This is a genomic window from Rhodococcus sp. NPDC058639, from assembly GCF_042717545.1.
Taxonomy (GTDB): Bacteria; Actinomycetota; Actinomycetes; order Mycobacteriales; family Mycobacteriaceae; genus Rhodococcus.
Map to the genome: position 1 here is coordinate 230687 of NZ_JBHXRF010000004.1, position 230686 is coordinate 461372.

Genomic DNA, 230686 nt, shown 5'->3' on the forward strand with positions numbered 1-230686 from the left:
AGGTACCAGATGTCGTCCTTGTCGACGAGGCCCCACGGAGCGACCGTGCGCACCGACCGGTCCCCCAGCGCGTTGGTGTAGGTGAGCCGCACCTTCCGACGTCGCACCACGGCGTTCTGCAAGAAATCGACAGCGTCCGGCCGCGGCCGGCCGAGTCCGCTCCACCCCGTGCGGTCACTCATGACGGCGCCGGCAGCCGCTTCCGCGTCGGCACGAAAGGTCTGAGGAAGGGCGCGGACGAGCTTGCGCAGAGCGATCCTGGCCTCCCCCGAGATCGCGGCGGACGGGCCGACCAGAAGAAATAGCGCCTGCGTCTCGGTGGCCGACAATCCACTCAGGTCCGTGCGGGCACCGCCGACCAGCGACCAGCCACCACCACGCCCGGGCTGCGGGTAGACAGGAATCCCCGCCATCGACAGCGCTTCGAGGTCGCGCCGGGCCGTTGCCACCGACACCTCGAGTTCGTCCGCGAGCTGCCCGGCGGTCACCCGACCCCTCTGCTGGAGAAACAACAGGGCCGCGACAAGCCGGTCTGCGCGCATGGCTCCACTATCCCCGGAAAAGTGCTCAGTTGATGAGCACTTCACGAGGAAGAGTGGGTCTCACCGAAAAAGAACGAGAAAGGAACAACCGCCATGCTGCGAGGACTGACCACCACCAACTTCGTCGTCGACGACCTCGACTCTGCCGTGAGCTGGTACACCGAACTGCTCGGCATCGAGCCCTACTTCGTCCGTGAAGCAGAGGGGACGACGGCGTACGCAGAATTCCGCATCGGTGACTTCCAGCACGAACTCGGATTCATCGACCGCCGGTTCACCGCTCCGGGCCGAGGCAGCGCGGAACTGGGCTCGGCGCTGACCTACTGGGCCGTCGACGACGTCCAGGCGGCATACGAACGCTTGCTGTCGATGGGGGCCACGCCGCACGAGGACGTGACCGAGCGCGGACCGGGGTTCGTGACTGCGTCGGTCGTCGATCCGTTCGGCAACGCGCTCGGCGTGATGTACAACCAGCATTATCTCGATGTCGTCGAGTCGACGAAGGGTTCCTGACATGGATGTCCTGGCGACTACTGCAGAGGAATGGCGCGAATGGCTGGGCACCCACGGCCGGTCCGAGACCGAGGTCTGGTTGATCATCGCGCACAAAGACAGTGGAAGGCCGAGCCTGCGATACCACGAGGCGGTCGAGCACGCACTCTGCTACGGCTGGATCGACGGCCTCCACCGCAAGCACGACGCTCACAGTTCGCGGCTGCGGTTCAGCCCCCGGCGGCCGACGAGCACGTGGAGTGCGCTGAACCGGGAACGCGCCGAGCGGATGGTCGCGCAGGGCCTGATGACCGAGGCAGGGCAGGCAGCGATCGACCTCGCCAAAGTGCGGGGCACCTGGCAGGCAACGCCCGCCGATCCGCGCGAACGGGCGTAGGTCCGGGGCCGTCGCCGCTGAGCTGAATTATCGGAAGTGCACGGCCCCGAACCGTTTTCGGTTCGGGGCCTTACGCCGGGCTGGTCGACGTCCGCGAGAACCGGTTCAGGGTCGGCGTCCCTTGCGGAAGTAGCGGATCGGTCCGAAGAAGTTCACCGCGATCACCAGCGCCCACTTGAGTTTGCTGCCGTTGACCTTCTCTGCCGGACGTGTCGCGAGATCCGCCCAGGCCGTCGCCGCCAACGACAACTGCACCGACGCGAGTGTCAGAACCAGTGCCTGCTTCCAAGGAGCCATCTCGGCAAACCTGGTCTTCTTCGACGTCCGTGTCGTCACGGTCCGGCTCATCGTTCCTCCTGGTGTGGCATAGCGATCACGGGCGCGACAACCACGCCCGATATCATTATTGGTACAGCACCACACGGAAAAGGCAGATGAACCCCCAAAGCGACACCCTGACTTCGACCAGCGAGACCTTCGGTACCGATCGCATCGATCCCGCCGACCTCGAAATCTGCCTGAGAGTTCTCGACCAGGCCGCCGAGCTCCACGCCGAGCATCCGGACGCCGTGACTGTGCAGCGCGCGGTCGGGCACATGTTCAAGAAATTCAAGCAGATGCGGCGTAAGGAAACCCGTGGGCGCAAGGCCGCGGCGGACCGCGAGGTGATCTCGGCGACGGCCACCGGGTCTCCCAACCGGATCGACGACGAAACCGCCGGTGTCCCGATCACCTCCTCGACGAGCGGCGCGAGTGCGGGGACGCTGCTGCGTCCGCGCCCCTGTTACATCTGCAAGGACCGTTACACGCAGGTGGATGCCTTCTACCACCAGCTCTGCCCGTCGTGCGCGGCCGAGAACCACGCCAAACGCGACGCCCGCACCGACCTGACGGGCCGCCGCGCGCTGCTCACGGGCGGTCGCGCCAAGATCGGTATGTACATCGCGTTACGACTGCTCCGCGACGGCGCCCACACCACCGTGACCACCCGGTTCCCCAACGACGCGATCCGCCGTTTCTCCGCGATGGAGGACAGCGGCGACTGGCTGCACCGGTTGCGTGTGGTCGGAATCGACCTCCGCGATCCGGCCCAGGTCGTCGCACTCGCCGAGGACGTGGCTGCGCAAGGCCCCCTCGACATCCTCATCAACAACGCTGCCCAGACCGTGCGCCGCTCCCCCGGTGCCTACTCGGCGCTCGCCGACGCCGAATCGGGCCCCTTGCCGGCGGGACCGCTTCCCGAAGTGCTCACCTTCGGCAAGCCCTCCGACGCGCATCCGGCGGCGCTGACCGGCGCACTGCCCGCGGAGTTGTCCGGTGACGCGCTGACCTCACTCGCGCTCGTGGCCGGGTCGGCGACACCCGAACGGGTCGCCGCCGGTATCGCGGTCGACGCGGGTGGCCTGCTTCCCGATCTCGTGCACACCAACAGCTGGGTGCAGACCGTCGGCGAAGTGGAGCCACTCGAGCTTCTCGAGGTTCAGCTGTGCAACTCGGTTGCCCCGTTCATCCTGGTCAACCGGTTGCGGCCGGCCATGGCGGCCTCCCCCGCCCGCCGTAAGTACATCGTGAACGTCTCCGCGATGGAGGGCCAGTTCGCCGGTCGCCGCTACAAGGGCGCCGGGCATCCGCACACCAACATGGCCAAGGCCGCACTGAACATGCTCACACGGACCAGCGCCGAGGAGATGCTCGAGGACGGCATTCTCATGACGGCAGTCGACACCGGCTGGATCACCGACGAGCGTCCCCACCACACCAAGATGCGACTGGCAGAGGAGGGGTTCCACGCTCCTCTCGATCTGGTCGACGGTGCGGCCCGCGTCTACGACCCGATCGTGCAAGGCGAGGCCGGTACGGATCTGTACGGCTGTTTCCTGAAGGACTACCGTCCCGCCCCGTGGTGACGCGCCGGGTGTCGTTCCGCGTCTGAGAGCGGGCCGACACGAACGGCGTTCGGAGGCCCGTTGCACACCGTCAGGTGGAGCGAGCGGACCTCGAGCGCGGAGATAATGGACACGATCGCCGCAGTTCCACCGCCCGAGGAGAGTTATGTCTGTCGCCGTGGTCCATACCGATAGCCCGGAGGGTCGTGCCGCACTCGTCGCCGCAGCGCGCGAAGCGGCCGATCGGGACGAGCGGCTTGTCGTCCTCCACGTTCTCGACGACGACGGTGCTGTCGCCCGGGCACAGGAGGAGAAGGTGCGCGCCGCCGTCCGCGAGGTTCTCGGGAACGACGACTGGGATCTGTGCACCGAGGTGCACGACGGTGATCGGGTCGGCGCCGTGATCGATCTCGTGGCTCGCAGCGGAGCAGAACGAGTCGTGGCGGGAAGCCGTGGCAAGAACGCGGTCGGCAAGTTCCTCCTCGAACGCCCGCTGCAGCGTTTGCTGATCGAGGTCGGGGTTCCGGTCCTGGTCGTCAAGGCAGCATGAGCCGGACTCGGGAGTGCGCCGGTTGTTCACCCGACGCCTGAGGCGTCATGCTCGCGGTCGGTTCCGCGACGTCCTACGGATGTGATGCGCTTCGCACCCGGACTTACCCGGCAGTAAGGTGAGTCACATGACTGCCTCACGTGACCTCGACATCGTCGTCTACGGCGCCACCGGATTCGTCGGGCGGCTCACCGCTGCCTATCTCGCCGCGCATCTGCCCACCGGCGTCGCCGTCGGACTGGCCGGCCGGTCCGTCGAACGCCTCGAGAAGGTGCGTGGCGAGTTGGGCACCGACTGGCCACTGATCGAAGCCGACTCCGACGACCCGGTCTCCCTGGCGTCACTGGCACGCGCGACGCGCGTGGTCATCAGCACCGTCGGCCCGTACGCCAAATACGGTCTGCCACTGGTCGAAGCGTGTGCCGAAGCCGGAACCGACTACGTCGATCTCACCGGCGAAGTGCTGTTCCATCGGGAGAGCATCGATCGATTCGACGACGTCGCCCGGCGCACCGGTGCACGCATCGTCCACTCGTGCGGTTTCGACTCCATCCCCTCCGATCTGGGCGTCCACGCGCTGTTCCGGGCGGCGGAGGCGGACGATGCCGGTGCCCTCACCGACACGACGTTCGTCCTGACCTCGCTGCGCGGCGGGATCAGCGGGGGCACGATCGACTCGATGCGGGTGCAACTCGACGCCGTGCGCAAGGATTCTGCCGCCCGCAAGATCGCGGCCCGGCCGTACTCCCTGTCCCCCGACCCCGCACAGGAACCCGACCTCGGGCGCCAGAACGACTTCGCCATGGTCGACGGCAAGTCGATCGCCCCGGAACTGTCGGGCTGGAAGGCGCCGTTCGTCATGGCGTCCTACAACACCCGCGTCGTGCGCCGCAGCAACGCGCTCACGAACTGGGCGTACGGAAAGAAGTTTGCGTACCGGGAGGTCATGAGCGTCGGATCGTCCGCGTTCTCTCCGGTGCTCGCCGGTGTCGTCGCGGCGGGGAGCGGAGCGCTTGCGGCGGGACTGGCGTTTCCGCCCACCCGTTTCCTGCTCGACAAGGTGCTGCCGGCTCCAGGTGAAGGTCCGTCCGAAAAGACCCGGGAATCGGGCCATTTCACCGTCGACCTCTATACGACAACGGAATCCGGCGCACGGTACACCGCACGGTTCGCAGCGCAGGGCGACCCCGGCTACAAGGCGACCGCTGTCATGCTGGCGGAGTCTGCACTCTCGCTCGCCTCGGGTGGATCCGCCCTGCATGCGGGCGGCGGAGTTCTCACACCGGCGGTCGCATTCGGCGACGTCCTCACCGACCGCCTGCGCGACGCCGGTTTCGAGATCTCCGCACGCCGCCTCCCCTGACCTGGTTCAGCCGCTGGTCCTGGCGGCGTTGCCGGCGTCGACCGGGATCACGACGCCACTGAGGTGAACGCTGTCCTCGGCCGCCAGGAACAGCACTGCCCGGGTGACTTCGAAGGCATCGAGCCACGCGACGGGTTGCACGTGGAGGGAGCGGAAGACCGGTTCGACGTCGTCGGCTGTGGGGGATTCCAGATCCGGACGCATGTGGCCGTAGAGCGTCTCGTTGTGGATCATCGGGGTGCTGATGTTGCCGGGGGCGACAGCGTTGACGGTGATGCCGTGCCGGGCGAGATCGAGTGCGGCACTCTTGGTCAGTCCGATCACGCCCCACTTCGAGGCGGAATAGGCGGCAGTGTTGGTGCCGCCCTGGCGGCCCAGCATCGAGGAGACGGTCACGATCCGGCCGTAGCCGCGTTCGATCATTCCCGGCGCCACCGCTCCGATGGTGTTGAAGACCCCGGTGAGATTGCTGCCGAGGACTTCGTCCCACTGCGCGGTCGTGGTGTGCTGAACCGATCCCATGAGCGTCACCCCCGCGTTGGCGACCGCGATATCGATCCGGCCGAACGCGGAGATGCCCGCCTCGACAGCGGCGTCCATCGCGTCCCGATCCCCCACATCGGCCTGCACGACCAAGGACCGGGTCCCGGCCGCCTCCACCATGCGAGCGGTCTCCTCCAGATCGTCGGCAGTTGCCATCGGGTAGCTGAGAACATCACGGTCCTCGCAACGATCGAGGAGGACGACGTCGGCTCCACGCTCGGCGAAGGCCACCGCGTGCGCACGGCCCTGTCCTCGTGCGGCGCCGGTGATGAATGCAACTCTGCCTTCGAATCCGTTCACGCGATTCCTCCAAATCGTTCCGATGAGCCCGTAGACCCGCCAGTAAGCCATGGGCCCCCGAACCGTCTCCCGTCCGTCTCACACATCGGGACCACCGGACGGTGCCGAGACGGCTTACCGGGATTTTCCGGTGGGCGGTGTTGCCGGCACCGGAACGGGGTTATGCTCGGCCGGTCGCCGCGAGCAGTGGTGACATCGACGACATATGAGGACGGCAACGTGCACGCGACGAGCATCGAGGCGGCTCCGGCCACCATGCTTGCGCTCATGCCGTTCTGGCCTACGCGTCGTGGCGCGTGTTTCGACTGTCTGTGTTGCACCGAGGTCTGTTGCTGAGCGGTTCGGCCGCTCCTTTCGGTTCTCACCACCGAGCACAACTCGGTTACTTTCGGACTTCGGAGCGCTGCTCATGTTCAATTTGCTCGTATTCACCCTCGTCGGCGTCGGTGCACAACTCGTCGACGGTGCGCTGGGCATGGCATTCGGCGTCACCGCGACCACTCTGCTGATCTTCAGCGGTGTGGGTGCCGCTCATGCCAGCGCCGCGGTGCACCTCGCAGAAGTCGGTACCACGCTGGTCTCCGGCGTGTCACATTGGCGGTTCCGCAACGTCGACTGGAAGGTCGTGCTGCGACTCGGTGTTCCCGGGGCGATCGGCGCGTTTCTCGGTGCGACGGTGTTGTCGAGCTTGTCGACCGAGGCCGCGACACCCGTGACTGCTGCCATCCTGCTGGCGATCGGCGTGTACGTTGCCCTGCGGTTCTCGGTGCGGCCGCCTGCCGTTGCGCACGCCCGGACGTCGCCGCACACGGCGAAGTTCCTCTCCCCTCTCGGCTTCTTCGGCGGTTTCGTCGACGCGAGCGGCGGCGGAGGCTGGGGGCCGATCACGACCAGCACATTGCTTTCGCGCGGCAAAACGGCCCCGCGCACCGTGATCGGCTCGGTGAGCGCCTCCGAGTTCCTCGTCGCCGTTTCGGCGAGTATCGGTTTCCTCGTCGGTCTCGGGCACGAGTCCCTCGGCAATCTGCTGGTGGTCGCGGGTCTGGCTCTCGGTGGTGCCCTGGCGGCACCGTTCGCCGCATGGTTGGTGAGCCGGGTACCGGCCACGTTGCTGGGTACTGCCGTCGGTGGAGTCATCGTCCTCACCAACGCCCACAAACTCCTCGGCGTGGTCGATGCGGGACCGATCGCGTCGGCCTCGGTGACGTGCGCGATCGTAGGCGCCTGGATCGCGTTGCTGGCCGTGTCGTGGAAGCGTTCGCGCCTCACTCCGGCCGAGTCCTCCGGGGCGCTGGAGCGCCTCGGAGTGCCCGCACCTGTTCCCCTGCGCGAAAGGTGATCGACGGCGCGGAGAATACGCGCCCGTAACCGGTTCGGCCGTGGGTCTCGCGGTCTCGCGGCCTCCGATTCCCAGGAGAGCAGCGGCCGGACTACGTGGCCGCGGGTCCCGCGGCGCCGAGATCCTCATCGAACCGGGCAACGGCGTCGTCGCGACCGCCTCCGCCGCGACCACCGGACTCGTGATGATTTCCGACGAGCAGATCGAGTCCTTGGGCGGCCTCGCCTACAGCATGTCCGCCTCGACCGCGGGGACTTCCTTCTCGGCAACGAAAGTCGAACTGCCCCAGGTGTCGGTGTCGATCACCGTCGGGGGCAACGGCGCGCAGCCGACACCGAGTGGACCTGCCGATGTCGAGACCCCCCCCGGCACCGTCGACGACGACCCGGTCAGACTGCCGCAAGGGTGCCGCCGTCGATCCCCCGAGTGCTAGTCGATACCCCAGTGCTTTCGGAGTGCGTCCCGCCCCGCGGGACTGACCGCGAGACCACGGCCGCGGCGAGCGGGCAGGACCCAACCGGCTGCGAGAGCGTGACTCGCGAGGACGGCGCCGAGTCGTCCTGCCAGGTGTGGCCGCCGCTCCGTCCAGTCGGGACACGCCCGGCAGAGCGGTCGGCGGGACGACCCGCCTGCCGCGAGGTCGAGGCCGAGGTCACCGAGTCGGCTCAGCCCGAGGTCGGTCGCCTCCAGCCCTCTCTCCTCGCGTAACCACCCGCCCCGGACCATTGCGTCGGTCAACGCCACACCGAGACGCCCGGCGAGATGGTCGTAGCACAGCCGTGCCTGCGCGAGGTCTTCGGCTTGGCGAGATTGCCGGTACGACACCACAGGAGCAGAGGGGCACAGGTGGCCGAGCTGTTCGAGTGCAGCCGCGACGGAGGGGCCGGCGAGACGGTAGAAGCGTTGCCGACCACGCACCGTGGCAACGATGAGGCCGGCGTCGCAGAGAATCGCCAAATGCCCACTCGCAGTGGATGGACTGACCTTCGCAGCCGCAGCCAATTCGGATGCCGGCCGACTCGATCCGTCCATAAGTGCATTCAGTACGACCGACCGCGCGGAGGCCGACAGCGCGTGCCCGATCACCGAGAAGTCTTTACTCACAACACAAATGTAGAACGGGGACAGTTCGGCGCACGCCGAAACTTTGCAGGGATACGGTGCCGACATGACTCGACACCACTACGGCGCTCGGATCGGATGGCAGGGCACGACAGGAGCAGGGTACGGCGGGTATTCACGCAATCACACCGCTACCGCCCCACCGGCAACCCAGGAACTTTCTCTCAGCGCTGATCCGGCGTTCCGCGGGGACGCCGACCTGCTGGACCCCGAACAACTCCTGGTCACCGCTGCCTCATCGTGCCAGCTGCTCTCGTTTCTCGCGGTTGCTGCTCAGGCCGGCCTCGACGTGCTCTCCTACGCGGACGCCGCCACTGCCGTGCTCGATACCGGTAGCGCGCCTCCGCAGATAGTCGAGATCGGGCTCGCACCGGTGATTCGCGTCGCTGCGGGAACCGATCACGAGAAGGTCCGCACCGCTGCCGCCGCCGCGCACCGCGGGTGCTACATCGCGAACACGCTGAAGTGCCCCGTGCAGGTCGAGGTGACGGTGATCGACGCATGAGCGCCCTCCGCGATATCGAAGTAATGCTCCCCGACGAGCCCGGTGCCCTCGCGCATTTCGGTGAGCTGCTGGGCCGAGCCGGAGTGAGTCTCGAAGGCGGTGGAGTCTTCACCTTCCGTGGTGCAGCGATCGCCCATTTCCTCGTGGGCGACGCCGAGACCGCGAGCCGCGCGCTCGACGCGGCAGGCGTCGGGCCGGTGACGATCCGGCCCGTGGTGATGCTCGCGCTCGACCAGGAGGTGCCCGGCCAACTGGGTGCCTTCACACGCCGCCTTGCGGACGAAGCGATCAATATTCTCGTCCAGTACAGCGACCACGACCACCACCTCGTCGTCGTCACCGACCCAGCGCGACACGAGGACGCACGACACATCGCCGCAGAGTGGACGACCCGGTCGCAGCGGAACCGGTGAACTGCGCGAGCGGCACGCCCTGCGCACCGATCGCCCGATACCCGTCACGAGGCCACACACGGTGCACTATCTTGAAGCCAGAGCACGAACGAATTCGATTGTCCGACAAGGGCAATCGGTGCATTCGTGTGGATTGTCCGCACTCGGCCGGACACGAAACCGGCATTTCACCTCGAGGGAGATCTCATGTCCACTGTTCCCGCACGCCGCGCCTGGAACCCCTTTCCGGAACTGTCCGACTTCTTCGATTCGATCGGCGGTTTCCGACCGACTCTCGGCAACAACATCATTCGTGTCGAGGACGAAGTGGCAGACGGTCGATACATCGTGCGCGCCGAGATGCCCGGTCTCGATCCCGACAAGGACATCAACGTGCAGGTGAACGACGGGCGACTCGAGATCTCGGCCGAGCGCACCGACAAGAAATCGGACAACGGCCACTCCGAGTTCACGTACGGCTCCTACCGGCGCAGCGTCACGCTCCCGCGCGGGGCCAAGGAGGACGACATCGATGCCTCGTATGCCCAGGGAATTCTGACCGTGTCCGTCGGTATCGGCGACACCGACTCGTCCGCGAAGAAGATCGAGGTCAAGAAAGCGGACTGACGCGGACGTCGGCCTTCGCTTCCGCGTTCCTGGTGAGCACACCGCGTGCGATGAGAGCTTGCGCGCAGATATAGGTGATCATGATCCAGAAACCGGTGGCAGGCAGGGAGAACCCGTCGACGAAGGCGTTCAACGCGATCAGCGAATCCGAGATCACGAAGACGACCGCGCCCCACGCGACGGTCCGGGACACGCCCGTCGCGAGAACCGCCATCGTGGCGATGCACAATCCGTAGATCGTCACCGCGACGACGAGTGCCCCGGCGCCCGGCGCGCACACCGCGATCAGAATTACCACTGCCACGGCATACGGCGCGAGAAGCCACCGGTTCGTGGAGAGCGCGCTGCGGTCGCGGTAGGGCAGGAACGCGGCGATATACGTAACCTGGGCACACAGGAAGAACCCGATCAGCACGAGGAATGCGGTATCCCCGTCGAACAGGTCAGGGGCGGCGTCGCCGAGCCACGAGAAGAACAGCGCGAGAAGCGTCAGTGTCACCAGCCGATCCCGGGGAGGCGCGCTACGGGCGGCCACTCCGAGCGCGAGCAGCGGCATGAGCAGCCATTGCGTGGACTCGGTCACGAAAGAATCAGGGTCGACGAGCTGGGCGACGAGGTGCGCCACTGCGACGGCCGCGAACGCGACGAACGCGGCGGTAGCGACCGCAGTGCGGTTCACCGCTCGCCGCCGTCGCCCGTGGACCCCGCGCCGCCGACGTTAGTAGTCACTGCGCCCGCAGACTCTTGTTCGCCTACACCGTCGAACGCATCGAGGATCCGTTGCGCCGCCAGAGCCGCGGTGAGCGATCCGTCCTGCACGGCCGCCTCGACCTCACCCCGGATCGCCTTGACCCGCGGCGCGGATTCGAGACGGCGTAGCAACTGGTCGTGCACCATCGTCCAGGTCCAATCGATCTGCTGACGACGGCGGTTCTCTTCGAATCGGCCCGCCTCGGTGAGCACGCGACGGTGCTCGAGGACGGTGTCCCAGAAGGTGTCCAGCCCGCTGCCTTCGAGCCCGCTCATCGTGATGACCGGGGGTTTCCACAGTGCGTCGTGCGGGTGTACGAGCCGCATGGCCCCTGCGAGTTCCCGGGCGGCGACGCGGGCGTCGCGCTCGAACTTGCCGTCGGCCTTGTTGACCGCGACGAGATCGGCGAGTTCGAGCACGCCCTTCTTGATGCCCTGCAACTGGTCGCCGGTGCGCGCGAGCGTCAGGAAGGTGAAGCAGTCCACCATGTTCGCAACCGTCACCTCGGACTGCCCGACACCGACGGTTTCGACGAGAATCACGTCGAAACCCGCCGCCTCGAGCAGCACCATGGTTTCGCGAGTGGCTTTCGCGACACCGCCGAGGGTCCCGGCGGTCGGCGACGGCCGGATGAAAGCATCACGTTCCACCGACAACCTGGCCATGCGGGTCTTGTCACCGAGAATCGATCCGCCGGTGCGGGTCGACGACGGGTCGACCGCCAGTACCGCCACCCGGTGCCCCTTGCCCAGCAGGTACATGCCGAGGTTGTCGATGAACGTCGATTTGCCGACGCCGGGAACGCCGGTGATGCCGACCCGGATCGCCCCGCCCGCCTCCGGGAGCAGGCGCAACAGCAACTGCTGCGCCTGCTCCCGGTGGTCGTTGCGGGTGGACTCGACCAGGGTGATCGCCTTCGCCACGGCGGCTCGCTGTCCCGCGAGCACCGCGTCGGCGAGAGCGTCGATATCGACCGGAGGTCTGCCCATGTCCGGTCTATCCCTGGGCGTGGTGGCCGAGCTGAGCTGCCAGCTTGGTGAGCAGGCCGGTGGCCGCGTCGGCGATCACCGTTCCCGGCGGGAAGATCGCCGCAGCACCTGCCTGGTAGAGCTCGTCGAAATCCCCGGGCGGAATGACGCCGCCCACGACGATCATGATGTCCTCGCGGCCCACCTCGGCCAGTGCCTGCTTGAGAGCAGGAACCAGCGTGAGGTGACCCGCGGCCAACGACGACACACCGATGACGTGCACGTCGTTGTCGGCCGCCTGCTGGGCGACCTCTTCGGGCGTCTGGAACAGCGGTCCGACGTCCACGTCGAAGCCGAGGTCGGCGAAGGCGGTGGAGATCACCTTCTGTCCGCGGTCGTGGCCGTCCTGTCCCATCTTCGCGACGAGGATGCGGGGCCGGCGGCCCTCCTCTTCAGCGAACTTCTCGACGAGTTCCGTTGCCGTGGTGATGTTTGCCGCCTTTCCGGCCTCGTCGCGGTACACCCCGCTGATCGTGCGGATCTCGGCCTGGTGCCGCCCGTAGACCTTCTCGAGGGCGTCGGAGATCTCTCCGACGGTCGCTTTCGCGCGTGCCGCGTCGATCGCGAGGGCCAGCAGGTTGTTCTCCATGCCGCCGTCTGTGGACGCGGCGGCGCGGGTCAGCTCGGCGAGCGCGGCCTGCGTCGCGGCCTCGTCGCGGTCGCCCCGAAGCTGCTCGAGCTTCGCGATCTGCTCGGCTCGCACCTTGGAGTTCTCGACCTTGAGCACCTCGATGGTGTCGACCTCGTCGGGAACGTACTTGTTGACGCCGATCAGCGGCTGGCGACCGGAATCGATACGGGCCTGGGTGCGCGCCGCAGCTTCCTCGATGCGCAACTTCGGGATGCCTTCGGAAATGGCCTGCGCCATGCCGCCGGCTTCCTCGACCTCGGCGATGTGCGCGCGGGCCCGGTTGGCGAGCTCGTGGGTGAGCCACTCGACGTAGTGCGAGCCACCCCACGGATCGATGGGCCGGGTGGTGCCCGACTCCTGCTGCAGCAACAGCTGCGTATTGCGGGCGATACGGGCGGAGAAGTCGGTCGGCAACGCGATCGCCTCGTCCAGCGCGTTGGTGTGCAGCGACTGGGTGTGACCCTGGGTCGCGGCCATCGCCTCGACGCAGGTACGCGTGACGTTGTTGAACACGTCCTGCGCGGTCAGCGACCACCCCGAGGTCTGCGAGTGGGTGCGCAGCGACAGCGACTTGGCGGACTTGGGTTCGAACTTTTCGACCAGTTCGGCCCACAGGAGTCGGCCGGCGCGGAGCTTGGCCACCTCCATGAAGAAGTTCATTCCGATGGCCCAGAAGAACGACAGCCGCGGTGCGAACTTGTCGATGGCCATGCCTGCGTCCAGTCCGGCACGGATGTACTCCACACCGTCGGCGAGGGTGTACGCCAGTTCCAGATCGGCCGTCGCTCCGGCCTCCTGGATGTGGTAACCGGAGATCGAGATGGAGTTGAACTTCGGCATCTTCGCGCTGGTGTACGAGAAGATGTCGGAGATGATCCGCATCGACGGCTTCGGCGGATAGATGTAGGTGTTGCGGACCATGAACTCTTTCAGAATGTCGTTCTGAATGGTTCCGGCGAGTTGTTCGGGCTTGACGCCTTGCTCTTCCGCGGCGACGACGTACAGCGCGAGAATCGGCAGCACCGCGCCGTTCATCGTCATCGACACGGACACCTGGGACAGATCGATGCCGTCGAAGAGTTGCCGCATGTCGAGGATCGAGTCGATCGCGACACCGGCCATGCCGACATCGCCCTGGACGCGCGGATGGTCGGAGTCGTAACCGCGGTGGGTCGCGAGGTCGAAGGCGACCGACAGGCCCTTCTGTCCGGCCGCGAGGTTGCGGCGGTAGAAGGCGTTGGACTCCGCGGCGGTGGAGAATCCGGCGTACTGCCGGATGGTCCACGGCTGGTTGACGTACATCGTCGGGTAGGGGCCGCGCACGAAGGGCGCGATCCCCGGGTAGCTGTCGAGCGGGTAGCCCTCGGCGACGATCGCATCGCGGTCCGCCCGGGTGTAGACCGGCTTGACGTCGATCCCCTCGGGCGTGGACCACACCACTTGGTCCTTGGTGTACAGGTTGGCGGTAGCGACGGATTCGGTGAGCGCGTCGGCCTGCTCCGGGGTGGGAGCGGACGGCACCGGCGCCGCCGGATCAGTCAGCGGGATGTCGGCGAAGCTGCCGATCTCGTGTTCGATACTCACTTACGCTCCCAGGGTGTCGAGCAGGTCGGTCAGCGCGGCAACCGCGTCGATACGGGCGGTGAGGAAGCCGTCGGGGCGGCTCTCGCCCTGCACATCGCCGACGGCTTTCTCCGGTCCGGCGAGCAGCACGGTGGTGATTCCCGCGGCGCGCAGCGCGGCGGTGGCGGTCGCGGCGTCCTGGCCGTACCGGGCATCGGTGCCGCAGAGGATCGCGATACTCGCGCCGGAGCCGCTGACGGCGGTGGCGACAGCATCGCCGGTGAGATCGAGCGGACCCGGGTTGACGGCCTCGATGCCGCCCGATGCCATCAGGTTCGCGGCGAAAGTGCTGCGGCCGTTGTGTTCGGCGACGGGTCCGAGCGGTGCGAGCAGCACCTTCGGCCGGGCGCCGTGCGCGGCGAGGTAGACGTCCGAGCGGTCACGCAGCGCCTCGAACGGGGCCGCATAGCGCGCGGCGAACGTGCCTGCGTCCGCGGCTCCGGCGGGGAGCGGCGCCTCAGCGAGATTGGGGAACTCGTTGATGCCGGTGAGCGCGGTCCTGCGATGCGCGATGTCGGCTTCCCTGTGGGCACGGGTCGCGGCGATGCGTTCAGCGACCAGCCCCGACTCGAGGGCGGCGCGGTATCCGCCGGCGGCTTCGATTTCCTGGAAGAACTCCCATGCCTTGGCGGCAATCTGCGCGGTGAGTTCCTCGACGTACCAGGACCCGGCGCCGGGGTCGAGAACGCGACCGAGGTTCGATTCCTCGAGGAGCAGCAACTGGGTGTTGCGGGCGATGCGTGCTGCGAACCCTTCGGACACGCCGAGTGCGCCCGTCGGCAGGGCGGCATCGAACGGCAGCACGGTCACGGCGTCGGCACCGCCGATGCCTGCGCCGAATGCGGCGAGCGTGGTGCGCAGCATGTTCACCCAGGGGTCGCGCTGGGCCATCATCGCGGCCGACGTGACCGCATGCTGGGGAGCATTACCGGCTTCCGGTGCACCGACCACCTGGGCGATACGTGCCCACACCTGCCGACCCGCGCGGAACTTCGCGATGGTCTGGAACTGATCGTCCGTGGCAGCCAGACGGAACTCGATCTGTCCGAGTGCCTGCTCCGGCGAGAGTCCGGCGGTGATCAGTTCGCGAACGTACGCGAGGCCGGCGGCGACCGACGCGGCGAGTTCCTCGGCGTCCGAGGCTCCGGCGTCATGGAATGCGGTGCCGTCGACGGTGAGGGCGCGAACCGTGCCGGTGCGCTCCGCCGCCACGACCGCTAGTTCGATCGCTTCCGGCACGGTGGTGTCGGCGCGACCCGAGAATTCGCTGGTCAGCGGCGCGGCACCGAGAAAGAGGCGCACGGCATCCGGGTCGGCGAGGTCGCTGCGGGAGTCGACGACCGCGTACAGGGCTGCGGTGGCCGCGACGGTCTCGGCCCCGGCGTCGAGCGTCACCGGCGCGAGGTCGAGCAGCACGTTCTCGAGGGCTGCGCCGAGAGACTCGACGGGAAGGTCGGTGCCGCCGACACGCAACCACAGTGCACCGACGCCGTTTTCGAGGCCGTTGAGGATGCGCTCGTTGACCTTGGTGGCGGTGCCGTAACCGGTCGCCGCCGCGTCGCCGCCGAACTGCGCGGACACCAGCCAACCGGTCGTGACGTCGCGGGTGGAGGAGCCTCCGCGCACGAACGGGAACTCACCGGGCAACGGGACCTCGGGACGTTCGTCGCGAATGCCGTAGAGGGGGTTTACGGTGACGCCGTCGTACGTCGTGGTCTCGAGCAGGCGCTGCGGCTCGGGGCCGAGTTCTGCCGGATCGACGCGCCGGGACTTGGCGAGCACTCCCGCGACCGCGTCCTGCCACTGCGCGTATGCGCGCGCGGCGTCCTCGGCTTCTGCAGCTAATGACACGTGCGATTCCTCCTACTGCGGCATGCAGGATCTGTTCGGCGGCGTTGTCGGCCGGAGGCGGATGATCCCGAAAAGGTTAAACCTTTGTCGCTGTGATGCTAGCCGCACACTCTGGACACCCACTGTGGGGATTCCCACAGATTGTCTAACGATCGATAAATGCGGGTCGGCACTGTGTGGTTGGGCACGCCGGCCGCGGCACCTCCGGAGGTGCCGCGCCTCGCGGGTACGCTCAGACCCCGTGACGAGGATTATCGGAGACCGCAGGATCCTCGGTCTCCTCCTCTTGCTCGCCGGGCTGATCGCCGTAGCGCTGCTGGTTCCGCTCCCCTCCGTCGGACAGATCCGGGACTGGTCCGAGTCGGCGAACGGCCCCACCCTGATCCTGACGTTCTTCGCGATCCACACCCTGGTGACGATCGCTCCCGTGCCGCGAACGGTGTTCACGCTCAGCGCCGGTGTGCTGTTCGGGAGCGTGACCGGAATCGCGGTGTCGGTCGCCGCAACGACCGCGAGCGCGATTCTCGCGTTTCTCCTCCTGCGCGCAGTGGGACGCACGGTCGTCGAGTCGCATCTGACGCACCCGGCAGCCAAAGCGGTCGACCTGCGTCTGGCACGCCGTGGCTGGCTCGCGGTCGGGTCCCTGAGATTGATCGCGGCTGCACCGTTCTTTGTCGTCAACTGCTGTTGCGCTGTGTCGTCGGTGCGATTCGTGCCGTACACCCTCGCCACGATGGTCGGCATCCTTCCGGGCACCGTCGGTGTCGTATTGCTCGGCGACGCCCTCACCGGCCGGGCCGATCCTGCGTTGATGGTGGTCAGCGCCGTGTGTATCGCGGTCGGCATCGGTGGCCTCCTACTCGAAGCCCGGCTCCCCGAGCCGGCGGGCTCCGCTCTGGACGCCGTCGTCGATCCCCCGGCACACTCGACCCGGAGCGAGTGACACAGCCCCGGTCGATCCGGAGTATTGCCCCGGCTCTGCTGCGCTCCCGTTCAGACTGGGAGCGATGACTGGGAGCGGAGCGAGAAGATGACGACATACGAATCCATCCGCGTCGAGACCGAGGATCGCGTGACCACGGTGGTCATGGCGCAACCGGATCGCCGGAATGCCGTCGACGGGGCGATGGCCGCGGAACTCGCGCGGGCATTCGAAGAGTTCGACACCGACCCCGGCACCGACGTCGCCGTCCTGTACGGCGAGGGCGGGACGTTCTGCGCCGGCGCCGATCTGAAAGCGATCGGTACAGAGAGAGCCAACACCGTCGCGGTGGAGGGTCACGGCCCGATGGGGCCGACGCGCTTGAGCATGTCGAAACCGGTGATCGCGGCGATCGAGGGCTATGTTGTGGCCGGCGGGCTCGAACTTGCGATCTGGTGTGACCTGCGGGTCGCCGCGTCGGACGCCGTGTTCGGTGTGTTCTGCCGGCGCTGGGGAGTACCGCTCATCGATGGCGGCACCGTGCGACTTCCGCGATTGATCGGCGAGAGCCGGGCCATGGACATGATTCTGACCGGCCGGCCGGTGGGTGCGGACGAGGCGCTCGGTTTCGGCCTGGCCAATCGTGTGGTCGAGCCCGGCACCGCGCGAGCAGCCGCAGAGCAGCTTGCCCGCGAGCTGACGCGCTTTCCGCAAACCTGCATGCGCAACGACCGCCGGTCGGCTCACGACCAGTTCGGACGCACCGAGCGGGAGGCCATGGCGCTGGAGATCCGGGTCGGAATGGAATCTCTCGCGGCCGATACGCCCCTCGGTGCAGCCCGGTTCAGCGGCGGAGAAGGCCGCCACGGCGACTTCTCGTAGGCCGGCCCGGCTGGACGGGCGTGCGCCACGCGGTCATTTTGCCGGCGTCTTGCGGGGCCGTCCCCGCCGCGCCGGACGGGCAGGAGACGGGCTCGTCGACTCCGTCGGCGGCTGCTCCTCGGCCGCCGATGCGCCGGACGGAGCGTCGCGCCAGCTGATCTCGATCTCGATCTCGATCTCGTCGCCGTCGACCTCGATCTCCAACTCCCACCGCACTCGGTCGGCGACCACCATTGTCACCGAGTCACCGGAGGACCCCAGCTCCACCTCCGAGCCGTCGGCGAGAGCACGGCCGAGTTCGATCAGCCGCTCGGACGCTTCCTTGCGAGAAAGCTCGGACGTCTTCTTGATCTCCAGCTTGGGCACGACGACTCCTGACCTCAGCGCAGTGTGCACTCACGGTAACCGCCGCGAGGTGTGCGACCAGCCCGAACGAGAAGACGGACGGCGGGCCACCGGTCGAGTGAACCTTCCGACCTCCGCCTGCATCGCCCTCGCCCGCGAGAAACTCGGTCTCGGGATGGGTATCACCCGGGTACCGGTGCGGCTTCCCGTCCGCTCCGGGGACCCCGACCGAACGGCGGTGTACACCGCATGAGCGAACAGTCACCTGCCGGTGAATCTTCCGAGGAGTAGTGGCCCCTCGGCGTCTGCTCGGTCTCCTGCTGGCGATGGCGATGTTCGTGCTCGCACTCTCGCTGGTCTGCCTCGCAGGCTGGCTCGTGCGGCGCAAACATCGAGGAAAGACGGCGTTGCTGGACCCGGATCTGTTTCACTCCACCATGTTCCGGCTGGGAATCACGGGACAGATGCTCCAGCAGATCGCCCTGGGCGGGACGATGATCGCGTTGCCCATCTACCTGCAGATGGTGCTCGAATACAACGCGCTGCAAGCGGGCCTGTCGCTCGCGCCGCTGTCTCTCAGTATGTTTGCGGTGGCCGTGCTCGCAGGCAACAAGGCCGGCGACCGGCGCCCCAGCAGCATCATCCGTTGGGGATTCGTGCTGTTGACGGTCGGAATCGCGGCGCTGATCCCGATCGTGCCGCGAGCCGAATTCGGCTGGGGGCTCATACTTCCCCTGATGATCGCCGGATCCGGCCTGGGTTTGCTGGTGTCCCAACTCAACAACTACACACTCGCACCGATCGACGAAGAGCGCATCAGTGAAGCGGCAGGGGTCAATTCCACGTCGGGGTCGTTCGGACTCTCGTTCGGGCTCGCATTCGCAGGTGCTCTGATGCTGGCGACACTGTCCTTCACGTTCACGTCCATGGCGGAATGGAGCACCGTACTCCCTCTGGCCGAGCAGCGTCAGGTCGCGCAAGTGCTCGAGGACGACGCGCAGGTCATGAGCAACACACAACTCGAACAACTGCTCGTAGGACAGCCGCGGGTGATTCGAGACGAGATCGTTCGGATCAACACGGACAGCCGTCCTCGCGCTCTGCAGGTTGCCCTGCTCGTTCCCCTTGTCGCAGGCCTCGCCGGAATCCTCGTCTGCCTACGGATGGGGCATGTACCCGATCCGGAATCCCACGAACCGGCGGACAGCACCTAGGCGGTGGTGTCCCCGGTCAGACCGGCCCTGCGCCGGGTCGCCTCGGTGATCGCGGACCAGTCCTGACGGGCCTGCCCGTGGGCCAGCGCATCGATGAACACATCTTCGAGCACGCTTCCGAACGGCAGCGTCACGTCGGCCTCCCGTGCCTGGGCTCGTGCGAGACGCACATCCTTCAGCCCCAGAGCCAGGCCGAATCCGGTCGGTTCGTACGTGCGACGAGAGATCATCCGCCCGTAGCCCTCGTAGACGGCACCGGGGAACAAGCTGTCGTTCATGATGTTCATCAGCAACTCCGGTGATCCGCCCACCTTCTCCGAGATGGTCGTCGCCTCGGCCATGGCCTGGAGTGCGTTGGCGATCAGATAGTTGCCGAGAATCTTGACGATGTTGGCCTGCTTGGGGTCCTCGCCGATCCGCCACGTCCGGCGTCCGATCGCCTCGAGCAGAGGAGCCACTTCCTCCACGGCGGCGGAGTCACCCGCGGCGAGCACCGTCAGATTGCCCGCGTCCGCAACTTCCGCGCGCCCGAAGACCGGGGAGGCCACGTAGCGGACGCCGATACCTGTCAGCGCCTCCGCAGCGTGGGTCGCCATCTCGGGGCTCACCGTGGCGAGGTTGACGTGGATGGAACCCGGCCGCATCGCAGCGAGAGAGTCGGGAGACAGTACGGTCCCCGCGAACGCGTGGTCGTCGGCCAGTGCACTACACGAGATGGGCACACGCAACGCCTCCGCCGGCGAGTCGACTTCCGTGGCACCGTACTCGACCACAGCGCCGGCTTTGCCGGGGCTTCGATTCCAGACGGAGACGGTGTTTCCGGCTCGTGCCATATTGCGGGCCATCGGTGTGCCCATCGTGCCGAGGCCGAGAAATCCGATCTCCACAGCAAAGTCCTTCCCATCGGGAAAGCGTGTTGGCGGCCGGTTCAACTCTAGCGCCGCCTGCGTGTGGGCGCGGGCTCTCGGCGGAAGCGGGTGAACTGTCGCGGCGGCTCGTGAGACCCGAGAGAAGCAGTACCGGATCACGGAGGGCCGGGAATCAGTCGTTCTGCACGACATTGCAGGGAAGGAGAGACCTATCTGCTTGTCCGTGGTCACGGCGCGATGCGCGAGTGGGTGGACTGCACGCGCCGAGAATCACGTAGTCTTCGATATCCTCGTCGAGCCGGCCTCGAGCGTCGCCTTCATATCGATCTCGGTGAGAATGCGAAACCCCGCTCCGACAATGCTTTTCGAGTCCGATCGAGCGCGTCGTCGAAGGTGGTCGCGAGAGTGGTCGAGCGTGCGAGGGTTATGGATATTTCCTTTTCGGTCCGGCGTCGGGCCCGGGCGACGGCGCCGTCCTCGACGACCCTGACCAGCTCACGACCACCGACCGCGCCCCCGAATATTCCAGCATCGACCGAATCGGCCCACCTGCGCACAACTGACGGTCGAGTTCCCTCTGTTGCGCGCCGAGGTCGCGGCCGTCGGGTACCCCGACGAGGATCTCGACAGGGGCAGTACTACGCCCACCCTCGAGTAGGAGTTGTTCCTCGTGGACAGCATGGACCGGGACGTCCTCGTTTCCGGCAGCATCTCCCACGACGAGCGCCACGTAGTCGGCTTCGTCGTCGTCGTGGTAGACGACGAGATGGCTGGGGCGCGTCGTCGTCGGCAAGGAAACCTCCAGGTGCTCACCTCGACGCACCTCCTGCAGTTCCCCACCGAGGCTCACCCGCCGGGCCGTCCAGCTGAAGAATCCGGTATCAGGCTCCCTCATCGCTCGCCCGCTCTCCTCGTGGTCACTCGTACGAGAGTTATTCGTCGCCGGAGCGCGGCGGGACGGGTGAGTGTTTCTGCGGACCCCCACCATCACACGTCAGCGCGAGCGGCGCTTGTCGCGTAACCGGGTAGCGAACTCGCGGGCCTTGCGCTGATTCTCCGGTTTGGACGCTTCGCGCCTGACCACCTGGATTGCCTTGACGGCCACGCCGCCCTTGATGACCCTGCTGAGCATTCCCATCGTGTGCCTCCTGTTGTCCGGACATCGAACCGATACTTCAAACGGTACGAGCCGACAGCGGACTGCGCGACCTGCCGGTAGTCCTCCGGACGCGCCGGGAGGCACGGCGATGCTCCCGCGGTGACGGCAGACGTTCGTCCCCAACCACAGAAAGGACACGATATCCAGGTCCGAAAGTCCCTGATCGCGCGACGATCATCCCTTGTGCTGGGCCGACTTCCTGCAGAGAATCACCGAATGGGGAACTTCGGGGTGCCCGCCGACCTTTCGGACGACGAGATCGTAGAAGGCCTCTATTTTTGGCGAAACAGACTGCGCCACTTCGCGTCCGAAGGTGATACCGACGCCGAGGAAGAGGCTCGTGCCGCCCTGGAACAATTCACGAGCGAGGCTCAGCGGCGCGGACTTCACTGAACCGGGCGACCGCTCCCCCGGCTGTCGTCTGCGCCGCCCGGCGGCTGAGGGTTCCCGGTTTCTCGCGGCGAGTCGAGTGGGGATACGCGAACGGCCACAGTGGGCACTGCGGAATCCTGCGGTTCCGACGGAACCGTCGGATCCACCACGAGAACAGGAACCGGACAGTGCGCCGTGAGGTACTCCGCCACACTACCGAGCATCCGGGTCGACATCCCGCGGCCTCGCTTTCCGACGACCAGCACGTCTGCGCGGTGGTTCTCGGCGTACCAGCGCAGGCACTCCCCGGGCGGACCGGCGAGCACCGCGTAGCCCACCGGAACGGTCCCTGCGCCGGAGGCAGCCGCGGTCAGACGCTGCTTCGCCCGGTCCACCATCGTCGAGTCGGGGTCGTTGGCGTCGTCGTAGGACACGACCGCGACCAACTCGAGAACTCCGCCTCCGCTCCCGAACAAGCGCAGCGCCGAGCGCAGTGCGTGCTCGGCCTCGGCGGAAGCGTCGTACCCGACCATCACGCGGAGCCCGGATGTCTTCTCGGTGTCCGCGCCCCAGCTGTCGACGGAGGTCACGTCGACGGAGCGGGGATTACGTTCGATTCGCTCGTACGCAATGGGGACGAACAACGGCCCGAGGATCACCGCGATGACTGTCCATCGACCGTCGTGTCCGCGGCGCGTCATCCATAGACCCGTCAGCAACCCGACGAACACCCACACGACGACGAAGACGGCAAATACGGTCCAGTTCACGATCTTCTCCTCGTACACGATGCAGCATCACGGTGTATCCGCGTGCGGACGTCGGGGACAGTGTCCCGCGCCGATGTCGGCCGAACTCCGCCGCCCCGCGCCGCGTCAGGCTCGATGTCAGGCATGACGCTCACCCTTCTGGTAGACGTCCGGGATCCCGTCTCCGTCGTCGTCGACCGTTTCCAGTGCGACGATCCGCCGGTAGGTGCGGTTGCGGACGACAAGCACCGACGAAGCGCACAAGGCGCTGAGCAACGAGCCGCACAGGACCGCGACCTTGATGTGGTCGGCGGCCGGAGTCCCTGCGCCGTACGCGAGATCCCCGATCAGCAACGACACCGTGAATCCGATACCGCCCAGCAGCGCGACACCGAACACATCGACCCAGCTCAGTTCGTCGTCCAGGTGCGCTCGGGTGAAGCGCGCCACCAGGTAGCTGACACCGAAGATTCCGACGACCTTACCGATGACCAAGCCCGCAATCACGCCGATGGAAATGGGATCGGTGAGGGCATCGGCCAGCCCGGTGAGGCCACCGACCGTCACGCCGGCGGCGAAGAACGCGAACACCGGTACCGCGACTCCCGCGGACAGCGGGCGAATCCGGTGTTCGATGTGCTCGGCCACCGGAATCTTCTTACCGTCGACCATCCGTGACACCGGAACCAGGAACCCGAGCAGGACGCCGGCAATGGTGGCGTGCACCCCTGATTCGTGGACGAGCCACCAGGTGACGACTGCCAAGGGCGCCAGTACCCACCATGCGTTCACCCCACGTTGCAGGGCGAACCCGAACGCCAGCAGGGGAAGCAGTGCCGCGCCGAGAAAGAGCAGCTTCACGTCGTCGGTATAGAACACGGCGATCACCGTGACCGCCAGGAGGTCGTCCACCACGGCCAGCGTGAGCAGAAACGTCCGCAGCGCAGAAGGCAGGTGTGCGCCGATCACGGCGAGGATGGCCACCGCGAACGCGATGTCGGTCGCGGTGGGGACCGCCCAGCCGTTGAGCGCCTCCGCACCACCGCGCGCGTTGATCGCGACGAAAATCAGCGCGGGGACCACCATGCCGCCGAGCGCGGCCGTGACAGGCATCGCGGCGCGGCGCAGATCCCGCAGACTGCCCTCGACGAATTCGCGCTTGAGTTCCACACCGACGACGAAGAAGAAGATCGCGAGCAGCCCGTCCGCCGCCCACGTGCCCAACGACAAATCCATATGGAGGGCCGACGGACCGACGGTGGTCTCGCGCAATGCGTGATAGGAGTCGGACCACGCGGTGTTCGCCCAGATGAGCGCGGCGAGCGCCCCGACGAGCAGCAGAATGCCGCCCACCGTTTCCTTGCGAAGTATGTCCGCCACACGCCGGGATTCCTCCCAGGAACCACGGGACAGGAACGGAAGCCCGGAGAAGATGCTCGACATCACACGTCCTCGGAAGACAGCGCGGCCGACCGTCGTGCGGGGCCGCATCGGCCGGGCCGAGAATTCACGACGGGAGTCAACGCGCCGGGCATCCCGGCAGGCGGGGATAAAGATACAACGCAACGGTACACACAGTCCTCCGGCTCGAGAGTGAGATCATCACCTTGCCGACCAGACTTCCCGGCGCACCGCAACGGACAGTACCGCACTCGTACGGTGCGGGTGGTCGTCGCCTTGGAGCGCCTCCCGGCGCGTCGCACGTCCTGGAGCCGACCGTCGCAGAGCACCGGCACGAACCGTGCGGCGATGCCGTATCTCTGGCACTATTCATCGCGTGACGACCGATCGGATCGAAGTACAGCGGACCGTCAAGGCCGATCCCGCAGCGATTTTCGCGGTGCTGTGCGACCCCCAGGGACACGTTGCCATCGACGGTTCCGGCATGTTGATGGACGCGGAGGGCCCGGTGGTAACCGCGGCCGGTGACAAATTCGTCGTTCACATGGACCGGGAAGCACTCGGTGACATTCCGATGGGCGAGTACGACGTCACGGTGACGATCAGGGACTTCGTCCCGGAACGAGAGATCTCCTGGACCATTCTGGGAAGAGTGCGTCCCCAGATCGGACACATCTACGGCTACCGGATCGAACCCGTCGACGACGGTTCTCTCGTAACGTCGTACTACGACTGGTCCGAGATCGACCCGACGTGGCGCGAGGCGGGGATCTTTCCGGTGATCTCCGAGGCGACACTCAAATCGTCGCTCGGCATCCTCGCGCGCACCGTGCGCCGGGGTTATCCGCACTGATCACGGACCCGAGACGCGTCACGTCGCGACGTCGGAGAGTCCTGCGGGGCAAGCAGCGCAGCGAACATCTCGGAATGCAGGTGCCAGGCCGGTCCCGTGCCGGTCTCCCGCGCCACGGACAAGGTGTCCATTTCGGCGACGGCATCGTCGCCGGGCACGACGTGTGCGCGCAGTGCCTCGAGGAACAGCCATTCGAGCTGTGCCCGCATTCGCCGCGGCCGGCCGGGATTTCGGGCTCATCGACGATCCTCCCCGCACCTGTCACCGGTCAGACGATGCCGCCGTTGGCGCGCACGATCTGACCGTTGACCCAGTGCCCCGCGGGGGACGCGAGGAAGGCAACGACCTCCGCGATGTCCTCGGGCGCGCCCAGACGTTCGAGTGGGGGCTGGGCGGCCAGCCTGTCGATTGCCACCGCGTCCTTGCCGTCCAGGAACAGTGCGGTGGCGGTGGGGCCCGGGGCGACGCTGTTGACCGTGACATCTCGTCCGCGCATCTCGCGGGCCAGAATCATCGTCACGGCCTCCACGGCGCCTTTGCTCGCCGCGTACGGAGCGTAGGTGGGGACACCCAAGCCGACCGCCGACGTGGAGAACAACACGATCGAGCCGCCCGCGCGCACCCGGCGAGCAGCCTGCTGGGCGACGACGAAGGTGCCACGAATGTTGGTGCGGTACAAAGAATCCAGCGCGCCCAAATCCATCTCGGTGATCGGAGCCAGATACATGCGGCCCGCGGCGTTGATCACGACATCGATGCCACCGAAAGTGGACTCGGCGGCGTCGAACAGTAGGGCGACCGCATGCTCGTCGGCCACGTCCGCCTGCACGGACACTGCCTTTCCGCCCGCTGCGGTGGCCTCGGCGACGGCGGCCTCGGCCTCGTCCTTGTTGCCCGCGTAGTTCACGACCACTGCGTACCCGTCGGCAGCCAGGCGCCGGACGGTCTCACGGCCGATGCCGCGCGAACCACCGGTGACGATCGCGACACGCGGTGTGGTGAAGGGGGTGCTCATAGGTGATGCCCCTTCGATCTGGTCCGGATCGGGCGGTTGTCCGTCCGCCTCTCGTCGCATTCCACGATCACCCCGCTTCCGCGAAATAACCACGGGGCTTCCTACCCGGGGGCCGGCATCCCCTTGTTCGCGCCGCCGCAGGGGACGAACATGAAGAAATGGACCTCGTAGACCTCGGTGCCTTCCTCAAGACCCGCCGTGACCGCATCCGGCCCGGTGATGTCGGCCTGACCACCGGGCCGCGCCGCCGGGTTCCCGGGCTGCGACGAGAAGAGGTCGCCTACCTAGCCGGCGCGTCGACGGACTACTACACCGAACTCGAGCGCGGCGGCGGCGCACGTCCTTCCGATCAGATGCTCACCGCCCTGGCCAGGGCACTGCGGTTGAGCAGCGACGAACGCAACCACCTCTTCCACCTTGCCGGTTACCCGTCGCCACCTCCACGCGGCCCATTGGGTCATGTGCATCCGGCGATGCTCGCGCTGCTCGACCGGCTCGAGGACACCCCCGCGCGGATCATGACGGACCTCCACGAGCCGCTGGCGCAGAACCGGCTCGGCGCGACTCTCCTCGGCCCGCTTTCCGAGGTCCGGACACGCCCGTACGGCAGCAGCTTCGTGTACGTATGGTTCACCCGGCCGGAGGCGCGCAGCCTGTATCCGGTAGAGGACCACCCCCGCCACTCCCGCGACTTCGTGGCAGACCTGCGCGCGGTCGCTGCCCGTCGTGGCGACCCCGAAATCCACGACATGATCACGGAATTGCGAGGGCGTAGCGAGGAATTCGCCGCGCTGTGGGCCGAGCGCGACGTCGCACTGCGCAGGCACGCCACCAAGCGGCTCGTCCACCCGACGGTCGGCGTGATCGAGCTGGACTGCCACACGTTGTTCAGTGAGGACGGTTGTCAGCGACTGCTGTGGCTGGCTGCCCGGCCCGGCAGTCCTGCGGCGGGGCAGCTGGCGCTGTTGGCGGTCGTCGGCACCCAGCGCCTGCCTGCCTCGGGCATGATCTCGACGTAACCGTCCGTCCCGTTCACGCGAATGCGCAAGCCGTCCCAAATCGACAGGGTGGCGTGCTGCACGCCCAGCACAGCCGGCACGCCGTACTCCCGTGCCACCACCGCACCGTGGGACATCAGTCCGCCCACCTCCGTCACCAACCCTCCGATCGAGACGAACAGCGGAGTCCAAATCGGATCGGTGTAGGCGGCGACGGGGGTGTGAGAGTCGTGTACGTGCGGAACAAGTCTTTCCGCTCCCGTCCGGCGCCGTCGCACGCTCGACGCGTACCACAACGTCACGCAGTTCCTCGAACCTCACCGCCGTGCGAGGCACTCGGCTTCAGCCGACAGTGCTCGCTTGTACACGAAATAACGGCTGACCATGGCGTACTTCGGATCCGCGACGTCGAGGAGATGATCCCCGCGCCACCGCGCCGATTCCGTCGCGGAAGTGATCACCATCTTCTGCACGACCACTGCCATACGGATTCCCGGAGCCTTCACCGAAGATCCACGGCACCAACGTATTCGAAGATTTGGGCGCCGGAAACGTATCACGATGCCAGAATTTCCTCGCCACCCGGCCACCTCGTGCGCGTCTGTCGCGCCACCGAACCGTCCGAGGAGAGATATGCACCGGAAAATGTCCCGCCTGATCGTCACCCCGCTCGTCACCGTCGCGGCTGCATCACTGAGCATGGGTGTGGCGCACGCGGACCCGTGGAACTCCGTCGACTTGTTCCCGCCGAAGGATCCCGTCGAGACACCGTTCTGCAGCATCGATTACATCGACCCCAACGACTTCGGTCGCTCCGACAGGAGTGACGTCACCGTGTCCTCGCCTGCACCCGGGCAAGTGATCTTCACGTTCCACACCCGTTCGCAGTCTGCAGCGCCGTACACCCAGAGAGCGCGTGTGGCCTGGGCAAACCTCGACACCGGTTTCAACGGCGGCGGGGTCGCGACAGCGCGTATCGAAGAGGGTGAAACCACCATCGAGTTGCCTGTCCAGATCACGGAGCCGGGCCGGATCACGGCGGTCACCAGTGTCACCAACACCGCAGACAACGGGCAGAACGTTACGTACTACGACTGCTCCACCGAATACACGGTGCCCTGACGACGCACGCCGCCGTCCCCGACCCCTGGTCAGGACGGCGGCGCCGTGATCACATCCGTACGAGAAACCGACGCCACGTCGAACGCGGTTTCGTCGAATGTCGCAAGCTCCTTCACCATCCGCCGGGTCGACCACGGCCAGTTGAAACTGTTGCGACCGTTGACGTCGAAGAAGTAGCTCTGGCACCCGCCGGCGTTGTACACCGTGCCGGCGAGCGCCTTCTGTACGCCGGCGTTGAAGGAGTCCTGCGCGGCGCGGCGGGGTTCGACGCGGGTCCAGCCTTCCTCGCGCGCACGGGTCAGCACCTGGAGGACGTAAGCGAGTTGCGCTTCGAGAATCGTGAATGCCGAGGTGTGGCCGGTGCCGAGCGAGGGGCCGAGCAGAACGAACGCGTTCGGGAACCCGGCGACCGTGGTTCCGAGATACGCTTGCGGACTGCCTTTCCAATGGTCGTCGAGGCTACGGCCCTGCGCGTCGAAGATTCGGCTCGCGACCGGCATGTCGAGAATGTGGAAGCCGGTGCCGAAGATGATCGCGTCCACAGCGGTTTCGGTTCCGTCCGCCGCGACCACGACGTTCCCGCGCACGGACGCGACGGCGGTCGGATGAACCTCGACGCCGGGCCGAGCCAATGCCCGGTAGTACTTGTTGGAGAACAGGAGTCGTTTACAACCCAGCGTGTACCGAGGCGTCAGCGTTTCGCGGAGTCGGGGGTCGCGCACCTGAAGTCGGAGCCATGCCTTGCCGAGTTGCTGAATCGCCTTCATGATCCAGGGGTTTCGGAAGCCGAGTCCGAGTGCCTCCATGATGCCGTACTCGACGCGCCGGAGAGCGTCGTGCGCGCCGGGCACACGCTGGAGGACGGTGCGCTCGAATCCGCGAAGGGCGTAGTCCGGCTTGGGCAGCACCCATTGCGCGGTGCGCTGATACACGTGCAGGGCTTCGACTTTCGGCTGAATCTCGGGGATGAACTGCACCGCGGACGCGCCTGTACCGACGACCGCCACGCGTTTTCCCCTCAGGTCGTACCGGTGGTTCCATCGCGAGGAGTGGAAGACCTCGCCCGGGAACGTGTCGAGCCCGGGGATGTCAGGAACGAGGGGTTCGTTCCAGGGCCCTGCCGCTGCGATGAGCGCGCCGGCCGTGATCACGCCGGCGGAGGTCTCGATGATCCATCGGTGAGTCTGCTCGTCCCACTGGGCGCGATGCATCTCGGTACCGAAACGCACGCGGGGGAAGATCCGGTGTTCCCCGGCCACTCGCTCGATGTAGCGCCGAATCTCCCCCTGCCCGGCGAACACGCGGGACCAGTCCCGGTTCGGTGCAAACGAGTACGAATACAGAGCCGAGGGAACGTCGCAGGCACATCCCGGATAGGTGTTGTCGCGCCACGTGCCGGCGATTGCATCCCCCTTCTCCAAGAGAACGAAGTCGTCGATCCCGTGCCTCCGAAGTTCGACTGCCGAACCGATGCCGGAGATCCCGGCCCCCACGATCACCACTTCGTGGTGTCTCATGACCGCACCCCTACCGCGGCGGGATGCCGCATGACGAGGAGACGCCGTAAACCGGTTGATCCAGGAACGCAATCTGCCGTCGCCCCCCGGACGAAGTGTATGTAACTCGTCGTCATACAAAGAAGCTACCAGGAGACACGGGTCGGCTGTCGACCGCGAATCGCGATCCCGTGGACGGGAGTATCGCCGGCGACGATGCCTCAGGCCGCGTACGACGGCACGGGCACCGTGAGGGATGCGATCATTGCGGGGGCCTGATGCACGCCGAAAAAGCGGAATCCCTTCCGCGCGCACCCTATAGAGCAACTCGGCCTCGGCCGGGGAACATATCCCGTCGAGGACCTCCTCGGTCGCCACCGCACCCCGGACTTCACCGTGGCCGGGAGTTCGCTCGCGGTCACGCACCCGTGGTCCTCCGCCTGGTTGTCGCGGGACGCGGCAGCGATCTCCACCCAACTTCGGCCACGCGACGAAGGAGTTCGACGACCGGCGTCAACTACGGGCAGCGCTACAACGTGCAGCCAAAGTCGACCCCCGCGGATCGATCCGACCCACGGGCACCAGAGAATGCCGACCCCTATCCGGCCCGGTTCGGTACCGCAACTCCTGCCCGCCTGCGCGGCTGCAACTGGGTGGCGCTTGCCAGTCCGATGACGAGGAATCCCGCCGCGAAGAACAACGACCACCTGGTGGCGTCCGCGAAGCCGTCCGACAGGGCGTCGGCGGTCTCGGGACCGGCCGGACCGAGACGGCCGTCATCGCCCTGATCGCGGATGATCGGGATGGTGCTGCCCGCCGAGTCCCGGGTGCTGTCGACCAACCCGGTCTGCACCTGCGCCGGTAGAGGACTCGATTCGAGGCGGTCGGTGAGGCTGTGCGCCAACCCGAGCGAGAGCACGGTCCCGAGGATGGCGGTACCCAGGGCCGCACCGAGCTGCCGGGAGGTGCTCTGGATGGCGGACCCTTCCCCGGACTCTGCCTTCGGGATATCGACCAGCACGGTTCCGGTGAGCTGGGCAGACGCGAGACCCAAACCCATGCCGTAGATCGCCAGCAGCAGTGCGAGCACGACGGAACTCGCCGACGGGCGGAGGTACAGCGCGAAGGCAAGCACCCCGAGCACCTCCAGCGTCAGACCCACCATGACGGTGCGTGGGGCTCCCAGTTTCGCGGTGACAAACCGGGCCGAAGCCCCGGAAGCGAACGCGCCCACCGCCATCACGGCCAACACGTAGCCGGCGCCGAGGGTACTGAGCCCGTAGGCGTTCACGAGGAACAGCGGTAGCACCAGCAGGAGGCCGAACTCTCCGATCGCCACCGTCATCGCGGTGGTGTTTCCCCAGCTGAAGGTGCGGATCCGGAACAGGGTCAAGTCGAGGATGGCGGAGCGCCGGATGCTCGCGCGATGTCGCTCCCACATCACGAACGCCGCCAGGACGACAATTGCCACCGCAGCGACAACCGGTGTCGCCGAGATCGGCGCGGTCTCCGGCCACGTCACCCCGAAGACCCTCAGATCGGCGATCGGCTTCCACCAGCCGATCTTCTGCCCCTCGATGAGGGCGAACACCAGCGCGCCGAACCCGATCGCACTCAGAATCGGCCCCAGGACATCGAGTCCGGGGACCGTGGTCTTCGACCGGGTCTCGGGCACGAACAGCACTGCACCGATGATGACGATGATGCCGATCGGCACATTCACGAGGAAGATCCACGGCCAGGTGAACGAGGTTGTCAACCAACCTCCCAGCAACGGACCGACGGCTGCCATCCCCGAGATCACCGCACCCCACACGCCGAACGCGACTGCTCGGTCCCTGCCGCGGAAAGTGGCGTTGACGGTAGAAAGTGTGCAGGGAAGAACGAGGGCACCTCCGATGCCCTGCACGACGCGGGCAGAGATCAACGTCGTCGAACTGTCCGACGCCGCTGCGGCCAGACTTCCACAGACGAACACGAGAACCCCGATGATGAACAGCATTCGGCGGCCCACTCGGTCGCCGAGCCTTCCCGTCGTGAGCAACAGTGCCGCGAACACAACCGAATAGATGCTGTTGATCCACTGCGCGTCTGTCAGATCCAGCTGCAGGTCATCGATGATGACCGGGAGAGAGACATTGACGATCGTCCCGTCGACGACGATCAACGACAGCCCGAGGGCCAGGACGCCTAGTCCGATCCACTTCCGGCGGCCTACGTCTACTTCAGAATCAGGGGTTTCCATCTCGTCGGAGCCTTCCTTCCTGGCTGTGCGGAGTCCGTCGCCTCGGACGTGGACAGCGCCCCGTTTCTCGGTAGAACTCAGAGGGTGAGCATCACCTTGATCGCTCTACGTTCGTCCATGGCTCGGTAGCCCTCCGCTGCCTCCTCGAGCGGCACGCTCAGATCGAACACCCGTCCCGGATCGATGGTGCGGTTCCAGATGAGGTCGATCAACTGCGGAAGGAATCGCCGCACCGGAGCGGGACCGCCGTGCAGATGCACGTCGGCGAAGAAGAGCTCCTGGCCGGGTAGCGCAACGTCGTGGGACACACCCACATACCCGACGTGCCCGCCGGGTCGTGTCGAGCGGATCGCCTGCATCATCGACTCCTGCGTGCCGACGGCCTCGATCACGGAGTGCGCCCCCAACCCGGAGGTGAGCTCCTTGACCTTCGCGACCCCTTCGTCCCCACGCTCCTCGACGATGTCGGTGGCGCCGAACTCACGCGCCAAGGCTTGTCGATCGGCGTGGCGGCTCATGGCAATGATCCGTTCGGCGCCAAGCTGTTTCGCTGCCAGAACCCCCAGTAGCCCGACTGCACCGTCACCGACAACCGCGACGGTCTTACCGGGGCCGGCCTCCGCGGCAACCGCGGCGAACCATCCGGTTCCAAGCACATCCGACGCCGCCAGGAGGGAAGGGATGAGGTCCGCGTCGGGTTGGCCGGGCGTCCGGACCAGCGTTCCGTCGGCCAACGGGACGCGCGCGTACTCGGCCTGGGTGCCTATCGCGCCCATGGGTACGGCGTGCACACACCGGGACTGATAACCGGCGCGGCAGATCTCGCAGGTGTTGTCGGACGCGAAAAACGAACCGACCACGAAGTCCCCGACCGCAACGTCGGCGACCTCATCGCCGATCCGGGTGACCGTTCCGACATACTCGTGACCCATCGGCATGTGGTCGACAGGGTCTGCGCCGCGGTACGGCCACAAATCGGAACCACAAATGCAGGTGGCAACCAACCGGATGACAGCGTCGGTCGGTTCGACTATCTCCGGGTCCGGACGATCTGCAATCCGCACCTCGCCGGGCTTGTCGAGAATGACTCCACGCATGAGATCTCCTTCGTCTGCCGGTACGGATACCGGTTCACCTGCTTCGGGGTGCGGGGTCCGCCCTCGTCCGAGTAGGGCAACTCGACGATCATCGACGCGATCGTGCACTTCGCTCGGGCGCTGCTCACGCAGCCCGCGTCGTTCCGGCTACCGATCACGGCTGCACTGCTCTCCAGGTCACAGTACGGGCAATTGCGTTTCGGAAAGTGCTTCCCGGCCGTTGCTGCCTGATCTGATGGATACCACGACATCTGGCGATGACGGCCGCCCTCGCCGTCCGGAACATGCGTGGAGGGTTCGGCCGAAGGAGGAAGTCATGCAGATCGTTCGCAGTTCGCTCGATACCGGGATAGGCCCGGAGGACTGGTTCACCGGTGAGGTCTATATCGATCCGGTGGCCGCAGCGCCACCGCCGTCGCGAGTGTCGGCCGCTCTCGTCCACTTCATGCCCGGTGCCCGCACGCACTGGCATCTGCATCCCCTCGGCCAGACCGTCTTCGTCACGGAGGGCGTCGGATTGTGCCAGCGCCGGGGCGGCCCCGTCGAGGTGATCCGGCCCGGGGATCGCGTGTGGTTCGAAGCCGACGAGGAGCACTGGCACGGCGCAGCGCCCACCCGGCTGATGATTCACCTCGCCATCAACGAAACGGACGACGAGCACGATACGGTCCACTGGCTCGAACCTGTCACCGACGAGGAATACAACCGGGCACCCGAAGACGCGCTTTGAACAAGGCTCAATCCTTGACTTTGAGTAAACAAGGGCACACACTTGACCGATGTTCGTGCTGACGGTCGACCAACGAGGCAGTCGCCGCGACATCGACCGCGTCTCCGGACTCCTCACCGACCTGCGTGATCCGCGACTGGTCCGTCCGTTCGACCGCACTGCCGGTGACGAAGTACAGGCCGTCGCCGATGATCCGGGTGTCGTGGTCGACCTCGTGCTGGAGTTGCTCCGACGAGAGCGCTGGAGCGTCGGTATCGGAATCGGCCCCGTCGAGACTCCCTTGCCGAAACAGACCCGCGCCGGCCGCGGACCGGCATTCGAATTCGCCCGGCGTGCCGTCGAACGCGCCAAGAATTCCATCGGGCAGGTCGCCGTCGAGGGCCACCACGCTGAGGCCGCAGCGGATGCCGACGCCGCACTGACCCTGCTCGCGACCCTCGTCCTTCGGCGCTCCCCCCAAGGACACGAAGCCGTGGCACTCGCTCGCACCGGATCGACGCAGGCTCGGATCGCCGACGAACTCGGCATCAGCAAACAAGCCGTGTCCCAACGCCTGGCAGCGGCCGGGTGGCAAGCCGAGATCGCAGGATGCGCGCTCGCTCACCGACTGCTGGAAAGGGCCGATCGTTGACCGTCGTCTCGCTGGTGTGCCTCGCTGTTGCCGCCCTCGCGCCCGCGCTGTCTCTCCGTTCCACGCTCCCGGCGTGGCTCGGCGCGACAGTGACCACCGCGGCGCTCGGGGGTGCAGCCCTGGCGGCCACCGCCACCGCGCCCGTGCACGGAGTCGCGCTGGCCGTGACACTCGCACTCACCACCCTGGCCGCCGTCACCGGCGGCGGACCGGCCGTGCTGGTCGCCTTCCGGATCGCCCGACGCCAGCCGGATGCCGGACCCGATCCCGCTCCCCCGCCCGGGCCGCTGCGGGGCGGACGGGTCATCGGCGTGCTCGAGCGCGGCGCCGTCGCGGTGTCGATCCTTGCCGGGTGGCCCGAAGGCATCGCGATCATCATGGCCGTCAAGGGTCTGGCGCGGTACCCGGAGCTACGCGAGCCGAACGCCTCGGAGCAGTTCATCATCGGCACGGCCACCAGCGTGCTGTGGGCGTGTGCGGCGTGTGGAGTCGGTACCGCGCTCATCACCTGATCCACCGCTCACCCGGATCCATGGCCCGCGCACCGGGCTGGCATACTCGCTCGGACAACCGAATATGCCATCGAACTGCAGCGGGAGAGTTCCGCACACGTGCGGGCGCCGAAGGAGCAACCTCCCCGGGAATCTCTCAGGCCCCCAGACCGCCGCCGGCGAGGCTCCTCTGGAAAGCAACCCCGCGGGGTTCACCGAAGGTGTAAGTGGGTCCCCGGATCCGCGAAAGCTCTCAGGTCACATGACAGAGCGGGGAACCGACCACCCGCCGGTGCGCGATGCACCCTGTCCGGAGGAAGTTCCGTGGCTCCGTCTGTCGACGCACCCTCACGCGTGCCTGCCGTTCCGCTTCTCATCGATGACCGCCCGGCCGAGCAGTCGGCACACACCTCCCGAAGGCGCCTGGGTATCGCAGCCATCGTGGTCTCCGCAACGGCGATGGGCGCCGCCGGGTTGTTCGGCCGCATGGCCACCCCTCCGGGCGCCGTACTCGGCGAAGCCCTCACCTTCGGCCGGATGCTGGTCGGCGGGTTGGGGATGCTGGTGATGCTGGCACTGTCGCGACGTCTCGGGAAACTACGACGAGCCCGGCTGTCGTGGTCGGTGGTGCTCGGCGGCGTGTTCCTCGCCCTGTCCCTCGCCACCTATCTCTCCGCGACCGTGCTCACCGACCTGTCGCGCGCGGTGGTCCTGCACTATCTCGGCCCGGTTCTCGCGACCGTGTTCGCGAGGATGTTCCTCGGAGAGACGATCACTCGGCGAGATGCGGTGTCCCTTGTCGCCGCGTTCACCGGGATGCTCCTGGCCGCGGGTCTGATCGGCGGCGCACCCGCCCCGAGTTCGGACGACCAACTGCTGGGCACCGTGCTCGGTGTCGTGTCGGGAGTGTTCTACGGCGCCGCACTGCTCTGCTACCGCTACCGCTCGGATATGCCCGCGGACCTACGCAGTTTCTGGACCTTCGCATTCGGGGCGGCAGCGACCGGACTCGTCGTGGTGGTCACCCGGCCCGACCTCTCCGGGATGACCCCGGGCAACTGGGTATGGGCTATCGGGTTCTTCGTCGTCTGCGGCCTGTTCGCCTTGGGCCTGCTCGTCGTCGCCGGCACGTATCTGCGCGCGGCCGAATTGGCCGGACTGTCGTACCTGGAAGTAGTAGTCGCTCTGATGCTCGGTGCAGCGGTGTTCGGCGAGTCCGTATCGCTCCTCGCCGGCGTGGGCGCAGGTCTCGTCATCGTGGCGATGGCACTTCCGCTCACCTCTCCTCGCCGCCGGTGACGTGCGTGCGCACGCCCCGGCGGCCCGGCAGGATTACTGCCTCGGGAGTTCCTCGCCGACCTCTTTCTCCAGAGACGAGACACGCTCCTCGGGCGCGGGGTCTGCGGCCGGCAGCGCAGAGGACTCGCCACCGCGCGTGACCGCCGCCGCCTGCTCTCCGGAGACGACCGGGACCGCGGGATCCACCGGCTTGCGTGCCACGGCCTCGGCTTCGGCAACCGCTTTCGCCACGACCGGGTCGGTCTTCATGTCGAACCAGTCGCTGACCTCTGCCGAGTCGTCCTCGGGACGCTGGAGATCTTCGTCGACCGGGCTCGGCTCGAAACGGAACACACCGTCCTCGCCGCGAGCACCGAGCGCGCCCGCGAAACCCTTGAGGGCGTCGCCGAAGTCGCTGGGCACGAGCCACACCTTGTTCGCGTCACCCTGTGCCATCTGCGGCAATGTCTGCAAGTACTGGTACGCGAGCATCTCGGGGGTCGGTTTGCCGGCCTTGATGGCTGCGAACACCTTCTCGATCGCCTTCGCCTCGCCCTGCGCCTGGAGGTACTGAGCGGCCCGATCACCCTGTGCCCGCAGGATGCGGGACTGCCGTTCGGCTTCCGCCTCGAGGATCGCGGCCTGCTTCGATCCCTCCGCCGAGAGGATGCGTGCCTGCTTGTCGCCCTCTGCGGTCTTGATCGCGGCCTCGCGGTGGCCTTCGGCAGTGAGGATCGTCGCGCGCTTCTCGCGGTCCGCCTTCATCTGCTTTTCCATCGACTCCTGGATCGACGGCGGCGGATCGATGCTCTTGAGTTCGACGCGCGCGACCCGCAGACCCCAGCGGCCGGTCGCTTCGTCGAGCACGCCGCGTAGCTGACCGTTGATCGAGTCACGGGAGGTGAGAGTTTCTTCCAGGGTCATTCCGCCGACGACGTTGCGCAGCGTCGTCACCGTGAGCTGTTCGACGGCGGCGATGTAGTTGCTGATCTCGTACACCGCGGCTTGCGGATTGGTGACCTGGAAGTAGACGACGGTGTCGATGCTCAGTGTCAGGTTGTCCTTGGTGATGACCGGCTGCGGCGGGAACGACACCACCCGTTCGCGCAGATCGACTTTCGCGCGGATACGGTCCACGAACGGCACCAGGAACGTCAGCTGCCCCGACGCAGTCCGGAAATAGCGTCCCAAACGCTCGATGACCGCCGCTTCTGCCTGCGGGATCAGGGCGACCGACTTCACCACCACTATCACGACGAGTACCACCAGTACGGCGAGTACGATCAGCGCTTCCATAGGTCAGACACCCCTCCATACGACGGCGGTCGCACCGTCGATCTGCATCACGGTCACGGTTGTTCCCGGTTCGTATACTTCGGTGGCGTCCAACGGCCGGGCAGTCCACACATCGCCGTCGATTTTCACGCGGCCCGCGTGCTCACCCACTTGCTCGACGACGAGCGCGTGCTTGCCGGGTAGCGCGTCGACACCCGTCGTGAGCGCGGGCGGCGCTGAATAGCGGCGACGCAGGATGGGTCGGACTCCGAGCAGCAATACCAGCGAGCACAGTGCGAACACCACGGCGTCGAGCCACACCGGCAGATCCGTTGCAGCCGAGACACCGGCGGTGGCCAACGCTGCTCCGCCGAGCATCAGCAGGACGAAGTCACCGGTGAGCGCTTCCGCCGCGGCCAGTGCCACGCCGGCGATAAGCCATATCAATGCCGCCACGGCACCCATCGAACCATAAATCGGACATCGCGGCAGATACCCAGGTCACAGCCTTGCGGAGCCGTTGCCGCGCACGCACCCGCCACGACGAGCACAATGCTCCACACGTCGGCGAACCGTCCGTGCGGATGGAACGCGACCGGGCGGGCGCCGCCGGCCCCACCCTTCCCCGGAATCCGAAAGGGCCACGATGAACACCCCAACGAGTTCACTGACCGCCGAGGACCTGGAGTTTCTCCGACGCCCCTTGCACGGATTCGTGAGCGTGGCCGCAGGACCGCTCCCGCCGCAGCCCCGACCGGTCTGGTTCGAGGCCACCGACGCGGGCACCATCAACATGTTCACAGCCCCCGGCTCTCTGAAAATCCGGCGCCTGCAGCGCGACCCCCGCGCGTCGATCGTGGTGGCCGCCCCGGTCGGGGAACGTGAACGGTGGGTGTCGGTCGCGGGCCACACCACGATCGAGGCGGACGGAGCACACGAGTTATGTTCCCGTCTCGCCGCGCGCTATTGGGATCTCGACGATCCGGCGCGTGCCGCCGACCTCGCCGGCATCCTCGCCGAAGACCAGGTCCGTATCGTCATCCACCCGGACACCGTGCGGCGGTATATGTATTGAGCACGCCGGATGTGCCGTCGGCCCTCCCTCAGTGAGCGGCGCTCAGTTGCCGTCGACGGGTTCGGTGACGAAATCCACGAGTCGCTCGACAGCGCCGATCAGCGGGGCTTCGAGATCCCGGAACGACGACACCGCGCCGTAGACCCGCCGCCAGCCTTCCTGCGGCGTACCCCAGCCGAGTTCACGGCACACGCCGGTTTTCCAGTCCTGGCCGCGCGGAATCGTCGGCCACGCCTCGATCCCGACGGCCTTGGGGCGCACCGCTTCCCACACGTCGATGTAGGGATGGCCGGTGACCATGACGTGCGGGCCGAGGTTCGCGGTGAGCCGCTCCTCCTTCGATCCGCTGACGAGATGGTCCGCCAGGACACCGACCCTCCGTCCCGGACCGGGACGGAACTCGGCGAGCCGCTCGGCCAGGTTGTCGAGGCCTTCGAGTTGTTCGACGACGACGCCCTCCACACGGAGGTCGTGTCCCCACACCTGTTCGACCAGGGCCGCGTCGTGCACGCCCTCGACCCAGATACGGCTTCCACGAGCGACGCGTGCCCGCAGGCCCTCCACTCTCGTCGAACCCGAGGCCGATCTGGCCGGGGCCTGCGCCGCCGGTCGCGGCTTCGGCCGGACCAGGGTGACGGGCGCGCCGTCGATCAGAAACGCGGCGGGCCGCATCGCGAACAGACGGGTGCGGCGTTGCCCGTCCTCCAAGCGCACGAAGTCGCCGTCGTAGGTGCGTTCGATGCCGACGATCGCGCCGCACCACCCCGACGCGGCGTCTTCGATCACGAGATCCTTCTCGGCCTCGAGTTCCGGGACGGTCTTCTTCCGCTTGCGGTCGTGTCCGGCATAGATGTCGCCGTAGCTATCGCGTGGACTCACGCCGGTCAACGTTAGGACAACGGCACCGGCGCGCGGTCGTCGCCACGCCGGAGAACAGTGCGTCCTATGCTCGTTCGGTGAGTTCCCCGAGTCAGAGCCTGACGCTGTGGGCCGGAGCGTGGCTGTCCGGTCGCGCAGCGCCCGACGAGGTCATCGATGCCCTGCACGAGTGGGCGCCGATGCACCTCGTCGCTGCCGCCGAGGCGGACGCGACACACCGCGCCGGGCTCACCGGCCAGGACCCTGAGGACGGCGCCGCGGTCCTGCTCACCGTGATCCGGCGGGCCGACCCCGCCGGGGGTTCGGGCATTCGACTGCTGCTGCCGTCTCCGGGCGATGTGCGCGGGTTACCCGCGGGCATTGCTTTCTCCGCAGCCGCAACGGCCGCCGGAGAGGGTGTGCTCGTCGGCGCGTCGGGGACGCCCGGACTCGGTCTGGTTCCGACCGTCGAGGGACCCGATGTACTCCGCTGGACGGTGTTCGCCGTTCCGGTGGTGCCCGAATTCACCGACCTACCCGGCCTCGGGGAAGCCGAATTCACCATGCGCGAAGCGGTACGCGACGCCGCCGCCACGCTCACCGGTATCCGCACGGTCGGCGACGACGGGCGCAGCACCGACCCGCGTGCCGAGATCGCGGCCGAGATCGCCGAGTTCGCCCGCCACCGGTATCCCGACACGATCCCGCAGCGTGCCGTACGCATCCTCGACTCCGCCGATCAGGTCGCGGCGATCCTGACGGTCGCCGGTCGTGGCGGTGGACTGCGCGCGGTTTCGGCCTCCGCCGCGCTGGCCCGGGAAGACGCCCTGCGCCCGCTGTGGGCGGCAGTGCGGCACGCACGTGTCGGTGCGGTCACCGCCGCTCTGCACGCCACCACGCGCGGCTGATGTCGGTCACTCCGCACGCCGTGCGGTGAACAGCAGGTAATCCCAGTCCATCGCTCCACCACCCAGGTCGTACTGCCGCGCGAGATCGGCAAGAGCGCGATCGAGGGCGGCCACCTTCTCGGGGTCGTCGGCGATCCCACGGTAGACGGCGACGGCCGGACCGTAATTCGCCTTGAAGAAGTCGCGGAACTCTTCGCCGGTGGCGAACCGGTCGACGCGCAACGACTCCGTGCGGACCCGTACGTCGCCGACCCGGGTTCCCAGCAGTGCCCGCACGTGGGTTTCGTCTCCCCACAGCGGTGGTGGTTGCGCCCCGGGCGGCGGAGCGGGCGCGTACGGCTTCATAGCCGCGAACATCCGGCCGATGAATCCGCCGGGCGTCCAGCTCAACAGCCCGATCCGGCCTCCCGGACGGGTGACCCGCACGAGTTCGTCCGCAGCCATCTGGTGGTGCGGCGCGAACATCACTCCGACGCACGAGAGCGTCACATCGGCACTCGCGTCGCCGAACGGCATCGCCTCCGCGTCTGCCTCTTGCCAGGTCAGGGTGGCGCCGGCGTCCTCGGCATCGCGACGGCCGACCTCGAACAGTTCGGGTGTCAGGTCCGTAGCCACGACGGTGGCACCGGTCAGTGCCGCGGGGATCGCCGCGTTGCCCGAACCGGCCGCGACGTCGAGCACCCGGTCGCCCGGGCCGACCCGGCACGCAGATACGAGGATCTGTCCGAGCGACGGGATCACTCCGGACGCGACAGCCGGATAGTCGCCGAGCGCCCACATGGCACGGTGCTTCGCCTTGAGGTCGCGGTCTACGTCGAGTTCCGAGCGGGATTCGGTCATCACATCTCCTCCTACGGAGCGTCCGATCCGTCGTCGACGGATCTCCGAGGCGCACCGTCAACGGTATGAACACCCGTGGATCGGTTCCAGTTCGGAATCTGTACCGCTCGAGAGGCCTACCATTCCAAGCATGGGCTCGCCCTACCACCAATTTTGTCCCGTCGCTAAAGCGATGGAACTCTTCGACGAGCGGTGGACACTTCTGCTGGTGCGCGAATTGGTGCTCGGCAGCGAGCGATTCAACGACCTGCGCCGCGGACTCCCCCGGATGTCGCCGTCGTTGCTGTCCACCCGGTTGCACCAGTTGACGGTCGCGGGAATCGTGCAACGGACCGTCGACGGTTCGGAGGTCCGTTACGTGCTCACTCCCGCCGGACGTGACCTCGAACCGGTGGTGGCCGCGCTCGGCACGTGGGGGTCGCGCTGGACCGGCCGGCTCGGCGACGAGGACCTCGACCCCAAGCTGCTGATGTGGGATATGCACCGCAACGTCGACCACTCCGCGATCGAGGAGACTCGGGTGGTCGTCGAGTTCGTGTTCACCGGCGCCCCACGCGGGTCGCGGCGGTGGTGGCTGGTCATCGTTCCCGGAGAGGTCGACGTCTGCGACACCGATCCGGGCTTCGAGGTCTCCGTCACGGTCACGGCGGGTCTACGGACTCTGACCGAAATCTGGCGCGGAGAAAGCGACTGGCCCGAGGCGCTGCGCACCGGAGCCGTGGCCGTGGACGGCCCGGTGGGGCTGCGGCGGTCCCTCCCGAATTGGTTCGTCTCTCCCCTGGCCGGGGCGAATCGCAGTGGTGAACCGGCTCTCTGAGCCGTGGGTTCTCAGTCCTCCGCGGTGGGCGCCGGCCGAGAGGACCGCGCCGGGGGTTCGCAGCACCGAACCGCGCACAGCGTGCCGTTGCACCCCGTTCCGAACTCCGGTTCCGTCCCGCGCCGGCGTGGCGATGCGGTACCGAGGCGTTCCTGCACGAGTTCACGAACCATCTGCGCGAAACGGGGATCGGTCCCGGCCGTCGCCGCGCGCACGAATCCCATACCGAGTTCGGCCGCACGGTCCCGGGCTTCGGTGTCGAGATCCCAGACGACCTCGAGGTGGTCGGAGATGAATCCGACCGGAACGACGATCACCGAGGCCACGCCGCGCTGGTCGAGCGCGTCGAGATGGTCGACGATGTCGGGTTCGAGCCACGGCACCTGAGGCGGGCCCGAACGCGACTGCCAGACCAGGTCGTAGTCGTCGACACCGAGCGAATCTGCGACCAGGCGTGCGGCCTCGGCCACCTGGCGGCTGTAGAGACGGCCACCGGCGTCCGGCGGTCCACCGGTCGCATCGGCGGAAGTCGGGATCGAGTGAGCGGTGAAGACCAGACGCGCGTCCCCTGCGTCGTCGGACAGTTCGGTGCGGGCCGCGCGCACGGCATCGGCGACCGCGTCGAGGAACAGCGGGTGGTCGTAGAACTGCCGGATCTTCGTCAGGTCCGGGGCGTGATCGACCGCGTTCCGTGCCCGGCGGATGTCCTCGTGATACTGGCGGCATCCCGAGTAACCGCCCCACGCCGAGGTTGCGAAGACGAGCGCGTTGCGAATCCCGTCGTCACGCATGGTGGCGACGGTGTCCTCCACCATCGGATGCCAGTTGCGGTTTCCGAAGTACACCGGCAGGTCGATGCCGTGGGCCTCGAACTCGCCGCGCACGGCATCGATGAGGGCCCGGTTGAGCGCGTTGATCGGTGAGACACCCCCGAAGTGCAGGTAGTGCTGGGCAACGTCGTCGAGACGTTCCGGCGGGATGCCCCTGCCCCGGGTGACGTTCTCGAGGAACGGCCGCACGTCGTCGGGGCCTTCGGGGCCGCCGAACGACAGCACCAGCAGTGCGTCGAACGATTCGGGGGTGCTCACCATGAGAGTGCTCTCCTGACCTGTCAGGCGCCGAGGCCGACCTGCGAGTGGAAACCACCGTCGACGTACACGATCGACCCGGTGGTGCCGGGCAGCCAATCGGACAGTACCGCGCACACGGTCTTTGCGACCGGTGTCGGGTCCTCGACGTCCCATCCGATCGGGGACGCCGCGGACCAGCCTTCGTTGAGGCGGTTCATCTCGGCACCCGGGCCGGTCGCGTCGCCGGCGATGGCCTTGGCGGCCAGCGTCTTGATCGGGCCGGCCGCGACGAGGTTCGAGCGGATCCCACGCGGGCCGACCTCCTTCGCGACGTATCGGTTGACCGATTCGAGGGTCGCCTTGGAGACACCCATCCAGTTGTAGAACGGCACCGCGCGCGACGGATCGAAGTCCATGCCGACGAGAGAACCGCCCTCGTTCATGACCGGCAGCACCGCCTTGGCGAGTGCACCGTACGAGTACGCGGAGACCTCCAGGGCGACGGCGACGTCACTCCACGGGGCATCGAGGAACGGGCTGCCCAGGCACGAACGCGGCGCGAAACCGATCGAATGCACGACGCCGTCGATCCCCTCGGGCGCGAGTTCACGCAGTTTGTCGGCGAGCCCCTCGAGGTGCTCGGTGTTCTGCACGTCGAGTTCGATCGCCGGCGGCACCGGCTGCGGCAGACGCTGCGCGATGCGGTCGATCAGCCGCAACCGGTCGAAGCCGGTGATGATGATCTTCGCGCCCTGTTCCTGTGCCGCTTTGGCGGTGTGGAACGCGATGGAGGCATCGGTGATGATGCCGGTGACGAGAATGGTCTTGCCCTCGAGCAGTCCGCCCATGAGTGTGTCGATCCTCCAGTGAGATTCGGATGTGGTCCGGGTGTGACGGCGGGTCAGTGACCCATGCCCATGCCTCCGTCGACGGGGATGACAGCGCCCGAGACGTATGCGGAGTCGTCTGAGGCGAGGAAGCTCACCACGCCCGCGACATCGTCGGGCTTGCCGAGACGCTGCATCGGGATGAATTTCTTTGCCATGTCGCGCAGGTCGTCGGACAGTTCCGCGGTCATGTCCGTCTCGATGAATCCGGGTGCGACGACGTTGGCGGTGATCGAGCGTGAGCCGAGTTCGCGGGTCACCGACCGGGCGAGTCCGATCACGCCGGCCTTCGAGGCCGCGTAGTTGATCTGTCCGGCCTGGCCGGCCATTCCGACAACCGAACCGAGGAAGATCATCCGCCCCCACCGGGCGCGCAGCATCGCCCGGTTGGCGCGCTTCGCGCACCGGAAGGACCCGGTGAGGTTTGCGTCGAGGACGGTGGTGAACTGGTCCTCGGTCATGCGCATCAACAGGGTGTCGTCGGTGACGCCGGCGTTGGCGACCAGCACCTCGACAGGCCCCTGGTGCTCTTCGACCTCGGTGAATGCGCGGTCGACCGAGTCGGTGTCGGTGACATCGCACACGACACCGAACAGGTCGTCGGGGACACCGGAACCGCGGTGGGTGACGGCAACCTTGTGTCCGTCGGCCTGCAGGCGGCGAGCCACCGCGAGGCCGATACCGCGGTTTCCTCCGGTGACGAGAACGGACCGGGGAGTGCCCGCGGGGCGCGTGGACGCGGCGGGGCTACTTGCGTCAGTCATGGCGACAAACCTATCTGGTGGTGGATCGCACACGGACAGGGCTCCGTGAGCGGCGACAAGAAGGGTCAGGGCAGGCGCTGGCGAAGCACCATGGCGGAGAGGAGACCGGCAGCGACGCAGAGAGCACCGAGCATCAGCCACGGCCGGCTGGCGTCGCCACGCGTGGTTTCGAAGCCGATCTGCTCCTCGAGAGTGTTGTAGGCGTCCTCGAGTTCCTCGAGACTCGACGCGGTGAAGAAGCTGCCCCCGGACAGGTTCGCGATCTCTTTGAGGGACGGATCGTCGACAGGAACCGGGATGCGTTCCTCCTCGATCGTGACCGTTCCGGTCGCGGTGCCGAACGAGATCGTCGAGACCGGGATTCCCTTCTCGGCTGCCTGCCTCGCCGCGGTGAAACCTCCCCGCGGGTCGTCGGGGCTCTCGGGCACGGTCTGCTTTCCGTCCGACAGCAGCACGATCCGGGCGGGGGGCGCCTGATCGCTTCCGCCGAGCACAGCGGCCAGGGTGTCGATGGACTGCATCGCCGTGAATATCGCTTCACCGGTGGCGGTGCGCTCACTCAGTTGCAGGTGATCGATCGCCGTCTTGGTCGCTTCCCGGTTGGTCGTCGGCGACACCAGCACCGACGCGGTACCGGAGAACGCGACGAGTCCGAGGTTGATCCCGGGGGTCAGGTCGTCCGCGAACTGCTTCGCCGCTTCCTGCGCGGCGGCGAGCCGGGACGGCGCGACATCGGTCGCCTCCATCGACAGCGACACGTCGATCACCGCGACGACCGTCGCGCGGTTACGCGGCACTCGTTGCTCGGCCGTAGGTCCGGCGAGGGCGACCGTGAGGAAGACCAGACCGGCCAGCAGCAGCGCGACCGGAATGTGGCGGGCACGTCCGGGCCGGTCGGGAGCGACCTTCTCGAGAAGCTCGAAGTTGGTGAACCGCAGCGTGTGGGAGAGCCTGCGGCGCTGCACCAGCACGTAGCCGACGCCGAGGGCGGCAACCACGACCAGGAACAGCAACCACCACGGTGAAGTGAAACCGGAGATGCTCACCGGCCCGCCCTCCCCGTGCCGCCGGCTGCGTAACTGTGCCGGCGAGCCGCGACGAAACGAACCACGTCGCTGATCCAGTCCCGGTCGGTCCGCAAGCTCAGCATCGGGGCCCCGCAACTGCGCATGGCCTGCTGCACCGCAGCGCGATGCTCCGCGGCAGCCTCGGCATAGTCGGCGCGAAGTTGGGGTGTCGTCGTGAATTCACGGGTGCGTCCGGTTTCCGGATCGTGCAGGACGACATCTCCGAGGTCGGGCAGTTCCAGGTCGCGGCGGTCCAGCACCTCGACCGCCAGCAGGTCGTGCCGGCCGGAGAGGGCACGCAACGACCGCTGCCAGTCGAGCGGTCCCAGGAAGTCGCTGATCACGACGGCGAGACCGCGCCGGCGCTGAGGCCGCCGCAGCGCCTCGACCACACCGCGCAGATCACCGCGGGTTCCGTCCGGTGGGTGCGGGATGGTGGCGATGGTGCGCAACATGGATTGGGCGTGGGCCCGTCCCCCGCGCGCGGGAATCCGCACCGTGTCGCGACCGGTGGACACCACGGCGCCGATCCGGTTGCCACCGCCGATCGTCAGATGCGCGATCGCGGCGACCGCTGCGACGACCAGGTCGCGCTTCTCGCACGCCGCGGTGCCGAAATCGAGGCTCGCGGACAGATCGACCGCGAGCCAGGTCTCGAGTTCACGGTCGGCGACGGTCTGCCGCACATGTGGATGGGTGGTGCGGGCGGTGACCGACCAATCCATCTGACGCACGTCGTCGCCCGGCTGGTACTCCCGGGCATCGCCCGGTTCGGACCCCGGTCCGGGGATCAAGCCGAGGTGATCACCGTGCAGGACACCGTCGAGCCGGCGCCGGACGGTCAGTTCCAGGGTGCGCAGCGCAGCAGTCAATGCGGGGTCGCGCAGCTCGCCGGAACGGAACGTGGGTGGCGACCCGTCGCGGGCGGGTTCGCTCACCGTTGCCCTGCACCCCCGTGCGGTCCGGGCGCGGGCACCACAGGAACACCGGGACGCATGGCCGCCGGGGGACCCGTCGGCACGGGCGCCGTGGCCTGAGGGGCGACCTGCGGGAGACCGACCGTCTGCAGGATCTCGGCGATGATGCGATCCGGTGAGACGTCGTCGGCCAGCGCGTCGTACGACAACACCAAGCGGTGACGCAGCACGTCCGGGATGACGTCGATGATGTCCTGCGGGATCACGTAGTCGCGCCCGCGGACGAGAGCGAGTGCGCGGGCTGCGGAAATGATGCCGAGGGTCGCACGCGGAGAGGCGCCGTAGGCGATCCAGCCCTGCACGTCGTGCAGACCCAGTTCGCCCGGCGAACGCGTCGCGAAGATGACCCGCACCACGTAGTCGACGAGCGCATGGTGCACGAACACGCGACTGGCGATCTTCTGCAGTCGCAGCAGTTCCTCACGGGAGAGCACCTGCTTCGGTTCCGGAGCCGCGACTCCCATCCGGTAGACGATCTCGCGTTCTTCCTCGACCGAGGGGTAGTCGACGAGGACCTTGAACAGGAATCGGTCTCGCTGCGCCTCGGGCAGCGGGTAGACGCCTTCGTTCTCGATGGGGTTCTGCGTTGCCATGACCAGGAACGGGTCGGGCATCGGGAACGTCTTGCCACCGATGGTGACGTGCCGTTCCGCCATCACTTCGAGCAGCGCCGACTGCACCTTGGCCGGGGCGCGGTTGATCTCGTCGGCGAGCACGAAGTTCGCGACCACCGGGCCGAGTTCGGTGTCGAACTCTTCGCGGCCCTGCCGGTAGATCCGGGTTCCGACGAGGTCGGTGGGTACCAGGTCGGGAGTGAACTGGACGCGGGAGAAGGATCCGCCGACAACCTTGGCGAACGTCTCGACCGCGAGGGTCTTCGCGACACCCGGCACGCCTTCGAGAAGGACGTGCCCGCGAGCGAGCACTCCGACGAGCATGCGTTCGACGAGGAGATCCTGGCCGACGATCACACGCTTGACCTCGTAGATGGCGCGCTCGAGAAGCCGGACGTCGTCTGCCGGGTCGTAGGCCTTCTCCGGTGCGGCCGCAGCGGGGTCCTTCGACGTGGAGACGGCGGGAGGGGACGCACTCGTCGCACCGGCGGACGGGCCGTGTCCGGCAGCGGGAGTGTTCGCCGCAACGCTGCCCCGTGTGGGAGCGCCGGTGTCCGTCCTGCCGCTACCGGGTCCGCTTTCCGGACGGGCCTTGCCCTGCGGATCCACGTCGTGGCCCTGACCGGCGGCGTTGTTCGAGCCGGCCCCGCCCTTCTGTGCGTCCGCTGCCGTACCCGACGTCCCGCCCTCGCGTGAGGTCACCAAGAATCCACCGCTTTCGCCTACGTTGATCCGCTGGAAATCGCCTGCTGCACCACTATGGCAGGTGTCGATTCAGTGTGTCGTAACGCCAGGCCCGCGGCGTGGGCGAGTCCCACGCCCGTACTGTGCGATCGCGATCACTTCACCGTCAGGACACCATGCGCACCACATATGGTGTCATGCCGTCCCAGCGTACCGGCGAGATCATGACGTGCGAACCCGACTGCGGCGCCTCGAGCATCGTGCCGTCGCCGAGGTACAGGCCCACGTGCTGGCTCGCATTGGGGCCGTAGAAGATCATGTCGCCGCGTCTCATCTCCGACGACGGGATCTGGGTGCCCGCGGTGTACTGATATCCCGTGTAGTGCGGCAGGGAGATCCCGATGCCGGCGAACGCGTAGATCATCAGCCCGGAGCAGTCGAAACCCACCTTGCCGAAATCCCCGTAGCTGTCGGCGACGCCGCCGTCCCGTATCCCCCGGGTCGGTCCGTTCTCGTCTCCCCCGCCCCACGCATACGGGACCCCGATCTGGGACAGGCCCCGGTCGATCACGGTCTCGACCGCCGCAGTGCCGGTGAGGGACGGCGTCGACCGGGTGCGCGGCGTCGACCGCGGAGTCTGCGGTTTCGGCGAGCGAGGTGTCTCGGTGACTTCGTCCGCCGGGTTCACCTCACTACCCGGGCTCGGTGACACGTCCGGATCGAGGTCCTCGTCCGGTACGGCGGCACTCACAGCCGGCGTATCGAGGGCAGGTGCGCTCTCCCCCAAATCGGTGTGGGGACGTCGTCCGTTGGCCAGTTCGGCTGCCCGCGCGAGCGCCGCGTCGTCGGTTGCGACCCGCTGGGCCGCCGCTGCCGCTTCCTCACGCGCCACCTCGGCGGCAGCGGCACGGGCCGCCTCCTCCGCGACACGGCGGCGATCCCACGCCACGTACTCCGCGCGCTGCCCTTCGAGACCGGCGACGTTGGTGCGCGCGAAATCCAGTTCGGCCTGGGCTCCCGCTCGTGCCTGCTCGATGCGGCTCTTTTCTGCGGCTTCCCGGTCGAGGGCATCGCGGGCGACGGCGATCGCACCTTCCGCGTCCACCTTGCGTTGCTCCGCGGCTGCCGCTGCGGCGTCGGCCTCCTGTTTCGCGGCGCGCGCACGGGAATGGGAGTTCGCCTGTTCGGTGCGCGCGCGTTCGAGCGCGTCGAGCACCGCGTCGCGGCCGGTCGAGAGCATGCGCATCACCTGCGCGCGGTCGAGGAGGTCCTCGGGGCCGTCGGTGGACAGGAACGCGGCGAGTGATGTCGCATTCGATCCGCGGGTGTAGCTCTCCCGCGCGAACGAGTCGAAGTCCGACTGCGCGTACGAGATCTGTGCTCCCGCGTCCTGGAGGGCGAGCTGGGAGGACGCCACGGTCTGCGCGGCCGCTGCCACGGCGTCCTGGGCGGAATGGAGGTCGACGAGGGCACGGTTGACGTCCTCGCGTTTGATCGCGACCTGGGCGTCGAGTTCGGCGAGCTGCTGATCTGCGTGGGAGATGCGCACGATCAGTTCACCGATGCGGTCGATCCCGGAGGTCACGGCCGTTCCGGCCGCGTCCAGTTCGGTGTCCGACGGATTGGGCGGTGGCGGTGGCACCGCAGCCGCAGTCGACCCCACGGCGACGAGCACGGTCGTCATCAGCCCGATCCCTGCGAGCAACCGAGAGGCGCGGACGACGTGGCCCGGGCGGGTGCTGCGGAGAGCAGCGGTACTTCGCAGGGGCCGGACAGCGGCACCCTTGTCAACGGACCGCCGGCGTCCGGCAGTGGCAGGCGATGCCGGTCCGCCGGTAGGCGAAGACCGTTGCAGAATCCCCCCGTGAAAACCGAATCGTCTCACTTGCGCTCTCCCTCGGTCGTGCCGACCTGAGAAAACAGTCGGGCCCGACGCCTCGGGGAGCGCACACCGAACACCGCTCGCGGGGTACCCGCGATCGGTCGCTGTACCGGTCCCCAGTCATGGGCAGCGCCCCACGACTGGGCTTGTGACACACCTTCCCCAAGAGCGTCATCTGAACCGTACGACACAGGGGGCGCGTCTCGGGCGACAGTTACAGATTTCGATCAGGGAATGCGGGCCACCCGCGAGCGGACTCCGGTGCCGGACATCCTCTCCGGAACGGGCGAACAGACGGGCGGCGGTGTCGTCGTCAGGTCGTGGGTGTCGTGCCCTCGGCGGGGGCCTGCGCGTGTTCCACCGGAACGGATCGGGCGGCACGCCGGCTCTTCGCCCAGTACGTCGCGCCCGATGCGGCGGCGACGACGAGCACGAGCAGGATCGTCAGCATCGTCCAGGGCGGCGAGGGCTCGATCACCGAGTCGACGAAGTTCTTCGTCGAGACCACCGGGTTTCCGGTGTAGGTATGGTCCTCGGCGGCTTCGAGGGTGACCCGGTCCAGACTGTCGCTGAACGTACCGACCCAGCCGGGGCTGAGGACGAGCACGGTGCCCCCGTCTTCGGCTCCGACCTCGGTGGCGAGGTCACGGAGCTGGGAGTCCATGCGCGGATCCCGATCGATCACCACGACACTCAGGTCGATCCCGTGTTCCTGCGCCCGCGCCACCTCCGCGACCAGATCGTCGACCTGTTCGGGAGGCGCGGAGACCTGGTCGTCGCTCAGGTCGGCGAGGATCGCCTCGACTGTGACCCCCGGAGGGAGATCTGTGGCCGACGGCCCGGGAATTCGTAGCAGTGGCGCAGACATTTCTCTCCGGTAGTGCTGGTCGGGAGCGTGTGCGAGCCCGGCTTCGCCGTGTCGAGCAGTCGGCACAGGGAGCACGCGCTCGCAGGGCAACATCGAACAGTACGCGATTGCGCGCGGGTGGTGCAGCCGCGCCGAGGCCGGCGGGCCCGTCCGATGTGGCGCCGCACACCCCTGGGGGCGCCGTCTTCTCGGTACACTCCCGGCTTTATTACAGGACAAGCGTACTGTTAGACTCTACGGTGAGACGCCACGGCGGCACCGCACAGGAAATTCCTCCTCTGTGGACGCTGTGTGCCTCGCTTCAGCCGTCGACACAGCCCCGTCGGCGGCGAGCCGAAACGACGAGTGGAGCTGACGTGAGCACCAATACTGATTCGTTCGGCGCCAAGGGGACCCTGCAGGTCGGAGATAACTCGTACGAGATCTTCCGCCTGTCGGCCGTCCCCGGCACCGAGAAACTCCCTTACTCCTTGAAGGTTCTCGCCGAGAACCTGCTGCGCACCGAAGACGGTGCCAATATCACCGCCGATCACATCCGCGCCATCGCCAACTGGGATCCCGCAGCCGATCCCAGCATCGAGATCCAGTTCACGCCCGCCCGCGTGATCATGCAGGACTTCACCGGCGTGCCGTGCGTGGTCGACCTCGCCACCATGCGTGAGGCCGTCACCACCCTCGGCGGCGACCCGAACAAGGTCAACCCGCTCTCCCCCGCCGACATGGTCATCGACCACTCGGTCATCCTCGACGTCTTCGGCCGCGCCGACGCGCTCGAGCGCAACGTCGACCTCGAGTACCAGCGCAACGGTGAGCGTTACCAGTTCCTGCGCTGGGGCCAGGGCGCGTTCGACGACTTCAAGGTCGTCCCGCCCGGCATGGGCATCGTCCACCAGGTCAACATCGAGTACCTGGCTCCGACAGTCATGACCCGCAACGGCCAGGCCTACCCCGACACCTGTGTCGGCACCGACTCGCACACCACGATGGTCAACGGACTCGGCGTCCTCGGCTGGGGCGTCGGCGGCATCGAAGCCGAGGCTGCGATGCTCGGCCAGCCGGTCTCCATGCTCATCCCGCGCGTCGTCGGCTTCAAGCTCTCGGGCGAGATCCAGCCCGGCGTGACCGCGACGGACGTCGTGCTCACCGTCACCGAGATGCTGCGTAAGCACGGTGTGGTCGGCAAGTTCGTCGAGTTCTACGGTGCCGGCGTCGCCGAGGTCCCCCTCGCGAACCGCGCCACCCTCGGCAACATGAGCCCCGAGTTCGGTTCCACCGCAGCGATTTTCCCGATCGACGGCGAAACCATCAACTACCTGCGCCTGACCGGCCGCAGCGACGAGCAGCTCGCGCTCGTCGAGGCGTACGCCAAGGAACAGGGCATGTGGCACGACGCCGACAAGGAGCCGGTCTACTCGGAGTACATCGAGCTGGACCTGAGCACCGTCGTTCCGTCGATCGCCGGCCCGAAGCGCCCGCAGGACCGCATCCTGCTCAGCGACTCGAAGCTCGCGTTCCGCCGCGACATCCGCAGCTACGTGGGCGACGAGCAGCCGACCGAGCACAGCCAGCTCGACGAGGCCGTCGAGGAGTCCTTCCCCGCATCGGACCCGGTTGCTCTCTCGTTCGCCGACGACGGTGACGACACCGCGAACCGCGTGCAGTCCGCAGCCAACGGTGCCACCGGCCGACCGTCCAAGCCGGTCACGGTCAAGACGGAGCAGGGCGAGTTCGTCCTCGATCACGGTGCCGTGGTCGTTGCGGGCATCACCTCCTGCACCAACACCTCGAACCCGTCCGTGATGCTCGGCGCAGCGCTGCTCGCCCGCAACGCGGTCGAAAAGGGCCTGGCCTCCAAGCCGTGGGTCAAGACCAACATGGCGCCGGGTTCGCAGGTCGTCTCCGACTACTACGAGAAGGCGGGCCTGTGGCCCTACCTCGAGAAGCTCGGTTTCTACCTCGGTGGCTACGGCTGCACCACGTGCATCGGCAACACCGGTCCGCTGCCGGAGGAAATCTCCAAGGCGATCAACGACAACGACCTCTCGGTCACCGCGGTGCTCTCGGGTAACCGCAACTTCGAGGGTCGCATCTCGCCCGACGTGAAGATGAACTACCTCGCGTCGCCGCCGCTCGTCATCGCGTACGCGCTCGCCGGCACCATGGACTTCGACTTCGAGGCCGACGCCCTGGGCAAGGACAAGGACGGCAACGACGTCTTCCTCAAGGACATCTGGCCGACTGCCCAGGAGATCGACGACACCATCAAGTCGTCGATCAGCCAGGACATGTTCCGCAACTCGTACGCCGACATCTTCAAGGGCGACGAGCGCTGGCAGAACCTGGAGACCCCGGCGGGCGACACCTTCGCGTGGGACGAGAACTCGACCTACGTGCGGAAGCCTCCGTACTTCGACGGCATGACGATGGATCCGGCTCCGGTCACCGACATCAAGGGCGCTCGTGTGCTCGCGCTGCTCGGCGACTCGGTCACGACGGACCACATCAGCCCCGCGGGTCCGATCAAGCCGGGTACCCCGGCCGCTCAGTACCTGGACGAGCACGGCGTCGAGCGCAAGGACTACAACTCGCTCGGTTCGCGTCGCGGTAACCACGAGGTGATGATCCGCGGCACGTTCGCGAACATCCGCCTGAAGAACCAGCTGCTCGACGGTGTGTCCGGTGGCTACACCCGCGACTTCACCCAGGACGGCGCACCGCAGGCGTTCATCTACGACGCGTCGCAGAACTACCAGAAGGCCGGCATCCCGCTGGTCGTCCTGGGCGGCAAGGAGTACGGCTCCGGTTCGTCGCGCGACTGGGCCGCCAAGGGCACCAGCCTGCTCGGCGTCAAGGCCGTCATCACCGAGTCCTTCGAGCGCATCCACCGCTCGAACCTGATCGGTATGGGCGTGGTCCCGCTGCAGTTCCCCGCCGGGGAGTCCGCGGCAAGTCTCGGACTGGACGGCACCGAGGTCTTCGACATCACCGGTATCGAGGCGCTCAACGAGGGCACCACGCCGAGCACCGTGCACGTCACCGCAACCAAGGACGACGGCAGCAAGGTCGAGTTCGACGCGGTCGTGCGCATCGATACGCCGGGTGAAGCGGACTACTACCGCAACGGCGGCATCCTGCAGTACGTGCTGCGCAACATGATCCGGGGCTGACATCCCGATCGGTCGCCCACATCCGCGGGCGACCCACGCTGTGAAGTGACGGCGGGCCCGGGACGTCTCGTCTCGGGCCCGCCGTCCACATCGGGAAAGGACGGTCGCGGTGCCCAAGGTCAGTGAGCACCACCTCGCCGCGCGCCGGAATCAGATCCTCGACGGCGCCCGGCGTTGCTTCGCCGAGTACGGCTACGAGGGCGCAACCGTGCGCCGCCTCGAGGAGGCCACCGGTCTCTCTCGCGGCGCAATCTTCCACCATTTCAAGGACAAGGACGGATTGTTCCTCGCGCTTGCGCAAGAGGACGCGAAGCGGATGGCCGACGTAGCCGCCAACGAAGGCCTCGTGCAGGTCATGCGCGACATGCTGTCCTCGCCCGACCAGTTCGACTGGCTCGGTACCCGGCTCGAGATCACCCGGCGGCTGCGGACCGATCCGGAGTTCGCCAAGAAGTGGACCCAGCATTCGGCGGAACTGACCGCGGCGACCGTCGGGCGTCTGGAACGGCAGCGTGAAGCCGGCCGCCTGCGCGACGATGTGCCCACCGAGGTTCTGGTGGGCTACCTGGACCTGGTGCTCGACGGGCTCATCGCCCGCCTCGCGTCCGGGCACGCCGAAAAGGAACTGTGCGCGGTCCTCGACCTCGTCGAAGAATCGGTGCGTCGCCGGGACTGATCCCGGTGACCTCCGTCAGCTCTTGTCGGCCGTTGCCGCCCGGCGGCGATTCGGCCCACCTCGCCCGCGAAGCTGGACGTCCGACTCCACCAGCACGTTGTGAACGAAGCCGTAGGAACGTCCGGTTTCGTGGGCGAGGGTGCGAATGCTCGCACCTGCCTCGTAGCGGCGTTTGAGTTCTGCTTGCAATCGGTCCCGCGAATCCCCGGTGATCCGGGTTCCCTTCGCGAGCGTCGTCTGACCACGATCGGGATTTCGCACCATCGGTTCCTCCCGGCACCTCGACAAAGGTCCTGGTTCAAGGCTAAAGGACCGAAACGATCACCGAAGCGGATCGGATCGGATCATGCGAGCTGGATGAGCTCCAGGTAGTCCTGCGACCAGTGATCCTCGGTGCCGTCCGGCAGCATGATGACCCGTTCCGGGTTGAGAGCCTCGGCCGCGCCGGGATCGTGCGTGACGAGTACGACCGCACCCTCGTAGCTGCGGAGCGCGTCGAGCACCTGCTCACGAGAGACAGGGTCGAGGTTGTTGGTCGGCTCGTCGAGGAGCAGCACGTTCGCTGCCGACGACACCAGGCCCGCAAGCGCGAGCCGGGTCTTCTCGCCGCCGGACAGCGTGCCGGCCGGCTGATCGAGTTGCGGCCCGGTGAACATGAACGCACCGAGCAGACCGCGCAGATCCTGTTCACCCGCGTCGGGCGCGGCGTGGCGGATGTTCTCCCACACCGACGCCGAGTCGTCGATCGTGTCGTGCTCCTGAGCGAAGTAGCCCACCTTGAGCCCGTGACCGGGGACGAGTTCGCCGAGGTCGGGCTTCTCCGTCCCGGCGAGCAGGCGCAGAAGCGTGGTCTTACCGGCGCCGTTGAGACCGAGGATCACCACGCGGGTGCCCCGGTCGATGGCGAGGTCGACGCCCGTGAAGATCTCGAGCGATCCGTAGACCTTGGTCAGGTTCTTCGCCATGAGAGGCGTCTTGCCGCATGCGGCAGGCGTGGGGAACCGGATCTTCGCGACCTTGTCCGCGACCCGCACGTCGTCGAGATCGTTGAGAAGCTTGTCGGCGCGCTTGGCCATGTTCTGCGCGGCGGTGGCCTTGGTGGCCTTCGCTCCGAGCTTGGCGGCCTGCTTGTGCAGTGCCGACGCCTTCTTCTCCGCGTTGGCGCGCTCGCGGCGTCGACGCTGTTCGTCGGTAGCGCGGGCGTCGAGGTACTTCTTCCAGTCCATGTTGTAGATGTCGGCTTCGCCGCGCACCGCGTCGAGGAACCACACCTTGTTGACGACATCGGCGAGCAGATCCACGTCGTGGCTGATCACGATCAGGCCGCCGTCGTGGCTCTGCAGGAAGCCTCGCAACCAGGTGATGGAGTCGGCGTCGAGGTGGTTCGTCGGCTCGTCCAGCAGCAGCGTCGTGTTGGACTTGCCGCCCGAGCCGTCGGACGCCGCGAACAGAATGCGCGCGAGTTCGACGCGCCGGCGCTGACCGCCGGAGAGCGTGTGCAAGGGCTGGCCGAGGACGCGGTCGGGCAAACCGAGGCTGTGGCAGATGCGGGCGGCCTCGGACTCGGCTACGTATCCGCCGAGCGTCGAGAAGCGTTCCTCGAGGGATCCGTACTTCCGGACGGCTCGGTCGCGGATCTTCTCGTCGACCGATTCCGCCATCAGTGCCTGCTGCTTCTCCATGCTCCGCAGCAGTTCGTCGAGTCCTCGAGCGGAGAGCACTCGGTCCTTCGCGAGGACGTCGAGGTTGCCCTCCTTGGGATCCTGCGGGAGGTAACCCACTTCCCCGGAGCGGATCACGGTGCCGGCGTACGGCTCGCCTTCGCCCGCGAGGATCCGCAGCGTGGTGGTCTTGCCCGCGCCGTTACGCCCCACCAGACCGATCCGATCGCCGGCCTGCACCCGCAGCGCCGACCCGGGCGCGGAGAGCAGGGTCCGCACACCTGCGCGGACTTCGAGATCGGTAGCGGTGATCACAGGCAAGAACTCCTAGACGACGACGGGGTGGGTGCCATGAACCGCGAGGCGGGGCACACGAACTACCCAGTTTACCCTGTTCGTCCGCGTTCTCGGCCGTGAGATGCACTACTACCCACGCGCGAGCGCTGCGGCGGATGCCCCGTCCGGGCGCGCTTCGGCAGAGTGCGCCGGCGCCCGCCTACTCTGTGGTCGTGCCTGTCTCCTCCCCCGCCGACGTCCTGGTCGCCGGGCTCGGTCCGGCGGGGCGGGCAGTCGCCGCCCGCGCCGCCCGCGCCGGCCTCGACGTGATCGCCGTCGATCCCCAACCGTCGCGGCGATGGACCGCGACGTACGGGGCGTGGCGGGACGAACTCCCGCCGTGGCTGCCGGAGCAGGTAACCGCGGTGGAGGTCGCTGCCCCCGCGGTGTGGGCATCAGGGCTCCACGAGTTGACCCGGCCGTACCGGATCCTCGACACAGCACGGCTCCAGGACTGCCTCGATCTCGACGGGGTGTCCGTGGTGCGCGGAATGGTGGACACGATCGACGCGCACAGCGCCGTTCTGAGCACCGGCGACCGGGTTCTCGCCCGGTACATGATCGACGCGCGGGGGGTGCCGGCAGGCCCGGATCGCGCCGCGCAAACCGCCTTCGGGCGGGTGTTCGACGACGCCACCGCCGCATCCGCCCTGGAAGGGCAGCAGGCCTGGTTCATGGATTGGCGGCGCGACAACGGCACCGACTCCTCCGATGTCCCGTCGTTCCTGTACGCGATGCCGCTGGGCGGCGGCCTCACCCTCCTCGAGGAAACCTGCCTGGTGGGGCGACCACCTCTGACGCTCCCGGAGTTGCAGCGACGACTCGACATCCGGCTGGCGGCGCGGGGCGTCGCGGCCGGGGACTCGGGACGGATCGAGAAGGTGCGGTTCGCTGTGGAAGGCATCCGTAGCGAGGCCGGGGTGGTCGGATTCGGCGCGCGGGGCGGGCTCATGCACCCCGCGACCGGCTATGCCGTCGCGACGGCTCTCTCCACGGCGGATGCCCTCGTCGACGCCGTGCTCGCCGGGTCCGATCCTCAGCGGGTGCTGTGGCCGGTGTCTGCCCGCGGTGTCGGCGCGCTGCGTGCGCTGGGGTTACGTGTTCTGCTCCGACTCGACGCGCAGTCCGCCGCAGCCTTCTTCGACGTGTTCTTCGATCTGCCCACCGAGCAACAGCGGGCCTACCTCTCGGGCCGCGAGGATCTCGCGGCTGTCGCCGGCACGATGTGGACACTGTTCCGACGTCTGCCGGGACCCTTGCGCGGCGCTATTCTGCGCTCGGTGTGGTGACGCACGTCTCTACGACACCCGGACCGATTTCCGCTTCTTTTCAGCGCATGTCCGGATCGTCGATCATGATGGAGAGATGCGGTCGATTTGGAAAGGCGCCATCGCGTTCGGCCTCGTCAACGTGCCGGTCAAAGTGTATTCGGCCACCGAGTCCCACGACATCAAGTTCCACCAGGTGCACGCCAAGGACGGCGGACGCATCAAGTACCAGCGCGTGTGTTCCGAATGCGGCGAAGTAGTCCCGTTCCAGGAGATCGACAAGGCGTACGACTCCGACAACGGTGAGCGGGTCGTCCTGACCGACGAGGACTTCGAGAAGCTGCCCGCAGCGGAGAAACACGAGATCCCGGTGCTGGAATTCGTGCCCTCCGAGCAGATCGACCCGATGCTCTTCGAGAAGTCGTACTACCTCGAACCGGATTCCACGTCGCCGAAGGCGTACGCCCTGCTGGCCGCGACCCTCGAGCAGAGCGACCGGATCGCTCTGGTGCATTACACGCTGCGGCAGCGCACCCGGCTCGCCGCACTGCGTAACCGGGACGGATTGCTGGTGTTGCAGACGCTCTTGTGGCCGGACGAGGTCCGCGCCGCCGAGTTTCCGTCGCTCGAGGGGGTCGAGAAGCCGAAGCCGCGAGAACTGGCGATGGCGGAGACACTCGTCGAGTCGATGTCGGGCGATTTCGATCCCACCGAGTTCACCGACGAATACCAAGTCGAACTGCGGGCACTGATCGACGACTCCCTCGCGCGTGGCGGCGAGAAGGTGTTCCAGGTGGCCGAACCGGACTCCGGCGGTGAGGATGCCGAAGTGCTCGATCTGGTTGCCGCGCTCCAGCGAAGCGTCGAGGCCGCGGGCACGGGGTCCGGTCGCGCGTCCGGCAAGGCGTCGGAGGGAAAGTCGTCCGGGTCGTCCTCTGCGAAGAAGACCACCGCGAAGAAGACAGCAGCCAAGAACGCCGGCGGTAAAGAATCGTCGAGCGACGGGTCTGCGGCGAAGAAGACGACCGCAAAGAAAACCCCGGCGAAGAAGACTGCCGCCAAGAAGGCGCCGGCGAAGAAGAGCAGCGAACGCAAAGGCGCGTGACGCCGGGCGGATCCGACGACGGCCGCCCGCGTCGGTTCAGTCCATCGACTCCCCGAGTCGCTGCAGCAGGACAGTGAGTTCGCGAATGTCCGCGGCCTCCCAACCCGACAACCGCCGACGCCACAGTTCGGTCTCGTCGCCCAGAATCTCGTCGAGTTTGCGTCGGCAATCCGGGTCGAGTGCCACCAGGCGGGCACGCGCGTCGTCCGGGTCGGGGATGCGTTCGACCAGCCCGAGGCGTGCAGCACTGTCGATGCGGCGCGTCAACGTCGATTTCTCGATCGCCAACTCTGCGAGCAGATCCGACATCGCGACCGCGTCGGCACGACGCAGCATCAGCAACATCGGGTAGCAGACCGGGTCCAGCTTCGGGTGCACGGCGCGGGCCCGCTCGGCAATCAGCCGCCGGAAGCGCCGTACCACCGCGATCATCTCGTGCTCGAGCGCGACGACGGGATCGGCGACTACCCCGTCGCCCGGTCCGGGCTGGACGCTACTGCCCGATCGGGGCTGGACGCTACTGCCCGGACCGGGCGAGAGGCTACCGCCGTCCTCGTCTGCTCGGAAATCCGTGTCGGTCACGAAGATCCGCGTCTGTCACACGGTGAAGCCGAGCGCGCGCAGCTGCTCGCGACCGTCATCGGTGATCTTGTCGGGGCCCCACGGCGGCATCCACACCCAGTTGATGCGGAGGTCGGGGCACAGGCCGCTGCGCACCAGCGCATTGCGTGCCTGGTCCTCGATCACATCGGTGAGCGGGCATGCGGCCGAGGTGAGAGTCATGTCGACCGTGACGGCGTCTTCGGACTCGGAGATGCCGTACACCAGCCCGAGGTCGACCACGTTGATGCCGAGCTCCGGGTCGACGACATCGCGCATCGCCTCTTCGAGCTCGTCGAGCCGTACCGGATCCAACGGTGGCACGGTGTCGGCCACCAGCGTCGTGGTGTCTCCGCTGGTGTCGCCGGATGCGGGTGTTGCAGCGGCGCTCTCGGAGTTCGAGGTGCCGGGCGCGGGTTCTGTCATCGGTTCTGTCCTCCGCTCGAAACGGTGTCGGCGTCGCCGGTCCCGGAACCGGCAGCGTCGCTGCTCCGGTCCACGATCTGCGCGACGGCGTCCTTGAAAGCCATCCAGCCCAGCAGCGCGCACTTGACGCGTGCCGGGTACTTCGACACACCGGCGAAGGCTATGCCGTCACCGAGCACGTCCTCGTCACCTTCGACGGTGCCTCGACTACCCACCATCTCGACGAAGCTGTCGACCGTCGCGAGTGCGTCGACGACGGGCATCCCGATCACCTGGTCGGTGAGAACCGAGGTGGCGGCCTGGCTGATCGAACAGCCCTGACCGTCGTACGACACGTCGGCCACCGCACCGCCGTCGAGATGCACGCGCAGTGTCACCTCGTCGCCGCACGTGGGATTGACGTGGTGCACCTCTGCGCCGTACGGCTCTCGCAACCCACGGTGATGCGGGCGCTTGTAATGGTCCAGGATGACCTCCTGGTACATCTGCTCCATCCGCATCAGCCACGCTCCCCGAAGAATTCCTGAGCGCGCCGCACGGCTGCGCCGAGCGCCCGAACCTCGTCGAGCGTGTTGTACACCGCGAACGACGCGCGAGCAGTCGCCGCGACCCCGAAGCGGCGGTGCAGCGGCCACGCGCAGTGATGACCCACCCGGATCTCCACGCCCTCGTCGTCGAGGATCTGCCCGAGATCGTGGGCATGGATGCCGTCGACGACGAACGACACTGCGCCGCCACGTTGCTCGGCGGTGGTGGGCCCGATGATGCGCACACCGGCGATGTCACCGAGTTCGGTGAGCGCCGCGGCAGTCAACTCGTGCTCGTGCGCTGCCACCGCATCCATGCCGATGTCCTGCAGGTACCGCACTGCGGCACCGAGCCCGACGGCCTGCGACGACATCGGCGACCCGGCCTCGAATCGCTGCGGGGGTGCCGCGAACGTGGTGGCGTCCATCGTGACGGTCTCGATCATCGAGCCACCGGTGATGAACGGCGGAACGTCGGCGAGCAGGTCGCGGCGGCCGTACAGCACGCCGATCCCGGACGGGCCGAGCATCTTGTGCCCGGAGAACGCGGCGAAGTCGACGCCGAGTTCCCGGAAGTCCACGGCCGCGTGCGGCACCGACTGGCAGGCGTCGAGCACGACGAGCGCGCCGACCGCCCGTGCACGCCGGACGATCTCCTCGACGGGTGCGACGGCGCCGGTGACGTTGGACTGGTGAGAGAACGCCACCACCTTGACGGCGTCGGTGAGCTCGAGCGAGTCCAGGTCGATCCGGCCCTCGTCCGTGACGCCGTACCAGCGCAGGGTCGCGCCGGTACGCCGCGCGAGTTCCTGCCAGGGCACGAGGTTCGCATGATGCTCGAGTTCGGTGACCACGATCTCGTCACCGGGGCCGAGCGCGTGCGGAAAACGATCGTCGCCGAACGCGTACGCCACCAGGTTGAGCGCCTCGGTGGCGTTCTTGGTGAACACCACCTCGTCGGCGTCGACACCGACGAAGCCGGCGATGACGGCGCGAGCACCTTCGTACGCGTCCGTCGCTTCCTCCGACAACGCATGCGCGCCTCGGTGGACCGCAGCGTTGCACGTCGTGAGGAACTCACGTTCGGCGTCGAGGACCTGGACGGGCCGCTGCGACGTCGCACCCGAGTCTAGGTAGACCAGTGGCTTGTCGTCGCGCACCGTCCGCCCGAGGATCGGGAAGTCGGCCCTGATCCGGGCGACGTCGAGCGTCCGCACCGGCACCGTCATCCGGTCACGCTCCCTGTGTGTCTGCGGCTGCAGCGTGGGTGAAGCGCTCGTAGCCGTTGGTCTCGAGTTCGTCGGCCAGTTCGGGGCCACCGGACTGGACGATGCGGCCGCCGACGAACACATGGACGAACTGCGGCTTGATGTACCGCAGGATCCGGGTGTAGTGGGTGATCAGCAGAACGCCGCCGTGCTCACGCTCCTGGTAGCGGTTCACGCCTTCGGACACCACACGCAGCGCGTCCACGTCGAGTCCGGAGTCGGTCTCGTCGAGGATCGCGATACGCGGCTTGATGAGCCCGAGCTGGAGAATCTCGTGGCGCTTCTTCTCGCCGCCGGAGAAACCTTCGTTGACGCTGCGCTCACCGAAAGCGGGGTCGATGTCGAGTTCGGTCATCGCGCCCTTCACTTCCTTGATCCAGTGACGGAGCTTGGGAGCTTCGCCCCGGGCCGCCGTCACGGCGGTGCGCAGGAAGTTCGACATCGAGACGCCGGGGACCTCGACGGGGTACTGCATCGCGAGGAACAGACCGGCGCGGGCACGCTCGTCGACGGTCATCGCGAGCACGTCTTCACCGTTGAGGGTGATGCTGCCGGAGGTCACCTCGTACTTGGGGTGCCCGGCGATCGCGTACGACAGGGTGGACTTGCCGGAGCCGTTGGGCCCCATGATGGCGTGCGTCTCGCCGGAGCGGACGGTGAGGTCGACGCCCTTGAGGATGTCGATCGGCTCGGCGTTCGCATCGGTCTGGGCGACGCGAACGTGCAGGTCCTTGATCTCGAGGACGTTCTGAGGTGTGGACATCGATCAGTATTTCCTTAAAGAAGAAGTATCGGGGTTACGGGTCGTGCGGAGCCGGTCAGACGCCGACTGCCTCGAGCTCTGCTTCGATGGCGGCCTCGAGACGCTCGCGAATCTCGGGCACCGTGATCCGCTCGAGCAGCTCGTGGAAGAAGCCACGCACGACGAGGCGGCGCGCCTGATCTTCCGGGATACCGCGCGACCGCAGGTAGAACAGCTGCTCGTCGTCGAAACGGCCGGTCGCGGAGGCGTGGCCGGCACCGACGATCTCGCCTGTCTCGATCTCGAGGTTGGGCACCGAATCTGCGCGGGCACCGTCGGTGAGCACGAGATTGCGGTTGAGCTCGAACGTGTCGGTGCCTTCGGCCGCGGCACGGATGAGGACGTCGCCGATCCACACGGTGTGCGCGTCCGGCTTTCCCGAACCGGGGTCGCCCTGCAGAGCGCCCTTGTAGACCACGTTCGACTTGCAGTTGGGCTGCGAGTGGTCGACGAGCAGGCGCTGTTCGAGGTGCTGTCCGGCGTCCGCGAAGTAGAGTCCGAGCAACTCGGCGTCGCCGCCGGGCCCGTCGTACTTGGTGGTCGCAGACACGCGGACCAGATCACCGCCGAGCGCGACCGTGAAGTGGCGGAGCACGGCGTCACGGCCCAGTCGTGCGTGATGCGCGGCGACATGGACGGCGTCGTCGGCCCAGTCCTGCACGGCGACGATCTTGAGCTGTGCGCTGTCGCCGACGATGAACTCGATGTTCTCGGCGTACGTGCCGCTCCCCCGCTGGTCGACGACCACGGTGGCCCGGGCGAACGCCTCGAGGCGGACCTGCAGGTGCCCGTAGGCGACCTTGCCCTCGCCCGGTCCGGTCACCGTGACGACGACGGGATCGGCGATCTCGGCTTCGCGGCCGACGGTGACGACGGTCGCGGACTCGAACGACGAGTATGCCTGTGCGGCGACGCGGTCGAACGGGACACCGCCCTGGCCGAGTCGTGCGTCGTCGCGGCCCACGGTCTCGACCTGGACGCCGTCGACGGGAGCGATCTCGACGGTGGCGGTGCCGTCGGCGACGGCGCTGCCGTCGTGCAGTCCGCGCAGGCGGCGCAGCGGCGTGAAGCGCCAGATCTCGTCGCGTCCGGAGGGAATCTCGAAGGCGTTCACGTCGAACGACGTGAACACCTCACCCTTGTTGGTTGCCGGCTTGCCGGACGGGGCGCGGTTCTCGCCACGCACCGCGTCCTGGACACCGGTGGCGCCTGTCGGCGCACCGGTGGTGGGAATGTTCTTCGCTTCCGCAGTCATTTAGCCGACTGCCCCTTCCATCTGCAGTTCGATCAGTCGGTTGAGCTCGAGGGCGTACTCCATCGGCAGCTCCTTCGCGATGGGCTCGACGAATCCGCGAACCACCATCGCCATCGCCTCGTCCTCGTTGAGGCCGCGGCTCATGAGGTAGAACAGCTGGTCGTCGCTCACCTTGGACACGGTGGCCTCGTGACCCATGGTCACGTCGTCCTCGCGGATGTCCACGTACGGGTAGGTGTCCGAGCGGCTGATCTGGTCGACGAGCAGCGCGTCGCACTTGACGGTCGACTTGGACCCGTAGGCGCCCTTGTTGACCTGCACGAGGCCGCGATACGACGCGCGTCCGCCACCGCGGGCCACCGACTTCGACACGATGGTCGACGACGTGTGCGGCGCCAGGTGCAGCATCTTCGCGCCCGTGTCCTGGTGCTGGCCCTCACCGGCGAACGCCACGGAGAGCACCTCACCGCGGGCGTGCTCGCCCATCATCCACACCGCCGGGTACTTCATCGTCACCTTGGAACCGATGTTGCCGTCGATCCATTCCATCGAGCCACCGGCCTCGACCTTGGTGCGCTTGGTCACCAGGTTGTAGACGTTGTTCGACCAGTTCTGGATCGTCGTGTAGCGGCAGTGGCCGCCCTTCTTGACGATGATCTCGACCACGGCGGAGTGCAGCGAGTCGGACTTGTAGATCGGCGCGGTGCAGCCCTCGACGTAGTGCACGGAGGCACCCTCGTCGACGATGATCAGGGTCCGCTCGAACTGACCCATGTTCTCGGTGTTGATCCGGAAGTACGCCTGGAGCGGGATGTCGACGTGCACACCCGGCGGAACGTAGATGAACGAGCCGCCCGACCACACGGCAGTGTTGAGCGCCGAGAACTTGTTGTCGCCGGCCGGGATCACCGTGCCGAAGTACTCGCGGAACAGCTCGGGGTGCTCGCGCAGACCGGAGTCGGTGTCGAGGAAGATGACGCCCTGCTGTTCGAGGTCCTCACGGATCTGGTGATAGACGACCTCGGACTCGTACTGGGCTGCGACGCCGGAGATCAGCCGCTGCTTCTCGGCCTCGGGGATGCCCAGCTTGTCGTAGGTGTTCTTGATGTCCGCGGGCAGCTCGTCCCAGCTCGCGGCCTGCTTCTCGGTCGAGCGCACGAAGTACTTGATGTTGTCGAAGTCGATCCCGTCGAGATCCGACCCCCAGCCCGGCATCGGCTTCTTGTCGAAGGTGCGCAGTGCCTTGAGGCGGATGTCGAGCATCCACTCGGGCTCGCTCTTCTTGGCCGAGATGTCCCGTACGACGTGCTCGGACAGGCCTCGTTTCGCGACAGCGCCTGCAGCGTCGGGGTCCGACCAGCCGAACTGGTAGTGACCGAGCGAATCGATCGTCTCTTCTTGCGTCAGCGGTGCGCCGGTGGACGTCTGGTCCGAGGTGACGGTCATGCGAGCTCCTTCCGGAGTCTGTGGTGTGGTCGGCGTGGGCTGCGCGCCGACTGGAAACGGGTAGTTCACGAAGTCGGGAGTGGTTCCGGCGGGCGTCAAGAGCTCGGCGGCTCCTTGGCCGGGAGGACCGGCACGTGAGTGGTGCAGAACGCGTCGCCGTTGGCGATGGTCGCGAGCCGCTGCACGTGTGTTCCGAGGATCTCCACGAACGCCTCCTCTTCCGCTTCGCACAGTTCCGGGAACTGCTCGGCCACGTGGGACACGGGGCAATGGTGCTGGCAGATCTGGACACCCGGGCCGACCCGACGGGTGGACGCGGCAAATCCCGATGCGGAGAAGGCTCCGGCGATCTCTTCGGCGACTTCCTCCACGTCCTGACCGGCGGGGTCGATCCCGCTGAGGATCGACTGGACGCGCCGGCGCGCGAAGTCCTCGATTGCGGCTTCGCCGCCGATCTCACGCAGGTGGCGCATGGCGGCGGTGGCAAGATCGTCGTAGGAGTGGCCGAGGCGCGCCCGGCCGACAGCAGTGAGCTGGAAGCGTCGGGGGGGTCTGCCCCTGCCGCGGCCCTGGCGGCGCGACGGTGCGGCGGCCTCGGCTTCACCCGATTCGATCAGAGCGTCGAGGTGGCGTCGCACGCCTGCGGCGCTCAGTCCGAGTCGCTCCCCGATTTCGGGTGCGGTGATGGGTCCGTGTTCGACGAGGAGCTTGACCACTGCGGCGCGGGTGTGGCCTTCGTGTGCATCGCGACCGGTCGCAGCAGCGCGCGCGACAGGCGCGTGACCTGTGCGTTCTGCTTGCACGTCGAGTGCGGTCGATGATTTCACAACACCAGTGTGACGGAATTCAGGAAACGGTTCCACCAAGGGTGCCCTTCCTCACCCTTCGATCCCGGAGCCGTCCGGTACCGCGGACGCCGCCCGTTACGCTGCTCGGGTGCCGTCGAACCCACCCCTCAGTCCGAGCGAGAACCCGGTCGCGGCGGGGCGACCCGGGATCGGGCCGCGCACCCTCGACCTGACGCGACGCGCACTCGGACTCGACCGTCCGAGCCCCCGGGCCGACGTCTCCGTCGTGCTGCACGGCGACGAGACCGAGGGTCGTGGCCTCGATCCTGCGGAGACCACCCAGCTGCACCGGATCAGGCTGTTCGGTGCGACCGGCGCCGTACTGATGGCGATCGGCGCACTCGGCGCCGGGGCGCAACCTGTCCTGCAGAATCCGGTGCAGGGAGTCCGCGGACTCGGCCTGGCAGCACGGATGCCCAGTGCGGCACTGACCGTGACGATGACGGGCATCGTGCTCGTGGTGCTCGCCTGGCTTCTGCTGGGCCGATTCGCCATCGGCCGGCGCGACCCGGACGGACAACCACGCCGGATGACCCGCTCCCAGCTCGACCGGACGCTGCTGCTGTGGATCGTGCCGCTCGTCGTCGCACCGCCGATGTTCAGCAAGGACGTGTATTCCTACCTCGCGCAGAGCGAGATTGCGGCACGCGGTCTGGACCCGTATGCCATCGGTCCTGCCGGCGCCCTCGGAGTCGACCATGTGCTGACCCGGACCGTGCCCAACATCTGGCGCGACACCTCTGCGCCCTACGGCCCGGCATTCCTGTGGCTCGGCGAGAAGATCGCGGCACTCACCGGCGAGAACATCGTCGCCGGAATCTTCGTACACCGGCTCTTCGCGCTGGTCGGGGTCGCGCTGATCGTGTGGGCGCTGCCACGGCTGGCGCGGCGCTGCGGGGTGGCGTCCGTGAGCGCGCTGTGGCTCGGCGCCGCGAACCCGCTGCTGCTCTTCCACCTCGTCGCCGGTGTCCACAACGAGGCCCTCATGCTCGGTGTCATGCTCACCGGCGTCGAACTGGCGCTGCGCGGGGTGTACACGGACGGGAACTCGTCGCGGGGTCGTGCCGTGGCATGGATCGCCACGGGTACCGCTTTGATCGCGTTGTCCGCGATGATCAAGTTGCCGTCGCTGCTCGCCCTCGGATTCGTGGGCATGGCCCTCGCGCGGAGGCGAGGCGGCAGCGTCCGAGCGGTCGGGACCACTGCCGTGATGCTCGGGATCGTCGCCGCACTGGTGATCGGTGTCGTCAGTTGGGGCAGCGGACTGGGCCTCGGCTGGACGCAGACTCTCGGCACCGCCACCGAGGTCCGAAGCTGGATGTCGATTCCGACACTGCTCGGGATGGGCACGGGGCTCGGCGGGGTCCTGCTCGGTCTCGGCGACCACACGACGGCTGTGTTGTCTATCACGCGCCCCATCGCCGCCGTGGTCGCCGCGTTCATCACGGTGCGGATGCTGCTGGCAACCCTGACGGGCCGGATCCATCCGGTCGGTGCGCTCGGCGTCTCGCTCGGCGCGATCGTGCTGCTGTTCCCGGTGGTGCAGCCCTGGTACCTGCTCTGGGCGGTGATTCCCCTGGCTGCGTGGGCGACCCGCCCGATCTTCCGCATACCCACGATCGCGTTCTCGTCGGTGGTGAGCGTGATCCTGATGCCGAACGGCGGCGAGTATCAGCCGTTCATCATCGTGCAGGCCGCCATTGCCACCATCGCGGTGGTGGGTTTGCTCATCGTCGCAACCCGCAACCTCCTGCCGTGGCGAGGCGAGGAGCGCGCACCGGCGCGCCCGCCGGAACCCGCGGACGCCTAGGCTGGAGCCCTGTGACCCCGAGTTCTCCCTCCGGCGCAGTGCCGGCCGTGTGCCTGGACGGCGTTGTGAAGACCTATGGGGGCGTCACCGCGGTGGACCGCCTCGACCTGACCGTCGAACGCGCCCAGGTGCTCGCCCTGCTCGGCCCGAACGGCGCCGGGAAGACGACCACCGTCGAGATGTGCGAGGGGTTCGTCACCCCCGATGCAGGCTCCGTCCGAGTGCTCGGACTCGATCCGGTGGCCGACTCCGACGCGCTTCGGCCACGGATCGGCGTGATGCTGCAGGGCGGCGGCGCGTACCCCGGATCCCGTGCGGGCGAGATGCTCGACCTCGTGGCCACCTACTCGGCAGATCCCCTCGATCCGGACTGGTTGCTCCATCGTCTCGGCCTGGAGGAAGCGCGGCGTACCCCGTACCGCCGGCTCTCCGGAGGCCAGCAGCAGCGCCTCGCGCTGGCGTGCGCCCTGGTCGGCCGGCCCGAACTGGTGTTTCTCGACGAGCCCACAGCCGGCCTCGACGCGCAGGCCCGTCTGTTGGTGTGGGAATTGATCGACGCGTTGCGCCGCGACGGCGTGAGTGTGCTGCTGACCACGCACCTGATGGACGAAGCCGAGGAACTCGCCGACGAAATCGTGATCATCGATCACGGCAGCGTCGTGGCGGCGGGAACCCCCGAGGAAGTCATGCGCACCGGCGCGGAGGGCCAGTTGTGGGTGACGGCTCCGCCCGCTCTCGACATGGCGCCGCTGCAGTCCGCGCTGACCGGCACCTGCCGGGTCCGCGAAGCACTCCCCGGCCGCTACTTGATCGAAGGTGCGGTCGAGCCTTCCGTCGTTGCCGCGGCAGCGCAGTGGTGCGAGAGGCTGGGTGTGCTGGCCACCGAGATCCGGGTGGACCAGCGCAGCCTCGAGGACGTGTTCCTCGAACTGACCGGACGGGAGCTGAGAGGGTGAGCGTGACCCACGATCGACTGGCGAACAATCGATTCGCCGAGGGGACCTTCACACCCCGTCCGACTCCGAATGCGCCGGCGAGGATGCTCGCGGCGCAGACGCGGATGGAGTTGAAGCTGCTGCTGCGTAACGGCGAGCAGTTGCTGCTGACGATGTTCATCCCCGTCACGCTGTTGATCGGTCTGACCCTGCTGCCGATCGCCGATCTCGGTGAGGACCGCGCCGCCCGCGTACTTCCCGCCGTGATGATGGTGGCGATCATGTCGACCGCCTTCACCGGGCAGGCGATCGCCGTCGGATTTGACCGCAGATACGGTGCATTGAAAAGAATCGGTGCGACCGCACTTCCGAAGTGGGGCATCATTGCAGGTAAAAGCGGTGCTGTCGGGATCGTAGTGGTGCTGCAATCAATTCTCCTCGGAGGAATCGGCGTCGCGCTCGGGTGGCGCCCCACTGCGGTGGGACTGCTCGTCGGCGCCGTCGTGATCGCGCTCGGAACGGTGATGTTCGCGACCCTCGGACTGCTGCTCGGCGGCACGTTGCGGGCCGAGATCGTGCTCGCGCTGGCGAACATCGTCTGGTTCGTACTCCTCGGAATCGGCAGCATCGTGCTGCTCGACGACGTCGTTCCGGACGCGGTGCTGCACGTCGTGCGTCTCGTACCGTCGGGCGCGCTGACGCTGGCGCTCGACACCGCCGTGGCGGGCGGCGTGGACTGGCTGTCCATCGCTGTGCTGGTCGTGTGGACGGCGATCGGCGGGGCCGCCGCTGTGAGATGGTTCCGGTTCACCTGATCGGCGCAGCACCCAACTACACGTCGTAGTGGACGACGCCGTAGCATCGGGTCCGTGTTGTATCGCGGCTACCTGAGCCTTGTCGACCGTCTCCCCTTGCCGTCTCTCCGGGCGCAACGGATCATCGCGTTCCTGACGATCCTCACGCAGGGTGGCATCGCAGTGACCGGTTCCGTGGTCCGCGTGACCGCGTCCGGGCTCGGCTGCCCCACCTGGCCGCAGTGCTTCCCGGGATCGCTGGTCCCGGTCGGGGTGTCGAGCAACGTCCACACCTTGCACCAGGTAGTCGAGTTCGGAAACAGACTGCTCACGTTCGTCGTCGTCGCTGTCGCGGCGGCCATCGTTCTCGCGGTGACCCGGGCGCGCCGTCGCAAGGAAGTCATCGCGTGGGCGTGGCTCATGCCCGCCGGCACCGTGGTCCAGGCGATCCTCGGCGGAATCACCGTCCTCGCGGGCCTGGTGTGGTGGACCGTGGCGATCCACATGCTTGCCTCCATGCTGATGGTCTGGCTCGCAGTGATCCTTTACGCCAAGGTCGGCGAACCGGACGACGGGATCGTCGTGCAGGTGCTGCCCCAGCCACTGCGCTGGCTCACCGCTCTGTCTGCCGTCGCGCTGGCGGGCGTCCTCGTCCTGGGCACCATGGTTACCGGTGCGGGACCACACGCCGGTGACAAGAGCATCGACAACCCGGTGCCTCGCCTCGACCTCGACATCACGATGCTGGTCCACCTGCACGCGGAAGCGCTCGTCGGCTACCTCGCGCTGCTCGTCGGCCTCGCGTTCGCCGTGTACGCCCTCCACGCCCCCGAAGCGGTCAAGACCCGGCTGAAGGTCGTACTCGCCCTCGTCGCCGCCCAGGCGTGTATCGGACTCGTGCAGTTCTGGACCGATGTGCCTGCCGTGCTGGTCGTGCTGCACGTCGCCGGCGCCGGGTTGTGCACCGCCGCGACCGCCGCCGTCTGGGCCGCCGGACGGATTCGGACCACCGCACCGGCGCCCGAACCGGTTACCGTCTAACTCCCAGAAACGACCTCAGGGGCCGGCCACATCGACGATGCGGCCGGCCCCTGAGGGTCTGTGTCGGGCAGGTGTCAGGAGCGAATCGGGTGCTCGTTGCGCGCCTTCGGGAACCGCGCCTGACGGGCGACCCAGCCGGCCATCTTCTTCCAGTGACCGGGCTGCGGATTGACGATGCTGGTCAATTCCCGGTCCCACTCGGAGACGGTGACGTCGGGCAGTGCGTCGATGACGGCGTGGGCGGTCGGCAAGTCCTTTGCGACCCGATCACCGAGCGTGCCGTCGGCGGCGACGACGGTGACCCGGACCCCGGACCGGCCGATCGGCTGCAGCACGGCCTTGCCGGAGCCGCCGTGCTCGGCGACGAAGGTGCGAATGGACGAGACGATGGCGGCCGGTGCGGCCGCGACCTCTGTTTCGGCGCTCATGAAAGCAGAATACTGTGACGGAATGCGCGCAATCGAAGTGGCACAGTTCGGAGGTCCCGACGTCCTCGTTCCGGTGGAACGTCCCGACCCGCAGCCCGGCCCCGGCGACCTGCTCGTCCGCACCGACGCCATCGGCGTGAACTTCATCGACACGTATTTCCGCACCGGTATGTACCCCACCGACCTGCCGTACGTTCCGGGCTCGGAGGGCACCGGCACGGTCGTGGCAGTCGGCGAGGGTGTCGAGGACGCCCGGATCGGCACGCGAGTGTCGTGGTGCGCGGCCCCCGGCTCGTATGCCGAACTCGTCTGTGTCCCCGAGGCCGTGGCGGTACCGGTGCCGGACGGCGTGCCCACCGAGCAGGCAGCGTCTGCGCTGCTGCAGGGCATGACCGCGCACTACCTGATCGAATCGGTGTATCCCGCCCGGGCCGGGGACACGGTGTTGGTGCACGCGGGTGCCGGTGGCGTGGGTCTGTTGCTCACCCAGTTCGCCGCACGGAAGGGCGTACGGGTGATCACCACCGTCTCGTCCGATGAGAAGGAAGCCCTGTCCCGCGACGCCGGTGCCGCCGAGGTTCTGCGCTACGACGACGACATCGCCGCCCGGGTCCGGGAACTCACCGGCGGTGAGGGCGTCGCCGCGGCGTACGACGGGGTCGGTGCCGCGACGTTCGAGGCGTCCCTCGCCTCGGTCCGCATCCGCGGCATGGTCGCGTTGTTCGGTGCTGCGAGCGGCCCGGTCCCGCCGTTCGATCTGCAGCGCCTCAACCCGGCGGGTTCGCTGTTCGTCACCCGCCCGACCCTCGCGCACTACACGCGCACCCGTGAGGAGTTGCTCTGGCGGGCCGGGGACGTGTTCGCGGCGATCGCCGACGGATCCCTGCACGTCCGCGTCGGTGCGACCTACCCGTTGGCGGACGCTGCCCGCGCGCACACGGATCTGGCGGCCCGCCGGACGACCGGCTCCGTCGTCCTGCTCCCCTGAGCAACGACCGCACAACGCAAAGCCCCCGTTCCGGTGTGTGGAGCGGGGGCTTCGTCGTGACCAGAGGGACCCGAGGTCAGAAGTAGGAGCCGATCGTCGGCAGGGCCAGCACCGAGTCGACCGCCAGACCGAGGCATACCAGTGCCAGGTAGTTGTTGGACTGCAGGAACAACTTGAGCGGCTTGACCGACGCGCCGCCCCGCACGCTGCTGTAGAGCTGGTGCGCGACGAACAGGAACCACGCTCCGGCGAGGACCGCGACCACCGCATAGATGATGCCCGCGGCGGGCACGATCACGAGTGTCGCGATCACGGTCGCCCAGGTGTAGAGGAGGATCTGTTTGGTGACGTGCTGCTCTGTCGCGATCACGGGCAGCATCGGCACGCCGGCCGCCTTGTAGTCCTCCTTGTACCGCATCGCGAGTGCCCACGTGTGCGGCGGCGTCCAGAAGAAGACGACGAGGAACAACACAACCGGTTCCCAGCTGAGGGATCCGGTGACGGCGGCCCAGCCGACCATGACGGGCATGCACCCTGCGGCGCCGCCCCAGACGACGTTCTGCCAGGTACGACGCTTGAGCACCATCGTGTAGACGAGGACGTAGAACGCGATGGTCGCGACGACCAGCAGGCCCGACAGCAGGTTCGCCCGCCACCACAACCAGGCGAACGAGGCCACACCCAGAAGGATGCCGAAGACGAACGCATTGCGGGTCGGGACGGTCTGACGTGCGAGGGGACGGAGCGCGGTCCGCTTCATCACCTTGTCGATGTCGGCGTCGACCACACAGTTGAGCGAATTCGCGCTCGCCGCACCCATCCAGCCACCGAACAGGGTGCTCAGGATCAGGACGATGTCGACGTGGCCCCGGTCGGCGAACAGCATCGCGGGGATGGTGGCGACCAGCAGCAACTCGATCACACGTGGCTTGGTGAGCGCGATGTAGGCGAGCACGGTGGCCGAGAGACGTCCCCACGCGGTGTCGGGGCGGGGAGCGCCGGGCGCTTCGGGGGCGCCGAATCCGTGTCCCTTCGGCCGTTGCCCTGCCCGCACACTGTCTCCTTGCACCACGCGAATCCGCACTTTCGCTCGCCCGTTCACGGTCGCCCGGGTCCGGACGCTCCTTCTACTACAAACGATGGTAGACGGCGGACCCGCCCCGACCGAATCGACCCGCTCCGCGGCGCGCACTACTCTTAAGGAGCGCGCGGGCCAACTTCTGCCCGCAGGCACCCCGTACACCCCATGTCAGGAGAACTCTGCTCGTGTCGATCACAGACGAGATCCGCACCCTCACTCAGCCGGCGCATCCGGCCGACTGGACCGACCTGGACACCAAGGCGGTCGACACGGCCCGCGTGCTCGCCGCCGATGCGGTGCAGAAGGTCGGCAACGGGCACCCCGGCACCGCGATGAGCCTCGCTCCGCTCGCCTACACCCTCTACCAGCGCGTGATGCGGCACGACCCGACCGATCCGAAGTGGGTCGGTCGCGACCGCTTCGTGCTGTCGTGCGGCCACTCCAGCCTGACCCTGTACATCCAGCTGTACCTGTCGGGATACGGCGTCGAACTCGCCGACCTCGAGGCGCTGCGCACGTGGGGCTCGCTGACCCCGGGACACCCCGAGTACGGGCACACCGCGGGTGTCGAGATGACCACCGGACCGCTCGGCCAGGGCCTCGCGTCCGCCGTCGGTATGGCCATGGCCGCCCGGCGCGAGCGCGGCCTGTTCGATCCGGACACCGCTCCGGGTGAGAGCCCGTTCGATCACTTCGTCTATGTGATCGCTTCCGACGGTGACATCGAAGAGGGCGTCACCTCCGAGGCCTCGTCGCTCGCGGGCGTGCAGGAACTCGGCAATCTCATCGTCTTCTACGACGCCAACAAGATCTCGATCGAGCACGACACCACGATCGCGCTCGGCGAGGACGTGGCGAAGCGGTACGAGGCGTACGGCTGGCACGTGCAGACCGTCGACGGCGGCGAGAACGTCACCGGGATCCTCGAGGCCGTGGAGGCCGCCAAGGCGGTCACCGATCGTCCGTCGCTCATTTCCGTGCGCACGATCATCGGTTATCCGGCTCCGACCAAGATGAACACCGGCGACGTGCACGGTGCTGCTCTCGGTGTCGACGAGGTCGCCGCGGTGAAGAAGGTGCTCGGCTTCGATCCCGAGAAGAACTTCGACGTCGATCCGGCTGTGATCGAACACGCCCGCGGCGTCATCGAGCGCAACGCCAAGGTGCGCGAGGCATGGCAGGCCGACTTCGACGCATGGGCTCGGCGCGAGCCGACGCGCAAGGAACTGTTCGACCGTCTGTTCGCGGGCGAGTTCCCGGAGGGCTGGGTCGACGCCCTGCCGCTCTACGATCCGACCGACAGCGGTCCCGCGACCCGCAAGGCCTCGGGCAATGCGCTCGCGACCCTCGGCCCGATCCTGCCGGAACTGTGGGGCGGTTCAGCCGACCTCGCCGGCAGCAACAACACCACGATCCCCGGCTCCGACTCGTTCGGTCCCGCGTCGATCTCCACCGACGAGTGGACGGCCCAGCCCTACGGCCGAACCCTGCATTTCGGTATCCGCGAGCACGCGATGGGTTCGATTCTCAACGGCATCGCGCTGCACGGCCCGACCCGCGCATACGGCGGCACCTTCCTCGTCTTCTCCGATTACATGCGCCCCGCGGTCCGTCTCGCCGCGCTCATGCAGACGCCGGCCATCTACGTGTGGACCCACGACTCGATCGGACTCGGCGAGGACGGCCCGACGCACCAGCCGATCGAGCACCTCGCCGCGCTGCGCGCGATCCCCAACCTCGCGGTGATCCGTCCGGCGGATGCCAACGAGACGTCCTTCGCATGGAAGTCGGCTCTCGAGAACAAGACGGGCCCGACCGCCCTGGCACTCACCCGCCAGAACGTGCCGGTTCTCGAAGGAACCCGGGAGAAGGCCGCCGAGGGTGTCGCCCGCGGCGCATACGTGCTCGTCGAAGCGTCCACCGGAACCCCCGAGGTCGTGCTCCTCGCGACCGGTTCGGAGGTCGAACTGGCCGTGGCCGCCCGCGAGACCCTCGAGGCCGAGGGTGTGCCCACCCGGGTCGTCTCGGTGCCGGTGCTCGACTGGTTCCTCGAGCAGGATCAGGCCTACCGCGACGAGGTGCTCCCGCCGTCGGTTCGTGCCCGCGTCTCCGTCGAGGCCGGTCTCGCACTGCCGTGGTACCGGCTCATCGGCGACGCCGGCGAGGCCGTGTCGCTCGAGCATTTCGGTGCTTCCGCCGACTACAAGACCCTGTACCGCGAGTTCGGTATCACCGCAGAAGCCGTTGTCGACGCTGCGCACCGCTCGCTGACCACAGTGAAGGGATGATCGGATGACTTCGCAGACCACCGCCCAGAACGAGGTACTCGCGGCCCTCTCCGCCCAGGGCGTTTCGGTGTGGCTGGACGACCTGTCGCGGGAGCGGATCGAGTCCGGCAATCTCGCCGAGCTGATCGCCACCCGGAGCGTCGTCGGCGTCACCACCAATCCGTCGATCTTCCAGGCGGCGCTGTCCAAGGGACACGCGTACGACGCGCAGGTTCGTGAACTGGCAGCGGGCGGTGCGGACGTCGAGGAAACCATCCTCGCCGTCACCACCGACGACGTCCGTGCGGCGTGCGACGTGCTCGCCCCCGTGTACGAAGCGACCGGCGGGCTCGACGGCCGCGTGTCGATCGAGGTCGATCCGCGCCTCGCTCACGCGACCGACGAGACCGTCTCGCAGGCACTGGAGTTGTGGCGTGTCGTCGATCGCCCCAACCTGTTCATCAAGATCCCCGCGACCGTGGCCGGACTGCCGGCGATCGCACGCGTGATCGGCGAAGGCATCAGCGTGAACGTCACGCTGATCTTCTCGGTGGAGCGATACGAACGGGTCATCGAGTCGTACCTGGACGGGCTGACCGCGGCCAAGGCCGCCGGCCATGATCTCTCGAAGATCCATTCGGTGGCGTCGTTCTTCGTCTCCCGGGTCGACACCGAGATCGATGCGCGTCTCGAGGACATCGGCACCGACGCGGCCCTGGCGCTGCGCGGCAAGGCGGGCGTCGCGAACGCCCGGCTGGCGTACGACTCGTACCGCAAGGCATTCGAGTCCGGTGCGCGTTTCGAGCAGCTCGCCGAGGCAGGCGCGCGCCCGCAGCGTGCACTGTGGGCGTCGACCGGGGTGAAGAACCCGGAGTACTCCGACACGATGTACGTCACCGAGCTGGTTGCTCCGAACACCGTGAACACGATGCCGGAGAAGACCCTCGAAGCGGTCGCCGACCACGGTGAGATCACCGGCGACACCGTCACCGGCAACATCGCCGCAGCGCGACAGGTGTTCGACGCGCTCGCTTCCGCGGGGATCGACCTTCCGGACGTGTTCCGCAAGCTCGAAGAAGAAGGTCTCGAGAAGTTCGAAGCGTCCTGGAACGAGCTGCTGACGGCCACGTCGGAGCAGCTCACCGCCCACGCGCCCGGCGCGGAGGGCTGAACGTGAGCGAATCCGGGACGGCGGAGTGGGTGAACCCGCTGCGGGACAGCAGGGATCGCCGGCTGCCCCGCATCGCGGGTCCGTGCGCTCTCGTCATCTTCGGCGTCACGGGCGATCTCGCCCGCCGCAAGTTGATGCCGGCGGTGTACGACCTGGCCAACCGCGGGCTCCTGCCGCCCGGATTCGCTCTTGTCGGCTTCGCCCGCCGGGAGTGGGACGACGCCGAGTTCGGTGAAGTGGTCCATGACGCGGTGCGCAACAATTCGCGCACCCCGTTCCGCGAAGAAGTCTGGCAGCGGCTAGCCGAAGGCATCCGCTTCGTCCAGGGCTCGTTCGACGACGACGCGGCATTCGCCGAACTCGCCGAGACCCTGCACAAGCTCGATCAGGAGCGGGGTACCGGCGGAAACCACGCGTTCTATCTGTCGGTCCCACCCGACGCGTTCCCTGTGGTGTGCGGGCAACTGGCACGCTCGGGTCTCGCGGCGGCGCACGACGACACGTGGAGCCGGGTGGTGATCGAGAAGCCGTTCGGCCACAACCTCGAGAGTGCACGTGAGCTCAACGCGGTCGTCGGCGAAGTGTTCTCCGAGGATTCGGTGTTCCGCATCGACCACTATCTCGGCAAGGAAACGGTCCAGAACATTCTGGCGCTGCGGTTCGCGAACCAGTTGTTCGATCCGATCTGGAATGCGCACTACGTCGACCATGTCCAGATCACGATGGCCGAGGACATCGGTCTCGGCGGCAGAGCGGGATATTACGACGGGATCGGGGCGGCGCGCGACGTCATCCAGAACCATCTGCTGCAGTTGCTGGCGTTCACCGCGATGGAAGAGCCGATCAGCTTCGCGCCGTCCGAACTGCGCGCCGAGAAGATCAAGGTGCTGTCCGCGACCCGGCTTGCCGAACCCCTCGACGAGACCACTGCGCGCGGTCAGTACACCGGTGGTTGGCAGGGCGGCGAGCGTGTCGTCGGACTGCTCGAGGAGAAGGGCTTCGCGGCGGACTCGACGACCGAGACGTATGCGGCGATCACCCTCGAAGTCGACACCCGGCGGTGGGCCGGGGTCCCGTTCTACCTGCGGACCGGAAAGCGGCTGGGCCGCAGGGTCACCGAAATCGCCGTCGTGTTCAAGCGCGCACCCCACTTGCCGTTCGACACGACCATGACCTCCGACCTCGGCCAGAACGCACTCGTGATCCGCGTGCAACCCGACGAAGGTGTCACCATGCGCTTCGGGTCGAAGGTGCCCGGCTCCGAGATGGAGGTGCGCGACGTGAGCATGGACTTCAGTTACGGTCAGGCGTTCACGGTGTCCTCCCCCGAGGCGTACGAACGACTGTTGCTCGACGTGCTGCTCGGAGAACCGTCCCTGTTCCCCGTGGACGAAGAGGTCGAGTTGTCCTGGAAGATCCTCGATCCGGTTCTCGACCATTGGGCCACGAAAGGCCGACCCGAACCGTACGAGGCGGGAAGCTGGGGTACGGCGTCGTCCGATGAGATGCTGCGCCGCTCCGGCCGGGAATGGAGACGGCCGTGAGACTGCAATTGCGCAACACCTCCGCGGTGGACGTCAGCAAGAAGCTGGTCGAACTTCGCCGGACCGGCGGAATCGTCACCCAGGGCAGGGTTCTCACACTCATCGTGTGCGCCGGCGAAGCCCGGGGCATCGAAGCGGCGATTTCGGCAGCCACCGATGCCGCCCGCGAGCATCCCTGTCGCGTCATCGTCGTCGGACGGGGGCGGGCCGAGGGCCCGTCCCGCCTCGACGCGGAGATCCGCGTCGGTGGTGAGGCAGGCGCGTCCGAGGTGCTGATTCTCGCGCTCCACGGCGAACTCGCCGAACACCAGGAGTCGGTCGTGGTGCCCTTCCTGCTGCCCGACACACCCGTCGTCGCGTGGTGGCCCAGCCAGGCACCGCCGGTTCCGGCACACGACCCCGTGGGCAGGCTGGCGGTGCGCCGGCTCACCGACACGACGAACGCCCTCGATCCGCGCGCCGATCTGTTCTCGCGTCTGTCCGGGTACACCCCGGGCGACACCGATCTGGCATGGGCCCGGATCACCTACTGGCGCGCGTTGCTGGTTTCCGCGCTCGAACAACCGCCGCACGAGCAGGTCGTGTCGGCCCACGTCTCGGGCCTGCAGACCGAACCGGCCGTCGACCTTCTCGCGGGATGGCTCGCGAGCCGCATCGACTGCCCCGTGCAGCGCGCGACCGGCGACCTTCACGTCGAACTGCGCACCACCACGCAGACGATCGTGCTCGGACGTCCGCAGGAGGGGCGCGTCGCGACGCTCGAACGAACCGACAAACCTGCGTCCCTGATCACCCTTGCCCGGCGGGACTCTTCGGAGTGCCTTGCCGAAGAATTGCGCCGGCTCGACCCCGATGTCATCTACGAGGCCGCGCTGTCGGCCCTGCCGAAGGTGGAATATGTCTGATCCCGCCAGGACCCCGACCGAGGTATTGACTTTCGCCGACTCCGATGCCGTTGCGCGTGCCGCGGCAAAGGCCTTCGTCGATGCGGTGGTGGCTGCACAAGCCGAACGGCTGCAGGCCCACGTGGTGCTCACCGGCGGCGGAACGGGCATTGCCGTACTCGAACACGTCGGGCGTGAGCAGGGCGGGATCGACTGGTCGGCCGTGAACGTGTACTTCGGCGACGAGCGGTTCCTGCCCCCGGGCGATCCCGAGCGCAACGAAGTACAGGCTCGGGCCGCGTTGCTCGACCACGTGCCGATCGACGAGGCACGCATCCACACCATGCCTGCTCTCGGAGAGGACGGATGCACCACGCCTGCGGAGTCCGCCGAACGCTACGCCCGACGCCTCGCATCCCAGTCCGCAGACGGGTCCGTGCCCGACTTCGACGTTCACCTGCTCGGTATGGGGGGCGAGGGGCACATCAACTCCCTCTTCCCCCACACCGCTGCGGTGCGCGAAGCGGAGCGATTCGTAGTAGGAGTGGACGATTCACCGAAGCCGCCGCCGGCGCGGGTGACCTTGACGCTGCCCGCTGTGCAACGCGCCCGTCAGGTGTGGTTGCTGGTCGCCGGTGAGAACAAGGCCGACGCCGTAGCCGCATCGGTCGCCGGAGCGGACCCCGAGGACATTCCTGCCGCCGGAGCACATGGGCGCGAGCGCACCGTGTGGTTCGTCGACCCGGCCGCGGCTGCGAAACTCCCCGCGTCCTGACCGGCGGGGCTCCGCGCCGCCGAGTTATCGGGGATCGCTGTCACAGTCCGGATCGTCGGCCGGGATCTGCGGTGCGGCGTCGTCGGTGCCCTCTCTGACACAACGAAACCTCACCGACGAGCGGGGCCCGCGCGTCGCGCGTGAGGCAGCGAGCCGAGAACGTCCGGGAACACATCGCGCCGTTCGTGGATCCATGCGGGTGGGCTCCTCCCGTGGTGGGCCGCTGTCGTTGTCGGCCCTTGTCACGTTCGACGCACCATCGGGCCCCACGGTTCCACGCAGGAAAGAACCGGCGCTCCGGTAGCTCGGTCTCGCCGCCCGTCACAGCCCTCGCGCGATCACGGCGGCGGTGACCCGGTCGTCGATCGACGAGACCGGATCCTCGCGCCCCACCCACGGCTCACCACCGAAGTACTTCTCGATGATCTTCTCCGCCGTCCGGGTGGCAACAGCCTGCGTGGTCAACGTGGGGTTGGGGCCGCCGAGGCTGTTGGCGAGCGCCGAATTGTCGGTGATGAACAGGCGCTTGACCCAACGTGATTCCGCATCGGCGTCGAGTACCGAGTTGTGTTCTTCGATGCCCATCCGCATGCTCGACTGCGAATGCAGAATCAACGGCGGCCAGTCGCATCGGTGCACCGATTTGGCGCCCGCCGCGCGCATCAGTTCGACAGCCTTCCGGGTCGAGTACTCGCGATTGCGCTTCGTGCGCGCCGATCGATTCCTGTGTGCCATCGTCACTTTCGGCGCGAGCCCGCCTTCGCTCGGAAGCAGCACCGGCGACAACGTCACCCGGTTCTCCGGTTCGACATCGTCATCGGTGATGACGAGTGCCGCGAGCACCCGATCGGTGTCGGACATCGTATTCAGCAGATCGCGACCCACGAGCCTTCCCACGGTGTCCGCTCCTGCGGAGTCGACCACGCCCCCCGCTCTTCCGTACCCGTGGATCCCGGAATCGCTGAAGTTCAGTGCGTACGCGATGAGTGCCGGTGGCAGACCGAGTTGCTCGACCCCGCCGTAGCCGGGCAGGTCGACGCGCGCATTCGAGCCGGGGCCTCTGGTCTGGCCCGTGTATTCGTCGAACACCCCGAACACGCCGTCCATGTGGTGATCGGTCAAGCCGCGGCCGACCCATCCGTTCGGGTTGGGGAGACCGGAACCGAGCCACAGTCGCGGCGACTCGACGCACCCCGCGGCGAGAACGACGACGGGGGCAGTGGCCTCGTGCTCCGCGCCGTCGGCGGTGGTGGTGAACCGCACCCCGCGCGCAGTGGTCTCCCCGTGGACCTCCTCGAAGAGGATCTTCGTGACGACGGCGTCGGAGACGAGTGTGACGGCACGGCCGTGGGGCGACCACGCGTCGGCGGTGAGCATCATCGGAACGTACGAATTATCGGTCGATCGCTTGGCTTTCAGATTTCGTGGCGCGCCGAGCGGTAGGTAGCAACCCTGGTAGCAGTGCCCGCACATGGTGCATCCGCGCGCGTCGGGGTAGTGCAGCAGCGCGGGGTCGCGGGTGCGTCCGGCGGTTCCGCCGGGCTGCAGGATCGCGTTCTGCTGCGCACGGTAGGACGGTCCTGTCGTGTCCAGCGTGGTCTGGTGTGTCAGCCCGAGCGCGGCGGCGCCACGGAGGAACACCTGTTCCTTGGCGCCCATCGGCGCCGTCTGCACCGGGAGTGTCGCCTCGACCCACTCGTAGTAGCGCCGCAACTCCTCGTAACCGAACGGGAACAGATGAGCGGTGTCGTACATGTCCCGGTCGGGACCGTCGTATCCGGCGAATGCACCTGCTGCCGCCCGAGGCGAATTACCGAAGAAGTGCAGTGTGGTGCCCCCGACTCCGGCGACCTGCCATACATACGATTGCTGAGGGACATCGCGCAGCCACGGCGTCCGGGATCGATCACCGGGACCTTGCCGCAGATACCCCGTGATCGGGTTGTTGGCGTCGTCTTCGAAATGCGTCCACTCGTTCTCCGGGTCGGCGAAGCGCGGTCCGGCTTCGAGTACGAGGACGTCGAGCCCACGGGCGGCGAGTTCCTTCGCGACCACGGGCCCGCCCCCGCCCGACCCGATCACGATTACGTCGGTCATCTACGCCTCCACCTTGTCGATCCCGCGGTAGTACCCGATCACTTCATCCCATCCGTCACTCGGACCGGCGTAGTTGCTCAGGTCCCAGCCGACCGGACGGCCCGTCGTCTTCCGTTCGACCGGATCGAACGCCGACACCTCCGAGTAGGCGGCGAAGGCGGCGAGGGTCGGCAGCGAGTTCACCACGAACCTGATGATGAAATTCTCGAAGCGTGGGTCGGTGTCGAGCCACTCGAACACCAGTGCCTTCTTCGCAAAGTCCAGGTTTGCGAACGGGGCGGCGAACGGCCCGTTCGAAGCGCCTGGATCGGCGGTGGCGGCGAAGATGTTGAGCAGCACCGCAACTCCGGCTGCGCCCGGAAGGGGAACTCCGACTCCTCCGAACAGCGGTATCGCGAGCGCTCGGTCGAGGGTGCGCTCGAGCGACGCGGCCGTGCCCGGAGTCACCCCGCCCGGCCGGTCCGTCGCCATTCCCTGATGATGCGAATAGGGGTCGTTTCCGGGAACCACGAACGACAGCACACCGTTGATGGTGTCCCGGATAGGTGGTGCCGGCGCCGCAGGTTGAGCACCCGCCGCGGGCGCGCCCACTATGCCCAGCGCGGCCAGTGCCGCACCACCCCCGATCAAGCCGGTCAGAAACTGACGCCGGTTCCATGAACCGTCGTGTTCACAGGCCACGCCGCCCCCCTCCGTCGGTGCAATCGCAACTTACGGGAGTGTACGGACGAACCGGTCGAAATTTGGGAGATGCGGCGCTCGACCGGGACCTGTCGGCCCCGCCGGTTCGGTCACCGGCGGCGGTCCGGTGTATCACACTGGGAGCGTCTACGAGAGGGGAGAACGATGGGCACGCCGACCACTGTGATGGGGGAAGTTCGGCCGGAAAGCGACTGTCCCGACGACGCGTCGCTGGTCAGACTGATCTACCGTCGCAGTTTCGCGTTGCCCGCGAGCGAGATCTGGGCAGCGCTCACCGAACCCCGCGAGTTGTCCCGCTGGTACGGCACGTACACCGGAGATCCCTCCACCGGGTGGGTGCGGTTGACGATGGTCGACGAGCACGATTCGGCCACCGTCGACGTGCGTATCGTCGAATGCACTCCCCCGGCGCGTTTTTCCGTCGACGTGGACGGATGGTTGCTCGCCGTCGCGCTGCACACCGTAGGCCGGGTCACCACCCTCGACTTCACGCACTCACACGTCCCACGATCGGAAGCCGGTGAGATCGGTCCGGGCTGGCAGTATTACCTCGATCGCCTGGACGCCGCCTTGACCGGCGGCCGGCCGCCGCAGTGGACCGACTACCTGTCCCTGGTCGACCGATATCGGTCGGACGCCTCCCTGCCGGCCGATCAATGACGGACGGGCCGTAGCAGATCCGGCGTGTTGTTCCGGGGCGAGTTGACGGCGGTACCGACCTCGTACGGCTCGAGATGAGGTTCCGGGATCGAGTTGAGCAGCGCCTCGACGTCGTCGCGGTCGGTCAGAGCCGCGTCGAGCCACGGATCGACGAACGTCTCCGGAAGCACGACAGGCGAGCGGTCGTGAATATGCCCGGCCGCGTCGGTCGCCGGGCGCGTCAGCACCGTGCACGTCCACAACCAGCGATCCGGGTCGTCGCCGGGCCGTTCCGGATCGGGCCACAACTCGTAGAGTCCGGCCATCGAGATCGGCGCGTCGGCGTGCAGGAAGAAGGGAATCTTCTTTCCCTCCTCGTTCTTCATCCACTCGTAGTATCCGTCCGCCGGCAGGATGCAGCGACGCCGGGAGGCAGCAGCCTTGAACGCCGGTTTCTGCGTAATCGTCTCCGAACGGGCATTGATCATGCGCGAGCCGATCTTCGGGTCCTTCGCCCACGACGGCACCAGACCCCATCGGACCCGGGACGAGACCATGCGCACCGGATCACCGTCGGGCGTGTCGCGTGGGACGCGCTCGAGCACCACGTTGACCTGCTGGGTGGGCGCGACGTTGTAGGACGGTGGTAGCTCCTCACCGACCGCGGTCACGGCGTCGTAGGCAGCGAGGAGGTCGTCCCGGGTACTCGTGCTTGCATACCGTCCGCACACGACATCGGCCTCTCTGGTTGCGACGCTCCGTTGTTCACATCTTCCCACCGCGATACGGCCGCACCCCGCGCTCTCCGGCAACGAAAAACCGCCCGGCGGCGCGTTCACCCCGGTCGATCCCCGAGCGAGGCCAGTCGGGAGTGCAACCGGCGACGTTCCGGTTCGGTACCGGCGAGGTCGAGCGCGCGCCGGAACGCGGACTCGGCCTCGGCATCACGGCCGAGGCGGACGAGAAGGTCCGCCCTGGCCGTGTGGTACGGGTGGTGCTCGCGCAGGACCGGTTCGCCGGCCAGGGCGTCGAGTAGTACCAGGCCGGCCTCCGGCCCGTCGCACATCGCCACGGCGACCGCGCGGTTCGCGGCAACCAGTGGCGACGGCGTGAGTGCGAGAAGCACCCCGTACAGCGCAACGATCTGCGGCCAATCGGTGGACTCGGCTTCGGGCGCCTCGTCGTGCAGCGCGGCGATCGCCGCCTGCACCGCGTACGGGCCCGGGGGCCCGCCGGTGAGCCCGGTCACCACCAGCGCACGGCCTTCGTCGATCATCGCCCTGTCCCACCGGGTCCGGTCCTGGGCGTCGAGGAGCACGATCTCGCCGGCAGAATCGGTGCGCGAGTGACGACGGGCATGGACGAGCAGTTCCAGTGCAAGCAACCCGGCCACCTCGCGTTGCGAAGGCATGAGCCGGTGCAGGATCCGCACCAGCCGAAGCGATTCGTCTGCCAGATCGAGCCGTTGCAGATCGGTGCCACTGCTGGCGGCATACCCTTCGGTGAAGATCGAATACAGGGCGCCGAGAACCACCGGGAGCCGTTCGTCGAGTTCGTCCGGACGAGGCACCCGGAACGGGATCCGCGCGCCACGGATCTTCTTCTTGGCCCGCACGATCCGCTGCGCCATCGTGGCGTGGGGAACGAGGAACGCGCGCGCGACCTCGCCGGTGGTCAGACCTCCGAGACAACGGAGGATCAGCGCGACACGGTCGTCGGGAGCCAAGGCCGGGTGAGCACACGTGAAGAACAGTTCGAGTCGTTCGTCGGGCAATTCGTCGCCGCGCGGATCCGAGGAGCCGCGCCGCTCGATGTCGATCGCCAGTTCGGCCAGTCGTTGCGTGTAGACGCGGTCGCGGCGTACCCGATCCAGTGCCCGGCGACGGGCGGTGGTGAGCAGCCACGCGCCCGGCCGGTCGGGCACCCCACCGACCGGCCAGTGCACGAGCGCCGCCTCGAGGGCGTCCGATGCAGCTTCCTCGGCCAGGTCGAGATCGCCGAAACGGTGCACGAGCGCCGCGAGCAACCGCCCGTGCTCCTCCCGGAACACCGCTTCGGCCGACACAGCCGCATCGGGCACGGCTACTCGCCGAACTCGGCGATCGGGCGCACCACCACGGTGCCACCGTCCCGGGCACCCGGACACCGCGACGCCCACTCGATCGCGACGTCGAGATCCGGTACATCGATGACGTCGTAGCCGCCGAGTACCTCCCGGGTCTCCGCATACGGGCCGTCGGTGACCGTGCGCCGACCGTCCGCCGCCACCTGCACGGCGGTCGCCGTGGTGAGGTCCTGGAGTGCGTGGCCGGTGACGAGCACCCCGGCGTCCCGCATCGCCTTCTCGTACTCCTGCCAGTCCTCGACCGTGCAGGTGCTCTCGTCGGTCGCCGATGTGTAGATCAACAGCATGTACTTCATGATCGTCTCCTGTCGTGACTCGGTACGACGATTCGCCGTACACCATGACGACGAACTCTCCCCACCGAAATCGACACGCGCACGAGATTTTCTTTCGGCAGCCGGTCAGCCGCTGTTCCGGAGCGCGGTGGCAAGACCGTTCATCGTCAACTGGATTCCCCGGCGGACCTGTTCGGTGTCCTCGCCCGCCCGGAATCTGCGCAGGAACTCGACCTGCAGGTGATTGAGCGGTTCGAGGTACGGGAACCGGTTGTGCAGTGACCGTTCCAATGCGGGATTGTCGGCGACGAGCGAGTCGTAGCCCGTGATCCGCTGATAGGCGTCGACGGTCCGCGCATGTTCCTCGACGATCCGGCCGAACACCCGTTCCCGCAGATCGGTGTCCTCGACCAGTTCCGAGTAGCGCGCGGCGATTCCGAGATCGGATTTGGCCATCACCTGCGCCATGTTCGACAGCACCGTGCGGAAGAACGGCCAGCGCCGATACAGGGTCCTCAAGGACTCGAGCCGCTCGGGATCGTCGCCGACCCACTCGGCCACCGCGCTGCCCGTGCCGTACCAGCCGGGCAACATCACCCGGCTCTGTGTCCAGGCGAGCACCCACGGGATCGCGCGCAGGTCGGCGATGGCCTCGGTCGGTTTGCGCGACGCCGGCCGGCTGCCGATATTGAGCGCTCCGATCTCCGCGACGGGGGTCGAGGTCGTGAAGTACTCGACGAATCCGGGCGTGTCGTGGACTAGACGACGGTAGGCATTTCGGGCCAGGTCTGCGAGCTCGTCGAAGATCCGGTAGGCAGCCGACGCGTCCGCGCCGAGCCCTTCGACGTCGAGCAGTGTGGATTCGAGGGTCGCGGCGACGAGCGCCTCGAGGTTGCGACGGGCGAGCACGGGTTCGCGGTACTTGGCGGCGATCACCTCTCCCTGTTCGGTCACCCGGAGCGAGCCCCGCACCGCACCGGGCGGCTGGGCAAGGATGGCGTCGTAGCTGGGACCGCCTCCACGCCCGACGGTTCCCCCACGGCCGTGGAACAGTCGCAGGCGGACGCCAGCGGCGCGGGACGCCTCGACGAGGTCGAGTTCTGCTCGGTACAGCGCCCAGTTGGCGGCGAGGTATCCGCCGTCCTTGTTGGAGTCGGAGTAGCCGAGCATGACCTCTTGCAGCCCGTCGTGCGCGTCGACCAGACTCCGGAATTCCGGTACGGCCAGGGCTGCGGTCAGCGTCGACGCGCCGCCGCGCAGATCTTCGATGGTTTCGAACAACGGAATCACCTGAACGCTGCTCCGCGGATATCCGGCGTCGAGGTCGAGCAGCCCGACTTCCTTGAGGAGGACTTCCACCTCGAGCAGATCCGAGACCGAGGTGCACATGCTGATGATGTAGTGCTCTATCGCAGCAGGCCCGATGCGGCGTACGGCGCTCGCCGCGGCGCGCAAAATGCCGAGTTCCTTGGCGGTTTCGTCCGACAACTGCGCGTCGGCGGTGGTCAGCGGGCGCCGGATGCGTAGTTCGGAGGTGAGCAACGCGACCTTGTCGTCCTCCGGCAGTGTCGCGTAGCGGTCGGTCACGCCCGCCCAGGAGAGCAGTTCGGCCACCACCCGCTCGTGGACGTCGGCGTTCTGCCGCAAGTCCAGTGGAGCGAGGTGGAAACCGAAGACCTCGACTGCGCTGCGCAGGCGGGCGAGACGATCGTCGGCGATGACCGCTCCCCCGCCGGCGCGCAGCGATGCGTCGACGACCGACAGATCGGCGAGGAGTTGTGCGGGAGTGCGGTACGGCTCGCGCGGCGGCTCGACGGTGTGTGGGAGGTCGACGTCAGGGAGCAGCCGGGCGCCGGTCGCGGTGAGGCGTCCCCGGATTCCTCGCACGGCCCGCCGGTAGGGCTCGTCGCTGTGCGCGGGGCTCTCGTCGCCGGAGATGTCGGCGAGTTCCTGCAGGCGGGCGGTGATCGTCGTGATGCGCAGCGACATCGACAACTCTTGTTCGAGCACGGCGAGTTCGGCCAGGTGATGGCGCAGCGCGGTCGCGCACGCGCGGTCGGCGGCCGTGGTGACGACCGCGGCGTCGACGTTGGGGTTTCCGTCACGGTCGCCGCCGATCCACGTGCCGGGGCGCACCAGGGGCCGGGTGAGGACTGCGGCATCGGGCCACCGCTGCCGGAGTGCACGGCGTACCTCGGCGTTGAGGGTGGGCACGACCTCGAAGAACGCCAGATCGTAGTAGCGCAGACCGTTGTCGATCTCATCGCTGATGCGAAGCCGCGACAGCCGGATCAGTGCGGTCTGCCAGAGGGTGAGAATGTGCCGGTACAGGGCACGGTCGACGCTGTCCCGCTCGTAGGGGTCGACGGTGCGGTCGCGGCGCCGCATCAGGTCGGTGACGGCGGTCTGCACGTCGAATACGGTGCGGCGGCGGGTTTCGGTCGGGTGCGCGGTGATCACCGGTGCGACGAGCGCGTCCGCGAGCGCATCGGCGACCCCGTCCGCATCGAGCGGGACCGCATCGAGCTTGGCGTAGGTCGCGGCGAGAGCGCTGTCCTGCGGGGGATCACCGGCCTCGAGATGGACGGCGCGCCGACGTTCGCGATGAAGGTCCTCGGCGAGGTTGGCGAGCAGCCCGAAGTGACTGAACGCGCGCGCGATCGGCAGCAGATTTGGGGTCTCGACAGCAGCGAAACGCTCGGCAAGGTCGGCACGGTCCATCTCGGACCGCCGGATCCGGAAACTCGCGACCCGCGCTGCTTCGACGAGCTCGAACACCTCGTCGCCGGCCTGATCGCGGACGACATCGCCGAGGATGCCGCCCAGCAGGCGGATGTCGTTACGTAGAGGTTCGGTGGCCGAAGCCGGCACGGTGTCCGTCATTCGGCCAGTATCGGCGCCCCGGGGCCGATACGCGACCGCTGCCGGTCAGCTGAACTTGATCTGCAATCCGATACCGAGGATGGCGATCACCCAGACGATGCCGGTGAACACGGTGAGCCGGTCGAGGTTCTTCTCGGCGACCGACGAACCGGACAGGTTCGATTGGACGCCGCCGCCGAACAGGCTCGACAGACCGCCGCCCTTGCCGCGGTGCAGCAGCACCAGCAGGATGAGCAGCAGGCTCGTGACGATCAGCAGAATGTCCAGGAACAGTTCCATGTCGGCGTTCGGTGTCCTTCGATGGTGGGTGACGTCGGCCGTCAGCTTACCCGGTCCCGGCGAATCCCAGAATTGCCGCACCCGGTTCGCCGTCCTCGCGGATCGTGGCCTTCAGGGCTGGTCGTGGGTGTACCGGTCGCGACCCGCGAACGCCCCGACCACAGCCTGCGCGGCCGCGCACACCGCGACCAGCAGCAGGACCGTCGTCCAGGTGCCGGTCAGGTCGAAGATCGCGCCGGCGACCACCGGCCCGCACGCCGCGAGCAGGTAGCCGAGGCATTGCGCCATGCCGGACAGTTGCGCCGTCTGCGCGACGGTGCGGGTGCGGAGCCCGAACAGTGACATCGCGATGATGAACGTCGCACCGCTGCTCATCCCCGCGACCAGGACCCACAACAGGACCAGGTGCGGCGCCCACAGCAAACCGAACATCGCAACGACGAGAGCCGAACCGGCCACAGCGGTGAGCAGACTCTGGTCGCTGCGGCGTCCCATCAGCACGGTGGCGCCCAGACCTGCGACGATGCCGACCACCTGATAGACCGACAGGTGCCATCCGGCGGCCGCGCGGTCTACACCTAGGCCGGTCTCGATGGACGGCAGCCACGTCACGAGCAGATAGAACGTGGTGGACTGCAGACCCATGAACGCGGTGACCTGCCACGCGGTGGCGGAACGCCACATGGACACGCCGGGCGTCGTGTCCGGGGCGGCCGGCAACGGTGCCGGCAGCACCCGTCCGCGCACTGCCCACACGGCCGCCGCGACCAGCGACACCACGGCCCACAACGCGAGCGCGCCACGCCAGTTCCCTGTCAAGGCGACGAAGGGCACCGCCAAACCGGAGCCCAGTCCGGCGGCACCGGTCGTCACCGACGAGTACACGCCGGTGACCGTCGAGATGCGGGTGGGATGGTCGCGTTTGACAACTGCGGGCAACAGCACGTTGCCGATGCCGATACCCACACCGATCGCGATCGTGCCGCCCCACAGCCACAGCGCGCCGGGAACCGACCGCAGCAGGATTCCGGCGGTCAGGACCAGCATCGCGACGAGCACCATGCGCTGGGTCCCGAAACGGATCGCGGGGCGGTGAATCCACGGGGAGACCGCCGCGAAGCACAGCAGCGGCACGGCGCCGAGCACTCCGAGCGCTGTGTTGCCGAGCCCGGTGTCGGCGCCGATGTCCTCGAGCAGCGGCCCGATCGCGGTGATGGCCGGGCGCAGGCATGCGGCGACGAGCAGTACCGCTGCCAACCCGAACACCACACTGCGGGTGCTCGGTCCGGTGTCGGCGGTGGCGGACATACGCGTGATGCCTTTCGGTTTCGTCGCACACTCCGAAACACCGTGGGGCGCAGGATCCGAAGACCCTGCGCCCCACGATCGAGTGAGCCGTACTGCTGCTCGGGATCGGCCTACAGGAGCGGGCCGCCCGCCGCGATTGCGGAGAGCTGAGCGAACTCGTCTGCCTTGAGCGAGGCGCCTCCGACGAGGCCACCGTCGACATCGGTCTGCGCGATGAGCTCGCCGATATTCTTGGCGTTGACCGATCCGCCGTAGAGGACACGGACGGACGCGGCCACCTCGGGCGAGGCGAGTTCGGCGAGGGTGGAACGCACCGCCGCACACACCTCCTGGGCGTCGGCGGCCGAGGCCACCTTGCCCGTGCCGATCGCCCACACCGGCTCGTACGCGACGACGATCTTGGCGATGTCGTCGGCGGACAGCCCGGAGAGCGAGCCCTTCAGCTGTGCGACGTTGTACGCCACGTGGTCGCCGGCCTCACGGATGTCGAGGCCCTCGCCGATGCACACGATCGGAGTCAGGCCGTGCTTGAGCGCGGCCTTCGTCTTGTCGCGCACGATCTCGTCGGTTTCGGCGTGCATCGTGCGTCGCTCGGAGTGCCCGACCACGACGTAGGTGCAGCCGAGCTTGGCGAGCATCGCACCCGAGATCTCGCCGGTGTACGCGCCGGAATCATGGGCGGAGACATCCTGCGCACCATAGGTGAGCTTGATCTTGTCTCCGTCGATCAGCGTCTGTACCGAACGGATGTCGGTGAACGGCGGGATGACCGTGACATCGACCTTCTCGAGGTACTTGTCGGGCAGCGTGAACGCGATCTTCTGTACCAGCGCGATGGCCTCGAGGTGGTTCAGATTCATTTTCCAGTTGCCCGCGATAAGCGGTGTGCGTGCCATCGCGCTCAGGCCTCCAGAACCGAGATGCCAGGCAGTTCCTTGCCCTCGAGGTACTCGAGGGAGGCACCGCCGCCGGTGGAGATGTGCGAGAACCCGTCGTCCGGCAGACCGAGCTGGCGTACTGCCGCAGCGGAATCGCCGCCGCCGACGACGCTGAACGCGCCCTTACCGGTGGCGTCGACGATGGCCTCCGCGACACCCTTGGTGCCCGCCGCGAACTTCGGGAACTCGAACACGCCCATCGGGCCGTTCCAGAACACGGTCTTGGCCGCCGAGAGCAACGACGCGAACCGCTGCACCGACTCCGGTCCGATGTCCAGACCCATCCAGCCGTCCGGAATCTCCGTGACCGGGACGGTCTTCGCTTCGGCGTCGGCCGAGAAGCTGTCGGCGATCACGACATCCTGCGGGATGTGCAGGACATCGGCATAGCGGTCCAGCAGTCCCTTGCAGGTGTCGATCATCGACTCTTCGAGCAAGGAATTACCGACCGAAATGCCCTGTGCCGCAAGGAATGTGAAGCACATTCCGCCACCGATGACCAGTGTGTCGACCTTCGGCGCGAGCGCCTCGATCACTGCGAGCTTGTCGGAGACCTTCGATCCGCCGAGCACGACCGCGTACGGACGCTCGGTGTCGGTGGTGAGCTTCTCGAGCACTGCCACCTCGGCGGCGACGAGGCCACCGGCGTAGTGCGGAAGCAGCTTCGCCACGTCGTACACCGAGGCCTGCTTACGGTGCACGACACCGAAGCCGTCGGAGACGAAAGCACCGTCGTCGCCGACGAGCTCGACGAGATCGCGGGCGAGCGCCTGACGCTGCGACTCGTCCTTGCTGGTCTCCCGCGGATCGAAGCGGATGTTCTCCAGCAGGAGGATGTCGCCGTCGGTCAGGCCCTCGGAACGGGCCAGAGCGTCCTGCCCGACGACGTCGCCGGCGAGCTGGACGTTGCGGCCGAGCACCTCACCGAGCTTCGCCGCGACGGGCGCGAGCGAGAACTTCGGATCCGGCTCGCCCTTGGGCCGGCCGAGATGCGCCACGACCACGACCTTGGCGCCGGCTTCCGCCAGTGCCTTGATCGTCGGGGCGGACGCGATGATGCGGCCGGGATCGGTGATCGTCGCGCCGTCCAAGGGGACGTTGAGGTCGGAGCGCACCAGCACACCGCGCCCCTCCACCCCGGCGTCGAGCAGATCCTTCAGGGTCTGAACTGCCACTGTTCGGGTGTCCTGTCCGGTTCGGGGTCTCAGAGCGACTTGCCGACGAGGCCGATGAGGTCGACGACGCGGTTCGAGTAGCCCCACTCGTTGTCGTACCAGGCCACAACCTTGACCTGATCGTCGATGACCTTGGTCAGCGGCGCGTCGAAGATCGAGGAGTGCGGGTCGGTGACGATGTCCGAGGAGACGATCGGATCGGTGTTGTACTTCAGGATGCCCTTGAGCGGTCCCTCTGCTGCAGCCTGCATCGCGGCGTTGATCTCCTCGATCGACGCCTTGGTGCGGAGGTTGGCGGTGAGGTCGGTGACCGAGCCGGTCGGGATCGGCACGCGCAGCGCGTAGCCGTCGAGCTTGCCGAGCAGCTGCGGAAGAACCAGGCCGATGGCCTTGGCGGCACCCGTGCCGGTGGGGACGACGTTCAGGGCTGCGGCGCGGGCGCGACGCAGATCCTTGTGCGGGCCGTCCTGGAGGTTCTGATCCTGCGTGTAGGCGTGGATCGTGGTCATGAGACCGCGCTCGATGCCGAAGCTGTCATCGAGGACCTTGGCGATCGGTCCGAGGCAGTTGGTGGTGCACGACGCGTTGGAGATGATGTTCTGGCTGCCGTCGTACTTGTCGTCGTTGACGCCCATCACGATGGTGATGTCCTCGCCCTTGGCGGGCGCGGAGATGATGACCTTCTTGGCGCCTGCGTCGAGGTGGCCCTTGGCCTTGGCGGCGTCGGTGAAGATACCCGTGGACTCGACGACGACGTCGACACCCAGGTCGCCCCACGGAAGCGCGGCCGGACCTTCCTTGATTTCGAGCGCCTTGATCTTCTGCTCGCCGACGATGATGAAGTCGCCTTCGACACGCACATCCTTGTCGAGGCGACCCAGGATCGAGTCGTACTTCAGGAGCGTTGCGAGAGTGTCGTTGTCGGTCAGGTCGTTGACGGCGACGATCTCGATGTCAGTGGTGCCGAGCGCTTTCTGCGCTTCGACTGCGCGGAAGAAGTTGCGCCCGATACGTCCGAACCCGTTCACGCCTACGCGGACAGTCACAGTGGAGCTCCTTTGCCCAGATCTCGATGATTGTGCTGATGATTGTGCTGGTGTGACCCCTACCCTAATGTGCCGGGGCCACCGTGTGAGATCCGCCCTGTGTGACGAACTCCCCACAAGCGTGCGCCTCTACGCGTCGTCCAGCAACTCCGCAGTCACCGCCGACTCGGTATCGGGAATCCCGAGATCCTTGGCTCGCCGGTCGGCCATCGACAACAGACGCCGGATGCGTCCGGCGACCGCGTCCTTGGTCATCGGCGGGTCCGCGAGCTGCCCGAGCTCCTCGAGGGAGGCTTGGCGATGCTCGACGCGGAGCGTGCCGGCAGCGGCGAGATGATCGGGAACATCGTCGCCCAGAATGTTGAGAGCACGCTCGACACGGGCCGCAGCCGCGACTGCCGCGCGCGCGGATCGGCGCAGGTTGGCGTCGTCGAAGTTCGCGAGCCGATTCGCGGTCGCCCGCACTTCCCGGCGCATCCGGCGTTCCTCCCAGGTCAGCCGGGTGTCCTGGGCTCCCATCTGGGTGAGGAGCGCTCCGATGGCTTCACCGTCGCGGATCACCACGCGGTCGGCGCCGCGCACCTCACGCGCCTTGGCGGTGACGCCGAGGCGGCGAGCCGCACCGACCAGCGCGAGCGCGGCTTCCGGTCCGGGGCAGCTGATCTCCAGCGCCGACGACCGTCCGGGCTCGGTGAGCGAGCCGTGCGCGAGGAACGCTCCCCGCCATGCCGCGGCCACGTCGGACACGCTGCCACCGACCACCTGGGCGGGCAGTCCTCGCACCGGGCGTCCGCGGCCGTCGAGCAGTCCGGTCTGACGCGCCAGGGCCTCGCCGTCCTTACCGACCCGCACCACGTACCGCGAACTCTTGCGCAGGCCACCCGCGCCGAGCACGTGGACGTCGGCGGCATAGCCGTAGAGCTCGAAGATCTCGCGGCGCAGCCGGCGCGCGATCGAACCGAGGTCGACCTCGGCTTCGACGACCACGCGGCCGGCGACGATGTGCAGCCCGCCGGCGAAGCGCAGGAGAGAGGACACTTCGGCCTTGCGATTGCTGGTACGGGTGACCGACAGCCTGCTCAGCTCGTCCTTGACCTCCGCTGTCATTGCCACGAGATGATCTCCCTCCGGTCGCCGATTCCGGCGCGGGCGCTGCCCCGAATCGGTGACAAATACGTTTCCAGTGCGACCGCCAGCTTGGCGGGGTCGTGTCGTTGGGTTCCGTTTTCGGACACGTCGGCATACGAGACGTCCGCGCCCAGGTGCGAGGCCGCGCGGCTCAGGTGGTCCCGTTCCCGTCCCGGGGTGACCGAGGCCGCGTCGACGACGATGTGGTCGACCCGGAAGTCCGGAGCATGCTGCGCGAGGACGTGCAGGTGCCGTTCCGCGGAGAAGCCGGCGGTCTCCCCCGGCTCGGCGGCGAGGTTGAGCACGAGGACCTTCGTCGCAGAGGTATGTGTCAAGGCCTCGTGGAGTTCCGGGACGAGCACGTGAGGGATCACGCTCGAAAACCACGAACCGGGGCCGAGCACCACCATGTCCGCCTCGCACACGGCGTCGACCGCGAGCGGGCACGCCGGTGGATCGGCGGGGATCAGCCGCACCCGCCGCACCTTGCCGGGGGTTGTCGCAACCGCGACCTGCCCGCGGATGCACCGGCTCACCCGGGGGTCCGTTTCGAGTCCGGAGACGTCGGCCTCGATGTCGAGCGCGATCGGCGACATCGGAAGCACCCGTCCCCGCAGTCCGAGGACCCGGGCGAGCATGTCCAGTGCCTCCACCGGATCGCCCACCACCTCGGTGAGGCCCGCAAGGATCATGTTGCCCACCGAGTGCCCCGCAAGGGCGCCGGTGCCGCCGAAGCGGTGCTGCACGACCTCGGTCCACACTCGAATGTCAGGGGTGTCGGCGGCCAGCGCCGCGAGAGCCATCCGCAGGTCTCCGGGAGGGATCACGCCGAGTTCGGCACGGAGCCGCCCGGACGATCCGCCGTCGTCGGCGACCGTCACGACGGCGGTGACGCGATCGGTGAGCCGCCGGACCGCACTCAACGTGGCGTACAGCCCGTGTCCCCCGCCGAGCGCGGTGATCGCGGGCCCGGAGCGAGCGTCGTCGGGCGGTGGAGTCCGAGGGTGCGCAGTCACTCGCGCCCCAGATCCCGGTGCACGACGTGCACCGCGAGCCCGGGCTCCCGCTCGAGGCGCGCGGCGAGCGCTTCTGCCATCGCCACGCTTCGGTGTTTGCCGCCGGTGCATCCCACCGCGATCGTCATATAGCGCTTCCCCTCCCGACGGTAACCGGCCGTGGTCAATTCGAGCAGCCGGTGATAGGTGCGCAAGTAGTCTTCGGCACCGTCGCGGGACAGTACATAATCACGAACCGAGGGGTCCTGCCCGGTATACGGGCGGAGTTCCGCGATCCAATGGGGATTGGGGAGGAACCGCACGTCGCACACGAGATCCGAGTCCATAGGGAGCCCGTACTTGAATCCGAACGACTCCACCGTGACCCTGATCGTGTCGGACGCCGCATCGCCGAAGGCGGCTTCGATCTTGCGGCGCAGTTCGGGTCCGGACAGCGTCGAGGTGTCGATGACGAGGTCCGCGGCGCCCTTCACCGGAGCGAGCTGAGCCCGTTCGGCGGCGATCCCGTCGGAGAGGGTCCGGTCGGCGGTGTCCTCCTGCAACGGGTGACTGCGCCGCACCTGCTCGAACCGGCGGATCAGGACGGCATCGGTGGCGTCGAGGAACAACACACGGGTGCTCACCGGCCTCGCGGCGAGGTCGGTGACGACCCGCCCGAGATCGCCCGTGAACAGGCGACTGCGCACGTCCATGACCACTGCCAGTCGTTCGAGTGGAGGATCGGCGTGCACCGCGAGATCGACCATCGAGATCACGAGTTGGGGCGGGAGATTGTCGGCGACGTACCAGCCGAGGTCCTCGAGAGCGGTCGCAGCGGTACTCAGTCCCGCACCGGACAGTCCGGTCACGAGGATCACCTCGGCACGTGCTTCCCTCTCCCCTGCCGGACTCGTCCCGTGCTCGTCCCGCTCCCAGGACCTGCGATCCACATCTGTCACTGTTCAGCCTCCGCTCGCGACGCCGACACGCCGACCGGGTCATCATCGCCCACGGACGGGGCCGGCGCACCCGGGTCGGTGTCCTTGGTGGAACCCGGCGGGGTGCGCTCGGCGTGCAGGGCATCGAGAACCGCCTGTGCGGTGGTCTTGCCGATACCCGGCACAGCGGTGATCTCCTCGACATCCGCCTCGCGCAACCGCGCGACCGAGCCGAAGTGGGTGACGAGCGCTTTGCGGCGGGTCTCCCCGAGGCCTTTGACCCCGTCGAGCGCCGAGGCGGTCATACGGCGGGAACGCTTGCTGCGGTGGAAGGTGATCGCGAAGCGGTGCGCTTCGTCGCGGATGCGCTGCAGCAGGTAGAGCGACTCGCTGGTGCGCGGCAGGATCACCGGGTCTTCCTCCCCCGGTACCCACACCTCCTCGAGTCGCTTGGCGAGGCCGATCACGGCGACGTCGGTGATCCCCAGTTCGTCGAGGACCTCTGCGGCCGCCGCAACCTGCGGGGCGCCGCCGTCGACGACGTAGAGGTTCGGCGGATAGGCGAATCGGCGGGGGCGGCCGGTCGCGGGATCCAGCGCGGCCTCGGGCGCGTAATCACCGCCGTCGCCGGTACCGGCCGGTGTCGTGTCGCGTTGGTGACGCAGGAACCGGCGGCGGGTCACCTCCGCGATGGACGCGACGTCGTCGGAGTGCCCGTCGCCGGCGGCATGCTTGATGCCGTAGTGCCGGTAGTCGGACTTGCGGGGCAGTCCGTCTTCGAACACCACGAGCGACGCGACCACGTCGGTGCCCTGTACGTGGCTGATGTCGACGCATTCGATGCGGAGCGGCGCCGAGTCGAGATCGAGCGCTTCCTGGATGCCCTGCAGCGCCGCCGAGCGCGCCGTGAAATCGCCGGCCCGTCGCAGTTTGTGTTGCGCGAGAGCCTCTTTCGCGTTGCGCTGCACTGTGTCGGCGAGGGCTTTCTTGTCACCGCGCTGCGGCACCCGCAGACGCACCGGGCCACCGCGCAGACCGGCGAGCCAGCGGGTCATCTCCTCCGGTTCCGGGGGCAATGCGGGCACCAGGACCTCTCGAGGCACCGCACCACCCTCGTATGTCTCCTGTGTCTCCTGGCCGGCCGACGCACCGGATACGAGTGCGGCTTCCTCGCCGTAGAACTGCGTGAGGAACTGTTCGACGAGCAGCGAGACCTCTTCCACATCGCCGACGTGCTCGGCTGCTTCGCCGGGTGTGTTCCGGCCGTCGGGGCGGTCGAGCACGTCGCCGGATTTCTCGACGACCCAGCCCCGTTGGCCGCGGACCCGCCCGCCACGCACATGGAAGACCTGCACGGCGACCTCGAGGTCGTCGTCGGCGAACGCGACAATGTCGGCGTCGGTCCCGTCCCCGAGCACGACCGCCTGCTTCTCGAGCGCCTTGCGAAGCGCTCCCAGATCGTCGCGTAGCCGGGCCGCGGTCTCGAAGTCGAGTTCGTCGGCGGCCGCCTGCATCTTCAGTTCGACTTCGCGGACCATCTTGTCGGTACGGCCGGCCAGGAAGTCGCAGAACGCTTCGACGATGCGGCGGTGCTCCTCGGCGTCGACCCGGCCGACACACGGGGCCGAACATTTGTCGATGTAGCCGAGCAGGCACGGCCGGCCGATCTGGGTGTGCCGTTTGAAGACGCCGGCGGAGCAGGTCCGGGCCGGGAACACGCGCAGCAGCAGGTCGAGGGTTTCGCGGATCGCCCATGCGTGGGAGTAGGGGCCGAAGTACCGGACGCCCTTGCGGCGGGGACCCCGGTACACGAACAGGCGCGGGTATTCCTCGTTCAGCGTCACCGCGAGCATCGGGTAGGTCTTGTCGTCGCGGTAGCGGACGTTGAACCGGGGATCGAATTCCTTGATCCAGTTGTACTCGAGTTGCAGCGCCTCGACCTCGGTGCGCACCACGGTCCACTCGACGCTGCCGGCGGTAGTGACCATCTGCCGGGTACGCGGGTGCAGCGACGCCACGTCGGCGAAGTACGAGTTCAGGCGCGAGCGGAGGTTCTTCGCCTTACCGACGTAGACGACCCGCCCGTGCGGATCTCGGAACTTGTAGACCCCCGGTTCGGTCGGGATGGTGCCGGGAGCCGGGCGGTATGTAGAGGGGTCGGGCACGAGTCCAGGTTAGTCGTCGCCGACGACACGCCGGCTGTACCGGGCTTCGAGTTCCCGGAACCGGTCGAGGGCGTCGACGGCACTCTGGCCGTCCCTGGCCTGCACCGCGACCACGGGCACATATTCGTCGTACGGCAGTTCGAGTCGTGCCCAGGGTGCGCCGTCGGGGAACGACAGCCCACCGACCTCGTCCCACGGAACGTGCCTCTCGGCCACGACGTTGCGTACCGAGACACCCTCCGCCCCCGCACGGAACCGGGGCCGGGTGAACAGCAGCAGAGCGCCCGACAACGCGATCCCGATCGTGAGAATCGCGATCTGGTCAGCCAGTCGCAGATGCACGCCCGAGTCGCCGCCGCCGCGCAGTACCAGCGCGGCGCCGATATGTACGGCGAGCACGAAGGCGGCACCGAGGACCACCCACAGGCGCATCTTCGCAGGACGGACCTCGAGGTCCCATTGTGTGTCGGTGGAGGTCATGTCCGGGCCTCCCGCAGCCGGCGCAGCGTCACGGCGGTGTCGAGTGCGGCCGCGCATGCCTGCTCACCCTTGTCCTCGGCCGAGCCCGGCAGTCCCGCGCGATCACGCGCCTGCTCCTCGGTGTCGGTGGTGAGCACACCGTTGCCCACGGGTGTGCTCTCGTCGAGAGCAACCCGGGTCAGCCCGTAGGTGACCGCGTCGCACACGTACTCGAAATGCGGAGTACCGCCGCGAATAACCACGCCCAGGGCGACCACAGCATCGTGGGTTCGTGCCAGTTGCTGTGCGACAACGGGTAGTTCGACAGCCCCCGCGACCCGCTCGACCGTGACGTCGGTGATGCCGGCCCGGTCGGCGACGCGCAGGGCGCCGGCGATCAGGGCACCGGAGATCTCGGCATGCCAGCTGCCTGCGACGACGGCGAGGCGGAGGTCCGCGGCGTCGCCGAGTTGCAGGTCGGGCAAACCTTCCCCGCTCATCAGGCGTCCCCGGCTTCGAACTCGTCGAGTCCGACGAGGTCGTGGCCCATACGGTCGCGCTTGGTCCGCAGGTACGTGAGGTTCTCGCGGTTGGCGCGCAGCGGCATCGGGACCCGATCGGTGATCTGCAGACCGTAGCCGTCGAGACCGACCCGCTTGGCAGGGTTGTTGGTCAGCAGGCGCATCGAGGAGATGCCCAGGTCGACGAGGATCTGCGCACCGATGCCGTAGTCGCGGGCGTCGGCGGGCAAGCCGAGCTGGAGGTTCGCGTCGACGGTGTCCGAGCCGGCGTCCTGAAGCTGGTAGGCCTGGAGCTTGTGCATCAGGCCGATTCCCCGGCCCTCGTGGCCGCGCATGTAGAGCACGACGCCGCGGCCTTCCTGTGCGACCATCTCGAGAGCTGCATCGAGCTGCGGTCCGCAGTCGCACCGCAGTGAGCCGAAGACGTCACCGGTGAGGCACTCCGAGTGCACCCGCACCAGGACGTCTGCGCCGTCGCCGTCCGGTCCGGCGATATCTCCCATCACCAGCGCGACATGCTCGACCTCGTCGTAGATGCTCTGATAGCCGACGGCCGTGAAGCTCCCGTGCCGGGTGGGGATCCTCGCCTCTGCAACCCGCACGACGTGCTTCTCGTGCCTGCGGCGCCACGCGATGAGGTCGGCGATCGAGATCAGCGCGAGTCCGTGCTCGTCCGCGAAGACACGCAGTTCGTCGGTGCGGGCCATTTCGCCTTCGTCCTTCTGCGAGACGATCTCGCAGATGACACCGGCGGGACGGAGGTCGGCCATGCGGGCGAGGTCGACCGCGGCTTCGGTGTGCCCGGGGCGGCGCAGGACACCGCCCTCCTTGGCACGCAGCGGCACGACGTGGCCGGGCCGGGTGAAGTCGTCGGCGCGGGAGTCGGGATCGGCGAGCAGGCGCATGGTCGCCGCACGGTCGGACGCGGAGATGCCGGTGCCGATGCCTTCCTTCGCATCGACGGTGACCGTGTAGGCGGTGCCGTGTTTGTCCTGGTTGGTCGAGTACATCGGAGGCAGCCCGAGCCGGTCGCAGTCCTCACCGTCGAGCGGGACGCACAGGTACCCGGAGGTGTATCGCACCATGAAGGCGACGAGTTCGGGGGTGGCTTTCTCCGCCGCAAAGATGAGGTCACCCTCGTTTTCACGGTCTTCGTCGTCGACCACGACGACCGCTTTACCGGCGGCGATATCGGCGACCGCGCGCTCGATGGTGTCCAACCTCGTCACTTGCCTGGGCTCCAAATCTCGTATCCGGACGACTCGTGCTTCGCGTCCACTTGTCGTGTCCACCCTACGACTACCTAACGGGCGTTCTGCAGTCGCTCCACGTACTTGGCGATCACATCGACCTCGAGGTTGACCAGCGTGCCGGGCTCGGCTGCGCCGAGAGTGGTCAGCGACAAGGTGGTGGGGATCAGCGAGATCTCGAACCACTCGTCACCCGGATCGCCACCGAGCGCGGAGACGGTGAGGGACACCCCGTCCACGGTGATCGATCCCTTCTCGACCACGTATCGAGAAATGCTGTCCGGCAGCGAAATTCGCACGACGGTCCAGTTCTCGGACGGTGCCCGGGAGATCACGGTGCCGGTGCCGTCGACGTGCCCCTGCACGAGGTGCCCGCCCAGTCGGCTGTTCAGCGCGGCAGCACGCTCGAGATTGACCCGGCTTCCCGCGGCGAGGCGCGCGAGCGAAGACCGGTTCAGTGTCTCCTGCATCACATCGGCCGTGAAGGAGTCGCCGGCCTGCACGTCCACGACCGTCAGGCACACGCCGTTGACGGCGATCGAGTCGCCGTGTTTCGCGTCGGAGGTCACCACCGGGCCGAGCACGGTGAAGCGCGCTGCGTCCGCGAAATCCTCTCGCGCCACGATCTCACCCAGTTCCTCGACGATGCCGGTGAACACGTTCGGGCTCCTTCACTCCCGGCCGAGGGCCGGGTTCGGTTCACTGGTCCCGTTCCGGGACCGGATTCACAGATCCCGTTCCGGGACCAGGGTCAACAACACGTCGGCGCCGACGGTGTCGACGCGCTCCCGACGAAACCGTAGCGCCTCGGTGATGCTGTGTACGCCGGCGTCCTGCACAGCGGGTGTCCCCGCACCCAGGAACATCGGCGCCAGATAGGCCTGTATCCGGTCGACACTGTGCGCGGCGAGGAACGCCCCGGCAAGTCGCGGCCCGCCCTCGAGCAGGACGTCCGGGTGGTCGGTGAGGGCGTCGAGGACGTCCCCGATATCGCGGGTACGCAGCACGAGCGTCGGCGCCGCGTCGTCGAGCACACGCGCGGAGGTCGGGATCTCTCTCATCCCGACGACCACCCGCAGGGGCTGATGCGGGGCGAGATCACCGTCGGGCAGCCGGGCGGTCAGCCACGGATCGTCGGCCAGAACCGTTCCGGTGCCGACGACGATCGCGTCGAGCCGACTGCGCTCGTCGTGCACGCGGGCACGCGCTTCCGGACCGGAAATCCACTGGCTGGTTCCGTCCTGTGCAGCGCTCCGGCCGTCGAGCGTCGCGGCGTACTTCCACGTGACGTGGGGCCGGCCGGTGCGCGCCCGGTGGAGCCAGGCCCGCAGCGGACCGTGAATAACGGCGTCGGCCCCGAGACCCGGATGCACCGTGACTCCCGCGGCGCGCAGGGTCTCGGCTCCTCCCCCTGCCACCGGACCGGGGTCCGGGACGGAGTAGTACACCGTCGCGATTCCGGCGTCGATGAGCGCGCGGGCGCAGGGTCCGGTGCGTCCGGTGTGGTTGCACGGCTCGAGGGTGACCACGGCGGTGCCGCCGCGTGCCCGGTCGCCGGCCGCGGCCAGGGCCCGCACTTCCGCGTGCGGACCACCCGGAGGTGCTGTGGCACCCACTCCGGCGACCTGCCCGTTCGCGTCGAGGATCACGGCGCCGACCGGCGGGTTCGGGCTGGTGGTTCCCCGCACGGCCTCCGACGCATCCAGCGCGAACTGGAACGCCTCGGTGACCTCGGGGGGCGTCACGACGCGAGCGTCAGATGCGGCGAGGCGGCCGCCGCCTGCGCGCGCAGTTTGCGCACCGCCTCGGCCGGATCCTCGGCACCGTAGACGGCGGAACCGGCCACGAAGCAGTCCACGCCTGCCTCCGCCGCCGCTTCGATGGTGTCCGCGTTGATTCCGCCGTCGATCTCCACGAGGAGCCGCAACTCCCCCGAGTCGACGAGACGGCGTACCGCGCGCGCCTTGCCGAGTACGTCGGGAATGAACGCCTGCCCGCCGAATCCCGGCTCGACGCTCATGACGAGCAGCGTGTCGAACTCGCGGAGGATTTCCAGGTAGGGCTCGATGGGGGTGCCCGGCTTGACCGACAGTCCGGCCTTGGCGCCCGCGGCGCGGATATCGCGGGCCACGGCGACCGGATCGTCCGTCGCCTCGGCGTGGAACGTCACGTTGTGTGCGCCGGCCTCCGCGTAGGGCGGGGCCCACCGGCCCGGGTTCTCGATCATCAGATGGCAGTCGAGCGGGATGTCCGTCGCCTTCAGCAACGACTGCACGATGGGCAGACCGAGAGTCAGGTTCGGCACGAAATGGGCGTCCATCACGTCGACGTGGAGCCAGTCGGCACCGGCGACGGCCTGCGCCTCGTCGGCGAGACGGGCGAAATCGGCGGACAGGATCGAGGGGGCAATCATCGGGTGGGCCACATCGATCGAGTCTAGACGAGCGCACCGCACGTGCCGGTCACCAGCACGGACGCTCCGCCGGGCAGCGTCGCTACGGATCGTAGCGACACTAAAGCGACTCTCCGGCAGGGTATTCGGACAATCCCCCGACATTCGAGTTCAGACCAGGCGGAACGACGACGTGATCCGCGACGGTCGCCCCTCGCTCGGCAGCACCTCCTCGACCATGAATGTCACGGTCTGGTCGATTCGCTCGAGAGACTGGAGTACTCGGGACAACGTGGTGTAGTGCGGGATGTCGTACTCGTCGGTGACCTTCATGTCCTCCTGCACCGCGGAGGGCGCTTCACCTGCCAGTGCTTTCAGCAACGCCTCGAAGTTGTCCTCGTTGACGTCCTGGATCACGCCCCATTGGGAGTCGGTCAGGACGTTCTCGTCGGGCGAGAGACGCTCGGTGGCGGACACCAGGTGCCGCGTGTAGAACAACAGAGCCCACAGTGCGGTGAGCCGCCCTTCGATCCCCCGGACATCGAGGGCCCCGGAGGAACGGCGCAGCGGCACAGCCGTGGCCTCGACCTTCTGGACCAGCGTGGTCAGAGCGAGTTCCCGACGTGCGAGTTCCTGCCTGTCCAGGTCCCCCGCGGATCCGGACCGCAGGTGTGCGAGACAGATACCTGTGACGTCCTGGACGGTCCGCACCAACTGAGACGTGTCCGACGACAAACGGGTGCGGGTACGGGTGGGCAGAACGATCGCGGCGACCACCAGCGCCAGTCCCGCTCCGATCGCCGTCTCCACGACACGCAGTTCGATGGTTTCGGTATCCAGCTTGCCGAGCAGGTCGTAGAGCAACGCGACGAACGCCGTGATCCAGAGCGCCGACAGGACGAACGACACGGGACGGAAGTACGTCGACGCCAAGATACACAGCGCCAGCAGCGGGAATACGACAGGAGTATCGGTCCCCACCACGATCGCGAAGCCGAACCCGATCGCGGCTCCGGCCACGGTTCCGACGATCCGCTGCATTCCCTTGAGAAATGTCTCCCCGTCAGTCTCTCCCAGTACGAAGAACGCGGGCAGCGCGGCCCAGTACTGGTAGGTCTCCGACACGGACCCTCCGATCCAGAGGGCCAACCCGGTCGCGAGGGCGGCTTGCACCGCACGGCGAATCGGCCCGGCAGCCGTGCCGCCGGACGCGAGACTTCCGCTTTGAGCAGAGGACGCTTTCGGCTCGCCCGCAGCGGGTCCTGCTTCGGCCGCGGGAACCGAGCCGGCACCCTCGGTGTCGCCCGGACCGCCGAGGAGATCCTCGGGGCGCGCGCTATGCAGCGCGTCCACAGCAAACCAGAGTTCACGCACGGCATGATGCAACCGTCGCGCCGGCAGGGGCCAGTCGACGGGATCGGGCAGGTCGTGGGGTGGACGGATCACGTCGTTCTCGTCTCCGGAATCGCCCATCCACGCCGGAAGATTCGGATAACTACGGATGTGGAGCTGGAGCTGTTCGAGCTCACCGGCGAGCCGAGCCCGAACCGGGACGCGCATGCCGGATCCCGTCGCATCCCGAGCCGCCGCAGACAAATTGACGGTTGCGAGTTCGACATCGAAGAGCCGTATTCGCAGGTTGTTCAGCTGCTCGGCGGAGAAGTCCAGGGCCGGGTCCTGCTTGGTGAGCTGACCTCCCAGAAAAGACGCGGTGTGGTGGAGTTGGTCGAGTCCGCGGTGCATACGTTTGCGCAGGTCCGGATCCCAGCGGGCAGCCGACACGGTGTCGACGAGGGGATCGATGCTGTTCGCGACACTGTTCTCGAACGCCCGGACACCACCACGTACCAGCCCGACGTGTCCGTGACCCAGCGGAAGGAACTGAACGAGTACCGACGCGGTGACGCTCACCAGGCCCGTCAGTGCGTACAGCCAGAAGTCGTCGGGGCTCAGCCGTAGCAGCAGGCTGAAGTAGAACGTCATGAACAGCACCCGGCCGAGCCCGGCTCCTTGTGGCCCGAACCGGGACAGCAACACACCCACGAAGGCGAGCGCGGCGACGGCGAACACCGACGCCAATCGTTCGTGTGGCACCAGGGTGATCAATCCGACCGCGACGACCACGGGGACCAGCGTCAGCATCCCGCCGAACTTGGCGAGTCCCGCGCGCGCACCGCTTTGCGCCGCAACCCCACCTGCGAACATCGCGATCATGCCGCCGAAGGTGGCTGTGGGCATCGGGTCTTTCCCGGCGACCTCGAGGGCGATCGCCACCACCGCCACCGAGACCACCGCCGCGATGAGCACGCGCAGGGACCCGACAAGCCGGATGTAGCCGGGATCGATGAGCGTGAGCCGGTTGGCGAAGAAGGCTCGTACGCCGCTGACGGCGGACTTCAGCGTGGAAGTGGCCGGCTCGGTTCCCAGGACAGTGGTTCCCGGGGCAGTGGTTTCCGGGGCAGTGGTTTCCGGAACATCCGCAAAGCCGGGTGCGTAGACCGGCTGATAATCGAGATCCCGGCCGACCGCATCGGTGAACTGTTGCGCCCGGTACGCGAACGGCAGCCACTCGACGTACCGTTCGTAGGCATCGTCGAGATCGGTGAACGGTTCGAGGCGAACGAGTTCGCCCATTTTCCGATTCACGCGGGCGAACCGGGCAACCCACGGATCCTCGCTCTCGGCAGGAGGCGCCGAGCGGTGTCCGGCCGTCCGGTGCAGTTCGATGTCCTCCTCGATCAGCCGGCGGAACTCGCCACGCGATCGCGTCTCGGGAACATCGGTGCTCGTCCACCCGAGCAGGGGATGCATGTAGTCCGCGAACTTCAGGAACTGGTCGGTGAGCGGAAGCAGCATAGGCTCGACGGTCACCGGGTGGGACCTGGGCAACCCCCACCGAAGCGCCGCAACGACCCCGCTCAGCATCCGGATCGAATACGGCAGCGAGAAGGTGTCGCGGCCACTCTGGAAGTAGTAGGCGGAGTGGTGCAGCCGGACTCCGTCGGTGTAACTGCTGAAACTGTCGGCGATAGACGAGAGTTTGGAGTCGAGGTCGCGCGGTTCGCCGCCCGGAAAGTACGGCTTCAGGCTCGCGACCGGGTCGCCGATGCTGTTTCCGGGATTGTAGAACTGCGCGGAAAGACCGCGCAGGGCGCTGATCACTCCGTAGACCCCGAGCAGAAACGTGAGTATCAGGAAGAGGAGCACGACGCCGGTGAGAGTCTCCAGGACCGAGATGATCCGGGATACATCGGTATTGGGGACGAGCTGGGATGTGCCCACCGTGGAGAGTTGGGCCGTACTGAAATAGATTGCGCCGAACAGATCGTCGGTGCCGCCGTTGTACAGGAAGCCCTGCCCGCTCATCATGCCGAGGTAGATGAAGGCGTAGCCCAGGATCGTGCCGCCCACCCACATGCCCACCGTGACAACGATCTGAATGCCCGTGACCTGACGGAGTACGGCAGGTCGCCTGCCGCGTGACATTTTTCGCGTGATTCGCCTGATGGCGCGCCAGACCCATGCCGTCAGGGCGCGGGTGAGAAAGCCTGCGTCGTCGTAATTGAGGGCGGTGAGGAATATGTCCAGCAGGGTCAAACCCAGAATGATGATCCCGAGCCACTGGACGGCGTCCACGGCGCAAGTCTAGGACTACAGGCCCGTACAGGTACGGAAGAACGGGATCGACAGCGAAGAACGGCCGATTCGGGCAATCGACGACGTGCGCCGCGAAAATCTGCGTTCATCGCAGCACGTTCGAGTTGACGCGATCGACCACATGACACAAACGCGGTGTATATGCTCGCTTCGGACTGCAAGTCTCGTCCTTCCGGCGACAGTGCGCCGGCGTGCCGAGAAAAGCGTGACTGGCCGATGTGAGGATCGGAGGTCGCTTGGTGCGTAGCGCTCGACACCAGGCAGGGCGGAGCCCGCAGCCTCCGTCCCCAGGTCGGCAGAAGTCCGAAATGCCTTGTTCGGCAGTCCCGTTCGCGTCCGATCACACACCTCGCCCGAAAGCGCAGGCCCGTCGATGACCTCTACGACCTTGTCCCAAGACGTGATCAACACCGGTGACACCGCGTGGGTGCTGGTGTGCGCAGCCCTTGTGCTGTTCATGACACCGGGCCTGGCATTCTTCTATGCCGGCATGGTGAGCAAGCGCAACACCCTCGTGATGTTGCAGCAGAATCTGATCGGGCTCGGCATCATCACGCTCACCTGGTTCGCCTTCGGGTACAGCATCGCGTTCGGCAACGACCGGGGCAACGGGATCGTCGCCGATCTCGGATTCGTCGCGCTCACCAACATCGACGACGCCCCCAAGCCGGACCTCCACGTGGTGACCGAAACCGTGGCGATCCCGACGCTGGCGTTCTTCGCGTATCAGTTGATGTTCGCGATCATCACCCCGGCACTGGCCACCGGCGCAGTGGCCAATCGTCTCAAGGCATTCGGGTGGGCAGTATTCATCGCTATCTGGTCGGTGATCGTGTACGCACCTGTCGCGCACTGGTTGTGGGCCCCTACGGGATGGTTGACCAAGATGGGAGCGCAGGACTGGGCCGGCGGAATGGTTGTCCATGCGTCGGCGGGGGCTGCCGCCCTGGGCCTGTTGATCGTCCTCGGGCGGCGCAAGGTGCGGCCCAACCGGGCACCACTGCCGCACTCGGTCCCGTTGGTGATCGTGGGAGCGGGAATACTCTGGTTCGGCTGGTTCGGTTTCAACGCCGGAGACGGACTGCAGGCCAACGGAGTCGCCGCACAGGCGTTGGTCAACACCCAGGTGGCGGGTGCCGCCGCAATGCTTGTCTGGCTGGTGTTCGAGCGGTACCGGGAAGGCCATTCGACCGTGCTCGGAGCAGTGACCGGCGCGGTCGCCGGATTGGCGACCATCACCCCCGCCGCAGGTTATGTCAGCAGCTGGGCGGCGGTACTCATCGGCGCCCTCGCCGGAGTGGTGTGCTACCTGGCACTCGGCCTGAAAAGGCTTCTGCACGTGGATGATGCGCTCGATGTGCTGGCTGTCCACTTCATCGGCGGCGTGTTCGGCACCCTGTGCGTCGGGTTCTTCGGGGAAGAAGCCATCAACGCGATCGGCCGAGACGGCCTGTTCCACGGTGGTGGATTGACGCTGCTCGGTTATCAGGTCGTCGCACTGGCCTCGGTGATCGCCTACGCCCTGGTGCTCACCCTGGTGATCGCTTTCGCGATCGAAAAGACGATCGGACTGCGCGTCAGTGCCGAGGAAGAGGAACACCTCGACCTCAGCCAGCAGGGGATGAGCGCCTACCACGAGGGCCCCACTCCCCCCGATCCCACGGCCGACGGGGCAACAGTTTCCGGGGCTTCGAAGCCGTTGGAGCCCGGAAACACGCTGTACCTGGTCACCGCGGTTCTCGACTCGGGTGGGGCCGCGGGCGTGGAACGGGAAGTGCTTGCCGCGGGGGCCCGCCGCGCGATGCTGTCCGAGGTATTCGTCACTACTGCCTCCTCGGTCGATCAGATGGTCCGAGGACAGAAACGAACCATGGATGTCACCCCACGGGTCCGCGCGGAAATCCTGACCCCTGCGGAGTCGCTGACCAACGTGCGAAGCGCCTTGTCGGCGTTGGGCGACGACCTCGTCGAAATGACCGTCGTACCGGTCGAGAGCGGATAGCGCACCCGACAGGGAGCGGGCGGCGGCGCATCGAAGAACTGCGACGAAATTACGGGGCAACCCGGTTGGCCGTGATTTCGGGACGGTGAGAAACATGCCCGGGAGGATCGACCCCGAAATGGCGATCCGATCCGGAACAATGGCCACGGCGAAATCCCGGGACCCGATGTCGGCACCGACTCGCGGCAGATTCCAAAGAATGCACGATCCGTCCGATTCGGCCCTCGATTCCGTTCGAGTAATTCGCCGGTCGTTTCACACACCGCCTCGGCGAACTTTTCGGATCACGTCGAGAAGTAGTTTTCAATTCGACTGTTGGACAACCCCTACCGTCTCCCCCTTCGGACTTTCCGCCCAGCGGACATCCGTCACTACAGAAATCGGGCGCACACATATGCGAGAGAATTCCCGAGCCGAGTGAACGACTGCACATATGAGTAGATATTCATTTCACGAGGTGACGACAACATCGCTGCGCCTATTTCGGGAGCGTCGTCGGGTGTTTCCCGCGCTCACCCGTCTCGGCGTCGCCGCTACCGCGTCCGATAAAAACAAAAACCGAAACTTTCCTGTGGCTCCGGCGTATCGTCCAAGACAGCGAGCTCCGGCTCGCCGCCGGGAGATGCTCATCGAAATCGGAACCTACGGCATTGCGGGAGCAGAAAATGGATTTGACTCCACGAGAAATCGAAAAGCTTTACGTGTACCAGGTTGCAGAACTTGCACGCCGTCGACGCGAACGGGGCACGAAGCTCAACGCCAGTGAGGCGACCGCGCTCATCAGCGAGGCGATCCTGGAAGGCGCTCGCGACGGACGCTCCGTTGCGGAAGTCATGGAACTGGGAAGAACGATCGTCGCGGAGAAGGACTGCATGGGAGGCGTGCGGGAACGCCTGCCGCTCTTACAGGTCGAAGCGACGTTCGTCGACGGGAGCAAGCTGGTCTCCTGCCACGACCCGATCGGGAACTGACGTGGCCGAACCCGCCGGGAAAGACGCCACCACGATTCTGGTCGCGGGCCACGAAAGCGCCGAGGGGGCGGACGTGCGATACCTCGAGCAGGCCCGCAACCGGTGGTTCGTCACCCCGATCGGCCGGCCGCTCCACAATCTGCTCACCCGCCATCTGTCGTCGGGAGACGGCCCGATCGTGGTGGTCCCCATGACGATGGGGCGTAATCCGACCTTGGTGGCCGACACCGCCAAGACGGTGCAGTGGCTGGCAGCGGGCGCACCGGAACGTCTCGCCTTGGCGGCGCCGTTCGGCAGCCCCGACCATCTGATCTCGTGGCTGCGCTTGGCGGCCACCGGTATTCGGAGCCGCTCGTCCGACGCCGCGATGGTGATCCAGGCCCCTTCCTCCGACCCTTTCGACGAAGCGGAACTGCACCGCGTCGCGCACCTGGTGCGCACCCACGGAGCAGGCAACGTAGTGGAGGTTGCCACGACCCACACCGACGACGATCTTGTCGGCGTTCTGCAACGGCTGCGACGGCTCGGCCACCCGCACGCCGTAGTCGTTCCGGCAGGCTTTCGCCGGGAGTCCCCTGTTCCGTTGGACGACAGCAGGTTCACCGGCAGTGAGTTCTACGGACCGTTGATGAGCGAGCAGGCAGCGATCCGCATCATCGATGCGCGCATTCGCGACGCGGTGCACGAACTCGCCCACGGCCGTACCGGAGTCGAGTCCGGGCTGATGGCGGACCACGGCCACGGCTACGCCCATTCGCACGCTTTCGACGACTCGTCGGACAGCGCGCACGGACACGGGCACGGCCACGGCCACGGCCACGGCCACGAGCACGGACATCAGAGCCGTGCCGGCGACGATCCCGGCACCGAACACAGCCATCGACACCCCGCTGCCGCGTCTTCACACTGACCGGCAGATCGACCCGACGGCGCGCTGCAGCACGCAATCGCTCCGCGAGGAAGGAATCATCATGGTAGCCAAGCCCACATACCACCACAGCGAAGAGGACATCGAGATCAACGCGGGGCGCCGCAGCGTCACCCTGCAGGTGAGCAACACCGGAGATCGTGCAATCCAGATCGGGTCCCATTTCCATTTCTTCGAGGTCAACAAGGCGCTGCTGTTCGATCGTGAACTCGCCTACGGAATGCACCTGGATCTGGCCTCCGGGCTGGGGGTGCGCGTCGAGGCCGGCGACACCCGCGAGGTGACCCTCGTCGCGTACGCCGGCAATCGCCACGTCATCGGCTTCAACAACCTCGTGGACGGCGGTCTGGACTCCGAGGGCACAAAGATCCGTGCCATGGCGCTCATGAAGGAACTCGAGTACCAGGACGGCACACCCCAGGCGCGAGAGAGCAAGAGCACCTCGAAGAAGAAGGGCGCAAAGTAATGGCAATCATCTCGCGCAAGCAGTACACGGACCTCTTCGGACCCACGACGGGTGACCGAGTCACCCTCGCCGACACGAACCTTGTCATCGAGATCGAAAAAGACTTCAACGAGGGCAATTACGGCGACGAGATCGTCTACGGCGGCGGCAAGACGGCACGCGACGGAATGGGCGCCGACCCCCAGGGAACCGATGCCCAGGGAGTACTGGACCTCGTCATCACGAACGCGATCATCCTCGATCCGGTGCTCGGCGTCCTCAAGGGCGACATCGGCGTACGGGACGGGAAGATCGCCGGCGTCGGCAAATCCGGCAACCCGCATCTTCAGAAGGGTGTCGATCCCCGACTCGTCGTCGGACCGGGTACCGAACTCCTCGCCGGTGAACATTGCATCGCGACGGCGGGCGGCTTCGACTCCCATGTGCACTACATTTCCCCGCAGCAGGGGGTGACGGCCCTGGCGAACGGAATCACCACGCTGTTCGGTGGCGGCACCGGACCGACGGACGGCACCAACGGCGTCACCACCACCCCCGGCGTCTGGAACCTGCACCGGATGCTGGAATCCGCCGAAGCCATGCCGGTCAACATGGGATTCCTCGGAAAGGGCAACGGGTCCCTGCCGGAGGCGCTCTGCGAGCAGATCGAAGCAGGCGCGGCAGGTCTGAAGGTGCACGAGGACTACGGCGCCACACCGGCCGCGATCAGCAACGCACTCGATGTCGCCGACCGCTACGACATCCAGATCTCCGTACACACCGACACCCTCAACGAGTCGGGCTTCGTCGAGAACACTCTGGACGCGATCGACGGCCGGACGATCCACACGTTCCACAGCGAGGGCGCCGGCGGCGGACACGCACCCGACCTCATCAAGGTCACGGGTCACCCGAACGTGCTGCCGTCCTCGACCAACCCGACGCTCCCCTACACGGCCAATTCCGTCGACGAACTGCTCGACATGGTGATGGTGTGCCACCACCTGTCGCACGACATCCCGGAAGACGTCGCATTTGCGGACTCCCGCGTGCGTGCCGAGACGATCTCCGCCGAAACCGTGTTCCACGACGAGGGCATCATCTCGATGGTGTCGTCCGATTCACAGGCCATGGGCCGTATCGGCGAGTCCTTCATGCGTGCGTTCCAGATCGCACACCACTGCAAGGACAAGCGCGGCAAGCTGCCGGAGGACTCGCCGGACAACGACAATTTCCGCGTGCTGCGCTATCTGGCGAAAATCACCATCAACCCCGCGATCACACAGGGCGTCTCGGACTACATCGGGTCGCTCGAAGAGGGGAAGATGGCCGACATCGTGCTGTGGCCGACGACGTCGTTCGCCGCCAAGCCCAAGGTGATCGTCAAAGGCGGCCTGATCAACTGGGGACTGATGGGTGAACCGAACGCGTCGCTGCCCACACCGCAGCCGGTGTACTACCGCCCGATGTTCGGTGCGCAGGGCAAGGCATTGCAGTCCACGAGAGCCACCTTCATGTCGAAGGCGGCCATTGCGAACGGCGTGCCCGAAAAACTGGGGCTGGAGAGCCAGGTGCTGCCGGTGAAGAGGTGCCGCAACATCGGAAAGCAGCACATGGTGCGCAACACCGCCACCCCGGTGGTCGAAGTCGATCCCGAGACCTACGACGTCACGTACGACGGAAAAGCGGCGGCGATCGATCCTGCGCAGACCCTCCCGCTCACGCAGATGTTCTTCCTGGCCTGAGGGGACACGGTGACGTCCGATATTCGCCAGTTGCTGACGAGTCTGCAGTTCTCGGACTCGGCGTTCCCGAGCGGCTTCTACACCATGTCGCACGGACTGGAGGGTTACAGTCAGGCCCGCCTCGTCGACCCAGGTGAGGTGCAGGAGCTGTTGTGTTCGTTGCTCGTCCACACAGTCGGGCCCGGGGACGCGACAGCCCTCGCCGCCGCACATCGGGCGGCGGGGGTGGGCGACTGGGACCTCGTCGAGGAGATCGATCACCGGCTGTTCGCGTCCAAGCTGAATGCCGAGATGCGACGGGCGTCCGTACGCAGCGGTCACCAGCTCGCAGATCTTGCCGACGTGGTACTCGGCAGCGACGCACTGGACGAGTACCAACGGCGAGTGAAGGCGCGGGCCACGCCGGGATGCCAGCCGGTGGTGTCCGCTCTCATCTACTCGGCGACCGGCGTCGGAACGCGCATCGCGGTAGCCTCCGATCTCTCCGCATTCGCGGTGAGTTTCGTGGGCGCCGCGCTGCGCCTCCGGCTGACCGATCACCGGCGGGCTCAGGTGATTCTGCACGCGGTCGGCCCGGTCATCGAGCAGGTGGCACACGATGCCACCGAACGTGACGTGCACGATCTCGGAGGCTTCGCACCGATGGCCGACATCATGTCCGCACAGCACGAACGGGCCGAGGCGCGCCTGTTCGCCAGTTGACCGCGCATACCGAAGAGCGGCCAGCCGAAGTGCCGGCCCCGTCAAGATCCGAAGGGAACGAAAAACTATGGGTGACAATGCATTGAGAATCGGTATCGGCGGACCGGTGGGATCGGGAAAGACGGCACTGACCGAAGCGCTCGTGCCCCTGCTGATCGCAGCAGGACGCACTCCGGGTGTCATCACGAACGACATCTACACCCAGGAGGATGCGCAGCACGTCCGGCGTGTGCTCGACGGAGTGCTCGACCCCGAGCGGGTTGTGGGCGTGGAGACCGGCGCATGCCCGCACACAGCCGTACGCGACGACCCGACGATGAATCTCGCCGTCGGAGAGGAAATGCTGCAACGATTCCCCGATATCGACACGCTGATCTACGAATCCGGTGGGGACAACCTCACTCTCACCTTTTCACCCGCGCTGGCCGACGTCTTCGTGTTCGTCCTCGATACGGCCGAAGGTGAGAAAATGCCACGCAAGCGGGGTCCGGGCATCACCGACAGCGACATCCTGGTGATCAACAAGATCGATATCGCACAGTATGTCCGGACGGATCTCGGTGTGATGGAGAGCGACGCCATCCGGGTACGCGGTGGCACCCCCGTCGTCCTCACCAACTCGCTCACCGGCGAAGGCCTGGACGTACTCCTCGACCAGATCTTGTCGTTGTGGAACAACGCACGGACCGAACTCGTCTGATGACGGCCGATATCTCGACGGGGAAGGCACTCGACACCGGGGCGGATCCGAATGCGCCCCGGGGCCTGGCTCCCGTAAGCCCGCTACCCGTCCGTCCGGTGCACCCCGGTGGATACCGGCTCCAACCGGACTACTTCGAGCCCGTACGGGTGCCGGCCGAGGTACTCCGGTATGCGGGCGGGGACTCGCCCCTCCCGGTCGGGAGCCCGGGCAAGGTCGGTATCCTCCAACTCGGTTTCGAGCACAACCACGACCGGGACCGCACCGAACTCGTGCAGCACTATCAGAAGTCCCCGTTGCAGATCATGCGTCCGTTGTACTTCGATCCGTTGCGCCCCGATGTTCCGTACACGTACGTGATGTCCTCGGGCGGCGGCATTCTCCAGGCGGACAGGTTGCGCACCGACCTGACATTCGGGACAGGCACCTCGGCACACGTGACGACACAGGCGCAAACCAGGGTGTATCGGATGGACTACGACTACGCGTCCTCCGTCACGAACATCTCGGTGGAGGCCGGTGCGTACACCGAGTACCTGCCCGAACCCGTGGTTCCGTTCGGCGGATCGCGCTTCTACCAGCACACCTCGGTGACGCTCGACGAATCGGCCACGCTCCTTCTCGGCGAGACCGTGTATGCCGGACGGCTCGCCCGCGACGAGCGCCACAGGTACGAGGTCTACGCGTCCGACGTCGAAGTCCGGCGGCCCGACGGACGTCTCGTGGCACTCGACCGGGTCCGGCTGTGTCCCGGCGAGGATCACGAGTCCGCCGCGGCACCGAGTCTCGGCGTCCTGGCCGACCACGACATCCTCGCGATGTTGTACGTGTTCACTCCACTGGTGCCGGTTGCCGCGCTCGCGGATCTGCTCCACGACGCGCTGGCCGCCGCATTGCCCGACGGCTTGTTCGGCGTGAGTGCGCTGCCGAACGACGCCGGCGTCTGGATGCGCTTGGTCGCCAACGATCCTGTCACGGTTGCCCGCGCCACTCACGCGGCTGCGGGAGCGGCTCACAAGGCGCTCACCGGGTTCGCCGCTCCGGCGATCCGCAAGATGTAGGGACGCTCGACAGTCACCGGATCCATACCGGATGCACCGCGAAGGAGCTGGATATGACGACGGGAACTACACCGCAGGATTCCATGGCTTCACCGCGCTCCTGGCTGGTGGGATTCGGCCACGGTCCGTCACAAATCTATTTCCAGGCGAACATCTACACCACGCTGCTCATCATGGCGGCCTTCGTCGTCGCCAGTTGGCAGATGGCAGTGCTCGTGGCGATCGGGTGTGTGGCACAGACCTTTACCGGGTGGGTCATCCGCACGAAAGCGTCCGACCTGGTCTTCGGTATGCAAGGTTTCTCCGGAGCCCTGGTCGGCGCTGCGACCTTTGCCACCCTCGGCAGCCAGTGGTTCTCGTACCCCATCGCACTCGTCGGCGGGGCGCTCGCCGCACCGGTGACGTGGCTGGTCAATGCACTGTTCATGCGGACACCGCTGAAGATCTACGGACTCCCGTCGACGACGGCACCGTTCTGCATCGTCGCGACGATCATCCATTTCGGTTTCGAACGCTGGTGGGTCGAATCCTCGTCGATGACCATCGACTCGACCACGGTGGCGTTCTTCCGGTCGCTGCTGACCAACGTCTCGGAAGTGGTTCTGGTCGACAATGTCTGGGCCGGCGCGCTCATTCTGATCGGGCTGTTCGTGGCCAATTGGAAGGTCGGTCTGGCGGGGCTGCTCGGAAGCGTCGTCGGCAGCCTGTGCGCGCTCGCGCTGGGTGAAAGCCTCACCGAAACCGCGAACGGTCTGAGCGGGTATTCCGGTGTGCTCACGGCGATCGCGCTCTCGGTGACCTTCTTGAAGGAGAGCGTGACCTCCTGGGTCCTCGCGCTGATCGGCACCATCGTCACCGCGGTCGTCACCCTCTGGATGCACGACCTCGGAGTCCCCACCTACACGTGGCCGTACATCCTCACCACGTGGGTTTTCCTGGTCATCGCGCATTACATCCCCTCTGCCGAACGTCCCTGACGGGATCAGTGCCGGCGCAACGAATCCCGTTCGGAGAAGCACTCCCATGAGGCCCACGACATGAGCGCCACAAGCCGACCCGGGCCCCTGTTCCCGGACCGCAATCTCGCTTTGGAACTGGTCCGTGTGACGGAAGCCGGCGCACTGGCGTCCGGCCGGTGGGTCGGCCGCGGCGACAAGGAGGGCGGGGACGGGGCGGCTGTCGACGCGATGCGCACCATGTTGTCGACCGTGACCATGCGCGGTGTCGTGGTGATCGGCGAGGGCGAGAAGGACGAAGCGCCGATGCTGTTCAACGGCGAGTTGGTCGGTGACGGCACCGGACCGGAATGCGACTTCGCGGTCGACCCGGTCGAGGGCACCACACTCATGGCCGCCGGCGCGCCGAATTCGCTCAGCGTCGTGGCTGTTGCCGAGCGTGGGGCCATGTTCGACCCCTCGGCAGTGTTCTACATGAACAAGATCGCCGTGGGCCCGGACGCGGCCGACGCCGTGGACATCACCGCGCCGGTGTCCGAGAACATCTCCCGGGTCGCCGCTGCGCTGGGCACGTCGGTCGCGGACCTGACCGTGGCCGTGCTCGACCGGCCGCGCCACACCGAGTTGATCGAGCGGATCCGCCGGGCCGGAGCGCGGGTGCAGTTGCTGCCGGACGGGGACGTTGCCGCCTCCATTGCCGCTGCGCGTCCCGCCTCAGGTATCGATATGGCGATGGGAGTGGGAGGCACCCCGGAAGGCATTCTCTCGGCAGCCGCGGTGCGGTGCCTCGGGGGGACGATTCAAGCGCAACTCACTCCCCGTGACGCCGCCGAGCGCGCACAGGTTCAGGCCGCGGGGCACGATACCGATCGGGTCCTCCACACGACTGATCTGGTCGGGGGCACGAATGTGTTCTTTGCCGCCACGGGTGTCACCGACGGGCCCTTGTTGCGTGGAGTGCGGTACTTCGGCGGAAACCGGGCGGGCACTCAGTCGATCGTGATGCGCAGCAAGTCCGGCACCGTCCGGATCATCGAGGCCGAGCACCGACTGGATTTCCCCGGTCCCCACAGCGAGGCCGCACGGACGTGAATCGGAGCAACGGACCGGGGTGCGCCCCCGGCGGACTCGGATTCAGATCGACGTTCCGATCCACAACCCGATCCCTGCGGCGGCGAGGGCCAGCACCAGCATCACCACACCGCTGATGAACGAATCCCCGTATCGGCGCTGTTTGATGAGTTGCACCGTCTCGTAACTCGCCGTACTGAATGTGGTGTAGCCGCCGAGGAATCCGGTTCCGATGACATAACTGGCGTCGGTGGAGACGAGATGTTCGATCGTGAGTCCGGTGAGGAATCCGAGGACGAGCGATCCCGACACGTTGATGATAGTCGTCGCCCACGCGAACTTCGTCTTCATGTGCGCACGGATGAAACCGTCCAGAACGAAGCGCACGACTGCTCCGACGCCGCCCGCGATACTCAGCGTGATGAAGATGAGCGGTGTCACGTCGTCATCCCTCCCCCGGCCGGCGGCGTCATTCTCGCGTTGACGCTGCTGGCAACCGCGATTCCCGCCCAGGTGGCACACGCACCGACGATCAGGGTCCCGAACGCGTACACCAATCCCTGCCAGATGTATCCGTCCCGGAAGAGCACCGCGGTATCGGTCGCGAGGGAACTGTAGGTGGTGAAACCGCCGCAATATCCCGTCCCGAGCAGAAGCTTGAGATTCGTTCCCGTGGGCTTCGCGCTGTCGATCCGGGTGACGGCTTCGTAGAGATAGCCGAGAAGAAACGCACCGACGACGTTGATGATGGCGATCGCGATCGGGACTTCACCGAGTTTCGGGATGACGAGCGAAAGGCCTTCGCGGCTACCGGCCCCGAACAAGCCTCCGACCAAGACCAGCCCGATCGAGGCCCATTGCAGATACGCGGGCCTTCCGCTGCTCATCCCCGCGCTCCGATACGTCGAGCGCGTGAGGACTCCGTCCGAAGATCCATTCTCCCAGGCTAACCGAGCGAGCCGGATACCACTGCGCTTTGCCTACGTGTTCCGGGCGAGCGCGTCGAACCGATCGATGTCCTCCCGTCGGCACACGCGGCTTCCCGCTGTCAGCAAAGCGGCTGTACCGCACGCGACACCCAGCGCCAGAGCGTCGCGCAGCGTACGTTCCTGCAACAGTCCGACGACGAGTCCGGCGACCATGCTGTCACCGGCACCGACAGCACTGCGCACCTCCACCTCGAGCGCGGGCACCTCGACGGCGTCGTCGGCGGTGACCATGATCGCCCCCTCTGCACCGAGGGACACCACCACGATCTCCGCGACACCGCGCTCGACCAGTTCGCGCGACGCCGCGATCCGCTCGTCCGTGCTGGGCAGGTCGCGCCCCACCCATTCACACAGCTCAGGGAGCGACGGCTTGACGAGGAACACCCCCGACTCGATGCTCGCCAGAGCCTCTCCCGACGAGTCGAGCACGAAGCGCGCCCCCGCGGCGTGCGCGACCTCCGCGACCCGGTGGACGAACGCCCCGGAGACACCGGGCGGGAAGCTGCCGCTGGCCACGAGATACCGTGCGCCCCGGGCTGCTTCGGTGAGCACCGCCAGGCAACGCTCCTGTTCGTCGAGAGTCAGGTCCGGTCCCGGTGTGACGAACCGGTATTCGAGCCCGGTCTTGCGGTCGATCGCGGTGAAGCATTCGCGGGTGTCGTCGACGATGGGCACGACGTGCGCGTCGACGTGGTCGTCGTCGAGTAGCCCGCTCATCTGCCGGCCCCGCGTGCCCCCCACCGGGTACACCGCTCCCGCCGACGCACCGAGCACACGCGCGACCTTGGCGACGTTGATGCCTCCACCTCCCGCGTCGTAGAACGGCTCCTCGCACCGAAGTTTGCGGGTGGGAACGACCTCGTCGGCGAAGGTGGTGACATCGAGGGCCGGATTCATGGTCAGCGTGACGATATCGGGCATACCGAAACCCTAGCCGTGCGAGGGAGCACCCGCCGAGTCCGGCATATTCCTCGTTCCCGTTGCCGCCGTTACTGTTGCGTCAGTCGCGAGGTTTGCGCAGAGCCGCCATGAACATCGCGTCCGTGCCGTGCCGGTGCGTCCACAACTGCACACCCGGTCCGTCACCGAGTTTCGGCACACCCGGAAGGAGTTCCCGCGTGTCGAGTTGTTCGACCCCGTACCGGCGGACCGCGTCGGAGACCACCCCGACGGTCTCCGAGACGTGCGGCGAGCAGGTGGAATACAGCACCACGCCGCCGGGGCGCAGCAGACCGATCGCCGCGCCGAGAAGTTCTTTCTGCAGTTTGACGAGGTCCGCCACATCTTCGGGCCTACGGCGCCAGCGCGACTCGGGCCGCCGACGCAGCGAACCGAGCCCGGTGCAGGGTGCATCGACAAGGATCCGGTCGTACCCGGGCTCGAGACCCGAGTCGCGGCCGTCCGCGACATGCACGACCACCGGGAGATCACGCGCGGTCTTGCGGACCAGGTCGGCGCGGTGCTCGACGGGTTCGACCGCATCCACCGAGAATCCGTCCAGCGCGGCGAGTGCGCCGAGCAGTGCCGCCTTGCCACCGGGTCCGGCGCACAGATCGAGCCAGCGCCCCGTGTCCTCACCGAGGAGCGGAGCCAGCGTGAGCGCTCGTGCGACGAGTTGGCTGCCTTCGTCCTGCACCGCGGCCATACCCTCGCGGACCGGTTCGAGCCGACCGGGATCGCCGTGTTCGATGTGCACCGCGTACGGCGACCACGGACCGATCTCGCCACCGGTGATGAGCGCAAGCTCCTCGGCGGTGATCACACCGGGCCGGGCGACGAGATGCACGATCGGACGGGCGTCGTCGGCCGCGAGCACCTCGGCGAGTTCACCTGCGTCGGCGCCGAGAGAATGCACGAATGCCTGGGCGATCCACAGCGGGTGCGCGTACCGGAACGCCAGGTGCCCCACCGGGTCGCGCTCGGGGTCGGGTGCGAGCAGCCCGATCCACTCGTCCTCGGTGCGCTCCCCCACTCGTCTCAGCACGGCGTTGACGAATCCGGCTCGGCCCGAACCGAATTCGGTGCGGACGAGGTCGACGCTGGTTGCCACGGCGGCATGCGGGGCGACCCGGGTCCGTAGTAATTGGTAGGTGCCCAGCCGCAGCACGTCGAGGAGCGCGCCGTCGATCTCGTCGACGGGACGATTGGCGGCGTCGGCGATGACGGCGTCGAGCAGTCCCTGCGCGCGTGCCGCCCCGTAGGTGAGTTCGGTGGCCAGCGCCGCGTCACGAGTGTCCAGTTTGCGTTCGCGAAGGAGGGCCGGCAGCACGAGATTGGCGTAGGCATCGCGCTCGCGGACCGCGCGCAGTACGTCCCGGGCCGCGGTGCGAGCCGGGTCCACCGCCGACTGGGTGGGACGGCGAGTCTGCCGTGGGGCGGTGTTGCGCCCGGTATGTCCGCCCGGCTTCTGCCCTGAACGCCGGGCCGGTTTGCGAGCTTCACTCATAGCGCACGTACTTTCGAGTCGAGTCGGGCGCCGCGCGCCCAATCTGCTGCTGCCATCGGTTTCTTGCCGGGGGGTTGCACGGTGCCCAGTCGCACCGCCGTGGACCCCGTCCCGACGAGCAGACCGTTCTTGAGGACCGCGAGTTCGCCGGGTTCAAGCGTCTCGTCGGCGGGGCTGACCGGCCCGAGCTTGACTCGCAGGTCGCCGATCGTGGTCCATGCGCCCGGTGCCGGGGTGACCGCGCGGATGTGGCGGTCGACCACGTGCGCAGGCCGCGTCCAGTCGACCCGCGCGGCGTCCACGGTGACCTTCGGGGCATGGGATACACCCTCGGCGGGTTGCGGCGCGGGGACGAGGATGCCGTCCTCGAGACCGTCGAGCGTCGATTCGAGCAGCGTTGCACCGGCATCCGCGAGACGACCCAGCAGATCACCGGCGGTGTCGGTGGGCCGGATGATCTCGGTCACCACGCCGTAGACCGGGCCCGTGTCGAGACCGGCTTCGAGTCGGAACGTGCTGGCTCCGGTGATCTCGTCACCCGCGGCGATCGCGGCTTGCACCGGTGCTGCTCCGCGCCATGCGGGGAGCAGGGAGAAGTGCAGGTTCACCCAGCCGTGCCGGGGGATCTCGAGCACGGCGGGCGGGATCAACGCTCCGTACGCGACGACGGGGCAGCAGTCGGGCTGGAGTTCCGTGAGGCGGGCGATGAACTCGGGGTCGCGCGGTGCCCGGGGAGCGAGCACCTCGATACCGTGCTCGTCGGCGACCTGCCCCACTTCGGATCGGACCGCCTTCCGGCCGCGGCCGGCGGTGGTGTCGGGGCGTGTCACGACCGCGACGACCTCGTGGCGGGGCGAGGCGATGAGTCGCCGCAGTGCCGGTACTGCGGGGCCGGGAGTACCTGCGAACACCACCCGCATGTCAGAGCACCGCCGGTGCGGGTGGGCGCACTGCGATGCGGAAGCTAACCGGCGGGTGTGTCACGAATACTGCTCCAGGGTTCGGCGACGATGGCTCCCCCATTCTAGGGAGTCGGTCGCCCGCACCGACACGGTGTCGCCACGACGGCCCAGTAGTCTCGCCGGGTATGCAGCAACGACGCCTCACGACCGGCCCTCTCCTCGACGACGACGGGACGCTCATCGAGACCGGATGGAACGCGAGCGAGGAACGTCGGTACGACCGCCGAAAGGTCGCGGTGTCCGGTCTGCGCGTCAAGGAATGGGACTACTACTGTGTCCTGTCCGACGGCGACTCCGGCCCCTACGGCATCGCGCTGACCGTGGCCGACAACGGCTACATGGGTCTGCTCGGCGTCAGTTGGCTCGACCTCGCCGGGCCGGCGGACGTCACGGAGAACACGATGATCCCCTTTCCGCGCGGCCGTCTGGGCTTGCCGGCGAGCGCCGACTCGGGCGATGTGGTGGTCCGCCGCGGCGACGTGCGCATCGAGTATCGGAACGAGGGCCGGGCACGACGCCTGATCGTCGACCATCCCGGGTTCGGTGGAGGCCGCGGGCTGTCGGGTGAGCTGGTGCTGGCTCAGCCGCCGATGGACCGGATGGTGATCGCCACCCCGTTCCCGTCCAGCCCGAAGGCCTTCTACTACAACCAGAAGATCAACTGCCTGCCCGCCCGGGGCAGCGTGACGGTAGACGGCCGCGAGCACCTGTTCGACCCCGCGACGGCGTTCGGCGTATTCGACTGGGGCCGCGGAGTCTGGACCTACGACAACACCTGGTACTGGGGTTCGGCGTCCGGCCTGCACGACGGACTGCCCTTCGGCTTCAACATCGGCTACGGGTTCGGGGACACCGGCGCGGCGAGCGAGAACGTGATGTTCCACGACGGTGTCGCACACAAACTCGACCGCGTGCAGTTCCACCTGCCGGTCGGTACGTACGACGGTGCGCCGTGGCGATTCACCAGCAACGACAACCGATTCGAAATGGAGTTCGTGCCGATTCACGATCGGGCCGCGGACGTGAATGCTCTCGTTCTACGTTCGACCCAGCATCAGGTGTTCGGCCGCTATACCGGTTTCGTCGTCCTCGACGACGGCAGGCGCCTCGAGATCGAGAACCTCCTCGGGTTCGCGGAACAAGTCCGGAACCGCTGGTGAGCGAGTCGATCCCCGAGACTCTGTCGCGCAGGTAGCAGCGTTCCGCCCGGCCGGGCGGGGTCAGAAGTTCGCCTGCCGGACTATCTCCGGAATTCCGGTTCCGAGGGCCACGCGCGTGCACTCCCCGAGCCCGACCCGGTCGGGATCGAGCGCGTGCCGGATCATTTGCAGGGCGAAGGCGTCGTAGACCATGTTGAAGTGGCCGGTCAGATTCTGTGGGCACAGGTCCTGTACGACGAGATTGACCGCTCCCTCCCCACGTAGGGCAACGCTGTCGGCGGGCTGGATCACTTCGTCGAATCGGGTTCCGATGGTGGTGTACTGCACGCCGGGAACGGTGTCGGTCGGCACGTTCAATTCGGTGAGCAGTGCTGAACCTTGGAGTTGCTCGGCAAGCGCCACCGAGAATTCGCCCTCGAGGAAGTCTGTTGCGCCGGGTAACGCGGCGATCGCGGTCGCGAGACCGTAGAAGGTACCGCCGTAGCTGGGAGACGCCACCCCGACCCAGCGGTCGACCACGTGGGCGCCTCCGAGCTTGTTGATGTAGTAGCGGGTGACGGTCGCGCCTTGCGAATACCCGACGACGTCGACCTCGGTGGCTCCGGTCTCGGCCCGGACTCGCTCCACGAATTCACCGAATTGTGCCGCCGAGACGCGGATCTGACCGGTGCCGAAGGACTCGGCCCCGGACGCCAAACCGTAGTTCACTGCGAAGACGCACCGTCCGGATGCCGCGAGAAGGGGTGTGAGTGCGGCGAAGTCGGAATAGCTGTTGGAGTCGGTCCCGTGCGCGAGCACGACCGGCCGCGGGTTCTCCGGCGTGAGCACACACGAGAAATCGTTCGTCTGCGGCGGCACCGCGCCCGGATTGTTCTCCGCGTATTCGGCAGCCTCCGCGTGGGTTACCGCCGGTGGTCCCGGATTCACGGGCACCGAGGACGTGGACCCGGTGGCTCCCAGGGATCCGACTGCCGGTTGCGCGCCGGCCACGCCGGCGGCGAGCACCGCGACGAACAAGGCGCCAACTCCCGCATCTCGCACACGTCGGACCCTCATGTGACGCCTCCTGCCTCAGCGTGTGCGCGTTCCGCCCCCGCCGGAACAAGGTTCGATCACAAACACATCCCGTCTTTTCTGTTATGGATTCTAATCCCATACTCGATCTTGCGGTGTCATTTGAACGGTGGACCCTCGCCGGGCACGCGCCGAACGCGGGGAAAGGACACAGCAGCGCAAGGCCTCCGCACGACATCGGAATCGACGGGAGGACCGGAAACGTGCTGTCAGGGCACAGCTATGGGAAGCGCGGCGGGAGATGTGCGGCCGCTTTGCGAAAGACCCGGGGAGCGGTCGGCCCCGGACGTGGGGTCAGCGTCCGCAGAACGCGTCAGCGATCTCCACCGGGAGTCGGTCGAGCAGGTCCTGCGCCGGCACGGCGAGTACCGGATCCGCGGCGAGCCAGTTCACGGCCGGGCAATCGGCAAGGCTGTAACCGGATTCGGGCGCGGTGGGGCCACCGTCGGTGAAGGCTGCAAGCACGTGCTCCGAAAGCTGGGCGGCCGACCCGTATGTCGAGGCCCCCACCGAGAAGTCCGGCCCGAAGGATGCGGAGGCGTTGAACGAACGATCGTCGCTCCATCCCCATTTCGTTCCGATCACTCCGGCCAGCAGTGCGGTGCCGTAGTTCTGCGCATATCCGTCGGCCGCCGTCCCGTAGGCGGATGCCATGGCGGCGAGCACCGGAGAATTCGGGTCGGTGCGCTTCTTCGTTTCGAGATAGGTGACCATGTCGTGCGTCGAGGTGGTGCCGTTCCCCCAGTAACCGGGCACATGCGTGTCGGTGAGTCCGAACTCCCCCGCGATCGTCGAAATCGCCTGCGGATACTTCGCATGCAACCGGTTTGCGATTGCGTCGTCCGACGCCCGGATCATCTCGGTTGCGTCAGCGTGATCGCCGGCATCGCCGTACCGGAAGACGTACTCGGCCAGATACAACTTGACGATCGAGACACCGGCACGGGATTCGTGTTCGTTGGCGGTGCCCGCGCGGAACCCGGTCGGCGAGTGCGCAAAAGAGATCTGCGTGCTGCTCGGCGCCACGATCGCCCCGTTGTCGTCGAGAACGGGTGCCGGTGCCGCAGCGGCGATCCCGCTGCTGGAAGCAGCGAGTGCGGTCAGGGCGGCGACGGTGAGGGCCTGAGCAAGAGGGCGCATGGCAAGCGATCGTAGTTGCCCGAGACCGTTCGTGTGCGGTGACACCGATGAGTTCTCGCTGTCGCGCCGGTCACACCCGTGTGAAGGCCGGACCACGAGGAGAAACATGATCATCGTCGCTGGACACATCGTCGTCGACCCGAGCGCACGCGAGAGCTATCTCGCGGGATGCGCCGATGTCGTCGAGGAGGCGCGCCTCGCCCCCGGGTGCCTCGAATTCTCTGTCGCCGCGGACCTGATCGATCCGTCGCGCGTCGTGGTGTTCGAGCGGTGGGACTCCCCCGCCGCCGTCGAGCGCTTCCGCGGTTCCGGACCGGACAGCGACACAACCGTATCCGTCGTGTCCGCATCGGTCGCGGAATACGCTGTGGCCGAGGTTCGCTCGCTCACCTGACCGTGGCGGGATCAGCCGATACGCGGCGGGTCCACTTGAACACGTAAGGGGCCGTCCGCACGGCGCGCGGTCCGGGTCGCCTGCGCTTCCCGCAGCGCGGCGCCCAGGTCCCGGCCCCGATGCCGGGCGACCCGCACGATCATGCGTTGCACATCCTCGGGTTCCGGGCCGTCCGAGCCGAACGGCAGTCGCTGTCCCGGAGGCAACGGAACGGGGCCGAGTACTTCGGCTCCGTCGGGCAGACGTGTCGCCTCGAGAAGTTCCGCGACCGCGGCAGAGCCACCGTCGAGTGCAGCCATGTGCACGGCGGGAGGGAAGCCGACCTCGGTACGTTCGGCCACCTCCTGCCTGGCGTGGCCGACCGGGTCCCATCGCACCAGTGCCTGCACGGTCGGAATCCCGGAGTCGGCGACCACCACCACCTGCCCGCCGTCCGCGAACGGCCGCACCAGCGCCGACGCCGCCAGCCACCGCCGCATCGCCTCCTCGGCGGCTCGGAGGTCGGCACGCCCGAGCAGCGCCCACCCGTCCAGCAGCAGCGCGGCACCGTATCCGCCGTCTGCGACAGGTTCGGCGCCGACCGTCGACACCACCAGCGCGGCACCCCCCGGCGCGGTGGCTTTGACCTCCCCGCCACCCGACGTGATCACCGGTACCCCGGGAAAAGCGCGCCCGAGTTCTTCGGCGGTGCGGCCGGCACCGACGACGACGGCCCGCAACGAACGCGCACCACAGGCATGACATCGATGGGTGGCGTCGGCGACCCCGCACCACTTGCACGCCGGTATCGCGGCGCCGTCCGGCCCCGCTGCCGCCGGCAGCGCCAACGGGCCGTTGCACCGTCGGCACCGCGCCGGGGCGCGGCACTTACCGCAGGCGAGGGCGGGTACGTACCCGCGGCGCGGGACCTGCACGAGCACCGGATGTCCCGACCCGAGTGCTGCCCGCGCCGCCGCGAACGCGATCGCGGGCAATCTCGCGGCGCGCGCAGCGGGGTCACGCTCGATCGCCTGATCGCTGTCTGCGAGCGCGGTGATCTTCGGCGCCCACGCCCGGAGCACCTCGCGCGGGGCGAGCAGGTCGTGTGCCCAGCCGGAGTCGACGAGCGCTTGTGTCTCGGCGGTCCGCGCGTGCCCGGCGATGACGACGGCCGCGCCGACGGCGTGCGCCCGCAGCGCGGCGACTTCCCGGGTGTGCGGGTACGGCGAACGGGGTTCGGAGTGCAGGTCGTCGCCGTCGTCCCAGACGACGAGAAGCCCGAGGTCGGGTGTGGGTGCGAACACCGCGGCGCGGGTGCCCACCACGATCCGGGCCGAGCCGCGCAGAGCCGCCAGCCATCGGCGATACCGTTCGGCCGGGCCGAGACCCGCAGTGAGGCCTACCACGTGTTCCGCGCCGGCGACGTGCACGCAGGCGGCAAGCACACGGTCGAGGTCGCGCTGATCCGGAACCACCAGCACCGCCGCGCGACCGGCCGCGGCTGTGAGTGCCGCGAGTTCCGCGAGGCGGGTCGGCCAGTCTTCCCCGGGAAGTGCCTGCCACGCCGCCCGCGGCGCGCGACCCGACGAGAGAGCTTCGAGGAAGTTCTCACCGTGCCGGTAACGCCCCCAGGCAGCACGATCGAACACGGGGACCGGCGGCGGATCCACCTGCCGCGGTTCTTCGGCCTCTACCCGGGCGTGACGCGGTGGTACGGCGAGCCGGAGTACGTCGGCGCGGGTACCGGCATAGCGGGTCGCCACTTCGTCGGCGAGCGCAGCGATCTCGGGCGTGAGAACAGGTTCGGCCGACACGACGCGGTCGAGTGCCCCGAGTTTGCCCGGGTGTTCGCTCGTCGCGGTGCGGGAGAGCAGAAACCCGTCGACGAGACGGCCCGCGAAACGCACTCGCACGCGGACGCCCGGCCGGGCGTCCGCGTCGAGGTGGTGCGGGATCAGGTAGTCGAACTCCCGGTCCAGGTGCGGAACGGAGAGCAGCGGCAGAACACGCGCTACCGGGTCGACCTCGGCAGCGCGTGTGTCGGCAGCGCGCTTCTCGGCAGCGCGTGTGGCGGCAGCCACCCGGGTGCGATCGTGACCGTCAGAGTCCGGCGGCCGCGCGAAGCTTGTCGGCGCGGTCGGTGTTCTCCCACGGCAGGTCGATGTCGGTGCGGCCGAAGTGACCGTACGCAGCCGTCTGCGCGTAGATGGGGCGCAGCAGATCCAGGTCGCGGACGATCGCGCCGGGACGCAGGTCGAAGACCTCGTTGACGGCCTGCTGGATCCGCGCGGGATCAGCCTTTTCGGTGCCGAAGGTCTCGACGAACAGGCCGACGGGAGCGGCCTTGCCGATCGCGTATGCGACCTGCACCTCGATCCGGTCCGCCAGCCCCGCGGCGACAGCCGTCTTGGCGACCCAGCGCATGGCGTACGCGGCGGAACGGTCGACCTTCGACGGGTCCTTACCCGAGAACGCACCGCCACCGTGGCGGGCCATGCCGCCGTAGGTGTCGACGATGATCTTCCGTCCGGTCAGGCCCGCGTCGCCCATCGGGCCGCCGAGCACGAACGATCCGGACGGGTTGACCAGCAGCCGGACATCGGCGACGTCCAGATCGGCGAGGTTCGGGTCCGCAAGTACGGCGTCGACGACGTGCGCCCGAAGATCCGGGGTGAGCAGGTTGTTGAGGTCGATATCCGCGGCGTGCTGAGTGGAGATCACGACGGTGTCGAGGCGGACCGGCTTGTCGCCCTCGTACTCGATGGTGACCTGGGTCTTGCCGTCCGGCCGCAGGTACGGGAGCACACCGGTCTTGCGCACCTCGGTGAGCCGGCGCGAGAGCCGGTGCGCGAGGGAGATGGGCAGCGGCATCAGTTCCGGGGTTTCCGAGCATGCGTATCCGAACATCAGGCCCTGGTCACCGGCGCCCTGCAGCGCAACCTCGTCGTCGGTCAGCGTGCCGCTACGAGCCTCGAGCGCCACATCGACGCCCCCGGCGATCTCCGGCGACTGCGCGCCGATCGCGATGTTCACGCCGCACGAGTTGCCGTCGAAACCCTTGGACGAGCTGTCGTATCCGATTTCGAGCACGCGATCGCGCACGATCTTCGGGATATCGGCGTACGCGGAGGTCGTCACCTCACCCACCACGTGTACCTGACCGGTGGTCACGAGCGTTTCCACTGCGACACGGGCACGCGGGTCCTCCGCGAGCAGCGCGTCGAGGACCGAGTCGCTGATCGCGTCGCAGATTTTGTCCGGGTGACCCTCGGTCACGGACTCGCTGGTGAAAAGCCGACCGCCGGTCTTGCTCACAGAACTCCCTCTCGACTGATGTGTCTAGCTCTGAACGAACGCTGTGGAGCGGCTCGCACTCCCGGTCGGGTCGAGCCCGGCCACTTTTGCCGACGCTACTGTCCCGGCAGCGTCGGCGCGAGTATTAAACTCATCGGACTTTACGTCCGTTCGACCTGCGCCAGCAGCGGTCGCAGTGCGTCGAGGACCCTGCTTGCCATCAGAGCCTTGGATCCGTGGGCGAGCGCCGTCTCGGAGCCGTCCGCGGACAACAGCCATCCGTCGTTGTGGTCGACCTCGAATGCCTTGCCGTCGCCCACGGCGTTGACGACGAGAAGATCGCAGCCCTTGCGGGCAAGTTTCTCACGGGCGTACGTCAGAACATCGCCGTGTTCGTCGCCGGTTTCGGCTGCGAATCCGACGATGACGGTGTCCTTGGACAGCCCACCGTCTGCACGGGAGCGCACCAGGCCGGCGAGGATGTCGTCGTTCTTCGTCAGCGCGATCGAGTCCGGTTCGCCCGCACCCTTCTTGATCTTGCTTTCGGCGAAGGTGGCGGGGCGGAAGTCGGCGACTGCGGCTGACATGATGACGGCATCGGCGGTCGCGGCATGCTTGGTGACCGCGTCCTGCATCTGCGCGGCGGTCTGCACCCGCACGACGTCGACGGCGGCGGGATCGTCGAGTCCGGCGACCGCGCCGGCCACGAGGGTGACGTCCGCGCCGCGCTGCGCGGCCAGGCGGGCAAGGGCATAGCCCTGCTTGCCCGACGAGCGGTTGCCCAGGAACCGCACCGGATCGAGAGGTTCGCGCGTGCCACCGGCGGAGACGACAATGCGCCGGCCGGCCAGGTCGCGGGGCAGCGCGTCGGCACGTTCGAGCATCAGTGCCGCCAGCGCGTAGATCTCGTCGGGTTCGGGCAGACGCCCCGCACCGGTGTCCTTGCCGGTGAGACGACCCGAAGCGGGCTCGACCACGACACTGCCGCGACGACGCAGTGTTGCGACGTTGTCGACAGTGGCGGGGTGTTCCCACATCTCGGTGTGCATCGCGGGCACGAACATCACCGGGCAACGCGCGGTGAGAAGAGTTGCGGTGAGGAGATCGTCGGCGCGGCCGGATACCGCCCGGGCCATGAGGTCGGCGGTGGCGGGAGCGACGACGACGAGGTCGGCCTCCTGCCCCAACCGCACATGCGGTACTTCCGGCACATCGGCGAAGACACCGGTGTGCACGGGGTTACCGGAGAGCGCCTCGAAGGTGGCGCGCCCGACGAACTGAAGTGCTGATTCTGTGGGAACGACCCGCACGTGATGGCCGTTCTCGGTGAACGCCCGGATCAGTGCGCACGCTTTGTACGCGGCGATCCCGCCGGCGACTCCGACGACGACGCGGCGGCGCTGTCCGGTTTCCGGAGCGCCGTCCGCGGCGTGAAGGCTCACTCGCCTTCGGTGTGCTCGAGCAGATCCGCGTGGATCTCGCGCAGCGCGATGGACAGCGGCTTCTCCTGCAGACCCGGCTCGACGAGCGGGCCGACGTACTCGAGGATGCCGTCACCGAGCTGGTTGTAGTAGTCGTTGATCTGCCGGGCGCGCTTGGCCGAGTAGATCACCAGGGCGTACTTCGAGGAGGCGCGTTCGAGCAGCTCGTCGATCGGCGGGTTGGTGATACCCAGCGGAGTGTCGTAGACCGGGAGGGCATTGCCCTCGAGGTCGATCGCTGCTGATTGCATGCTGCTCACTCGGTGTTCTCCTGAGTTTTCGCGGGATAGAAACTAGCGTCGGCGGACTCTGCAAACGGCACCGGTCGGGTGCCGGCGAGCACGCTCCGGTCACCCGTTTTCGGGACCGACTAACAAGGATACCAATTCTTCGCACGCACGGTCGACATCATCGTTGACAACGACGACATCGAACTCGTCCTGAGCGGCGAGTTCGGTGCGCGCGGTGTCCAGGCGGCGGGCCACCACCTCGGCGGATTCGGTGCCGCGTCCGGTCAGGCGCTCGACGAGCACCTCCCAGCTCGGCGGCGCGAGGAAGACCAGGACGGCCTCGTCCATGGCCGCCCGCACGGCGCGGGCTCCCACCAGATCGACCTCCACGAGCACCGGTCGCCCGGCGGCGAGCGCCTCGCGTACCGGCGCTGCGGGTGTGCCCGAACGTTGCAGGCCGGCGTGGATGTCGGCCCACTCGAGCAACTCGCCGTCGTCGATCATGCGATCGAATTCCTCGCGGGTGACGAAGCGGTAGTCCACCCCGTCCACCTCGCCCGGTCGTGGGGCGCGGGTGGTCGCGGAGACACTGAACATCAGATTCGGCACCCGGTTGCGCAGAAGGCGCACGACAGTCGACTTACCGACCGCGGAGGGGCCGGCCAGAACGATCAGCCGGCCCCTCCGCGCTGCGGGTGCGCTGTCCGTCACGGGATGTGCGTCAGCTACCACGGTCTCAGGCGTCGAAATCGAACCTGGCGAGCAGGGCCTTGCGCTGGCGATCGCCGAGTCCGCGCAGACGGCGGGTCGGAGCGATCTCCAGTTCGGTCATGATCTCCTGCGCCTTGACCTTGCCGACCTTCGGCAGGGCCTCGAGCAGAGCGGAAACCTTCATCTTGCCGAGGATTTCGTCGTTCTCGGCATCCTTCAGCACCTGCTTCAGGTCGGTGCCGCCGCGCTTGAGGCGCTCCTTGAGCTCTGCCCGGGCACGACGGGCAGCAGCCGCCTTCTCCAGAGCAGCGGCGCGCTGCTCATCGGTCAGCTGGGGAAGGGCCACGGTTCCTCCGTCTCATCGTTGGAATTCAGTCTTCACCGCTGTAACCAGCGGCGATAGCGACCGTACTCACGACTTCCGTCGAATGCGAACCGCCCCCCCGCCGTGACGCTCGAAAATCCGTGCGGTAGTGCGTGCCGATTCCGGGGCCCACGCGTTGCCGGAAGATCACGCGGATTTCCGGGGCCGACCTGCCCGAACGGGGTAAAGCCGCAGGTCACGGCGTCTCGACGGACATACGCACCGCCACTGCACGAGGAGCGCGCAAGATCACTGCCGGCCACAGAGGGTGTCGTCGAGAACCCCGGAAAAAAATCTTGCGGTTCCGCGTGTCGCGGCACGCGGATCCGCAGGTCAAGGACCGTACTCGTGCATGTACGGTCCTCGACCCCCTCAGTCCTGGAGGAACGCTGTCCTTGAGGAACTCGGTCCTGGAGAAACTCACTCCTGGAGGAACGCGAACCCTTCGACCGTGCGGGCGACAGCCTCCCGCAACGCGGAGACGGACGGTCCTGCGCGCAGCACCTCCCGCGACACGTTCGGCACCACGGCCCTCAGATTGCCCGCTGCGAGCCGGCGGACGTCGTCGGCGGTTCCGCCCTGCGCCCCCACTCCCGGCATCAGGATGGGGCCGTTCAAGGCCTGCAAGTCGGGAGCGTCGGTCAGCGTCGCGCCGACCACCACACCGACCGACCCGAGCCGGTCGACTCCGGTATTGCACGCCGCGGCCTCGTCGACCATTGCCTGAGCAACTGTTCGGCCGTCGTCGAGCCGGGCTTGCTGCACCTGCGCTCCCTCCGGGTTCGAGGTCGCTGCCAGCACGAAGACCCCACGGCCCGTCTGCGCCGCCAGATCGAGCGCGGGAGCGAGCGCACCGAACCCGAGATAAGGCGAGACGGTCACCGCGTCCGAGCACAGAGGCGACTCGTCGGCGAGCCAGGTGCGGGCGTACGCGTCCATGGTGGAGCCGATATCGCCGCGTTTGGCGTCGGCGAGGACGAGCGTCCCGGAACCGCGCAGTACGGCGACGGTGCGTTCGAGAACTTCCAGACCCGCCGAACCGAACGCCTCGAAGAACGCGACCTGCGGCTTGACCACGGCGACGACGCCGTCGAATGCTTCCACACACAGCTCGCTGAACTTGTCGAGTCCGTCCGCGTCGACTCCGAGACCCCATGCCGTCAGCAACTGCGGATGCGGGTCGATGCCGACGCAGAGCGGCCCGCGGCTCGCGAGCGCATCCGCGAGCCGCTCTCCGAACGTGGTCACGACTGTCCGGCGACCGCGGCTTCGCGCAGTCGTGCGTGCATCCGCTGGATCGAGCTGACGCCGATGTCACCGCGGATCGCTGCCTCGATGCCCTGCACCGCTGCCGACGCACCCTGCACCGTCGTGATGCACGGAATGTTCGCCGCGACGGCCGCACTTCGGATCTCGTAGCCGTCGACGCGAGGTCCGGAATTGCCCCACGGCGTATTGATCACCATGGCGATGTCGCCCGCACGAATGCGATCGACCACGTCCGGCGCACCTTCGGGGCGTTCCTCCTCGGACACCTTGTACACGTGCTCGCACGGAACACCGTTGCGGCGCAGGACCTCTGCAGTCCCGACGGTGGCAGCGATGTGGAATCCGAGGTCGGCGAGGTGCTTGACCGGGAAGATCATCGACCGCTTGTCCTTGTTCGCCAGCGACACGAACACGGTGCCCGAGGTGGGCAGCGACCCGTAGGCTGCGGTCTGGCTCTTCGCGAACGCCGTACCGAAATCGTCGTCGATGCCCATCACTTCGCCGGTGGACTTCATCTCCGGGCTGAGCAACGTGTCGATACCCGTTCCGTCGGCGCGGCGGAACCGGTTGAACGGCAGCACCGCTTCCTTCACGGCCACCGGTGCCCCGAGCGGAATCACGCTGCCGTCACCCTCGGCGGGCAGAATCCCGGACTCGCGCAATTCGGCGATGGACTCGCCGAGCATCACGCGAGCGCACGCCTTGGCGAGCTGGACCGCGGTGGCCTTGGACACGAACGGCACCGTGCGGCTCGCCCGAGGATTCGCCTCCAGGACATACAGAATGTCGTCCTTGAGCGCGTACTGGACGTTGAGCAGGCCCTTGACCCCGATTCCAGCGGCGAGCGCTGCCGTCGAGCGGCGCACGTTCTCGATGTCGGAGCGGCCGAGGGTGATCGGCGGCAGGGCACACGCGGAGTCACCGGAGTGGATTCCGGCTTCCTCGATGTGTTCCATGATCCCGCCGATGTAGACGTCGGTGCCGTCGCACAGGGCGTCCACGTCGATCTCGACCGCGTCGTCGAGGAAGCGGTCCACGAGGACCGGACGGTCGTCGGAGATCTCCGTGGCGCGGGAGATGTAGTCCGCGAGCGACTTCTCGTCGTAGACGATCTCCATGCCGCGACCGCCGAGCACGTACGACGGGCGCACCAGCACGGGGTAACCGATCTCGGCCGCGATGTCACGAGCGCCGTCGAAGGTGGTGGCGGTGCCGTACTTCGCGGCGGGCAGACCGGCCTCTTCGAGTACCCGTCCGAACTCGCCGCGGTCCTCGGCGAGGTCGATCGCCTCGGGGCTCGTCCCCACGATCGGGACTCCCGCCGCCTTCAGCCGCCGCGCCAGCCCCAGCGGAGTCTGTCCGCCGAGCTGCACGATGACCCCGGCGACCGTGCCGGACTCGCACTCCGCCCGGTACACCTCGAGGACGTCCTCGAAGGTGAGAGGCTCGAAGTACAGGCGGTCGGCGGTGTCGTAGTCGGTGGAGACCGTCTCGGGGTTGCAGTTGACCATCACGGTCTCGTAGCCGGCATCCGAGAGCGTCAGTGCCGCGTGCACGCACGAGTAGTCGAACTCGATGCCCTGGCCGATGCGGTTCGGGCCCGAGCCGAGGATCAGCACCTTCGGCTTGTCGGGCTGCGGCGCGACCTCGGTCTCCGCGTTCGGATCGAGCTCGTAGGTCGAGTAGTGGTACGGGGTCTTCGCCTCGAACTCCGCCGCACAGGTGTCGACCGTCTTGTACACCGGATGTACACCAAGCTCGTTGCGAAGCGCGCGCACCGCGTCCTCGTCCGCGAACTGGCTCGGACGCAGCGCCGCGATCTGGCGATCGGAGAAGCCGTGGTGCTTGACGTAACGCAGCTCCTCGGCACCGAACGTCTCGGCGACGCGGACCTTGTCCCCCAGCCCGACGATCTGCGAAATCTCCTCGAGGAACCACGGGTCGATCTTGGTGGCCTCGAAGACCTGCTCGAGGGTCGCGCCCAGCTCGAATGCCTGGGCGACCTGGTAGATCCGGCCGTCGGTGGGCGTCTCGATCGCCTTCAGCAACTCGTCGAGCGACCCCTCGACCTCCGGGCCGGTCCAGAATCCGGCACGCTTGGTCTCGAGCGAACGCAGCACCTTGCCGAAGGCCTCGGCGAAGTTGCGGCCGATCGACATCGCTTCGCCCACCGACTTCATCGTGGTGGTGAGCGTGCCGTCGGCGCCCGGGAACTTCTCGAAGGCGAACCGCGGAGCCTTGACCACGACGTAGTCGAGCGTCGGCTCGAAGCACGCAGGCGTTTCCTTGGTGATGTCGTTGACGATCTCGTCCAGTGTGTACCCGATGGCGAGCTTGGCGGCCATCTTCGCGATCGGATAGCCGGTGGCCTTCGACGCGAGCGCCGAGGACCGCGACACGCGCGGATTCATCTCGATGACGACGAGGCGGCCGTCGCTCGGGTCCATGGCGAACTGGATGTTGCAGCCGCCGGTCTCGACGCCGACCTCACGCAGGATGTCGATCGAGAGGTCGCGCATCTTCTGGTATTCACGGTCCGTGAGCGTCATCGCCGGTGCCACGGTGATCGAGTCACCGGTGTGCACACCGACCGGATCGACGTTCTCGATCGAGCACACGATCACAACGTTGTCGCGACCGTCCCGCATGAGCTCGAGTTCGTATTCCTTCCAGCCGAGGATCGACTCCTCGATCAGCACGTTCGCGGTCGGCGACGCGGCGAGACCGCCACCGGCGATGCGCTCGAGGTCGGCTTCGTTGTACGCCATGCCGGAACCGAGGCCGCCCATCGTGAACGACGGGCGCACCACGACCGGGTATCCGAGTTCGGCGACGGTCGCGCGGACCTCGTCCATCGTGTAGCAGACCGCGGAGCGGGCGGACTCGCCACCGCACTTGGCCACGATGTCCTTGAACTTCTGCCGGTCCTCGCCCCGCTGGATCGCGTCGAAGTCGGCGCCGATCAGCTCGATGTCGTACTTGTCGAGGATGCCCTGCTCGGACAGCGCGACGGCGGTGTTCAGCGCGGTCTGGCCACCGAGCGTCGCGAGCACCGCGTCGATCGGAGTGCCGTTCGCAGCTTCGGCGGCGATGACCTTCTCGACGTACTCGGCGGTGATCGGCTCGATGTAGGTCGCGTCGGCGAACTCCGGGTCGGTCATGATCGTCGCCGGGTTGGAGTTGACCAGCGAGACGCGCATGCCCTCCTCGCGGAGGACCCGGCACGCCTGGGTGCCGGAGTAGTCGAACTCGCAGGCCTGGCCGATGACGATCGGGCCGGAGCCGATGACCAGGATATGAGAGAGATCGGTACGGCGTGGCATCAGTTCTTCTCTCCCTCGAGCATGCGGGTGAAACGGTCGAACAGGTAAGAGGCGTCGTGCGGCCCGGCCGCTGCCTCAGGGTGGTACTGCACGGAGAACGCGGACCCGTCGGCGAGCTTGACGCCTTCGACGGCACCGTCGTTGGCGCACGTATGACTGATCACCGCGCGGCCGAACGGAGTATCGAACTCCTGGCCCGCTTCACCTTCGAGCGCGAACCCGTGGTTCTGCGCGGTGATGGCGATGCGGCCGGTCTCGTGTTCGACGACCGGGATGTTGATGCCGCGGTGACCGAACTTCATCTTGTAGGTCTCCAGGCCCAGCGCGCGGCCGAGGATCTGGTTCCCGAAGCAGATACCGAACAGCGGCAGGCCCTGTCCGAGCACCTCCTTGGTCAGGTGCACTGCCCCGTCCGCGGTCGCCGGGTCGCCGGGTCCGTTGGACAGGAACACACCGTCGGCCCCGAGATCGAGGATCTCGTGGAGCGTCGCGGTGGACGGCAGCACGTGCACGCGGATGCCGCGCTCGGCGAACATCCGCGGCGTGTTGGTCTTGATGCCCAGGTCGATCGCGGCGACGGTGAAGCGCGGGTCGCCGCCGGTGGGTTCGACCACGTATCCGGTGCTGGTGCTCACTTCACCGGCGAGGTCGGCGCCGAGCATCGACGGCTGGCTCTTGACCCGGTCGAGGAGTGCGTCGACGTCGAGGTCGTCGCCCTTCCACACGAGAGCGTCGCCGGAGAACACGCCGGCCCGCATCGAGCCGCGGGTGCGCAGGTGCCGCACGAGTGCGCGGGTGTCGATCCCCGCGAGCCCGACGACGTTCTGCCGCGCGAGTTCGTCCTGCAGCGATCCGCTCGCCCGCCAGCTCGAAACACGTCGCGACGGGTCGCGCACCACGAACCCGGCCACCCAGATCTTCGAATCTGCGGCGTCTCCGGTGGGCCCGACGGACTCGTTGTCCTCGTGGTTCCAGCCGGTGTTGCCGATCTGCGGCGCGGTAGCCACGACGATCTGCCGGTGGTAGCTGGGATCGGTGAGTGTTTCCTGGTATCCGGTCATGCCCGTGCTGAACACGGCCTCGCCGAGGGTCTGTCCGACCGCACCGAAAGGCGTGCCACGGAATACCCGTCCGTCTTCGAGGACCAGCACCGCGGTGCCGGCTCCGAATGTTCCGCCGCTCATGCGTTGTCTCCGTTCTTCTCGACCGCACCAGAACCGGCCGTACGGACGGAAATCTCGCGTGTCGTGTTCGTCTTCGTGATGTTCGTCGTCGCTGTGATCGTCATCGTCGCTGTGATCGTCACTTTTCGTTCTCGTCCCGAGTCTGTTCCCGAGTCCATTGTGGATAGATCGACTTGTCGTCCCCACGGAAGCCCGTGTCGACCTCGGTCCCCGACGGCAGCTGCCACCGGATCACGAGCACGCCGTCCTTCGTCATGACCTTGCCCGCCAAGCCGCGTTCGGTCCGGATCGCCCGGATCGACTCCTCGGGAATCCAGATCGGCGACGCGCCGTGCCGTTCGAGGAGCACTCCCGTCCGGTACCGGCTCAGTTCGGAACTGGCGCGGAAGCCGAGGTCGCCCACCGCCACGCGGTCCTGCCAGCTCGGCGCCAGCGTGCTGCCGACGTACAGGCCCGTGCTCGGCTCGATGAGCCGCTCCCCCAGTTCCGCGGGCACCACCGGCAGTTCCCCGATCGCGTCCTGCTGTCGTCGGGCCCGGCCGCGCCAGCCCTTCCACATCAGCAGTACGAGCACGACCCACAACGCCAGGAATCCGACGGTGAGCACTATCCGGTCCATCTCGTGTTCCTACTTTCCGTCGGTCCGGGGGTATACCGCGCCGTCGCGGGCGGTGATCCGGCCGCGCAGCACTGTCGCGGTGACCCGTCCCGGCAAGGTCATGTCCTCGTACGGGGTGTTGCCGGCGATGCTCGCCAGGTCGGGGCCATGCACCGTCCACTCGGTATCGGGATCGACGAGCACGACGTTGGCCGGCTCACCGACCTCCAGCGGACGCCCTTGGTCGTCGAGCCCGACGATCTCCGCGGGGCGCTCGCTCATCACCCTCGCGACGCCGCGCCAGTCGAGCAGACCGGGACGCACCATTGTCTCGATCACGATGGACAACGCCGTTTCGAGGCCGAGCATTCCGGGACGGGCCTGGGAGAACTCGCAGCACTTGTCCTGATCGGCGTGCGGGGCGTGGTCGGTGGCGACACAGTCGATGACCCCGGACGCCAGTCCCCGGCGCAAGGCCTCCACGTCCGAGCGCTCACGCAGCGGAGGGTTGACACGGTTGATGCCGTCGTAGGTCTCGAGCCGCGAGTCGTCGAGCAGCAGGTGATGCGGCGTGACTTCCGCGCTGATGGCAATGCCCTGCGAGCGAGCCCAGTCTACGAGCGCGACCGTGCCCGCGGTGGACGCGTGGCAGATGTGCACGCGTGCGCCGGCGTCGCGGGCGAGGATCGCGTCACGGGCGACGATGGACTCCTCGGCGGCGCGCGGCCACCCGGCGAGGCCGAGGCGTGCGGCCGTAGGTCCCTCGTGTGCGACGGCGCCGACCGTCAGGCGGGGCTCCTCGGCGTGCTGGGCGATGAGCACTCCGAGCGAGGACGAGTACTCGAGTGCGCGGCGCATGAGCAGCGGATCGTCGACGCACTTTCCGTCGTCGGAGAACAACTTGACCTGCCCGATGCCAGAGGCCATGGAGCCCATCTCGGCGAGTTGCCTGCCTTCGAGACCGACCGTTACGGCGCCGACCGGATGCACGTCGACGAGGCCGACCTCCTGACCACGACGCCACACGTGGTCGGTCACGACCGCCGAATCGGCAACCGGATCGGTGTTCGCCATCGCAAACACGGCGGTGTAGCCGCCGCGAGCGGCCGCGGCCGAACCCGAGTCGATCGTCTCGGTGTCTTCGCGTCCGGGTTCGCGCAGGTGGGTGTGCAGATCGACGAAACCGGGCAGCAGGATGCGATCGGTGCCGTCGAGGATTTCGACGTTCACGTCGGCGTCGAGTCCGGGTCCGACGGCGAGAATCTGCTCGTCGCCGAGCAGGACGTCGACCGGATCCCCTTCGCCGTAGAGCCGGACGTTGCGGATGAGCACCTGCGGCGTCACCGGGGTATCTCCTCTTCCGTGAGTGTGTTCCGAAGCGGCGTTCACGACAGGTTGCCTTCCGTACCGACGAGCAGCCGGAACAGCACCGCCATGCGCACGTGCACGCCGTTGCCGACCTGCTGCAGGATGGCGGATTGCGGTGCGTCGGCGACCGGGAACCCGATTTCCATACCGCGCAGCATCGGTCCCGGGTGCAGGACCACGGCATGCTCGGGAAGCACTGCGGCGCGCTTGGCGCTGAGGCCGTAGCGGATCGAGTACTCCCGGGCCGACGGGAAGAACCCGCCGTTCATCCGTTCCGCCTGCACGCGCAGCACCAGCACCGCGTCGAGTCCGGGCAATTCGGCGTCGAGCGACTCCGCGACACGCACCGGCCACGTCTCCACACCGACCGGCAGCAGGGTGCGGGGAGCGACGAGCACGACCTCCGCGCCGAGCATGCTCAGCAGCAGGGCGTTGGAACGCGCCACGCGGCTGTGCAGCACGTCGCCGACGATCGCGACGCGGCGTCCTTCGATTCCGCCGAGTCGCTGACGCAGGGTGAGCGCGTCGAGCAGCGCCTGCGTCGGGTGCTCGTGTGTTCCGTCGCCGGCGTTGATCACGGCCGGACCCGATCCGGACTCGTTGGTCCACTGCGCGATCCGGTGCGCTGCACCGGAGGCGGGGTGCCGGACGATGAGCGCGTCTGCTCCGGCGGCGTGCAGCGTGAGCGCCGTGTCGCGCAGCGACTCGCCCTTCTGGACGGAGGAACTGGAGGCCGAGACGTTGATCACGTCGGCGCTCATCCACTTGCCCGCGACTTCGAACGAGACGCGGGTGCGCGTCGAATTCTCGTAGAACACCGTCATGACGGTGCGGCCACGCAGCGTGGGAAGTTTGCGAACCTCACGGCCGAGCAACGCCTGCTCGAAACGTTCTGCTTCGTCGAGAAGCCCTGTCGCGGAATCCTTGTCGAGATCTGCGATGGTGAGCAGGTGTTTCACTGGGCCTTGCCTCCCGAGATCTCCACGGCGTCGCGGCCGTCCTGTTCGGTGAGCAGCACTCGCACGTCTTCGCTGCGCGCGGTGGGAACGTTCTTCCCGACATAGTCGGCGCGCAACGGGAGTTCGCGGTGGCCGCGATCGACCAGCACGGCAAGTTGCACGGCTTCCGGACGCCCGAGGTCGCGGAGCGCATCGAGAGCGGCGCGCACGGAACGGCCCGAGAACAGGACGTCGTCGACGAGCACGACGAGGGTGTTGTCGACGCCGCCGTCGGGTACCGAGGTGCGCTCGAGCGGGCGGTGCGGCTTGGTGCGCAGGTCGTCCCGGTACAGGGTGATGTCGAGTGAACCGACGGGCACGCGGACACCGGAGAATTCTTCGATGCGGTCGGCGAGCCGGTTCGCGAGAGTGATGCCGCGCGTCGGGATGCCCAGGAGGACGACACGCCGCGCTTCGGCGGGGGTGTCGAGCGCGGTCTTCTCGATGATCTGGTGCGCGATTCGCGCGATGGTGCGGTGCACATCCGCTGCGGAGAGAAGCTCACGCGCGGGTGCGTCGGCGGGAGACACAGAATGGGTAGAAGCTGTGGACCCGTCCTCGGACACGGCCATGCAGCGACCTCCTTCTCCGCCTCACTGGACGGATCGTTAAAGGATGCCTGACAGTGTTCGAGCCTAGCAGCGTGCACCTGCCCGAAAGCGCGGTGCGCGGGTGAAGCGCAACACAGGACGTCGACATCCCCGGCTGTGGGAAACGCGGGATGAAAGCACGTGAGCGGGCTCCGATGGGACGATGCCCACGGGAACCCGCTCAACGAAGGTGGAACCGAAGTCCCGTCAGGACTCGTCGGAGTCCCGCGAGGGCGCCTCGGTAGGCGGCCGGACCAGGGTGGCTGCGGCTGCAGCACGCACCTGGTCCGCGACCACCACGATCTGGCCGAGTACGCCGTTGACGAATGCCGGCGAATCGTCGGTCGACAACTGCTTGGCGAGTTCGACGGCTTCGTCGACCGCGACGACCGGCGGCACGTCCGTGGCGTGGAACAACTCCCACACCGCGATGCGCAGGATCGCTCGGTCGACGGCGGGCAGCCGATCGAGTGTCCACTCGTGCAGATGGTCGGCGATGACGCGATCGGTTTCGTCGAGGTTGTCGGCGACACCGTTGATGATGGTCTGCGCATACGGCGGAACCGGGGCGACCTGGTCGTCCGCGATGGCGAGTTCGACCCGGTCGGCCGCGAGGTCGGCGGGATGAACGTCGCGTGCCTCTGCTTCGAAGAGCAGGTCGACAGCGCGTTTACGGGCCTTGTGACGGGCCCCGAGCTTTTTCTGTGTACCGGACACTCAGGAGTTCACTCGCCCCAGGTAGTTGCCGTCACGGGAATCGACCTTGAGCTTGTCGCCGGTGTTGATGAACAGCGGGACCTGGATCTCGGCGCCGGTCTCGAGGGTCGCCGGCTTGGTGCCGCCGGTCGAGCGGTCGCCCTGGAGGCCGGGATCGGTGTGCTTGACGACGAGCTCGATCGTGACGGGCAGTTCCACGAACAGCGGAACGTCCTCGTGCGTCGCGACCTGCACGGCCATGTTCTCGAGCAGGAACTTCGCAGCGTCGCCGAGCAGCTCGGGGCTGATCGAGATCTGGTCGAAGGTCTGCGAGTCCATGAACACGTAGTCGGTGCCGTCGTTGTACAGGTACGTCATGTCACGGCGGTCGACCGTAGCGGTTTCGACCTTGACACCGGCGTTCCAGGTCTTGTCCACGGTCTTGCCCGACGTCACATTCTTGAGCTTCGTACGCACGAACGCGGGGCCCTTGCCCGGCTTCACGTGCTGGAACTCGATGATCTGCCAGAGCTGGCCGTCGATCTTCAGAACGAGTCCGTTCTTGAAATCACTGGTGTCAGCCACTTACTTCGCGTCTCCTAGAGTCGGGGAAACCGCCTCAAACGACGGTTAATGTCTTGTCGGTGAGCGTGAGCAATTCCGGGGTCTGCTCCCGCACCACGAGCGTGTCCTCGATCCGCACGCCTCCGCGCCCCGAGAAGTACACACCCGGCTCGACGGTCACCGCCGCACCGGCGACAAGTGTACCGGTCGCCGCCGCCCCGATTCCCGGCGCTTCATGGATCTCGAGTCCGACCCCGTGCCCGAGGCCGTGGAGAAACAGATCCGCATGCCCCGCAGCGGCGACGACACTGCGTGCGGCGGCGTCCACCGCGGCGCACTCCGCACCCGGCGCGAGTGCCTCCCGCCCGGCGCGCTGCGCCCTCAGTACCAGGTCGTACAGGTCGCGCTGCCAGTCCTGAGCGTGCCCGAGCACGTACGTGCGGGTCATGTCGGAGTGATATCCGCCCACCTGGGCACCGAAGTCGAGTTTGACGAAATCTCCGGCTGCGAGGACCGCGCCGGTGGGCCGATGGTGCGGGACGGCCGAGTTCTCCCCCGCCGCGACGATCGTCTCGAACGAGATGCCGTCCGCGCCGTGCTCGAACATGCGCCACTCGAGATCTCGCGCGACTTCCTTCTCGGTACGCCCCGGGCGCAGACCGCCCACCTCGATCAGATCGGCCAGTGCGCGGTCGGCAACCGCGCACGCCTCACGGAGCAGGCCCACCTCGTATTCGTCCTTGACCATGCGCAATTCTTCGACGAGTCCCGGTGCGGGGACGAAACGAGCGGCGCTCCCGAGACCGTCCCACCGGAAACGCTCGTCGACGGTGACGACGTGACTTTCGAACCCCCATGTCGCGGGAGGCTCGGTCGCGGCGGCGACGAGATGCGCAGCGGAGGCCCGCGCGATATCGGCGCGCAGGTCGGGGACCTGGGCGGCGACCTGGGTCACGTACCGGCCGTCCGTGCTGATCACGGTGCGGCTTTCGTCGGAGTCGTCGTCCGCGGCGACGACGAGAGCGGCATTCGAGCCGGTGAAGCCGGTCAGATACCGGATGTTGAGAAGGTCGGTCACGAGCAGGGCGTCGAGGTCGCGCTCGGCGAGCAGGGCACGCAGTGCGCGACGACGGGAGGCGTGGTCTGCGGACATTCGACCAACCTACCCCGCAAGCCTGTGTGGGACGAGACACACTTTCCTGCCCGAAGCCGTTACTCTCGGGTACATGAAACCGTGGTTGGTTCGCGGACTGGGGCTTTCCCTCGTCCACGTGGTCGTGCGCGCACTACTCGGTGCCGCCCTCATGCAGTGGCCGTTGCAGGGATCGATTCTGCGCTGGCTGGGTCTGGCCGTCGTCATTCTGGCGGCGGTCGTGTGGGCCGGAATCGACGGAATCCGCGACCGGAGGGCATACCCCGACCCGGACGACGGGGAGGACCTGACGATGCGGTGGCTCGCGGCCGGCGCCGTCACCGGAATCGTGGCCGGGTTCCTCACCTGGCTCGTCGATACGCTCACCGACATCCCGATCGGCGTGAAGTCGATTCTGTTCGAACTGACCTCGGGTGCCGCGTTCACGGTGCTCCTGGTGTTCCTCCCGGCGATGGCCGCAGTGACCGCCGGCCGGTTCTTCGCAGGTCGCGGCGAGAAGGCCGACGAGAGCGACCGGCCGGCGTCACGGCACCAGCGCGAACCGGCCACGGTTGCGAGCGCGCCCGCCGCCGACCCCGCCTGGCGCAACGACGACGCACCCACCGAGGTGTTCCCCGCGGTCGACCCGCACGCGCCACGTCCCGAGCGCTGACCTGCCGGTCGTCACCGGCCACCGGGCTAGCGGCACGGTGGCCCGCTCACGCCGCTGTGTAGCGTCGACCCCATGAGCAAGATGGACGAAGTGGGCGAACGCGACGCGTGGCGATGCTGGCTGTGTGACGAGCCGGTGGATGCCACCATGTCGGTCAATGATCCGCGCGGTCCGAGCGTCGACAGCATCACGACTGCGAAGAAGGGTGCGAAGGGCGGGCAGGAGCGACTCGCGCATCGGGCGTGCAACACCAAGAAGGGCGCGGTCAAACCCGTCGTGCCGTGGCCCGATCACCTGTTCGTCGTCGATCCCGCCCCGATCATCGGTGTGGTCGAGCAACTCACACGGAAGGGTGGCCGCGTCGCCGTCGCCCGGTGCCCGAGCAAGGCCGACGCGATCGAGGCCGGTGACTGGCTCGTGGACCGTCTCTCGCGACTCGCACCGGGACTGTCGGTCACGACGCGGATCGACGCCGGTGGCGGCGGATTCCTTCTGGTACTCACCACCTGACGGCACCGCTCAATTCCTCAAAATACCGTATCGTTCCCTATTGACATCACAATAGGGAACGATACGGTATTTCTGTGGAAGAAACGTTGTTCTCCGTCGAGCAGGTCGCCGAACGCCTCGGACTGCACGTACGTACCGTTCGGAACTACGTCCGCGACGGCAAGCTGCCGGCGGTGCGCATCGGCAAGCAGTACCGGATCGCACAAACCGACCTCGACGCCTTCACCGGCAGAGCGGTACCGGCGCCGCCGCGCGAGACGGTGCGGAGGCAACGGCACACCGACGTTTCGAGCATCGTCGAAATCGATGCCGTGAGCCCGGAGACAGCACACCGCCTCACCACGGTGCTGATCGGCGCCGCGGGCACCCACGACGACGGACCACGACTCCGGATCGACACCGTCTACGACGAAGAGCGCGGACGGATGAAGGTGGTCGTGCTCGGCGGCCTCGCCGAGACGGCCCGACTGTTCGACTACATGGACGGGGTGCTCGACTCATGAACTCGATCTACAAGTCCGCCACCGCCGCCGAGCAGGTGCTGCAGCGCTATCGCGAGCGTCTTGCGTCGTGGCCGGTGCCCTCCGACCACGTCCGGATCCCGACCGGCGCAGGCGAGACCTTCGTGGTGGTGTCCGGTCCGCCGGATGCTCCGCCCCTCGTGTTGCTGCACGGGGCCGGCGCGAACAGTTCGACGTGGCTCGGTGACATCGCCTCGTGGGCCGGGAGTTTCCGCACCTACGCCGTCGACCTGGTCGGTGAACCCGGACTCAGCGCGCCGACGCGGCCGCGCCTGGACACCGACGAACCCGCCCGGTGGCTCGACCGGGTGCTCGACGGACTGGGTATCACCACGTGCGCGATGGTCGGCATGTCGCTCGGCGGATGGAGCGCGTTGGACTACGTGATCCGGCGACCCGGCCGCGTGACACGTCTGGTTCTCCTCTGCCCCGGCGGCATCGGCCGCCCGACGCCCCTGCGCATACTGCCCGCGATGGCGACGCTGCCGTTCGGACGGTGGGGCCGGCGGCGCGCCGTCGCACGGGTCACGGGACTGACCGGTCCCGAAGCCGCCCCTGTGCTCGACGACGTGGCACACACGTTCGGCGCGTTCCGGCCCCGGACGGAGAAACTCCCGGTATTTCCGGACGACGCGCTCGGTACCGTGACCGCACCGGTCCTGGTGGTGGTGGGCGCACGGGACGTCATGTTCGATTCCGGCGAGACCGCGGAGCGCGCACGGCGCTGCTTCCCCGATGCGGACGTGCAGGTTCTGCCCGATGCCGGTCACGCCATCCTCGGGCAGACCGACCGGATCCTCACTTTTCTGAGCCACTCGCGCACCGACTCGCGGTGAGTTCGGGGCGCTTCGCCGGTCGGAACACAGGTGACCTTCGCACAGAGGAGACACCGATGACCGACATGATCGATTTGTCCGGCGCGACCCGCCGCATGGACCGGGTTCTCGGCGGGATCAGCGACGAGCACCTGCTCGCGGCCACACCGTGCACGGAGGCGACGGTCGGGATGCTCGTGGACCACGTGCTCGGGCTGACGCTCGCCTTGACCGCGGCGGCGAGCAAGGACGTCGAGGGCCTCACCGACGCGCCACCGACACTCCCGACGGGTGAGCTTCCGGACGGCTGGAACGATGTTGCTACCGCGAGACTGCACGCCCTCGCCGACGCGTGGCGTGATCCCGATGCGTGGACGGGCACCACCCGCGCGGGCGGAATCGACCTCCCGGGCGAGACCGCCGGGCTCGTCGCACTCGACGAACTCGTCGTGCACGGCTGGGACCTCGCCGTCGCGACCGGACAAGCCTATGCGTGCGAGCCCGACGAGATCGCCGCGTGCCTCGCGTTCGCCGGAACCGTGTCCGACGAACAACGCGCGGAGCGTGCGCTGTTCGGCCCCGCCGTCTCCGTACCGGGCGACGCGCCCGCCTTACACAGGCTGCTCGGACTCACCGGCCGCGATCCGTCCTGGGCTCCGTCCGGCTGAGGGAGAACTCAGCCGAGCGGAACCGATGACGCGTAATCGTCGACCGGCAGACTTCCGGCCACGACGGCGGTCACCTTCGAACTTTTCAAGGTGAGACTGCCGCCGTGGTTGTCGAGGAACGCGGTGTCGGCGGCGTCCCGGCCGGTCGCGATCCGCACGAGGGACGAGCGCGGCGCCAGCCGCGTCGGATCCACGACGCACCAGGCGCCGTCGACGTACGCCTCGGTGACGGCATGGAAATCCATCGGGCTGCAGCCCGGAGCGAAGACGGAGACGAGCCGCGCGGGAATGTTCACCGCCCGCAACAGCGCGATCGTCAGATGCGCATAGTCGCGGCACACCCCGGCACCGGTGAGCAGGGTGTCGGCGGCGCTGTCGGTACCGCGACTGGCTCCCGGCGCGTAGATCAGGTGCTGCTCGACGAACTCGACGATCCGCGCGAGCGTCTCGGCATCCGGTTCCGGAGACCCGAAACGCGACGCGGCGAACCCGAAGAACTTGTCTGCCTCCGCGTAGCGGCTGGGTCGCAGATACATCGACAGGTCGGCCTCGGTCACCGGTGTCGCGGGGAACGAACCGTTCACCGTGGCCGAGTACTCGACCGTCACCTTGCCGGGTACGCAGTCGAGCATGTGGATTCGGGTTCCGTGCTCGACCACGACCTCCCGGGCGGTGATCTCGTCGTCGTTGTGGACCACACGCATCGACTCACGAACCTCGGCGTCGTCCGGGTTCGCCACAGCGATCTTCATTTCGATTCGGGTCGGCTCGGTGACTTCGAACTCGAGCGCGGCGGCGACTTCACGTTTCATACGACGATCGTGCCACCCGTCGCCCTCGGACGCCGAACCGCTAGAGCAGAACGGTCCCCGCGTCGGCCGAACCCTGACGCGCCACCTCGGAATACGCGGCTACCAGCAAGGCCGGATCCGGTCCTTCGAGCCGTCCGGGCTTCGCGAGACCGTCGAGCACGACGAAGCGCAGCAGCCCCGCGCGGTTCTTCTTGTCGCTCTGCATTCCCTTGAGGAGATCACCGAACGCGTCGGGATCGTAGGTGGTGGGCAGCCCGACGGATTCGAGGATCGCCCGATGGCGCTCCGCGGTGGCATCGTCGAGCCGGCCTGCGAGCCGCCCGAGTTCCGCGGCGAACACCAGACCCACCGACACGGCGGCGCCGTGACGCCACCGGTAACGCTCGCGCCGCTCGATCGCGTGCCCGAGAGTGTGCCCGTAGTTGAGGATTTCGCGCAGATCGGATTCCTTGAGGTCGGCGGCGACAACCTTCGCCTTGACCTCGACGGAACGACGGATCAATTCGGGAAGCACCGTCCCGAGCGGATCGACCGCGGCTGCCGGATCCTCTTCGATGAGGTCGAGAATCACCGGGTCTGCGATGAATCCGGTCTTGATGACCTCCGCGAGTCCGGCGATGATCTCGTTGCGGGGCACCGTCTCGAGTGTCGCGAGGTCGACGAACACCGCCGACGGTTCGTGGAACGCCCCCACGAGGTTCTTACCCGCCTCGGTGTTGATCCCGGTCTTCCCGCCGACCGCAGCATCGACCATCGCCAGCAGTGTCGTCGGTACGTGATAAACCCGCACCCCGCGCATCCAGGTCGCGGCTACGAACCCCGCGAGGTCGGTGGCTGCTCCGCCGCCGAGACTCACGATCGCGTCGGACCGAGTGAGGCCGATCCTGCCGAGAACCTCCCAGCAGAACCCCGCGACCGCGAGTTCCTTGCCGTCTTCGGCGTCCGGGATCTCGATGCGATGGGCGTCGATTCCCGTCTCGGCGAGCGCCTCCCGCACCGCCTCGGCGGTCTCGGTGAGCGTGGGCTGGTGGAAGATGGCGACGGTCCGGGTGCCGGACAGCGCGCCGACGAGGTCGCCGAGCAACCCACGTCCGATGACCACGGGATAGGGATGGGCTGTGTTGACGTCGATGCGTACCGGTTCGGTCACGGTGTGGTGCTCCGATTCTCTGGAGTGGTCTGGACAGCAGCGGCATCTTCCGCCGCACCGAGTTTGGCGAGGACCTGCTGGACGACGCGGCCGGGACTGCGACCGTCGGTCCGCACCCGAATGGTCGCCGACTGCCGGTACAACGGGCGGCGGCGGCGCATCAGATCGCGATATTTCTGGGCGGGGTCTCCCCCGTTGAGCAGGGGCCGTGAGGTGTTGTTGCCGGTGCGCCGCAACCCCTCGGCCACGCTGAGTTCGAGATACACGACGGTGTGCCCGGCCAGACGTTGCCGCGTCCGGTCGGACAGGATGGCGCCACCGCCGAGCGAGACGATGCCGTCGTGCTGAGCGAGTGCTTCGGCGACGACATTCTCCTCGATCTGGCGGAACACCGGTTCGCCGTCCTGCTCGAAGATCTCGGGGATGGTGCGGCCGGTGGTGCGTTCGATTTCCGCATCGGTGTCGAGCAACGACAGGTCGAGCGCCTGGGCGACTCGTCGGCCGATGGTCGACTTGCCCGCCCCGGGCGGACCGATGAGCACTGCGCGCGGCGCCATGCCTCTACCGCGGCGGGCGCGCCGCAACACCTTTCAGGTAGTGCTCGATGTTGCTCACCGTTTCCGGGAGCGAGTCACCGCCGAACTTCTCCAGGGCGGCCTGCGCGACGACGAGCGCCACCATCGCTTCGGCGACGACGCCGGCAGCCGGGACTGCACACACGTCGGAACGCTGATGGATGGCGACAGCCTCGTCACCGGTGGTCATGTCCACGGTCGAAAGTGCCCGCGGGACCGTCGAGATGGGCTTCATCGCGGCGCGTACCCGCAAGGTCTCGCCGTTGGTCATGCCACCTTCGATACCGCCTGCGCGGTTGGTGGAACGGAGCACACCGTCGGGCCCGGGGCGCATCTCGTCGTGAGCGGCGCTGCCGCGTCGCCTCGCAGTCTCGAAGCCGTCGCCGACCTCGACACCCTTGATCGCTTGAATTCCCATGAGTGCCGCGGCAAGTCGCGAGTCGAGGCGGTCGGCTCCGCTGACGAACGATCCGAGTCCGACGGGCAGACCGTGGACGACGACCTCGACGATGCCGCCGAGCGTGTCACCGTCGCGCTTGGCGGCCTCGATCTCGGCGATCATCGATTCCTCGGCGGCCTTACCGAACGCCCGCACCGGGCTCGCGTCGATCGCCGCGAGATCGTCGGCTCCGGGCTCGGGGCCGACGTACGGCTCGGAAGCCCCGATGGAGATCACGTGAGAGACGACCTCGGCACCGAATGCCTGCCGGAGGAAATTGCGGGCCACAGTTCCGGCAGCGACTCGCGCCGCCGTCTCGCGCGCGCTGGCACGTTCGAGCACCGGCCGCGCGTCGTCGAATCCGTACTTGAGCATGCCCGAGTAGTCGGCATGACCGGGGCGGGGGCGCGTGAGCGGCGCGTTGCGCGCCTGGCCGTCGAGCAGCTCCGGGGCCACGGGGTCGGCGGACATGATGGTTTCCCACTTGGGCCACTCGGTGTTGCCGATCTCGATGGCGATCGGGCCACCGAGGGTGCGCCCGTGCCGGACACCACCGATGATGGTGACCTTGTCGGCCTCGAACTTCATGCGAGCGCCACGGCCGTAACCGAGCCGCCTGCGCGCGAGCTGGTCTGCGATGTCGTCCGATGTCACCTCGACAGAGGCGATCATCCCCTCGAGCATCGCGACGAGGGCGGGACCATGGGATTCTCCGGCAGTTATCCAACGCAGCACTCCGTCATCCTTCCACGCGCGCCGCCTGCGCGGTGACGCCACCCCTGGTCATTGCTCCATGCAGAATCCGAGCAACGCAGCGGCGCACATCGAGGGCCCGTGCGGCACCCCGGCCGGCGCAGGCTCCGCACGGGGAGCCCGGCGGCGCACGACTCCGAGGACCGCCACGACCAGCACTGTCAGCACCGACGGGAGCAGTGCCGCGACGAGCCACGCCCGGGTGCCGGCGACGGCGGTGGCGGCGCCGAGCGCAACCGCGAGTTTGACGTCGCCGGCTCCCAGCGACCGAGGGGAAGCCAGGTGCACGACGAGCATCGGAGCCGTCATCAGTGCGGCGCCTGCCAGCGCCGCAGAGCCGTGGCCGGTGATCCCGGCGACGGAAACTACCGCGGCTCCGCCGCCGAGGGTGAGGAAATTCGGCAACCGCCGTACCAGGATGTCGACGGTGGCCAGGCCGACACTCCACCACCCGAGAAGCGCGAAGGCGACAGTGGCGTGCGCTGTGCCGCCGAGGGTTGCCCCGGCCCCGATCACCGCACACGCGATCTCGCACATCCCGGCCGCGGGCACTCTGCCCGCCAGTCGTGCTGCCAGCGCGTACACCACCGAACCCACCGCGGCCCCCGCGACCACACCCCCCACGATCATCACGGATGCCAGCGTGCAGCAGCGGGCGGTACATCCGGCTCCGGCCGACGTCCTGGTCGGCGTTCCGGGGAGAAACACGCTCCCTGTGGACAAACTCGAATCGGCCGCAGCCGCCAGGCGAAGCACGAACCGCTCGGCCGCGAAGGCGAGCTCGGACGGTTCAGTCCGCGCGGTCGGCGCGCGCCAGCATGTCGTCGAACTCCTCGACGTCGAGGGTGTCGGCGGTGACTTCCTTGCGGCCGTCGTAGACGTCGCGGTCGATTTCGCCGTCGGCGTTGGCGACCAGCATCGCGACGAAGGTGTCGCCGTTGACGTTGAGGAAAGTCCGGAAGATACCGGTGAACCAGTCGACGGCGATCAGCAGGCCCACCGCCTGGAACGGCAGACCGAGCGAGGTAGCCAGGAACATCGCCACCACCGGAAAGCCGCCGGGCACGGTGATGGTTCCCATGTTGAGCAGGATCGCCAAGCCCATGCCGAGAAGGATCTGCCCGACGCTCAGGTCGACATCTCCGGCCTGGGCAAAGAACATCACGACGATCATGTAATTGAGGACGGCACCATAGGAGCCCATCGTCAGTCCCACCGACAGCGTGAAGTTCGCGATCTTCTGGCTGACGCCGACCTTCTCCACCGTGTTCTTCAGAACCGTCGGGAACGTCACCGCCGAACTGGTCGTGGTGATCGCGATCGCCGTCTGCTCGGCGAGCTTGGACGGCAGCTTCCACGGGCTCAACCCGGTCCGCACGCTCACCACCACGACGAAGAGCGCAAACAGGATGAGCACGCCGAGAAGCGTTGTACCCAGGTACTTCAGGCCGGTGGTCACGACCGAGAACCCGACATCACCGGCCAAGGAGGCCAGCAGGCAGAAGACACCGATGGGGGCGACGTACATGACCAGCCTGATCATCGTCAGCACGATCTGCTGCACCTGATCGACAAAGGTAAGGACGCGATCGTCACCGGTCTTCGTGATGTGCTGGCGCAGCGCGATACCGAACAGCAACGAGAAGACGATGATGGGAACCATCGTCGCCGTCGACATCGCGTCGAAGATGTTCTTCGAGACGAAGTTCACGACGGTGTCCTGCCAACCGAGGGCCTCGCCCGCAGACGCCTCGAGCGCCGAATCCACCTCGCCACCGAAGACCATGCCGTCACCCGGGCGGATAACCGAACTCAGAACCCAGGCCAGAACCGCTGCCACGAGGGAGAACCCGATCATCCACTTGAAGGTCCGGAACGCGATCTTGCCGGTCCCGGTGCCGCTCATCGATCCGGTTGCCACGATGACCGACGCCATCACCAGCGGAACGATGGACATCTGGATCAACCGGATGAACATGTCGCCGACGAACTGCAGATTCGCCGCCCATTCCCCGACGATCAACCCGAATGTCAGCCCCGCGACGGCAGCGAGTCCGATGTGGACTCCTGAATTCCTCACCAAGTTCATCGAATCTCCCGACTCCGTGCCTCGGCCACGTTCGAACAGAACGAACGTGACGGCGCAAACGTAAGCGGCGCTCACTTCATCGGAGTTGCCTGCTCATTACGGCGTCGTTGCAGCGCCGGGGTGCCCGAGGTCGTCGAAGCCCCGCCAACACTTCGTCGACTCGGACCGAAGTTCCGGCGCAGAATCGGCGGACTCTGCGAGCATCGACAGAGAGGGCAGGGAGGGCTTGCCGGTCACCGGAAGGAACGCTGGATATGGAGCTTTCGTCGGTCCTCGAGCACGTCGGTTCTGCAATCGACGTCGTGGGTGTCGCGGCCATCGTCTTGGGAGCCGCGTTCGCCACGTGGACCGCGGTGGCGGCTCGGGTGCGCTCCCCCGGGGTCGCGGTCTACGAGCAGTATCGGCGCAGTCTGGGCCGATCGATCCTGCTCGGTCTGGAATTCCTGGTGGCCGCCGACATCATCAAAACCGTGGCGGTCACCCCTACCTTCACCTCTGTCGGGGTCCTCGCGCTGATCGTCCTGATCAGAACGTTCCTCAGCTGGTCGCTGCAACTCGAGATCGACGGACGCTGGCCGTGGCAGCGGCGTACGGAGGCGGACGTGCCCGCCACTCCCCCGGCTGATTGACGCCGCGCCGGCACCGTCAGCCGTCACTCCGACCGACCTCTCCGAGTTCGTTGCTCCGGCCCGACAGATAGGCACGCTCGACGGTGTTCGCGGTGCGGGTCGCGGCCCTCGCGTACGCGGCCGCCGCGTCGCGCTGCCGGCCGAGACGCCGCAGAAGATCCGCGCGCGCCGCGTGGAAGACGTGGTAGCGGTCGAGATCCAGTTCGTCGACGATCTGGAGGGCCACCTCGGGCCCGTCGGTCTCCGCGAGGGCGATGGCCCGGTGGAGCGCCACGACGCGAGTGGGGTGCAGGGCGAGAAGGTGGTCGTAGAGCTGCACGATCTGCGACCAATCGGTCGCAGCGGCGGTCGCCGCGTCTGCGTGCACGGCAGCGATCGCAGCCTGGAGCTGATACGGACCGGGCCGGTTCAGTTGGAGGCAGCGCCGGACGAGGGCCTGGCCTTCTCGGATCAGGTTCCGATCCCAGCGGGAGCGATCCTGGTCCGCGAGAAGCACCATCCGCCCGTCGGCGGTGGTCCGTGCGGCGCGACGCGACTCGCCGAAGAGCATCAACGCCAGCAGTCCCATGGTTTCGGGGTCGTCGGGCAGGAGTTCGACCAGCTGTCGGAGGAGCCGGATCGCCTCGGCACTGAGGTCGGTGTCGCCGAGTGCTGCTCCGCTCCCGGCGGTGTGCCCCTCGGTGTAGATCAGATACAGCACCGCGTGCACCGCGCCCAGCCGTTCCGGAAGGTTGTCCGCGGACGGCGTGCGGAAGGGAATCCTGGCGTCGCGGATTTTGGCCTTTGCTCGTGAAATACGTTGCGCCATAGTCGGTTCGGGGACCAGGAATGCGCGCGCGATCTGCGCGGTACCGAGACCGCCGAGCAGGCGGAGGGTCAGTGCCACCCTGGTTGCCGGGGCGAGCGCGGGATGGCAGCACGTGAAGATCAGTCGCAACCGGTCGTCGGGCAGGCCGGGTCCGGGGAGAACGTCGACGACGTCGTCCTCCGGCACGCCGCGAAGCCTCGCTGCGTCGGCGTGTTTGGCGTCCCGCAGGACCTCGCGCCGCGCGTGGTCGATGGCGCGGCGTCGCGCGGTGGTGATGATCCACCCGGCTGGGCTGGGTGGGATCCCCTCGCCGGGCCAGCGGTCCACCGCGACGGTGAATGCCTCCTGCACCGCGTCTTCGGCGAGGTCGAGGTCGCCGAAGACGCGGGTGAGCACCGAGACCGCGCGTCCGTACTCGTCGCGGAAGATCCGTTCGATCTGTGTCGACGTGACCGACATCGGATTCAGCCGCACGATCCCCACTGCAGGGGCCGCACCTCGATCGGCAAGGTGGTGGCCTCGGCGAGCTTGCGACCCCAGACGAGCGCAGCGTCGAGATCCGGCGCCTCGATGACGTCGAAGCCCCCGAGATGTTCCTTGCCTTCGATGTAGGGCCCGTCGGTCGTCACGACGCCCTGACTGCCTGCCCGGACGACGGTCGACGTGCTTGCCCCGTGGAGGCCTCCGGAGAAAACCCACGCTCCGGCCTCGCGCAGTTCACGCTGGAGGACCTCCAGCTTCCGCATGATCGGCTCGAGTTCCTCGGGCGGCGGCGGATCGCCGTCGGGTTGATAGATGCTGAGCAGGTACTGGACCATTGCCGAATCCTTCTCGAGGTGGCCGGCTGTTCCGGCCGTTCACCTACTACACGAACGATAGGCGCCAGATTCGACATTCGGCCGAGAAGACGAACGGTAAGTGGGCACGAGGACGGCTCATTCCGCCTAGCGTGAAGTCATGGAGTGGTCGAAGGCCCTCGGCATCCCGGCTGCGGCGCTGGCCGCGGTGGCTTCGTACGACATGCTGCAGCGGAAGCACTCGCTGTTGCGGAACTTTCCGGTCATAGGACACGGACGATATCTCCTCGAAGCCGTCGGGCCGGAGTTGCGGCAGTACATCATCACCCGCGACGACGAGGAGCGTCCGTTCACCCGTGATCAGCGCCGATGGGTGTACGCCTCGTCGAAGCAGGAGAACAACACCTTCGGGTTCGGTACCGACAACGATGTCGAATACACCGACGGATACACGATCATCAAACACCGCACGTTCTCACAGGTCCCCGCGTACGGCGCGCCACACAGCGGTGAGGGACTCGAGGTGCCCTCGGCGAAGATTCTCGGCGGACCACGAGGTCGGGCGAAAGCGTTCCGGCCTCGTTCGTTCGTCAACATCTCGGGGATGAGCTTCGGTTCCCTGTCCTCGGCCGCAGTGACCGCACTGAACAAGGGCGCCGCGTCCGCCGGATGTATGCACAACACCGGCGAAGGTGGGTTGTCCCGCTATCACCGCCACGGCGCCGACCTGGTCTTCCAGATCGGTACCGCCTATTTCGGGTGCCGCGACGCGGAGGGCAGGTTCGACCTCGCCCGGCTCGTCTCACTCACGGAGTCGGCACCGGTCAAGGCGATCGAGATCAAGCTGAGCCAGGGCGCCAAACCCGGGCTCGGCGGACTACTGCCGGCTACCAAAGTCACCCCCGAGATCGCCGAGATCCGCGGCGTCGCGATGGGCCACGACGTGGTGAGTCCGTCCCGGCACACTGCATTCCACGACGTCGACAGTATGCTCGACTTCGTCGAACGCGTCGCCTCCGAAACCGGACTCCCGGTGGGAATCAAAGCGGCCGTGGGTGATCCGACGTTCTGGCACTCTCTCGTGGATTCGATGCGCGGCGGCGAGCGGGGCGTGGACTTCGTGACCATCGACGGGGGCGAGGGCGGCACCGGCGCCGCTCCGCTCGTCTTCACCGACGCAGTGTCGTTGCCGTTCCGCAGCGGCTTCGCGCGGGTCTATCGGCAGTTCGCCGAAGCAGGCCTCGCCGAACACGTCACGTTCATCGGATCGGGCAAGCTCGGCATGCCCGACAATGCCGCGGCCGCATTCGCCCTCGGTTGCGACATGCTCAATGTCGCCCGCGAACCGATGTTCGCCCTCGGCTGCATCCAGGCCCAGAAGTGCCACACCGACACCTGTCCGACCGGAGTCGCCAGCCATAACCGATGGCTGGAGCGGGGCCTGGACATTCCCTCCAAGGCCGAACGAGTCGACAGCTATCTGCGGGCGCTACGGCGCGACGTCCTCAAAGTGGCAGAGGCATGTGGGGTGGCACACCCGAGCCTGATCGGTGCCGACGACGTCGAAGTCGCCGACGGCAACCGGCATTCGGTGACCCTCGCCGAACTCTACGGTTACCGGACGGACTGGGGGTTGCCGAGCCTCGCAGAACGCGAGGAGATCACCCGCATCATGACAGCCGGCGCACCCGAGGCCTCCGGCGGCGCGGGGTCACCGGGAGCCGCGACCAAGCCCCCGGGAACGTAGCGAGCCACACAAGCCGAACGGCAAGTCGTCGGCAACCGGTTCTCGTGCCGTTGTGCTACACGCCCGCCCGGTCTCAGGCGTAGTCCAGGCCCACCGCGCGCGCCATGGCTTCTCGGGGTGCGGGCAGGCCGGTGAACTGCTCCACCTGCCCGAACGCCTGGTTGAGGAGCATGTGCAGTCCACTGATGACCACCGTCCCGCGGGCTTCGGCCGCCGAGGCGAGCGGCGTCGGCCACGGATCGTAGATCGCATCGAGAATGTACGGAGCGCGGGCGAGTGCGTCGGCGTACGGCGCTGCGGCGACAGCGGGCACAGTGCTCACCAAGGCGTCCGCCTCCGCGCACACCTGTCCGAGGCCGGGAGCGTCGAACGGCACCCACCGCGCCTCGATGGCGTCCCCGAGGCAGTCGAACGTGGCCCGGGCACGCCCCTCGTCGCGCGCGACCACCGTGACGCTGCGGACACCGAGGTCCGTCAGACCCACGAGCGCGGGACGAGAGGTGCCACCCGAACCCACGACGACCGCGGATCCGCCGCTCAGGTCGCGTACCCCGCCGGAACGCAGCGCTCCCGTGACGCCGTCGACATCGGTGCAGTCCGCGCGCCACCCTCCGGGCACCCGCACGAGGGTGTTCGCCGACCCGATCGTCACGGCGCGTTCGGTGCGCTCGGTCGCGAACTCCAGGGCCGCGAACTTGCCGGGCATCGTCACCGAGACACCGATCCACTCGTCCCCGAAACCCGACACCAGACCGGGGAGTTCCTCGCCGGTGCACTCGATCCGGTCGTAGGTCCAGTCCGTCAGCCCGAGCGCCCGGTACGCCGCGAGATGCAGCAGCGGGGATTTCGAATGTTCGATCGGTTTCCCGAGGACCGCGGCCCTGCGGGCTACCGCGTTCAGATCATCTGCCACTGTTGAGAATTCCGCTTTCCAGAGCCTTCTGGGTATTGACGAGGTGTTCTTCGTAGTTGTTCGCGAACAGGGTCGTGCCCTTCTCGTCGATCGTCACGAAGTAGGTCCACTCGCCGGGTTCGGGATTCTCCACCGCCTGGAGGGCACCGATGCTCGGCGACGAGATGGGAGTCGCGGGCAGGCCCACGCTCGCGTAGGTGTTCCACGGGGTGACGAGTGCGCGGTCCGCGTCGGTGGTGGCGAGTTCCGTTTCGTCGAGTGCGTAGTTCACCGTGGAGTCGAACTGCAGCATCTGCCCGATTTCGAGGCGGTTGAGGATGACGCGGGCGACCTTGGAGAAATCGGCCGGCAGTGCTTCCCGCTCGACAAGCGACGCAGCGACCAGCAGTTCGTAGGGGGTCAGCCCCACCTTCGCCGCGGCTGCGGTGATACCGGTCTCGTCGTACTTGGTGGCGCTCGCGGAGACGAGGCTGCGCAGGACCTCGATCGGTTCCGCGCTCGGATCGATATCCCAGCTTCCGGCTGCGATCAGCCCTTCGAGCTGGCGTGCACGGTCTGGGACGTTCGCGACCGCCTCGCGCGCCCATTCCGGCACTCCCAGAGCTTCGAGGTCGGGGCTCGCGCCCGCTGCTTCGAGTTCCTCGTAGGTCAGGCAGGTCGGCGTGCCGCCGTCGTCGTAACAGCTTGCTTCGGAGATGAGGGTGTAGATGCCCTTGCGCACCGCGCCGGTATTGACGTCGCGGATGTCGTGAAGCTGCCGGCCCTCGGAAACGACGAATGCGCCCACGCGGCTGGTGTCGCTCACCAGCGCCGAAACAGCGTCGACCGCCGGGACGTTGGTCGGCACCCGGTAGTAGCCCGGGTGCAGGGCGTTCATGCCGGAGTTCTGCACGGCGGCTTCGTAGAACGCCGCGGAACTGGCGACGACGCCCTTCTCCACGAACTCGGTGCCGATCTCCTGTGCCGTGTCTCCCGGCTGCACCTGCACGACGACCTCGGGTCCGGCGGGCCCGGTGAAGTCGGGCGCGGGATCGGGCCCGGCCAGCTTGGTGTAGGCGAAATAGCCACCGCCCAGGACGACGACGAGCACCAGCGCCGCGGCAAGCGACCCGAGGATGCGTCCGCGCTTCTTGCGGGCGACGGCGCCTCCGGTTCGTTTGCCCCGGGGCGACGCCGCGCCGACAGCCGCGGGTACCGCGCGTGTCTCGGCGTAGTCCTCGTCGTCGTACGAGGACGAGTCGTAGTCGTCTTCGTCGTACTCGTCGTCTGGGGTGCCGACGTAGTCGCGGCCCGGTGCGGCCGCGGGGTAGGGATCGTTCCCGTCCCGAGGCGCGGGGTGGCGGCTGTAGCCGTCGCCGTCGTACCCGTCTCCGGTGGCGTCGTAGCCGTCGTAGGCATCGCCGGTGTTGTCGTAGCGGTACCCCTCCCGCTGTGCGTAGGAGTACCCGTCGGCGTACTCGTCGTCGGCGTAGCCGGGTCGTTGTCCGCTCTGCTCGGGCGGATAGCCGGAGCCGGGTGCGTGACCGGGAGGCGGACCGTCGAAGGCCCCCTGCTCGAAATGCAGCACGTTCGTCTCGTCGTCGTCCGGCGAACGCGTCGGGTGCGGTGCCTGCGGTGGCAGCGGTGACTGCGGTGGAGTGTCGTAGCGGTAGTCGCCTTCGCCACGCCGATCCGCCGGTCCCCTGTAACTACCGGCGTACGGATCGGAGAACAACCCTTGCCGTGTGGGTTCGGAACGGTCGTCGGACTGCCCGTGCCGGTTCACCGGCTTCCCCCGAGGTCTCCGTCGGCTTCGTTCACTGCTGCGCTCCGCTCGTCCAACCAACCCTGCAATATGGCCACGGCCGCGGCCTGGTCGATCACCGGCCGCGCGCCCCTTGCGCTCACCCCGCTCTCGCGGAGGGCACGCGCCGCAGTGACCGTGGTGAAACGTTCATCGGCCATGCGCACGGGAACGTCGGGCAATTGCCTGCGAATGCGGCGAGCGAACTCGCTCGCCAGTTTCGCGGCCTTGCCGGGCTCACCGCGCAGCGTCTGCGGCAGCCCGACGATAACCTCAACGGCCTCGTATTCCATAACGATTTGGACAATGCGCCGGATATCCGGCGCGTCGGGACCGCGGTCTTTCGAGCGCGGCACGGTCTCGACGGGCGTGGCGAGGATGCAATCGGGGTCGCTCGAGGCGACCCCGATCCGCACGCTCCCGACGTCGATCCCGATTCGTCGGCCTCGGCCGGGGTCGTCGGCCCCGGGTCGATCCGGGCCCGGCAGGTCAGCCACGCTCAGCCGGCCAGCTCGCTGAGCCGGGCACGGAAGGCATCGAGTGCGGCACGGATGCCGGACGGATCCGAGCCCGCTCCCTGTGCCATATCGGGCTTGCCACCGCCGCGGCCACCGATCGCGGGTCCGAAGCTCGCGACGAGATCGCCGGCCTTGACGCCCATCGCCTGCGCGGCCTTGGTGGTGGCGACGACGAAGGGAACCTTTCCGTCGGCACTGCCCAGGAGCAGCACGACAGCGGGCTCGGAGCCCAGCCGTCCGCGGATGTCGGATACCAGGGTGCGCAGGTCGTTGCCGGTGACGCCTTCGGGTGCCGTCTCGGCCACCACGAGCAGGTCGCCGATCCGCTGCGCCTTGCCGGCGTAATTGCCCGCCGCCGCTGCAACGTTGGCCGCCCGCGTCTTCTCCAGTTCCTTCTCTGCTGCCTTGAGCCGCTCGATCAGCGACTCGACGCGTCCGGGAACCTCCTCGGAGGGCACCTTCAGAGTCGACGACAGGCCTGCGAGCAGTGCCCGTTCCTTCGCGAGGTGGCGGTAGGAATCGAGTCCGACGTAGGCCTCGACCCGGCGCACACCCGACCCCACCGACTGCTCACCGAGCAGCGTGACGGTGCCGACGTGCGACGAGTGCTGCACGTGGGTGCCGCCGCACAGCTCCATCGAGAACGGGCCACCGATCTCGACGACACGCACCTCGTCGCCGTAGTTCTCGCCGAAGAGCGCCATCGCGCCCATCTTCTTGGCCTTGTCGAGGTCGGTGACGAACGTGTTGACCGGGTAGTTCGCCGCGACGGCCTCGTTGGTGACGACCTCGATGTCCTGTTTCTGCTGCTCCGACAACGCACCGGGCCAGGAGAAGTCGAACCGCAGGTAACCGGGCTTGTTGAGCGACCCGGCCTGGACGGCGTTGGGGCCGAGGACCTCTCGCAGCGCGGCATGCACGAGGTGGGTGCCCGAATGGCCCTGGGTCGCGCCCTTGCGCCATTCGGGGTCGACCTGGACCAGCACCGCGTCACCTTCGGTCACCTGTCCTTCGACGACGGTGACCTTGTGCGTCCACAACTGCTTGGCGATCTTCTGGACGTCGTCGACCTTGATCTTCAGGCCCGGTCCGGTGATCGTGCCCACGTCGGCGATCTGGCCGCCCGACTCCGCATAGAGGGGGCTGCGGTCGAGGATCAGCTCGACCTTCTGCCCGGCAGATGCGGTGTGCAGGCGTTCGCCACCGGTGATCACGGCGAGCACGTGCGCCTCGGTCACAAGTTCACCGAAGCCGGTGAACTCGGTGGGGCCACGATCGAGGAGTTCCTTGTAGACCGTCAGGTCGGCGTGCGCGTGCTTGCGGGCCCGCGCGTCGTCCTTCGCGCGCTGGCGCTGTTCCGCCATCAGCGACCGGAAGCCGTCTTCGTCCACGGTCAGTCCGGCCTCGGATGCCATCTCGAGCGTGAGGTCGATGGGGAAGCCGTAGGTGTCGTGGAGGGTGAATGCGGCGGTTCCGCCGAGCACGGTCTCGCCCTGCGCCTTCGCGGCGTCGACCGCGCCTTCGAAGAGCTTGCTGCCGGTGCCGAGCGTCTTGAGAAACGCGGTCTCCTCGCCCACCGCAACGGTCTCGATGCGAGAAAAGGACGTGGCCAGTTCGGGATACGAGGGTGCCATGGTGTCGCGCACGACGGCCATGAACTCGGCCATCGTGGGCCGCTCGGCGCCGAGCAGACGCGCCGAGCGCACGATCCGTCGCAGCAGACGGCGCAGGACGTATCCACGGCCGTCGTTGCCGGGGTTGACGCCGTCGACGATGAGCATCGCGGCTGTGCGGGCGTGGTCGGCGATAACCCGGAAGTGGACGTCGTCCTCGTGCTTGGCGCCGTACACCGCGCCCGTCAGTTCGGCGGCCTTGTCGATCACGGGACGGAGCAGATCGGTCTCGTACACGTTCTCGACGCCCTGGAGCAGGAACGCCACCCGCTCGACGCCCATACCGGTGTCGATGTTCTTCTTCGGCAGCGGTCCGAGGATCGGGTAGTCGTCCTTGGAGCGGCCTTCGCCGCGCTCGTTCTGCATGAAGACGAGATTCCAGATCTCGATGTAGCGGTCTTCATCAGCCTCCGGGCCGCCTTCGACGCCGTACTCGGGGCCACGGTCGTAGAAGATCTCCGAGCACGGACCGCACGGCCCGGGGATTCCCATGGACCAGTAGTTGTCCTTCATGCCGCGCCGCTGGATACGGGCCTCGGGCACGTTCATCTTGTCGCGCCAGATCGCGAACGCTTCGTCGTCGTCGAGATACACGGTGACCCAGAGCTTTTCCGGATCGATGCCGTAACCGCCGTCGTCGACGGAACCGGTGAGCAGCGACCACGCGAAGGCGATGGCCTCTTCCTTGAAGTAATCCCCGAAGGAGAAGTTGCCGGCCATCTGGAAGAACGTGTTGTGCCGGGTCGTCTTGCCGACCTCTTCGATGTCGAGCGTGCGCACGCACTTCTGCACCGACGTCGCACGGGCGTACGGCGGGGTCTGCTGCCCGAGGAAGAACGGCACGAAGGGAACCATGCCGGCATTGACGAACAGGAGATTCGGGTCGGCGAGGATCAGCGACGCGCTGGGCACCTCGGTGTGGCCGGCCTTCACGAAGTGATCGAGAAAGCGCCTACGGATCTCATGGGTCTGCACGTCATGGTCCTTTGTCGTGTGACGGTTCCGGGAACTGCCCGGTGTGGCCTGCCGGCCGCGCGAAACGGCCATCGTTCAGCTTAACGCCCCGACGCAATCGACTTCCGGTCGGTCCGACGGGCGTCACGTCCGCCTACCGCTCGCCTCTCACGATGCGGCGGAGCTTCGGCACCCGCGACGCCAGTTCACGTTCGGCTCCGTGGTTGGTCGGCCGGAAGTAGTCGACCCCGACCAGTTCGTCGGGCGCGTACTGCTGGGCGAGCACACCGTCCGGATGGTCGTGCGGATACCGGTACCCGACGGCGTTGCCGAGCTTCTGCGCGCCCTGGTAGTGCCCGTCACGCAGATGCGCGGGCACCATCCCGGCCTTGCCCGATTTGACATCGGCGATCGCGGCACCCAGTGCGGCGGTGACCGCACCCGATTTGGGGGCGGTGGCGATGTGGATGGTGGCCTGGGCGAGAGCGAGCTGAGCCTCGGGCATCCCGACCTGCTGCACGACGTGTGATGCGGCGACCGCGGTCTGCAACGCGGTGGGATCGGCCATACCCACTTCTTCGCTGGCCTGGATCATCAGGCGCCGGGCGATGAAGCGGGGGTCCTCCCCCGCGACGATCATGCGCGCCAGGTAGTGCAGGGCGGCATCGACATCGGAACCGCGTAGCGACTTGATGAACGCGCTCGCGACGTCGTAGTGCTGGTCGCCGTCGCGGTCGTAGCGCACCGCAGCCCGGTCGATGCTCGACTCGACAGTGGACAGATCGATGACGGCGTCGCCGTCACCGGCACGGTCCGACGCCGTCTCGGCGGAGGCCTCGAGCGCGGTCAGCGCCCGTCGCGCGTCGCCGCCGGCGAGCCGTACGAGGTGATCGAGCGCGTCGTCGGTGATGTCCACCATGCCACCGAGTCCGCGTTCGTCGACGCGGGCACGTTCGAGGAGTTGCCGGATGTCCTCGGTGCCGAGCGGTTGCAGTTGGAGCACCAGCGAGCGCGACAGCAGCGGGGCGACGACGGAGAAGGAGGGATTTTCGGTGGTAGCCGCGACGAGCAGCACGATCCGGTTCTCCACAGCGGCGAGCAGCGCATCCTGCTGGGTCTTCGAGAACCGGTGGACCTCGTCGATGAACAGCACCGTCTGCTCGCCGTGGGCGAGCCGGCGGCGCGCCACATCGATGACCGCACGCACGTCCTTCACACCGGCGGACAGCGCCGACAGTGCTTCGAATCGGCGTCCGGTCGCACCGGAGATCAACGACGCCAGCGTCGTCTTCCCGGTGCCGGGCGGGCCGTACAGCACGACGGACGCCGCGCCCGAACCTTCGACGAGACGCCGGAGCGGGGCGCCGGGTTCGAGCAGGTGCTGCTGGCCGACCACCTCGTCGAGACTCGCGGGACGCATGCGGGCGGCGAGAGGAGCAGAGGGGCCGGTCGGCGCTGCGGGTGCGCGGCGTATCTCCGGTTCGGGTTCGGGGTCCTCCTCGCGGGGCGCCTCGAAGAGAGCGTCCGGTTCTGCCGAAGGATCGTCCGCCCCGAATACGTCACTCACCACTCCGACGCTACAAGCTCCCACCGACCGCCGCGGTCGCAGTACCCGGCGAACAACCGGTGACATTTCGGTGCATTTCTGCCGTTTGCCCTGAACCGGGCCTATCGGCGTGGTCAGATCGACGCCGTGCCCCTACCTCGTGTGACGCGTCGAACACTCCTCCGAGCCGGCGCGCTGGTTGCCGGCACGTCCGCTCTGGCCGCGGCGACCACTCCCGGCGCGTCGGCGGCCCCGGCCGTCTTCGCACACGGCGTGGCCTCCGGCGATCCGCTCCCCGACGCGGTCATCCTCTGGACCCGCGTAACTCCCACGCCCGACGCGGTCCCCGGCTCCGGCGTGGGGCCCGCGACCACGGTGCAATGGGAGATCGCCCGGGACGCCGAATTCTCCGACACGGTGGCGTCGGGATCGGTATCGACGACAGCCGACGCGGACCACACCGTGAAGGTCGATGCGACCGGCCTGGCACCCGGCACGGATTACTACTATCGCTTCCTCGCCGGCGGGGCCGTCTCCCCCACCGGTCGCACACGCACCGCACCGACAGCCGGCGCGCACGTCGACCGTCTCCGGTTCGGCGTCGTGTCGTGCGCGGACTGGGAGGGCGGGTACTTCGCGTCGTACCGGCATCTCGCCGCACGCGGCGACCTGGACGCGATGGTTCATCTGGGCGACTATCTGTACGAGTACGCGGCCGGCGAATTCCCGGTCTCGACGGGATCCGAAGTACGGGCGCATCGTCCGTCGCACGAGATCGTCACCACCGCCGACTACCGGATGCGGCACGGCCAGTACAAGACCGACCCCGATCTGCAGCGGCTGCACGCCCTCGTGCCGTGGATCGTGGTGTGGGACGACCACGAGTCCGCGAACGACGCGTGGTCGGGCGGTGCCGAGAACCACGATCCGGCGACCGAGGGCGACTGGGCCGCGCGCAAGGCCGCATCGGTCCGGGCGTACCACGAATGGATGCCGGTCCGGAGGGAAGGCGATCGTCTGTACCGGCGGCTCCGGTTCGGCGACCTCGCCGAACTGTCGATGCTCGATCTGCGCACGTACCGTTCCGAGCAGGCTCGGCCGGTGGACGGGAAGACTGTCGACGACCCCGGCCGCACGATCACGGGCAAGGACCAGATGGCCTGGCTCACCGCGGGTGTGGCGAGTTCTCCGACTCGATGGCAGCTCGTCGGCAACTCCGTGATGTTCGCACCGCTCCTGCTACCTCCCCTCGACGTGCGCACGACCGGTGCGCTCACCGCGCTGCTCGGTGCGCCGTCGAGCGGAGTGCCGTTCAGCACCGACCAGTGGGACGGGTACCCGGCCGACCGTCAGCGTCTGCTCGACGCGATCAGCGGGGCGGGACGGCGCAATGTCGTATTCCTCACGGGCGACATCCACACGTCGTGGGCCATCGACATTCCCGCCGACCCGGCCGACTATCCGGGTGCGGGCACCGTCGCTACCGAGTTCGTGGTGCCGTCGGTGACGTCGGCCAATATCGACGAGCTGCTGGGGGTCCCGCCGCGCACGGCATCACCGGCGCTGGAGGAGGTCGTGCGGTCGACCAACCGGCACATTCGGTTCGTCGAACTCGACTCGCACGGCTTCGGCGTCCTCGAGGTGACTCCGGATGCGGTGCAGATGGAGTGGTTCTTCCTCGGTGACCGTACCGACCCGTCGACCGGCGCACGACGGGCGGCGGGCTTCCGCGTCCTGAACGGCAGCGCGCGCGTCGAACCCGTGCCGCCGGTGTGACCCGGACAGGTGGGCGTCAGGCGGCTTCGCGTGCCTCGAGCTGTTCGAGCACCTCACGCGCATGTCCGGCGACGTCGTCGTGGCCGGTGTCGGCCGCGAAATCGGCGAGCAGCATCCAGCGGGAACGCAGCGCTTCGATTCGCGGCACCGACAGTTCGTGCTCGCGCACCGAGGCGATCCGGGCGTGGTCCTCGGGCAGGAACAGATGTGTGCTGAGCCAGACGCACGCCAACAGCGCGTCCAGAAGACGTTCGGCCAGCACTTCGTCGTAGGCCAGATGCGGCCACATGCCCACGACCTCGGCGCGCCACGCGTCGGCCATCGCCCGCATCCGCCCCACGGTCATGGGGACGGCACACACGCACAGGGGGAAGGACGTCAGGGCGAATGCGATGTCGAGGGTCGCGTCCCGAAAGCCTCCCCACTCGTAGTCGAGGAACTGCACGCCGTCGTCGCCGACGACGATGTTGTCCGGGCACAGGTCCGACGGGCTGAACGCCCGGTGACGACCGCCGGTGAACAGCTTTGCCGCGCGTTCGGCCCGTTCCCGGACCGAATCGGGCACGGTGAGACCGAAGTCGGTGGCCAGCAGTTCGGGCACACCGCGGACTGCGTCGATCGCCTGTTCCGACACCATGTCGGCGACATGCGAGACGTCGGCGCGGCGCAGCAACGCCGCGAAGTCCTCTTCTCGTCCCACGGTCGCGGCGTGCATCCGGCCGAGAGCCTGCGCAAGCGCCATGAGCGTGTTGCCGACGGTCTCGGTGTCACCACTGCGCATCAGAGTCGCCAGAGGGGTCGCGTCGCCGAGATCGCTCAGGACGAGCAACCGGGTCGCGAAGTCGTACGCGAGCAGTTCCGCACCGGGACGGTGGTCCTTGGCGAGGGCGGTCGCGAACTGGTACGAGACCGCTTCGCGCAGGAATGCGATCTGCTCGTCTGTCGCGGAACCGTGGAAGTCGACGTGGCCGGCGCCGCGCGACGGCGGCACCTGCTTGAGCACGAGTGTGCGCGGCAACGAGAAGGGGTTCGCGGCGACCCGCACCCGGAGAACGACCGACCTGCCACTGCCCCCGAGGTCCACGGGATCCGCCAGTTTGACCGGCGCCCCGGTACGACGAGTGAGCAGCTGCTCGGCTGCCTGCACTACCTCTGACACGGGGTCCGCCAATGTTGCAGTCATCACGGACCAATCTACAGGTTCTCGGTCACGAAATGGGCTCGCAGAAGACCTCGGTCACTCAGGACCTTCGACGGTCACGCTCGACAGGGCGCGTCCGCTTTGTCCAGACCTGCACCGTCCCGGCAGCACACCGGGTATCTCACGAGATCGACGACCGGGCGCCCGCGGACGTGTTCCCGATGTCTACGGGGTTCGATCACCCTGATCGGAACGTCCTCCCGCAGCGGAGAATTCTTCGTCGACCGGCGCGACATCCACCGACACCTCGATCGTGCTGTCCTGCGCCTCCGTGTAGATCACGCCCCGCAACGGCGACACATCCGCATAGTCGCGTCCCCACGCCACGGTCGTGTACCGCTCGTCGCCGAGTTGATCGTTCGTGGGGTCGAAGTCCAGCCACGTGCCGTCCGGCAGCCACACCGACGCCCACGCGTGCGTTGCGTCGACCCCGACCATGCGTTCCTTCCCGGGCGGCGGGTTGGTCGCGAGATATCCGGAGACATAGCGTGCTGCCAACCCCTGGGAGCGCAGGCATGCGATCGCCAGGCGCGCGAAGTCCTGACACACGCCCGATCCGGCCGCCAGCACTTCCGCAACGCGGGTGGACACGGATGTCGACCCCGACCTGTAGGTGAAGTCCGTGAAGATCCGGTGGGTCAAGTCGACGATCGCCTCGGCGATCGGTCGCCCGGCGGTGAACGTCTTCTCCGCGTAGGCACGCACGTCGTCGTCGATCTCCGGTGGACGCACGTCGAGTACGAAGTCGACGGCCAGCGCACCGGCGGGGCCGGCCGGGCGGGCCGTTTCCCACGGCGCCAGACACGCCGGCGTACGCAACCGCCCCGGGTCCGGAGGTGAGACCGCAACCTCGGAGCGTCCGACCACTTCGAGCACCTCGTGCGTGTCGGTGACGTGGAAGAACAGATCGCGGTTGCCCCACAGGTCAGCGCCGGTGGACATGTCCGCCGGCGCGGGGCTCACAGTGACCTCGCTGGAGAGCACGTGTTGCCGGTCGGTCTCCCGGGGGAGCAGGTATCCGCGGCCGTAGGAGGAGGTCACAGCACCCGAGTAGCGGTAGGTGGTGCGGTGCACGATGCGGTACCGCCGCACACCGGGCTCGCTGGATCCGTCGGCGACTGTCATGGCAGGTCCCTCCGCTCTGTGCCGCCCCACAGCGGCCGGGTTCCACCGGGCAACGACAGCGGTCCCTTCATCAAGACGACGGCGAGTTCCGTCAGCCCGGCATGGGTGGAGCCGAGCAGGCGCGCGAACTCCGCGCGGACACCGTCGGTGACCGTCTCGAGGTCGGACGGGTCGCAGCGGCGCAATGTCGCGAGGAGTTCGTCGACGAGTCGCTCCGGCAGGGACGAGCCCGACGAGTGCGGCAATGCCACCAGGTTCTCGCGCAGCCGGTCGAGGAGGTACGCGAGCGAGCGCGGATTACCCGGGTCGAACAGGAGCAGTTGGGCGACGGCGGCGACCCGCACCGTGGTATTGCGTCGCCGGAACGTCACCGAGCTCTCCGCTGCGGCGAGCACCGATTCCATGAGCGCGCGTTCGGTGGGCCGGGTGTGCTCGCGGGTCAGGGTCGAGGACAGCAGCGACACCAGCGCCAGGCCCCGCTCGAGGCGTTTGCCGATGTCCATCACGTGCCAGCCCAGGTCGCGCACCATCGATTCCGCGCCGAGACCGGACAGGGCGAGCATGCCGTTGAGAACCGCCGACTGGGTCGCGCCGAGCTGAGCTCCGTCGTCTTCCGGATCGACCGCGAGGTCGTCGAGGGCGCGCTGCACGTCGGCCAGGACCGTCCAGGTGTCGTGCGAGAGCTGGTCCCGCACGGCGCGGGCGGCGCGCTCGAGCCCACCGAACGACTGCGCCAGCGAGCCCGGCCGCGCCCGATCCACGGTCAGGGCGCGGAACTCCGCCACGACGTTGCGATGGTCGTCCACCATCGAGACACCCTCGCTGAGCTGCGACGTCGAGACGAGTGTGCCGAGCAGAACCGGCAAGCAGTCGCTGCCCTCGAGCCACGGCCGGTTCCGGTAGTCCTGGTAACGCTCCCTCATCGAAATGAGCAGTCGCGCCGTGTCTTCTGCGCGCTCGCTGTAGCGGCCGATCCAGAACATGTCGTTGAGCACGCGCGGTGAGGCCACCACCTCGGTGGAAGGCACCGCGAAGCGCGGCAACGATTCCGGCGCGGCAGAGCCCGCCGCGTCGGTGGTGGCGCCACCCGCGACAGTCCGTACCCAGACATCCTTCGCCGCTACTCGCGGTTCGGTTTCCGGTGCGACGCCCGGTACCAGCACCTCACACAGCCCGCCGGGCATGGGTGTGTATCCGACGCGCTGCGCGACGGTGAACAACCGGAGACTCACGGGAGACGCCGTCACGGCCGTTCCGTCGAGGCTGGGCGCGTGGGAGTACTCGACACGTTCCTGTGCCACCCAGTTGCCGGGTTGCGCCTTCACACGAGCGAGCAACTCCTCACGCTCTGCGGCAGTCAACGTCTCGCCGACAACGGTTTCCGCAGTGACGGTGGAGCGCACGACCAGATCTGAAAGTCGCGAGGTGAGTTCCGAGAGTCCGGAGGCGGTGCCGCCCCAGTGGGTCTCCTCGGACTCGAGCAGGAGGTCCTCGTCGAGCAGCGCCCGGGCGAGCGGCCGAAGGTATCCGGCGAGAGCGGGGTTTTCGAGCACACCACTGCCGAGCGGGTTGACCAGCGACACTCCACCGCGTCGGACGACCTCCACGAGTCCGACCACGCCGAGTCTCGAATCGCGCCGGAGGTCGAGCGGGTCGGCGTAGTCGGCGTCGATTCGCCTCATCACCACGTCGACGCGTGTCAGCGACCCCAGCGAACGCATCCACAGCCTCCCCTCCCGCACGGTCAGGTCGGCCGACTCGACGAGCGGCACGCCCAGCACGCTCGCGAGATGTGCTTGGTCGAAGGCGGTTTCGGATTGCGCTCCTGGACTGAGGACCACCACGAACGGGTCCTCGACACCGCTGGGCGCGACGTCGCGCAGGGCGAGCCTGAGCGCGTGACCGAACGGTGCGAGGGGCCGCGGGCCGGCGGTGGTGTAGATCTCCGGCATCGCATGGGCGACGACCCGCCGATCCGCCATGGCGTAGCCGAGACCGGACGGCGCCTGGGTGTGGTCGCGGATCGCACGGAAGCTACCGTCGCGATGCCGCGCCACATCCACCGCGTGGATGAAGAGTTGATGCGGCCCTGGGAGCGTGACTCCGTGGGCCGCTCGCAGGTATCCGGGATGGCCGAAGACCAACTCCGGAGGCAGCAAGCCGGTAGTGAGCGTGCGTTGCGGGCCGTACAGGTCTGCCAGCAGCGCGTCGAGGACGCGGGATCTCTGCACGAGTCCTCGTTCGAGAACCGCCCAATCGTCGGCGGCGAGAACCAGGGGTAGGGCGTCGACCTCCCAGCGCACCGGGCCGGTCGGTTCTCCGTCCGAACCCACCGAGTCGACCGGGTTGTAGGTGATGCCGTGATTGTCGACCAGCGTGCGTACGCGTCGCCGGTAGCGCTCGAGCACCGCGGGCGAGCGGCCCTCGAGCACCCCGGCGAGTTCGCTCCAGTGCTCCCGGATCTCACCGGAAGCTGTGTGTAGCTCGTCGTACTGCGGACTGAACGGGGTGTCGTACTCCCCGACCGGATCCGCCTCGGCCACGTCGTGCATGAAGCGCCGCCCTCTCGATCTTTCCGTCGGCGCACCGTCGTTCACGACCCGCTCGACCGTCGCACCGGCGACCGGGTCAACTCTGCCAGGTGAAGTTGCTCAACGGGTATTCGTGGAAGAGAGGGCGGCGCGGGGGGTGCCGCACATCACTGCTGAGAAATGGTCGAGACTACTCCGGTGATGTGTGGGTGACCTTCTGGAAGCCTTTCGCGGTGGCGCGGTCCACGCCGGCTTTCACCACGCCGAAGATCAACCCTTGGAATGCGGCCGCGACGAGTACGTCGCGAGTGCTCTGCGCCAGGTCTCGAGGCTCCGGCTTCGGGCGATTCGGACCCACCCGCTTCCACAATTGATTGAAGACCGCTCCCGCGAGCACACCTCCTCCGATACTCGTTGCCATCGCGAGGGGCTTGTACATCATCACGCGCACGTCGGGCATCTGGTAGTTCCCTCCTTCGTGCGGCGCCCAGGGGCGGCGCCGCGATCTCCCGACCGAGGTACCCGTCTCCTGCCGTGGGCAAACGGCGTGGTCGCGCCGGTTGGTCCGCAACAGGACGGAGGTGCGCTGTTCGGTTATTTTCGCGTTTCCGTCGCATTCGAAATCGGTCTTGTTCGGAGATACGGCGAGGCCGCACGCCCATCAGGACGTGCGGCCTCGAGGTAGCTGGGTCAGCTCTTGGCGGGAGCAGCCTTGTCCGCCTCAGGTTCGGGCTTGTAATCGATACCCGACTCCTTGCGCTGCTCCGGAGTGATGGGACCCGGCGCGTCCGTCAGCGGATCGACTCCCCCACCCGACTTCGGAAACGCGATGACCTCGCGGATCGAATCCATCCCGGCGAGCAGAGCGGTGATGCGATCCCAGCCGAAGGCGATGCCGCCGTGCGGGGGCGCACCGTACTTGAACGCGTCGAGAAGGAAGCCGAACTTCTCGTTCGCCTCCTCCTCCGAGATGCCCATCACCTTGAACACGCGTTCCTGGATGTCGGGACGATGGATACGGATCGAACCGCCACCGATCTCGTTGCCGTTGCACACGATGTCGTACGCGTACGCAAGCGCCGATCCGGGGTCGGTGTCGAACGTGTCCATGAATTCGGGCTTGGGCGAGGTGAAGGCGTGGTGCACCGCCGTCCACGCCGAATGCCCCAGTGCCACATCGCCGCTCGCCGTCGCGTCTGCGGCCGGTTCGAACAGCGGCGCGTCGACGATCCACACGAAAGCCCAGGCGTTCGGATCGATCAGGTCGAGCTTGCGGGCGATCTCCCCGCGTGCCGCGCCGAGAAGTGCACGCATCGGCTTGGTGGGGCCGGCGGCGAAGAAGATGCAATCGCCCGGCTTCGCGCCCACGTGTGCCGCGAGTCCGGCGCGCTCGGTGTCGGTGAGGTTCTTGGCAACCGGACCGGTGAGTTCCCCGTCCTCCCCCACCAGCACGTACGCCAGGCCCTTGGCCCCGCGCTGCTTGGCCCATTCCTGCCACGCATCGAGCTGGCGCCGCGGCTGGCTCGCGCCACCTTCCATGACGACCGCACCGACGTACTCGGCCTGGAACACCCGGAAGGTGGTGTCCTTGAAGAATTCCTTGCACTCGACCAGTTCGATCCCGAACCGGAGGTCGGGCTTGTCCGACCCGAAACGACGCATCGCGTCCGCGTACGTCATCCGCGGGATCGGCGTCTGGATCTCGTAGCCGACGAGGCGCCACAGCGCTTCCAGCACGTCTTCGGCGAGCAGAATGACATCGTCCTGGGTCACGAACGCCATCTCGATGTCGAGCTGGGTGAACTCGGGCTGCCGGTCCGCGCGGAAATCCTCGTCGCGGTAACAGCGGGCGATCTGGTAGTACCGCTCGATGCCGCCGACCATGAGCAACTGCTTGAACAGCTGCGGGGACTGCGGCAGCGCGTAGAAGTTCCCGGGCTGCAGGCGGGCGGGTACCAGGAAGTCACGAGCGCCCTCGGGCGTGGAGCGCGTCAGCGTAGGGGTCTCGACCTCGACGAACTCGTGCTGGGCCAGCACTGCCCGTGCGGCGGCGTTGACCTTGCTGCGCAGCCGGATGGCCTTGCCCGGGCCTTCGCGTCGCAAGTCGAGGTAGCGGTACTTGAGACGCGCTTCCTCGCCCGCCTGATCGTCGAGCTGGAACGGCAGCGGAGCGGACTCGTTCAGCACCTCGAGTTCGGTGGCATTGACCTCGATGGCGCCGGTGGGAATCTCGAAGTTCTGGTTTCCTTCGGGCCGCATCTCGACCACGCCGGTGACCTTGACGCAGTATTCGGCGCGGAGACGGTGCGCCTGTTCCAGCACTCCCGGGTCGCGGAAGACCACCTGCGCCACCCCCGACGCATCGCGCAGGTCGATGAAGATGACCCCGCCGTGGTCGCGGCGCCGAGCGACCCAACCTGTGAGGGTGACAGTCTGCTCGGCGTGCTCGGCTCGCAACGAGCCGGCGAGATGGGTGCGCAGCACGGAAGTCCTTTCGAAACGACAGCGACGGGTTCGTCGGGTGTAATCCTACGAAAGACAAGAACAGGGCGGGCACACGCATGCCGAATCGCCTCGTGACAAGCTGGTGCGACTTCTGGGCACTGCGACGAGAGAGCGATGCGATGACCTTCAACGAGGGCGCACGGATGAACCCGGGCCGAGTCCGTACCGGGGGCGGCGGACGGGGCGGCAAGATCGCGCTCGGTGGCGGAACCGGCGGCATCCTGATCCTGATCCTCGCACTGTTGTTCGGTGGAGATCCCGGGTCGCTGCTCGGCTCCGGCGACCCCGGCGAGTCCACCGGGTACGGGGCAGGCGGCACCGTCGAAGGCTGCGAGACGGGAGCCGATTTCAACGCGAAGGTCGACTGCCGCATCGTGGGCACGGTGGGGAGCCTCGATCTGGTGTGGGAGGAGAACCTCGCGCAGCAGACCGGGGTGGCGTACGTGCAGCCCGGCGTCGAGCTCTTCAGCGGCGCGACCTCGACGGGCTGCGGCAATGCCACCAGCGATATCGGCCCGTTCTATTGCCCGCCCGACGAGACGGCGTATTTCGACACCAGCTTCTTCGACGAACTCGTGACACGCTTCGGAGCGAGTGCGGGACCGCTCGCGCAGGAGTACGTGGTCGCTCACGAGGTGGGGCATCACATCCAGAACCAGCTCGGCGACCTCGGGCGTGCGCAGGCCGATCCGCGCGGGCCGGAGTCCGGCGCGGTACGCACCGAATTGCAGGCCGACTGCTACGCAGGGGTGTGGGCGTACTACGCGGACAAGATGCCCGACCCGTCCACCGGGCAGCCGTTCCTGTCGCCGCTCAGCGACACCGACATCCGCGACGCCCTGTCGGCGGCGTCCGCAGTGGGTGACGATCGGATCCAGTCCGCCGCGTCGGGCCGCGTCAACCCCGAAGCGTGGACCCACGGTTCGTCGGACCAGCGCCAGAAATGGTTCCTCGCCGGCTACCGCACGGGACAGGTCGACGCGTGCGACACCTACTCGGCGCGCGACCTGGACTCACCGGACGCGTTGCGCTGATCGGAGACGCCGTTGCGCACCGTCACCGTCATCTGTGCGCGATCGGCATCGAGATCGGCCAGCCGCCGCATGCGCAGCGACACCGGCCACCGCCCGGGACGCCGTGCCTTGAGATAGAAGATCCGTTCGCTCGATGCCCCGGGAAAAGGGTTGTCGGAGGGCACGCACCGGATGTCGTGCAGCATCAGGCCCGCACCCACGCGGTTGGTGAACCAGCAGTAGTCGTGGGACGTGTTCTCCTTCACGTGCAGTTCGATCATGTCCCCCACATCGACGGTCACGTCGTGTGGGCCGGTGCTGATGTGCTTCATGATCTCAGCGTACGAGGTCGTTGAGACGCAGACCACTGTTCTCGGGGGTGCCCACCGGATCGGCAATGGGATGTGTGGCAACGCACTCTCGCGGGCACCCGACCGAGATGAACGACAAATCACTCGGCATTACGCGTACCGACGCGGAGATCGGCGGGTATCTGCTCGCCCTCGCGGACAGCAAGGCGTACAACGAACTGACCGAAGCCGTCGGCGCACTCGTCTCGAGCACCGATTCGCACCCGCCCCCCTACAACGGTGTCTACCGGTGGGTCGTGAGCAGCATCGCGGATGTTCTGGTGAGCAAGCTCGGACCGGAACTACGCGGCGACGAGGGTGTCGCTCTCACGATCCGCACCACGGGCGGCGCAGAGGTCGACCTCAGCAGCCTCGAAGAACCCGAGTCGAGCGTCATGAAGGCCGTCGCCGACGTACTTGCCGGCGGCGCTGCCGAAGCACGTGTGAAACTGGGCCCCGTCGGATTGGGCATGGACTGGATCAGCCGTCTCGAGATGCTCGTCGAAGCCGTGTTGTGGCTCGACAAGCTTCTCGACGCACCGGCCTCGAACACCCCCGACACCCTCCCCTGGTGACTCCACACCACAGGAACCGATTCCGGATCGGGCCTGTAGTCGACGCGCACGGACGCGCGTGAGTGAGACCGACAATCGCGCCCGGCGACCGAACCGGCGGTCCGCGTCCTGGGACTATCCCCGGGATGGACTTCACCGCTTCGGTCGCCGGCTTGCGTGCGCAGGTCGGGGTAGTGTGCCGCGAACCACCGCCGCCCCTACGATGAGCCGATGATCCACGTGGCAGTATCCCGGCCATGCATCGCATCGCGTCCACAGGTATCCGGAGCATCCTGCGCTCTGCACTCCGCGTTGCCGATTCGGCCGAATCATCGGACGGACAACCCTTCTCGGAACCGGAAATCCTCCTGCCGCATATGCGGTCCCGCCGGTACGGATGGACGCATTTCGGAGTCATGATCCCGGATCTCCCGGAGCCACATCGGTTCTTCTCGATGATGTCCCTGGTGGGCGCGACGGGATCCGTCGCATTCGACAACGACGACGCGCTCGCCGGCAGTCCCCGCCGCAACACAGCCCTGGTGGCCGGGACCGCAGCCTCCCATCCCGCGCACTTCGGCAACTACGCATTCGGCGACACCTTCGTTGCCGAACCGGACGGCTCACTCGTCCGGTTCGGTGACGATCTGACGCTGACCGGCAACTACCCGGAGTACCGACTTGCAGGTCGCCTGGGCGGCGTCGATATCGCGTTGCGCCTCACCAACACCGACAAAGTGTCGTGGTTCTTCCGCAACCCGGTTTACAAGCATTTCGGGCTGCTGACCGAATACGGCGGGACGATCACCCATCGCGGGACCACTGTGGAGGTGGCCGGGTTGTGCTCCTTCGAATACGGAGCCTGCCCCAGCCCGTATCTCCTGCGCGACAGGCCACTACCCGCGGCACTCAAGGCACCGCTCGACTACTTCGTGTACCAGATCGTCAATCTCGATGCCGACAACCAGATCCTGCTGAGCCGGTACTCCCTCGGCGGAGTCCCGTTCATGACCACCGCGCTGCACCGGTCCCGCGACCGGTACGGCACCCGTTTCGAGAATGTCTCGTTCGAGGTGGTGCGGCAGCGTGACTCACCTGAACCGACGCCGTACGGAGTCCCGATGCAGGTACCGGCAGAGACTCGATTCGTCGTCGTGGATGCCGACGGACACCCGTGGCTGGATCTGCACGCGACCATGGATACCGAGTTCACGTTCGGTCTCGGCACCGGATTCGTCACCGGGTTCGCATACAGCGCGGTGTGGCAAGGAGCCGAGATCTCCGGACGAGGTTACTTCGAGTTCATCGATCGGCGGTCGTCGGACCGACGGGCTCTCCCAGGCCGCGGGCACCTCGCCGAATCACCAGTACGGGACACGCCGCGTGCTCGGCGACATATGAACTGACCGAACCGAGTAGCAGCCCCGCGAACCCACCGCGCCCTCTGCTGCCCACCACGACCATCGTCGCGTCGCGGCTCGCCTCGGTCAGGACCTGAGCCGGATTCCCTTTGGCGACGCGCTCGCGTAGACCGGGCGGAAGATTCTCTCCGAACGCATCGGTAAGAGCCGTTTTGAGCACGCTCGCCGCGTCCACGTCGGGGCGGTAGTCCTCGGGATATGCCACGAATCCGTAGGTGTTCGGAAGCTCCCACGACGTCACGGCGTCGATGCCCGCGTCGAGGCCGGGCGCGAGTCGCGCCGCCCACCGGAGAGCATTGATCGACGAATCGGACCCGTCGACTCCCACTACCACTCGCGGAGACTCGTTGCTCGAGGTCATCGTGCGGCTGCCCTTCGTCGCGATCCTTCGACCGTAATCGAACGCCGTACGCGACCGCAGGCGAACGCACCCGCCTGGCGCAGGCGTGCGTCAGATACCGGGGATGAACCCCGGATACACGTAGTGACCGGGGCCTCCACCCGGCATGGAACTGCCGGTCACGCTGGGCAGATTAAAAGGCAGCCTCACGAGCTTGTGCGGGTTTCCGTGCTCGTCGGCCTGCCAGCAGTCGTACGTCACGCCGTGGAAGGCGGTACACACGATTCGGGTGGAGGTCCCGAAAGGCGACGTGAGCCGCTCCTGCGCGACGAGCGGATTCCAGTAGGCCGGGTCGGTGGGGGTGAGGAAGTTCTTCGTCTCGAACGGCACGAACGGAGTGGGGTAATCGGGTATCGGCGGCCATTCGTCTGCGGCGGCGGTCCCCGCAGCGCCCAGGGCGACGGCTACAGCACATCCCACTGTGAGAACACCTCGGGCGACGTGTCGCGATACGGAAGTCATCGGCTCTCCGTTACTGTCGCTGCCCGCTCGGCCGCCGGCAGTTTCGGAAACTGTAGACCGGTGCGGCGGCGATCCGGCCGCGTTTCCGCGAGTGGATCGGATGGTTGTTATCCGTCACTATTCCCGGACCCGCCATTGTTCCCGGATCCGCTCCGGGTCAGCACCAGTGCCGTTCCGACGATGCCGATCACACTGATCGCCAGCGCGACCGACGGCCATCCTTCGGATTGCCAGTACACGTCTTCGAGAGTGATCAGCAGTGCCGCCTCGTCGACGATCAGAGCGAGCGCCACCCCTAACGCGAGACCCATCCACGCTCGCGCTTTCGGAGTCCGGTCGACCAGGCCGAAGATCGCAACACCTGCCAGCAGGACGATCCCCCACAGATAATGGTGCAGGTGCACTCCGCCTGCGCTCACGTCACCGAGGTTGCTGGTGTCGATCTGAATCAGCCACGTCACGAGTCGGGCGCCACCGAACGTCAGAGTGAAAGCGACCCACGCCAGCACAACACCCCGACGCGAGGGATCGATCTGCTTCCACCGCCGAGGAACCCCGCGTTGTGTTTCAGCACAGTCCGACGATCGCGTTTCTGTCATCAATCAGTTGTATCGCAGCGGCTCGGGTCGACTCACGTCAGGTTTGCTACCGATCCAGCGCGGACGTTCCGGCGCCGGGTCGCCGATTCACGGGCTGCGTTGCCGGGTACGCACGACAAGTACCCGCCCATCGAATCAGGAGGACCATGTGTCGACCCATCTGACGGTAGACGACCTGCGCGACCTGCTCAGCTCGTCGTCTCCGGACTCCGTGCTGGTTCTCGAGGAGGGCCGGTTCCACGTCGTCGACGCCGCTGACACCGACGAGCGCCGTCGGGCATTCGTCGTCGTCACCGGAGAGGAACTGCGGCAACAGTTGCCGCAGGACCGAGAGCACACCGAGACCGACCTCGAACTGGTGGCGAGCACCCTGGACGCGACCGTCGCACATCTCGGGGGATGACCCGGACAACCGGTTCCCACCGACGACGGAACGGCGAGGGCCCGTGGGTCGAAACCCACGGGCCCTCGCTGCGCTCTACGAGCCTGCTACAGACCGGCAGCTTCAGCCGAACCGGAGAAGAAATCCAGGGCATCGAAGAGAGACGCGGCGGCGCTGAAGAAATCTGCCAGGAAGGCCAAATCGATCACGGTGCTTCTCCTATCAGGCGGTGTACATCGGTCGTGTCAGTAACGTCTGTCACTGCCATCCCATTGTGACCACATTCCTCCGCTCCCGCAGCCTGGGGGTGCGAAATCGTCTCGGGGCAAGGGTTATTGCGGGGAAAGTCCGATTTGCGCGGTCGCCGGCGGCGCAGTCGTGACGTGCCCCGCGTGCTCCGCAACGATCGGGTCAGTCGAGTTTTCCCGACAGGCGCTCGAGACGCTCCATGCTCACGCCGTCGAGCCCGACGATCTCCACTCGCTTCCCTTTCTCCGCGTACTTGTGCTGTACGGAATCGAACGTCGCCACGGTCGAGGCGTCCCATACCTCCGCATCGGTGAGATCGATGACCACGTGCTCGGGATCGCCCGCATAGTCGAAGCGGTACACCAGGTCGTTGCTCGACGCCCAGAACAGCTCGCCGGACACCCGGTAGGTGCGTGTGCCCTCCCGCTCGTCGACCGTCTCCACCCGGGTCATGTGCGCGACGCGCCGTGCGAACGCGACCATCGCCGTGAGCACACCCGAGACCACTCCGATCGCGAGATTGTCGGTGACCAGTGTCGCGCCCACCGTGACCAGCATCACCAGAGTCTCGCTGCGGGGCATCAAGCGCAACGTCCGGGGTGCGATGCTGTGCCAGTCGAGAGTGGTCACCGCGATCACGAGCATCACGGCCACGAGCGCAGCCATCGGGATGGCCCCGACCACATCGCCGACGGTCACACACAACAGGAGCAGGAACAGGCCGGCGAGGAAAGTCGAGATCCGGGTCCGCGCGCGCCCCTCCTTGACGTTGATCATGGTCTGGCCGATCATCGCGCAGCCGCCCATGCCACCGAACAGTGCACCCGCCCAGTTCGCAACACCCTGCCCCCACGCTTCGCGGGTCTTGTCGGAACGACTGTCGGTGATCTCGTCGACGAGCTTTGCGGTCATCAGCGATTCCATGAGTCCGACCAGCGCCAGGCCCACCGCGTAGGGGGCGATGATCGCGAGGGTGTCCATGGTGAAAGGGACGTCGGGAATCATCCACGTGGGGAAGCCCCCGGGCAGCTCGCCCTGATCGGCGACGTCGGGCACGTCGATACCGAAGAGAACCACTACACCGGTGAGAGCGACGATCGCGATGAGCGCGGCCGGCACGGCGGTCGTGAGTTTCGGTATGACCACGATCATGACGATGCCCGCCGCGACCAGCGGATACACCAGCCACGGCACCCCGAACAGATGCCGCAGTTGCGCCGCGAAGATGAGGATCGCCAGGGCATTGACGAAGCCGATCATCACCGATCGAGGGATGAATCGCATGAGTTTGGCGACTCCGGCGACGGCGAGCACGATCTGCAGCGCACCGGCGAGCCAGACGGCCGCGATCAGATAGTCGAGTCCGTGCGAGGCGACGAGGGGTGCGATCACCAGTGCAGTCGCACCCGCCGCGGCGGACACCATCGCCGGCCGTCCCCCGACGAACGCGATGGTCATCGCCATGATGCACGACGTATAGAGCGCGACCTTCGGATCGACTCCGGCGATCACCGCGAAGGAGACGACTTCGGGGATCAACGCCAGCGACGTCACCAAACCGGCAAGCACCTCGGTCGTGAGTCGTCGAGGCGAGCGGAGAGTGTCTGACACGGTTTGCACCGGAAGAGTCTAGGCGCGACGGCGCCCGCGCCGTGTCGCGTCGCCGCGGCCGACATCGGCGTATAGGGTGTGTCGCAGCGCACGGTCGTCGTCCGCACCGCCGTGGCCGAATGAATGCCCGTGCTCCACAAGCGCATCCGAGCGGATCCGATCGTCACCGCACCTGATCGTCACCGCACCCGATCGTCACAGGACCCGCACCCTCTCGACCCGCCCCTGCAAGCCTCACCGCCAGGGACGTTTCCGTCGCCCCGAGTTCCGAAAGCTCCAGTTCCGAAAGAAGGACGGCATGAGCCACGACAGCGAGTTCACCGGCCCGCTCTTCCTGCAGCCGAGCAACCCGAACGACGAGACAGTGCCCGAATCGGCTCCCCAGAGCCCACCTCCCGCCACGCCGGAGTACGAAGGATTGTTCTCGTCGCAGCCCTGAAGCGTCACGAGAATCGCCCTTCCTCACGGTGTCGACGCCCCACGCGGCGCGACAATGCGCGCCCGACGGCGAGACGATGAGTGCACCTGTGTGCCGACTATCGCACTTCCGGCGCACGGGGAACTTTGCGGCAGGCAGATCCGTCTTATCCTGTGAAGACCTTTTGTCCGCGAGTTACCAGAGAGAGCCATGAGTCGCGCCAAGCGCAAACCTCGAAGACCCATCCCGCCCAACAGTGACGACCCCCCTGTCACCGAGCCCCGGATCCTCCCGTGTTGACCGCCCTCGGAATCGCGTTCGGTATCGCCGTCGTTCTGGCCATTACCGCCGTGACCGGCTACTTCGTAGCCCAGGAATTCGCCTACATGGCCGTAGACCGGTCGCGTTTGAAAGCCCGCGCAGAAAGCGGCGACACCTCCGCCGCACGCGCCCTGTCCGTCACACGACGCACCTCCTTCATGCTCTCGGGCGCACAGCTCGGAATCACCGTCACCGGCCTTCTCGTCGGTTACGTCGCAGAGCCCCTCATCGGTAGCGGGCTCGGAGAAGCATTCGGCGGACTAGGAATCCCCACCGCAGTCGGTGTGGTGTTCGGCACAGTGCTTGCCGTGCTGTTCTCGACAGTCATCCAGATGGTCTTCGGCGAACTCGTCCCGAAGAACCTCGCCATCGCACGACCCGAACCGGTCGCACTGTGGCTGTCACTGTCGACGACGATCTACCTGAGGCTGTTCGGCTGGCTGATCCGGCTGTTCGACGCTTCGTCCAACCTGCTCCTGCGGGCACTGCGAATCGAACCCGTCCACGACGTAGAGCATTCCGCGACACCCCGCGACCTCGAGCACATCGTCGCCGAGTCTCGCAACGCGGGTGAACTCCCGAAGGAACTCTCGACGCTTCTCGACCGCATCCTCGACTTCCCCACCCGTACTGCAGAACACTCCATGATCCCGCGTGCACATGTGGACGTCGTGGACCTCGACGAACCGGTGAGCGACATCCTCGCGAAGATGAGCACCGGACACACGCGGTACCCCGTGGTCGGTACGTCGTCCGATGACCTGCGCGGCGTCGTACATCTGCACGATCTTCTCGACGCCGATGTCCAAGCCGGCACAGCTGCGTCGGTATGCCGTCCACCCGTCATCGTCCCCGCGACGTTGCCGTTGCCGGACGTGCTGACCGAACTGACCGCCGCGAACGACGAGATGGCGCTGGTGATCGACGAATACGGCGGTTTCGCCGGAGTGGTCACGATCGAGGACATTGCCGAAGAACTCGTCGGTGAGATCGCCGACGAGCACGATCCGGCGGCATCGGCCGAGGTCATCGTGCGAGACGGCGACGGCTGGCTGATTCGGGGCGACGCTCACCTCGACGAGGTGAGCCGCACCCTCGAACACGAACTGCCTGAAGGTGATTACGAGACACTCGCCGGCCTGGTCATCACCGAATTCGGTGGCCTGCCCGAAATCGGAGACACCGTCGAGATCCCACTCGATCCCGATCCCGCGGACCTCGTCCACGAGGAACGGCCACCACGTCGAACGCTCGTGGCGGAGGTCCGCGACATCGACAAGCATGTGCCGGCCTCGCTCCGTGTGACCGTCGAGAACAAGGAGGGCGGCACACGATGAGTAATCCCTGGGTTGTTGTGGTCGTCACGGTCGGATTAATCGCGGCGAGTGCGTTTTTCGTTGCCGTGGAGTTCGCCCTGATTGCCGCACGCCGCCATCGGCTCGAGGACGCCGCACCGGACAGCCGGTCCGCACGTGCGGCCCTGCGCAGCGCGTCGGAACTGTCGGTGTTGCTCGCGGGATCTCAGCTGGGCATCACGGTGTGCACGCTCGCGCTCGGTGCGACGACCAAGCCGGCCGTGCACCACTGGCTCACTCCCCTGTTCGGGGCGTGGGGAGCGCCCCTGTGGCTGGCCGATGTCGCCGGGTTCATCCTCGCGCTGATCGTCGTGACGTTCTTGCATCTCGTCGTCGGAGAAATGGCGCCGAAGTCCTGGGCTATCGCGCATCCCGAGAAGTCGGCGACGATGCTCGCGATTCCGATGCGCGGCTTCATGTGGCTGACCAGGCCGATCATCGTACGGCTGAACCGGTTGGCGAACTGGTGCCTCCGCAAGGTCGGTGTCGACGCGGTCGACCAGGTCAGCACCGGCCAGGATCCGGATGCGCTGCGGCACCTCGTGGAGCATTCCGCGACTGTCGGCACGCTCGACGAGAGGTACCACGGGCACCTCACCAGCGCGCTCGAACTCGAGGCGCTCACCCTTGCCGACATCGTTACTCCCCATCCGCCGAGCAGCGTGCGGCCGGAGGCCACTGCGCCGGAGATCCAGGAAACGGCCCATCGAACGGGTCACCTGAGACTGCTGGTGCGCGGCAACGGGCATGTCGACGGAGTCGTGCACGTACGGGACAGCCTGCGTGCGGAGGCCGACGTCACCGCCGCGGATCTGATGCGGCCGGCGTTGACTCTCGACATGTCGGTGCCCGTATACGAGGCGTTGCGCACGATGCGGGAAACTCGGAATCATTTGGCCACGGTCACAGAAGACGGTCGGGTGGTCGGCTTGATCACCCTCGCCGACGTCCTCGCCAGGTTGCTCCCGACGGCGGCGGCGCGCGCCTGACGGGCGTATAGGCTCGAGTCCGAACACAACCAGGGGCCACCCCGCCGGCACATCCGGCGCGGTGGCCCCTGGTTCGTTTCGGGATGCCGCTCTACCTGGTCTTTCCCCGACGATCGGCTTCGACACGCCGTACCGGCGAGTAGGGCTGCGTGTCTGTCATAGTTTTCACATGGACACGGTGTGTGCGTAACGTCACTTTTCGATCACATGCAGCCCACACCACGCTGAGGTACAGCACAAGACAGGGGCTCGACACATGCAGACATCCCAGCGACGCCTGTTGTTCGTGGGTTATCCCGATGCTTCGGAGATATCCCAATGGGCGGCGGTGCGTGCAATCGCGGTTCAACAGGGCTGGCAGACGACCCGGACCTATACGCCGGGCCACATCGCTTGTGCTGTCGTCTCCGAGAACGTGCTCGACGGGGTGTGCTCGCCCACCGAGGCAACACTCATGCAGAAACTCCATGCCGATGCCGTCCGGTGCGCGAGCGCTATCGACGCCATCAGCGATCTGTTCGCATCCGCAACGTAGCTGCCGCCGACTATCGGTGGTTCGAGGAACCTGTCAGGCGGACGTCAAGGCCCGGATCAGGTCGGAAGGAGCCGGGTCGGGACGCTCGAGAGTATCGAGTACGAACTCGCGACGCTGCTCGGGCACGACGTGCACACCCCCGTAGTTGTGTAGTTCCAGGCCCACCGGCAGGAGCCGCAGCGCGACAGTGGCACCGTCGAGGACGGCGGAGACCGTGCGGTCCCGAACGTCGGACACGGTGCCGGTCCGCACGTTCCGGACGGTGAGTCCCTCACCCGGATCGGTTGCCTCGATCACGAACCCGTCGAGGGACGCTCCCCTCCATCGCTGTGCGAGCTCACCTTCGTCGACCGGGAGCAGTGCCGCCCAGTTGTCGACGAACTCGTCGAACGCTCCCGCATCGAACAACGCGACATCGGCGACGAGCCGGTCCACCGAGGACTCGCCCGCGTGTGTCCCCGCTGCGACGTCGAGTTCCGCACGCACTCCGGTCCATCGGGGTTCGTCGAGGACCACGCTCGCCTTCGCATACAGCCACACCGCACGGTCGCTCAGTGATGCATCGGATCGTCCCAGATGGCACACCTTGTACTTGCGTCCCGATCCGCACCAGCACCTGTCGTTGCGCCCCAGCTCCGGATGCTCGACCGGCTCGAAACGCCGGAGGAACGGATACATGCCGTGGGATGCGCCCCCGGCGGCCCGTTCGAGCAGGCGAAGACCGCCTGCCGCATCACCCCGCACCCCGGCGATCGTGGCGAGGTCTTCGAGCGCAGGTTCCCAGTCCGGTGTCTCTGCGAGGGCGAGCTGGTAGCGGTGTTCGGCTTCGTCCACGTCACCGCGTGCCTGGGCGGCCCGGCCGGCGATCCAGAGGGCACTCGCACGCGTCCGGCGCGGTCCTCGCCGCAGCACCTGTTCGGCGGCCGCGGCCACCACCCCCGGATCGAACCCCAACCGCCCGAGTGCTTCGTCCACGCACACCCGGGCAACACGCGGGTCGGCGAGACCAGCGAAGTCGTCGGGCTCGGCGAAATGCGAGTCGATGGTGGTGGCGCTGTCGCTGCCGACGGCGAGCGATCCCGCCAGCGCGAGGAATGCCATGGCGCCCCGTGCGGACCGGGTGTCGAGATCGAATGCACGGGAGAAGGAATCGGTCGCCACCTCGACCAGGTATCCGCCCGTCGGTGCCGAGGTGACGGTGCCGGACCGCACCAGCCGGAATCCGTCTCGCACGAGGCCGGCCCCCTCGAGTTGTTCACTCAGGGGCAGGCACGCGTCCCGGGCCAAATCCTTGTCGTCGGCGAGGGCGACGAACAGGTCGGTGTCGGGGTACAGCGCGTCTTCCGGGTCCGACAACCGGGCGGCGCGATCGGCGAGCCACTCGCCCAGACTCCCGCGACCGGCATTCTGGTCGGGATACAGGTCGACGACGAGTTCCCCACCGACGCAGGTCACCGCGATCAGGTCACCGAGCGTGGTGTCGGACAGAAATCCTTCCGGGAAGAGCAGCACCCCGAGACGGGCCCAGGCGACGCCCGACAACCCCCGGGCTTCGAAGGATTCCTCGCCCGGCATCACGACGCGCGTCGCCGGGTCGGCGCTCGGCAGGCAGACCGGGACCATCACGTCGAACAGTTCGATCGCGTCTGCCGAGATCTCCCCGGCCGTGAGACGGTGCATCCAGATTCGTCCCTCGAGCAGGTTGCGCGGCGTGACGAACCTGCCGTCGCGCAAGTGCATGATTCGCGGGTCGTCGAACGCATCGCCCAGTTCGAGGGCTGTTTCGAGGGTGCAGACGTCGCCGAAACCACGATCCGACAGCGCGGCGGCCATCTCGTCGACGGTGAGCGGCCATCGTTCGTCGAGTATCGCGACGGCAGCGGCGACAGAGTCGGTAGACGGTTCGTTCACCACACGATCCTACGGCCCCGTCTCAGCCGATCGATGCCCTCCGGCGTGGCGGTGGGCCTGCCTCGTGGCGACTCCGGAGCACCGCCACCCGAGTCATACTTCGGGGCTACCGAGGGCTGCGTGCATTTCCCACACGATGATCTCGGCACCGGACCGCGTGGTGACCTGCTGCCCGCCCCCACCGCTGATGCGCACGGCGTCGCCGTCTGCCAGCAGACCGACACCTTCGAGCACCGCTTCACCTCGGGCGACGAAGACATGCAGGTACGGTGCGTCCGGCAGGACGATCGGCTGCCCGGGCTGGACCCGGGACACGTGCATCGCCGCGTACTTGTTCTTGATGCGGATCGCGGAATGATCGGCGTACTTCTTCATGCCGGACGCGACCGGCACGAGACCGCCGGACAGCAGTTCGTGGTCGATCTCGAGTTGTTCGTACCCGGGGGTGATGCCCGCTTCGTCGGGCAGCACCCACATCTGGATGAAGTGCACCGGGTTGTCGTGCCGGTCGGCGTGAATGCCGCTCGCCCCGTCGAAACGCCACGCATCGTTCTTCTCGGAGTGGAGGATTCCTGTCCCCGCACTCATCCGCTGAGCCAAGCCCGGGTAGAGCACACCGGAGTGCCCGGCCGAGTCCTGGTGGACCAGCGACCCATCCAGGACCCACGTGACGATCTCCATGTCCTGATGCGGATGTGTGTCGAATCCCTGTCCGGCCGAGACGATGTCGTCGTTGTTGACCATCAGCACCCCGTGGTGGGTGTTGGCGGGATCGTAGTGGTGCCCGAACGAAAACGAATGACGCGAGTCGAGCCACCCGATCGTGGTCTTGTCGCGCTCGTCCGCGCGCCGGACGTCGAGTCGGATGTCGTGGGGTGCGGTACTCATCGGTTCTCTTCCCGTGGTCGATAGTGCGCGTCTGCGGTCGGCGGATTGCGGCGCGGTCGGATACGAGCGTGGGGCAACTGCGGTGCAGGCAGGCGCGCCACCTCGCCCACGTACCCGTCCACCCGGCCGAAGCGGTCGGAATCCCGTTCCCATTCTTCGCGGAAGGCGGCGATCTCGTCGTGGTCGCGACCGACGAAATTCCACCACATGACGATCTCTTCGCCGAACGGGGTTCCGCCCAGCAGCACCAGGCGCGCGGGACTGTCGCCGAGATTCGCCACCGACAGCGAGGGCACGCCGGTTCCGACATACCCGAGCACACCACGGGACAACGTGGTGTCGAACAACTCGACAGATCCGGTGTCGACCAGCACCCCGTGCTCGAAGGCGGGATCGACATCGACCGTGATGCTCGCCCCCGGTTCGACTATGATCTCGGCACCGAGCAGAGGCGTGAACGTGGTCACGGGCGAGGACGACCCCGCCAGGGTGCCGAGAAAGACCCGCGCCCTCGCGTCGCCGAGATCGGTGCTCGGCGGGACGTAGTGCTGGAAGTCGCGGGCAGCATCCCGGGCACCGTCCGGCAACGCCACCCACAGTTGCACGCCGTGCAGGGTGGTCGTGCCGGGTGTCGATACCTCCGAGTGGCAGATGCCGTGCCCGCCGGTCATGAGGTTGACCTCTCCCGGACGAACGAGTGCATGCACCCCGTGACTGTCGCGGTGCTCTATTTCCCCGGTGAACAGCCACGACACGGTCTGCAACCCGGTATGCGGATGCGGCGCGACATCCATACCGCCGGTGGCAGCCACATCATCGGGACCGTAGTGGTCGACGAAGCACCACGCGCCGATGAGCGAGCGTTGCCGCTGCGGCAGAGTGCGGCGCACGGCCATGGCTCGCGGACCACCGAGAGGAACGTCGCGCGCACTGATGATCTCCACGCGAGGGTGCCCCGCGTCGCCGACCGGGAGGTCCTCGGTGCGACACCGGATCTCGTTGGGATCTGTCTCCGTGTTGCTCATGGAATTCGATGCCTCCGATCGAGGGACAGACGTGTGTGTCCGCGGGGGCGGATCGGGTCAGAGAACTTCGGATCCGTACATCTCGCCGAGTGGATCGGCGATCAGTTCGAGTCGTGCTCCGTCGGGGTCCCGGAAGTAGAGCGACACCTCGTTGTGTTCGAGCAGTTCTACACCCGCGTCGATCAGCTTGTCTCGCAGATGATTCCAGCGCGCGGGTTCCACGCTGATCGCGACGTGGTGCAGTCCCCCGAGGACCTCGCGATACGGTCCGAGATCGAGGCCGGGAAAATCGAAGAAGGCCAAGAGATTCCGGTTTCCGATGTCGAAGAAGAAGTGCGAGGACCCGGCATAGTCGCGGTTCTCGATCACCTCGGTGAGCGGAAACTCGAGCAACCCCTGATAGAACTCGACGGTGCGTTCCACATCGCTGCTCACCAGCGCCGTGTGGTGAAGCCCTCGCGCCGAGGACTCCGGCCGGGCTGCCCGGGGCACCAGATATCGGGCACGGATTCGCTCGCGCTGCTGCTCGAACCGGTCGGCCGAGCCGGTGCGGTCGTCGGTCATCGCGGCCTCCTCCGTCCACCGGCGATCGTACGCCGGTCCGATGTAGTTGATTACTCAACCATAGTCGCACACGGTTCGTTGCGCAGTCAACTACTTCGGATATAGTGTACATATGACGACGACGTGGCTGGATGACGAGGAACAAGCACTGTGGCGGTCCTACCTGGACGTCACTCGCATGTTGTTCAAGGAACTCGACAAACAACTTCTCCGCGACGCCGGAATCTCCTCCGCCGACTTCGAGATCCTGGTGCTCCTCTCCGAAGCACCCGACAAGCGCATGCGCATGAGTGATCTCGCGGAGGCGAGTACGACCACCCGCAGTGGAATCACGCGGGCGATCGCACGGATGGAGAAAGCCGAGTGGGTCCGACGAGTGGAATGCGAGTCCGACAAACGCGGTGCCTGGGCCGAGTTGACGGACAAGGGTTCGTCAACCCTCACGGACGCGAGTCCCGAGCATGTCGCCACCGTGCGGACTGCGATGTTCGACGTACTCGATCCGCGGGAGGTGGCCGTGATGGGTGAGGCGTTCGCGAAGGTGCGCACTCGTCTGGCCGAACGGCGCCGACTCGCCTGACACCCCATCGCCGCGGGCCGCTAGGTTGTGTACCGCCACAGACTCGAAACCCGAAGGCGGTTCCCCCGATGCGCCACGATCCGCGCCGCACCTCGCTCGACCTCTATCCCATCCAGCGAACGATCACGACACTGTTCAGCGACACCGACGCGCTCGGGCACATCAACAACATTTCGATCGCGCGCTACTTCGAACAAGCCCGGGTCATGATCATGGAAGCGATCGCGCCGACACACGGACGCCCACTGTTCGAGCGGGCAGTACTCGCGCGCGTCGAGATCGACTACCTCTCCGAGGTCTTCTATCCCCACGACGTCGTCATCGCGACAGGGATACTCCGGGTCGGCACGTCCTCGCTGACGGTGGGCTCGGCACTGTTCCAGAAGGGCCGATGCGTCGCCCTGGCCGATTCGATCGATGTGAGCACGGCACTCGGTGGCGGCCCGCGCCCGATCACCGACGACGCACGTGCCGTCCTCGACAAGTTCCTGCTCGACCTCCCCGCCTGAACGGACTGACGAGCCTCACCTCTCGTGGTGTGCGGCGAGGGGGTCCGCCCACTGCACGACCGGACCTTCCACCGCGTTTCTCAGCGCCGACGTCTCGGGATCGTCACCGATCGCGCCCTCGTTCACCAGCAGGTTCTTCTCCAGGAAGCACCGGACCGGCGCCGCATCGAGATCGTCTCCGCGCCGGCACCGATCGTCGATGCCGAACGCCAAGAGCAGGAGATGCGGCACCCGCACATCCTCCGGCCGCAACCGCGGCTGGAAGTAGGGCACGTCGAGCACGCGTGCCCCCTCGTTCAGATAGAACGCGAGCCGGCGGCCCGGATCCCCGAACCCTCTGTCGCGGTGGTAGCGCGGATCTTCCGCTTCTCCGAGGATGAGCAGCGGATCGTATCGCCGTAGCCACTCTTCTCTCACCTCCCGGAGCACCGCCCGGCCTATCCCACCGCCCCGGCGCCCCGGGTGCGTTGCGAGATACACCGTCAAGAGCACTCTGCATTCCGGAAACCACTGTCCGACAGCGCCGCCCACGACGAAACCGTCGTCGCTGACAGCTACGGAGGCGCACATCGTCCCCGCAGGGTCGGCAAGGGCGGCAGCGAGCGCATCGGGTGAGAGCAGTTCCTCGTCGGGAAACGACGGAGTGAGAACATCGTCGTAGAACTCGTCGAGCATGTTTGCCGGAAGATCCCCGATATCGACGATCCTGATCGGGAGCCCACCCCCCACATTCTTTTCGGTCATCACACTCTCCGTTTCGGACAGATCGCCGACTCGACATCCTCCCCCGACGTTACAGATACGGACGGGTGATCAACTCGATGGCGTGCCCGGACGGGTCGAAAAAATATACCCCTCGCCCACCGTGCCCGGAGTTGCATTCGCCCGGCCGACGCATCTGTGGATCAGCCCAATGGTCGATGCCGCCCGCCGTCAGTCGCGCGTAGGCGCGGTCGAACAGGTCGTCGTCGACGAGAAAGGCATAGTGCTGCATCTGGATGTCCACCGGCGGTTCTGCGAACTGCAGCAGAACGCCGTCGTCGAGCACGAGGTTCGTGAACACACCCCAGGACGGTGCTTCCCCGAGTTCGAGCAGTTCGCGGAAGAAGTCGGCCGATCGGTTCCGATCCTTCGCCGCGATGATGGTGTGGTTGAACGTAGCCGGCATGAAGAGGTCTCGCTTTCTGTTCGTGGAGTAGTAGCTGCGGTACTCACGAAAGCGAGGAGGTCCCCGAATGGTGTTGTCACGACGCCGTGTCGGCGCCTCTGCGGAGATCAGAACTCCACCGGATCACCAATCCGTGTGTGGCATGATGCCGGCCCGGTGTTCACGGCCACGAGGTTACACCGCAATGCTCCGGCGGACAACGCTTCCCGGCCGGGAGAGAGTCAGAACAGGGTCGGCGCGGCGACCGTGCCGGCGTTTTTCCTACCGTGCTCGGACGACACCGGCGGGATCTCCCGATGCTCGAGTTTCCGGCCGCCGAGTCCGTAGCGCTCGACCAGTGGGGCAACCCGGTCGTCGAGCCAGCGCGAGTATTCCGGAGACACGTACGCACCGCGCCCGTAGAGCGCGCGATAACGCCGCAACAGCGCAGGATGTTCCTGCCCGAGCCACGACAGGAACCACCCGCGGGTGGCACCGCGAAGATGCATCGGGATCACGGTCGTGGAGGACGCACCGGCAGCGGCGAGGGCTGCGAAGAGTTCGTCGAGGTGGCGGCTCGAATCCGTCAGGAACGGGATGACCGGCGCAACCATCACGTGACACGACAACCCGTTGTCGGTGATGGCGCGAATCAAATCCAGCCGCGCCCTCGGCGACGGGGTGCCCGGCTCGATCTGCTGCTGCAGGTCGTGGTCGCCGATCGGCAGCGACACCGCGAGGCGGACGTCGACCTGCCGGGCAGCGAGTGTCAGCAGCGGCAGATCGCGGCGCAGGAGCGTGCCCTTGGTGAGTATCGAGAAGGGTGTGCCCGATTCGGCGAGGGCACGAATGACCCCGGGCATGAGCCGGTATCGCCCCTCCGCCCGCTGGTAGGGGTCGGTATTGGTGCCGAGCGCGACGTGCTCGCGGGTCCACGACCGGCGCGCGAGTTCCCGTCGCAGCACAGCGGCCACGTTGGTCTTGACGACCAACTGACTGTCGAAGTCGTGGCCGGCATCGAGATCGAGATACTCGTGCGTCGGCCGGGCGAAACAGTACCGGCACGCATGGCTGCACCCTCGGAAGGTGTTGACCGTGTAACGGAAGGGCAGTTGTGATGCCTCGGGGGTCTTGTTGAGCGCGCTCTTGCAGAGCACCTCGTGGAACGTGATTCCTTCGAACTCGGGGGTCTGCACGCTGCGGACGAGGCCCGCCCAATCCAGTCCGGGCAGGGCTCCGTCGTCCGCATCCACTGTCTGAGCCGCCCACCGCATACACACAGTCGAACATGTGTGCGATGACCTGTCAATCGAGAATCGTCGAGACTTCCGTTCGGGTTGCCGAACGATGCGGGATCGATCTGGAACGGGACGGTCGCGGCCGCGGGGGCGATCCCCCGTCGGCGTAGTAGTGTCCTGTTCCGCCGTTCTGCGGAAGGATCGGTGCACTTGTGCGCCCGAGCAAAGGGGAACTCGTGAGCGAACCCACCGTGCGTGTGACCGCCGCCGGTCCCGGCCGCGACCGCCAAGGCGTTGTCTACCGCAGCGGCGCGCTGGGTCGCCGGCCCGCAGTACCGACCGCATTCGGCGATCTCGAACGAGCGGCGCGCCGCGCCAGTTCGACGCGGGCCTGGGCGTATGTCGCCGGCGGCGCCGGCGAGGGGCGCACCATGCACAACAACCGGCGCGCGTTCGACCGGTGGGCGATCGTTCCGCAGATGGCGCACGGTGTCACCGAGCGTGACCTGAGCACGACGGTGGCGGGCACGTCGTTGTCGTCGCCGCTGTTGCTTGCCCCTGTGGGCGCCGGTGCGCTGATGGCCCGCGACAGCGACCTGTCGATCGCGCGGGCAGCGGCGTCGACCGGCGTGCCGTACATCTTCTCGAATCAGGGTTGCAGTCCGATGGAGGAGTGCGCCGCCGAGATGGGCACGACCCCACACTGGTTCCAGCTGTACTGGAGTTCCGACGAGGATCTCGTCGACAGCCTGCTGCATCGGGCGGAGGCGAGCGGGGCCGAAGCCGTCGTCGTCACCTTGGATACCACGATGCTCGGGTGGCGTCCCCAGGATCTGACACTCGGTTCGCTGCCCTTCGCCCGAGGGGAGGGCATCGCCCAGTACACCTCCGATCCCCGTTTCCGGGAGATCGTGCGGCAGCGGATCGAGGCCGCCCGGAATGCGGTCGCGGTCCGCCCGGACGTCACCGTGGGCGCGATCCGCACGCTGATCTCGATGACGCGCAACCATCCGGGCGGGTTCCTCGACAACCTGCGTTCGCCGGAGCCCCGCGCCGCCGCGGAGACGTTCCTCGACATCTACTCGAATCCGGGCTTGAGCTGGGAGCATCTCGCTACCCTCCGCGACCGGACGAGCCTGCCGATCGTGCTCAAGGGAATTCTGCACCCCGACGATGCCCGCCGCGCCGTCGATCTGGGTGTCGACGCGATCGTGGTGTCGAACCACGGCGGACGCCAGATCGACGGGTCGATCGCGTCGCTCGACGCACTTCCCGAGATCCGGGCCGCAATCGGACGTGAACCTACGCTGTTGCTCGACAGCGGTATTCGAAGCGGATCCGATGTGTTCGTCGCGCTCGCGCTCGGTGCGGACGCCGTGCTGCTCGGCCGGCCCTACATGTACGGATTGGCCGTCGCGGGGCAGCGTGGGGTCGAAGAAGTGATCCGCAACGTGATCGCCGAGTTCGATCTCACCATGGCGCTGGCCGGGGCCGGGTCGATCACCGACATCGACGAGCGGTTCGTTCGCCCTAATCCGTCGTTCTGACGGTCCGCGCCGAGGACGCACCGATCGGGATGCGCACGGCTGCCGAACGCCCGCCTTCCACCTCGCCGACCTCGGTGCCTCGAGCTACAGTGCTCGGCACACTGATCTTCGAGGGGGGTTCGATGAGCGGTTTGTTTCCCGGTGCCGGAATCCGGGTGGTGCCAGAGGGAATCAGGGCATTCGGCACCACGAATCTGCACGCGGCCGAGAGTGTCGCACAAGCCGGGGCGATCGATCTGCATGCGAACATCGCGTCGCTCAGCCCGGCGTTGGGGTTGATCGGCGCCGAGTTCCTCGGCGTCTTCGGCGCAGCGCAGTCCGAGCACACCCGCGCCGTGGGGCAGCTCGCTCTCGCGTACGGCTCCTGCGGGATCGCGGCGCACGAGGCCGCAGCCGGGTACGAAAGCGCCGATGTCACCACCGCAACAGCACTGTCGCAGGCAACGGGGGCACTGTGAACCAGGCCGTGCACACTGCTCTCCCGCCGGCGCCGACCGTTCTCGACGCACTCCGTGCGTCTCCTGTCGGACCGGTGCTCGACGCGCCGCTCCCGGTGCTCACGTGCCCCGCACCGCCACCCCCGGGTGAGCTTCCCCAGTTGCCCGACGCCAATGCGATCACGGAACTGCTGCAGTCGATTCCGGTTCCGGTCCTGCCCGATCTCCACGAGTTCCTGCGACCGCTCACCGAACTCGGCTCGCTCTTCGGCACGGGCGTCGTCGAGGCACTCGATCCTTCGGCCGTGCTGCAGCAGGGGTCCCGGCTCCTCGAGAACGCGACGGCGCTGGGACGCAGCGCACTTCACGCTCTTCCCGAATCGTGGGAGGGCTCGACCGCAGATTCTGCCGCCGATCACGGCCATCGTGCCCGGCAGGCGAGCGTCGAACTCGCCGACCGCGGCGACCGGATCGGCGCTGTGACGCGCGCAGCAACCGCGAGCGTCGAGCGGGGAAACATCGAGTTGACCGGTATTGCAAGCTCTTTCGTGTCGATCGCGATTGCGGCTGCCCCGGTCACGATCACGCCGCCCGGGCAGGCGGCGCTGATCGCCTCGGCGATCGAACACGTGCACGCCGCACTCGCCGTCGTCGCTCGGACCCGAGGCGAGCTCGCGGGACACACCGGGGCGATGACTGCGCTGACCACGCCCATCCCGGTGCCGGCGCCGGTGGCGACGGCGCTCACCGACCCGCGGGCGCTTTCCGGGCTCGCGACCGACACCGTCTCGACAGTCACCGGAACGGTCTCCACCCTCGCCGGTTCCGCCGGGCCGGGTGGCGATGCCTCCACCACACCCTCCGCATACGCACCGACCGTCCCCGCGGGGCACACGCTCCCGCACACCGTACCGAGCACTGCTGCAAGCGGAGGCATGTCGTCCGCCTTCGCAACGCCGGGCGCAGGTTACGGGGCCGCCGGGTCGAGCCCCGTCGGCCTCCCCCCTGCTGTGCCGGGCGCGGGCATGACGCCCGGGGCGCCGGGTGGCGCCGGCGCGGCGGGTACCGCAGGAACGACGGGACGTGGATCGATGGTCGGTGCCCTCCCGTCGACCGGGGGTGCGCGTCAAAACGACGGCGAACACCGCACCACCCCCGGCTTCCTGGTCGCCGCGGCAACGAGCACGGACGTGGTCGGCGACTTACCGCTGGTGACTCCGGCGGTCATCGGCGGCGACCACACGTGGTGAGCGGCAGCACACAGAAGCCGGCCCGAGCCTGCGGTTCCGAAGGACCGCCGGAACGAAGGTCCTCTCGCGTACCGTCGTGAGAGTGGTCGATGTGCATCCGAGGCAGATCGGCGTCGAAGAGGAATTCCAGCTCGTCGACGTGAGGACGCGACGTCTCGTTCCGCGCGCACCCGAACTGCTCGACCGTCTGTCCGACGCGAGTTACGTCGCGGAGATGCAGCGGTGCGTCGTGGAAGCCAACAGCGGCGTCCATACCCGTCTCGCCGCATTACGGGCCGATCTCCAGGCCAAGCGCGAGTTTCTCATCTCCACCGCAGCGACGATGGGGTTGGGTGTGGTCGCAGCGGGATCGGTTGCCCTGGCTGTTCCGGAGGAAATCCGGGTCACCGAGACGCCCCGGTTCCGCCGCATGCTCACGGACTACCAACTGCTCGCACGCGAACAGTTGATCTGCGGAACCCAGGTTCACGTCGAGATGTTCGACCGCGACGAAGCGATCCGGGTGGCACACCGAGTCACGCCTCACCTTCCGTTGTTCCTCGCGCTCAGCGCGAGCTCACCGTTCTGGCCGGACGGGTCCGACACCGGATACTCGAGCGTCCGGCCGCTGATGTGGATCCGATGGCCCACCACCGGACCTGCGGCACCGGTGTCGTCTGCCGCCGAGTACGACCAACTCGTCGCCGACCTGGTGTCGAGCGGGGTCATCACCGATCCCGGAATGGTCTATTTCGATGTGCGCCCCTCCTCGCATCTGCCCACCCTAGAACTGCGCGTGTGCGACAGTTGCCCCTCGGTGGACACCATCACGCTCGTCACCGGTCTCTACCGTGCTCTCGTCGACCGGGAAATCGCGGCGGTGCGTGCGGGAGACGCCCCTCCGGTCCCGTCGCCGACGCTCGTGCGGGCGGCGATGTGGCGAGCGGCGCGAAGCGGCATGGAGGGCGAACTCGTCGATCTCGACGTGTCACTCCCCCGCCCCGCAGTCGACATTCTCACCCGGTTCGTCGACGCAATGCGGCCGCAACTCGAAGAGAACGGCGACTGGGACCTGGTGTCGCAGCTCGCGTCGGACGCTGCCACGCGCGGAAGTTCGGCCGCCCGGCAGCGAAGGGTGTTGCGCCACAGGGGAAAACTGACCGACGTCATCGATCATCTGCTTGCCGAAACCGCCGGCTGCCCCTCGTCGGCCGGGGCCGCGACCCAGCCGCCCCGCACCTTGTTCCACGGGTACCGGTCTGCCGGTGACGATTCGCCGTACGACGAAGCGATCGACGCCGACGGTGCGCCACGACCCGTCTACCTGCGCACGGTCGAGTCGTTGTCGCGGCTCGGCGCTACCGCGCTGCGAACGGTGCAGGACGACATCGGGCATACGCAGCGCGCGGAGAAGCTCACCTTCCGGGCGCGGGGCGCCGGCGGCCCCCAGCCGTTCCCCATGGACGTGGTGCCCCGGATCATCACCGCTGACGCGTGGCAACACCTTCAACGCGCGCTCGAGCAGCGTGCGACCGCTTTGAACAGCTTTCTCGTCGATATCTACGGCCGCGGGGAGATCGTCGCATCCGGTGTGATTCCGCCGGGGGTTCTCGATCTCGCCCGGCGTTACCGCAACACCGGGAAGGTGTCGCAGGGGCGCGCGGTGCGAGCCCACATCTCCGCCGTGGACCTCGCCTGCACCGCACCGGAGCGCTTCGTTGTGCTCGGTGACCACCTGCGCAGTCCGTCGGGTACGGGACATGCGCTGGCACACCGTGCGATGACGCGGCGTTTCCTCGGTGATCTGTGGCCCGCGACCGGCGTCGTCGAAGTCGAGACGGTTTCGGCTCAAATCGCCCGAACTCTGCGGGAAGCTGCTCCCCCGGCAGCGCGCGACGACGTCACCGTTGCCGTCCTGAGTGCGGGAGGACACGACCCCGGCTGGTTCGAACACACCATGATCGCCGACCACGCAGGAATCGAGCTCGTGCAGACCGACGAGCTGGTCGTGCGCGACGACATCACCTACATCCAGCACGGGCCGTCCCTCACGCGGGTGGACGTCCTCCACACACGCATCGGCGAGGACAGGCTGTTGTCGTCGGTCGGTTACGACGGGCGGCCGCTGCGACCGGGACTTCTCGGGGCGATCCGCGCCGGAACCCTCACGCTGGCCAACGCACTCGGCAACGGCGTGGCCGACAACAAGGCCGTCTTCCGCTACGTGCCCGCGATGATCGAGTACTACCTGGGACAGCGTCCGTTGCTCGACCAAGTCTTCACGTGGGTGTGCGCGGACCGTGCGCATCGCGACCATGTTCTCGCCCACCTCGACGAACTGGTCGTCGAACCCGTCGACAGCAGCGACGACGCGGAGGTCATGATCGGTCCGGAGGCCGACGCCGTCGAACTCGACAGGCGCCGCCACGAGGTGATGTCACGTCCGGAACGGTTCGTCGCCCACGAGATGGTGCAGGCATCGACGCACCCGACGTTCGACGGCGAGACGGTGCATCCTCGTGCGGTCGATCTGCGTGCGTTCGTGCACCTCGTCGCGTCCGGTTCCTCGGTGTCCGCCGAGGTCTCACCGGCGTTGCTCACCCGCGTCGCGCCGACGGGGAGCGCGATCGTCGACCGGTCGCGGGTCGGTGGCACCAAGGACACCTGGATTCTCGAGTCCTGAAACCGCGCAACCGACCCGCACCCGCCGCGCGTCCTCCCACGGTCCTGCTCAGTCGATGAGCGAGGCCACTTCGTGATCGGTCAGGGTGGTCTGAGGAACACGTCCCGCGTCCCGGGCGAGCGCGATCGCCCGGTAGAGCGGTCGTTCGCCGAGGCCGGCGTCGCGTGCTTCGGCGCGGAGTTGTTCCACCAGGACCGACGAGATCGCCGCTGCCGGTGCGAGTTCGCTCGCGGCGAGCGCATTGGCGAGGGTGCGTAACGCGAGCACATCGAGTTCGCGCGCTCCCTCACCGGCGTACAGCGCGAGGGGAATCATCACCAGGCTGTGGTTGCCGTCGTTGACCCGCAGCACCACTTGGGACACGCGCGCCACCCGGACGAGGAGTTCCACCCCCGCGAGGTGCCGAAGATCCACACTCCGGGAACGGAGCACTCCCGAGACGGTGACGACCGTGCCGTCGATCCGCAAATGGCGGTGGGTCGCGGCGAACGCACCGATCGTCGGCGGGGCCGCCACCAGCACGCCCACCACTATCGCGGCCCACAACGGGGCGATGAGGTAGACGAGTACGCCCGCGAGGAGTCCGATCCCCATCGCTACCAGCGCGACCTTCCGAACACGTGGTCGCAGCAAACGGGCAGGGATCAGATCGAGAGACACCGCTGCGGGCGAACCGCCCCGGCCCCGCCCAGCCGAGCCGCCGCGACCGTCATCCGCCGGCAACGACCTGCCCCACACGTGCGACGACATCGGCGAGCGGCACGGTCTGCTGTTCACCGTTGCGGAGATCCTTGAGGACGATCTCCCCCGCTTCGAGTTCGCGCTCGCCGAGGACCAGCGCGACCACGGCACCGGACTTGTCCGCAGCCTTCATCGCACCCTTGACGCCGCGCCCGCCGTAGGCGAGGTCGACGCGGATCCCGGCCGCGCGCAAGCGATGTGCGACCGGGACGAGGGCAGCCTTGGCCGCGTCGCCCATCGGCACCCCGTACACCTCGCAGCGCGCCGGGTTTCCGGCCGTCTTGCCCTCGGCTGCGAGGGCGAGGATCGTGCGGTCGACGCCCAGCCCGAATCCGATGCCCGACAGCGCCTGCCCGCCGAGTTGTTCCATCAGCCCGTCGTACCGTCCACCGCCACCGATGCCCGACTGGGCGCCGAGGCCGTCGTGCACGAATTCGAACGTCGTCTTCGTGTAGTAGTCCAGTCCGCGCACCATCCGCGGGTTGACCACGTACGGGACGCCGAGCGCGTCGAGATGACCGAGCACCTCGTCGAAATGTGCCTTCGCACTGTCGGAGAGGTGATCGAGCATCAGCGGAGCGTCCGCGGTCATCGCTTTCACATCGGGACGCTTGTCGTCGAGCACCCGCAGCGGGTTGATCTCGGCGCGTCGGCGGGTGTCCTCGTCGAGCGGAAGGGCGAGCAGGAACTCCTGCAGCAGGTCCCGGTACTGGGGTCGGCAGGTCTGGTCGCCGAGCGAGGTGATCTCGAGCCGGAATCCCTCGAGACCGAGGCTCCGGAATCCGGCGTCGGCGATCGCGATGACCTCGGCGTCGAGCGCCGGATCGTCCACACCGATCGCCTCGACGCCCACCTGCTGGAGCTGACGGTAGCGGCCTGCCTGCGGCCGTTCGTACCGGAAGAACGGACCCGCGTACGACAGCTTGACGGGCAGTTGCCCGCGGTCGAGGCCGTGCTCGATGACCGCACGCATCACGCCCGCGGTACCTTCCGGACGCAGCGTGACGGAGCGGTCACCGCGGTCGGCGAAGGTGTACATCTCTTTGGAGACGACGTCGGTCGACTCACCGACCCCCCGCGCGAACAGGCCGGTGTCCTCGAAGATCGGCAACTCGATGTGCCCGTAACCGGCGAGTCGCGCAGCTCGGGTCAAGCCGTCACGCACGGCGACGAACTCCGCGGACTGCGAGGGAACGTAATCGGGCACACCCTTGGGCGCCGAGAACGTAGAGGCCTTGCTCACTGGTACTGCTTTCTCTCGTGGGCGGTTCGATGGTGCCGGCGGCGCGAAGCCGTCAGCGAGGCTGCGGGAGCCCGACCAGGAACTGGTTCGACGTACGCTCCTGGCCGATCGTGCTGGACCCGCCGTGTCCGGGAAGGATCGCAGTGGAGTCGTCGAGGACGAGCAGCTTGCGCGCGATCGAGTCCAGGAGCTGTTCGTGATTGCCACCGGGCAGGTCGGTACGGCCGATCGAGCCCTGGAACAGGGTGTCGCCGGTGAGGGCTACCTGCAGGCCGGCACCGTCCGGGGTGCTGGTGCGGGTGCGGAGCACCACCGACCCCTGGGTGTGGCCGGGCGTGTGGTCCACCACGAACTCGATGCCTGCGTGCTCGATCTCGTCGCCGTCGGCGAACTCGACGACTTCCTGCGGCTCGACGAACTCGACTCCCTCGAGGAAGGGCGCGAGGCTCGACCCCATGCCCTGCAGCGGGTCGGTGAGCATCATCCGGTCGCCGGGATGGATGTAGACGGGGATCTCGTAACGGTCGGCGACAGCTCGAGCCGACCACATGTGATCGAGATGGCCGTGCGTGAGCAACACGGCGCGCGGCGCGAGATCGGAGCCGATGAGGAATTCGCCCAACGGCTCGGCGGCATCCTGTCCGGGATCGACGACGACGCACTCCTTCGCGTTGTCCTGCGCGAGGATGTAGCAGTTGGTCTGGAACATCCCGGCAGGGAATCCGGTCACGAGCACGGGTATCGCTCCTACGAGTGTGGGCATTCGCGGTCCCCTACAGAGTAGGCGCAGCGCCCCGTCCTTTCGCTCTCAGGTTGGGGTGGCAAACTCGACTCGGCCCGAGAGCGCGGGCACACCATCGATCGGTTCACGGGAGGACAACTGCAGTGCCGAGCAACGCACAGCGGCGCAACGCCGCGAAACGCAAACTCGAACGGCAGCTCGAGCACAGGGCCGAACGCGAGCGCAAGCGCCGACGCATGACGATCGCGCTGTCGGCGCTCGGCGTCGTCGTGGTCGTCGTGGTCGTCGCCGCCCTCTGGTCGATCACCGGGAGTGAGGACGACACGGCGACGGATGCGTCCGCGGCCGAGACGACAGCAGAGACCGACAGCGAGTATCCGGCACTGCCCGCGGGCCGCTCCGAACCGCTGCCCGAGACGGTGAACTGCGAGTACCCGGCCGACGGACGTGACCCTGCGAAACCGGCGGAACCGCCGCGCACCGAGGGCATCGTGACCACCGGCGAAAACAACACCGATATCAGCGTGAGCGTGGAGACCACGCAGGGCAACATCGGGCTGATGCTGCACAACGACGACTCCCCGTGCACGGTCAACAGCTTCCTGTCGCTCGCGGCGCAGGGCTATTTCGACGGCACGGACTGCCATCGCCTGACCACGTCGCCGTCGCTGCAGGTGCTGCAGTGCGGCGACCCGACGGGTACCGGTTCGGGCGGCCCGGGGTACGAATTCGCCAACGAGTTCCCCACCGACCAGTACGCGGCGGACGACCCCGCGTCGCAGGAGCCGGTGGTCTACCCGCGCGGAACGGTAGCGATGGCCAACGCCGGTCCCGGTACGAACGGTAGCCAGTTCTTCCTGGTGTACGGCGATTCCGTACTTCCCCCGCAGTACACGGTGTTCGGCACGATCGACGAGACCGGCCTCGCGACGCTCGACAAGATCGCCGGCGCGGGTGTCTCGGGCGGGGCCGCCGATGGTGCCCCCGCGGCAGCGACGACACTCACCTCGGTCAGGATGGACTGATGACTCGATTCCGTACCACCCTCGCCGTCGGCGCTGGGCTCGCATTGATCCTGACCGGATGTTCGGACGACGGGGGTGACGACACCGCAGCCTCCCCGTCCGGATCGGCGACGGCAAGCGGTGCGGCGCAGTCACCCGAGTACACGGGCGCGCTGCCCGAGCGTCCCGCGGGCGGAGACCCGGTGTCGTGCACCTACACCCCGTCCGGTGACCCTGCTCGTGACGTGAGCGCTCCGGCCGCAACGGACGTACCCGCAGACGGAACCGTCGGCGTGTCCCTCACCACCAGCGTGGGGCCGATCGGGCTGGAACTCGACCGGGCGGAAGCACCGTGCACGGTCAACAGCTTCGTCTCGCTCGCCGAGCAGGGCTACTTCGACGACACGCCGTGCCACCGTCTGGTGACCTCTCCCGGGCTGCAGGTCCTCCAGTGCGGAGATCCGAGCGGCACCGGGACCGGAGGGCCCGGATACGGGTTCGACACCGAGTACCCGGAGAACCTCTACCAGCAGGGTGACGCGCAGCTTCGGCAGCCCGTGATCTACCCGCGCGGCACCGTCGCCATGGCGAATACGGGACGGCCGGGCAGCAACGGCAGCCAGTTCTTCCTCGTGTACGCGGATTCGCAGCTTCCGCCGTCCTACACCGTGTTCGGCACCGTGGACGAAGCCGGGCTCGCCGTGATCGAAGAAGTTGCGGCCGAAGGTGACGACGGCTCGATGGCCGCCGGCGGCGGCGCGCCGAACCGCGGGGTACAGATCGAATCGGTGACCGTCGAGGGCTGATCCCCACCTGTCCTCACGACCGCCGGTCGTCCGCTCCCGTATGCCGGGACGGGCGGCCGGTGTCGTCTCGGGACACTCTCACGTCGCCTCGTACCGCGCGAGCGCCACTCCTCCTCGGAACCTCCGCGAATCCAGGAGACGCAGCGCGGCCCGCGTGTACCCGTCGGGAAACAGCCGACGACCCCGGCCCTGCACCACCGGGAACACGAACAGCCGGTACTCGTCGACCAGGCCCGCCTCGATGAGGCTGTGGCACAACGTGATACTTCCGATGGTCACGATGTCCCGGCCGGGACCGGCCTTCAGCGCGCGGACCTGTTCGATCGGGTCTCCGCAGAGAATCGTGGTGTTCTGCCAGGCGGGATCGCGAAGGGTCGACGACACCACGTACTTGTCCACATTGTCGAGGTACTCGGCCACCCCGGTCGGATCGTCGCGCTGCAGCGGCCAGTAACTACGGAAGTCCTCGAATGTCTGCCTGCCGAGCAGCATCGTGTCGGATTCCCCGGACTGCGCACGGGTCTCCTCGAGCAGGTCCTCATCGGCTTCCTCGACGTCCGTGGGCGGGGAGAACCAGTCGTCCAGGATCTCGATCGATCCGTCGAGGGTGATGTTCTGGGTTATCGCGAGTCTGCGCATCGCGCCTCCCGAGGTAGTCGGGTTCTTCACCCGTACCGACCCCGGCCGGGGAGCGAACTCATCGAGGGGCGCTCGGACGCGGGCATGTCATCCGACGAGACGACATCACGTCCCTATCCGTTCGTCACCGCGTAGGCTACGCTCCCCGAATTGTGACCTTCGACACTTCTGTGCGTACGCACTTGGTACGCCTCGTTCTCGCGGTATTCGTCGCCGCGGTACCGGTTCTCGCGACCGGCTGTAGCAGTGACGAAGGCAAGACGGCCCCGGTCCTCGCCGCCGGGGAGTCCAGCACGCGTGGCGCACCACCCCATGACATGTCCGTCTACCCCGCACTGCCCGCTGTACCGCGTCCCGCCGCGGCGACGGTCTCCTGCACCTACGTCGACCGGGGAGAAGCCCCCGTAACCCACCCGCCGTCGACCGCACCCACCTCCGGCGTCGTGAATCTGACCTTGGACACGTCGGCCGGGCCGGTTCCCCTCGTCCTCGACCGGTCGCTCGCCCCGTGCGCGGTCAACAATTTCGTGGGTCTCGCGGAGCGAGGTTTCTATACCGGAACCTCGTGCCACCGCCTGTCCAACGATCCGGGCAGCCACCTCTACCAATGCGGTGACCCGACCGGGACCGGCACGGGCGGGCCCGGATACACGTTCGCGGACGAGTATCCGGTGCCGGCCTACGACGGACAGCCCCACCGGCCCGCAGCCGTCGTGTACCCGCGTGGCACGGTCGCGATGGCCAACACGGGCGTGGCCCACACCAACGGAAGCCAGTTCTTCCTGCTCCTCGGCGACTCGCTGCTGCGTCCGAACTACCCCGTGTTCGGACGCGTCGCCGACGCGGGCCTGCCGGTGCTGGACGCGGCTGCGGCATCCGGCAACGACGGCACCAATCCGCTCGGCGGTGGCACGCCGATCACGCCTGTGACCATCGAGGCGGTGCGATAACCCCGTCTGTCAGGCCGCAGACGTGACCCGGTACACGTCGTAGACACCCTCGACGTTGCGGACCACGTTCAGCACGTGGCCGAGGTGCTTGGGATCGCCCATTTCGAACGTGAAGCGGCTCACCGCAACTCGATCACCGGTCGTGGTCACCGAGGCGGACAGGATATTGACCTTCTCGTCGGCGAGAGCCTTCGTCACATCCGACAACAGCCGGTGCCGGTCGAGTGCCTCGATCTGGATCGCCACGAGGAACACCGACGACGGCGACGGCGCCCATTCGACGTCGATGATCCGCTCCGACTGCTCACGCAGCGAACCGGCGTTGGTGCAGTCGGTGCGATGCACGCTCACCGCACCGGTGCGGGTCACGAACCCCATGATCTCGTCACCCGGCACCGGTGTGCAGCACTTCGCGAGCTTCGAGACGGTGCCCGGTGCACCCGGCACCAGCACGCCCGAATCGCCGCTCTGCCGCGACCGGGTGGGGATGGTGGACGGCGTCGACCTCTCGGCGAGTTCCTCCTCCACCCCTCCGACACCGCCGAGCAGTGCAACGAGGCGCTGCACGACATGGTGTGCCGAGACGTGGTGTTCGCCTACGGCCGTGTAGAGGGCCGAGACGTCGGAGTACTTCAGTTCCCGGGCGACACCGAGCATCAGGTCGGCGTTCATCAGGCGCTGCAACGGCAGGCCGACGCGGCGGACTTCCTTCCCGATCGCGTCCTTACCGGACTCGAGCGCCTCTTCGCGCCGTTCCTTCGCGAACCACTGGCGGATCTTCGCCTTCGCACGCGGCGACACCACGAACGACTGCCAGTCGCGGCTCGGGCCGGCGTTCGGGTCCTTCGAGGTGAACACCTCGACGACCTCACCGTTCTCGAGTTTGCGCTCCAGGGCGACGAGACGGCCGTTGACACGTGCCCCGATGCAGCGATGCCCCACCTCGGTGTGCACGGCATACGCGAAGTCGACGGGCGTCGAACCGGACGGCAGGGTGATCACATCACCCTTCGGGGTGAAGACGAAGATTTCCTTGACGGCGAGGTCGTACCGCAACGACTCGAGAAACTCGCCCGGGTCCGCGGCTTCCCGCTGCCAGTCGAGCAACTGCCGCATCCAGGCCATGTCGTCGAGTTCGCCGACGTCGCCCGAGTGCCGTCCCTTGGTCTCCTTGTACCGCCAGTGCGCGGCGATGCCGAACTCCGCGGTGCGGTGCATCTCGTGCGTGCGGATCTGCACCTCGAGAGGCTTGCCCTCGGGGCCGATCACGGTGGTGTGCAGCGATTGGTACACCCCGTAACGCGGCTGGGCGATGTAGTCCTTGAATCGTCCGGCCATGGGCTGCCACAGCGAATGCACGACACCGACCGCGGCGTAGCAGTCGCGTATCTCGTCGCACAGGATCCGCACACCGACCAGGTCGTGGATGTCGTCGAAGTCGCGGCCCTTGACGATCATCTTCTGATAGATCGACCAGTAGTGCTTGGGGCGGCCCTCGACGACCGCGTCGATGCGCGATGCCGCGAGCGTCTGATTGATCTCGGCCCGGACCTTCGCCAGATAGGTGTCGCGCGAAGGCGCACGCGTCGCGACGAGACGAACGATCTCCTCGTACTTCTTCGGGTGCAGGATCGCGAACGACAGATCCTCGAGTTCCCACTTGACGGTCGCCATGCCGAGCCGGTGTGCGAGGGGTGCGATGACCTCGAGGGTCTCTCGCGCCTTGCGCGCCTGCTTCTCCGGCGGCAGGAACCGCATCGTGCGCATGTTGTGCAACCGGTCGGCGACCTTGATCACGAGTACCCGGGGGTCCCGGGCCATCGCGATGATCATCTTCCGGATGGTCTCGCCCTCGGCGGCGTTACCGAGCACCACCTTGTCCAGCTTGGTCACACCGTCGACGAGGTGTGCGACCTCCTCACCGAAATCGGCGGTGAGGTCTTCGAGCGCGTAGCCGGTGTCCTCCACGGTGTCGTGCAGCAGTGCCGCCACGAGAGTTGTGGTGTCCATGCCCAGTTCGGCGAGAATCGTCGAGACCGCGAGGGGATGGGTGATGTACGGGTCGCCGGACTTGCGCTTCTGATTCGCGTGGCGTTCTTCCGCGACGTCGTAGGCGTGCTGAAGTTGCGACAGGTCGGCCTTCGGATACAGCTCGCGATGGATCGTGACGAGCGGTTCGAGGACCGGCTTCAAGGTGGTACCGCGCTGCCCGGTGATGCGGCGTGCCAAGCGGGCGCGCACACGGCGGGATGCGGACGTCGACGCCGGGGTCGGCGTCGGTCCGGAGCCTTGGGACCGATCAAGATTCTGGGTCATGCCACTCTCCCATCTCGGCCGCGCGCCCGGAGTCCGGACAGATCCTGTCCGGACGTACGGGGCACGGCCGGTCCACCGGTACCTGCCGCAACTGTAGTACTCAGATCCGGACCAGCGAGGTCAGTGGGTACCCCGCGAGCCGCGCACGTCCGCCCAGAGCCTCGATCTCCGTCACCACGGTGACCCCGACGATGTCGGCGCCGGCGCGTTCGAGGAGTTCGACGGTCGCGCCGAGCGTGCCGCCGGTGGCGAGCACGTCGTCGACGATCAGTACCCGCCGCCCGTGCAGAATCTTGGAATCACCCGGGATCTCGATGGCGGCAGTGCCGTATTCCAGGGTGTACTCGCACGTCTGCACCGGCGGGGGAAGCTTGCCGGCCTTGCGCACCGCCAGGACACCGACGCCGAGATCGCGGGCAATGCCACCGCCCAGCAGGAACCCGCGGGCGTCGATCCCGGCGACGAGTTCTGCACCGGGCGCGACCGAGGACAGAGCGGTGATGATCGACGAGAACGCCGGACCGTCGGCGAACACCGGCGTGAGATCGGCGAATCGGACACCCGGGGTCGGGAAATCGTCGACCCACCGCGTGTGGGCGGTGACGGCGGCGGCGGCCTGGTCGATCAAATCGGAGGAAGCGGTCCGAGAAACGTTCATCCTGTCAGTATCCACCGGTCCATGTTCCAGCCCGAACCCGCGGTGGTGGGATTCGGAACCCCGGCCGCCAGCCCGGACGCAAAACCGATCGAGCGGGGCTGCACGAACAGCGGCAGAGTCGGCATCTCGTCCCACAGGATCCGTTCGCCGTCGCCGACGAGACCCGAGACGCCCTGCTGGTCGCCTGCGACGAGCAGTCCGTCGAGAATCTCGTCCACTCGCCCGTTCGCGAATCCGCCGATGTTGCTGCCGGTACCCGAGTGCAGCGCGCCGCGCGCGATGTCCATGTCGGCAGTGCCACCGGAACCTGCCGCCGCGGCGGTACCGCCGAGCACGGCATCAACGTCGGTTCCCAGCTGGGACGGGACGAACGACTCCGATCCGGCGTCGACCACGTCGATCCCTGCGTCGCGGCACGACGCGGCAATCAGTTCGACGGTTCGGGCCCGCCTGTCGTCCGGCGTGAGATAGCCGATCCGGACCTCCATGCGGTCCTGACCGGACGCGGTGCGTTCACCGCGCGCCGCCTCGAGATCCGGTTGGAGGTATCGCTCGGCGGGACCCGCCGTCTGCGGGTACAACGGTGAATCGGTGGCCAGCAGACGCGAGGAGACCGGGCCCGTCGCGAAGCCCGAGCCCGCGCCCGAGGCACCGAGTTCGTCGAACAACTGGGTGCGGGGAACGCACAGCGCGAACGCACGGCGCGCGGCGGGGTTCTCGAAGACCCCGCGGGTGGCGAACACGATCTGTTCGAGATTGCGGGAGATCACCGTGGACGATTCGACGGCGCCGACCACCCTGTGCGCCTCGCTCATGGATCCGGCGCCGACGTCGACGACCTGGATCTGTCCGCTCTCGGCCGCGGCCGTCATCTCGGTCCCTCTCGGCCAGACGACGATCCGGTCGGTGCCGGGTGCGTTGCCCCACCACCGTTCGTTGGCGACCAGGACGAGTCCTTCCTCCGCGGTGTAGGACTCGATGCGGTACGGGCCTGCGGACGGGAACAACGCGGGGTCGAATTCGCCCGGCGTGAGAGACCATCCGGTGTTCCAGAACTCGGCGATGCGACGGACCTCGTCGAGGTTGTTGCCGTTGATCGCGCCGACCAGGTCTGCGACACCCGCCTGCCGCGCGGCGATGTGGGCGGGCATCAGTTCGGTCGCACCGAAGAGCGTGTTCCAGTCCGCGTCGCCGCGGCCGCCCTTGAACACGACCGTCGCGTCCTTCGATCCGGGTTGGCAGTCGACGCGGTCGATGTCGGCGTACCCGCCGCGCCGGGACGAGTCGAACACGTTGACCTGCCCGCCGGATTCATCCGGTGTGGTGAACCGGCCGCTCGCGGCGGCCCAGGTGAGCACGAGATCGTCACACGACATCGGCACGCCGTCCGAGTAGACCGAGTCGGGCGAGAGCCGGTACTGCACGGTGAACGGATCGCCCGGTACCGCGGTGGCGGTGCCGATGTCCGTGTCGGAGACGGCATAGCCCGACGGCGCGATGTACCCGAAGCCCGGCAGTACCCGGGTGAACGCCTGCCGGGCTCCTGACGCCGCACCGTCGACCGTGTTGGCGTTGTAGCTGGTCACCGTGTTGTCGATGGCGTAGCCGATCGAGTGCACACGTTCTTCTTCCGTGGCGCACGAGATCGTTGCCGCCGCGACTACCGCAAGCGCGATGCCCAGCGCCGCGCGTCGTGGCCGGCCCCTCCGGCGGGAGGCGTGCGTTCGCTGAATCCACTCGGTCACCGGCATATCAGGACTTTCTCTTGGCGCGCTTTCCGGTCGGCCGGGCCCCGGGCCTGGGGGCTCGCTGAACGGGAGCGTAGCGGGCGGCCGGAGGAGCTGCAGGCGTGGCGACCGAAGTCCGTGCGGTGTCGGGGACTTCGCCGCTTCCGGCGGCTGCGGCGCGCGCCGCTGCCTCTTCGCGCTTGGCCAGTACCTTGCGGGTGTGCTTGGCGATCGGTCCGCGCCATTCCTTCAGGGTAACGAGCAGCGGGGTGGCGAAGAAGATCGACGAGAACGCGCCGACGATGATGCCCACGAGCTGGATGAGCGCCAGATCCTTGAGAGTGCCGACCCCGAGCAGCCACACCGCCACGACCATCAGGGCGATGACGGGCAGCACCGAGATCACGGTCGTGTTGATCGACCGCATCAGGGTCTGGTTCACGGCGAGGTTCGCCTGCTCGGCGTACGTCCGCCGATGCAGGTGCAGGATGCCCCGGGTGTTCTCCTCGACCTTGTCGAACACCACCACCGTGTCGTAAAGGGAGAAACCGAGGATGGTCAGCAGGCCGATGACGGTCGCGGGCGTGACCTCGAAACCGACGAGCGAGTACACACCCGCGGTGACGATTATGTCGAAGAACAGGGCCGCGATCGCCGCGACCGCCATGTCGCGTTCGTACCGCACCGCGATGTACACGCTGACGATGACCAGGAACACCACCAAGGCGATGAGTGCCTTCTCGGTGATCTGACTGCCCCACGTCTCGCTCACATCCGCGACGCTGATCGCGTTGATCGAGGGCTGCCCGTCGGCACCGGCCGGCTGGAACTCCTCGAACAGTGCCGACTGCACGGCGGCGACCTGTCCTTGGTCGAGGGTGTCCGAGCGGATCTGGATGGTGGCGCCCGATCCGGCGCCGACCGTCTGGACCGAATCCGGCTCGAAACCGAGCGTGTCGCTGAAGACGGTCTCGACGTTCTCGGTGGTCACATCGGCGACGACCGGCATCTGGATGCGGGTGCCGCCTTCGAAGTCGATGCCCCACGTGAAGCCGCGCACAAGCATGCTCAGCAACGCGAGCAGCACGATCACCGCGGTCACGATGTACCAGCGTTTGCGCTGCCCGACGATCTCGAAGGCACCGGTACCGGTGTAGAGCCCGGCAAGTGTTCCGCGACGCGTGGTGGGTCGTTCCGCTGTTGTCGTGTCGGTCATGGTCACGCCTCCTTCGCCGCTACCGCAGCGAGCTGGCGCTCGTGCGCCACCTGCTGAATTGCGCCCAGACCGTTCACGCTCGGCTTGGACCAGAACTTCGACCGCGATGCCAGGTGCACGAGCGGCCAGGTCACGAGGAAGACCACCACGACGTCCAGGATCGTGGTCAGACCCAGGGTGAAGGCGAACCCGCGAACCTGTCCGACCGCGAGAACGTACAGCACCGCGGCGGCGATGAAGCTGACCGCGTTGCCGGACAGGATGGTGCGACGGGCACGTGCCCAGCCGCGCGGCACTGCCGAGCGGAAGCTCCGGCCTTCACGGATCTCGTCCTTGATGCGTTCGAAGAAGACCACGAACGAGTCCGCGGTCATGCCGATACCGATGATCAGGCCCGCGATTCCGGCGAGGTCGAGCGTGAATCCGATGTACCGGCCGAGGAGCACCATCACCGCGTAGACCGCGAGCCCGGACAGGATGAGCGAGAGCGCGGTGAGGACACCGAGCATCCGGTAGTAGACCAGGCAGAACAGGAACACCAGGACCAGTCCGACGGCACCCGCGATCAGACCCGCTTCGAGAGAAGCGAACCCGAGGGTGGCCGAGACGGTCTCGGCTTCCGATGCGACGAAGGACAGCGGCAACGAACCGTACTTGAGCGTGTTCGCGAGTTCGCTCGCCTGAGTGTTGGTGAAGTTGCCGGTGATCGAGGTGGCACTACCCGCGGGCGTCGCGCCCTGGATGACCGGAGCGCTGACCACCTGCGAGTCGAGGGTGAAGGCAGCCTGCTTGCCGATGTTGGCGGCGGTGAACTGCGCCCACGTGTTGCTGCCCTCGGTGTCGAAGGTCAAGCTGACCTCGTAGCGGGACTGCTGCGAGTTGAATCCCGAGGACGCGTCGGCGATCTGCTGTCCGTCGATGATGCTCGGGCCGAGCAGGTACACGGAGGTGTCGTCCGTCGAGCAGGCCACGAGCGGCAGTGCCGGATCGTCGTTGCCCGCGAGCGGGTCGGCAGCCGAACAGTCGAGCGAGAGAGCCGCCTCCTGCTGGACAGCAGGGTCGGAACTCTGACGGAGGGCTCGGGCCGCAGCGATCTGGTCGGCGGCTTCTGCCTGCGGGCTGCCGGGAACCGCGTCGGATGCCGGGGACTCGGCGGGAGCGTCCGTGGCGGGAGCTTCTGTGGCGGGAGCTTCTGTCGCGGGCGCAGGTGTGTCCGCAGACTCGCCAGGTTCGACCGGCGCGTCCGTCGGGTTCTGTGCCGGGAACGGACGGCCCTGCGGCTCCGCGCCGTCCGTGGCGGGTGCCTGACCCTCCTCCGCCGGCGGAGCTTCTGCCGGAGCGTCCGTCTCCGATTCCGGGGCCGGGGCGCCGTCGGCGGGGCCGTCCTCCTCGACAGGCTGCTCAGCCGCCGAGTTGGAGCTTGCGATCGGTCCTCCGAGCACGGGACGGATATAGAGCCGCGCCGTCTGTCCGAGGGTCTTCGCCTGCGAGCTGTCGTCGCCGGGCACCGTGATCACCAGGTTGTCGCCGTCGACGACCACCTCCGAGCCCGATACACCGAGTCCGTTGACGCGGGTTTCGATGATCTGCTGAGCCTGCCGCAAGCTGTCGGCGCTCGGGCTGCTGCCGTCCGGGGTGCGCGCGGTGAGCGTCACCCGGGTGCCGCCCTGCAGATCGATGCCGAGCTTGGGAGCCGGCGACTTGTCCCCGGTGAAGAAGACCAATGCATACAGCGCTACCAGGATCACCCCGAACAGGGCGAGCGAACGCGCGGGATGCACCGATCCATTGGAAGGTGCCACGGTGTGTGTGTCTCCTCGATACGAGTGAGTGGAATCGGAGATGAGCAGCCCTCAGAGGCGCACTACGCGCGCGGGGCGGCCACGCAGCCGCATCGGCGCCGACACAATGTCTCGGTGCGCCGCAGCGTCGGCGTCAGTGCTCGGTGGGACGCCCTTCGGACGGATCGTCCTTGCCCAGCGACACGGTGCCGCCGTCGTCTGCGGAGTTGTGCGCGGGCTCGACGCGCTCACGGACGACCAGACGCGACCATGTGGTCACGACGCCCGGCGCGATCTCGAGTTCGACCGTGTCCTCGGCGAGCGAGACCACCGTGGCGTGCATGCCTGCCGTCGTCATCACGCGGTCGCCGATGCGCAGCGAGTCCTGCAACTCCGCTACCTTGGCCATTTCCTTCTTCTGACGCCGTACGCCCAGGAAGGTCGGGACGAGCAAGGCGAGAATCAGGAGCGGGAATAGCAGTTCCATCGTTGAAGTCAGTCCTCGGTTGTAGCCAGTGTCGTGGCGGCAGCGTGGCCGGCTCGACGTCGGAATCGGCCTCCACGGACCGATGCAATAAACCAGTGTGCCATTACCTCGCCGCAGACCCTACGACCACGCGGACGGGTACTAGACCCCGGGTGGTCCCGGGCCCTCACCGGACCGATCGAACTGCGGCTCCCGTGCGCGCACCTCGATGCCGCCCGTGGCCGCCTCGGGGGGCGGAGTCAGTCCGAGCTGTAGCCAGGCCGCCTGCGTCGCGACGCGACCACGTGGCGTGCGGGCGATCATTCCGGCACGCACGAGGAACGGCTCGCAGACCTCCTCGACGGTTCCCGGCTCCTCGCCGACCGCCACCGCCAGCGTGGAGACGCCGACCGGCCCACCACCGAAGCTGCGCACCAGGGCGCCGAGCACCGCACGGTCGAGGCGATCGAGGCCGATCGGATCGACGTCGTACACCTCGAGCGCCGCGCGGGCGATCTCGCGTGTCACGACACCGTCGGCCCGGACTTCGGCGTAGTCGCGCACCCGGCGCAGCAGACGGTTGGCGATGCGCGGCGTGCCGCGCGAGCGTCCGGCGATCTCGGCGCTCGCGTCGTCGTGCAGGTCGATACCCAGGATCGTCGCCGAACGCCGCAGGATGAGCTGCAACTCCGCGGGTTCGTAGAAATCCATGTGGGCGGTGAATCCGAACCGGTCGCGCAACGGACCGGTGAGAGCACCGGAGCGGGTGGTGGCACCGACGAGCGTGAACGGCGCGACCTCCAGGGGTATGGAGGTTGCTCCCGGCCCCTTCCCCACGACCACGTCGACCCGGAAATCCTCCATGGCGAGGTAGAGCATCTCCTCGGCCGGGCGCGCGATCCGGTGGATCTCGTCGATGAACAGGACGTCGCCCTCGACGAGGTTCGACAACATCGCCGCGAGGTCGCCCGCGCGCTCGAGAGCCGGCCCGGACGTCAGGCGCAGCGACGCTCCCAACTCGGCGGCGATGATCATCGCCATGGATGTCTTGCCCAGCCCGGGAGGACCGGAGAGAAGGATGTGATCGGGTGTGCCGCCGCGCATGGTCGCGCCGCGCAGCACGAGCTGGAGTTGCTCGCGCACTCTGGGCTGACCGATGAAGTCGTCGAGGCTCTTCGGACGCAAGCTCGTTTCGATGTCTGCGTCGGGCGCGGTGAACGCGGCCGTTACCGGAGAGTCTTGCGGATCGTCGTACGAACCGCCCTCCTCGGGCAGATCGTCGCCGGTCACCGGGACTTACCCAACAACGACAGTGCCGCCCGCAGCGCGGTGGACGTGTCGGCGTCCGGGGCATCGGCCAGCACCGTGTCGGTGGACTGCTCCGCCTGCTTGAGCGGGAAACCGAGCCCCACGAGCGCCTCGACGACCTGCTCACGCATCGGCGAGGCCGGCACCGCCGACAGCGGAACCGCGCCGTTGCCGCCGAACGCGGCGACCTTGTCGCGCAGTTCCACGATCATCCGTTCGGCGCCACGCTTGCCGATTCCCGGAACCCGGGTGAGGGCGGCGGTGTTGCCGTCGGACAGCGCCGCCCGCAGCGCGTCCGGTTCGAGGACGGCGAGCGTCGCCATCGCGAGCCGGGGGCCGACGCCGGAGACGGTCAACAGGAGCCCGAACAGATCGCGGGCATCGGGATCGGCGAACCCGAACAGGGTCATCGAGTCCTCGCGGACGATCATCGCCGTCATGAGCCGGGCGTGTTCGCCGCGTCGCATGGTCGCCAGGGTTGCCGGGGTCGCGTTGACGCGGTAGCCCAGCCCCGCCGATTCGATGACGACGTGGTCGAGTGCGATCTCGAGGACCTCGCCGCGGACGGAGGAGATCACCGTGTTCCTGCCTTCCGGGCTGCGGCCTGCTCCCGCAACCGTGCCTCGTAACGTCGTTTCTGTTCTGCCGCAGCGGCTTCCGCCGCGGCCATGCGCGCCATCATCGGCGCCCGCCAGCAATGGCAGATCGCCAGGGCGAGAGCATCGGCGGCGTCGGCGGGTTTCGGTGCCTGCGCCAGCCCGAGGATGCGGGTGACCATTGCGGTCACCTGCTTCTTGTCTGCTCCGCCGTTGCCGGTGACCGCCGACTTCACCTGGCTGGGGGTGTGGAACATGACGGGTATGCCGCGTCGCGCGGCGGACAGTGCGACCACTCCCCCGGCCTGCGCCGTTCCCATCGCGGTACGGACGTTGTTCTGCGAGAAAACTCGTTCGACCGCGACGACCTCGGGCCGGTACCGGTCGAGCCAGGTCTCTGCCGCATCGGAGATCTGCAGCAGTCGTGTCGCAAGGTCGAGATCGGTGGGCGTCCGGACGACATCGACGGCCACAGCGGTGACCTCCCGGCCCCGGCCCGTGTCCACGACCCCGAAGCCGCATCGCGTCAGCCCCGGGTCGACACCCATCACACGCACCCGTCATACCCCTTACGCACTACGAACAATTGTTCGATAGCCTATCGGAACGGGTCCGCCGCCCGCCGGTCCGACACGCGATCGGCCGGCGGACGTCACGGGGTCAGTCTTCGAGTTCGGCGAGGACCTCGTCGGAGACATCGACGTTGGTGTACACGTTCTGCACGTCGTCACAGTCTTCCAGCGCGTCGACCAGCTTGAAGACCTTGCGCGCGCCTTCCGCATCCACGGGGACCTCGACGGATGCCCGGAAATCGGGATCGGCCGAGTCGTAATCGACGCCCGCGTCCACCAGCGCGGTGCGTACCGCGATGAGGTCGCCGGCTTCGGAGACCACCTCGAACTGGTCGCCCAGATCGTTGATCTCCTCGGCGCCTGCTTCGAGCACGACCTCGAGGATCTCGTCCTCCGAGCGCTCGCCCTTGTCGAGCACGACGACGCCCTTGCGGGTGAACAGGTACGCCACCGAACCGGGATCGGCCATGTTCCCGCCGTTGCGGGTCATGGCGGTACGGACCTCGCCCGCGGCGCGGTTGCGGTTGTCGGTCAGACACTCGATGAGCACCGCGACACCGTTGGGGCCGTAGCCCTCGTACATGATGGTCTGCCAGTCGGCGCCACCGGCTTCTTCGCCGCCGCCGCGCTTACGGGCCCGCTCGATGTTGTCGTTCGGGACCGAACTCTTCTTCGCCTTCTGGATGGCGTCGAACAGCGTCGGGTTTCCGGCGGGGTCACCACCACCCGTCCGGGCTGCCACCTCGATGTTCTTGATGAGTTTCGCGAACATCTTCCCGCGCTTGGCGTCGATGACCGCCTTCTTGTGCTTGGTGGTGGCCCATTTGGAGTGGCCGCTCATTCGCTTGGAGCCCCTTCCGGCGAGGTACGTCGGATCACTACCGACTGTTCGGAGAGCCGATTCTACCTGCCGGATCGCGCCTGTACGCGCACCGCGTCGACGAAGAGTCGGTGCACCCGCAGATCACCACCCACCTCCGGGTGGAACGAGGTCGCGAACACCGCGCCCTGCCGCACCGCCACGACACGACCCGCAGCAGGTCCGGTGGGCACGGTGGCGAGGACGTCGACGTCCGGCCCTGTCCTCTCGACCCACGGGGCCCGGATGAACACCGCCCGGACCGGGCCACCCTCGACGCCCTTCACGTCGAGGTCCTCCTCGAACGAATCGACCTGCCGCCCGAACGCATTGCGCCGCACGGTGATGTCGAGCGCGTCGAGGTGCTCGGCGTCCGGTCGCGTGTCGAGAACCTCGGAGGCGAGCAGGATCATCCCGGCACACGAACCGTATGCGGGCATCCCCGCCCCGAGCCGGGATCGCAACGGGTCGAGCAGATCGAACACGCGCAGCAACCGGCTCATCGTGGTGGACTCCCCGCCCGGGATCACGACCCCGTCGACGGCGTCGAGTTCACTTTCGCGGCGAAGCGCGATCGTGCGGGCACCGGCGGACTCGAGTGCTGCGCGATGCTCCCGCACGTCGCCTTGCAGTGCGAGCACCCCGATGGTCGGCGTCGTGGTCATGTATTCGTACCTTCTCCCGGGGAAGCCGCCTACGGCCGCGGCGTGCGGCTGAGACCCTCCTGCACGACGGCGGCGACGAATTGTCCACGGCTGTCGAAGATTCTGCCCTGGGTCAGTGCGCGCCCGAATCCCGCGGCCGGAGAGGTCTGATCGTAGAGCAGCCAGTCGTCGGCGCGGAACGGGCGCATGAACCACATGGCGTGGTCGAGCGAGGCGCCCTGGATGTCCTCGTCGCGGTGGATGACCATCGACGAACCCAGCAGCGTCATATCGCTCATGTAGGCGAGCGTGCACACATGGAGAACCGGGTCGTCCGGCAGCGGCAGGCGCGAACGGAACCACAACTGCTGCTGGGAGGCCGAGCCGTCGCGGCGCACGATGCGATCCTGCGGTACGAACCGGAACTCCCATTCCGACCACTCCCGGTGCACCCACCGGTATTCGGGGTCGGGCGAATCCATTGCGTCGGTCAACTCGTCGGGCATCGGCACGGCGGGCATCACATCCTGGTGCTCGATGCCGTGGTCCTCGATATGGAACGACGCCGACATCGTGAAGATCGCCTTGCCGTCCTGTACGGCGGTCACCCGCCGGGTGGCGAACGAGCGTCCGTCGCGGATCCGCTCGACCTGGTAGACGATGCTTTTGTCCGGATTTCCCGGACGCAGAAAGTAACCGTGGAGCGAGTGCACGCCGAAGTCCGGATCGACGGTGCGCACGGCGGACACGAGGGACTGCCCGGCCACCTGACCGCCGAATGTCCGCTGCAGCAACGTCTCGGTCGCGATACCTCGGAAGATGTCGTTCTCGATCTGTTCCAGCGCCAGGATGTCTTCGATCTTCGCCATATGGGCCCCTTCTCTGCTCCGTACCCGTTGAAGGCTAGCGGCAGGCAGGAACGGACACACAGGTGCTCCTCCCCAGGTCGAGGAGCACACACTCTCCGCAAAGGCCCGATTTGTGGCACTCTTTCCCGCAAGGGAGGGTGGACATGGGGAACCACGTGCGGACACCGAGCAGGAACCACGTCACCGTGAGCGGACGCCGAGGCGCCCCGGTGATCGTGCTGGCACACGGTTTCGGCTGTGATCAGAGTCTGTGGCGTCTCGTGGTTCCCACGCTGGAACAGGACTTCACCGTCGTGCGATTCGACCACGTCGGGGCCGGCCGCTCGGATCTGTCCGCATGGAGCGCGTCGCGGTACTCGACTCTCGACAGCTACGCCGAGGACGCGCTCGAGGTGTGCCGCGATCTCGGGCTGGGACCTGTTGTCTTCGTTGGTCATTCCGTGAGCGCGATGATGGGGGTCCTCGCCGCGGCGCAGGATCCGGACGCGTTCAGCGGGCTGGTTCTCCTCGTGCCGTCGCCGTGCTTCATCGACGACCCGGCCACCGGATACCGCGGCGGGTTCAGCGCCGAGGACATCGACGAACTTCTCGAGGCACTGGAAGCGAACTACCTGGGCTGGTCGGGTGCGATGGCCCCGGTCATCATGGGAAACCCGGAGCGCCCGGTACTCGGCGACGAACTCACCGATCTCTTCTGCCGCACCGACCCCGACATCGCCCGTGTCTTCGCGCGCGTGACCTTCCTGTCGGACAACCGCGACGATCTTGCAGCGGTCTCGGTGCCCACGCTCGTCGCGCAATGCTCACGCGACGCCATCGCACCACCGGAAGTGGGCGCTTTCGTCCATGCGGCCATCCCCGGCAGCGAACTCGTGACACTGGATGCGACAGGCCACTGCCCACAGCTCAGCGCGCCGGACGAAACGGCCGCCGCGATCGCCGAGTTCGTGTCACGGATCGGATGACGACCCCGTTCCATCCCGAGGACCGGCCCGCGCCACGCGACCTGCCGGGCGCACACCCGGACGACGAACCGGGCACCGCAGCTCTCGGGCAAAGCCTCCAGGAAAGCGCGGAAAGCCTGTACGAGAACGCCCCCTGCGGCTACATGACGACCCTTCCCGACGGGCGCATCGTGAAGATCAACACGACGCTCCTGGGCTGGCTCGGCTATCCGCGCGAGGACCTCGTGGGACGGCGGTACTTCTCCGATCTGCTGTCCGTGGGTGGACGCATCTACCACGAGACGCATTTCGCGCCGCTTCTCCTGCTCCACGGCGAAATCGGCGGAATCGCATTGGAGTTGACGGCGGCGAACGGGTCCAGGCTTCCCGTTCTGGTCACCTCGAACCTCGAGCGGGACGCTGCAGGGCGGCCGGTCCTCATCCGGACCACGCTGTTCGACGCGAGGGAACGACGCGCCTACGAGATCGAACTGCTCCGCGCGCGGCGCGAAGCCGAGAAGGAACGCGAACGGCTTCAGCGCATCACCGCGGTGTTGCAGTCCACTCTGCTGCCGCCGACCCTGCCCGAGGTTCCCGGACTCGACGTCGCCGCTCACTACCACATCGCGTCCCCGGACGAGGTCGGTGGCGATTTCTACGACCTGTTCCCGCTCGGCACCGATTCATGGGGCCTGTATCTGGGTGACGTGTGCGGCAAGGGTGCCCGCGCGGCGGTGGCGACGTCGATGGTCCGGTACACGCTGCGGGCCGCGGCGGTGCACGATGCCGACCCGGTCGCGGTACTCGGCGCGCTCAACACCGCGTTCCTCGAGGAACGGGCGCGTGAATCCCGCGACGGTGAGCCCCGGGCGCCTTTCTGCACCATCGTGTTCGGCACCATCACCCCCGACACCCGCGCGGGGAGTTTCCTGATCTCCCTCGCGACCGGCGGCCACCCGCCGGCCGTGCTGATGCGAGCGGACGGCACGGCCGACTATCTCCCCACCGTGGGAGGGCACCCGATCGGATTGCTCGCCGATCCGCGTTTCGTCACCGCGCAGATCCGGCTCGATCCCGGCGACACGCTGCTCCTCTACACCGACGGGGTGACCGAGGCGCGTATCGCCGACACCGTTCAGGACCGATACGGCGAGGAGTCGCTGCTCGAGTTCGCCAGGGCAACGACGCCCGCGACCGCCACGGACACCGTCGCCGCGGTGCGGCAACTCCTCGGCGTTCTCGGATCCGGCGTCCAGGACGACGTCGCGGTCACGGCGATCCACGCACCCCGCCGGCTTCCGTCGTCCGGCTGACAATGTGGACCGGTCGGCCGGTTCCGCTGCCAACACCCTCACCGAGCGAGCAGAATGCACCCATGGCCGACACGGGGCACCATCGCCGGGAAGACCCTCAGCGCACGCCGCTCTACGGCGTGCTGATGATCATCGCCGCACTCGCGGCCGCGATCGCGGTGAGTTTCTACGGGCCGGTGTGGCTCCGGATCGTCGTCTACATTCTCGCCGTCGTCGTCATCGCCGTCGGGTTCGTGTTCACCCTGCGTGATTACTCCAGATAGTCCGACGGCAAGCGGCGCACCCGGAAAAATACCGGGTGCGCTGCTCTGTGGGGTCACCGAGAGAACACGCTCACCAGCCGCGCTCTGCCAGGCGGTGGGGCTCCGGGATCTCGTCGACGTTGATTCCCACCATGGCCTCACCGAGGCCCCGGGACACCTTCGCCAGGACATCGGGGTCGTCGTGGAAGGTGGTGGCCTTGACGATCGCAGCTGCACGCTGCGCCGGATTTCCGGACTTGAAAATACCGGAACCGACGAAGACACCTTCCGCTCCGAGTTGCATCATCATGGCCGCATCGGCGGGGGTCGCGATGCCACCGGCGGTGAACAAGGTGACCGGCAGCCTACCGGCCTTCGCAACCTCCACGACGAGGTCGTAGGGTGCCTGAAGTTCTTTTGCGGCAACGAAGAGTTCGTCTTCGGGAAGCGAACCCAGTCGCCGGATGTCCTGCCGGATCCGCCGCATGTGGGTGGTCGCGTTGGACACGTCACCGGTTCCGGCCTCGCCCTTCGACCGGATCATGGCAGCACCCTCGTTGATCCGTCGCAGCGCCTCACCGAGGTTGGTGGCGCCGCACACGAACGGCACCGTGAACGCGAACTTGTCGATGTGGTGCGCGTAGTCGGCGGGGGTGAGCACCTCCGACTCGTCGATGTAGTCGACGCCGAGGGACTGCAGGATCTGCGCCTCCACGAAATGACCGATACGCGCCTTGGCCATCACCGGGATGGATACGGCCTCGATGATGCCGTCGATCATGTCGGGGTCGCTCATGCGGGAGACACCCCCCTGCGCGCGGATGTCGGCCGGGACCCGCTCGAGAGCCATGACTGCGACTGCGCCGGCGTCCTCGGCGATCTTGGCCTGATCGGGTGTGACCACGTCCATGATCACCCCGCCCTTGAGCATCTCGGCCATGCCGCGCTTGACGCGGGCGGTGCCGGTGACGGACGTGGATTCTGGGGTGCTCACAGCAGGACTCCTGGAAGAGGTCGACACGGAAACGCCGCAGCACGAATCAGCCTGCGCGATACGGCGAGTCTATGGACGTGCACCGCCACCGCCCATAGCCAGTCGCGGGGGGCTGGCCTTGCCGTGTCTGCTTGCCGCGTCAGCGAATTGCGCGGACCTCGGGTTCGCGATGCCGGGCCGCGACCGCGCGTGCCTCGTCGAGCAACTGCGGCAGATCCTGCGGATAGACGGACTCTCCCGCCCCCACCAGGTCACGGACCCCGGCCGGATCGAACCAGCGGTGCTCGAGGCTCATCCGGCGTTCGAGTTCGGTGAATCCGTCCGCTCCGGGTTCGAAGGCGGGTACCTGCACTGCGAAGAAGAGTTCCTCGGAATGCAGTACTTCGCCGTTGAACGGGAAGACCGCCACGCGCCGCCACATGGGCCCGAACACCTGATCCGGGTCGACGTGGAGTCCCGTTTCCTCGGCGATCTCCCGGATCGCCGCATCCAGCAGGCTCTCCCCCGGTTCGACGGCGCCACCCACCGTGAACCAGAAATGCGCCTCGGGGGTCGTGGGGTCGTGCCCGCGCAGGAGCAGCACCCGTCCTTCGTCGTCGAGCAACACCACTCGCGCCGACGTACGCGCGCGGTCGGGTACCGGCGCGGGCGAATCCGGCGCGGGGGAACTCGGTGTGGGTGAACTCGGTGTGGGTGAACTCGGTGTGGGACGCACTGCCACAGGCTGAGCGGACACCGGGACGGACGTCCCCGCCCGCTCGGCGATTTCGAAGTAGGTCGGGAGGGGGGCGGTACCGCCGAGATGCAGCCACTGCACGGTACGCCGGGTCCGCAGCGCCAGCGTGTCGCGCACTGCGTCGTTGTGGAAACGACGAGCGATGAGCACGCGCGCTTCGGCGTCGGCGAGTTCGGCGACGAGCGGAGAACGCAGCCGATCGGTGTCGACCTTGGCGAGCGCAGCGGACAACGCGTTCTCCGCGGCTTCGCGGTGGCTTCGGTCGGCGCGTTCGGCGACGTCGGCGAGATGTGCCAGGTTCCGGCCCTCCGACGCCGAGATGGACGCGGCGATGCTTCTCGCGACCACGGCGCGTCGTGCGAGTGCTGCGTCGAGCGCGAGCCACGACAGATCCGAGCGCACATGGAGCCGGTCGAGCCGGTTCGCGACGGAGTACGCCCAGAACCCCACGGCCACAACGAGTGCCGCGACGAGCGCGAGGACGAGGATTGTCAGTGCACTGAGTGTCATGAGCGCACCTCGCGAACGCGCCCGGCGCCGACGGTGACCGTCTCGTACACCCGGAGGATCTGCTCGGCGACGACCGGCCAGTCGTAGCACCCGACGATCTCCGTGCCCGCCTCCACGAGCGCGTCACGGCGCGTGTCGTCGTCGAGCACTTCGAGGATCCCCTGAGCGAGTGCGTGCGAGTCGCCCACGGGGACGAGGACACCGGCACGGCCGTCGCGCAGAACACGACGGAACGCGTCGAGTTCGGACGCCACCACGGCGGTGCCCGCAGCGAGCGCCTCCACGAGGACGATGCCGAAACTCTCACCACCGAGGTTCGGAGCGCAGTACACGTCGGCCCCTCGCATCGCGGCGGCCTTCATATCGTCGTCGACCTGCCCGAGCAGTCGCAGGTGGCCGGCGTGTGGTCCCGCGTCCTTGCGGAGTTTGTCCTCGTCACCGCGACCGACGACCAGGATTTCGATGTCGGGATAGCGCGCGACGATCGTGGGCAACGCTCCGAGCAGGACTTCCATGCCCTTACGGGGCTCGTCGTACCTGCCGAGAAACAGCACCGTGCGACCCGCCCGGGGGTAACCCGGCATCGGCGGGGTGTGCTGGAAGAACGGGACGTCGACACCGTTGGGAATCTCCACGGCGTCCGCACCGAGCGAGTTGACCTGCCACCGGCGAGCGAGTTCGGACACGGCGATGCGGCCGGTGATCTTTTCCAGGTACGGCTGCAGGACGCCTTGGAACGTGCTCAGCACCAGCGACTTGGTGGTGGAGGTGTGGAACGTGGCGACGATGGGACCTTCCGCGATCTTGAGCGCCAGCATCGACAGGCTCGGTGCGTTGGGCTCGTGGATGTGCAGGACGTCGAAGTCGTTGTCGTTGATCCACCGCCGCACCCGCGCGTAGGACACGGGCCCGAAGCTGAGCCGTGCCACCGACCCGTTGTACGGGATTCCCACTGCGCGGCCGGCGGAGGTCACGAAGTCCGGCAGCACGGTGTCCTCCGAGGCCGGCGCGAGAACGCTCACGTGGTGGCCGCGCGCGATGAGCACCTCGGCAAGGTCCGCGACGTGCGCCTGGACTCCGCCGGGCACGTCGAACGAATACGGGCAGACCATTCCGATCTTCACTTACGCCTCCATTCGGGCGCGGCGAGCCTCGGACAAGTCGTCGAGCCACAGCGGCTGCAGCATGTGCCAGTCTGCCGGGTGAGCTGCGATGTCGGCGGCGAACCGGTCGGCGAGAGCCTGCGTCGCCGTCTCGACACCTCCGGTCACGTCGATTTCGGGATGCACGCGAAATCCCCACCCGTCGTCGGTGAACCAGCAATGGACCGGGAGCAGCGCCGCCCCCGTCTCGAGGGCAAGCTTCGCAGGTCCGGCGGGCATACGCGTGGGCTCGCCGAAGAAGGTGACCGGGACGCCCTTTCGGGCGAGGTCACGCTCGCCGAGCAGGCAGACCACCTTGTTCTCCCCCAACCTTTCGGCGAGTTCGACGAACGGCGGGGTCTCCCCACCGGTGAGAGGAAAAATTTCGAATCCCAGCCCTTCGCGGTAATCGACGAATCGCTTGTACAGCGCTTCCGGACGCAACCGTTCGGCGACGGTCGCCAAGCCTCCCGTGTGCCGCACACACCACACCCCGGCGAGATCCCAGTTACCGCTGTGCGGCAGAGCCAGGATCGCACCTCGTCCCGCCGCGAGTGCCGCGTCGAGATGTTCGCGCCCTTCGATGGCGTCGTCGATCGACACGGCCGTCTCGTCCAGATCCATGGACGGCAACCGGAACGCTTCACGCCAGTAGCGGGCATAGGACCGCAACGACGCCCGGACGAGTTCGTCGGGAACCTGGTCCGGAGCCGTGCCCAGCACCCGGGCCAAGTTGCGACGCAACTGCTGCGGTCCCCCGCCCCGGCGCGCAGCGTAGTCCGCACCGGTGTCGAACAAACGACGGGCGAGCCCTTCGGGAAGCGCACGCACCACGCGCCATCCCGCCGCGTACCCGAGGTCCGCGGCGCGATCGGCGAGCCTCACCGGTCGCCCTCGTTCTCGTCGGTCGTGTCTGCGGGGGTACCGGTGGCGATCGGAAGCAACTCCCGCGCGCTGGGCGAGTTCCGGACGGCGAGAACCCGCTGGAACACCGTGATCACCGAGCCGGCGGCGAGCAGCCACATGGCGATGTGGATTGCCCAATCCAGACCGAGGCCGGTGAAGCCGGCGCCGACGAGGACGATGACGAGGCGGTCGGGACGCTCGATCAGGCCGCCGTCCGCCGAGAGCCCGCTGGCCTCGGCCCTGGCTTTGGCGTAGGAGATGACCTGCGAGCACACGAGGCAGATCAGGGTTGCGACGAAGAGCGGGCGACTGTCCTCGTGGTAGACCGCCCACCACGCCAGACCCGCGAAGATCGCACCGTCGGCGACCCGATCACAGGTCGCGTCGAGGACCGCGCCGAACCGGGTGCCGCCGCCGCGCGCTCGTGCCATCGCCCCGTCGAGCATGTCGAACATGACGAATATCCAGATCGCCAGTGCACCCCAGAACAACTCGCCGATGGGGAAAAGCGTCACGGCGGCTGCGATCGTCGCGACGGTGCCGATGACGGTGACGGCGTCCGGCGTCAGTCCGGTTCGGATCAACGCCTTGCCGAGCGGCGCGGTGGCCTTCGACACCGACGCGCGCCCGAAGAAGCTCAGCATTGTTCGACCCCCGTTTTCCGATTCGACCGTTGTGTCCGGGACACGATCCTGCCACGGCCGGGAAGCCCACGGTCGACGCTACCGCCGACAGGTGCAGGAACCTGCACTTGAAGTGAGTTTCTCACTCGTCCCAGGCCGACGCCAGAAGTGCCCGGGTGTCGCGCAGCAATTGCACCATCACCTTGGAACCTCCGAGGACCGTGATGAAGTTGGCATCTCCGCCCCAGCGGGGCACCACATGCAGGTGCAGGTGCTCGGACAGTGAGCCTCCCGCGGCCGCACCGAGGTTGAGACCGACGTTGAAGCCGTGCGGCCGCGACACCTTCTTGATCACCTGGAGGGCGCGCTGGGCGAACGCCATCAGTTCGGCGCTCTCCTCGGCGGTGAGGTCCTCGAGATTCGCAACCCGCCGGTACGGCACGACCATGAGGTGGCCGGGGTTGTACGGATAGAGGTTGAGCACCGCATACACGTATTCGCCGCGGGCGACGACGAGGCCCTCTTCGTCCGGCATCTTGGGAATGTCGGTGAACGGCTCGTACGGTTCGCTGCGCGCACCGGGCGACTCGGTGATGTACGACATGCGGTGCGGAGACCACAGTCGCTGCAGGTGGTCGCGGTCGCCTACGCCCCGGTCGACGAGCGCGTCGGCCGTTTCCGAGGTTCGGCGGGGGTCACCTGCCGGTGCAGCGGCAGGGTCGGTGTACGCACCCGGCTCGTCGACGGGGCCGCCGGTCACGGCTGTCCGCCCGCCCCGGCCGGCTGTACGAGCTCGGCGGTGGGCGATGCGTTCTCGCGGCGGCGCACCCAGTCGACGACGATCCGCACGGCCTCGTCGACGGGCACCCCGTTGATCTGCGTGCCGTCGCGGAACCGGAAGCTCACCGCGCCGGCCGCGACGTCGCGCTCGCCGGCGAGCAGCATGAACGGCACCTTCTGGGTGGTGTGCGTGCGGATCTTCTTCTGCATCCGGTCGTCCGAGATGTCGACCTCGGCGCGGATGCCCTCGGCCTTCAGGGCGGCGACGACGTCGAAGAGGTGGTCCTCGAAGTCGGCGGCGACGGGGATACCGACGACCTGTACCGGCGAGAGCCATGCCGGGAACGCGCCCGCATAGTGCTCGGTGAGCACACCGAAGAACCGCTCGATCGATCCGAACAGCGCGCGGTGGATCATCACGGGACGGTGCTTGGCGCCGTCGGATCCGGTGTACTCGAGCTCGAACCGTTCCGGCAGGTTGAAGTCGAGCTGGATGGTGGACATCTGCCAGTTGCGTCCGAGCGCATCGGTGACCTGCACCGAGATCTTCGGACCGTAGAACGCGGCGCCGCCCGGATCGGGGACGAGGTGCAGACCCGAGGCTTCGGCGACCTCGCGCAGGGTGTCGGTGGCGGTCTCCCACAGTTCGTCGCTACCGACGAACTTCTTCGGGTTCTTCGTCGACAGCTCGAGGTAGTAGTCGTCGAGTCCGTAGTCCTGGAGCAGATCCAGGATGAAGTTGAGCACCGTGGTGAGTTCGTCGCGCATCTGCTCCGGCGTGCAGAAGATGTGCGCATCGTCCTGCGTCATGCCTCGCACGCGGGTCAGGCCGTGGACGACGCCCGACTTCTCGTAGCGGTACACGGAGCCGAACTCGAACATCCGCAGGGGAAGCTCACGGTACGACCGGCCGCGGGAACGGAAGATCAGGTTGTGCATCGGGCAGTTCATCGGCTTGAGGTAGTAATCCTGGCCGGGCTTGCGAATCGTGCCGTCGTCGTTGAGTTCCTCGTCGATGTGCATCGCCGGGAACATGCCGTCGCGGTACCAGTCGAGGTGACCCGAGACCTCGAAGAGATGGCCCTTGGTGATGTGCGGCGTGTTGACGAAGTCGTACCCGGCGGCGACGTGCCGCTCGCGGGAGTAGTTCTCCAACTCCTGCCGGATGATTCCGCCCTTGGGGTGGAACACGGGCAGACCCGAGCCGAGTTCGTCCGGGAACGAGAACAGGTCGAGTTCGGCGCCGAGCTTGCGGTGGTCGCGCCGTTCCGCCTCGGCGAGCAGTTCGAGGTGCCGGTCGAGGGCTTCCGTGGACTCCCACGCGGTGCCGTAGATGCGCTGCAGATCGGCGTTGTCCTGGTCACCGCGCCAGTACGCGGCGGAGCTGCGCGTGAGCTTGAATGCCGGAATGTATTTGGTGGTCGGCAGGTGCGGACCGCGGCAGAGGTCCTTCCAGACGAGTTCACCGGTACGCGGGTTGAGGTTGTCGTAGATGGTCAGCTCGTTGCCGCCGACCTCCATGATCTCGGGATCGTCGATACCGGACTTGTCGTCGATGAGCTCGAGCTTGAACGGCTCGTCCGCGAGTTCGGTACGCGCGTCGGCGATGTCCGCGACGACCCGGCGCGAGAAGCGCTGCGCGTCCTTGACGATCTTCTTCATGCGCTTTTCGAGCTTGGCGAGGTCTTCGGGCGTGAAGGGCCGGTCGACCTTGAAGTCGTAGTAGAAGCCGTCCTTGATCGGCGGGCCGATGCCGAGCTTCGCCTCGGGGAACTCCTGCTGCACCGCCTGTGCGAGCACGTGAGCGGCGGAGTGGCGGATGACGCTGCGGCCGTCCTCGGTGTCGGCACCGACGGCCTCGACCTCGACGTCCTGATCCGGCATCCACGCGAGGTCTCGGAGCGCACCTTCGGCGTCCCGGACAACGACGATCGTGTCCGGTCCTTTGAGCGGCAGTCCCGCCTCACGTACGGCCGCGCCCGCACTGGTTCCAGCCGGCACCCGGACGAGCGTGGCTGATTTCGCGGATGCGGGCGTGGTCACTGTGGTGAACTCCTCGGCTCGATGCCTGATAAAAGGGCGTCGCCTGCGCGTAGACGTGCGCGATGGCAACCCCTACATGCTATCGACATTCACTCCGCCGACGAACACAGGGCGTCACCGGCCGCGGACGACCCACGCGACGAACGTCAGATCCTGTGCAGGCCGACGAGTACGCGTTCGAGCAGATCGACACCCGGGCCGACCTGATCGACCGTGCGATGCACCGTGAGCTCTCCTGTCGCGGCGAGGTCGCCCACCAGGACTCTGGCAACTCCCAGGGGGATGCCCGCCAGCGCCGCCACCTCCATGATCGAGCGTGGCTGCACGCACAGGGCCAGCACGGTCCGGTGCTCCTCGAGCGCGAGCCCCCGTTCGCTTCCCTGCGCGGAGGGCACCGCGGACACGAGTGCTTCGAGCGGTAGCTCGACCTCCGCACGGGTGCGTCCCCCGATTCGTACGAACGGCCGCACGAACGACGACGTCTCTGGCTGGTCCATGTCCTCGTTTCCCACATCGATCTCGGATCCCCTGTCGGTGCCGGACATCGCTGCCCGCCTTTCAGGGATACCGCCCACCACCCCGGTTTGCCCGGAAACACTGCCATGATCCACTTCGCCCGACGGCCGGCCGCGCTCCGCAAGCTCTGCGCCTGCGCTGTTTCGGCGCTGCCGGGATCTGGCCGAACCAAACCTGGCGCCGGTTGCCCCGACAACCGGCCATTCGCTGTCCGCAACACTCATCTACGGCGCACCCCCTCCTGGGACGAGGTCAATCCTGCCATCAATTGCTCGCGCGGACGCCGGTGGCCACGAAAGTCGGACGCTGCCGACCCAGGCACCCTCCAGCACCATCGGTCGCACAATGCCCAACTGTTACATGGCACAACAGAAAAGAGAGTGCCCTCCGGTAGGTGCCCTTGATCACTATTCGACGGCCCACGGTATCGGGTCGGAATGCGGACTTCGTTCGCGAACTCGGCGCGGACGTGGTCATCGACTACCGCACCCAGGACTTACGGAGTCCCCGATCCGGCGTTCGCGAAAGAGGCCGGTCCGAACCCCATCGTGCGCCTGGTCATCGCCGCTCGCAGTCGCACACCCGTCCCCTTGCCAGGAAGCTCGGCGTGACCTACGAGTTTTTGTTCATGCACACATCCGGGGAGCAACTGCGTCTCATTGCCGATCTCGTCGACGCAGGCTCCATCCGCCCTGTCGTCGGCGCCACCTTCGCGATCGACCAGACCCCTGAAGCCCTCGCGTCTCTCGGCAAGAGCAGCATTCGAGGGAAGTCGGTCAACACGGTCCCTGACCTGGCAAGCCGAGGACACGAAGGAACTCAACCGCACCGGCGGCGATGGGAAATCAGAAGATCCTGCGGGCGGCGTTCTCGTCCCGCGCTGCACGCGGAGATACCGGCCTACAAGGCCGCGGTGAGGGAGACGTGATGAGGGTCGTCGCTGTCACGGGGTGAACATACGACAATGTGTGGTCCCGGCTGGGATCGAACCAGCGACCTTCCCGGTGTGAACGGGACGCTCTTCCACTGAGCCACGGGACCGGGCCGCATCGCTGCGGCTCGAACGGAAAGGAACATTAACACTCTCTCGCCCCGAACACGAATCCGCAGGTCACCGCCGTTCGGCCACACTCGGGACGCTACTCCGGACGCGGGAACACACCGCACTGTAAGGAGAGGGGTGTTCGCGTCCGATGCAGTGAGTGGGCGCGCAGGGGTCGCCAAGGGCCCGGACTGCACAATCGCAGAGGACGCAGGATGCCTGTACAGAAAGGCGTGCACAGGAGTCCGCACTACTCGCCGGATGACGCAGACCGGAACGGAACGACACCGACTGGCCGCGCCACTCCCCTTGCCCCCTCTAGCGACAGTCACCGTCCGGGCGTCTTACGGAGCGCGTGTTCGGGAGCCGGCACCCCGACATAGAGACGCGCCCCTACCGCGCTCGTCGACAACTGCGACTTGTCGACCGTGTCGACACAGACGCCACATGGCACCCTGCAGCCCCTTGCACCGCATTTTCTGCCACGACCAGCAGATTTGTGTGTTTCGACGATGGTCGGCTAATGTTCTGAACCGCACCACGGAGAGCAAAACGCCGAACGGTGCGAATGCGGATGTAGCGCAGCTGGTAGCGCATCACCTTGCCAAGGTGAGGGTCGCGGGTTCGAATCCCGTCATCCGCTCGAGAGGTTGGACTCGACCTTTTAATGGTGGAGTGGCCGAGTGGTGAGGCAACGGCCTGCAAAGCCGTGCACACGGGTTCGATTCCCGTCTCCACCTCGCGCGATTAGCTCAGCGGGAGAGCGCTTCCCTGACACGGAAGAGGTCACTGGTTCAATCCCAGTATCGCGCACCAGGTTCGACCAGCACGTGGGTCGAATCGATGTAGAGTCAACGTGCATGCGGATGTAGCGCAGCTGGTAGCGCATCACCTTGCCAAGGTGAGGGTCGCGGGTTCGAATCCCGTCATCCGCTCCATTTAAACCCCCAATATCCCGCGCGATTAGCTCAGCGGGAGAGCGCTTCCCTGACACGGAAGAGGTCACTGGTTCAATCCCAGTATCGCGCACCAGGAACGACGAAGGCCCCCTTCATTACGAAGGGGGCCTTCGTCGTATCCCTCCGGTGGACGCGGCCCTCGATCAGGGACGCGACCGGCGTCGCACCTGAATCGAGGGCCCGCGGATTACCGGACCGCCGCCGACGTGTGGGTTCGGTTGATTCCGGCGATCATCGCGCGAAGAGTCGACTCGACGCCGCTCTCCCCCGTCCCCATCACCCATGTCCGGCGTGCGCCGGACCCGCAGAGCAGGAACGTCACGTGCAGGTCTCCGAGATCGTGACGGTGGAACGAGTGGATCTCGATGCCGAAGCCGAGGTCGTAGAGCATCGCCGTCATCCCCGCGACGGGACCACACGCAAGCGCGGACGCGGAGTGGATCGTATCGCCCACCGCGATCGTCGCTTCGAATGCCGATCGGCCCGCGGACAACGTGGTGGCCGACCAGTCACCCAGCCGAAGGGGACCGCGCTCGGAGGCGTACATCGCGAGGAACTCCTGCCACGACATTCCGGCGGCTTCTGCGCGCAGCGGGAGCGGAAGCGGGCGGCCGTACCGCGCAGCGAAAGGATCGAGGGGCATGGCACTACCGGGCATGCATGCCGGTGCGGCACGGAGAGCGGTTCGACGCGAATCCGACGGACGCGCAGCGGCAGCATCGAAATCGGAGGAGAGGAAAGAAGTGAAGGCGTTCATTTCGGGAGGTCTTCCGCGAGAAGGAAGGACCGACGCATAGCTCAACGACCCGCAGCGAGGGGTCGGTCCGAATCAGACCCCGCTACGGCGGTGAACTACGAGTACGCGCTTCATAAGTGCCGACCTTAAAGGGTTTGTGAACGTTACGCAACAGTGAGTTGTGCACGATGTGACGGAAACGTGACCGCTGCAGGTGGAACTCCCGGAAAACACTCGGGTAGCGTGGAACATGCCATCCCCCCCGATGGTATTGGACCCCAGCCATGACCCCCCATCCAAGGCTGGGGTTCAGCCATTTCCGGCCCGGAACTTCCCGCCCCCGACCACTCGGTGCTTCACTGGATCCATGTCCACGTCGTCACTCGAAGAGGCCGTCTCCGTCGGTCCGGCAGGCATCTGGGATGCCGAGACCATCGCCGGAGTCGCCGCCACCACGTTCCCGCTCGCGTGCCCTCCCGGGGCCGGCTCGCAGGACATCGCGGCGTTCGTCGAGGCAACCCTCAGCGCAGAGAACTTCAGCGAGTACCTGACCGACCCCCGCCGCATCGTGCTGAAAGCCTGCGTCGGCGACGAGATCGTCGGCTACCTGATGGCCGTGGACCCGGCGAGTGAGAACTCGGTGGACCCGGCGAGTGAGAACTCGGTGGACCCGGCGAGTGAGAACTCGGAGCCGTCGACGAGTGAGAACTCGGAAGCGTACGCCGTACCCGACGTGGTCACCGCACGACCCGCGATCGAGATCAGCAAGCTGTACGTACTTCCGGGACATCACGGCGCCGGAGTATCCGCCGCGCTGATGGAGGCGATCGTCGAGCGCGCCGTCGAGCGCCGGCGTGCCGGGCTGTGGCTGGGTGTGAACCAGGAGAACACGCGCGCCCGTCGCTTCTACCAGAAGCACGGCTTCGAGGTCGTCGGCACGCGAACCTTCGTCGTCGGTTCACAGACACACGACGATTTCCTCATGCAGCGCGTGTTGTGACCGCCCCGTCAGTCAGCCTGCGGCAACCTCGAAACGGGAGAGGGCGAGCAGGCGCGACGTGGCACGCAGGTACTTCTTGCGGTACCCACCCGACAGCATCTCGGGCGTGAAGATTTCGTCGAGCCGTGCGCCGGCG

General features: G+C 67.4%; 226 protein-coding genes, 6 tRNA genes, 2 pseudogenes and 1 riboswitch (2 of these 235 cut by a window edge). Of the genes and pseudogenes, 86 read left to right on the plus strand and 148 right to left on the minus strand.

Features of this window, described 5'->3' with window-relative positions; translation table 11 throughout:
* Positions 1-542 carry the 5' portion of a helix-turn-helix transcriptional regulator gene (locus ACFWU2_RS09335; protein ID WP_378604344.1) on the minus strand. 403 nt of this gene lie to the left of the window's left edge, so 542 of the gene's 945 nt are visible here — the first part of the coding sequence; its start codon is at positions 540-542; its stop codon lies off the left edge, out of view.
* 93 nt (positions 543-635) lie between these two features.
* Here ACFWU2_RS09335 and ACFWU2_RS09340 point away from each other — a divergent pair, with 93 nt between their 5' ends.
* Positions 636-1055, plus strand: a complete 420-nt coding sequence (locus ACFWU2_RS09340; protein WP_378604347.1) for a VOC family protein — start codon at positions 636-638, stop codon at positions 1053-1055.
* Between the two features lies 1 nt (position 1056).
* Positions 1057-1431: a YdeI family protein gene (locus tag ACFWU2_RS09345; protein ID WP_378604350.1), complete on the plus strand. Its 375-nt coding sequence runs from the start codon at positions 1057-1059 to the stop codon at positions 1429-1431.
* A 105-nt stretch (positions 1432-1536) separates the two neighbouring features.
* Here ACFWU2_RS09345 and ACFWU2_RS09350 read toward each other — a convergent pair whose 3' ends face one another.
* A complete protein-coding gene (locus ACFWU2_RS09350) occupies positions 1537-1779 on the minus strand; it encodes a hypothetical protein (protein ID WP_378604353.1) in 243 nt (80 codons plus the stop codon).
* 86 nt (positions 1780-1865) lie between these two features.
* On the opposite strand from ACFWU2_RS09350, the gene ACFWU2_RS09355 reads away from it, so the two are divergent.
* The 3 genes from ACFWU2_RS09355 to ACFWU2_RS09365 all read left to right on the plus strand — a co-directional run bounded on the left by ACFWU2_RS09355 (position 1866) and on the right by ACFWU2_RS09365 (position 5230).
* Positions 1866-3338 (plus strand): SDR family NAD(P)-dependent oxidoreductase, encoded by a 1473-nt coding sequence (locus ACFWU2_RS09355; RefSeq protein WP_378604356.1) that lies wholly within the window; start codon positions 1866-1868, stop codon positions 3336-3338.
* Positions 3339-3483: 145 nt separating this feature from the next.
* The gene (locus tag ACFWU2_RS09360) at positions 3484-3867 is read left to right on the plus strand and encodes a universal stress protein (protein WP_378604359.1); all 384 of its coding nucleotides are present in this window, start codon (positions 3484-3486) and stop codon (positions 3865-3867) included.
* Between the two features lie 127 nt (positions 3868-3994).
* On the plus strand, positions 3995-5230 hold the full coding sequence (locus tag ACFWU2_RS09365) for a saccharopine dehydrogenase family protein (RefSeq protein WP_378604362.1): 1236 nt from the start codon (positions 3995-3997) through the stop codon (positions 5228-5230).
* A gap of 6 nt (positions 5231-5236) precedes the next feature.
* On the opposite strand, the gene ACFWU2_RS09370 is transcribed toward ACFWU2_RS09365, so the two are convergent.
* Positions 5237-6073 carry a mycofactocin-coupled SDR family oxidoreductase gene (locus tag ACFWU2_RS09370; protein WP_378604365.1) on the minus strand — a complete coding sequence of 279 codons (837 nt, stop codon included), beginning with the start codon at positions 6071-6073 and terminating at the stop codon, positions 5237-5239.
* Between the two features lie 409 nt (positions 6074-6482).
* Between ACFWU2_RS09370 and ACFWU2_RS09375 the strand changes: the two genes are divergently transcribed.
* Positions 6483-7412, plus strand: coding sequence for a sulfite exporter TauE/SafE family protein (locus ACFWU2_RS09375; RefSeq protein WP_378604368.1), 930 nt, complete (start codon positions 6483-6485; stop codon positions 7410-7412).
* A gap of 40 nt (positions 7413-7452) precedes the next feature.
* On the plus strand, positions 7453-7845 hold the full coding sequence (locus ACFWU2_RS09380; protein WP_378604371.1) for a hypothetical protein: 393 nt from the start codon (positions 7453-7455) through the stop codon (positions 7843-7845).
* Here the strand turns inward: ACFWU2_RS09380 and ACFWU2_RS09385 are convergent.
* Complete coding sequence (locus tag ACFWU2_RS09385; protein WP_378604374.1) at positions 7842-8516, minus strand: ArsR/SmtB family transcription factor; 675 nt, start codon at positions 8514-8516, stop codon at positions 7842-7844. The two genes, ACFWU2_RS09380 and ACFWU2_RS09385, sit on opposite strands and share 4 nt — an antisense overlap.
* A 64-nt stretch (positions 8517-8580) precedes the next feature.
* Between ACFWU2_RS09385 and ACFWU2_RS09390 the strand changes: the two genes are divergently transcribed.
* From ACFWU2_RS09390 to ACFWU2_RS09400, 3 genes are all read left to right on the plus strand, one after another.
* Entirely contained in the window at positions 8581-9039 is a 459-nt protein-coding gene (locus ACFWU2_RS09390) for an OsmC family protein (protein ID WP_378604377.1), read from the plus strand.
* Positions 9036-9452 carry an amino acid-binding protein gene (locus ACFWU2_RS09395; RefSeq protein WP_378604380.1) on the plus strand — a complete coding sequence of 139 codons (417 nt, stop codon included), beginning with the start codon at positions 9036-9038 and terminating at the stop codon, positions 9450-9452. Before ACFWU2_RS09390 ends, ACFWU2_RS09395 begins: the two co-directional genes overlap by 4 nt.
* A 186-nt stretch (positions 9453-9638) precedes the next feature.
* Positions 9639-10058: an Hsp20/alpha crystallin family protein gene (locus ACFWU2_RS09400; protein ID WP_378604383.1), complete on the plus strand. Its 420-nt coding sequence runs from the start codon at positions 9639-9641 to the stop codon at positions 10056-10058.
* On the opposite strand, the gene ACFWU2_RS09405 is transcribed toward ACFWU2_RS09400, so the two are convergent.
* The 4 genes from ACFWU2_RS09405 to mutA are packed head-to-tail and all read right to left on the minus strand — an operon-like array spanning position 10042 to position 15942.
* A complete protein-coding gene (locus ACFWU2_RS09405) occupies positions 10042-10737 on the minus strand; it encodes a lysoplasmalogenase (RefSeq protein WP_378604387.1) in 696 nt (231 codons plus the stop codon). The two genes, ACFWU2_RS09400 and ACFWU2_RS09405, sit on opposite strands and share 17 nt — an antisense overlap.
* Positions 10734-11798 carry a methylmalonyl Co-A mutase-associated GTPase MeaB gene (gene meaB / locus ACFWU2_RS09410; protein WP_378604390.1) on the minus strand — a complete coding sequence of 355 codons (1065 nt, stop codon included), beginning with the start codon at positions 11796-11798 and terminating at the stop codon, positions 10734-10736. The genes ACFWU2_RS09405 and meaB overlap by 4 nt, the downstream gene beginning before the upstream one ends.
* A gap of 7 nt (positions 11799-11805) precedes the next feature.
* Positions 11806-14052 carry a methylmalonyl-CoA mutase gene (gene scpA / locus ACFWU2_RS09415; protein ID WP_378604393.1) on the minus strand — a complete coding sequence of 749 codons (2247 nt, stop codon included), beginning with the start codon at positions 14050-14052 and terminating at the stop codon, positions 11806-11808.
* A complete protein-coding gene (mutA, locus tag ACFWU2_RS09420; protein WP_378604396.1) occupies positions 14053-15942 on the minus strand; it encodes a methylmalonyl-CoA mutase small subunit in 1890 nt (629 codons plus the stop codon).
* 241 nt (positions 15943-16183) lie between these two features.
* On the opposite strand from mutA, the gene ACFWU2_RS09425 reads away from it, so the two are divergent.
* Both ACFWU2_RS09425 and ACFWU2_RS09430 read left to right on the plus strand, forming a co-directional pair.
* Positions 16184-16885, plus strand: coding sequence for a TVP38/TMEM64 family protein (locus ACFWU2_RS09425; RefSeq protein WP_378604399.1), 702 nt, complete (start codon positions 16184-16186; stop codon positions 16883-16885).
* Between the two features lie 87 nt (positions 16886-16972).
* Entirely contained in the window at positions 16973-17746 is a 774-nt protein-coding gene (locus ACFWU2_RS09430; protein ID WP_378604402.1) for a crotonase/enoyl-CoA hydratase family protein, read from the plus strand.
* Positions 17747-17779: 33 nt separating this feature from the next.
* Here ACFWU2_RS09430 and ACFWU2_RS09435 read toward each other — a convergent pair whose 3' ends face one another.
* Positions 17780-18112: an amphi-Trp domain-containing protein gene (locus ACFWU2_RS09435; protein ID WP_378604405.1), complete on the minus strand. Its 333-nt coding sequence runs from the start codon at positions 18110-18112 to the stop codon at positions 17780-17782.
* Between the two features lie 290 nt (positions 18113-18402).
* On the opposite strand from ACFWU2_RS09435, the pseudogene ACFWU2_RS09440 reads away from it, so the two are divergent.
* Positions 18403-19305, plus strand: a pseudogene (locus ACFWU2_RS09440) (MFS transporter); the annotation flags it as partial.
* On the opposite strand, the gene ACFWU2_RS09445 reads toward ACFWU2_RS09440, so the two are convergent.
* The 4 genes and pseudogenes from ACFWU2_RS09445 to ACFWU2_RS09460 all read right to left on the minus strand — a co-directional run bounded on the left by ACFWU2_RS09445 (position 19302) and on the right by ACFWU2_RS09460 (position 21312).
* A complete protein-coding gene (locus ACFWU2_RS09445) occupies positions 19302-20192 on the minus strand; it encodes an NAD(P)-dependent oxidoreductase (protein ID WP_378604408.1) in 891 nt (296 codons plus the stop codon). The pseudogene ACFWU2_RS09440 and the gene ACFWU2_RS09445 sit on opposite strands and share 4 nt — an antisense overlap.
* Before the next feature lie 166 nt (positions 20193-20358).
* Positions 20359-20602, minus strand: a pseudogene (locus ACFWU2_RS09450) (DUF302 domain-containing protein); the annotation flags it as partial.
* Positions 20599-21069, minus strand: a complete 471-nt coding sequence (locus tag ACFWU2_RS09455; protein WP_378604411.1) for a hypothetical protein — start codon at positions 21067-21069, stop codon at positions 20599-20601. The pseudogene ACFWU2_RS09450 and the gene ACFWU2_RS09455, both read right to left, overlap by 4 nt.
* A 99-nt stretch (positions 21070-21168) precedes the next feature.
* Positions 21169-21312, minus strand: a complete 144-nt coding sequence (locus ACFWU2_RS09460) for a hypothetical protein (protein WP_378604414.1) — start codon at positions 21310-21312, stop codon at positions 21169-21171.
* Positions 21313-21549: 237 nt separating this feature from the next.
* Here ACFWU2_RS09460 and ACFWU2_RS09465 point away from each other — a divergent pair, with 237 nt between their 5' ends.
* Entirely contained in the window at positions 21550-21726 is a 177-nt protein-coding gene (locus ACFWU2_RS09465; protein WP_378604417.1) for a hypothetical protein, read from the plus strand.
* On the opposite strand, the gene ACFWU2_RS09470 is transcribed toward ACFWU2_RS09465, so the two are convergent.
* Positions 21720-22475, minus strand: a complete 756-nt coding sequence (locus tag ACFWU2_RS09470; protein ID WP_378604420.1) for a universal stress protein — start codon at positions 22473-22475, stop codon at positions 21720-21722. The two genes, ACFWU2_RS09465 and ACFWU2_RS09470, sit on opposite strands and share 7 nt — an antisense overlap.
* Before the next feature lie 117 nt (positions 22476-22592).
* Positions 22593-23897, minus strand: coding sequence for a Na+/H+ antiporter NhaA (gene nhaA, locus ACFWU2_RS09475; protein WP_378604423.1), 1305 nt, complete (start codon positions 23895-23897; stop codon positions 22593-22595).
* 334 nt (positions 23898-24231) lie between these two features.
* Here nhaA and ACFWU2_RS09480 point away from each other — a divergent pair, with 334 nt between their 5' ends.
* Positions 24232-24708 carry a polyketide cyclase gene (locus tag ACFWU2_RS09480; protein ID WP_378604426.1) on the plus strand — a complete coding sequence of 159 codons (477 nt, stop codon included), beginning with the start codon at positions 24232-24234 and terminating at the stop codon, positions 24706-24708.
* Here ACFWU2_RS09480 and ACFWU2_RS09485 read toward each other — a convergent pair.
* Both ACFWU2_RS09485 and ACFWU2_RS09490 read right to left on the minus strand, forming a co-directional pair.
* The gene (locus ACFWU2_RS09485; RefSeq protein ID WP_378604429.1) at positions 24696-24917 is read right to left on the minus strand and encodes a hypothetical protein; all 222 of its coding nucleotides are present in this window, start codon (positions 24915-24917) and stop codon (positions 24696-24698) included. The genes ACFWU2_RS09480 and ACFWU2_RS09485 overlap by 13 nt on opposite strands.
* A 59-nt stretch (positions 24918-24976) precedes the next feature.
* Positions 24977-25723, minus strand: coding sequence for an SDR family oxidoreductase (locus tag ACFWU2_RS09490; RefSeq protein ID WP_378604432.1), 747 nt, complete (start codon positions 25721-25723; stop codon positions 24977-24979).
* Between the two features lie 158 nt (positions 25724-25881).
* Here ACFWU2_RS09490 and ACFWU2_RS09495 point away from each other — a divergent pair, with 158 nt between their 5' ends.
* On the plus strand, positions 25882-26742 hold the full coding sequence (locus tag ACFWU2_RS09495; RefSeq protein WP_378604435.1) for a helix-turn-helix transcriptional regulator: 861 nt from the start codon (positions 25882-25884) through the stop codon (positions 26740-26742).
* Here the strand turns inward: ACFWU2_RS09495 and ACFWU2_RS09500 are convergent.
* On the minus strand, positions 26628-27023 hold the full coding sequence (locus ACFWU2_RS09500) for a PEP-utilizing enzyme (protein WP_378604438.1): 396 nt from the start codon (positions 27021-27023) through the stop codon (positions 26628-26630). The two genes, ACFWU2_RS09495 and ACFWU2_RS09500, sit on opposite strands and share 115 nt — an antisense overlap.
* A 15-nt stretch (positions 27024-27038) precedes the next feature.
* Positions 27039-27206 carry a hypothetical protein gene (locus tag ACFWU2_RS09505; RefSeq protein ID WP_378604441.1) on the minus strand — a complete coding sequence of 56 codons (168 nt, stop codon included), beginning with the start codon at positions 27204-27206 and terminating at the stop codon, positions 27039-27041.
* A 148-nt stretch (positions 27207-27354) separates the two neighbouring features.
* Between ACFWU2_RS09505 and ACFWU2_RS09510 the strand changes: the two genes are divergently transcribed.
* Positions 27355-27843: a hypothetical protein gene (locus ACFWU2_RS09510; RefSeq protein WP_378604444.1), complete on the plus strand. Its 489-nt coding sequence runs from the start codon at positions 27355-27357 to the stop codon at positions 27841-27843.
* Between the two features lie 29 nt (positions 27844-27872).
* Here ACFWU2_RS09510 and ACFWU2_RS09515 read toward each other — a convergent pair whose 3' ends face one another.
* The 3 genes from ACFWU2_RS09515 to ACFWU2_RS09525 form a co-directional block, all read right to left on the minus strand.
* Entirely contained in the window at positions 27873-29360 is a 1488-nt protein-coding gene (locus tag ACFWU2_RS09515) for a flavin-containing monooxygenase (RefSeq protein WP_378604447.1), read from the minus strand.
* A gap of 577 nt (positions 29361-29937) precedes the next feature.
* Complete coding sequence (locus ACFWU2_RS09520; RefSeq protein WP_378604450.1) at positions 29938-31584, minus strand: MFS transporter; 1647 nt, start codon at positions 31582-31584, stop codon at positions 29938-29940.
* Between the two features lie 77 nt (positions 31585-31661).
* Positions 31662-32681, minus strand: a complete 1020-nt coding sequence (locus tag ACFWU2_RS09525) for a zinc-dependent alcohol dehydrogenase family protein (protein ID WP_378604453.1) — start codon at positions 32679-32681, stop codon at positions 31662-31664.
* A gap of 316 nt (positions 32682-32997) precedes the next feature.
* On the opposite strand from ACFWU2_RS09525, the gene ACFWU2_RS09530 reads away from it, so the two are divergent.
* The 4 genes from ACFWU2_RS09530 (at position 32998) to ACFWU2_RS09545 (ending at position 35832) form a co-directional block, all read left to right on the plus strand.
* Entirely contained in the window at positions 32998-33411 is a 414-nt protein-coding gene (locus ACFWU2_RS09530; RefSeq protein ID WP_378604456.1) for a cupin domain-containing protein, read from the plus strand.
* 49 nt (positions 33412-33460) lie between these two features.
* Positions 33461-34042, plus strand: a complete 582-nt coding sequence (locus ACFWU2_RS09535; protein WP_378604459.1) for a hypothetical protein — start codon at positions 33461-33463, stop codon at positions 34040-34042.
* Positions 34039-34554, plus strand: coding sequence for a hypothetical protein (locus tag ACFWU2_RS09540; RefSeq protein ID WP_378604461.1), 516 nt, complete (start codon positions 34039-34041; stop codon positions 34552-34554). The genes ACFWU2_RS09535 and ACFWU2_RS09540 overlap by 4 nt, the downstream gene beginning before the upstream one ends.
* 71 nt (positions 34555-34625) lie before the next feature.
* Positions 34626-34716: riboswitch (glycine riboswitch) on the plus strand.
* 141 nt (positions 34717-34857) lie between these two features.
* A complete protein-coding gene (locus ACFWU2_RS09545) occupies positions 34858-35832 on the plus strand; it encodes a DMT family transporter (RefSeq protein ID WP_378604464.1) in 975 nt (324 codons plus the stop codon).
* A 33-nt stretch (positions 35833-35865) separates the two neighbouring features.
* Here ACFWU2_RS09545 and ACFWU2_RS09550 read toward each other — a convergent pair whose 3' ends face one another.
* Together ACFWU2_RS09550 and ACFWU2_RS09555 are read right to left on the minus strand one after the other, a co-directional pair.
* Complete coding sequence (locus ACFWU2_RS09550; RefSeq protein WP_378604467.1) at positions 35866-37107, minus strand: SPFH domain-containing protein; 1242 nt, start codon at positions 37105-37107, stop codon at positions 35866-35868.
* A gap of 3 nt (positions 37108-37110) precedes the next feature.
* Positions 37111-37542 carry an NfeD family protein gene (locus tag ACFWU2_RS09555; protein WP_378604470.1) on the minus strand — a complete coding sequence of 144 codons (432 nt, stop codon included), beginning with the start codon at positions 37540-37542 and terminating at the stop codon, positions 37111-37113.
* Between the two features lie 190 nt (positions 37543-37732).
* Between ACFWU2_RS09555 and ACFWU2_RS09560 the strand changes: the two genes are divergently transcribed.
* Positions 37733-38161, plus strand: coding sequence for a pyridoxamine 5'-phosphate oxidase family protein (locus ACFWU2_RS09560; RefSeq protein ID WP_378604473.1), 429 nt, complete (start codon positions 37733-37735; stop codon positions 38159-38161).
* Between the two features lie 42 nt (positions 38162-38203).
* On the opposite strand, the gene ACFWU2_RS09565 is transcribed toward ACFWU2_RS09560, so the two are convergent.
* A complete protein-coding gene (locus tag ACFWU2_RS09565; protein ID WP_378604476.1) occupies positions 38204-39040 on the minus strand; it encodes a DUF3097 domain-containing protein in 837 nt (278 codons plus the stop codon).
* Between the two features lie 77 nt (positions 39041-39117).
* Here ACFWU2_RS09565 and ACFWU2_RS09570 point away from each other — a divergent pair, with 77 nt between their 5' ends.
* Complete coding sequence (locus ACFWU2_RS09570) at positions 39118-39927, plus strand: hypothetical protein (protein ID WP_378604479.1); 810 nt, start codon at positions 39118-39120, stop codon at positions 39925-39927.
* A gap of 6 nt (positions 39928-39933) precedes the next feature.
* On the opposite strand, the gene ACFWU2_RS09575 is transcribed toward ACFWU2_RS09570, so the two are convergent.
* On the minus strand, positions 39934-40767 hold the full coding sequence (locus tag ACFWU2_RS09575; protein WP_378604482.1) for a class I SAM-dependent methyltransferase: 834 nt from the start codon (positions 40765-40767) through the stop codon (positions 39934-39936).
* A 130-nt stretch (positions 40768-40897) separates the two neighbouring features.
* Here ACFWU2_RS09575 and ACFWU2_RS09580 point away from each other — a divergent pair, with 130 nt between their 5' ends.
* Positions 40898-41584 carry a winged helix-turn-helix transcriptional regulator gene (locus ACFWU2_RS09580; RefSeq protein ID WP_378604485.1) on the plus strand — a complete coding sequence of 229 codons (687 nt, stop codon included), beginning with the start codon at positions 40898-40900 and terminating at the stop codon, positions 41582-41584.
* 11 nt (positions 41585-41595) lie between these two features.
* Here the strand turns inward: ACFWU2_RS09580 and ACFWU2_RS09585 are convergent, their stop codons facing one another.
* The 8 genes from ACFWU2_RS09585 to ACFWU2_RS09620 all read right to left on the minus strand — a co-directional run bounded on the left by ACFWU2_RS09585 (position 41596) and on the right by ACFWU2_RS09620 (position 50397).
* A complete protein-coding gene (locus tag ACFWU2_RS09585) occupies positions 41596-42675 on the minus strand; it encodes a ferrochelatase (RefSeq protein ID WP_378604488.1) in 1080 nt (359 codons plus the stop codon).
* A 20-nt stretch (positions 42676-42695) separates the two neighbouring features.
* The gene (inhA, locus tag ACFWU2_RS09590; RefSeq protein WP_378604490.1) at positions 42696-43502 is read right to left on the minus strand and encodes an NADH-dependent enoyl-ACP reductase InhA; all 807 of its coding nucleotides are present in this window, start codon (positions 43500-43502) and stop codon (positions 42696-42698) included.
* Positions 43503-43555: 53 nt separating this feature from the next.
* Positions 43556-44305 (minus strand): 3-oxoacyl-ACP reductase FabG1, encoded by a 750-nt coding sequence (fabG1, locus tag ACFWU2_RS09595; protein WP_378604492.1) that lies wholly within the window; start codon positions 44303-44305, stop codon positions 43556-43558.
* A gap of 65 nt (positions 44306-44370) precedes the next feature.
* Positions 44371-45351, minus strand: a complete 981-nt coding sequence (locus ACFWU2_RS09600; RefSeq protein ID WP_378604495.1) for a VWA domain-containing protein — start codon at positions 45349-45351, stop codon at positions 44371-44373.
* A complete protein-coding gene (locus ACFWU2_RS09605) occupies positions 45348-46310 on the minus strand; it encodes a DUF58 domain-containing protein (RefSeq protein WP_378604498.1) in 963 nt (320 codons plus the stop codon). Before ACFWU2_RS09605 ends, ACFWU2_RS09600 begins: the two co-directional genes overlap by 4 nt.
* Positions 46307-47572: an AAA family ATPase gene (locus ACFWU2_RS09610; protein WP_378605176.1), complete on the minus strand. Its 1266-nt coding sequence runs from the start codon at positions 47570-47572 to the stop codon at positions 46307-46309. The genes ACFWU2_RS09605 and ACFWU2_RS09610 overlap by 4 nt, the downstream gene beginning before the upstream one ends.
* A gap of 241 nt (positions 47573-47813) precedes the next feature.
* Positions 47814-49331, minus strand: coding sequence for an NlpC/P60 family protein (locus ACFWU2_RS09615; RefSeq protein WP_378604501.1), 1518 nt, complete (start codon positions 49329-49331; stop codon positions 47814-47816).
* A gap of 511 nt (positions 49332-49842) precedes the next feature.
* On the minus strand, positions 49843-50397 hold the full coding sequence (locus tag ACFWU2_RS09620) for a DUF6676 family protein (RefSeq protein WP_378604504.1): 555 nt from the start codon (positions 50395-50397) through the stop codon (positions 49843-49845).
* Between the two features lie 356 nt (positions 50398-50753).
* Here ACFWU2_RS09620 and ACFWU2_RS09625 point away from each other — a divergent pair, with 356 nt between their 5' ends.
* The gene (locus ACFWU2_RS09625) at positions 50754-53564 is read left to right on the plus strand and encodes an aconitate hydratase (RefSeq protein ID WP_378604507.1); all 2811 of its coding nucleotides are present in this window, start codon (positions 50754-50756) and stop codon (positions 53562-53564) included.
* Between the two features lie 109 nt (positions 53565-53673).
* On the plus strand, positions 53674-54240 hold the full coding sequence (locus ACFWU2_RS09630) for a TetR/AcrR family transcriptional regulator (protein WP_378604510.1): 567 nt from the start codon (positions 53674-53676) through the stop codon (positions 54238-54240).
* A 15-nt stretch (positions 54241-54255) separates the two neighbouring features.
* Here the strand turns inward: ACFWU2_RS09630 and ACFWU2_RS09635 are convergent, their stop codons facing one another.
* A complete protein-coding gene (locus tag ACFWU2_RS09635; protein WP_378604513.1) occupies positions 54256-54504 on the minus strand; it encodes a helix-turn-helix domain-containing protein in 249 nt (82 codons plus the stop codon).
* A gap of 80 nt (positions 54505-54584) precedes the next feature.
* Positions 54585-56216 carry an ABC-F family ATP-binding cassette domain-containing protein gene (locus tag ACFWU2_RS09640; RefSeq protein WP_378604516.1) on the minus strand — a complete coding sequence of 544 codons (1632 nt, stop codon included), beginning with the start codon at positions 56214-56216 and terminating at the stop codon, positions 54585-54587.
* A 194-nt stretch (positions 56217-56410) separates the two neighbouring features.
* Here ACFWU2_RS09640 and ACFWU2_RS09645 point away from each other — a divergent pair, with 194 nt between their 5' ends.
* Together ACFWU2_RS09645 and ACFWU2_RS09650 are read left to right on the plus strand one after the other, a co-directional pair.
* On the plus strand, positions 56411-57526 hold the full coding sequence (locus ACFWU2_RS09645; RefSeq protein ID WP_378604519.1) for a lycopene cyclase family protein: 1116 nt from the start codon (positions 56411-56413) through the stop codon (positions 57524-57526).
* Between the two features lie 76 nt (positions 57527-57602).
* Positions 57603-58610 (plus strand): Ku protein, encoded by a 1008-nt coding sequence (locus ACFWU2_RS09650; protein ID WP_378604522.1) that lies wholly within the window; start codon positions 57603-57605, stop codon positions 58608-58610.
* Between the two features lie 36 nt (positions 58611-58646).
* Here ACFWU2_RS09650 and ACFWU2_RS09655 read toward each other — a convergent pair whose 3' ends face one another.
* The 8 genes from ACFWU2_RS09655 to ACFWU2_RS09690 form a co-directional block, all read right to left on the minus strand.
* Positions 58647-59192 (minus strand): MarR family winged helix-turn-helix transcriptional regulator, encoded by a 546-nt coding sequence (locus ACFWU2_RS09655; RefSeq protein WP_378604525.1) that lies wholly within the window; start codon positions 59190-59192, stop codon positions 58647-58649.
* A gap of 15 nt (positions 59193-59207) precedes the next feature.
* The gene (locus ACFWU2_RS09660) at positions 59208-59636 is read right to left on the minus strand and encodes a metal-sulfur cluster assembly factor (RefSeq protein ID WP_378604528.1); all 429 of its coding nucleotides are present in this window, start codon (positions 59634-59636) and stop codon (positions 59208-59210) included.
* The gene (sufU, locus tag ACFWU2_RS09665) at positions 59633-60136 is read right to left on the minus strand and encodes a Fe-S cluster assembly sulfur transfer protein SufU (RefSeq protein ID WP_378604531.1); all 504 of its coding nucleotides are present in this window, start codon (positions 60134-60136) and stop codon (positions 59633-59635) included. The genes ACFWU2_RS09660 and sufU overlap by 4 nt, the downstream gene beginning before the upstream one ends.
* Entirely contained in the window at positions 60136-61392 is a 1257-nt protein-coding gene (locus tag ACFWU2_RS09670; protein WP_378604534.1) for a cysteine desulfurase, read from the minus strand. Before ACFWU2_RS09670 ends, sufU begins: the two co-directional genes overlap by 1 nt.
* Positions 61393-61396: 4 nt before the next feature.
* A complete protein-coding gene (sufC, locus tag ACFWU2_RS09675; protein ID WP_378604537.1) occupies positions 61397-62194 on the minus strand; it encodes a Fe-S cluster assembly ATPase SufC in 798 nt (265 codons plus the stop codon).
* A 55-nt stretch (positions 62195-62249) separates the two neighbouring features.
* Entirely contained in the window at positions 62250-63488 is a 1239-nt protein-coding gene (gene sufD, locus ACFWU2_RS09680) for a Fe-S cluster assembly protein SufD (protein ID WP_378604540.1), read from the minus strand.
* Positions 63489-64934 carry a Fe-S cluster assembly protein SufB gene (gene sufB, locus ACFWU2_RS09685; protein ID WP_378604543.1) on the minus strand — a complete coding sequence of 482 codons (1446 nt, stop codon included), beginning with the start codon at positions 64932-64934 and terminating at the stop codon, positions 63489-63491. It abuts the gene before it with no gap.
* A 95-nt stretch (positions 64935-65029) separates the two neighbouring features.
* Entirely contained in the window at positions 65030-65761 is a 732-nt protein-coding gene (locus ACFWU2_RS09690) for a helix-turn-helix transcriptional regulator (protein WP_378604546.1), read from the minus strand.
* Positions 65762-65870: 109 nt separating this feature from the next.
* Between ACFWU2_RS09690 and mptB the strand changes: the two genes are divergently transcribed.
* From mptB to ACFWU2_RS09710, 4 genes are read left to right on the plus strand one after another with little or no spacing between them, the layout of a single operon-like run.
* Positions 65871-67592 carry a polyprenol phosphomannose-dependent alpha 1,6 mannosyltransferase MptB gene (mptB, locus tag ACFWU2_RS09695; RefSeq protein WP_378604549.1) on the plus strand — a complete coding sequence of 574 codons (1722 nt, stop codon included), beginning with the start codon at positions 65871-65873 and terminating at the stop codon, positions 67590-67592.
* Positions 67593-67603: 11 nt separating this feature from the next.
* Positions 67604-68548 carry an ABC transporter ATP-binding protein gene (locus ACFWU2_RS09700; RefSeq protein ID WP_378604552.1) on the plus strand — a complete coding sequence of 315 codons (945 nt, stop codon included), beginning with the start codon at positions 67604-67606 and terminating at the stop codon, positions 68546-68548.
* The gene (locus ACFWU2_RS09705; protein WP_378604555.1) at positions 68545-69342 is read left to right on the plus strand and encodes an ABC transporter permease; all 798 of its coding nucleotides are present in this window, start codon (positions 68545-68547) and stop codon (positions 69340-69342) included. The genes ACFWU2_RS09700 and ACFWU2_RS09705 overlap by 4 nt, the downstream gene beginning before the upstream one ends.
* 54 nt (positions 69343-69396) lie before the next feature.
* Complete coding sequence (locus ACFWU2_RS09710) at positions 69397-70362, plus strand: heme A synthase (RefSeq protein ID WP_378604558.1); 966 nt, start codon at positions 69397-69399, stop codon at positions 70360-70362.
* A 74-nt stretch (positions 70363-70436) separates the two neighbouring features.
* Here ACFWU2_RS09710 and ACFWU2_RS09715 read toward each other — a convergent pair whose 3' ends face one another.
* On the minus strand, positions 70437-70790 hold the full coding sequence (locus tag ACFWU2_RS09715) for a hypothetical protein (protein WP_169621882.1): 354 nt from the start codon (positions 70788-70790) through the stop codon (positions 70437-70439).
* Positions 70791-70812: 22 nt separating this feature from the next.
* On the opposite strand from ACFWU2_RS09715, the gene ACFWU2_RS09720 reads away from it, so the two are divergent.
* Positions 70813-71778, plus strand: a complete 966-nt coding sequence (locus ACFWU2_RS09720; protein WP_378604561.1) for a quinone oxidoreductase family protein — start codon at positions 70813-70815, stop codon at positions 71776-71778.
* A 76-nt stretch (positions 71779-71854) separates the two neighbouring features.
* Here the strand turns inward: ACFWU2_RS09720 and ACFWU2_RS09725 are convergent, their stop codons facing one another.
* Positions 71855-72832, minus strand: coding sequence for a heme o synthase (locus ACFWU2_RS09725; RefSeq protein ID WP_378604565.1), 978 nt, complete (start codon positions 72830-72832; stop codon positions 71855-71857).
* Between the two features lie 212 nt (positions 72833-73044).
* Between ACFWU2_RS09725 and tkt the strand changes: the two genes are divergently transcribed.
* The 5 genes from tkt to pgl are packed head-to-tail and all read left to right on the plus strand — an operon-like array spanning position 73045 to position 79500.
* The gene (gene tkt, locus ACFWU2_RS09730) at positions 73045-75147 is read left to right on the plus strand and encodes a transketolase (RefSeq protein ID WP_378604568.1); all 2103 of its coding nucleotides are present in this window, start codon (positions 73045-73047) and stop codon (positions 75145-75147) included.
* Positions 75148-75151: 4 nt separating this feature from the next.
* On the plus strand, positions 75152-76297 hold the full coding sequence (tal, locus tag ACFWU2_RS09735) for a transaldolase (protein WP_378604571.1): 1146 nt from the start codon (positions 75152-75154) through the stop codon (positions 76295-76297).
* 2 nt (positions 76298-76299) lie between these two features.
* Positions 76300-77841: a glucose-6-phosphate dehydrogenase gene (zwf, locus tag ACFWU2_RS09740; protein ID WP_378604574.1), complete on the plus strand. Its 1542-nt coding sequence runs from the start codon at positions 76300-76302 to the stop codon at positions 77839-77841.
* Positions 77838-78746, plus strand: a complete 909-nt coding sequence (gene opcA / locus ACFWU2_RS09745; protein ID WP_378604576.1) for a glucose-6-phosphate dehydrogenase assembly protein OpcA — start codon at positions 77838-77840, stop codon at positions 78744-78746. Before zwf ends, opcA begins: the two co-directional genes overlap by 4 nt.
* On the plus strand, positions 78739-79500 hold the full coding sequence (gene pgl / locus ACFWU2_RS09750; protein ID WP_378604579.1) for a 6-phosphogluconolactonase: 762 nt from the start codon (positions 78739-78741) through the stop codon (positions 79498-79500). Before opcA ends, pgl begins: the two co-directional genes overlap by 8 nt.
* A gap of 321 nt (positions 79501-79821) precedes the next feature.
* Here the strand turns inward: pgl and ACFWU2_RS09755 are convergent, their stop codons facing one another.
* Together ACFWU2_RS09755 and ACFWU2_RS09760 are read right to left on the minus strand one after the other, a co-directional pair.
* Positions 79822-81597: a GMC family oxidoreductase N-terminal domain-containing protein gene (locus ACFWU2_RS09755; protein WP_378604581.1), complete on the minus strand. Its 1776-nt coding sequence runs from the start codon at positions 81595-81597 to the stop codon at positions 79822-79824.
* The gene (locus ACFWU2_RS09760; RefSeq protein WP_378604584.1) at positions 81598-82278 is read right to left on the minus strand and encodes a hypothetical protein; all 681 of its coding nucleotides are present in this window, start codon (positions 82276-82278) and stop codon (positions 81598-81600) included. It abuts the gene before it with no gap.
* Between the two features lie 165 nt (positions 82279-82443).
* On the opposite strand from ACFWU2_RS09760, the gene ACFWU2_RS09765 reads away from it, so the two are divergent.
* Positions 82444-82959 carry an SRPBCC domain-containing protein gene (locus tag ACFWU2_RS09765; protein ID WP_378604587.1) on the plus strand — a complete coding sequence of 172 codons (516 nt, stop codon included), beginning with the start codon at positions 82444-82446 and terminating at the stop codon, positions 82957-82959.
* On the opposite strand, the gene ACFWU2_RS09770 is transcribed toward ACFWU2_RS09765, so the two are convergent.
* The 20 genes from ACFWU2_RS09770 to ACFWU2_RS09865 all read right to left on the minus strand — a co-directional run bounded on the left by ACFWU2_RS09770 (position 82953) and on the right by ACFWU2_RS09865 (position 106451).
* The gene (locus ACFWU2_RS09770) at positions 82953-83669 is read right to left on the minus strand and encodes an SOS response-associated peptidase (RefSeq protein WP_378604590.1); all 717 of its coding nucleotides are present in this window, start codon (positions 83667-83669) and stop codon (positions 82953-82955) included. The genes ACFWU2_RS09765 and ACFWU2_RS09770 overlap by 7 nt on opposite strands.
* A gap of 104 nt (positions 83670-83773) precedes the next feature.
* Positions 83774-85018, minus strand: coding sequence for an RNA polymerase sigma factor (locus ACFWU2_RS09775; protein ID WP_378604593.1), 1245 nt, complete (start codon positions 85016-85018; stop codon positions 83774-83776).
* A gap of 2 nt (positions 85019-85020) precedes the next feature.
* Positions 85021-85359, minus strand: coding sequence for a YciI family protein (locus ACFWU2_RS09780; protein WP_378604596.1), 339 nt, complete (start codon positions 85357-85359; stop codon positions 85021-85023).
* A gap of 105 nt (positions 85360-85464) precedes the next feature.
* Positions 85465-88221 (minus strand): phosphoenolpyruvate carboxylase, encoded by a 2757-nt coding sequence (ppc, locus tag ACFWU2_RS09785; RefSeq protein ID WP_378604599.1) that lies wholly within the window; start codon positions 88219-88221, stop codon positions 85465-85467.
* Between the two features lie 45 nt (positions 88222-88266).
* Positions 88267-88500 (minus strand): preprotein translocase subunit SecG, encoded by a 234-nt coding sequence (secG, locus tag ACFWU2_RS09790; protein ID WP_072698320.1) that lies wholly within the window; start codon positions 88498-88500, stop codon positions 88267-88269.
* 111 nt (positions 88501-88611) lie between these two features.
* Entirely contained in the window at positions 88612-89808 is a 1197-nt protein-coding gene (locus tag ACFWU2_RS09795) for an MFS transporter (RefSeq protein WP_378604602.1), read from the minus strand.
* A 110-nt stretch (positions 89809-89918) separates the two neighbouring features.
* Positions 89919-90704 carry a triose-phosphate isomerase gene (tpiA, locus tag ACFWU2_RS09800; RefSeq protein ID WP_378604605.1) on the minus strand — a complete coding sequence of 262 codons (786 nt, stop codon included), beginning with the start codon at positions 90702-90704 and terminating at the stop codon, positions 89919-89921.
* A 5-nt stretch (positions 90705-90709) separates the two neighbouring features.
* Positions 90710-91921, minus strand: coding sequence for a phosphoglycerate kinase (locus tag ACFWU2_RS09805; RefSeq protein WP_378604608.1), 1212 nt, complete (start codon positions 91919-91921; stop codon positions 90710-90712).
* 29 nt (positions 91922-91950) lie between these two features.
* Complete coding sequence (gene gap, locus ACFWU2_RS09810; RefSeq protein WP_169621860.1) at positions 91951-92967, minus strand: type I glyceraldehyde-3-phosphate dehydrogenase; 1017 nt, start codon at positions 92965-92967, stop codon at positions 91951-91953.
* Positions 92968-93096: 129 nt separating this feature from the next.
* On the minus strand, positions 93097-94080 hold the full coding sequence (gene whiA, locus ACFWU2_RS09815) for a DNA-binding protein WhiA (protein ID WP_296550762.1): 984 nt from the start codon (positions 94078-94080) through the stop codon (positions 93097-93099).
* On the minus strand, positions 94071-95111 hold the full coding sequence (gene yvcK, locus ACFWU2_RS09820; RefSeq protein WP_378604615.1) for a uridine diphosphate-N-acetylglucosamine-binding protein YvcK: 1041 nt from the start codon (positions 95109-95111) through the stop codon (positions 94071-94073). The genes whiA and yvcK overlap by 10 nt, the downstream gene beginning before the upstream one ends.
* Positions 95108-95968, minus strand: a complete 861-nt coding sequence (gene rapZ, locus ACFWU2_RS09825) for an RNase adapter RapZ (protein WP_346765178.1) — start codon at positions 95966-95968, stop codon at positions 95108-95110. The genes yvcK and rapZ overlap by 4 nt, the downstream gene beginning before the upstream one ends.
* A 77-nt stretch (positions 95969-96045) precedes the next feature.
* Entirely contained in the window at positions 96046-98193 is a 2148-nt protein-coding gene (gene uvrC / locus ACFWU2_RS09830; protein WP_378604618.1) for an excinuclease ABC subunit UvrC, read from the minus strand.
* A gap of 9 nt (positions 98194-98202) precedes the next feature.
* Positions 98203-98673, minus strand: a complete 471-nt coding sequence (locus ACFWU2_RS09835; RefSeq protein WP_378604621.1) for a PH domain-containing protein — start codon at positions 98671-98673, stop codon at positions 98203-98205.
* On the minus strand, positions 98670-99152 hold the full coding sequence (gene ribH / locus ACFWU2_RS09840) for a 6,7-dimethyl-8-ribityllumazine synthase (protein WP_169621852.1): 483 nt from the start codon (positions 99150-99152) through the stop codon (positions 98670-98672). Before ribH ends, ACFWU2_RS09835 begins: the two co-directional genes overlap by 4 nt.
* Complete coding sequence (locus ACFWU2_RS09845; RefSeq protein ID WP_378604624.1) at positions 99152-100402, minus strand: bifunctional 3,4-dihydroxy-2-butanone-4-phosphate synthase/GTP cyclohydrolase II; 1251 nt, start codon at positions 100400-100402, stop codon at positions 99152-99154. Before ACFWU2_RS09845 ends, ribH begins: the two co-directional genes overlap by 1 nt.
* Positions 100403-100476: 74 nt before the next feature.
* Positions 100477-101082, minus strand: a complete 606-nt coding sequence (locus tag ACFWU2_RS09850; RefSeq protein WP_378604627.1) for a riboflavin synthase — start codon at positions 101080-101082, stop codon at positions 100477-100479.
* Between the two features lie 66 nt (positions 101083-101148).
* Complete coding sequence (gene ribD / locus ACFWU2_RS09855) at positions 101149-102168, minus strand: bifunctional diaminohydroxyphosphoribosylaminopyrimidine deaminase/5-amino-6-(5-phosphoribosylamino)uracil reductase RibD (RefSeq protein WP_378604630.1); 1020 nt, start codon at positions 102166-102168, stop codon at positions 101149-101151.
* Positions 102165-102848: a ribulose-phosphate 3-epimerase gene (gene rpe, locus ACFWU2_RS09860; RefSeq protein WP_378604633.1), complete on the minus strand. Its 684-nt coding sequence runs from the start codon at positions 102846-102848 to the stop codon at positions 102165-102167. The genes ribD and rpe overlap by 4 nt, the downstream gene beginning before the upstream one ends.
* 138 nt (positions 102849-102986) lie before the next feature.
* Positions 102987-106451 carry an FUSC family protein gene (locus ACFWU2_RS09865; protein WP_378604636.1) on the minus strand — a complete coding sequence of 1155 codons (3465 nt, stop codon included), beginning with the start codon at positions 106449-106451 and terminating at the stop codon, positions 102987-102989.
* Between the two features lie 394 nt (positions 106452-106845).
* On the opposite strand from ACFWU2_RS09865, the gene ACFWU2_RS09870 reads away from it, so the two are divergent.
* The 10 genes from ACFWU2_RS09870 (at position 106846) to glpX (ending at position 117074) form a co-directional block, all read left to right on the plus strand.
* On the plus strand, positions 106846-108474 hold the full coding sequence (locus tag ACFWU2_RS09870; RefSeq protein ID WP_378604639.1) for an ammonium transporter: 1629 nt from the start codon (positions 106846-106848) through the stop codon (positions 108472-108474).
* A 665-nt stretch (positions 108475-109139) separates the two neighbouring features.
* Positions 109140-109445 carry an urease subunit gamma gene (locus ACFWU2_RS09875; RefSeq protein ID WP_169621845.1) on the plus strand — a complete coding sequence of 102 codons (306 nt, stop codon included), beginning with the start codon at positions 109140-109142 and terminating at the stop codon, positions 109443-109445.
* Position 109446: 1 nt separating this feature from the next.
* Positions 109447-110355 carry a sirohydrochlorin chelatase gene (locus tag ACFWU2_RS09880; RefSeq protein ID WP_378604642.1) on the plus strand — a complete coding sequence of 303 codons (909 nt, stop codon included), beginning with the start codon at positions 109447-109449 and terminating at the stop codon, positions 110353-110355.
* Positions 110356-110416: 61 nt separating this feature from the next.
* Positions 110417-110839, plus strand: coding sequence for an urease subunit beta (gene ureB / locus ACFWU2_RS09885; protein ID WP_378604645.1), 423 nt, complete (start codon positions 110417-110419; stop codon positions 110837-110839).
* The gene (gene ureC, locus ACFWU2_RS09890) at positions 110839-112563 is read left to right on the plus strand and encodes an urease subunit alpha (RefSeq protein ID WP_378604648.1); all 1725 of its coding nucleotides are present in this window, start codon (positions 110839-110841) and stop codon (positions 112561-112563) included. The genes ureB and ureC overlap by 1 nt, the downstream gene beginning before the upstream one ends.
* A gap of 9 nt (positions 112564-112572) precedes the next feature.
* On the plus strand, positions 112573-113265 hold the full coding sequence (locus ACFWU2_RS09895) for an urease accessory protein UreF (RefSeq protein ID WP_378604651.1): 693 nt from the start codon (positions 112573-112575) through the stop codon (positions 113263-113265).
* Between the two features lie 67 nt (positions 113266-113332).
* Positions 113333-113965, plus strand: a complete 633-nt coding sequence (gene ureG / locus ACFWU2_RS09900) for an urease accessory protein UreG (protein ID WP_378604654.1) — start codon at positions 113333-113335, stop codon at positions 113963-113965.
* Positions 113965-115026, plus strand: a complete 1062-nt coding sequence (locus tag ACFWU2_RS09905; RefSeq protein ID WP_378604657.1) for an urease accessory protein UreD — start codon at positions 113965-113967, stop codon at positions 115024-115026. Before ureG ends, ACFWU2_RS09905 begins: the two co-directional genes overlap by 1 nt.
* Before the next feature lie 53 nt (positions 115027-115079).
* On the plus strand, positions 115080-116003 hold the full coding sequence (locus ACFWU2_RS09910; RefSeq protein ID WP_378604660.1) for an urea transporter: 924 nt from the start codon (positions 115080-115082) through the stop codon (positions 116001-116003).
* Between the two features lie 60 nt (positions 116004-116063).
* Positions 116064-117074 (plus strand): class II fructose-bisphosphatase, encoded by a 1011-nt coding sequence (gene glpX, locus ACFWU2_RS09915; protein ID WP_378604663.1) that lies wholly within the window; start codon positions 116064-116066, stop codon positions 117072-117074.
* A gap of 42 nt (positions 117075-117116) precedes the next feature.
* Here glpX and crcB read toward each other — a convergent pair whose 3' ends face one another.
* From crcB to fmt, 5 genes are all read right to left on the minus strand, one after another.
* On the minus strand, positions 117117-117494 hold the full coding sequence (gene crcB / locus ACFWU2_RS09920; RefSeq protein WP_378604666.1) for a fluoride efflux transporter CrcB: 378 nt from the start codon (positions 117492-117494) through the stop codon (positions 117117-117119).
* A complete protein-coding gene (locus ACFWU2_RS09925) occupies positions 117491-117940 on the minus strand; it encodes a fluoride efflux transporter FluC (RefSeq protein WP_378604669.1) in 450 nt (149 codons plus the stop codon). The genes crcB and ACFWU2_RS09925 overlap by 4 nt, the downstream gene beginning before the upstream one ends.
* A gap of 93 nt (positions 117941-118033) precedes the next feature.
* Positions 118034-118963, minus strand: coding sequence for a 1-phosphofructokinase family hexose kinase (locus tag ACFWU2_RS09930; RefSeq protein WP_378604672.1), 930 nt, complete (start codon positions 118961-118963; stop codon positions 118034-118036).
* Between the two features lie 79 nt (positions 118964-119042).
* Positions 119043-120488, minus strand: a complete 1446-nt coding sequence (locus tag ACFWU2_RS09935; RefSeq protein ID WP_378604675.1) for an RsmB/NOP family class I SAM-dependent RNA methyltransferase — start codon at positions 120486-120488, stop codon at positions 119043-119045.
* Positions 120485-121408, minus strand: coding sequence for a methionyl-tRNA formyltransferase (fmt, locus tag ACFWU2_RS09940; protein ID WP_378604678.1), 924 nt, complete (start codon positions 121406-121408; stop codon positions 120485-120487). Before fmt ends, ACFWU2_RS09935 begins: the two co-directional genes overlap by 4 nt.
* Before the next feature lie 167 nt (positions 121409-121575).
* Here fmt and ACFWU2_RS09945 point away from each other — a divergent pair, with 167 nt between their 5' ends.
* Entirely contained in the window at positions 121576-122610 is a 1035-nt protein-coding gene (locus ACFWU2_RS09945) for a DUF2804 domain-containing protein (protein ID WP_378604681.1), read from the plus strand.
* Positions 122611-122670: 60 nt separating this feature from the next.
* Here the strand turns inward: ACFWU2_RS09945 and ACFWU2_RS09950 are convergent, their stop codons facing one another.
* Together ACFWU2_RS09950 and ACFWU2_RS09955 are read right to left on the minus strand one after the other, a co-directional pair.
* Positions 122671-123666, minus strand: a complete 996-nt coding sequence (locus ACFWU2_RS09950) for an esterase/lipase family protein (RefSeq protein ID WP_378604684.1) — start codon at positions 123664-123666, stop codon at positions 122671-122673.
* 312 nt (positions 123667-123978) lie between these two features.
* Entirely contained in the window at positions 123979-124824 is an 846-nt protein-coding gene (locus ACFWU2_RS09955) for a hypothetical protein (protein WP_378604687.1), read from the minus strand.
* Positions 124825-124930: 106 nt separating this feature from the next.
* Here ACFWU2_RS09955 and ACFWU2_RS09960 point away from each other — a divergent pair, with 106 nt between their 5' ends.
* Positions 124931-125218, plus strand: coding sequence for a putative quinol monooxygenase (locus tag ACFWU2_RS09960; protein WP_378604690.1), 288 nt, complete (start codon positions 124931-124933; stop codon positions 125216-125218).
* Between the two features lie 11 nt (positions 125219-125229).
* On the opposite strand, the gene ACFWU2_RS09965 is transcribed toward ACFWU2_RS09960, so the two are convergent.
* The 16 genes from ACFWU2_RS09965 to ACFWU2_RS10040 form a co-directional block, all read right to left on the minus strand.
* The gene (locus ACFWU2_RS09965; RefSeq protein ID WP_378604692.1) at positions 125230-127278 is read right to left on the minus strand and encodes a primosomal protein N'; all 2049 of its coding nucleotides are present in this window, start codon (positions 127276-127278) and stop codon (positions 125230-125232) included.
* Between the two features lie 19 nt (positions 127279-127297).
* Positions 127298-128512, minus strand: a complete 1215-nt coding sequence (gene metK, locus ACFWU2_RS09970) for a methionine adenosyltransferase (protein ID WP_378604695.1) — start codon at positions 128510-128512, stop codon at positions 127298-127300.
* A 140-nt stretch (positions 128513-128652) separates the two neighbouring features.
* On the minus strand, positions 128653-129933 hold the full coding sequence (coaBC, locus tag ACFWU2_RS09975) for a bifunctional phosphopantothenoylcysteine decarboxylase/phosphopantothenate--cysteine ligase CoaBC (protein ID WP_378604698.1): 1281 nt from the start codon (positions 129931-129933) through the stop codon (positions 128653-128655).
* Positions 129930-130223, minus strand: coding sequence for a DNA-directed RNA polymerase subunit omega (rpoZ, locus tag ACFWU2_RS09980; protein ID WP_169621973.1), 294 nt, complete (start codon positions 130221-130223; stop codon positions 129930-129932). Before rpoZ ends, coaBC begins: the two co-directional genes overlap by 4 nt.
* A gap of 99 nt (positions 130224-130322) precedes the next feature.
* Complete coding sequence (gene gmk / locus ACFWU2_RS09985) at positions 130323-130874, minus strand: guanylate kinase (protein ID WP_378605181.1); 552 nt, start codon at positions 130872-130874, stop codon at positions 130323-130325.
* Positions 130875-130938: 64 nt separating this feature from the next.
* Entirely contained in the window at positions 130939-131259 is a 321-nt protein-coding gene (mihF, locus tag ACFWU2_RS09990) for an integration host factor, actinobacterial type (protein WP_006551450.1), read from the minus strand.
* A gap of 438 nt (positions 131260-131697) precedes the next feature.
* A complete protein-coding gene (pyrF, locus tag ACFWU2_RS09995) occupies positions 131698-132525 on the minus strand; it encodes an orotidine-5'-phosphate decarboxylase (RefSeq protein WP_378604701.1) in 828 nt (275 codons plus the stop codon).
* Positions 132522-135869: a carbamoyl-phosphate synthase large subunit gene (gene carB / locus ACFWU2_RS10000; RefSeq protein WP_378604704.1), complete on the minus strand. Its 3348-nt coding sequence runs from the start codon at positions 135867-135869 to the stop codon at positions 132522-132524. Before carB ends, pyrF begins: the two co-directional genes overlap by 4 nt.
* The gene (carA, locus tag ACFWU2_RS10005) at positions 135869-137053 is read right to left on the minus strand and encodes a glutamine-hydrolyzing carbamoyl-phosphate synthase small subunit (protein ID WP_378604707.1); all 1185 of its coding nucleotides are present in this window, start codon (positions 137051-137053) and stop codon (positions 135869-135871) included. The genes carB and carA overlap by 1 nt, the downstream gene beginning before the upstream one ends.
* Positions 137054-137171: 118 nt before the next feature.
* Positions 137172-137672 carry a transporter gene (locus ACFWU2_RS10010; protein ID WP_169621813.1) on the minus strand — a complete coding sequence of 167 codons (501 nt, stop codon included), beginning with the start codon at positions 137670-137672 and terminating at the stop codon, positions 137172-137174.
* A gap of 9 nt (positions 137673-137681) precedes the next feature.
* Entirely contained in the window at positions 137682-138995 is a 1314-nt protein-coding gene (locus tag ACFWU2_RS10015) for a dihydroorotase (protein WP_378604710.1), read from the minus strand.
* Positions 138996-139036: 41 nt separating this feature from the next.
* The gene (locus ACFWU2_RS10020; RefSeq protein ID WP_169621811.1) at positions 139037-139978 is read right to left on the minus strand and encodes an aspartate carbamoyltransferase catalytic subunit; all 942 of its coding nucleotides are present in this window, start codon (positions 139976-139978) and stop codon (positions 139037-139039) included.
* Positions 139975-140589, minus strand: a complete 615-nt coding sequence (gene pyrR / locus ACFWU2_RS10025; RefSeq protein WP_378604713.1) for a bifunctional pyr operon transcriptional regulator/uracil phosphoribosyltransferase PyrR — start codon at positions 140587-140589, stop codon at positions 139975-139977. Before pyrR ends, ACFWU2_RS10020 begins: the two co-directional genes overlap by 4 nt.
* A 225-nt stretch (positions 140590-140814) precedes the next feature.
* A complete protein-coding gene (nusB, locus tag ACFWU2_RS10030) occupies positions 140815-141324 on the minus strand; it encodes a transcription antitermination factor NusB (protein ID WP_378604716.1) in 510 nt (169 codons plus the stop codon).
* Positions 141325-141888: an elongation factor P gene (gene efp / locus ACFWU2_RS10035; protein ID WP_378604719.1), complete on the minus strand. Its 564-nt coding sequence runs from the start codon at positions 141886-141888 to the stop codon at positions 141325-141327.
* A gap of 34 nt (positions 141889-141922) precedes the next feature.
* Complete coding sequence (locus tag ACFWU2_RS10040; RefSeq protein WP_378604722.1) at positions 141923-143020, minus strand: M24 family metallopeptidase; 1098 nt, start codon at positions 143018-143020, stop codon at positions 141923-141925.
* Between the two features lie 73 nt (positions 143021-143093).
* Between ACFWU2_RS10040 and ACFWU2_RS10045 the strand changes: the two genes are divergently transcribed.
* The 5 genes from ACFWU2_RS10045 to ACFWU2_RS10065 all read left to right on the plus strand — a co-directional run bounded on the left by ACFWU2_RS10045 (position 143094) and on the right by ACFWU2_RS10065 (position 146186).
* Positions 143094-143672: a B-4DMT family transporter gene (locus ACFWU2_RS10045; RefSeq protein WP_378604725.1), complete on the plus strand. Its 579-nt coding sequence runs from the start codon at positions 143094-143096 to the stop codon at positions 143670-143672.
* Positions 143673-143753: 81 nt separating this feature from the next.
* Entirely contained in the window at positions 143754-144182 is a 429-nt protein-coding gene (locus ACFWU2_RS10050; RefSeq protein ID WP_378605186.1) for a hypothetical protein, read from the plus strand.
* A 74-nt stretch (positions 144183-144256) separates the two neighbouring features.
* Positions 144257-144685 carry a helix-turn-helix domain-containing protein gene (locus ACFWU2_RS10055; RefSeq protein ID WP_378604728.1) on the plus strand — a complete coding sequence of 143 codons (429 nt, stop codon included), beginning with the start codon at positions 144257-144259 and terminating at the stop codon, positions 144683-144685.
* Positions 144682-145539: an alpha/beta fold hydrolase gene (locus tag ACFWU2_RS10060; RefSeq protein WP_378604730.1), complete on the plus strand. Its 858-nt coding sequence runs from the start codon at positions 144682-144684 to the stop codon at positions 145537-145539. Before ACFWU2_RS10055 ends, ACFWU2_RS10060 begins: the two co-directional genes overlap by 4 nt.
* Before the next feature lie 56 nt (positions 145540-145595).
* Entirely contained in the window at positions 145596-146186 is a 591-nt protein-coding gene (locus ACFWU2_RS10065) for a TIGR03086 family metal-binding protein (protein WP_378604733.1), read from the plus strand.
* Between the two features lie 8 nt (positions 146187-146194).
* Here the strand turns inward: ACFWU2_RS10065 and ACFWU2_RS10070 are convergent, their stop codons facing one another.
* The 6 genes from ACFWU2_RS10070 to ACFWU2_RS10095 all read right to left on the minus strand — a co-directional run bounded on the left by ACFWU2_RS10070 (position 146195) and on the right by ACFWU2_RS10095 (position 152004).
* Positions 146195-146998, minus strand: coding sequence for a transglutaminase family protein (locus ACFWU2_RS10070; RefSeq protein WP_378604736.1), 804 nt, complete (start codon positions 146996-146998; stop codon positions 146195-146197).
* A 40-nt stretch (positions 146999-147038) separates the two neighbouring features.
* Positions 147039-148148 (minus strand): 3-dehydroquinate synthase, encoded by a 1110-nt coding sequence (gene aroB, locus ACFWU2_RS10075; RefSeq protein WP_378604739.1) that lies wholly within the window; start codon positions 148146-148148, stop codon positions 147039-147041.
* Positions 148145-148705: a shikimate kinase gene (locus tag ACFWU2_RS10080; RefSeq protein ID WP_378604742.1), complete on the minus strand. Its 561-nt coding sequence runs from the start codon at positions 148703-148705 to the stop codon at positions 148145-148147. Before ACFWU2_RS10080 ends, aroB begins: the two co-directional genes overlap by 4 nt.
* Before the next feature lie 4 nt (positions 148706-148709).
* Positions 148710-149897, minus strand: a complete 1188-nt coding sequence (aroC, locus tag ACFWU2_RS10085) for a chorismate synthase (protein WP_378604745.1) — start codon at positions 149895-149897, stop codon at positions 148710-148712.
* A 48-nt stretch (positions 149898-149945) separates the two neighbouring features.
* Complete coding sequence (locus tag ACFWU2_RS10090) at positions 149946-150545, minus strand: prepilin peptidase (protein ID WP_378605189.1); 600 nt, start codon at positions 150543-150545, stop codon at positions 149946-149948.
* A gap of 160 nt (positions 150546-150705) precedes the next feature.
* Positions 150706-152004 (minus strand): dicarboxylate/amino acid:cation symporter, encoded by a 1299-nt coding sequence (locus ACFWU2_RS10095; protein WP_378604748.1) that lies wholly within the window; start codon positions 152002-152004, stop codon positions 150706-150708.
* Between the two features lie 254 nt (positions 152005-152258).
* On the opposite strand from ACFWU2_RS10095, the gene ACFWU2_RS10100 reads away from it, so the two are divergent.
* Positions 152259-152633 carry a DUF1622 domain-containing protein gene (locus ACFWU2_RS10100; protein ID WP_378604751.1) on the plus strand — a complete coding sequence of 125 codons (375 nt, stop codon included), beginning with the start codon at positions 152259-152261 and terminating at the stop codon, positions 152631-152633.
* A 16-nt stretch (positions 152634-152649) separates the two neighbouring features.
* Here the strand turns inward: ACFWU2_RS10100 and ACFWU2_RS10105 are convergent, their stop codons facing one another.
* A complete protein-coding gene (locus tag ACFWU2_RS10105) occupies positions 152650-153900 on the minus strand; it encodes an RNA polymerase sigma factor (RefSeq protein ID WP_378605192.1) in 1251 nt (416 codons plus the stop codon).
* Between the two features lie 5 nt (positions 153901-153905).
* Positions 153906-154259: a YciI family protein gene (locus tag ACFWU2_RS10110; protein ID WP_378604754.1), complete on the minus strand. Its 354-nt coding sequence runs from the start codon at positions 154257-154259 to the stop codon at positions 153906-153908.
* A 139-nt stretch (positions 154260-154398) separates the two neighbouring features.
* On the opposite strand from ACFWU2_RS10110, the gene ACFWU2_RS10115 reads away from it, so the two are divergent.
* Entirely contained in the window at positions 154399-155985 is a 1587-nt protein-coding gene (locus tag ACFWU2_RS10115; RefSeq protein ID WP_378604757.1) for an FMN-binding glutamate synthase family protein, read from the plus strand.
* 73 nt (positions 155986-156058) lie between these two features.
* On the opposite strand, the gene ACFWU2_RS10120 is transcribed toward ACFWU2_RS10115, so the two are convergent.
* The 5 genes from ACFWU2_RS10120 to ACFWU2_RS10140 form a co-directional block, all read right to left on the minus strand.
* On the minus strand, positions 156059-156898 hold the full coding sequence (locus tag ACFWU2_RS10120; protein ID WP_378604760.1) for a shikimate dehydrogenase: 840 nt from the start codon (positions 156896-156898) through the stop codon (positions 156059-156061).
* Entirely contained in the window at positions 156888-158663 is a 1776-nt protein-coding gene (mltG, locus tag ACFWU2_RS10125) for an endolytic transglycosylase MltG (protein ID WP_378604763.1), read from the minus strand. Before mltG ends, ACFWU2_RS10120 begins: the two co-directional genes overlap by 11 nt.
* Entirely contained in the window at positions 158660-159178 is a 519-nt protein-coding gene (gene ruvX / locus ACFWU2_RS10130; protein ID WP_378604767.1) for a Holliday junction resolvase RuvX, read from the minus strand. Before ruvX ends, mltG begins: the two co-directional genes overlap by 4 nt.
* Before the next feature lie 2 nt (positions 159179-159180).
* Positions 159181-161847, minus strand: coding sequence for an alanine--tRNA ligase (alaS, locus tag ACFWU2_RS10135; RefSeq protein WP_378604770.1), 2667 nt, complete (start codon positions 161845-161847; stop codon positions 159181-159183).
* A 133-nt stretch (positions 161848-161980) separates the two neighbouring features.
* Positions 161981-163393 carry a replication-associated recombination protein A gene (locus ACFWU2_RS10140; RefSeq protein WP_378604773.1) on the minus strand — a complete coding sequence of 471 codons (1413 nt, stop codon included), beginning with the start codon at positions 163391-163393 and terminating at the stop codon, positions 161981-161983.
* Between the two features lie 141 nt (positions 163394-163534).
* Here ACFWU2_RS10140 and ACFWU2_RS10145 point away from each other — a divergent pair, with 141 nt between their 5' ends.
* Positions 163535-165148, plus strand: coding sequence for an alkaline phosphatase D family protein (locus ACFWU2_RS10145; protein WP_378604776.1), 1614 nt, complete (start codon positions 163535-163537; stop codon positions 165146-165148).
* A gap of 16 nt (positions 165149-165164) precedes the next feature.
* Here ACFWU2_RS10145 and ACFWU2_RS10150 read toward each other — a convergent pair whose 3' ends face one another.
* From ACFWU2_RS10150 to aspS, 5 genes are all read right to left on the minus strand, one after another.
* Positions 165165-166331: a kinase gene (locus tag ACFWU2_RS10150; RefSeq protein ID WP_378604779.1), complete on the minus strand. Its 1167-nt coding sequence runs from the start codon at positions 166329-166331 to the stop codon at positions 165165-165167.
* A gap of 183 nt (positions 166332-166514) precedes the next feature.
* Positions 166515-167474 (minus strand): transglutaminase domain-containing protein, encoded by a 960-nt coding sequence (locus ACFWU2_RS10155; RefSeq protein WP_378604782.1) that lies wholly within the window; start codon positions 167472-167474, stop codon positions 166515-166517.
* Positions 167471-170026: a circularly permuted type 2 ATP-grasp protein gene (locus ACFWU2_RS10160; protein WP_378604785.1), complete on the minus strand. Its 2556-nt coding sequence runs from the start codon at positions 170024-170026 to the stop codon at positions 167471-167473. Before ACFWU2_RS10160 ends, ACFWU2_RS10155 begins: the two co-directional genes overlap by 4 nt.
* 169 nt (positions 170027-170195) lie before the next feature.
* A complete protein-coding gene (locus tag ACFWU2_RS10165) occupies positions 170196-170465 on the minus strand; it encodes a DUF4235 domain-containing protein (protein ID WP_378604788.1) in 270 nt (89 codons plus the stop codon).
* A 230-nt stretch (positions 170466-170695) separates the two neighbouring features.
* Positions 170696-172489, minus strand: coding sequence for an aspartate--tRNA ligase (aspS, locus tag ACFWU2_RS10170; RefSeq protein ID WP_378604791.1), 1794 nt, complete (start codon positions 172487-172489; stop codon positions 170696-170698).
* 140 nt (positions 172490-172629) lie between these two features.
* On the opposite strand from aspS, the gene ACFWU2_RS10175 reads away from it, so the two are divergent.
* Complete coding sequence (locus ACFWU2_RS10175; RefSeq protein ID WP_378605195.1) at positions 172630-173544, plus strand: neutral zinc metallopeptidase; 915 nt, start codon at positions 172630-172632, stop codon at positions 173542-173544.
* On the opposite strand, the gene ACFWU2_RS10180 is transcribed toward ACFWU2_RS10175, so the two are convergent.
* Positions 173502-173855, minus strand: coding sequence for a protease inhibitor I42 family protein (locus tag ACFWU2_RS10180; RefSeq protein WP_378604794.1), 354 nt, complete (start codon positions 173853-173855; stop codon positions 173502-173504). The genes ACFWU2_RS10175 and ACFWU2_RS10180 overlap by 43 nt on opposite strands.
* Before the next feature lie 107 nt (positions 173856-173962).
* Here ACFWU2_RS10180 and ACFWU2_RS10185 point away from each other — a divergent pair, with 107 nt between their 5' ends.
* Together ACFWU2_RS10185 and ACFWU2_RS10190 are read left to right on the plus strand one after the other, a co-directional pair.
* Positions 173963-174448, plus strand: coding sequence for a hypothetical protein (locus tag ACFWU2_RS10185; protein ID WP_378604796.1), 486 nt, complete (start codon positions 173963-173965; stop codon positions 174446-174448).
* A gap of 236 nt (positions 174449-174684) precedes the next feature.
* Positions 174685-175833, plus strand: coding sequence for a DUF6670 family protein (locus ACFWU2_RS10190; protein ID WP_378604799.1), 1149 nt, complete (start codon positions 174685-174687; stop codon positions 175831-175833).
* On the opposite strand, the gene ACFWU2_RS10195 is transcribed toward ACFWU2_RS10190, so the two are convergent.
* From ACFWU2_RS10195 to ACFWU2_RS10205, 3 genes are all read right to left on the minus strand, one after another.
* On the minus strand, positions 175730-176209 hold the full coding sequence (locus tag ACFWU2_RS10195; protein ID WP_378604802.1) for a universal stress protein: 480 nt from the start codon (positions 176207-176209) through the stop codon (positions 175730-175732). The genes ACFWU2_RS10190 and ACFWU2_RS10195 overlap by 104 nt on opposite strands.
* 90 nt (positions 176210-176299) lie before the next feature.
* Positions 176300-176710, minus strand: a complete 411-nt coding sequence (locus ACFWU2_RS10200) for a hypothetical protein (RefSeq protein ID WP_378604805.1) — start codon at positions 176708-176710, stop codon at positions 176300-176302.
* A 107-nt stretch (positions 176711-176817) separates the two neighbouring features.
* Positions 176818-177309: a hypothetical protein gene (locus tag ACFWU2_RS10205; RefSeq protein ID WP_378604807.1), complete on the minus strand. Its 492-nt coding sequence runs from the start codon at positions 177307-177309 to the stop codon at positions 176818-176820.
* A gap of 148 nt (positions 177310-177457) precedes the next feature.
* Between ACFWU2_RS10205 and ACFWU2_RS10210 the strand changes: the two genes are divergently transcribed.
* Positions 177458-177712 carry a hypothetical protein gene (locus tag ACFWU2_RS10210; protein WP_378604809.1) on the plus strand — a complete coding sequence of 85 codons (255 nt, stop codon included), beginning with the start codon at positions 177458-177460 and terminating at the stop codon, positions 177710-177712.
* A 390-nt stretch (positions 177713-178102) separates the two neighbouring features.
* On the opposite strand, the gene ACFWU2_RS10215 is transcribed toward ACFWU2_RS10210, so the two are convergent.
* Positions 178103-179560: a SulP family inorganic anion transporter gene (locus ACFWU2_RS10215; RefSeq protein WP_378604812.1), complete on the minus strand. Its 1458-nt coding sequence runs from the start codon at positions 179558-179560 to the stop codon at positions 178103-178105.
* 289 nt (positions 179561-179849) lie between these two features.
* Here ACFWU2_RS10215 and ACFWU2_RS10220 point away from each other — a divergent pair, with 289 nt between their 5' ends.
* From ACFWU2_RS10220 to ACFWU2_RS10235, 4 genes are all read left to right on the plus strand, one after another.
* Positions 179850-179990: a hypothetical protein gene (locus tag ACFWU2_RS10220; protein ID WP_378604815.1), complete on the plus strand. Its 141-nt coding sequence runs from the start codon at positions 179850-179852 to the stop codon at positions 179988-179990.
* 272 nt (positions 179991-180262) lie between these two features.
* A complete protein-coding gene (locus ACFWU2_RS10225) occupies positions 180263-181627 on the plus strand; it encodes a hemolysin family protein (protein ID WP_378604818.1) in 1365 nt (454 codons plus the stop codon).
* Positions 181624-182634: a hemolysin family protein gene (locus ACFWU2_RS10230; RefSeq protein WP_378604820.1), complete on the plus strand. Its 1011-nt coding sequence runs from the start codon at positions 181624-181626 to the stop codon at positions 182632-182634. The genes ACFWU2_RS10225 and ACFWU2_RS10230 overlap by 4 nt, the downstream gene beginning before the upstream one ends.
* Positions 182635-182890: 256 nt before the next feature.
* Positions 182891-183169 (plus strand): hypothetical protein, encoded by a 279-nt coding sequence (locus ACFWU2_RS10235; protein WP_378604823.1) that lies wholly within the window; start codon positions 182891-182893, stop codon positions 183167-183169.
* A gap of 33 nt (positions 183170-183202) precedes the next feature.
* Here the strand turns inward: ACFWU2_RS10235 and ACFWU2_RS10240 are convergent, their stop codons facing one another.
* The 4 genes from ACFWU2_RS10240 to ACFWU2_RS10255 form a co-directional block, all read right to left on the minus strand.
* Complete coding sequence (locus ACFWU2_RS10240) at positions 183203-185080, minus strand: SEC-C metal-binding domain-containing protein (protein WP_378604826.1); 1878 nt, start codon at positions 185078-185080, stop codon at positions 183203-183205.
* 93 nt (positions 185081-185173) lie between these two features.
* Positions 185174-185968: a pirin family protein gene (locus tag ACFWU2_RS10245; protein ID WP_378604829.1), complete on the minus strand. Its 795-nt coding sequence runs from the start codon at positions 185966-185968 to the stop codon at positions 185174-185176.
* Positions 185965-186993, minus strand: a complete 1029-nt coding sequence (locus ACFWU2_RS10250) for a pirin family protein (protein ID WP_378604832.1) — start codon at positions 186991-186993, stop codon at positions 185965-185967. The genes ACFWU2_RS10245 and ACFWU2_RS10250 overlap by 4 nt, the downstream gene beginning before the upstream one ends.
* Before the next feature lie 57 nt (positions 186994-187050).
* Positions 187051-187557 (minus strand): VOC family protein, encoded by a 507-nt coding sequence (locus ACFWU2_RS10255; protein ID WP_378604835.1) that lies wholly within the window; start codon positions 187555-187557, stop codon positions 187051-187053.
* 112 nt (positions 187558-187669) lie between these two features.
* Between ACFWU2_RS10255 and ACFWU2_RS10260 the strand changes: the two genes are divergently transcribed.
* Complete coding sequence (locus ACFWU2_RS10260; RefSeq protein ID WP_378604838.1) at positions 187670-188137, plus strand: MarR family winged helix-turn-helix transcriptional regulator; 468 nt, start codon at positions 187670-187672, stop codon at positions 188135-188137.
* Positions 188138-188205: 68 nt separating this feature from the next.
* Complete coding sequence (locus ACFWU2_RS10265) at positions 188206-188646, plus strand: acyl-CoA thioesterase (protein WP_378604841.1); 441 nt, start codon at positions 188206-188208, stop codon at positions 188644-188646.
* Between the two features lie 15 nt (positions 188647-188661).
* On the opposite strand, the gene ACFWU2_RS10270 is transcribed toward ACFWU2_RS10265, so the two are convergent.
* From ACFWU2_RS10270 to ACFWU2_RS10280, 3 genes are all read right to left on the minus strand, one after another.
* Positions 188662-189390 (minus strand): GNAT family N-acetyltransferase, encoded by a 729-nt coding sequence (locus ACFWU2_RS10270; RefSeq protein WP_378604844.1) that lies wholly within the window; start codon positions 189388-189390, stop codon positions 188662-188664.
* A gap of 49 nt (positions 189391-189439) precedes the next feature.
* Positions 189440-189814, minus strand: coding sequence for a VOC family protein (locus ACFWU2_RS10275; RefSeq protein ID WP_378604847.1), 375 nt, complete (start codon positions 189812-189814; stop codon positions 189440-189442).
* A gap of 221 nt (positions 189815-190035) precedes the next feature.
* Entirely contained in the window at positions 190036-191067 is a 1032-nt protein-coding gene (locus ACFWU2_RS10280; protein WP_378604850.1) for an Rv2578c family radical SAM protein, read from the minus strand.
* A 200-nt stretch (positions 191068-191267) separates the two neighbouring features.
* Between ACFWU2_RS10280 and ACFWU2_RS10285 the strand changes: the two genes are divergently transcribed.
* The 4 genes from ACFWU2_RS10285 (at position 191268) to ACFWU2_RS10300 (ending at position 196927) form a co-directional block, all read left to right on the plus strand.
* Positions 191268-192578, plus strand: a complete 1311-nt coding sequence (locus ACFWU2_RS10285) for a lactate 2-monooxygenase (protein WP_378604853.1) — start codon at positions 191268-191270, stop codon at positions 192576-192578.
* 122 nt (positions 192579-192700) lie between these two features.
* The gene (locus ACFWU2_RS10290; protein ID WP_378604856.1) at positions 192701-193036 is read left to right on the plus strand and encodes a type VII secretion target; all 336 of its coding nucleotides are present in this window, start codon (positions 192701-192703) and stop codon (positions 193034-193036) included.
* Positions 193033-194265 (plus strand): hypothetical protein, encoded by a 1233-nt coding sequence (locus ACFWU2_RS10295; RefSeq protein ID WP_378604859.1) that lies wholly within the window; start codon positions 193033-193035, stop codon positions 194263-194265. The genes ACFWU2_RS10290 and ACFWU2_RS10295 overlap by 4 nt, the downstream gene beginning before the upstream one ends.
* 82 nt (positions 194266-194347) lie before the next feature.
* On the plus strand, positions 194348-196927 hold the full coding sequence (locus ACFWU2_RS10300; protein ID WP_378604862.1) for a glutamate--cysteine ligase: 2580 nt from the start codon (positions 194348-194350) through the stop codon (positions 196925-196927).
* Between the two features lie 48 nt (positions 196928-196975).
* Here ACFWU2_RS10300 and ACFWU2_RS10305 read toward each other — a convergent pair whose 3' ends face one another.
* The 3 genes from ACFWU2_RS10305 to ACFWU2_RS10315 are packed head-to-tail and all read right to left on the minus strand — an operon-like array spanning position 196976 to position 199647.
* Positions 196976-197650, minus strand: coding sequence for a hypothetical protein (locus ACFWU2_RS10305; RefSeq protein WP_378604865.1), 675 nt, complete (start codon positions 197648-197650; stop codon positions 196976-196978).
* Positions 197637-198911 (minus strand): histidine--tRNA ligase, encoded by a 1275-nt coding sequence (gene hisS / locus ACFWU2_RS10310; protein WP_378604868.1) that lies wholly within the window; start codon positions 198909-198911, stop codon positions 197637-197639. The genes ACFWU2_RS10305 and hisS overlap by 14 nt, the downstream gene beginning before the upstream one ends.
* A gap of 52 nt (positions 198912-198963) precedes the next feature.
* On the minus strand, positions 198964-199647 hold the full coding sequence (locus ACFWU2_RS10315; RefSeq protein ID WP_378605198.1) for an MBL fold metallo-hydrolase: 684 nt from the start codon (positions 199645-199647) through the stop codon (positions 198964-198966).
* Between the two features lie 149 nt (positions 199648-199796).
* Between ACFWU2_RS10315 and ACFWU2_RS10320 the strand changes: the two genes are divergently transcribed.
* Positions 199797-200678, plus strand: coding sequence for a peptidylprolyl isomerase (locus ACFWU2_RS10320; RefSeq protein ID WP_378604871.1), 882 nt, complete (start codon positions 199797-199799; stop codon positions 200676-200678).
* Positions 200678-201463, plus strand: coding sequence for a peptidylprolyl isomerase (locus tag ACFWU2_RS10325; RefSeq protein WP_378604874.1), 786 nt, complete (start codon positions 200678-200680; stop codon positions 201461-201463). Before ACFWU2_RS10320 ends, ACFWU2_RS10325 begins: the two co-directional genes overlap by 1 nt.
* Positions 201464-201541: 78 nt before the next feature.
* Here ACFWU2_RS10325 and ACFWU2_RS10330 read toward each other — a convergent pair whose 3' ends face one another.
* Positions 201542-202102: a dihydrofolate reductase family protein gene (locus tag ACFWU2_RS10330; RefSeq protein WP_378605201.1), complete on the minus strand. Its 561-nt coding sequence runs from the start codon at positions 202100-202102 to the stop codon at positions 201542-201544.
* 152 nt (positions 202103-202254) lie between these two features.
* On the opposite strand from ACFWU2_RS10330, the gene ACFWU2_RS10335 reads away from it, so the two are divergent.
* The gene (locus ACFWU2_RS10335; protein ID WP_378604877.1) at positions 202255-203052 is read left to right on the plus strand and encodes a peptidylprolyl isomerase; all 798 of its coding nucleotides are present in this window, start codon (positions 202255-202257) and stop codon (positions 203050-203052) included.
* Positions 203053-203061: 9 nt separating this feature from the next.
* Here ACFWU2_RS10335 and ACFWU2_RS10340 read toward each other — a convergent pair whose 3' ends face one another.
* From ACFWU2_RS10340 to ACFWU2_RS10395, 12 genes are all read right to left on the minus strand, one after another.
* Positions 203062-205368, minus strand: coding sequence for a RelA/SpoT family protein (locus tag ACFWU2_RS10340; RefSeq protein ID WP_378604880.1), 2307 nt, complete (start codon positions 205366-205368; stop codon positions 203062-203064).
* Between the two features lie 100 nt (positions 205369-205468).
* Positions 205469-205996: an adenine phosphoribosyltransferase gene (locus tag ACFWU2_RS10345; RefSeq protein WP_378605206.1), complete on the minus strand. Its 528-nt coding sequence runs from the start codon at positions 205994-205996 to the stop codon at positions 205469-205471.
* Between the two features lie 26 nt (positions 205997-206022).
* Positions 206023-207777 (minus strand): ABC transporter substrate-binding protein, encoded by a 1755-nt coding sequence (locus ACFWU2_RS10350; protein ID WP_378604883.1) that lies wholly within the window; start codon positions 207775-207777, stop codon positions 206023-206025.
* A 1-nt stretch (position 207778) separates the two neighbouring features.
* On the minus strand, positions 207779-208969 hold the full coding sequence (gene secF, locus ACFWU2_RS10355) for a protein translocase subunit SecF (protein WP_378604886.1): 1191 nt from the start codon (positions 208967-208969) through the stop codon (positions 207779-207781).
* 2 nt (positions 208970-208971) lie between these two features.
* A complete protein-coding gene (gene secD, locus ACFWU2_RS10360; protein WP_378604889.1) occupies positions 208972-210771 on the minus strand; it encodes a protein translocase subunit SecD in 1800 nt (599 codons plus the stop codon).
* A gap of 133 nt (positions 210772-210904) precedes the next feature.
* A complete protein-coding gene (gene yajC, locus ACFWU2_RS10365) occupies positions 210905-211237 on the minus strand; it encodes a preprotein translocase subunit YajC (RefSeq protein ID WP_378604892.1) in 333 nt (110 codons plus the stop codon).
* 141 nt (positions 211238-211378) lie between these two features.
* Positions 211379-212506 (minus strand): Holliday junction branch migration DNA helicase RuvB, encoded by a 1128-nt coding sequence (ruvB, locus tag ACFWU2_RS10370; protein ID WP_378604895.1) that lies wholly within the window; start codon positions 212504-212506, stop codon positions 211379-211381.
* On the minus strand, positions 212503-213102 hold the full coding sequence (gene ruvA, locus ACFWU2_RS10375; protein WP_378604898.1) for a Holliday junction branch migration protein RuvA: 600 nt from the start codon (positions 213100-213102) through the stop codon (positions 212503-212505). The genes ruvB and ruvA overlap by 4 nt, the downstream gene beginning before the upstream one ends.
* On the minus strand, positions 213099-213677 hold the full coding sequence (gene ruvC / locus ACFWU2_RS10380) for a crossover junction endodeoxyribonuclease RuvC (RefSeq protein WP_378604901.1): 579 nt from the start codon (positions 213675-213677) through the stop codon (positions 213099-213101). The genes ruvA and ruvC overlap by 4 nt, the downstream gene beginning before the upstream one ends.
* A gap of 103 nt (positions 213678-213780) precedes the next feature.
* Positions 213781-214533 (minus strand): YebC/PmpR family DNA-binding transcriptional regulator, encoded by a 753-nt coding sequence (locus ACFWU2_RS10385; protein ID WP_378604904.1) that lies wholly within the window; start codon positions 214531-214533, stop codon positions 213781-213783.
* 62 nt (positions 214534-214595) lie between these two features.
* Positions 214596-215216: a pyridoxal 5'-phosphate synthase glutaminase subunit PdxT gene (gene pdxT, locus ACFWU2_RS10390; protein WP_378604907.1), complete on the minus strand. Its 621-nt coding sequence runs from the start codon at positions 215214-215216 to the stop codon at positions 214596-214598.
* Between the two features lie 29 nt (positions 215217-215245).
* Positions 215246-216064, minus strand: coding sequence for an acyl-CoA thioesterase (locus ACFWU2_RS10395; protein WP_378604910.1), 819 nt, complete (start codon positions 216062-216064; stop codon positions 215246-215248).
* 143 nt (positions 216065-216207) lie between these two features.
* Between ACFWU2_RS10395 and ACFWU2_RS10400 the strand changes: the two genes are divergently transcribed.
* From ACFWU2_RS10400 to ACFWU2_RS10410, 3 genes are all read left to right on the plus strand, one after another.
* Entirely contained in the window at positions 216208-217029 is an 822-nt protein-coding gene (locus ACFWU2_RS10400; RefSeq protein WP_378604913.1) for an alpha/beta fold hydrolase, read from the plus strand.
* Positions 217026-218321, plus strand: a complete 1296-nt coding sequence (locus tag ACFWU2_RS10405) for a SpoIIE family protein phosphatase (protein WP_378604916.1) — start codon at positions 217026-217028, stop codon at positions 218319-218321. Before ACFWU2_RS10400 ends, ACFWU2_RS10405 begins: the two co-directional genes overlap by 4 nt.
* A 62-nt stretch (positions 218322-218383) precedes the next feature.
* Entirely contained in the window at positions 218384-218584 is a 201-nt protein-coding gene (locus ACFWU2_RS10410; RefSeq protein WP_378604919.1) for a hypothetical protein, read from the plus strand.
* A 70-nt stretch (positions 218585-218654) separates the two neighbouring features.
* Here ACFWU2_RS10410 and pdxS read toward each other — a convergent pair whose 3' ends face one another.
* The 8 genes from pdxS to ACFWU2_RS10450 form a co-directional block, all read right to left on the minus strand.
* Entirely contained in the window at positions 218655-219557 is a 903-nt protein-coding gene (pdxS, locus tag ACFWU2_RS10415) for a pyridoxal 5'-phosphate synthase lyase subunit PdxS (protein ID WP_378604922.1), read from the minus strand.
* Between the two features lie 139 nt (positions 219558-219696).
* Positions 219697-220803: an NUDIX domain-containing protein gene (locus ACFWU2_RS10420; RefSeq protein WP_378604925.1), complete on the minus strand. Its 1107-nt coding sequence runs from the start codon at positions 220801-220803 to the stop codon at positions 219697-219699.
* Entirely contained in the window at positions 220800-221927 is a 1128-nt protein-coding gene (locus tag ACFWU2_RS10425) for a glycosyltransferase family 4 protein (protein WP_378604928.1), read from the minus strand. Before ACFWU2_RS10425 ends, ACFWU2_RS10420 begins: the two co-directional genes overlap by 4 nt.
* Positions 221928-222830 carry a phosphatidylinositol mannoside acyltransferase gene (locus ACFWU2_RS10430; protein ID WP_378604931.1) on the minus strand — a complete coding sequence of 301 codons (903 nt, stop codon included), beginning with the start codon at positions 222828-222830 and terminating at the stop codon, positions 221928-221930.
* Complete coding sequence (gene pgsA, locus ACFWU2_RS10435; protein ID WP_378604934.1) at positions 222827-223495, minus strand: phosphatidylinositol phosphate synthase; 669 nt, start codon at positions 223493-223495, stop codon at positions 222827-222829. The genes ACFWU2_RS10430 and pgsA overlap by 4 nt, the downstream gene beginning before the upstream one ends.
* Positions 223496-223616: 121 nt before the next feature.
* Positions 223617-224105 carry an HIT family protein gene (locus ACFWU2_RS10440; RefSeq protein WP_378605209.1) on the minus strand — a complete coding sequence of 163 codons (489 nt, stop codon included), beginning with the start codon at positions 224103-224105 and terminating at the stop codon, positions 223617-223619.
* Positions 224106-224230: 125 nt separating this feature from the next.
* The gene (thrS, locus tag ACFWU2_RS10445; protein ID WP_378604937.1) at positions 224231-226297 is read right to left on the minus strand and encodes a threonine--tRNA ligase; all 2067 of its coding nucleotides are present in this window, start codon (positions 226295-226297) and stop codon (positions 224231-224233) included.
* Between the two features lie 146 nt (positions 226298-226443).
* Positions 226444-226842: a DUF742 domain-containing protein gene (locus ACFWU2_RS10450; protein WP_378604940.1), complete on the minus strand. Its 399-nt coding sequence runs from the start codon at positions 226840-226842 to the stop codon at positions 226444-226446.
* Between the two features lie 440 nt (positions 226843-227282).
* On the opposite strand from ACFWU2_RS10450, the gene ACFWU2_RS10455 reads away from it, so the two are divergent.
* Positions 227283-227741 carry a zinc-binding dehydrogenase gene (locus ACFWU2_RS10455; RefSeq protein ID WP_378604943.1) on the plus strand — a complete coding sequence of 153 codons (459 nt, stop codon included), beginning with the start codon at positions 227283-227285 and terminating at the stop codon, positions 227739-227741.
* A 41-nt stretch (positions 227742-227782) separates the two neighbouring features.
* Here ACFWU2_RS10455 and ACFWU2_RS10460 read toward each other — a convergent pair.
* A tRNA-Val gene (locus tag ACFWU2_RS10460) sits at positions 227783-227854 on the minus strand.
* A gap of 571 nt (positions 227855-228425) precedes the next feature.
* Here ACFWU2_RS10460 and ACFWU2_RS10465 point away from each other — a divergent pair.
* The 5 genes from ACFWU2_RS10465 (at position 228426) to ACFWU2_RS10485 (ending at position 228887) form a co-directional block, all read left to right on the plus strand.
* Positions 228426-228498 (plus strand) — tRNA-Gly (locus ACFWU2_RS10465).
* 26 nt (positions 228499-228524) lie between these two features.
* Positions 228525-228595 (plus strand) — tRNA-Cys (locus tag ACFWU2_RS10470).
* Position 228596: 1 nt separating this feature from the next.
* Positions 228597-228671 (plus strand) — tRNA-Val (locus ACFWU2_RS10475).
* Positions 228672-228717: 46 nt separating this feature from the next.
* A tRNA-Gly gene (locus ACFWU2_RS10480) sits at positions 228718-228793 on the plus strand.
* A 19-nt stretch (positions 228794-228812) separates the two neighbouring features.
* Positions 228813-228887: transfer RNA gene (locus ACFWU2_RS10485), tRNA-Val, on the plus strand.
* Between the two features lie 114 nt (positions 228888-229001).
* Here the strand turns inward: ACFWU2_RS10485 and ACFWU2_RS10490 are convergent.
* On the minus strand, positions 229002-229457 hold the full coding sequence (locus ACFWU2_RS10490; protein ID WP_378604946.1) for a 2-isopropylmalate synthase: 456 nt from the start codon (positions 229455-229457) through the stop codon (positions 229002-229004).
* Between the two features lie 460 nt (positions 229458-229917).
* Here ACFWU2_RS10490 and ACFWU2_RS10495 point away from each other — a divergent pair, with 460 nt between their 5' ends.
* Positions 229918-230550 (plus strand): GNAT family N-acetyltransferase, encoded by a 633-nt coding sequence (locus ACFWU2_RS10495; RefSeq protein WP_378604949.1) that lies wholly within the window; start codon positions 229918-229920, stop codon positions 230548-230550.
* Between the two features lie 12 nt (positions 230551-230562).
* On the opposite strand, the gene zapE is transcribed toward ACFWU2_RS10495, so the two are convergent.
* A protein-coding gene (gene zapE / locus ACFWU2_RS10500; protein WP_378604951.1) for a cell division protein ZapE crosses the window boundary here: on the minus strand, positions 230563-230686 show its end. Its footprint extends 890 nt past the window's final position; only the last 124 of its 1014 coding nucleotides appear in the window; the start codon falls outside the window, past its right edge; the stop codon is at positions 230563-230565.

Coding starts and splice junctions, on each gene's coding strand:
- ACFWU2_RS09340 (WP_378604347.1), top strand. CDS start 636: ATGCTGCGAGGACTGACCACCACCAACTTCGTCGTCGACGACCTCGAC.
- ACFWU2_RS09345 (WP_378604350.1), top strand. CDS start 1,057: ATGGATGTCCTGGCGACTACTGCAGAGGAATGGCGCGAATGGCTGGGC.
- ACFWU2_RS09350 (WP_378604353.1), bottom strand. CDS start 1,779: ATGAGCCGGACCGTGACGACACGGACGTCGAAGAAGACCAGGTTTGCC.
- ACFWU2_RS09355 (WP_378604356.1), top strand. CDS start 1,866: ATGAACCCCCAAAGCGACACCCTGACTTCGACCAGCGAGACCTTCGGT.
- ACFWU2_RS09360 (WP_378604359.1), top strand. CDS start 3,484: ATGTCTGTCGCCGTGGTCCATACCGATAGCCCGGAGGGTCGTGCCGCA.
- ACFWU2_RS09365 (WP_378604362.1), top strand. CDS start 3,995: ATGACTGCCTCACGTGACCTCGACATCGTCGTCTACGGCGCCACCGGA.
- ACFWU2_RS09375 (WP_378604368.1), top strand. CDS start 6,483: ATGTTCAATTTGCTCGTATTCACCCTCGTCGGCGTCGGTGCACAACTC.
- ACFWU2_RS09390 (WP_378604377.1), top strand. CDS start 8,581: ATGACTCGACACCACTACGGCGCTCGGATCGGATGGCAGGGCACGACA.
- ACFWU2_RS09395 (WP_378604380.1), top strand. CDS start 9,036: ATGAGCGCCCTCCGCGATATCGAAGTAATGCTCCCCGACGAGCCCGGT.
- ACFWU2_RS09400 (WP_378604383.1), top strand. CDS start 9,639: ATGTCCACTGTTCCCGCACGCCGCGCCTGGAACCCCTTTCCGGAACTG.
- meaB (WP_378604390.1), bottom strand. CDS start 11,798: ATGGGCAGACCTCCGGTCGATATCGACGCTCTCGCCGACGCGGTGCTC.
- ACFWU2_RS09430 (WP_378604402.1), top strand. CDS start 16,973: ATGACGACATACGAATCCATCCGCGTCGAGACCGAGGATCGCGTGACC.
- ACFWU2_RS09455 (WP_378604411.1), bottom strand. CDS start 21,069: ATGAGGGAGCCTGATACCGGATTCTTCAGCTGGACGGCCCGGCGGGTG.
- ACFWU2_RS09460 (WP_378604414.1), bottom strand. CDS start 21,312: ATGGGAATGCTCAGCAGGGTCATCAAGGGCGGCGTGGCCGTCAAGGCA.
- ACFWU2_RS09465 (WP_378604417.1), top strand. CDS start 21,550: ATGGGGAACTTCGGGGTGCCCGCCGACCTTTCGGACGACGAGATCGTA.
- nhaA (WP_378604423.1), bottom strand. CDS start 23,897: ATGTCGAGCATCTTCTCCGGGCTTCCGTTCCTGTCCCGTGGTTCCTGG.
- ACFWU2_RS09485 (WP_378604429.1), bottom strand. CDS start 24,917: ATGCGGGCACAGCTCGAATGGCTGTTCCTCGAGGCACTGCGCGCACAC.
- ACFWU2_RS09490 (WP_378604432.1), bottom strand. CDS start 25,723: ATGAGCACCCCCTTCACCACACCGCGTGTCGCGATCGTCACCGGTGGT.
- ACFWU2_RS09495 (WP_378604435.1), top strand. CDS start 25,882: ATGGACCTCGTAGACCTCGGTGCCTTCCTCAAGACCCGCCGTGACCGC.
- ACFWU2_RS09505 (WP_378604441.1), bottom strand. CDS start 27,206: ATGGCAGTGGTCGTGCAGAAGATGGTGATCACTTCCGCGACGGAATCG.
- ACFWU2_RS09510 (WP_378604444.1), top strand. CDS start 27,355: ATGCACCGGAAAATGTCCCGCCTGATCGTCACCCCGCTCGTCACCGTC.
- ACFWU2_RS09515 (WP_378604447.1), bottom strand. CDS start 29,360: ATGAGACACCACGAAGTGGTGATCGTGGGGGCCGGGATCTCCGGCATC.
- ACFWU2_RS09520 (WP_378604450.1), bottom strand. CDS start 31,584: ATGGAAACCCCTGATTCTGAAGTAGACGTAGGCCGCCGGAAGTGGATC.
- ACFWU2_RS09525 (WP_378604453.1), bottom strand. CDS start 32,681: ATGCGTGGAGTCATTCTCGACAAGCCCGGCGAGGTGCGGATTGCAGAT.
- ACFWU2_RS09530 (WP_378604456.1), top strand. CDS start 32,998: ATGCAGATCGTTCGCAGTTCGCTCGATACCGGGATAGGCCCGGAGGAC.
- ACFWU2_RS09535 (WP_378604459.1), top strand. CDS start 33,461: ATGTTCGTGCTGACGGTCGACCAACGAGGCAGTCGCCGCGACATCGAC.
- ACFWU2_RS09550 (WP_378604467.1), bottom strand. CDS start 37,107: ATGGAAGCGCTGATCGTACTCGCCGTACTGGTGGTACTCGTCGTGATA.
- ACFWU2_RS09560 (WP_378604473.1), top strand. CDS start 37,733: ATGAACACCCCAACGAGTTCACTGACCGCCGAGGACCTGGAGTTTCTC.
- ACFWU2_RS09575 (WP_378604482.1), bottom strand. CDS start 40,767: ATGACCGAATCCCGCTCGGAACTCGACGTAGACCGCGACCTCAAGGCG.
- ACFWU2_RS09580 (WP_378604485.1), top strand. CDS start 40,898: ATGGGCTCGCCCTACCACCAATTTTGTCCCGTCGCTAAAGCGATGGAA.
- ACFWU2_RS09585 (WP_378604488.1), bottom strand. CDS start 42,675: ATGGTGAGCACCCCCGAATCGTTCGACGCACTGCTGGTGCTGTCGTTC.
- inhA (WP_378604490.1), bottom strand. CDS start 43,502: ATGGGCGGACTGCTCGAGGGCAAGACCATTCTCGTCACCGGCATCATC.
- fabG1 (WP_378604492.1), bottom strand. CDS start 44,305: ATGACTGACGCAAGTAGCCCCGCCGCGTCCACGCGCCCCGCGGGCACT.
- ACFWU2_RS09615 (WP_378604501.1), bottom strand. CDS start 49,331: ATGACGACCGTGCTCGTCGCCGTGGGGTCGACTGCGGCTGCGGTGCCA.
- ACFWU2_RS09620 (WP_378604504.1), bottom strand. CDS start 50,397: ATGTCTGCGCCACTGCTACGAATTCCCGGGCCGTCGGCCACAGATCTC.
- ACFWU2_RS09635 (WP_378604513.1), bottom strand. CDS start 54,504: ATGGTGCGAAATCCCGATCGTGGTCAGACGACGCTCGCGAAGGGAACC.
- ACFWU2_RS09650 (WP_378604522.1), top strand. CDS start 57,603: ATGCGGTCGATTTGGAAAGGCGCCATCGCGTTCGGCCTCGTCAACGTG.
- ACFWU2_RS09660 (WP_378604528.1), bottom strand. CDS start 59,636: ATGACAGAACCCGCGCCCGGCACCTCGAACTCCGAGAGCGCCGCTGCA.
- sufU (WP_378604531.1), bottom strand. CDS start 60,136: ATGCGGATGGAGCAGATGTACCAGGAGGTCATCCTGGACCATTACAAG.
- ACFWU2_RS09670 (WP_378604534.1), bottom strand. CDS start 61,392: ATGACGGTGCCGGTGCGGACGCTCGACGTCGCCCGGATCAGGGCCGAC.
- sufC (WP_378604537.1), bottom strand. CDS start 62,194: ATGTCCACACCTCAGAACGTCCTCGAGATCAAGGACCTGCACGTTCGC.
- sufD (WP_378604540.1), bottom strand. CDS start 63,488: ATGACTGCGGAAGCGAAGAACATTCCCACCACCGGTGCGCCGACAGGC.
- sufB (WP_378604543.1), bottom strand. CDS start 64,934: ATGACCGTCACCTCGGACCAGACGTCCACCGGCGCACCGCTGACGCAA.
- ACFWU2_RS09715 (WP_169621882.1), bottom strand. CDS start 70,790: ATGAGCGCCGAAACAGAGGTCGCGGCCGCACCGGCCGCCATCGTCTCG.
- ACFWU2_RS09720 (WP_378604561.1), top strand. CDS start 70,813: ATGCGCGCAATCGAAGTGGCACAGTTCGGAGGTCCCGACGTCCTCGTT.
- tal (WP_378604571.1), top strand. CDS start 75,152: ATGACTTCGCAGACCACCGCCCAGAACGAGGTACTCGCGGCCCTCTCC.
- pgl (WP_378604579.1), top strand. CDS start 78,739: ATGTCTGATCCCGCCAGGACCCCGACCGAGGTATTGACTTTCGCCGAC.
- ACFWU2_RS09755 (WP_378604581.1), bottom strand. CDS start 81,597: ATGACCGACGTAATCGTGATCGGGTCGGGCGGGGGCGGGCCCGTGGTC.
- ACFWU2_RS09765 (WP_378604587.1), top strand. CDS start 82,444: ATGGGCACGCCGACCACTGTGATGGGGGAAGTTCGGCCGGAAAGCGAC.
- ACFWU2_RS09780 (WP_378604596.1), bottom strand. CDS start 85,359: ATGAAGTACATGCTGTTGATCTACACATCGGCGACCGACGAGAGCACC.
- ppc (WP_378604599.1), bottom strand. CDS start 88,221: ATGACGGACACCGTGCCGGCTTCGGCCACCGAACCTCTACGTAACGAC.
- secG (WP_072698320.1), bottom strand. CDS start 88,500: ATGGAACTGTTCCTGGACATTCTGCTGATCGTCACGAGCCTGCTGCTC.
- ACFWU2_RS09795 (WP_378604602.1), bottom strand. CDS start 89,808: ATGTCCGCCACCGCCGACACCGGACCGAGCACCCGCAGTGTGGTGTTC.
- tpiA (WP_378604605.1), bottom strand. CDS start 90,704: ATGGCACGCACACCGCTTATCGCGGGCAACTGGAAAATGAATCTGAAC.
- ACFWU2_RS09835 (WP_378604621.1), bottom strand. CDS start 98,673: ATGACCTCCACCGACACACAATGGGACCTCGAGGTCCGTCCTGCGAAG.
- ribH (WP_169621852.1), bottom strand. CDS start 99,152: ATGAGCGGGGAAGGTTTGCCCGACCTGCAACTCGGCGACGCCGCGGAC.
- ACFWU2_RS09870 (WP_378604639.1), top strand. CDS start 106,846: ATGACCTCTACGACCTTGTCCCAAGACGTGATCAACACCGGTGACACC.
- ACFWU2_RS09875 (WP_169621845.1), top strand. CDS start 109,140: ATGGATTTGACTCCACGAGAAATCGAAAAGCTTTACGTGTACCAGGTT.
- ureB (WP_378604645.1), top strand. CDS start 110,417: ATGGTAGCCAAGCCCACATACCACCACAGCGAAGAGGACATCGAGATC.
- ureC (WP_378604648.1), top strand. CDS start 110,839: ATGGCAATCATCTCGCGCAAGCAGTACACGGACCTCTTCGGACCCACG.
- ureG (WP_378604654.1), top strand. CDS start 113,333: ATGGGTGACAATGCATTGAGAATCGGTATCGGCGGACCGGTGGGATCG.
- ACFWU2_RS09905 (WP_378604657.1), top strand. CDS start 113,965: ATGACGGCCGATATCTCGACGGGGAAGGCACTCGACACCGGGGCGGAT.
- ACFWU2_RS09910 (WP_378604660.1), top strand. CDS start 115,080: ATGACGACGGGAACTACACCGCAGGATTCCATGGCTTCACCGCGCTCC.
- glpX (WP_378604663.1), top strand. CDS start 116,064: ATGAGCGCCACAAGCCGACCCGGGCCCCTGTTCCCGGACCGCAATCTC.
- ACFWU2_RS09925 (WP_378604669.1), bottom strand. CDS start 117,940: ATGAGCAGCGGAAGGCCCGCGTATCTGCAATGGGCCTCGATCGGGCTG.
- ACFWU2_RS09930 (WP_378604672.1), bottom strand. CDS start 118,963: ATGCCCGATATCGTCACGCTGACCATGAATCCGGCCCTCGATGTCACC.
- ACFWU2_RS09935 (WP_378604675.1), bottom strand. CDS start 120,488: ATGAGTGAAGCTCGCAAACCGGCCCGGCGTTCAGGGCAGAAGCCGGGC.
- fmt (WP_378604678.1), bottom strand. CDS start 121,408: ATGCGGGTGGTGTTCGCAGGTACTCCCGGCCCCGCAGTACCGGCACTG.
- ACFWU2_RS09945 (WP_378604681.1), top strand. CDS start 121,576: ATGCAGCAACGACGCCTCACGACCGGCCCTCTCCTCGACGACGACGGG.
- ACFWU2_RS09950 (WP_378604684.1), bottom strand. CDS start 123,666: ATGAGGGTCCGACGTGTGCGAGATGCGGGAGTTGGCGCCTTGTTCGTC.
- ACFWU2_RS09955 (WP_378604687.1), bottom strand. CDS start 124,824: ATGCGCCCTCTTGCTCAGGCCCTCACCGTCGCCGCCCTGACCGCACTC.
- ACFWU2_RS09960 (WP_378604690.1), top strand. CDS start 124,931: ATGATCATCGTCGCTGGACACATCGTCGTCGACCCGAGCGCACGCGAG.
- rpoZ (WP_169621973.1), bottom strand. CDS start 130,223: ATGCAATCAGCAGCGATCGACCTCGAGGGCAATGCCCTCCCGGTCTAC.
- carB (WP_378604704.1), bottom strand. CDS start 135,869: ATGCCACGCCGTACCGATCTCTCTCATATCCTGGTCATCGGCTCCGGC.
- carA (WP_378604707.1), bottom strand. CDS start 137,053: ATGAGCGGCGGAACATTCGGAGCCGGCACCGCGGTGCTGGTCCTCGAA.
- ACFWU2_RS10010 (WP_169621813.1), bottom strand. CDS start 137,672: ATGGACCGGATAGTGCTCACCGTCGGATTCCTGGCGTTGTGGGTCGTG.
- pyrR (WP_378604713.1), bottom strand. CDS start 140,589: ATGGCCGTGTCCGAGGACGGGTCCACAGCTTCTACCCATTCTGTGTCT.
- ACFWU2_RS10040 (WP_378604722.1), bottom strand. CDS start 143,020: ATGTCCGCAGACCACGCCTCCCGTCGTCGCGCACTGCGTGCCCTGCTC.
- ACFWU2_RS10045 (WP_378604725.1), top strand. CDS start 143,094: ATGAAACCGTGGTTGGTTCGCGGACTGGGGCTTTCCCTCGTCCACGTG.
- ACFWU2_RS10050 (WP_378605186.1), top strand. CDS start 143,754: ATGGACGAAGTGGGCGAACGCGACGCGTGGCGATGCTGGCTGTGTGAC.
- ACFWU2_RS10060 (WP_378604730.1), top strand. CDS start 144,682: ATGAACTCGATCTACAAGTCCGCCACCGCCGCCGAGCAGGTGCTGCAG.
- ACFWU2_RS10065 (WP_378604733.1), top strand. CDS start 145,596: ATGACCGACATGATCGATTTGTCCGGCGCGACCCGCCGCATGGACCGG.
- ACFWU2_RS10070 (WP_378604736.1), bottom strand. CDS start 146,998: ATGAAACGTGAAGTCGCCGCCGCGCTCGAGTTCGAAGTCACCGAGCCG.
- ACFWU2_RS10080 (WP_378604742.1), bottom strand. CDS start 148,705: ATGGCGCCGCGCGCAGTGCTCATCGGTCCGCCCGGGGCGGGCAAGTCG.
- ACFWU2_RS10090 (WP_378605189.1), bottom strand. CDS start 150,545: ATGATCGTGGGGGGTGTGGTCGCGGGGGCCGCGGTGGGTTCGGTGGTG.
- ACFWU2_RS10095 (WP_378604748.1), bottom strand. CDS start 152,004: ATGAACTTGGTGAGGAATTCAGGAGTCCACATCGGACTCGCTGCCGTC.
- ACFWU2_RS10100 (WP_378604751.1), top strand. CDS start 152,259: ATGGAGCTTTCGTCGGTCCTCGAGCACGTCGGTTCTGCAATCGACGTC.
- ACFWU2_RS10105 (WP_378605192.1), bottom strand. CDS start 153,900: ATGTCGGTCACGTCGACACAGATCGAACGGATCTTCCGCGACGAGTAC.
- ACFWU2_RS10110 (WP_378604754.1), bottom strand. CDS start 154,259: ATGGTCCAGTACCTGCTCAGCATCTATCAACCCGACGGCGATCCGCCG.
- ACFWU2_RS10115 (WP_378604757.1), top strand. CDS start 154,399: ATGGAGTGGTCGAAGGCCCTCGGCATCCCGGCTGCGGCGCTGGCCGCG.
- ACFWU2_RS10150 (WP_378604779.1), bottom strand. CDS start 166,331: ATGACTGCAACATTGGCGGACCCCGTGTCAGAGGTAGTGCAGGCAGCC.
- ACFWU2_RS10155 (WP_378604782.1), bottom strand. CDS start 167,474: ATGACAGTCGCCGACGGATCCAGCGAGCCCGGTGTGCGGCGGTACCGC.
- ACFWU2_RS10160 (WP_378604785.1), bottom strand. CDS start 170,026: ATGCACGACGTGGCCGAGGCGGATCCGGTCGGGGAGTACGACACCCCG.
- ACFWU2_RS10165 (WP_378604788.1), bottom strand. CDS start 170,465: ATGCCCGACGTGCGCGTGATGATGTACAAGCCCCTCGCGATGGCAACG.
- ACFWU2_RS10175 (WP_378605195.1), top strand. CDS start 172,630: ATGACCTTCAACGAGGGCGCACGGATGAACCCGGGCCGAGTCCGTACC.
- ACFWU2_RS10180 (WP_378604794.1), bottom strand. CDS start 173,855: ATGAAGCACATCAGCACCGGCCCACACGACGTGACCGTCGATGTGGGG.
- ACFWU2_RS10185 (WP_378604796.1), top strand. CDS start 173,963: ATGAACGACAAATCACTCGGCATTACGCGTACCGACGCGGAGATCGGC.
- ACFWU2_RS10190 (WP_378604799.1), top strand. CDS start 174,685: ATGCATCGCATCGCGTCCACAGGTATCCGGAGCATCCTGCGCTCTGCA.
- ACFWU2_RS10195 (WP_378604802.1), bottom strand. CDS start 176,209: ATGACCTCGAGCAACGAGTCTCCGCGAGTGGTAGTGGGAGTCGACGGG.
- ACFWU2_RS10200 (WP_378604805.1), bottom strand. CDS start 176,710: ATGACTTCCGTATCGCGACACGTCGCCCGAGGTGTTCTCACAGTGGGA.
- ACFWU2_RS10205 (WP_378604807.1), bottom strand. CDS start 177,309: ATGACAGAAACGCGATCGTCGGACTGTGCTGAAACACAACGCGGGGTT.
- ACFWU2_RS10220 (WP_378604815.1), top strand. CDS start 179,850: ATGAGCCACGACAGCGAGTTCACCGGCCCGCTCTTCCTGCAGCCGAGC.
- ACFWU2_RS10230 (WP_378604820.1), top strand. CDS start 181,624: ATGAGTAATCCCTGGGTTGTTGTGGTCGTCACGGTCGGATTAATCGCG.
- ACFWU2_RS10235 (WP_378604823.1), top strand. CDS start 182,891: ATGCAGACATCCCAGCGACGCCTGTTGTTCGTGGGTTATCCCGATGCT.
- ACFWU2_RS10245 (WP_378604829.1), bottom strand. CDS start 185,968: ATGAGTACCGCACCCCACGACATCCGACTCGACGTCCGGCGCGCGGAC.
- ACFWU2_RS10250 (WP_378604832.1), bottom strand. CDS start 186,993: ATGAGCAACACGGAGACAGATCCCAACGAGATCCGGTGTCGCACCGAG.
- ACFWU2_RS10255 (WP_378604835.1), bottom strand. CDS start 187,557: ATGACCGACGACCGCACCGGCTCGGCCGACCGGTTCGAGCAGCAGCGC.
- ACFWU2_RS10260 (WP_378604838.1), top strand. CDS start 187,670: ATGACGACGACGTGGCTGGATGACGAGGAACAAGCACTGTGGCGGTCC.
- ACFWU2_RS10265 (WP_378604841.1), top strand. CDS start 188,206: ATGCGCCACGATCCGCGCCGCACCTCGCTCGACCTCTATCCCATCCAG.
- ACFWU2_RS10270 (WP_378604844.1), bottom strand. CDS start 189,390: ATGACCGAAAAGAATGTGGGGGGTGGGCTCCCGATCAGGATCGTCGAT.
- ACFWU2_RS10275 (WP_378604847.1), bottom strand. CDS start 189,814: ATGCCGGCTACGTTCAACCACACCATCATCGCGGCGAAGGATCGGAAC.
- ACFWU2_RS10280 (WP_378604850.1), bottom strand. CDS start 191,067: ATGCGGTGGGCGGCTCAGACAGTGGATGCGGACGACGGAGCCCTGCCC.
- ACFWU2_RS10290 (WP_378604856.1), top strand. CDS start 192,701: ATGAGCGGTTTGTTTCCCGGTGCCGGAATCCGGGTGGTGCCAGAGGGA.
- ACFWU2_RS10325 (WP_378604874.1), top strand. CDS start 200,678: ATGACTCGATTCCGTACCACCCTCGCCGTCGGCGCTGGGCTCGCATTG.
- ACFWU2_RS10330 (WP_378605201.1), bottom strand. CDS start 202,102: ATGCGCAGACTCGCGATAACCCAGAACATCACCCTCGACGGATCGATC.
- ACFWU2_RS10340 (WP_378604880.1), bottom strand. CDS start 205,368: ATGACCCAGAATCTTGATCGGTCCCAAGGCTCCGGACCGACGCCGACC.
- ACFWU2_RS10350 (WP_378604883.1), bottom strand. CDS start 207,777: ATGCCGGTGACCGAGTGGATTCAGCGAACGCACGCCTCCCGCCGGAGG.
- secF (WP_378604886.1), bottom strand. CDS start 208,969: ATGACCGACACGACAACAGCGGAACGACCCACCACGCGTCGCGGAACA.
- yajC (WP_378604892.1), bottom strand. CDS start 211,237: ATGGAACTGCTATTCCCGCTCCTGATTCTCGCCTTGCTCGTCCCGACC.
- ACFWU2_RS10385 (WP_378604904.1), bottom strand. CDS start 214,533: ATGAGCGGCCACTCCAAATGGGCCACCACCAAGCACAAGAAGGCGGTC.
- pdxT (WP_378604907.1), bottom strand. CDS start 215,216: ATGACCACGACGCCGACCATCGGGGTGCTCGCACTGCAAGGCGACGTG.
- ACFWU2_RS10395 (WP_378604910.1), bottom strand. CDS start 216,064: ATGGCGAAGATCGAAGACATCCTGGCGCTGGAACAGATCGAGAACGAC.
- ACFWU2_RS10400 (WP_378604913.1), top strand. CDS start 216,208: ATGGGGAACCACGTGCGGACACCGAGCAGGAACCACGTCACCGTGAGC.
- ACFWU2_RS10405 (WP_378604916.1), top strand. CDS start 217,026: ATGACGACCCCGTTCCATCCCGAGGACCGGCCCGCGCCACGCGACCTG.
- ACFWU2_RS10410 (WP_378604919.1), top strand. CDS start 218,384: ATGGCCGACACGGGGCACCATCGCCGGGAAGACCCTCAGCGCACGCCG.
- ACFWU2_RS10420 (WP_378604925.1), bottom strand. CDS start 220,803: ATGACACTCAGTGCACTGACAATCCTCGTCCTCGCGCTCGTCGCGGCA.
- pgsA (WP_378604934.1), bottom strand. CDS start 223,495: ATGCTGAGCTTCTTCGGGCGCGCGTCGGTGTCGAAGGCCACCGCGCCG.
- ACFWU2_RS10450 (WP_378604940.1), bottom strand. CDS start 226,842: ATGTCCGGCACCGACAGGGGATCCGAGATCGATGTGGGAAACGAGGAC.
- ACFWU2_RS10490 (WP_378604946.1), bottom strand. CDS start 229,457: ATGCCCCTCGATCCTTTCGCTGCGCGGTACGGCCGCCCGCTTCCGCTC.
- ACFWU2_RS10495 (WP_378604949.1), top strand. CDS start 229,918: ATGTCCACGTCGTCACTCGAAGAGGCCGTCTCCGTCGGTCCGGCAGGC.